The organism is Yoonia sp. R2-816 (assembly GCF_046762905.1).
In the GTDB taxonomy this organism is placed as follows: Bacteria; Pseudomonadota; Alphaproteobacteria; order Rhodobacterales; family Rhodobacteraceae; genus Yoonia.
In genome coordinates, this window is record NZ_JBKQXN010000311.1 from 442,021 (window position 1) to 637,702 (window position 195,682).

Sequence of the window (195,682 nt, forward strand, 5' to 3'; positions counted from 1 at the left end):
TGACTACGCCAAGGTCTCCAAGCAGAACACCGCGGGCGTGTCCGGCAAGATACGGATTTTACTGGGTATTTTGATCGCAGGGATCGCGGGATATTGGGCCGCCGCCTATCACCCGGATGATCTGACCAACCAACTGGCGCTACCGGTTTTCAAGGATACGCTGATCAATCTCGGGGTCATGTTCATCCCCTTCGCGATCATCGTGATCGTGGGTGCGGCCAACGCGGTCAACCTGACTGACGGGTTGGACGGGCTTGCCATCATGCCCGTGATGATCGCGGCGGGCGCCTTCGGGATCATCGCCTATGCGGTCGGGCGGACCGACTTTACCCAATATCTTGACGTGCATTACGTGCCCCAAACCGGTGAAATTCTGATCTTTTCCGCCGGGCTGATCGGCGGCGGGCTGGGGTTCCTGTGGTACAACGCGCCGCCTGCGGCGGTGTTCATGGGCGACACTGGGTCACTGGCACTCGGCGGTGCACTGGGGGCAATTGCGGTCGCCACCAAGCACGAGATCGTGCTGGCCATCGTCGGCGGCCTTTTCGTGGTCGAGGCGCTTTCGGTCATCATCCAGGTCCTCTATTTCAAGCGGACGGGCAAGCGGGTCTTCCTGATGGCCCCGATCCACCATCACTACGAGAAAAAAGGCTGGGCGGAGCCACAAATCGTGATCCGGTTCTGGATCATCTCGCTCATCCTCGCGATGATCGGTCTGGCCACGCTCAAGGTGCGGTAACACATCGTAGGGTGGGTAAAACCCACCATCAACGCAAGCACCCCATCTACTCTTCCGGCCCGGCATCGCCGGGCAGCGCCCGGACCTCCCCCATGGGGAGGGCGCTTCGCACCCACCCCGAGGTCCGGGCACTGCCCTTTCCAAGTCGCGGTAAACGTGTAAGCTTGTACCGTTGTTGTTTGAGATATTGATCACATGGATTGGTTAAACGATTTTCTCACTTATGCCGGGACGGAAGCAGGGGAGCGTGCTGTCAATGTCGTTCTCGCCATCCTTGCTGTCATTGGCGCAGTTCTCTTATGGATGTTCGGTATATTCGGTAAACTGTGGGGAACCATCTTTCCCAAACCGAAGCAGGACGAACCGGAAACGCCCCCAACTTACCAGATGACCGAAAACGCCCGTGGCGGATTCGCCGAAGCAAAAGATGCGGGCATCGCCACCGGACAGGTCATGGGCGATCAAACCATCAACTACGGGGCACCAACCGGAGAAATTCGGCTGACTCTGGATCAGCTGACGGCGCAACTCAAAAAAGAACGCGACGAGACCGAAAAGAAACTGCGCACGGCGCATGACGACGAAAAGGCCGCGCTGACACAAAAAATAACCGAACTCGAACGTCGTCTTGCGAATCCCGATCAAGCACTGTCAGAGGCCCGTCAACGCATCGCCGATCTCGAAGCACTCCTCGAACGCTCCAGCGACAACATTGGTGGCGACCGGATCGCTGAAGCCCGCGCAGCACTGGAAAAAGGCGACTACTCTATAGCCGACGACATCTTTGCCGAAATCGAAGCGCGCAACGAATTGGCAGTACAGGAAGCCGCACGCGCCGCCTACGGGCGGGGCGAGATTGCGGAGGCAGAGGTGCGATGGGCTGATGCGGCAGCGCATTATGCCAAAGCAGTGAAACTGGATGAAAATTACGAAACGCTTCGCAAAGCGAGTGAATTTGCAGAACGGTCCGGTGATTTCAACGGCGCCAGCCAATTCAGCAGCCGTCTACTCCTCGTGGCGCGGAAGGGAGACGATCAGCAGCAGCTGTCCACGGCTCTCAATGAACACGCATTGAATCAGAGAGCGCTGGGCTTTTATCAAGAGGCCGAGGGTCTTTTTCGTGACGCGCTGGAGATTGACCGCGCCACGATTGGGGAGAGGCATCCGGACTATGCCACCCGCCTCAACAACCTCGCGGACGTGGTCAAGAACCAAGGGCGGTATGAAGAGGCCGAGGGTCTTTTTCGTGACGCGCTGGAGATTGACCGCGCCACGATTGGGGAGGGGCATCCGGACTATGCCATCCGCCTCAACAACCTCGCGGGCGTCATTGCGGACCAAGGGCGGCATGAAGAGGCGCGAAAACTTTATGAAGAAGCGCTGGCCATTTATAGGAGCACCCTCCCGCCAAACCACCCTTACATCAAAACGACGTTGGACCACATCGCCTCCCTCCCCAAACCTTAACACCGCATTCACACTTCCACCGTCCGCACCCTTAACCCCGCAAATCCCCCTCAAGGGGTCCGACGCAAGTCCGACGCTTTGCCGACGCAAATCCGACAGCCCCTTTTTCGCAAAACCCCAGCATTAACCACGATTCCCGTGATTCGGTGGATCAGGGGTGTTGCGCGGCCTTCTCCGCCCCGCCGAACGTTGCGCCCGCCCGTTGTGCTTGGCCGCAAAATGCGCATTGATGCGCGGGCAATTGGGCTGCCGGAACAGGGGTGCGATGATGATACCAGTGCAGGGATATGCGGGCCAAACCGTGGCCGTTCTGGGCCTTGGCCGGACAGGTCGCGCGGCGGCAGTGGCTTTGCGTGCCGGTGGGGCCGTACCGGTGGTTTGGGACGATAGTGTGCCGGCCCGCGAAGCTGCCGAGCAGGACGGGTTCGACCTGCGCGACCTGACAAAAGCGCAAGCTTTTGAAGATGTTGCGGCCCTGATCGTCAGCCCCGGCATCCCCCATCTTTACCCCGCCCCGCACCCCGTCATCGCGACCGCCATCGATGCAGGCGTACCCGTGGACAACGATATCGGGCTCTTTTTCCGGTCTTTTGCGACCCAGGACTGGGACAGTTTCGACACCACCCCCCGGGTGATCGCGGTGACCGGATCAAACGGCAAATCGACGACCGCAGCGCTGATCCATCACATTCTGGTCGAGAATGGCCGCCCCGCCCAGCTGGCGGGCAATATCGGGCGAGGGGTGTTGGATATTGATCCGGCCCATGATGGCGAGGTTGTTGTGCTGGAATTGTCCTCCTACCAGACCGACCTCGCCCGGGCACTGACCCCGGATGTCGCTGTTTTTACAAACCTTTCTCCTGATCACCTCGACCGGCACGCGGGCCTTGGCGGGTATTTCGCAGCCAAACGCAGGCTCTTTGCTGAAGGCGGGCCGGACCGGGCGGTGATCGGCGTGGACGAGGTCGAGGGCCGCTATCTGGTCAATCAACTGACCGAAAACGCGGAAGATGATCGGGTCATCCGAGTCTCTTCGGGGCAGAAACTGACACGCGGCTGGAGCGTTTTTGCACGCAAAGGGTTCCTGTCAGAATTCCGAAAGGACCGACAGATCGGATCGATAGATTTGCGCGATATCAAGGGGTTGCCGGGCGCGCATAACCACCAGAACGCCTGCGCCGCCTATGCCACCTGCCGAACGCTAGGCCTCGGCCCCAAAGGGATTGAGGCCGCGATGCGCAGCTACCCCGGCCTGCCCCACCGCAGTCAGGTGGTGGCCGAGAAAGACGGGGTGGTCTTTGTCAATGACAGTAAAGCCACCAATGTGGACAGCGCCGCCAAGGCCTTGCAGGCGTTTCCGAAAATTCGATGGATTTGCGGCGGCTTACAGAAAGACGGGGGGCTCGACGGGCTGGTGCCGCATCTGGGCCATGTGGTGAAGGCCTATGTGATCGGGCGCGAGGCGGAAGGGTTCGCGCGGCAACTGACCGGGACAGAGGCGGAGGTCTGTACGACAATGGATGTGGCTGTGGCCAAGGCTGTGGCCGAAGCGAAGCGGGGCGAGGTTGTGCTGTTGGCGCCGGCGGCGGCCTCGTTCGATCAGTATGACAATTTCGAGAAACGCGGCGAGGATTTCGTTGATCGCGTGACAGATGCGACAACGTAAGATGGGTTTAAACCCATCTTACGACTTGGCAATCTCGCGCCCGGCGGCCCAGCCTGACGACCAGGCCCATTGGAAATTGTAACCGCCGAGCCAGCCGGTCACATCCACGCATTCTCCGATAAAATAGAGCCCACGAACCGATTTTGCGCCCATGGTTTTGGAGGAGAGCGCGTCGGTGTCCACGCCCCCCAGCGTGACTTCTGCGGTGCGGTACCCCTCTGATCCGCCGGGTGTCAGCGTCCAGTTTTCCAGCGCGTCGCAAAGGGTTTGCAGCCGCAGATCGCTTTGATCGGCGATGTTGCCTTGGAGGTCCAGTTCATCGCCCAGATGGTCGACCAGTCGTGTCGGCAGGTGCTGGCCCAATACGGTTGTCAGCGCTTTGCGTCCGTCCGCTTGGCGTTGCCTTTGCAACGTGCCCAGAAGGTTCATCTTTGGTGACAGGTTCACACTAATCGTCTCGCCCTCGTGCCAGTATGACGACGCTTGCAGCACCGCAGGGCCGGAGAGGCCGCGATGGGTGAACAGGATCGCCTCATCAAAGCTGGTGCCGTTGGCGGTGACCCGTGCCGAGGTCGCGACACCTGCCAGCGGTTTGAACCTGTCGTCTGAAAAGGTGAGCGGGACAAGGCCGGGGCGCGGCGTGATCACAGGCAGGCCGAACTGCTGGGCAATCTGATAGCCGAGGCCCGTGGCCCCCATTTTCGGGATGGATTTGCCGCCAGAGGCGACGACAAGATTGCGCGCGGTGACTGTTGTTGCGCGCCCATCGCGGCTGAACATGACGCGAAAATTGCTACCATCATGGCTGATCTCGCCCACGTCGGTCTGCAACCAAAGTTGCGCGCCGGCCTTGTCCATTTCCGCCTGCAGCATGGTGATGATGTCGCGGGCTGTGGTGTCGCAGAACAACTGGCCAAGCGTCTTTTCGTGCCAGGGGATGCCGTGTTGTTCGACCAGATCGATGAAATCCCACTGTGTATACCGCCCCAGGGCTGATTTGCAGAAATGCCTGTTCTGGCTGATGAAGTTGGCAGGGCTGGTATGCAGGTTGGTGAAATTGCAGCGCCCGCCGCCGGAGATGCGGATTTTTTCACCCGGGGCCTTTGCATGATCGACGATCAGCGCGCCGGGGCCTGCATGGGCCGCGCACATCATGCCAGCCGCCCCGGCCCCGATGATAAGAGTTTCAACCTTCATCCGGTCCATGTGGCATGGGACAGAAGGGATATCAAATTTCTGGAAATTTGATGCCCCCGGCGGGGATATTTGTGCTCGGAAGAAGCAGAAGGTTTTGGTGGAATCGCGAGAAGTTGCGCGTTAAGGTGCCATCAGACCCGGGACAAACCGGGCAGTAGAGGCAGTTTGGCGGTGATCCATGACGGAAATGGTCTATGGGACGGTCCCGGTATCATCCGGTGACCCGGTTCTTCCCCGGTGGTGGCGGACAATTGATAAATGGACAATGTCCTGCATTCTGATCCTGTTCGGGATTGGTCTGTTGCTGGGTCTTGCGTCATCCCCACCCCTGGCGGCCAAGAACGGGCTGGAGCCGTTTCATTATGTGACCCGTCAGGCGATCTTTGGTGCCATGGCGATGGTGGTGATGTTCATCATTTCGATGATGTCACCCAAACTTGTCCGCCGTCTGGCCGTGTTGGGCTTTATCGCGGCCTTCGCGGCCCTTGCCATGCTGCCAGTTTTGGGCACGGATTTCGGCAAAGGGGCGGTGCGCTGGTATTCACTGGGTTTTGCGTCGTTGCAACCGTCTGAATTCCTCAAGCCCGGATTCATCGTCATGGCTGCCTGGTTACTCGCCGCGAGCCAGCAAATCGGTGGCCCGCCGGGCAAATCATACTCATTTGTGCTGACCATGGTGATTGTCCTGATGTTGGCGATGCAGCCGGATTTCGGGCAGGCGGCCCTGATCCTGTTTGCCTGGGGCGTGATGTATTTCGTGGCCGGGGCCCCGATGCTGATCCTGTGCATGCTCGCCGGTTTGGTGGTATTTGCTGGAACTGTCGCCTATTCCAATTCCGAACATTTCGCCCGGCGGATTGACGGGTTTCTGTCCCCCGATGTCGATCCGACCACCCAGCTGGGTTATGCCACCAATGCCATCCGCGAAGGTGGCTTCTTTGGCGTTGGTGTGGGCGAGGGGCAGGTGAAATGGTCGCTGCCCGATGCCCATACCGATTTCATCATTGCTGTCGCGGCAGAGGAATATGGGTTGATTTGCGTGCTGGTGATCATCGCTCTTTATACGGTGATTGTTGTCCGATCCCTGCTGCGCCTGATGAAGGAACGTGACCCGTTTATCCGTCTGGCGGGCACGGGACTGGCCTGTGCCTTTGGCGTGCAGGCGATGATCAATATGGGGGTCGCGGTCCGCCTGTTACCGGCCAAGGGCATGACATTGCCATTTGTGTCCTATGGCGGATCCTCCCTGATTGCCGGTGGCATTGCCGTGGGGATGTTGCTTGCCTTTACCCGGACCCGCCCACAGGGCGAGATGGAGGATATCCTTTTGCGCAGGGCCAATCGATGAAATCTCCGCTGCTGGTGATTGCCGCCGGGGGCACTGGCGGGCATATGTTTCCCGCACAGGCCCTGGCCGAGGCGATGCTGGACAAGGGTTGGCGGGTGAAACTGTCCACCGATGCGCGCGGTGCGCGTTATACAGGCGGGTTCCCGGACGCAGTAGAGATCAATGTCGTCGGCAGCGCGACTTTTGCGCGCGGCGGCATTTTGCAAAAGCTGCTGGTCCCGTTCCGCATTCTGGGCGGCATCGCCGCGGCCAAATGGCGGATGCTGCGCGACCGGCCGAGCGTTGTCGTGGGCTTTGGCGGCTATCCGGCGATCCCGGCGATGGCGGTAGCCTGGGCCTTGCGTGTCCCCCGCATGATCCATGAACAGAATGGCGTCCTTGGCCGGGTTAATCAGCTTTTTGCCCGCCGTGTCGATGCGGTGGCCTGCGGGACCTGGCCCACGGAATTACCCGCAGGTGTTGAGGGTGTGCATACCGGTAACCCAGTCCGCGCGGCCATTCTGGAACGCGAGGGTGCCCCCTACATTCCGCCCGGCGATTATCCGATGTCCATTCTGGTTCTCGGCGGCAGCCAGGGTGCGCGGATCCTGTCGGATATCGTGCCGCCCGCCATTGCAGGCCTGCCCGAACATCTGCGCCGCAACATCCGGGTCAGCCAGCAGGCTCGGGAAGAGGATCTGGCCCGGGTGACGGATTATTATGAAAGCGAGTTGCTGACGGCGGATGTGCAGACATTCTTTCACGATGTGCCGGGGCGGATGGCAGATGCGCAATTGGTCATCGCAAGATCCGGTGCATCGACCGTGGCGGATGTGAGCATCATCGGCCGCCCCGCGATCTGGGTGCCGCTGGCCAGCGCGATCCGGGATGAACAGACAGCGAATGCCCGCCAACTGGTTGAGGCGGGGGCGGCGATCATGATGCCTGAGACGATGTTTGAGGTGAACACATTGCGCGACCAGATTGCGCTGGTCTTTGAAAACAGCGATGGGGCGATGAAAATGGCGCAGGCTGCCCGCGCCTGTGGCGTGCCGGATGCGACGGAACGCCTTGTGCAATTGGTGGAAAATCTGGCAGAGGGACGCGAAACATGATGGACGGGAACCCGGTAATGAACGCAGCAACAAAACTGCCCCTTGATGTGGGTCCGATCCATTTCGTGGGCATCGGCGGCATTGGCATGTCCGGTATCGCCGAGGTGCTCTTGAACCATGGCTATCAGGTGCAAGGGTCCGATCTGAAATCGTCCAAGATCACCGACCGGCTGAAAGCGCTGGGCGCTGTGATCTATGAAGGACAGCGTGCCGAGAACCTTGAAGGGGCCGAGGTTGTCGTGATCTCATCCGCCATCAAACCGGGCAACCCAGAACTGGACGAGGCGCGTGCCAAAGGTCTGCCGGTTGTGCGCCGGGCCGAAATGCTGGCTGAACTGATGCGTCTGAAATCCAACGTTGCCGTGGCCGGCACCCATGGCAAGACCACGACAACCACGATGGTGGCCGCGCTTCTGGACGAAGGCGGGATCGACCCAACCGTGATCAATGGCGGCATCATTCACGCCTATGGCTCCAACGCGCGCATGGGGCAGGGCGAATGGATGGTGGTCGAGGCCGATGAAAGCGATGGCACGTTCAACCGCTTGCCAGCGACGATCGCTATCGTGACCAATATCGACCCCGAGCATATGGAGCATTGGGGCACGGAAGAGGCGCTGCATCAGGGCTTCTACGATTTCGTGTCGAACATCCCATTTTACGGGCTGGCCGTGTGCTGCACCGATGACGCGGATGTCCAGTCGCTGGTCGGCAAGATCACTGACCGGCGGGTCGTCACTTTTGGGTTCAACGCGCAGGCCGATGTGCGCGCGATCAACCTGACCTATAAGTCAGGCGTGGCCCATTTCGACATCGCCCTGCAGAATGAAGACGCTGTGATCGAAGGTTGCGAATTGCCGATGCCGGGGGACCATAACGTGTCCAACGCCTTGTCCGCTGTGGCGGTCGCCCGCCATCTGGGCATGAAGAAGGAAGAGATCAAAGCGGCCCTAAAGGGCTTTGGCGGCGTCAACCGGCGCTTTACCAAGGTCGGCGAAGTGGATGGCGTCACGATCATAGATGATTACGGCCACCATCCGGTTGAGATTGCCGCCGTGCTGAAAGCGGCCCGGCAGGCGAGCGAAGGTCGGGTGATCGCCGTGCATCAGCCGCATCGCTATACCCGTCTGTCGCATCATTTCGATGAATTCTGCGCCTGTTTCAACGACGCCGACGTGGTGGGGATATCCGAAGTCTTTGCGGCTGGCGAAGAGCCCATCGAGGGCGCGAGCCACGCTGATTTGGTCGCAGGTCTGATCCGACACGGCCACCGGCATGCGCGGATCGTGGAATCCGAGGATGATCTGGTGCGGATCATCCGCGAGCAGGCCAGGCCAGGCGATATGGTTGTCTGCCTCGGGGCGGGGACAATCAGCGCCTGGGCGAATGCGCTGCCGGAGCGGTTGAAGGGGTAACGGCTTGGATGTAGCGGAGGTTCATGACAGAGACTCTTTGCTTAGCTATCTAGAGTCATTGCCCACAGTTGAACGACGGGCTACGGGCCTTCGTAGCGCATTTAGTGCTGGAATTCAGGTGGCTCCGCTTGTTTTGGCGCCGCAAGATCTGGAAATATCATCTGTAAGACACGATTGGCGCTCGGTTGCAGTATTTGGTGCACTTGCAACTGTGGGCTCGTGGCTAGAAAAATCTGGTGCGGCTGTACCAAATAGAATTACCGTTCATAATCATTTTGTGCAGGGTATTGGACCTGACGACGCGCAGATTGATGCTGCTTATGCGGTCTCAAATTTGGTCAACGCCTACTTCTCATCGCCCCCAGACTTCGCGTCGGATGCTTCGGCCGCAGTTGCTGATGCAGCGTCTGCAGCGCAAGCGTGGGATTTCGATCTTTGGCCAGAAGTAAGGTTCCAGCTCAAACATGGAGGGTCAATTTGGAAAGATAAAATCCCTCATAGCTTTCAGCAGGTTTGGCAGAAAGGGCAGTCAGGTCTGATGAGCGGATACAGCTGGGAAGATCACGCGACAAGCCACCCCGATTCTCTCAATTGGTCGGAAGAAGATCAAATGATCTGGGTTCATTGGTACAATCGTATTTTGCTGGGTCAGAACTGGCATCCAGAGTTAATGGAACCCTTGCTAAGAAAAATCAGACTTCAGGATTGGATTAGAGGTGCTTCCCACATCAATCCCATGTTTTTCGACATCGTAAAAATATATCTTAACGAAGTAAGTCTGGACCTGCACCCCAAGTTAGCTCAGGCTTATCCTGTCGACTTCACCTTCGATACGCTCCAGCGCGTCATGCGTATGATTGGCATCGACGACAATATGAGGCACCTACGTGATCCGTCGATTGTGCAAGCATTTCTTGATGACGCCGAGCAATTGCGTGACGATTTCAAAGACTTCGTTGATTATGCCAGTGAACTTGCGCCTGGTGGCAATTATGCAGGCGTGCTGCGGCGTGCTTCTGAAAAAGTCATCAGGGAGTTTGAACGGGTTGAAAATCAGACTCATCTGCGTGCCGAACGGTTGGTTCAGTTGGGTGGCGAATTGGAGCTTTTCGCAAGTAGTGAAAAGGGGCGCGATGATCTGGGTGATCCACTGGCTACGGTGTTAGACACACGTATCGATGCGCTGAAACAGTTGTGTCGCAAGCATTTTGGGCCAAGCTATCAGACCCTCGCACCGCTCGCGGAACTTAGCGTTGACCAAGTCGATCAGGAAGGCGTCTTGCATGTTCTTGATGAGGCGATCCGCTTTATCGAAACGCTGCCGAAGGGTGATTTTCAGCCGCTAGATCATGAAGGTTTGCTGGTTCTGAACGATATGCGGGATGAATTGCGGACCTATCGCGCCGCGATTGCTGAGGCGTCCAGTGATGATTTTCGCGAATTGCTAGAGGATCGTTTTGCGCAAAGCGCCGGATCACTGGGGTTGAGCCTTTTGCGGTTTGGGCAGAAGTCGAAAGGGGCGCTCGATCGCGCTGGACAAGGTGTCGATGTGGCAATCCAAACCCATGGAAGGCTGGAAGGCTTGGGGGACATAATTAGAGCTTTGAAAGTAGCCTTCCTCAGCGGCGGCGGCTGACGCCGGGATTGATTTCCCTCGTCGTTGCCTAACTTTGTTTCAGTGGTATTCTTTCCTTGTTTAATGGAAATCGGACATGACGTTACCTGCCATCCTCGCCTTCTTCTGGGTCTTTGCCGCCACCATCGTGGCGCTGTTGCCGATGAAGCATCAGTATAAGCCGGGTTTGACCTTGCTGATTGCTGCCCCGTTTCTGATTGTCTGGATCGGCTATGCGCATGGCTGGATTTTCGGTGTCCTGGGGCTGCTGGCCTTTGCGTCCATGTTCCGCAATCCGCTGATCTATCTTTACAAACGGGCCCGTGGTGAGCGGCCGGAGATCCCGAAATGATGGCGCCGATCCTGGCGATTTGCCTGTGGATCGTCGTGGCCTTTGTGATGGCCTTGATCCCCTCCAATGACAATCACTGGCGGCGGGCCTATGTTCTGATGGCGATCGGGGCACCAATGCTGGTCTGGCTGATCTGGAGCGGTGCCATGATATATGCTGTCATTTTTCTGATCGTTGCAGCATCGGTGTTGCGCTGGCCGCTGATCTATCTTTATCGCTGGCTGCGTCGCCAGTTTCAGCGCTGATGATGCAGACATTTGCCATTCTGGGTGTCATGTGCGCCTGCGCGCTGATCGCCTTTATGGGGCTGGCGCGATTGGTGCGCGGGGGGCAGTCCGGGTTAGCGCTAAGCATCATCTCGGGGCTGGGTGCGGTGCTGACGATCCTGATCTATGCCGCCGGGCGACCCTTTGGGATTGACCCGGTGATCGCCATGGGTGGCGCGTTGCTGTTTGTTTTGCCAACGCTGGTCGGGGCAGGGGCAGGGGCGCTGCTTGGGTGGATGCTGCGTCGCAAGGATGATCGGCGGATTTAGGAGTGCTTCACAAAGTACTTGAACACTGTTCATGATTTTGCTATGAAATGAACAATGCTCATAAATGGAGACGAATCATGACTGGTGAAGAATTCCTGATTTTTGCTGTTCCTGTTGGTGCTTTTCTGGCGGCGGGCGCAGCGACCTATTTCGCCGCCAAGGCACGCAGCGCACCGATCCTGACACTGCTGGGCCTGCTTTGGGCAGGGTTTACAGGTACGATGTTTTTTGGAATGGAACAGGCCAGCGGCTGGGACGGCTTTGGTTACGTTATTGCGCTGGCCTTTTTGGCGGCACCCGCCGGTGCAGGACTTGGATTGGGTGGCCTTGTTGGATGGCTGCGTGGCAGAAGGATGATACATGCTTGACCTCCCCCCGGTGCGCGGCACCCTGACCGCGCATCGCCCGTTGGCGGAACTCACATGGATGCGGGTCGGTGGACCCGCTGAAATGCTGTTTCAGCCCGCCGATGTTGATGATCTTTCGCAGTTCCTCGCGGCGCTTGATCCGGCGGTGCCGGTGTTTCCGATGGGGGTGGGCAGTAACTTGATTGTCCGCGACGGGGGAATTGGCGGTGTCGTCATTCGTCTTGGGCGCGGGTTTAATGGAATCAGCATTGAGGGTGGTATTGTCACCGCTGGCGCGGCTGCGCTTGACGCCCATGTTGCGCGCAAGGCCGCCGAGGCAGGGCTGGACCTGACATTTCTGCGCACGATTCCCGGCACGATTGGCGGTGCTGTGCGGATGAATGCGGGGTGTTACGGGACTTACGTGGCCGATGTTTTAACATCGGCAACCCTGGTGCTGCGGGATGGCACGGTAACCCAGGTGGCGACCGACGCCCTGAAACTCGCCTATCGTCAAAGCGTCATCCCTGACGGTGCCGTGATCGTGCAGGCCCGGTTCACCCCGCCAGCAGGCGATCCCGAGGCTTTGGCGCAGCAAATGCAGGACCAGTTGGCCAAGCGCGACGAAACCCAGCCGACCAAGGATCGCACTGCCGGATCGACCTTTCGCAATCCGGCGGGCTTTTCCTCGACCGGGCAAGCGGATGATGTTCATGATCTGAAGGCGTGGAAGGTGATTGATCAGGCGGGGATGCGCGGGGCGACGCTGGGCGGGGCCGTCATGAACACCAAACACCCTAACTTTCTGACCAATACTGGTGACGCGACCGCCGCCGATCTGGAGGATTTGGGCGAAGAGGTGCGGAAAAAGGTTTACGCATCCCAAGGGATTGAGCTACAATGGGAAATCATGCGGGTCGGTAACCGGTTAGGTGAAGATACCGCAAAACAACTGGCCAAAAACGGCCTGATCCGAGGCAAGGATCGATATAATTGACGGGTCGCCAAAGACCCGCGAAAGAGGCGGTAGGGTATGTCGAGCAGGGCAAACCCGAAAGTTGTTGTCCTGATGGGCGGTCCGTCGGCGGAACGTGAGGTTTCGTTGAGTACGGGCCGCGAATGCGCAGCAGCTTTACGGGAGGCAGAATGCGAAGTGATCGAGGTCGACGCGGGCCGCGACGTTTCTGCACGCCTGATCGAAATTGCCCCTGATGTCGTTTTTAATGCACTTCATGGTCCGGGTGGCGAAGATGGCGTCATTCAGGGTGTTCTGGAGTGGCTGAAGATTCCTTACACGCATTCCGGCGTGCTGGGCTCTGCCCTGGCGCTGGATAAGGAACGCACCAAGGACCTTTACCGCAAGGAAGGTCTGCCAGTCGTGGAGAGCATTCTGGCGGCTGCTGTCGATGTGCGTGCCGCCCATGTCATGCCACCGCCTTATGTGGTGAAGCCCTACAATGAAGGCTCAAGCGTGGGCATCTACATTGTGCATGAGGATGCAAATGGCCCGCCACAACTGGCCGATGACATGCCCGACCAGGTCATGGTCGAGGCTTATGCGCCGGGGCGAGAGCTGACAACGACCGTCATGGGTGACCGCGCTCTTACCGTGACCGACATCATCACTGACGGGTGGTATGATTATCATGCGAAATATGCGCCGGGCGGATCCCGCCACGTGCTACCTGCTGATGTTCCCGTCAAGATTTTCGATGCCTGCATGGATTACGCCCTGCGCGCCCATCGCGTGCTGGGTTGCCGCGGGATCAGCCGCACCGATTTTCGCTGGGATGAAGCCCGCGGTCTGGATGGTCTGATCCTGCTCGAAACCAATACCCAGCCGGGTATGACGCCCACATCACTCACCCCCGAACAGGCGGCACATGTGGGCGTCACCTTTCCCCAGCTATGCCGCTGGCTGGTGGAGGATGCGTCATGCGATCGCTGATACGCCGCAAGCCTGCTACGACGCCGCGCGATCCCGCGCCGTCCAAGCTGACCTATCGCTATCAGCGTCTGATGCTGACGCCGGGCTTCCGGGCCAGCGTGCGCATTGGTGTGCCGATCCTGCTGATTGCGGCCATCGCCACATCGTTCTTTTCCAAGCCCGAAAACCGCGAGATGCTGAACACCCGGATTGCCGACGCAAAGCAAAGCTTTCAGACCCGCCCGCAATTCATGGTGCAGGCGATTGCCATTACCGGTGCCGATGATGCGCTGACCGCGCAGGTCGATGCGGCCTTGCCGGTGACCTTTCCGGTCTCTTCTTTCGATCTGGATCTTGAGGCGATGCGCCGCACGGTCGAGGCGCTTGACGCGGTCAAATCAGCCAGCGTCAAGGTTGGGCAAGGCGGTGCGTTGGAAGTGGCGGTGGACCCGCGCGTGCCGGTGGCCCTGTGGCGTGACGGCACAACATTGCGCCTGATTGATGCCGATGGTGTGGAATCAGGCACTGTGCCGACCCGTGCTGACCGGTTGGATTTGCCGCTGATCGCCGGCGATGGCGCCGAACAGAATATCGCCGAGGCGCTGGCGCTTTATGCCGGGGCCGGTCCTTTGCGTGACCGCGTCCGTGGCGTCGTGCGCATGGGTGAACGGCGCTGGGATATCGTGCTGGATCGCGACCAGCGCATCCTGTTGCCCGATGACGGGGCCGTTCCCGCGTTCGAGCGGATCATCGCATTGAACGAAGCGCAGGACATGCTGGCGCGTGATGTGGTCGTGGTGGACATGCGCAATGCGCAGCGCCCGACACTAAGGATGAATGCAGAAGCTGCGGCGGCCCTGCGCCGCGTCAGCGAAATAACACCAAACGATGGGGCAGGCGACTAATGGGCGATCTTTACGACAGTCAGCGGGCGATGCGGCAGATGCGCAAGGCGGCGATGCAGCGGGGTGTTGTGGCCATTCTGGACGTGGGCACATCCAAGATCGCCTGTCTGGTGTTGCGCTTTGACGGGCCGGAGCGGTTTCGCAGTGTCGATGGTGTGGGCTCCATGGCGGGCCAGTCACAGTTTCGGGTGATCGGTGCGGCGACAACCCGGTCGCGTGGCGTGCGCTTTGGCGAAGTCGACGCGATGCAGGAAACCGAACGCGCCATTCGCACGGCTGTGCAGGCGGCCCAGAAAATGGCCAATGTCCGTGTCGATCATGTGATCGCTTGTTTATCAGGCGCGCGACCCCGGTCTTACGGTCTGGAAGGCGCGCTCGATGTGGCGGGCGGCATGGTGACCGAGCAGGATATCAGTCAGGTCATGGCCAGCTGCGACGTGCCGGATTATGGCGCGGATCGCGAGGTGCTGCATGCGCAGCCAGTCAATTTTGCACTGGATCACCGGTCAGGTCTTGCTGATCCGCGCGGGCAGATTGGCCATCAGCTGACCACGGATATGCATATGCTCACGGTCGATGCGACCGCCGTTCAGAACCTGTTTTACTGTATCAAGCGCTGCGATCTTGAACTCGCCGGGCTGGCGTCGTCGGCCTATGTGTCGGGCATGTCATCGCTGGTCGAGGACGAACAGGAACTGGGCGCGGCCTGTATCGACCTTGGCGGCGGATCAACCGGCATTTCGGTCTTTATGAAGAAACACATGATCTATGCCGATGCCGTGCGTATGGGTGGTGAACATGTGACCAGCGATATCTCCATGGGGCTGCAGATTCCGGCGGCGACAGCCGAACGGATCAAGACATTCTATGGCGGCGTTGTTGCCACCGGCATGGATGATCGCGAGATGATCGAAATCGGCGGCGACACCGGCGATTGGGAACATGACCGGCGGACGGTCAGCCGGGCCGAACTGATCGGCATTATGCGCCCCCGGGTCGAGGAAATTCTGGAAGAGGTGCGCAGCTGTCTGGATGCGGCAGGTTTTGAGCATTTGCCAAGCCAGCAGATCGTGCTGACCGGCGGCGGTAGCCAGATCCCCGGCCTTGATGGTTTGGCCAGCAAAATTCTGGGCCAGCAGGTGCGCTTGGGCCGCCCATTGCGGGTGCAAGGCTTGCCGCAAGCCGCTATCGGGCCTGCATTTTCCAGTGCGGTTGGCCTCTCGCTCTTTGCGGCGAATCCACAGGATGAATGGTGGGATTTCGAAATTCCGGCCGACAGATATCCGGCCAGATCGCTGAAACGGGCGGTAAAATGGTTCAAGGACAACTGGTGATACGCAACATCTTGCCGATTGGCCGAGATCAAGCGGAAAAGTCAGAGTTTTTGTCCAGATTTGGTGGCGATTTTGTGTTTTTGTCGTGACCTTTCGGCATCACAGCGTTAAAGTCGACGCAATAATCAGCAGGCGCTCGTGGGCACGGGCAAAAAAACAGGCGGATCGAGTTATGACATTGAATCTTTCCCTTCCGGGGCATGAAGAACTGAAGCCACGCATCACCGTGTTCGGCGTCGGTGGTGCAGGCGGCAATGCGGTCAACAATATGATCGAGCAGGAGCTTGACGGGACCGAGTTTGTCGTGGCCAACACCGATGCGCAGGCGCTGCAGCAATCGCGCGCCTCGGCCAAGATCCAGATGGGCCTGAAAGTCACCGAAGGTTTGGGGGCGGGGGCCCGCGCGACCGTGGGTGCAGCAGCCGCCGAAGAAAGCATTGAACAGATTGTCGATCATCTGGCTGGCGCACATATGTGTTTTATCACCGCCGGTATGGGTGGTGGCACCGGGACAGGGGCCGCGCCGATCATTGCCCAAGCTGCCCGTGAATTGGGCGTGCTGACTGTCGGTGTTGTGACCAAGCCGTTTCAGTTTGAAGGCGGCAAGCGGATGCAGCAGGCCGATGCAGGCATCGAAGCCCTGCAAAAGGTTGTTGATACGCTGATCATCATCCCGAACCAGAACCTGTTCCGTCTGGCCAATGAAAACACAACCTTTACCGAAGCCTTCGCGATGGCGGATGATGTGCTTTATCAGGGTGTGAAGGGTGTGACTGACCTGATGGTGCGTCCCGGCCTGATCAACCTCGACTTTGCCGATGTGCGCGCCGTAATGGACGAAATGGGCAAGGCGATGATGGGGACCGGTGAAGCCGATGGCGAGAACCGGGCCATCCAGGCGGCTGAAAAGGCCATTGCCAACCCGCTTCTGGACGAGATTTCGCTGGAAGGCGCGAAGGGCGTTCTGATCAACATTACGGGGGGTTACGACCTGACCTTGTTCGAACTGGACGAGGCTGCGAACAAGATCCGCGAAAAAGTTGATTCAGAGGCGAATATCATCGTCGGTTCGACTCTTGATACCAATATGGAAGGCAAGATGCGGGTGTCCGTTGTGGCCACCGGGATCGATGCCGCCGTCAGCCATGCCGACCAACCATTGCCGCGCCGGTCCATGGCCGCCCCGCTGGCCCAACCCGCAGAAGCCCCCGCACCTCAGCCGGTTGAAGAAGCACCAGCCGTGGCCGCCGTTGCGGAAACCGAACAGCAGCCATCCTTTGCCGAACTCGATGTGCCGCGTGCCGAACCTACACCGCGCCCTGCCGCGTCCCAGCAGCGTCAGCCTGAACCACAGGTCGCACAGCAGGCACAGGCAGACGATGATCTGCCGCCGCCTGCCTATAAACCACGCCCGTCCCCGCAACTGACAGAGGCGGAAACCTTTGTCGCCCCACGCGCAGCGGCACCCGGCACCCCGACGCCCGAAGCACTGGCGCGCCTGCAGGCCGCCGTCGCCCGTGCGCCCGGTCAGCAGACCAACCAGTCGGCACAGCAGCAGCGTCCGCAGCAGGCGGCCACGCCCACAGCGCAAGAGGGTGAAAAGCCACGGTTTGGGATCAATTCCCTGATCAACCGTATGGCCGGCGCGCAGGCCGAAGGCGCCGCCCAGCAACCGGCGCGCACGCAGCCGCAGGTCACCGCGATCCGGCAAGAGCCAGAGCAAACCGAGGATCAGGATCGAATCGAGATTCCGGCCTTTCTGCGTCGTCAGGCCAACTAGGGCGTGCTTTTTTGCAACAAATGACGTCAGGTTGAAATCACAAGAAAGGCCGCCATTTGGTGGCCTTTTTCTTTTATAAACATAGGCTTGCTGCGCCTGCCACATTGTTGCCACAAAATCGCCCGCCGATGTTTCAGACCGTTGTAAAGAGTGAGTTGAGACATCGCCCCCCGCACTCTACTTCATGGCCAGCAAGAAATACGCCATAAGGGCCTCACCCCCGTGCAAACGACACTGAACACTGACGTGACCTTTGACGGCACCGGACTTCATTCCGGTGCACCGGTGCGCATTGTTGTGCGTCCGGCGGCTGCGTCGACAGGTATCGTGTTTCGCCGTACGGATCTGACGGGGCGTCCTGAGCTGCGGGCGACATGGGACAATGTGATCGTGTCGCCGCTGAATACGCGCCTGACCAATGCCGATGGCGTCACGGTTTCCACTATCGAACATCTGATGGCCGCCCTTGCCGGGTGCGGCGTGCATAACGCCCTGATCGAGATTGACGGCCCGGAAGTGCCTATTCTGGATGGTAGCGCCTCTGCCTTTGTGCGTGGTTTTGTGAAGGTCGGGCTGACCCGGCTGTCGGCCCCGTTGCGCGCGATTGAAGTCCTCAAGGAAATCACAGTGACCGATGGTCGGGCCCGGGCGACGCTTTCACCGGCAACGACCCTGCAGATTGATTTCGAAATTGAATTCACGGATGAGGCGATTGGCCGACAGCAAAAGACGCTGAATTTGGCCAATGGGACATTCGTGCGCGAACTTTGTGACAGCCGCACTTTCTGCCGGTCTTCGGATGTAGATGCGATGCGCGCCAATGGGCTGGCCCTGGGCGGCACCATGGATAATGCTGTTGTCGTCGATGGTGACAAGGTGCTCAGCCCCGGTGGCCTGCGCCACGCGGACGAGGCTGTGCGCCACAAGATGCTGGATGCGCTGGGTGATCTGTACACGGCCGGTGCACCAATCCTGGGCCGTTACACCGGTGCCCGGTCCGGTCACGCCATGACCAACAAGCTGTTGCGTGCCCTGTTCGCGGATCCAGACGCATGGCGCTGGGTGAATTGTGACGCCAAAATCGCCGCTCGTCTGCCCGGCGTGGGCGTCAGCATGGCCGATCTTCACGCGGTTGCATAACAACACCTTCAGATAGTTGATCGAACTGCGGTGCAAAAGGCATTTTGCCCCCGATTTTTCTATGCTAGACCGAAACCCAACCATGGGCCAATGCGCCCCAATTCCGAGCGACCACAGCGTGGGGACAACAATAATGTCAGGCAGGTCCAGCAAGACACGCGCGCGTATTGGCGCGGTTTTCGCCTTGGCGCTATTGGTGGCTTGCGGCACCTCTAACGAAGTCCCGCTGGAAAACCTGACCGCCCAGCAGATCTTTGAACGCGGCGAACGGCAGCTTGAAAACGGCCAGCCCGACGACGCTGCGTTTTCATTTGGTGAGATTGAGCGGCTTTACCCCTATTCCGAATACGCCCAACGCGCGTTGATCATGCAGGCCTTTGCCTATCACCGCGACGGCGATTATCCCAACAGCCGCGCCGCTGCACAGCGTTATCTGGATTTCTACCCGGCGGAAGAGGATGCGCCTTACGCTGCTTATCTGCTGGCCCTGTCCTATTATGACCAGATCGACGAAGTTGGCCGCGATCAGGGGCTGACATTCCAGGCTTTGCAGGCCTTGCGGCAGGTGATTGAGGTTTATCCAGACAGCGAATATGCCCGCACATCGGTGCTGAAATTCGATCTCGCCTTTGATCATCTGGCGGCCAAGGAAATGGAAATAGGCCGCTACTACCTCAAGCGCGGCCATTACGCTGCTGCGGCCAACCGGTTCCGCACGGTGGTCGAGGATTTCCAGACCACTACCCACACCGCCGAAGCGCTGCACAGGCTTGTGGAAAGCTACATGGCGCTTGGACTGCTGGATGAGGCGCAGACAGCGGGTGCCATTCTTGGTCTGAATTACCGGTCGAGCCAATGGTACGAATCCAGCTTTGCGCTGTTGAACGGCCGAGGTTTGCCGCCTGAAGTGGCGGGTGACAATTGGCTGGCATCAATCTACCGGCAGGTGGTGCGCGGTGAATGGCTGTAGGCATGGTGGCCTAGGGCCGATCCCGGGGGGCGCGACATGCTACGCGGCCTAGACATACGCGACATGCTGATCATCGACCGGCTGGAAATCGCGTTTCAGCCCGGCCTCAACGTGCTGACAGGCGAAACCGGTGCCGGTAAATCCATCCTGCTTGATGCGTTGGGCTTCGTGCTTGGCTGGCGTGGCCGGGCCGAATTGGTCCGCCAAGGCGCCGATCAGGGTGAAGTCACAGCGTGGTTCGACCTGCCCCCCGACCATCCGGCCCACGCGGTATTGGAAGAGGCGGGGATCACTGCCGAAGACGAGCTGATCCTGCGCCGCATCAATACCAAGGATGGGCGCAAGACGGCTTGGGTCAATGATCGCCGTGTCAGTGGTGAGGTGTTGCGCGCCCTGTCCGATACGCTGGTCGAATTGCACGGACAGCACGATGATCGCGGGCTGCTGAACCCGCGCGGTCATCGGCAAATGCTGGATGCGTTCGCCGGTCTGGAAAACGACCTCGCCAAAACACGCGATAGCTGGCGCACACTGGGCCAGGCGCGCAAGGCTCTGGCCGCAACCGAAGTAAAAATAGCCGAAGCCAAAGCAGAAGAGGATTATCTGCGCCACGCGGTGGCGGAGCTTGATGCCCTCTCTCCTGAAGCGGGGGAAGAGGCCGCACTTGATACGCAACGTCGCCTGATGCAAGCCGCTGAAAAAATCCGTGCTGATATCGGCAAGGCTGGTGAGGCGCTAGGTTTGCAAGGAGCAGAGGGGCTGGTCACCGACGCTTCGCGCTGGTTGCAAGCCGTCGCCGACAAGGCGGAGGGGCGTCTGGATGCACCACTCGCCGCGATTGAACAGGCCATGCTGGCGTTGGACGAAGCCCAGCAAGGTGTGGCGGATTGCCTTGATGCGTTATCCTTCAACACGTCAGAGCTGGAAGATGTCGAAGAACGTTTGTTCGCGATCCGAGGTCTTGCGCGCAAACATGGGGTTCTGGCCGATGATCTGCGTGCGTTTGCGGATGACCTGCGCGCCCGGCTTGCCGTATTGGATGACAGCGCCGGTGATCTGAAATCCCTGACTATGGCTGTTGAGGCGGCGCAGGCCGACTATGATACCAATGCCCTGCGCCTGACCCAGAAGCGCGCAAAGGCCGCCAAGGCATTGGACAAGGCAATGGCGGCAGAGCTTGCGCCGCTGAAAATGGAACGGGCCGTTTTTGCGACAAGCATGACCGCAGCCGAACCGGGGCCGGAGGGTGCTGATGCAGTCGCATTTACCGTTGCGACCAACCCAGGCGCGCCTGCGGGACCGTTGAACAAGATCGCATCGGGTGGTGAGTTGAGCCGGTTCCTGCTGGCGCTGAAGGTCTGCCTGACCGACGCCGCGCAAGGTCTGACCATGATTTTTGACGAGATTGACCGTGGCGTGGGTGGGGCGACCGCAGATGCAGTCGGCCGCCGGTTGGCCGATCTTGCGAAGGGCGGGCAGGTGCTGGTCGTCACCCATTCCCCGCAGGTGGCGGCCCTGGGTGGGCATCACTGGCGGGTGGAGAAACGACAGGACAAGGATGCAACCACATCAACGGTTGTGGCGCTTGATCAGACCGCGCGGGTTGATGAAATTGCGCGGATGTTGTCAGGGGATCGCGTGACTGACGCCGCGCGCGAGGCCGCGCGTGTGTTGATTGATCTGTAGGAAAATAATTGGGGGCGACAACAACGCAGCTTCCCTTTCGGTCGTCTTACGTTGATGTCGCCCCCGGAACATACGGGTTACCCAACCCACTCGTAACAGTGTACGCTTTGGCCACTCACCTCCGCCACGCACGTCTTGAAATGTGTCGTGAAAGGACCCGCAAACGTTTCCTTCCTTTAAACTTGGGCAGATTCTCGCCGATATGTGGAACCGAACCCAGACACTCGTTACCTACACAAGATCTAATCGATCTCATGAAGAAGAATTAGCAGAGTTTCACGGAAGGCATCAACCTATCCCAAAGTATGTCAATAATACTGACATAAACACTTTAAGTTGATTTTCGTATACGAAAAAGTTAACCGAGAGAGCATTATTTTATCCCCTCGGTCTTGCTGAGACCCCTCCCAAAGCCATTTTTTATACAATATTTGCAATCTGTTCTGGTCAAGCTTTCATCCGTATGCTGCCGTATTCCAATTGGTTAACATTTTTGCGCTCCCGATGGCGTGTTAACGTTTGGGTTGAGTCTGTGACCTTCCGTAAACTCGAACTTCAAACCAGCACCGCATCACGGAATTCTAATTTGTGTTATTTTTGCACCGGCGAAAATACGCCGACAAATCGATGAGGCGAAACAGCGAATCGAGGACTGCTTTTCCAAGTGTGGACCTGTTCTGGGCAAAGTCTTCTTGACAGGAAAAACACCCGAGTCGGAAAAGCCGGTTATGGTCCCGAAACCATCTTGGACCGCCCCCGACGATCCCCTACAACAGAAGGATGTTTGATGTGTGGTGCCAGTCAAGGCTTGCCCGCAGCGTCGTTCTGTTGGCGGCCAAAGTGCCAATCGGACCATATAACCGCCAAGAGGCACGATGGGTAAATCGATAAAGGGACTGATCGAGCAGGGGGCGACGGACCTGAAAGGCGTCTGCCGCGACGGTCTGCACGTGATGAAGACACGTGGCCCTAGCCAGGTTCAGTTCTGGTTTATCGCCTTGGCGATCGGCATCGCCGCTGGCGTGGCGGCATTGCTGTTTCGTCTGGGGATCGAGGCGGCGCAATCATTTCTTTATGGCACTGATGATCCGACCTATCTGGCGAGTTTCGCCGCAGGTCTGGCTTGGTATCAGATCCTCCTGATCCCGATCATTGGTGGCCTCTGCGTTGGCATCATTCTGGACCGGTTTACAGATGACGGTCGCGTCCGTTCTGTCGCTGATGTCATCGAAGGTGCGGCGCTGAACGAAGGCCGGGTTGAGGTGCGGCGCGGTCTGGCCTCTGCTGCTGCGTCGTTGATCACATTGTCATCTGGCGGGTCCAGCGGACGGGAAGGGCCGGTGGTGCATCTGGCGGCGGTGATTTCGACCGCTGTCTGCCGACTAATCCGGGCCAATGGGATTACCGGGCGCGACCTGTTGGGATGCGCTGTGGCGGCGGCTGTATCCGCTAGCTTCAACGCGCCAATCGCGGGGGCTCTGTTCGCGCTTGAGGTCGTGTTGCGTCATTTCGCGCTCCATGCCTTTGCCCCTATTGTGATTGCATCGGTTGCCGGCACGGTGATCAACCGGCTGGCCTTTGGCGATGTGACCGAATTCATGCTGACGGGCAAAAACGCCCTTGAATTCTACGTCGAACTGCCCGCGTTCCTGCTACTGGGTGTGGTCTGCGGCCTCGTTGCGGTGCTGTTGATGAAAGCGATTTTCTGGGCAGAGGATTTTGCCGGTTTCCTGCAAGCCAGAACCGGATTGCCCCGGTTTTTGCGACCGGCTGTGGCAGGCGCGCTTTTAGGTTTGCTGGCCATCTGGTGGCCGCACATCATCGGCGTCGGGTATGAGACGACTTCAGCAGCGCTGACAGGCGAATTGTTGGCCCATGAGGCGATTGTCTTCGTCGTGCTCAAAGTCATCGCGGTGGCGATCACCATGGGGGGACGCATGGGTGGCGGGGTGTTTTCGCCGTCGCTCATGGTGGGTGCGTTGACCGGGCTGGCCTTTGGCATCATCGCCACGTCGCTTTTTCCCAATGTGTCCGGGGAGGGCACATTGTACGCTCTGGCTGGCATGGGGGCGGTCGCCGCCGCTGTTTTGGGGGCACCCATATCAACCACGCTGATCGTGTTCGAACTGACCGGCGACTGGCAGACGGGTCTGGCGGTCATGGTGTCGGTTTCGCTGTCCACGGCCCTGTCATCGCGGCTGGTGGATCGCTCTTTCTTTCTAACCCAGCTCGAGCGGCGCAATATCCATCTGGCCGCAGGTCCGCAGGCCTATCTGCTGGCGACCTTCAAGGTTGCCACAGTCATGCGCAAGACCGGCACGCCGGATGCGGCACCGGAGGAGGCGTGTTGGGATCTGGTCAGTGAGGGCGTCTATACCGACGGGAATGCAACGCTGGAGCAGGCCATGCCGATCTTTGAACAATCCGGCAAAACGTTCATCCCCGTCGTCACATTAGGGGGTGAGGAAAGTCCGCCAGAGCTGTGGGGGGCCTTGTTTCAGGTTGATGCACTGAAGGCGATGAACCGGGCGCTGGCCGAAACGGCGGCAGAAGAACACGCCTGAGGCACCAAAATTTTCCAGAAAATTTTGGGTTACAAAGATTTTCGCGAAAATCTTTCCTCCCAGCCGCGCTCACACTTCTTCAATAGCCACCTTGGACGGGTAGAACGCCAGATGGTCTTTGATCGCCGCCACGCCATCATGCGGGTCCTCATAGGACCAGACCGCGTCCTTGATCAATCCGCTTTTGGCCGCGATGGAGTAATAGCTGGCCACACCTTTATGTGGGCAGGTTGATGTGGTGTCGCTGGGCTCAAGAAAGGCCATGGCGATGTCGGCCCGCGGGAAATAGATGACCGATGGGTAATCCCCTTCCGTCAATTCCAGCGCATTGCTGCTTTCACCCAGCACCGCGCCGCCAGCGCGAACCGTCCAGTTGCCTTTGGCTGGTCTGATCTTGATATGGTCCGCCATGGCTGGTCCTCCCTCTGAAATCACACATCCCGCCGGGGTATCTGACGCCTTGATGTCAAAGCGGTGCGCAGGCTTTGGTCAACCAATCACGCGCACGATCATCCAGACGCTCCCCAAGAAGGTGCAGCGTATCGGCATGATAGCGATCAATCCAGTCCCGTTCTGCGTCCGACAGTATATTGACATCAATCAGGCGCCGGTCGAACGGCACATAGGTCAGCGTCTCGAAATGCAGCATCTCGCGGTCATCGCCCCCTTCAATGGCGGGTGCTTCGGTCACGACAATCAGGTTTTCGATCCGGATGCCAAACGCCCCTTCGCGGTAATATCCCGGTTCATTGGACAGGATCATGCCGGGTTCCAGAGCCACCTCTGACCGGCGCGAGATACCTTGCGGCCCCTCATGCACGCTCAGGTAACTGCCGACTCCGTGCCCTGTCCCGTGATCATAATCCATGCCCGCCAGCCAAAGTGGCGCCCGGGCCAGGGCATCCAGATGCTGCCCGCCAACCCCTTTTGGAAAGCGGATGCGGCTGATCGCGATCATGCCCTGCAGCACGCGCGTGTAGCAGGTGCGATGTTCCTCTGTCGGGTCGCCCACAATCATCGTACGGGTGATATCGGTGGTTCCGTCCACATATTGGCCGCCACTGTCGACCAGCAGTAACTCACCCGGTTTCAAAGGGCGATTGGTGTCTTCGCTGACGCGGTAATGCACAATGGCACCGTTCGGCCCGGCACCGCTGATGGTTTCAAAACTGATATCGCGCAGGGCATTTGTGTCGCGCCGGAACTCTTCAAGCGCTTTGACCACGTCGATTTCCGTCAGCTTGCCGCTTGGAGCCTCAGCATCCAGCGACGCCAGAAACCGGACCATAGCGACCCCATCGCGTTCATGGGCGGCTTTGGCGCCAGCGATTTCTGTGGCGTTCTTGCGGGCCTTGGGCAGGATGCAGGGATCGCGATCCTTGATGATGTCGATCCCGGCTTCGCGCAGCGTCGATGCCACCACATCGGGGCACGATTTGGGATCGATCCGAACCGGGCCGTCAAGCGCGGCGACGGCGTCAAGAAAGCCATCCACATCACGAACGGTCACATCGGGGCCAAGGTGGTCCGATATATCGTTTGCCTTACCTGATCCGGCAAAAAGGTTGACGGTGCCGTCATCAGAAAGGACCGCAAAGGCCTGAGGCACGGGGTTCCGTTCAATATCCGTCCCACGGATGTTCAACAGCCAGGCAATACTGTCGGGCAGGGTGATAATCGCGGCCTTCGCCCCCAGATCTGCCGCCAGACGGCGGCGTTTGTCGGCATGGCTTTCGCCCGCATGTTCCATCGGGTGAGCAGTAAACGGGGCGTTGGGAGGATCCGGCTGATCGGTCCAGATTCCGTCGACAAGATTGGCAACAGGGCGCAGGGTAAAGCTCTCGAGTTTGTCGCGCAGATCGGCAATTTCGCTGGCGGGGTGTAGCCAAGGATCATAGGCAACGATTCCGCCATTCGGCATCTGTTCGATCAGCCAGTCGGCCAGTTTGACCTCGGGCCAATGGACCGGCGTATAATCATCGGCCACTTGCGCCCGGACCTGCACGCGATAGCGGCCATCAATGAAGATGCCAGCGATACCCTGCAACACCGCACAAAACCCCGCAGAGCCGGAAAATCCGGTCAGCCATTCCAGCCGCGCATCGCGGGGGGCGACGTATTCACCCTGATGCGCGTCGGCGCGTGGAACAAGAAAACAGTCCAACTCGTGCTGCGCCATCAATAGGCGGAGCGCTGCCAGTCTGGGTGGCCCCTGATCAGGTGAGGATTGTGCCTCAAAGGTTTGAAACATAATGCTGTTCCTCAACTTCTTTCTTCCAGAATAACTCCCGCCGGAGGCGAACAAATTTCTGGAAATTTGTTCTGGCCTATCCCGCCTTGCGCATCCCCAGCACGCGGGCGCGTTTGCGCGGGTCGCTGTCGAACAGCGACGCCAGTTGTTCGGTCATCGCCCCGGCCAGTTGTTCCACATCCGTGATCGTCACTGCGCGTTCATAATACCGTGTCACATCATGACCGATGCCGATCGCCACAAGCTCCACGGCCTTGCGTTTTTCCACCATGCCGATCACATCGCGCAGGTGTTTTTCCAGGTAATTCGCAGGGTTAACGGACAAAGTTGAATCGTCCACCGGCGCCCCGTCAGAGATCACCATCAGCACCTTGCGCTGTTCCGGCCGGGCCACCATGCGCCTATGCGCCCATTCGAGCGCCTCACCGTCGATGTTTTCCTTCAACAGCCCCTCTTTCATCATCAGCCCCAAATTGGGCCGGGTCCGCCGCCAAGGGGCATCTGCGGATTTGTAGATGATGTGGCGCAGATCATTCAGGCGGCCGGGGGTGGCGGCGCGGCCCTCTTGCAGCCATTTCTCGCGGCTCTGTCCGCCTTTCCACGCCTTGGTGGTAAAGCCCAGAATTTCCACCTTCACATCACACCGTTCCAGCGTGCGCGCCATGACATCGGCACAGATGGCCGCGATGGAAATCGGGCGACCGCGCATGGAGCCGGAATTGTCCAGAAGCAGCGTGACGACGGTATCGCGGAAATCGGTGTCTTTCTCGACCTTGAAGGACAGCGGGGTTGTGGGTGATGCCACGATCCGGGCAAGACGGCCCGCATCCAGAATGCCTTCTTCCCGGTCAAACTCCCATGACCGGTTCTGCTGCGCCTGCAGGCGGCGCTGCAGCTTGTTGGCAAGGCGTGACACGGCCCCTTTCAGTGGCTCCAACTGCTGATCAAGATAGGCGCGCAGCCGTTCCAGCTCGACCGGCTCCGCCAGATCCTCGGCCCCGATCTCTTCGTCAAATTCGGTTGTGAAAACGCGGTAATCCGGATCAGCCTCTGACACCGGCTGCGGGGCGGGCGGCTCCAGCGGCGCCTCGCCCTCTGGCATCTCGGTCTCTTCGCCCATTTCGGCATCAGCCTGGTCATCCATGCTGACCTCGGCCTGTGATGCATCCTGCTGATCTTCCTGCGTTTGTTCAGGCGAGGCTTCGGCGTCTTCACCTTCGCTTTCATCCTCACCGGTGCTGTCAGGCTCGTCCTGATCGTCCTCGGAACTTTCCTCGGCCTCGTCTTCCTGATCATCGTCAAGGCTGTCAGGGTCATCGCCCAACTGATCACCATAGCCCATATCGCTAATCAGCTGGCGGGCGAATTTGGCAAAAGCCTGTTGATCGGACAGCGTGTCCTCAAGGCTTTCCAGCGTGCCACCGCAATGATCCTCGATAAAGCCGCGCCACAGCTCCATCACGTTATCCGCCCCTTTGGGCAGATCACGCCCTGTAGCCAAATGGCGGATCAGATAGCCCGCAGCGACTGACAGCGGCGCATCAGCGGCCTGCGTGATCTGGTCATACCCCTTGCGGGCGGCTTCATTGCCGATTTTCGCGTCGATATTGCCAGCCGTGCCGGGCATATGCTGCGCACCCAGCGCCTCGACCCGGGCGGTTTCCATTGCCTCATAGAGGTCTTGTGCCATCTGGCCTTGCGGCATGTAGCGAGCACCGACCTTGGGGTCGTGAAACTTGTGGCGCAGGGCGAACGCATCGGCAGTGCCGCGGGCCAGCAGCACCTCATCGCGTGTCATCCGGCGCGACACTTGTGGCAGGCGGATCGTCTCGGCCGTTTGCCCAGCCGGATCAACCGAATAGGTCACCGCCAGTTCCGGATCATCGGCCATGACCTTGGTCGCCTCGGCCAATGCCTTTTTGAACGGATCTGCTGGGTTGTCGGATGGTTTGCTCATCGGCCGCGTCCTCTGCTGGGGTGCAAACTAGAACCGGGCGGGGGCAATGACCAGAGGGTGGGGGCGCAAACCGTGCCTACTCTTCGATGAATTCATCCTCTTCAAAGGTGATATTCGCCTCTGGTGCGATGTCGAACGGGTCTTCGACCAGTTGGTGCAGTGTATTGAGGCTGGCAACACCGGGCACAATCGCGCCGCTCTCATCAACAAAGGCGAGGCGGGGGCGATAGGTCTTGCCACCGATCCTGATCTCGCCTTCATCAAACAGATAGGCCAGTTCGGTCAGGATGCCTTCGACATTGGCCTTGGCCGCGTCTGCGGGCATATTTTCGGCAAAAAGGGGCAGCAAAGCATGCGCCATCAGTGTTGCGGCGGATTCTGACAAATCCTCGTGGCTGACCACATAATCTGCGGGCAGCTCTGTCCCAACTTTCATTTTCATAATCGGCTCCGATCTATTCGTGGGGCAAAGCATACTGCCGGGAAATCCCGCACCGCAACAGATAAGGTGATGATCTGGCAGTTAACTTAGGATCAACGCTGTACATTCACGGGTCAGTCGATCTGCCATTTGCGCAGCCCAGGCGGCATCAGATTGATCGTCGTTGAATGTGGCCCGGGTCAGCAAGGCTGATTGTGCGAGTTTCGCCGACAACCGCCAGTGCAGCACTTCGCGGCCCATGCCATCGGGCATCGTGGCTTCGACCAGTTGCAGGACGCTGGCGCGCTGCAGTTCGGTGCGTTCCGATGCCACGCCGTCAAACATCCACTGATATTCCATCACCGCCGAAAGCCGGCCTGCGCAACTGGCAAACAGGCGCAGCTGGCTGTCATCCGTCTGGGCGCGCAGCGGTGCGGGTGCGACTGCTAGCGCGAGAAAGAGAAGCGAAAGAACTGTTTTCATACCGCTCATATTTGCAGCATGAGGGTAAAAATATCGCCAATCAATCAGGCACTTCGGAAACACATCGTTCTGTGGCGTATGGGCCGCTACCGGTCCAAGGTCGCGTGTCCGGCGGCAAGCCGCGCCAATAGGTCCACATGCACATCCAGCGCATCAATGACGCGATACCCCGGGTTTTGACCGTCAAAGGCAAGGTTCAAATCCGTCCCTGCCAGCACAATCGCATCCGCTCCATGATCCCTGACCAGCCGGGCACCTGCATCAAGAAACAACGCCAGCTGGGCGTCGGTGCAATGTCCGGCGACGGCCATATCCTGATAGGTTTGGCCGATCTCGTCGCATTCATCGTCAAGTGCGACGGCCTTGGTCTGCGCCAATTGCCCGTAAAGCCGGGTTTGCATCACCACGCGCGTACCCAGCAGCCCGACCCGACCAAGTTTTTGCGCGACAAAATAGGCATCCAGCGGGGCCACCGCCGAGACCAGCGGCAAAGACGACATCGCTGCGGTTTCGTCAAAGCAGAAATGCCCGCCGAGTGAGGTGATGGCCGCACAGTCACAGCCTGCCGCCTTCAGCCTGTCGATGAGCGGGGCGTACACCGCTGCCTGGGCGGCCCGATCATCGGCGAGGTTATTGCGGATCAGCGTCTGCACATCAGCGTGGACGATTGTCAGGTCAAGTGATCCGCCCAGTCGATCAACCGCCTGCGTCAGGCGCTGGTAATAGACGACTGTGGCGGCAACACCGATCCCGCCGATCAATCCGATATGCAAAGGTTTGGCCATGGACAGGACCATGGCCCAGCCGCAGGCATGCTTCAACCCGCGCTGATCAGCCTAACAGGAGTGACGTGCATTCCTGCTCCAGCATCGCAGCCCGGCGTTTGGCCCATTCCGCTTCTGCCTGATCCCGGCTGTATTGCGACCTGCTTAGCAGGTCATATTGCGCGCGCTTTGCGGCATCGCGCCAGTGCAACACGTCGCGCGATTGCTCGTCCGACACAATGGCAGCGACCAACTGCACCGTGGCGTCACGGCGAAAGGCGGCTTCGTCGGAATAAGCACCTTGCGTGCTCCATTCATATTCCAGTTCCGCGGTAAGACGGCCCACGCAGGTCGCAAATGTCTGCAACTGCGCCTCTGCCGAAAGCGTCTGGGCGTGACCTGCGGGGGCCGCCAAAATCAGGGTGAGGGCCAAACCACGGCCAAGGGTCTTCACGTATCGCATTACAACCAACCATTACGTTCACATTACTACTGACGTGAAGTAAACGGGCTGGTCCGGGCGAAACTGTGTCGGGACGGTGGTGAAGTGACGGAACAAAAATGACGGCGGGTTCGTGCCGGAATTGAGGTCGTGGTAGAGCGAAAGGACGCCGTTCGTGCAGCGACCTCAAGCAAATACAAACCCTTGCGACGGGTATTACCCCAGGCTCAGGCTTGCCGCACTTTCCGGCAGTTCCTCATCAAAACAACGCTGATAGAACTCGGCAACCGTCTGGCGCTCAAGCTCGTCGCATTTGTTCAGGAAAGATAGGCGGAATGCATAGCCGACATCCTGGAAAATGCGCGCGTTCTCGGCCCAGGCCAGCACGGTCCGGGGCGACATGACGGTCGACAGATCGCCATTCATGAACGCGGTACGAGTCAGGTCTGCGACGGTGACCATCTGGCTGACGATCTTGCGGCCCTTGTCGGTGTTGTAATGTGGCGATTTCGACAAAACGATGGCCGCTTCGGCATCATGCGACAGATAGTTCAGGGTAGCGACAAGGCTCCACCGGTCCATCTGCGCCTGGTTGATCTGCTGTGTGCCGTGGTACAGACCGGTCGTATCACCCAGACCAACGGTGTTGGCCGTGGCGAACAGACGGAAATACTTGTTCGGCGTGATGATCTCGTTCTGATCCATCAATGTCAGCTTGCCGTCATGTTCCAGCACCCGCTGGATCACGAACATCACATCGGCCCGGCCCGCATCATATTCATCGAACACGATGGCAACGGGATTGCGCAGAGCCCAAGGCAGGATGCCTTCATGGAATTCCGTAACCTGTACACCGTCGCGCAGTTTGATCGCATCCTTGCCGATCAGGTCGATCCGGCTGATATGGCTGTCCAGATTGACGCGCACACAGGGCCAGTTCAGACGGGCGGCAACCTGTTCGATATGGGTCGATTTGCCGGTGCCATGATAACCTTGGATCATGACCCGGCGGTTGTAGCCAAAACCGGCAAGGATCGCGAGGGTCGTGTCAGGATCGAATTTGTAAGTCGTATCAATCTCTGGCACGCGGTCTGACCGATCAGCGAACGCCTTGATCTTCATGTCGCTGTCGATGCCAAACACCTCGCGAACAGAAATATCTTCGGTCGGTTTCGCCTGCATATCGGTTGTGCCGTCGGCCATAATCGTTGCCTTTTCCACTGGGTCAGATCGTTTGATGTCGGGGATGCAACATAACGCGGGGCGCTGCAAGGGGAAGGGGGCGCTGGCGTGGTCAATCAGGGCGGTCTGGATCTGTCGGCGGCTGATCACATGATCGTGGGGTGGTCGGCTTTTATTACCACTTGGTCAGCACTGGCTGCTAGGATCCGTCGACTTTCAAAGGAACGACCATGATGAACCGCCGCAGTTTCACCCTTTCCACACTCGCCATGGCGACGGCCCCCGCCGCACTCTGGGCCGAACAATTCGAAGTGACCCGTACCGATGCGGAGTGGCGGGCCATGCTGACCGATCTGCAATACCGGGTGATGCGTCAGGAAGGGACAGAGCGGGCAGGGACATCACCGCTCGACAAGAACTATGCCGACGGGACCTATCACTGCCGGGGGTGCGACCTGCCGCTTTATTCCTCTGAAACGAAATATGATAGCGGAACCGGGTGGCCCAGCTTCTACGCCAGCCTGCCCGGCGCTATCGGCACCAAGCCCGACCGAAAACTGTTTACGGTGCGCACCGAATGCCATTGCCGCCGCTGCGGCAGCCATCTGGGTCATATTTTTGACGACGGGCCGCGACCGACGGGAAAACGGCATTGCCTGAACGGGGCCAGCCTAGTGTTTCGGGCCTAAAGTTAACGCAAACAGCCTAGAAATCGACGGCGTTCCGCCGGGTCCGTTAGGGCGCGGTTCGGGGCCGCATGCAGATTCTTTGGTTAATTTTGCAGGGTGTTAATCGAACCAAATTCGACTCAATCAGACGATTGCGACTGAATCCGATACAGTGATGCACCACACAACCTTAGGTGGTTAGGGAAAATATTCAATATTTCCGGCATGTTGGGGTGCGTAGGCGGATTATTGCCGTTTTTTCATTGTGGCGATAGGCGGAATGTGGCAAAAAATGGGCAAGCCGAGATTTGCACTTGATGTGTGTTCTCGCACAGACGGGCCGCTGCGATTTTGTGATGTAGGGGCCAACGAAACGGTATCTTGGAGGTCTGCGCAATGTTCGCGCGTTTATTTAAAACTTTGCATTTAAGTCGCGGGCAGAAAGCTGTCGCAATCGCCTATGGTGGGGTCATGGCAGTATCATCGGGCATTACGCTGATGTTGATGTCTGCAATGGAGGGCGCATATGCCATTCCGCCTGAACCGACATTGTATGACAACTGGGTGATCATCGCAGGCGGTATTGCTTCGGGTGTTGCACTGTATATGTCGCGGGCATGGATGGGGCGCCGTGGCGCGCTGGGCTTCGCCCGCGCTATCGTTGCTGCGATCATTGTGACGTTCGTGACCGCCATTATCGCCGGCACCTTGGTGTCACCATTCTATGGCACGCTTGTGGGGCCGTTCGTCCTTGTATCGGAATTCATGGCCAAACCGCTTCTGGCTGTCGCCTGGTTCGTTGTTCTGTTTGGCGCGCATTTTCTGATCGCCATCCTGCGGGCCGAAGAGGAATGGACCCGGACCAGCAAGGCCGTCTCTCACCTGAGCAGCCTGTCGCAGGCCAATCTCTACCGCCATACTTATCGGCACTAAGGGGGCTAAATTGATTGGTGAAGGGGTCCGTTTCGGGCCCCTTTTTTTTGCGCAATGCGAAACTTCTGCACAACTTCCCGACAGAATCTCTGCATGGCAGTTTGATTGATGGCATGCAGAAAAAAGGGGAAGATACATGATTTACCTACGTCCAACGCGCCGGTCAGTGACGATGGCAGCCATGATTTCACTGGTTGGCGGGGCGACCGCCATGGCCATGCTGATCTATTTCAGGATGATCGGCAGTCCGATGTTTCAGGAAGAGGAGGTCGCATTTGTTTCCGTCGCACTGGCCGGGGCATTTTTGGCCGGGCTGATCGTGGGCGTCGCCTTTGGACGAAAAGGCAGGAAAGGGTGGATGCTGGCCGCGATCGGGGCGATCTGTTCAACCGCGATCGGTGCCTTTCTAGGCGGGCTGATGATGTTCCAGACACTGGAAGAAGCGATGATCTGCGTTGTGATGGTCGCCACCATCATTGGCAGCACGCCCCCGATTGCATTGGCGTGGCTGGCAATGATGGCGTTGGTCCATGTGATTGCGCGCCGATCAGTCCTTGTCGCGGAAGTTTCGGCTGACCTTGATCTGGTCCCAGGCCCAGACAACCTCTGACAACTGTTCTTCCTGGCTGCGGTCACCACCATTCATGTCCGGGTGCAGCACCTTGATCAGCGCCTTGTAGGCTTTGCGAATCTCCGGCTTCGACCAGTTGTCCTTCGCTTCAAGGATCTCGATCGCGCGGCGTTCGGTCGGGGGCAGCTTGCGGCCCGTCGCAGCACCGCGGCCCGGATTACGGGTCGCGTTTTCGCCCAGCACCTGATGCGGATCGTCCACGCCCAGACGGGCCCAGGCCCGTTCCTCGACAGTCCGTTTGAACGGCTTGGTCGGGCGTTCCCAGACGCGATCCTGATCCATCTGTGCAGCCAGCTCCGCCTCTGACGTGCTGTCAAAGAAATTCCACTTCAGATTGTATTCGCGCACATGTTGCTGACAGAACCAGTAATAGTCATCCAGCACATCGGGGGATTTGGGCGCACGATACTTCCCCGCTTCCTGACAACCCTCGTGATCGCAGACGCGAGTCGAGGTCTCGGACGCGCCGGACATGCCGCGCCGACCGCGCGGGTTCTTCTTCTTGGAACTCGAAACCGACATATCAAAACCAAAGGGGTCATCCTTTTTCATCGCGCGTCATCCCTTTCCGACTCGAGCGACTGACTGTAAGACCGCACGGCAAGAGATTGAAGAGGGCAGGAGCAAAATAATGGGAATTGAGACCGAAATTCGCGAAAGCCTGGAGACACTCGCACCAACCAAGCTGGACGTGATCAACGAAAGTGCCTTGCACAGCGGGCATGCGGGCGATGATGGATCCGGCGAAAGCCATTGGCGGATTGTGATCAAGGCATCAAAGCTGGACGATATGTCGCGCATTGCACGCCATCGCGCCATCCATGCGGCACTGGGCAAAGACATCATCGGGCGGATCCACGCCCTTGCGATTGATATTCAGTAATTATTCTGCCGCCACATCAGGCGATGGGCGCTGCGGGGGCGTGGGCGCAGGACGAGGCGCTGCCGCAGGGGCCTTCGCGACAGGTGGTGCGGGCGCTGCGACCTGCGGTGCAGGCGCGGGGCGGGCAGCCGCTGATCTGGCACGCCGAAACACCAGCATGTTCTGATAGACTGTTGTCTTGCTCATCAGCCCTTCGCGCTGTTCGCAAGGCAGGGTGTCGGTGCGCTGATATTCCCAGCCGTCGGCGGCCAGCTCGTTGATTGCGCTCTCCAGTGCATTTGCAAACCGGTCCTCGGCGGTTTTGATGCCTTTGGCTTTCAATCCGCGCGTCGGCGCTGGCACGACCTTGTATTCGTATGACATTCCGTCACCCCTATCTCCACTGCACGGGTATAGCAAAGCTGACCGCCGAGTCCAAGGATTCGGGTTAAGACTTCGTTAACAGATGCGTGCGGTGGGGGCCGACGTTTTGCCGACGCAAATCCGACGCGATGCCGACAGCGGTTTTCAGAGCCCGAGCTTGGCCGTGACAAGCTGATTGACAGCCGCCGGATTGGCCTTGCCGCCGGTCGCTTTCATCACCTGACCCACAAACCAGCCAGCCAGTTTCGGGTTCTGTTTTGCCTTTTCGACTTGCGCCGGATTGGCCGCAATAATCTCGTCCACCGCGGCCTCGATCGCACCGGTATCGGTGACCTGTTTCATGCCCTCGGTCTCGACGATCTCTGCCGGGTCACGGCCCGTTGTGTAAGCGATTTCAAACACTTCCTTGGCGATCTTGCCAGAGATGTCACCGGATTTGATCAGCCCGATCAACGCGCCCAGTTGGGTGGCGGATACAGGGCTTTCCTCGATCCCGTGATCCTCTTTTTTCAGCCGCCCGAACAGTTCGTTGATGACCCAGTTCGCCGCCAGCTTGCCATCACGGCCTTCAGCGACTTTTTCGAAATAGGCGGCATTTGCAACCTCTGCCGTCAGCACCGATGCGTCATATTCCGAAAGCCCGAAGTCATTGATAAAGCGAGACTTTTTCTGATCCGGCAGCTCCGGCAAAGACGCTTTGATATCATCGACCCACCCCTGTTCGATCTCAAGCGGAAGCAGGTCAGGATCGGGGAAATAGCGGTAATCATGCGCCTCTTCTTTTGACCGCATCGACCGGGTTTCGTTCTTGTCGGGATCGTAAAGCCGGGTTTCCTGCACGACCTCTTTGCCGTCTTCCAGCAGGGCGATCTGTCGCCGCGCCTCGTAATCAATCGCCATCTGGATGAACCGGGTGGAGTTCATGTTCTTGATTTCACAGCGTGTCCCAAGATGGGAAAAATCCTGTGTTTCCTGATACTTCTCGTAATCGCCGGGCCGGCAGATCGACACGTTCACATCGGCCCGCAAGTTGCCGTTCTGCATGTTGCCATCACAAGTCCCCAGATAGCGCAGGATCTGGCGCAGCTTCAGCATATAAGCCGCCGCCTCCTCTGGCCCGCGAATATCTGGGCGGCTGACGATCTCCATAAGCGCGACACCGGTGCGGTTGAGGTCCACGAACGACATGTTCGGATCCATATCGTGGATGGATTTACCGGCATCCTGTTCCAGATGGATCCGTTCGATCCGCACCGTGCGCGCGGTGCCGTTGCCCATTTCGACCAGCACTTCACCTTCGCCGACGATGGGATGATAGAGCTGGGAAATCTGGTAACCCTGCGGCAGATCAGGATAAAAATAGTTCTTGCGATCAAAGGCCGACACCAGATTTATCTGAGCATTCAGGCCCAGCCCGGTCTTGACCGCCTGCGCCACGCAGCCTTCGTTAATCACGGGCAGCATACCGGGCATCCCTGCATCGACAAAGGCCACGTTGCTGTTCGGCTCTGCCCCGAATTCGGTCGAGGCACCGGAAAACAGCTTTGCCTTGGTGGCGACCTGCGCATGGACCTCAAGCCCGATGACCAATTCCCAGTCATGCTTGGCACCGGCGATCACTTTGGGGGCGGGGGCATCATAGGTGAGATCGAGCATGGGAAACTCCAAGGCTTGCGTTGGCCCGCTTCTAAAACAGCGATTGGTTGGGAACAAGTGGCGGCATTGCGCGTTAGGTCAGCACAATACAATCAACCAGAGGAAAGAAAGCCATGACCGATATGACCGATGCAAAAATTGTTATTGTCGCCACTGACGGTTTTGAACAATCGGAACTGTTCGTGCCGTTGGAGCAGCTGCGCGAAAAGGGCGCAACTGTGCATGTGGCGACGCTGGATGGCGACGCAATCAAGGGGTGGGATAAGGACAATTGGGGCAAATCGGTGGATGCCGATACAAAGATCGCTGACGTAAAGGTCGAAGACTACGACTGCATCGTCCTGCCCGGCGGTCAGATCAACCCGGACCTGCTGCGGGTTGAGGCTGACGCAATCAAGCTGATCCAGGGATTTGTCAGCAAGGGTAAAATCGTCGCCGCAATCTGCCATGCCCCATGGTTGCTGATCGAGGCTGATGTGGTTCGTGGCCGCGAAATGACGTCCTACCATTCGATCAAGACCGATCTAAAGAACGCCGGAGCCCAGTGGGTGGATCAGCAGATTGCCATTTCCAACGGTATCATCACCAGCCGGTCGCCTGAGGATCTGGATGCATTTGTCTCCAAGATCGTCGAGGAAGTGAAAGAGGGCAAGCACCCGCGTCCCAACGCCGCCTAAACGATGGCTCGGCGGTGGATTGCCGCCTGCCTCTCTGTCTGACTTGCGCTGCACCAAGGGTGTGGCGCAAGTTTTGTTTTATGAAGGTCGTTACATCATTTCTGATCGCTCTTTGTCTGGCCGTTAGCGCGTATCGTGCCGCGGCTGAAGACGCGCGCCCTCTATCGCGCTCAGATGTCGAAGCGGCGCGCGTATTGGATGAATTGCGCGCTGTGAAACCGGTGGCGCGCCCGCCACATATGCTGCGTTACCCGGTCGCGGTTGAGACGCGCGCACCTGCTGTCCGTCCGGAAGTACGGGATGGATTTTTACCTGAAGCGCGCTGGGATTTCAAAACAGGATCGGCCGTCTGGACACGTTCCGCGATGACAGCGGTGACGCGTTTTGAAGTGCTGCCGACGATCGTGCCACGCGATATTGATACCTGGTGCCCGGCTTATGAGACGGCAAATACCCAGACCCGGACCGCGTTCTGGGTCGGCATGATGTCGGCCCTATCCAAGCATGAAAGTACCTATAATCCCCGCGCTGTCGGCGGCGGCAATCAATGGTACGGATTACTGCAAATTTACCCGCCCACGGCGCGCAGCTACGGCTGTCGTGCCACCACCGGCGAGGCGCTCAAGAACCCTGCAGATAACCTGAGCTGTGCTGCCAGGATTATGGCTGTGACGGTCGAACGTGATCGCGCGATTGCGGTGAACGATGGGCGCTGGCGCGGTGTCGCCGCCGACTGGGGTCCGATGACGAACAGGGGGAAGATCGCCGATATGGCGGCCTGGACCTCTGCCCAGAGCTATTGCCAGCCACTCAACAACATACGTCCCATCGTACGTCCTAATGCGCTCGTGAGCGTGTCAACAATGGACGCGACGCGGCAACCAGACTGACTGCCGGCGCATCCTTACCGCCCAGTGCCAATGTGGCCTTGCGCAGCATTGCGATACCGTCTTCGGAGTTTTTCGGCATGGAGGCGGCAGATATTGGTTCGCCCACGGTGACGGTAAACGGCTGTTTCGCCTTGTTGAGCGTTTCGTGAAACAGGGTGATGTCCCGCAATGTCGGATGCATCAGATCAAACAGATAAAACAGGACCGAGTTGCGTGCCTGAATGTTGATCGGAATGACGGGCAAATCAAATTTGCGCGCCAGCATCGCGGCAGAGGCCATCCACGGCCTTTCAAACAGGCGCAGCCCTCGCCGCTTGGCCAGACGACCCGAAGGGAAAATGACACCGAGCCGTCCGGATGCGGTCGCATCGCGCACATAAGCCATCGTTGCCCGGGTTTTGGCGTGGCTGCGCAGCTCTGTGCGCCATTCGACCGGGGCAATCATGGTGTCCATCTGGGGAAAGACCCGCAAGATATCGCGATTGGCAAAGAAATAGGCGTCAGAGCGGACCCGGGCGATCAGATGGTGCAGGATGATCCCGTCAGCAATCCCGGTTGGGTGGTTCGCCACGATCAAGGAAGGCCCATGCATCGGGATATTCCCAAGCCCGGTGACATCGGCATTTTTGGCCAACATATCACCCATCACGTTCATGATCCGGCTGGCCGGTTCATCCTTGAAAGCTCTGGCGATGCGCATGGTTGCGTCATATCCCAGCAGCTTGTGCAGGCTGCGCCTTGCGGCTTTGGTGCCGGGGCGATCACTGTAAAGCCAGGGCGCGCGCTCAGCGATCAGCGGGTCAATGCGATGTTCCATAGCGACCACTCACCATATCTTTGTCATGGTTGTATGACAGATCATAGATAGGGATCGGATGGCGTAAAACCAATACGCGAACGTTGTTCAATTTCGGCAGATTTCAGCCCAGTATGCGGTTCACCATCTCGGTTGTATCGGCGGATAGGCCGGGTTTTGCCGCAATACGCCCCAGCGCGTGGCGCATTTTGGCTTGCCGGTTATCGTCATAGCGTTTCCAGGTGGAAAATGCCGTGGACATGCGCGCCGTGGTCTGGGGATTGAGTTCATCAAGCTTGATCAGCCAGTCCGCCAGCAGGTCATAGGCCTTGCCCGAGGGGTGATGAAACCCGGCAGCATTTCCCCCCAGCGCGCCGAATACGGCCCGGAACCGGTTGGGGTTCTTGATATCAAAGGCCGGATGGGCTGCCAGCGTTTCGGCAGTTGCTGCAGCCTGATCCGGGCTGGCGCAGGCGACTTGCAGGCCGAACCATTTGTCCATGACCAGCCGGTCGTTTTGCCATTGTTCGCCGAAGGCTGACAGCTCGGCTTTACCTTTGCCGATTTTCAGCAAGGCCCCGAGGGCCGCCAGTTGCTGGGTCATGTTGTCGGCCTTGGCATATTGCTGTGTCGCTTGCCGGCCGCCATCGAGTTTCGACATCAGCGACAGCACGGTATTGCCAAGTGCCCGTTTGCCTGCCGGTTCGGCATCGGGGGTATAGGGACCAGGCACAGCCATGTCGGCATAGCTGCGCGGCAACTGATCCTGCAGATGTTGGGCGATCTGCAGTTTCAGCGTTTCATGAGCATCATAGATCGCTGTTGGGTCCGGTACATGGTCCAGATCAACAAGTGCCTGGGCGGTATCATCTTCGCTGGGCAGTGCCAGCACCTGCGCCCGGAACGCCGGATCAAGGCCGTCATCGCGTAGTACGGCGGCGAGACCGTCAAGATAGGCACCGCCAGGCGTCGCCCCGTCCCGCACCATGCCGACCAGCACATCCTGCGCCAGTTTGCGCCCTGCATCCCATTTGTTGAACGGATCGGTGTCGTGGGCCAGAAGGAACGCGCGCTGGGCGTTGGTCTGATCGTGCTCGAGGATAACGGGGGCGGAAAACCCCCGCAGGATCGACGGATTCGGTTTGCTTGCAAGACCTTCGAAGGAAAAGCTTTGTTCAGCTTGGGTCATTTCCAACATTTTTGTAGGCACGACCTCATCCCCGTTGTCGTTCAGTAGACCGACCGCGATAGGGATGACCATCGGGTCCTTGTGCGGTTGTCCCGGTGTGGGTGGGGTCTGCTGCGTAAAATGCAGTGTGTAGGTGCCGTTGTCATAGTTTTCGCGGACACTGACACGGGGCGTCCCGGCCTGACTGTACCAGCGGGCGAATTGCGTCAGGTCGCGCCCTGTCGCATCTTCGAAAACCTTCAGCCAATCCTCAATCGTGGCGGCGTCGCCATCATGGCGGTCGAAATAGAGGTCGAGCGCCTTTTTGTATCCGTCATCGCCCACCAGCCGCTTGAGCATGCCGATCACGTCGGCGCCTTTTTCGTAGACTGTGACGGTGTAGAAATTGTTGATCTCCACAAAGCTTTCCGGGCGCACCGGATGGGCGAGCGGGCCGTTATCCTCGCGGAATTGGTGGGCGCGCAGGACCACTGCGTCGTCAATGCGTTTGACCGCATGACTGCGCATGTCGCCGGTGAATTGCTGGTCGCGGAAAACGGTCAGGCCTTCCTTGAGGCACAGCTGGAACCAGTCGCGGCAGGTGATCCGGTTGCCGGTCCAGTTGTGGAAATATTCATGGGCGATGATCGCCTCGATCCGTTCGAAATTGGCGTCAGTTGAGGTTTCCGGGCTGGCGAGGACGGCAGAGGAGTTGAAGATGTTTAGCCCCTTGTTTTCCATCGCCCCCATGTTGAAATCATCGACGGCCACGATGTTGAAGATGTTGAGGTCGTATTCGCGCCCGTAAACATCTTCGTCCCATTTCATGGATTTCTTCAGGGCTTCCATCCCGAAGGCACATTTGCCTTCGTCGCCGGGGCGGACCCAGATGTTCAGTTCCACATCCTTGCCTGACATTGTGGTGAACCGGTCGGGGTGGTTAACAAGATCACCCGCGACGAGGGCGAAAAGATAGGCGGGCTTGGGCCAGGGATCTTGCCATTCCGCCCAGCCGTCACCCCTGCCGGTGGGGTTGCCGTTGGACAAAAGCACCGGCAAGTCGCTTTCGATGCGCACAGCAAATGTGGCCATCACATCGGGTCGGTCAGGGTAATACGTGATCTTGCGGAACCCTTCGGCCTCGCACTGGGTGCAATACATGCCATTGGACATATAAAGGCCCTCCAGCGCGGTATTGGCTTGCGGGTTGATTTCGACCTCGGCCTCGAAGGTGAATGGGGCGTCCGGTACGGGACAACTCAGGCCGGTTGCGGTGAGTTCGGGCGTGATGTCCTCGCCGTCGATTTTGGCATTGATCAGCTTCAGGTCTTCTCCGTGCAGAAAGAATTCATTGGAGGTCGCCTCTGGATTCGGTCGGAACCGGATGCGTGACATCACGCGCGTCTTGGTGGCGGCCAGCTTGAACGTCAGATGGACGTCATCAACCAGAAAGGCCGGTGGCGTGTAGTCGCGCAGATAGATCGTCTGGGGTGCGGCATCTTTCATTGGGCGATCCTTTGAGGGTTTGGGAGCAGGTTACGGCGGGTCGCCGCAATGTTCCACCTTGATCGGGATGTGCCGAGCAAAATCTGTCACGGATTTTGGTCCAAAGTTTTTTGAAAAACTTTGGCCGCGCCATAGGTTCTGGATCATGCCCAAGATGCGCCGGAAAACCGACATGCCCCAAAAAAGTTGTGCCACTTGTGGTCGTCCTTTCGTCTGGCGCAAGAAATGGGAGAAGGTATGGGATCAGGTCCGTTATTGTTCGGACCGCTGCCGTTCAAATCGATCCAAATCATGATTGTCCGAATTGGTCATGAAACATGACCAGCCATGTTGCCTATCGGAAACTTTTCTTTTACCCAACCACGCATCACTGTGTGCCGCTGCATGCCGTCAAAAGGGGAACACCATCATGACAGATCGCGTTGATAGACAAGGGTTGGCCATTGCCACAGAATTGGCCAGCTTTGTTGATGAAAAGGCCCTTCCCGGCACGGGGATTTCAGCGGACGTATTCTGGAAAGGCTTTGCCAATCTGGTGGCCGAAATGACCCCGCGCAACCGTGCTTTGCTGGAAAAACGCGATGATCTGCAGGCCAAAATTGATGCATGGCATATTGCCCGCAAGGGTCAGCCGCGTGATCGCACGGCTTATGAGATTTTTCTGGAAGAGATCGGTTATCTTGTCCCTGAAGGCGAAGATTTCGAGATTGAAACCGGAAATGTCGATCCGGAAATCGCAACCGTGCCCGGCCCGCAGCTTGTAGTGCCGATCACCAATGCGCGCTTTGCCCTGAATGCCGCGAACGCCCGATGGGGCAGCCTTTACGATGCCTTCTATGGTACGGACGCGATGGGCGTACAGCCCCCGAAAGGCGCTTATGATCGCGGGCATGGTGCCCGTGTCGTGGCGCGCGCGCGCGTCTTTCTGGACGAGGCATTCCCGATTGAAGGTACAAGCCACGCCGATGTGCGCCGTTACTATGTGCATGACGGCGCGTTGCTGATTGACGACCAGCCCCTGCGCGATCCGGCGAAATTTGTGGGCTATCGCGGTAATCCAAAGGCGCCTGATGCGATCCTTTTGAGAAACAACGGGCTACATGTGGAACTGGTCTTTGACCGTGCCCATCCGATTGGCAGCCGCGATCAGGCGTTGCTGGCCGATGTGCGGTTGGAAAGCGCCATAACCGCGATCATGGATTGCGAGGATAGCGTCGCCTGCGTCGATGCCGAGGACAAGGTGCTGGCCTATGGCAACTGGCTGGGCCTCATGCAGGGTGATTTGTCAGCAGAGTTCCAGAAAGGCGGCAAGACCATGACCCGCCGACTAGCCGAAGACATGACCTATACGGCCCCCGATGGCAGCCCTCTGACTCTGAAAGGCCGCGCGTTGCTTTGGGTGCGCAATGTGGGTCACCTGATGACCAATCCGGCCATTCTGGATGCGGACGGGGAAGAAGTTTTCGAAGGGCTGATGGACGCGATGTTCACGGTTCTGATCGCGATGCATGATCTGAAGCGCGAGGGTGGCAATTCGGACTTTGGATCAGTCTATGTCGTCAAACCCAAGATGCATGGCCCCGAAGAAGTGGCGTTTACCTGCGATATCTTTGCGGCGGTCGAGGATGCGCTGGGGCTGCCCCGCGACACGGTCAAGATCGGCATCATGGATGAAGAGCGGCGTACGACCGTGAACCTCAAGGAATGTATCCGTGCCGCGAAATCGCGAGTCGCGTTCATCAATACCGGGTTTCTGGACCGGACCGGCGATGAAATCCATACCTCGATGGAGGCCGGACCATTCAGCCGTAAGGATTTTATCAAGCGCAAGCAATGGATTGGCGCCTATGAAGATCAGAACGTGGATATCGGGCTGGAATGTGGGTTTTCCGGCAAGGCGCAGATCGGCAAGGGCATGTGGGCGATGCCCGATCTGATGGCCGCGATGCTGGAACAAAAGATCGACCATCCGAAGGCCGGGGCCAATTGCGCCTGGGTGCCAAGCCCGACGGCGGCGACCCTGCATGCGCTGCACTATCACAAGATCGACGTGATGGCGGTGCAGGACAGGCTGCGCAAGGGTGGGCGGCGGGCCTATGTATCGTCTATTCTCGATATTCCCCTGGCGCAGTATCAACGCTGGACCGATGCGCAGAAAGTCAAGGAGATCGAGAATAACGCGCAGGGCATTCTGGGCTATGTTGTGCGTTGGATTGATCAGGGTGTGGGCTGTTCCAAGGTGCCGGATATCAACAATGTCGGGCTGATGGAGGATCGGGCCACCTGCCGGATTTCCAGCCAGGCGCTGGCCAATTGGTTGCACCATGGCGTGGTCACCGAGGCGCAGGTGATGGAAGCCATGCAAAAGATGGCCGCTGTTGTGGATGGCCAGAATGCGGATGACCCGGCCTATCGCCCGATGGCGCCGAACTTCGATGGTATCGCGTTTCAGGCGGCCTGTGATCTGGTGTTCAAGGGTCGTATTCAGCCGTCGGGCTACACCGAACCTGTGCTGCATCAGCGCCGGTTGGAATTGAAAGCGCAGCGCAATCATTGAGGGGTGATGGGTTGAAACCCATCTTACGGAGAGACGGAAAATGGCAGAGATTTCAGCGAATAAAGCGCGGACGATCATCCGTAAGGCACTGGCCAAGGGTGACGAGATGGGGTTCAAACCCCTGTCAGTGGTGGTGCTGGATTCCGGTGGTCATGTGAAAGCGTTCGAGCGCGCCGATGGGGCTGCGCCGGGCCGGTTCGGCATTGCCCATGGCAAGGCCTATGGCGCGGTGATGCTGGGCATGGCTGGCACTGCGCAGATGGCCCGGGCCGAGCAGCAGGCTTATTTCATGGCCGCTGTGAATGGCGTCTATGGCGGGCAGGTTGTACCGGTGCCGGGCGGCGTTCTGGTGCGCGACAAGAAAGGCGCTGTGATGGGTGCCGTCGGCGTGACGGGCGATACATCGGACAATGATGTTGTCGCCGCCATGGCCGGGATCGAGGCGGCGGGGCTAGCCGGCGAGGCGTAGATTAAGCCGTTTGAGACCGTGAATGCCGATGCGCCGTGTGTACTCTGGCGCGGCGTCCGGATTTGCCAAGGCAAGGTCCGGGAAGCGGATGAACAGCCGTTCAATGGCGACTTGTGCTTCGGCCCGGGCAAGTTGCATGCCAAGACAGACATGCGGTCCATGCCCAAAGCCCAGATGAGCGTTGGGGCGGCGGTTTGGGATGAGTTCCTCTGGCGTGTCAAAGCGGGCGGTATCATGGTTGGCGGCGATCAGAAGGGCGGCGACCTGTTCGCCTTTCTTTAGGGAAATCCCTTCAAAAACAGTATCTTGTTGGACGAAATGCGGTTTGGTCATCATGACAGGTGAATAGAACCGCATGAATTCCTCGACCAGCAGGGGCAGTTCATCCGGATGATCACGCAGAGCGGCCCGTGCCGCCGGGTGGATCAGTAACCCATAAATCCCCATCGTGATCAGATGCACCGTGGTTTCGTGCCCGGCGATGAAAAGCGTGACGACCATGGCGAGTAGTTCGTCATCGGTCAGCCGGTCGCCCGCATCCTCTGCCGCGACCAGATCGGTGATCAGGCCGGAACGGGGGTGCTGTCGGGCTCGATCAAAATCAGCCCGGAAATAGCGCATGATCCGCCACAAACCCGGAAAGCCGCGCAGCATCCCCCATGCGCTTGTCGGACCGGAGAGCGGGGCGATCCAATGCGCCACTTTCGTGCGTTCCGCATCGGGCACACCAAGCAGGTCGCAGATCGCCATTAGCGGTAAAGGGCGTGTATATTGTGAAATGATTTCAGTGGGTTGATCCGTATCTATCGCATTGAGGAGATCATCAGCCAAGGCCGCGAGCCGTGGACGCATATCGTCAATTGAGGTGCGGTTGAACGCCTGATCGACCAGACCGCGCAGCCGTTTATGTGCGGCCCCGTCATAGCCCAGCATGTTCTGAAAGAGAGGTTTCATGAACGACGGAAAGTACCAGTATTTCTGGGCCAGTGTCTTGCCCGTACCGGCCAAAGGGTTCCGTGCAAACCGGTCGGGATCTTTCAGAAGCGACCGGGCCGCGGCGTCGCTGGTGGTCATCCATGTTTGCCCGATAATGGGCAGTTTGACGCGGACCAATGCACCTTCGGAGCGCATACGGGATAGAAACGGCCCGGGATTTGCAAGAAATTCAGGGCTGCTTAAATCATAGGCCATAACGTTGAGTTGGGCAGCATGTGCAGCCTTGTCAACAGTGTTGTGTGCATCCGCTGTCTTTCGTTGCGCCTGATTTGGCTGTAATACGGGTTAAATCTGAATGGAGTTTTCATGTCCCGGCCCGTGATCGGCATTATCGGCAACAGCTATCTAATCAATGATGAGTATCCGGCCCATGCTGCCGGACAGATGAATACGCATGCGGTATCGCAGGTTGCGGGTGCGGTGCCGATGATCGTACCTTCTGATCCCGGCGTGGTGGCGGTGGACGAGCTGATGGCTGTCTGTGACGGTTTTTTGTTCACGGGCGGTCGCCCCAATGTGCATCCCGAGGAGTATGGCGAGGAAGAGACAGATGCCCACGGTGCGTTTGATCGCGACCGTGACCGGATTGCGTTGCCGCTGATCCGCGCCTGCGTGGCGCGAGGTCAGCCGATTTTCGGGATTTGCCGCGGATTTCAGGAGGTTAACGTCGCGATGGGCGGGACACTGTACCCGGAAATTCGCGATCTGCCGGGTCGCGATAATCACCGGATGCCGCCAGAGGGCACATTGGCCGAAAAATTCGAGCTGCGCCATGCAGTGACGTTTTCAGAAGGCGGTGTGTTTCATCGTCTGATGGGAACCCGCGAGGTTATGACCAACACGCTGCATGGGCAGGGGATCAAGACGCCGGGGGCGCGCATTGTCATTGATGGTAATGCACCGGATGGGACGCCGGAGGCGATCTATATCGCGGATGCGCCCGGGTTTACCCTTTCAGTGCAATGGCATCCTGAGTGGAACGCGGCCGATGACCCCGTGTCACGCCCGCTTTTTGAGGCGTTTGGCGATGCCTGCCGCGCCTGGGCGTCTGGGGCGTTGCGCAAAGCGGGTTAGCAACGTGCGGTGCTGTTGCGGCAGGGGCACCGTACGGTCGTGGCCTCTATTTCCACGAATCATTTGTAAACACTGGGGATCGGGCCGATTTGGCCGGTCGGCATCGCGTCGGCAAAACGTCGGACTTGCGTCGGACCACCGAGCCACATTTGCGGTGATTAATGGCGCGTGCGTTGCTTGACCCTGCAATTTCGGCCCCAATGATCTGGATCAATAGACTGCCTTCGGGTTCAGGCATTTTGTCCGCGGATCATGAGGAGACTGCTGATGAAGATACTGATCGTCTATGCCTCGACCGAGGGGCAGACACGCAAGATTGCCCAGTTCTGCGCTGACCACCTGATTGAACAAAGCCATTCGGTGGAGGTTCTGGGGGCCGGAGATGCAAAGGATGTGGATTTGGGCCGGTTTGATGCGGCCTTGGTGGCCGGGTCGGTGCATGCGGGACGCTATCAAAAACCGCTGGTCAAGTTTGCCAAGCGGCAGGCGGAAAAGCTGAACGGGATGAATGCGGCGTTCATGTCGGTCTCGCTTGCCGCTGCCGGTGACGATGCCGAAGATTGGGACGGGCTGAAGGAATGCGTCGCCCGGTTTGCATCAAAGACCGGCTGGTCGCCTCCCAAGGTGTTCCATGTCGCGGGGGCGTTCCGGTTTACCGAGTATGATTTCTTCAAATCCTGGGCCATGCGCTGGATTGCATCGCAGAAGGGTGAGGATGTTGATCCGCATGTGGACAAAGAAATGACCGATTGGGCAGCGTTGAAGACCACCGTGGACAACTGGCTGGGCACCTGAATTCAGCCGGGCACATCTGTTGGCTTGAAAGTCGCTGAGGATTGCTGCACTGTTCCGTAAACGATTACGGAGCAGGTGATGAAACGATCCCGCATCAATGAGATCATGGCGGAGGCGGATGAGATGATCCGCTCCTACGGTTTTGTGCTGCCGCCTTTCGCCTATTGGACGCCGGAGGCATTCAAGGCGCGGGCCGATGACGCGCGTGCTGTGATTGATGCCCGCTGCGGTTGGGACATCACCGACTATGGTGCCGGTCGTTACGACGAGATGGGGTTGTTTCTGTTCACCCTGCGCAATGGCCGATTGGCGGATCTGCAGCGGGGCGGGGGTATGTGTTATGCTGAGAAGCTGTTGATTTCAAAGCAGGATCAGCTGTCGCCCATGCATACCCATGTGATCAAGGCAGAGGATATCATCAACCGGGGTGGGGCGAAGATGGTGATTGAGCTTTACGGTTCTGACCCGGATGGGAATTTTGATGAGACGGCGGGTGGTGTTGTTATGTGTGACGGTATCCAGCGGGAGTTTGCCCCGGGCGAGAAACTGCGATTTGTGCCGGGCGAGAGTGTCACCCTGATGCCTGGCGACTGGCATGCATTTTGGGGCGAGGGGGGTGACGTGCTGATTGGCGAGGTGTCGACCGTGAATGACGATGAGACCGACAACGTTTTTCGCGAGCCGATTGGACGGTTTGCAGAGGTCGAGGAAGATGTGGCGCCGACGCATTTGCTGGTGAGCGATTACAGGACTTGGCTATGAGTTCTCGGTTTGGAGATCGCGCCTAGGGCTTCTAGGTGGAGGAATTCTTTCTTTGTGTTCCGTGCGCGGTCCACATTTTCTGACCTCATCCACATGTGCGAGGATGCCGGACATGACGTGTCAAAAGCTTTATCTTGGTCCCCTGACCGACAACAGGCGTTGGGACATGATCACCGTCCGCCCCGACGATGTGATCGTTGTGACGCCGCCCAAATGCGGCACGACATGGATGCAGACAATCGTCGCGCTCTTGCTGTCCGGCGATCCGCATGTCGAGACGGAGTTGTCGTTGAAGATGCCTTGGGTCGATATCCGTTTTCGCGAGATTTCAGAGGTCGCTGACCGGCTTGAGGCCATGACCCATCGCCGCAGCATGAAAAGCCATACGCCGATGGACGGTCTGCCATTGGATGATCATGCGCAGTATATTTGCGTTTTCCGGCATCCGCTTGATGCGCATTTTTCGTTCCGGAACCATGTGCAAAACATCTCCGTGCCGTTGTTTGATGACCGGTATCCAAAGGATGATGCGGGCGGCACGACATTTCGCCGCTTTCTGGAGGGCGCGGCAGATGGGGATGACTGTGATGCGGCACCGCTCGCGCATATCTTGCAGCATTACACGGCGGCCAGGGCCTTGTCTGACCGGCCTAATGTCTCGCTTTTCCACTATGCGGATATGACGCGGGATTTGGCGGGGGTGTTTGCCAAGATGTCCGCGTTGCTGGGCATTTCGCATCCTGCGGCGGTTATGAAGCGACTGATCGAGGCTGCAACTTTTGATAATATGAAGCAGAATGCGGCTAGCTATGCCCCCGGCGGAGGCACGGGGTTTTACAGGTCGGACGCCGCGTTTTTCCACAGTGGCAGCAGCGGACAATGGCGCGGCAGGCTGAGCGATGACGAGGTTGCGGCTTATGACGCGATGATGGATGCATATCTGGCGCCGGAGGACCGCGCATGGCTGGAGCATGGGGCCGTGGGGCTTTGACGCCCCACGACTGCCCTTTGTTTGTTGGACGCTACAAGATCAGATCGAACGTCTTTATCAGCGGTAGTTCCCGCGCGCGGGTGCCGGTCAGATCGAACAGCGCGTTGCCAAGGGCTGGCATTGACGGAGGCGTGCCCGGTTCGCCGACGCCGCCCATATGGGGGTTCGTCTCAAGGACGCGGACCTCGAATTCGGGCGTGTTGTGCATGCGCAGCGCGTCGTAGTCGTAGAAATTGTACTGTTCTGCCGCGCCATCGCTGAACGTCACCTCGCCCTGCATCGCGGCTGAGAAGCCGTAGACCGCGCCGGACACCATCTGCGCCTCGATGATGCTGGGGTCGAGGGCGGTGCCCACGTCGCAGGCGATCCAGCATTTGTTGATGCGGATGCCGTTGCCGGTGTCTTCAACCTCGACCACCTCTGCTGTGGGGGTGCCGAAGGAATAAGTGAACCCGATACCGCGCCCGATATTGGCGGGCTTTTCGCTGCCCCAGTTCGACATTTCGCCCACGGCCTCGATCACGCCCGCCGAGGGCGCATGTTCGGCGCGCGCCATGTCGAACCGGAATTGCAGCGGGTCGGTGCCTGCGGCGTGGGCCATTTCGTCGATGAATGTGTCGAAGAAGAAGCCATTATGGGAGTTGCCGACGGACCGCCAGAAGCCCAAGGGCACTGTCAGGTCGGCCAGATGCCCGGTGATGCGGAAATTGGGGATGGCGTAGGGTTGGTCGGCGGCGCCTTCCACATGGCCCCTGTCGGGTCCGGGTGGAACCTGACCGACAAGCCGCATGGAGGAGGTGTGGGTGACCGATTGCGCGGCGATCTTGCCATCGACCAGTTGTGCCTTTCCGTCGCGCACCACGCCCCGGAATTGCGCCATGGCGGCGGGGCGGTAGAAATCGTGGCGCATGTCCTCTTCCCGGCTCCACGTCATGCGGATGGGGGTGCCTGGCAGGGCTGCCGCGATTTTTGCGGCGGGTACGGAAAAGTCGTATTCGCCGCGCCGTCCGAAGCCGCCGCCGAGCATTGTCGTGTGCAGCGTGACCTGTTCGGGGTCGAGCCCCACGGCCTCTGCGCATTTGTCACGGACGATGACCGGGGCCTGGTTGCCGGACCAGACTTCGAGTGCGTCGCCAGTGTAGAGGGCGGTGGCGTTCATCGGCTCCATTGTCGCGTGGGCGAGGTAGGGGACGACATATTCGGCTGTGATTTCAGTGCCTTCGACGGGGGCTGTGACATCGCCATCGTAGCGGGTTGTGGAGTTGGGTTCAAGGTCGAAAGCGGCGTGGGTCGCGGCCATCAGCCCTTCGGTATCGACGGGGTAGCTGGCCGGTTCCCATTCGATCTCGACCGCGTCGGCGGCCTGCATGGCGAGCCATGTGTTGGTGGCGACTACGCCGATGCCGTCGCCAAGATCAACGATGGCCTCGACGCCGGGCATGTCGCGGGCGGCGCTGTCATCGTAGCTGATCATGCCGGAACGGCGCGGGTTCATGCGGATAGTGGCGTATTTCAGGCCGTCGCGTTTGGTGTCGGCGGCGTAGTGGGCCGTGCCGGTGGATTTGGCGACCATATCGGTGCGGGGCATGGATTTACCGAGGTATTTCCATGTGGATTTGGCGCGCAGGTCAACATCCGGCGGGGTGATGTCGCGGACGGCCATGGCGAGATCGGTATACGCGATTTCTGTGCCGTCGGGCGCGATGACCTTGCTGTTTTCGGTACGCAATGTGGCGGCATCGACACCAAGCTGGTTGGCAGCGGCGAGTTTCAGCGCCTCGCGGGCGGAGGCCCCGGCGTGGCGCATCCGGTCATAGGCGTCCTTGATCGAGGTCGAACCGCCGGTGACCTGCAGGTTCAGAAGCTTGCCGACCATGCCGACGTTTTTGCGCAGGTTATGCTGGAAATCGCTGTCAGCATAATGGTGGAAGGGCAGGGCCAGGCCTAGGAGCGCCTGATTGTAGTAAGCCTGCGCGGGTGGGCCGTGCAGGACGGTGATGTCGTCCCATGCGACGTCGAGTTCTTCGGCCACGAGGGCGGCGAGGGTGGTGTGAACCCCTTGCCCCATTTCGGCGCGGGGCGCGATGATGGTGACCCCGTCCTGATTGATCAGGATGTAGGGGTTCAGCGTCGCCTCACCGTCGCCGGCGATCAGCGGATTGGGGGCATCCTTGCGGACCATGTAGACCCCGAAGGCGGCCCCGCCGGCAATGGCGGCGACACCGACAAGGAATGTGCGACGGGCGATTTTTCCGATGCTGGCCATGGTTTACGCCTCCTGAATGCGCTGAGCGGCGTCTTTGATCGCGGCCCGGATGCGGGGGTATGTGCCGCAGCGGCAAAGGTTGCCCTGCATGGCGTCGTCAATGTCCTGATCGGTTGGTTTGGGCGTTTGCGCCAGAAGGGCCGCGGCATTCATGATCTGACCGGACTGGCAATAGCCGCATTGGGCGACCTGATGGTCGACCCAGGCCTGCTGGATCGTGGCCATGTTATCGGGTGTGCCGAGCCCTTCGATGGTTGTCACCTCACCCCAGACATCGGCGAGGGCGACCTGGCAGGAGCGTACGGCCTCCCCGTCAATATGCACCGTGCAGGCGCCACAGGCGGCCACGCCGCAGCCGAATTTCGTTCCGGTCAGGCCAACCTCGTCGCGCAGCACCCACAGAAGGGGCACGTCATCGGGCAGATCGATGGTCTGGTCGTTTCCGTTGATGGTGAGTGTCGTCGGCATGTGGGACCTCATGCTTTAAGTGAACGGTTTGGTTTAGTTTATCTGCTTTCCATGCCTGCGGCAACGGTCGGATGCCTCCGGCGGGAGTATTTTGGGAAGAAAGAAGATGCGGATCAGGCGATGCTGAGACCGCGTATTTCGCCGATGAGTTTGGGGATTTTCTCCTTGAACTTGAAAAAACCGTGGGTCGCGTATGGCCAGGCAGACCTGTCATAGGGGCGAATGATCTGCCGTAATGGCTGCCCGGCCAGCGCATCGGCGGATGGTCCTGTGGGCATGTAGCTGGTCACGATCTGATCGAGGTTGTTGGCATGGGCCCAGTCGGACAGGGTATCTGGCGTTTGCTTCGTGACCGGCCCCAGCTTGTCGGCGAAGCGGGTCGTGCAATCCGTGATCGCGTTTCCGACGAAATCGGTGGCCATCGGGGCGACGCTCAGCGGGCTGCGATGGGCCGTTGTTTGCACTGTCGCGGTGGCGACGGGCCTGACCTGATCGCAGATCCAGCCCACGCTCAGGTCTTCTTCGGTGATCACAAGTCCGGTGCGCAGCTTGGGGTCGATAGTGTCGCTGACTGGTAGGGGGCCGCGTTCGGGATGCGGCGGCCCATCAAGCGGGGCGGCATGTGTGGCCAGTCCGGTTGGTTTGAACCGCTCTTCTGTATATTTGGCGATATTGTCCGGACGGGCGAGGTAGGTTTTGCCGATGGTTTGCAGGCCGCCGACCCAGCGCCATGACAGCGTGTTCGAGGCTGGGTCACCGTCGATGAGATGCCGCAGGAAGAAATCAGCACCGAGGGTCCAGGGTAGCCGCAAGGTGAAAATCCAGATCGAGGCAAACCACATGCGCGCGTGATTGTGCAGGTAGCCGGTATCGGTGAGTTGGTTCGCCCAATGGTCAAAACAATCGATCCCGGTGTCGCCTTTGCAGGCGGCTTCCCAATTCTGGCGAAGCCCGCTTTCGGTGCGGATCCGGTTCAGTGCTGCGTTCAGGTCGGTCTTGTAGGCCGTCCAGACGCTGGGCCGCATTTCCAGCCAGCCTTTCCAATAGGTGCGCCAATAGACCTCTTGTATGAACTTCTCAGCCGTAGCGGGTGAGTGGCGGCGGAGTGTGGCGCGCAGTACGTCCTCTTCGGTGATGATCCGGTGGCGGATATAGGGTGAGAGGGTCGAGACACCTGCCGTATCGTCGTAATTGCGTTTGGCGGCGTAGTCCCGACCGGCATGAGGTGCGAAATCCTGCAGGCGTTGCAGGGCTGCGGTGTAGGTGGGCTCAAACATATCAAGCCAACTAAAGCGCGCTCTGCTGCTTTCAAGCGAGCCGACCGGGTTTCTGTGCGCAAGAAAAACACGCGACCCTCACCCCTGATCAACTGCGCGTTAGCGGGGCTATCGGCGATGCATGGTGCGGGATACGAGATATCACCAACTTGCAAAAAGGGGTTTCTCATGCGTCGTTTTCGTTCATTTGTCGCTGCGGTGGTCATGCTGCCCGGCATTGCCTTTGCCGGTGATCAGTATCTTGACCCGACGGGTTTTGCCGTTTCGGGCTATGATGTTGTTGCCTATTTTGATCTGGAGCAGAGCCCGGTGGGGCAATCGCAGCCTGCCGCCGTGCCCGGATTGTCGAGCATTACGGCGGAGCATAATGGCGCCATGTTCGCCTTTGCGACTGAAGAAAACCGGGATCGGTTTCTGGCTGATCCAGCGGCTTACGTCCCGCAATACGATGGCCATTGTGCCTATGGCGTTTCCAAAGGTGGCAAGGTTCCCGGCAATCCCAACCTGTGGCGGATTGTGGACGACAAACTTTATCTGAACATCACCAAGAACGTGGTTGGGTTCTGGGAAGAGGATATTCCGGCCAATATCAATCTGGCAGAGAGTAACTGGGTTGATATCGAGCCGACACCAGCCTCTGACCGGGCCATCCCGCAATTCACATCAGACGCGCCGAATTAGAGCGACGCAGCGTAATTTGATTTTGGCGGCCCGCCTTACGCCAAGGCGGGCTGTTTTGCTGCGGTGCAGTAGCTGCCCAAGACCAGATCCCAGCCAGTGAGGTAGCTGGTACTCACGGCATCGGCCAGGTCGCCGAGGATGTCGAAACCCCCATGGGTCAGGTCGCATTGCGTGCCTGTTTCGGTTTGCTGGAAGCTGACGGTCACTACGGTCGCCTCGTCCTCTGTCTTGCCCGGGAACCAGGTGAAGGCGAGGTATTTGCCGGGGTCATAGGCGAGGATCGTGCCCCAGATATGGGTTTCGCCGTCTTCCGTCAGTTCGGTGATTTTGCCGTCCTTATGAGTATCGAAATGAACCTTCTTTGGTGTCTTTTTCTGGCTGGCAGAAACCGAATGCGTCTGCCCCGGCCACCATTTGTCGATCCCGTCAGTGAAGAGCGCGAATGCCTCTGCCGGGGTGAGTGGCACGGTGACGGATTTGTTGATTGGATCATTCATCGGTTTTTCCTTTGGCTTGGTCTTCGGCGGCGCGGGCGAAGGCGGCGAGCGCATCATCCCACAGGCTGTCGAGGTATCGGCGCAGACTGTCCACACCTTCGGGGGCAATGCTGTAGAGCCGTTTGTTTCCTTTTGGCGTGACATGCAGCAGACCCGCATCCGACAACACGCGCAAATGCTGGCTGACCGCCGGTCGGCTGACAGGCAAACCATCGGCGATGGCCCCAACCGGCAACCCGCCACCACGCAGCTTGTCGATAATGGTGCGTCGTGTGGGATCTGCGAGGGCGACTATTGCATCTTCGTAATTCATGACTTACCGTAAGTCATCGCTTACGATTTGTCAATCATGCCATGCGACCCTTGAAGCCCCTGACACCCAACACTAAGACTCTGTCAGGATTTTAGAAGTAGGACAGAACCGTCCAACAGTGAGGCAGTAAATATGCAAGACCCCGTCGAGACCTATATGAACCTTGTCCCAATGGTCGTTGAACAGACCGCGCGGGGGGAGCGTGCCTATGACATTTTTTCCCGCTTGCTGAAGGAACGTATCGTGTTCCTGAATGGTCCTGTTCATGACGGGATGAGCCAGCTGGTTGTTGCCCAGCTTTTGCATCTTGAGGCCGAAAACCCCAAGAAAGAGATCAGTATGTATATCAACAGCCCCGGTGGTGTCGTGACCTCGGGCCTGTCGATCTATGACACGATGCAATACATCAAACCGAAAGTGTCGACCCTGGTGATCGGGCAGGCGGCCTCTATGGGGTCGCTTCTGTTGACCGCGGGTCATCCCGGCATGCGCTTTTCATTGCCCAATTCCCGCGTGATGGTTCACCAGCCATCCGGGGGGTATCAGGGGCAGGCGACCGATATCATGATCCATGCCCAAGAGACCCAGAAGCTGAAGGACCGGCTGAACGAGATTTATGTCAAACATACCGGCCAAACCTTGAAAAAAGTCGAAACAGCGCTGGAGCGTGACAACTTCATGTCGCCTGATGAGGCCAAGGATTGGGGTCTGATCGACGAGATTGTCGAAAACCGCGAAAAGTCGGACGATTAAGGCCGTAGCTGCGATGGCGTAACGGTTTGGCGATGTGTTGCCACATGGCCATATCGTTGTGCTGACTTTGCGGAAAGCCGCCGCACCGTAAAGACCTTGTTAACTTGACCGTGCGCATGGTCATTTTGACATTGTGGACCTTGGCGGGCTGTCCTAGTGTTGGGACCGGGGGCAGCCCGAATTCTATTTGAGCGGCCGAGCGGCCAAGAGGTTTGAGATGGCGAATACATCCGGTGGCGATAGCAAGAACACGCTCTATTGCAGTTTTTGTGGCAAGAGCCAGCATGAGGTACGCAAGTTGATTGCCGGGCCGACCGTGTTCATCTGTGATGAATGCGTTGAGCTGTGCATGGATATCATTCGCGAGGAAACCAAATCCGCCGGTCTGAAGGCTGGCGACGGTGTGCCGACCCCGACCGAAATCTGTCAGGTTCTGGATGATTACGTGATTGGCCAGATGCATGCCAAGCGTGTGCTGTCCGTGGCGGTCCACAACCACTACAAACGCCTGAACCATGCCGATAAGTCGGATATTGAACTGGCGAAATCCAACATCATGCTGATCGGTCCCACCGGTTGCGGCAAGACCCTGTTGGCGCAGACACTGGCCCGTATTCTGGATGTGCCGTTTACCATGGCCGACGCCACGACGCTGACCGAAGCCGGTTATGTGGGCGAAGATGTTGAAAATATCATCCTGAAGCTGCTGCAGGCGTCTGAATACAACGTCGAGCGCGCCCAGCGTGGCATTGTCTATATTGATGAGGTCGACAAGATCACCCGCAAGTCCGACAATCCGTCGATCACCCGTGACGTATCGGGTGAGGGTGTACAGCAGGCCTTGCTGAAGATCATGGAAGGCACGGTTGCGTCTGTGCCCCCGCAAGGTGGCCGCAAGCATCCGCAGCAGGAGTTTCTGCAGGTCGATACGACGAATATCCTGTTTATCTGTGGTGGCGCATTTGCTGGTCTGGACAAGATCATCGGCCAGCGCGGCAAAGGGTCCGGCATGGGCTTTGGTGCTGATGTCAAAGACAATGATGATCGCGGGATTGGCGAAGTGTTCCAGGATCTGGAGCCTGAAGACCTGCTGAAATACGGGTTAATCCCTGAATTCGTGGGTCGATTGCCGGTGATTGCAACGCTGACTGATCTTGATGAAGATGCGCTGATCACGATCCTGACCCAGCCGAAAAATGCGTTGGTCAAGCAGTATCAGCGCCTGTTCGAGCTGGAAGATACCAAGCTGACCTTCACCGATGATTCGCTGGCCGCTATTGCCAAACGGGCGATCGAGCGCAAGACGGGTGCCCGTGGCCTCCGCTCGATCATGGAAGATATCCTGCTGGATACCATGTTTGACCTGCCCGGTATGGATACCGTCACCGAAGTGGTGGTCAATGAAGAGGCCGTGACATCTGATGTGGCCCCTCTGATGATCCACGATAAAGGCAACAAGAAAGCCCCTGCAACGGCGAGCTGATTGCCGTGACCGTCCGCCATATCTCAACTGGTTCGCCTTTTGAGGCACAGATCGGCTATAGCCGTGCTGTTGTGGCGGATGGCTGGGTGTTTGTGGCGGGCACGACCGGGTACGATTATGCGACGATGACGATGCCCGAGAGCATCGTGGATCAGTGCCGCAATGCGCTGGGCACGATCGCCAAGGCCTTGGAAGACGCGGGTAGCGGGCTCGACCATGTTGTCCGTGTGAATTACATTGTGCCGGATGTGGACGACTGGCCTGACTGCTGGCCGATCACGTCTGAGACCTTTGCCACCGCGCGTCCGGCGGCGACGATGATTTCGGCAGGGTTGCAGAACCCCGAGATGAAGATCGAGATTGAGGTCACGGCCCGCGTGCCCTGAGCCTACTGGACCTTCCTGTACCTTTCGTGCATGACAGACCCAACGAGAATGGAGACGGCATATGGGCCTTGGTCATAACATCAAACGCATCTTCACATGGTGGGATGGTCAGTCATATGGCACCCAGTTGTGGACCAGCCGCAAAGGCCAGAAGGTGGGCGAGGATGCTGAGGGCAATGTCTATTATCGCAACGCCGACGACAGCCGCCGTTGGGTGATCTACAACGGGGATAACGAGGCGTCGCGTGTCAGCCCGGAATGGCATGGCTGGCTGCATCACACATGGGACCAGCCCCCGACTGAGGCTGCATTGAAGCGCAAGGACTGGGAAAAGCCGCATCAGGAAAACCTGACCGGCACGATGGCGGCCTATGCCCCCGCCGGGTCCATTCGCAGGTCGGCCCCGGCGGAGCGGTCCGATTATGAGGCGTGGTCACCGGAATAGGATTGATCCTATGCGTGGTTTTCTTTTTGCTGCTTTGACTTTTTTGGCGCTGGCTGGACCTGCGTCCGCCCAAGAGGTTGCGGATGCGCCGGGTGGTGATCTGAGGGTGCTGGACAAGTTGACCGGCGTGGTCACGGACATGTCGCTGCGCCGCGGTGAAACCGGGCGCTTGGGCTATTTGCGGGTGACGTTGAATGCGTGCCGCTATCCGGCGGATAACCCGTCAGGTGATGCCTATGCCGCGTTGGACGTCTATTATCAAGCCGAGCCAGAGCCCACATTTTCAGGCTGGATGTTGGCGTCGGCGCCTGCCCTGCATGCCATGGATCACCCCCGTTATGACGTTTGGGTGTTGCGCTGTATGACATCCTGAGCGGGTGGCACCGGCCCGGGTGCGGCGAAAGAGGCATCTGTCCGGATCGCCGCGGCCAGCTGCTTGCGGTAGTCAGCCCGGCTGATTTCGATGGCCCCTAAGCTGGCCAGATGTGGGGTGATGAACTGCGTGTCGAATAGAGTAAACCCGCCCAACCGCAGCCGGTCCACCAGATAGGCAAGCGCGACTTTTGACGCGTCTGTGGTGCGGCTGAACATGCTTTCCCCGAAGAATGCGCTGCCAATGGTCACACCGTAGACCCCGCCGACCAGATTGGTGTCCTCCCACACCTCAACTGAATGGGCGGCACCACGCAGGAACAGCGCGCGGTAAAGGCCAAAGATCGTGTCATTGATCCAGGTTTCGTCCCGGTCGGCGCAGCCCTGCACCGTGTCATCGAAGGCTGCATCCACAGTGACCATGTATCGTCCGCGCCGCATGGTTCGCGCCAGACTGCGCGAGATCCGAAAACCATCCAAAGGGATCACTCCACGCCGCTTGGGGTCAACCCAGAACACATCCGGGTCATGCCGCCCTTCGGACATGGGAAACACACCGACCGTGTAGGCCTGCAGCAGCAGGTCTGGCGTCAGGATCGGCTCATCATCCCGCATCGGGCTAGCCGAGGTTTTGCTCGAGCCAATGTTCCAGCCAGTGGATGTTGTAGTCACCGGTCTGCACAGCCTCTTCAGCGAGCAGAGAGTGGAACAGCGGGATGGTGGTATCAACCCCGTCGACGATGAGTTCGCCCAAGGCGCGTGCCAATCGCGCCAGCGCTTCTGGCCGGTCGCGCCCATGCACGATCAGCTTGCCGATCAGGCTGTCGTAGTAGGGTGGGATCCGGTAGCCGTCATAAAGTGCCGAATCCATCCGTACCCCAAGCCCGCCGGGAGCGTGATACTGGGTGATGGTGCCGGGGCAGGGGGAAAAGCTGGGCAGTTTCTCCGCGTTGATCCGTACTTCGATCGCATGGCCGTTGATCTGCAGGTCATCCTGCGTGATTGACATTGGCAGACCGGAAGCGACCCGCAATTGTTCGCGCACAAGGTCCACGCCAAAGATAGCTTCGGTCACCGGGTGTTCGACCTGAAGGCGGGTGTTCATTTCGATGAAGTAGAATTCATCGTTTTCGAACAGGAATTCGATGGTCCCGGCACCGATATAGTTGATCTTGGCGACCGCATCTGCGCAGACCTTGCCAATTCTGGCGCGCAGTTCGGGTGTGATGCAGGGACCGGGGGCCTCCTCGAATACTTTCTGGTGCCGCCGTTGCAGCGAACAATCGCGTTCGCCAAGATGGACCGCGTTCCCCTTGCCGTCGCCGAAGACCTGGATTTCGATATGGCGCGGCGTGGTCAGGTATTTTTCAATATAGACCTCATCATTGCCGAACGCAGCCTTGCCTTCGGCGCGAGCAGACATAAAGGCCTTTTCCATGTCAGCGGCGGTTTTGGCCACTTTCATGCCGCGTCCACCGCCACCGGCTGTCGCCTTGATGATCACCGGATAACCGACTTCTTCGCCAATGCGCTTTGCATCATCCAAAGTGGGCACGCCGCCGTCGGAACCGGGTACACATGGCACGCCCAGTTCCTTCATCGTATCCTTGGCGGTGATCTTGTCCCCCATGATCCGGATATGTTCGGCGGTGGGGCCGATGAAGGTGATGTCGTGATCTTCGACAACCTGCACGAAGGCTGCGTTTTCTGACAGGAACCCGTAGCCAGGGTGGATCGCCTGTGCGCCGGTGATTTCACAGGCGGAGATGATGGCGGGGAATGACAGGTAGCTTTGCGCCGAGGAGGGCGGGCCGATGCAGATCGCCTCGTCCGCCATGCGCACATGCATCGCGTCGCTGTCGGCCGTCGAATGCACGGCCACGGATTTGACGCCCATTTCCCGGCAGGCCCGAACGACTCGCAAGGCGATTTCGCCCCGGTTCGCGATAAGGATTTTATCGAACATGGGTGCGCCCTATTCGATGATCACAAGAGGTGCGCCGAATTCGACAGGGCCACCATCTTCGACAAGAATGCGCTTGATGGTCCCGGCCTTCGGGGCGGGGATGTGGTTCATGGTTTTCATCGCTTCGATGATCAGCAGTGTATCGCCTTCGCTGATGCTTGCGCCGACGCTTACAAATGGGGCGGCGCCCGGTTCAGGGGCCATGTACACCGTGCCGACCATGGGCGAAGTCACTGCACCCGGATGGCTTGCAGGGTCTGCGGCGTCAGATGCCGCAGGCGTCGGATCAGAGGCGGAGGATGCGGTTGCCGCGGGGGCGGGCGCGGCAGGTGCTGCGGGGACGCTGGCCTGCACAACGGTTTGCGTTTGCCGACTGACCCGGACGTTCAGGCTGTCGTTGTCGCCATATTCCCGTTTTACCTGTAATTCTGTCAGGTCGTTTTCGCGCAGCAGCTCTGCCAGTGCCTGAATAAAGCTGACATCGCTGTCGTGAGAGGTTTTATTACTCATTCTGTCCTCGGCCCGTTGCCAATATTAGCGGCGTTCGCGCGACGTTGCGTCACACGCCTTTGAAAAGCTTATAGGGCAAGCCTGCGGGGGTGGGAAGCGGCAGAGGTTTGAAAATGAATGAGGCGTTACTTCTCAGGTTCTTCGGTCACCGGAGTGTCATTTGTGGTGGGTTGATCCGCTGTTGGCTGGGCCATCGGCACCACATCATCTTCAATCGCCGCTACTTGCTGTTCAGGCTGCATAATCTGCGCGTCCGCAGGCGTTGCTGCGTCCACGGTGCCGTCATCCTTCACCTCGACCTCGGGTTCTTCCTTGTCGAATGGCAGCATGGGCACGCTATAGGGCCGCAATGTGCGCTCTGGCGGCGCGATTTCGCCAGGGTTTTCCGGAAACTCCGTACCTGACAGACGGGCGTTGACAACCTGGGCGACGAACATCTTGTCAGAGGGCAGGGTCGCACCGCGATCCAGTTCTTTGACAACCGGAACCTTGCGGTCCTGAACCCGCATCTGTTCGGGAACATAAGCGACAGTTGCAACGTTCTTGGGCGGAAGAGCGAGTGTTGTATCCATGGTATGAAGCTCCGAAAAGCGAGAATCTGACGCTGATAGAATCGCCTTGCCGTCTTACCAAAGCTTTAATTCTCGACCGGTAGATATCGCGATTTTAAGGTAAACGCGTCCAATCTTGCGGATCGCCAGTCATTGCTGCGGGGGTGCATACACCCGAACCGCCCAATGAGATTGGCAGGATCGCGTGCGGGAGCGTGGCGTTTTGCTGAGCGTGGGTACGCCCGCAGGTCGCTACTTGCTTGACGCCCGGACGGTTGGCAAAGCGGCCGGCAAGCCATTGCTGACAATGGACATTCTTGTAAATCTGCCTAGAATTACCTGGTAAACAGTGTAAAATCGTTATCCCAATCCGCAAAAGGCGATTGATACCCTTGGAGGAATTCCCATGTCGGCCCGCCGTCTGACCGGTTCGCGCATACGCGAAAGGCGACTGGATCAGGGGGTGCGCCAGGTGTCATTGGCAGAGGCTGTCGGGATTTCACCGTCTTATCTGAACCTGATCGAACACAATCGCCGGAGAATAGCCGGCAAGCTGCTGGGCGATATCGCCCGTGTGCTGGATGTTGATCCGGCATTGCTGACCGAAGGTGCCGAAAGCAACCTGCTGGATCAAATGCGTGCTGCTGCGGCCAGTTTCGGCGAAACGGCCGAGGTTGCCCGGGCTGAAGAGTTTGCGGCCCGATATCCCGGCTGGAGCGGATTGATCGCCGCACAGGCCCGTCGCATTGCAACGCTGGAAGAGCGAGTTCAGATCCTGAGTGATCGTATGGCTTATGATCCACAACTGGCGGCCTCATTGCACGACGTCATTTCAGCGGTGACGGCGATCCGTTCGACCGCTTCGATCCTTGTGGGGCAAGAGGCCTTGGACGCGGATTGGCAAGGCCGCTTTCATCGCAATATTCATGATGACAGTGTGCGTCTGGCATCCAGCAGTGAGGCATTGATCGCCTATCTGGAGGCGCCGCAGGCAGATGCCGCTGGCCCTGCGACGCCAATTGAGCAGGTGGAGGCCTATCTGGCGCAGCAGGATCATCGCTTTGCTGATCTTGAGGCGAACGGCGCCGATCTTGAGGATATTGTCGCTGCAGCTGAGTTACCACCGTCCGCATCCAAGCTTCTGCGTACGGTCGGGGCGGTTTATCAGGCGGATGCTGCTGCCTTGCCACGCCCGGCCTTCGAGGAGGCCTGCGCCAGAACCGGGTATGATCCGGTTCGGATCGCTGGTCAGTTCGATGTTCCTTTTGCCGCTGTGCTGCGCCGTTTGTCGACCTTGTCCGCCGAGGATGGACATCCGCCCATGGGTCTTGCCGTGTGCGATGCAACAGGCACATTGACGTTTCTGAAATCGGTACCCGGTTTCACCATACCGAGGTTCGGCGGCGGTTGCCCGCTTTGGCCGATATTCGGCGCGTTTGCCCGGCCCGCCCAACCGGTACGCGCCGAGGTGGCGATGCCCGGACCCGTCGTGAACCGCATGTTGTGTTATGCGGTGGCCGAACCGGTCGGCGTGCCACAGTTTGACGCGCCCCCGGCGCTGCAAAGTACGATGCTGGTGATCCCTGATCAGCCGACCTCTGACGCGGCGGTTTTGCCGGTCGGTGTATCCTGCCGCATCTGTCCGCGCCCAGATTGTGCCAGCCGTCGCGAGCCGGCGATCGCCGGTGTCGGTGCGCATAGCAATCTTTGACACATCACCCAATTGCCGCGATAGTCGATCAGACGGTTGGAGGGCCGCGTTGTGTTGAGGGAGGGAAGATGAGATGGGCAAACGTGTCCTTCTGATCGAGGATGAGCCAAATATCATAGAGGCGATCAGTTTCATTCTGTCCCGCGATGGATGGACCGTTCACACACATGAGGATGGCACCACGGCCATGGACAAGGTGAATGCGTTGCCGCCACATCTGATCATTCTGGATGTCATGCTGCCGGGGCGAAGCGGGTTTGATATTCTTCGCGACCTGCGTGCGAATGAACCAACCAAGGCGATCCCGGTGATGATGCTGACCGCCAGAGGTCAAGCCAAAGACCGCGAATTGGCAACGCGTCTGGGGGCCAATCACTTCATGACCAAACCGTTCTCGAACACAGAGGTGCGCGATCATGTCCGCAGCCTGATGGAGGCATGAGCGGGCCGCCAAAGCTGGACATTTTTCTGGAACGGACGAGCTATCGCCAGCGCCGTCTGCGTGATGCGGCCCGTTTGCTGCCGATCCTTGGTATGATCCTGTGGGCCATACCGCTGTTGTGGCCCCATTCAGAAGGGGCTGAAAACGCGAACGCGGCGGCGACCATATATCTTTTTGGCGTTTGGGTCCTGCTGATCCTTCTGGCGGCGATCATTTCACATCTGCTGCGTCCGGATGATGAGACCACATTCGACAGCAAGGATGACGCTGCCTGATGTTTGCGTTCAATGTTCTTGTTGCAGTCTCACTGGCTTATGTTGTCATGCTCTTTTTGGTGGCCTTTCTGGCGGAGCGCCGGGCGGCGACAGGCCGTGCCAACTGGGTTCAGTCACCGATCATCTACACGCTGTCGCTGAGTATCTATTGCACCGCCTGGACGTTTTATGGCGCTGTGGGCTATGCCGCCCGGTCGGGGCTTGAGTTTGTCACGATCTATCTTGGCCCAACCCTGGTGATGATCGGCTGGTGGTGGGTCCTGCGCCGTCTGGTGCGCATTGGGCGCACCCAGCGGATCACGTCGATTGCCGATCTTGTTTCATCACGCTTTGGCAAATCCACGTTACTTGGCGTGATTGTCACGCTGATCTGCGTTGTGGCAGCCACCCCATATATTGCGTTACAATTGCAGTCGGTCACCCTGTCATTTTCGGTTTTTGCCCAGAACGCAGGCGAGACATGGGGCCGGTCAGAGTTGAACGCCACCGCAGGCTGGGTCGCTATCGGCCTAGCCGTTTTTACCGTTCTTTTTGGCACACGTAACCTTGATGCCAACGAACGTCACCACGGGATCGTCATGGCCATTGCTGTTGAGGCCGTCGTCAAACTGGTGGCCCTTGTGGGCGTGGGGGCGTTTGTGGTCTGGGGTATCGCAGGCGGTGCCGGTGCGATGCTGGATCGTATTGACGCATCACCGGTCGATTTGTGGGACCAGTCGGGCGGGCGCTGGGCCACATTGATTTTCTTGTCGGCGGCGGCGTTTCTGTGCCTGCCCCGCATGTTTCAGGTGCTGGTTGTCGAAAACGCGGATGAGCGTCATCTGCGCGTCGCAACTTGGGCATTCCCGCTATATCTGTTTCTGATGAGCCTGTTTGTCGTGCCGATTGCAATTGTCGGGCTGGATCTTTTGCCCGCAGGCAGCAATCCGGATTTGTTCGTATTGACCCTGCCATTGAGTGAAGGGCGCGACGGGCTTGCCATGCTGTCATTTCTGGGTGGTTTTTCATCAGCCACATCAATGGTCATTGTTGCCACCATTGCGTTGGCGACAATGGTGTCCAACCATATCGTTGTACCGCTGTGGTTTCGGTTGCAGAACCAGGATGGTGCTGTGATGTCAGGGGATGTGCGTCAGATCATCCTGCTGGCGCGGCGACTTTCAATTGCGGGTATACTGGCCCTTGGGTTTCTCTATTATCGCTTTTCCGGCGGGGGAACGGCCCTTGCCGCGATTGGTTTGGTGTCATTTGCGGGGGCAGTGCAGATCCTGCCTGCGATGATTGGCGGCATCTTCTGGCGCGGTGCGACCCGCATTGGCGCCGCATTCGGCCTTGTCATCGGCTTGTTGGTCTGGGTCTGGACGCTGTTCTTGCCAAGCTTTGGTGTTGATGCGGTCGTATCGCAAGCAGTTATGGATGCGGGGCCCTTTGGCATCAACTGGCTGCGCCCGCAGGCCCTGTTTGGCATAACCGGCATGGACCCCCTGGTGCACAGCGTGATGTGGTCGATGCTTTTGAACACCTCTATTTTCATCATTGGGTCGTTGGTCAGTTTTCCAACGCCCCTGGAACGTCTGCAGGGCGCGCAGTTTGTCAATGTGCTTGAACGGTCTGCTGGCGCGCGGGCATGGACAACGGCGGCTGCGGGGGCGGAGGATTTGCTTGTAATGGCCCAACGGATACTTGGCAGTGATGAGGCGCAAGCCATCTTTCAGCGCGAAGTGCAGCATCAGGGCAAGGTTGGTTATCTTCCCGAGGTGACACCGGAGTTCATTGAGCGGCTGGAGCGCCAGTTGTCGGGGTCGGTTGGTGCGGCCACGGCCCACGCCATGATTGGCCAGATCATTGGCGGTAGCGGTGTTCTGGTTGAGGATCTGATTGCGGTTGCGGATGAGGCAGCGCAGATATTGGAGTATTCCAACCGTTTGGAGGCGAAATCGGCCGAACAGGAACGCACGGCCCGCGCGTTGCGTGATGCCAATGAAAAGCTGACTGCGCTGTCGATCCAGAAAGATGCATTTCTAAGCCAGATCAGCCATGAATTGCGCACGCCGATGACCTCGATCCGGTCATTCTCCGAGATATTGGGTAACCCGGATATCGTGGCCGATGACAAATCGCGCTATGCAGTGATCATCCAGGAAGAGGCTGTTCGTTTGACCCGTTTGCTGGATGATCTGCTTGATTTGTCCGTGCTCGAGAATGGTCAGGTGACCCTGCAGCGACAGACCGGCCAGTTGCGGGATCTGTTGGATCGGGCCGTGCGCGCCTCTGGCGTCGGGGGCGAGAACCTTGAGGTTGTTCGCGATCCCGTATCCGAGAATGTGACCCTGACCACCGATCTGGACCGGTTGGGGCAGGTGTTTATCAATCTTATTGCCAACGCCCGCAAATACTGTGCTGCTGAAAGGCCGAAACTGAAGATATCAGTGAAGGAGAAGGCCGATGTCTACCATATTGATTTTGTCGACAACGGTTTTGGTATTTCGCCGGAAAATCAGCAGATGATCTTTGAGAAGTTTTCCCGGGTGACCGATCAATCAAAGGCGGGTGGTGCCGGTCTGGGATTGGCGATCTGCCGCGAGATCATGCATCGGCTGGGTGGCGAGATCGGCTATCTGCCGGGGCAGTATGGCACGGCGTTTCGTGTGGTTCTTCCAAAAACCTGACGTGATGGGTCACCGTTAGCAGAACCGTAACCTCTGATTGGTTAATCTGCAGGCTGATAAACCTGTGGCGGGGCCATGAGCGACAGTATGCATTCGATGATCTTGCGGCGCATGACGGGCCGTCAGGCGGGCGATGCGGCGGAAATGCCGCTGACATCGTCGCGCGCGGTGCGTCTGGCGCTCACGAAGGCTGCGAACGACACCATCGGCTTGGTTCTGACGGTGATCGGCATGGGCGAGGAAACACAGCCGTTGGATGATCTGCTTGGCGGGCTGGACGGCAACCTGATGCTGATCGGGCTGCAGCGTGCCGGACAACTGGTTGGTTTAACTGCGTTGGATGTGCAATTGCGCGCCGCGATGCTGGAGATGCAGACAATCGGTCGCCTGATTGCCGCAAAGGCGGAAGAACGGTCAGCAACGCGTACCGACAAGTCGATGTGCGACCCTGTGTTGTCAGCGTTCCTTTCCGCCTTTCCGACGGTCACGGTCGGGACAGAGTTTGACGGCTGGGCCGACGGTGTGGGATTGGGCGACCGCATTGACAGCAGCCGGGCGGCGGGTCTGATGCTGGCCGATCAGGATTTTCGTATCCTGCGCCTGAGTATTGATCTGGGGGTGGCGGAACGTCAGGGGCAAATGCTGATTGCGTTGCCGTTGTCCAAGCCTCAGCCAATGGCAGAGACAGCGCCATCTGAAAACGCGGACTGGGCGACCCTGTTTCAGGCGGCTGTGGCTGATGCGCCAGGTGAACTGGACGCCCTTTTGCATCGCTTAAAAATGCCGTTGTCGGAGGCGCAAAATCTGCAGGTCGGGCAGGTTCTGCCCCTGTTGGGATGTACGGTGAATTCGGTCAGATTATTGTCACAGGACGGTCAGAAGATCGCACAGGCGAAACTGGGACAGTTGGGCGGGATGCGTGCTGTCAGGGTAGAGCCCGCTCCCTTGCCACAGTTAAATGACTTGTCAGGTGCCGCCCGGGCTGCCATGCCGCCGCTTGCCACGGGCGGTGAGACCGCATCCGACCAACTGATCGGTGACATCGGCGACTTCACACAACCCGCGGGGCTGGATGAACAGCCAGACGAACTGATGGCGAGTGAGGATGATGACGCAGGTGATTTGCCGATGGCGTCAATGGATCTGGACGCGATTTCCCTATCCGATTAAGGGGTGCTGATTGTAAGAAACGGGGCGCGGGTTCCAAAAGGGCCCATCTCAAAAGTTCACGTGTCGCATCCTAACTGCGCGTTGCATTGCGCAGGTCGGGAGACGCTTACGTCTTGGCTTGGCTGGCGACTGCGTCGAGTTGTGGCTGCAAACCATCGAGGTTGTAGCCGGCAGCGGCGGTCGCGGCCAGAATCTGATCGGCTGACATTTGATGCGCGACACCAAGCGACCAGACAATCGAACTTCTTGTGCCAGAGGCACAATAGGCCAGCACCGGCCCATCGGATTTGGCCATCGCCGCCTTCTGTGCGCTCACCATATCCATATTCAGGGTCTGGTGCGTCACCGGGATGCATACAAACGCCAATCCCGCTGATTTGGCCGCCGCCTCGATCGCGGCGGCCTGATGGCTTGGCGGAACCTCGGCATCGGGTCGGTTGCAGATGATGGTTCGATATCCTGCATCGGCAATCGCAGGCACATCATCCACCTCGATCTGGGGTGACACGGCGTAGGTCGGGCTGAGCGGTCTGATTTCCATGGCGGCGTTCTAGACCGCCACGGGCTGCTGGTCCAGCCGGGTTCGTATGGCAGGGGCCATCGCCATGCCTGCCAGCATCGCAAGCAGGAACAAGATCCCGCCAATCCCGCCATAGCTCAGCGATGCGATAGCCGGGCCAGGGCAGAGCCCAGCAAGCCCCCAGCCCATGCCGAAAAGGGCCGAGCCGAGTACCAGATTGCGTCCCAACCGCGGCTCCGGCGGCGCAGGAAAGCTTTCCGCGAGGACGGGCTTGCGTCCGTTGGTGAAACGCCATGCAATTGCCATCGGAATGATCGCGCCGCCCATCACAAAGGCCAGTGTGGGATCCCAATTGCCGAAGACATCTAGCCAACCTTGTACTTTGGTTGTGTCTGTCATGCCTGATATCAGCAGGCCGGTGCCGAAGGTTGCGCCGACGATGAATGAAATCAAGATGCGCATCAGATGATCCCCCAGACATGTTTGAACAGCACCATGGTCAGACCGCCAGCGCCGATATAGAAGGCGGTCGCAACAATTCCCCGTAGCGACAAACGCGAGATGCCGCAGACGCCATGCCCGGATGTGCAGCCGTTGGCCAGTCTGGTTCCAACGCCCACAAGCAGCCCAGCGGCGATGATAACGACCCAATTGCCAGTGAGGTGTGTTTCCCCTTCGCCGGTAAACAGGATGATTGCAGCAGGCGCCGCAATGAGGCCCGCAATCAACGCCGCCCGTTCGACCCAATCGGCGCGGCCGGACCCATCAACAAGGCCGCCGATAATGCCGGATGCACCCATGATCCTGCCGTTCACCAGCAGAAAGATGGACGCAGCTATTCCGATGAGCACGCCACCGGCGAGGCCCAGTATCCATTCTGTTTGCATGTTTTTCCTTGATTTTCTGAGGCTTAGAGCCTGTTGATCGGCACCTTGAAGTAACTTTGGCCGTTGTCTTCGGGTGGCGGCAATTGCCCCGCGCGCATGTTGGTTTGCAGCGAGGGCAGGATCAGCCGTGGCATGCCTAGCCCCGCATCACGTTCGTTGCGCATTGCGACGAATTCTTCCATCGGGCGGCCCGCACCGATATGGACGTTGAGCGCCTTTTGCTCACCAACGGTCGTTTCCCAAGCGAATTTATCGCGCCCCGGCGCCTTGTAGTCGTGACCGACAAAGACCTTTGTCTCATCCGGCAGCGCGAGGATCTTCTGGATTGAGGCATAGAGATCTTCGGCCGAGCCGCCGGGGAAATCGCACCGGGCGGTCCCAAAGTCAGGCATGAAGAGCGTGTCGCCCACAAATGCGGCGTCGCCGATCACATAGGTCAGGCAGGCCGGTGTATGGCCCGGTGTGTGCAGAACGTCGGCACGCATTTGTCCGATATGAAAGCTGTCGCCTTCCTTGAACAAAGCATCAAACTGTGACCCGTCACGCTGAAATTCGGTCCCTTCGTTGAAGACTTTGCCAAAAGTGTCCTGCACGATGGTGATATTGGCACCAATCCCGATCTTGCCGCCCAGATGTTCCTGCAGGTATGGCGCAGCTGACAGATGGTCCGCGTGGACATGGCTTTCCAGGATCCACGCGACCTGGAGGTTTTCTGCCTTGACCCAGGCAATAACCTCGTCAGCGGAGCTGGTATCGGTGCGCCCCGACGCCTGATCATAGTCCAACACGCTGTCTATAATGGCACAGGCGCGCCCCTTGGGTTCGCGTACCACATAGGACACGGTGTTGGTTGCATTATCAAAGAACGCTCTTACATGGGGTGTCATTGCGAATCTCCTTTGATACAAAGATAGCGTATGAATTATACATTTCAATATTGGAATGTTTAAAGCGTCAGAAAGATAGTGATGACTGAACAACTGGAGACATTGGCCGATCCAATGGACGCCGCCGCCGCAGAGGCGGCAGATATGCTCAAGGCCCTTTCAAATGCTGGCCGGCTGCGTATTCTCTGCGCGTTGGTGCCCGGTGATTTGTCGGTAGGCGAGCTGGAGAAGGCCCTTGGTGCCAGCCAGTCATATGTTTCAGGTCAATTGTTGCGCTTGCGCAGCGAAGGTTTGGTGAGTTGCGAACGCCAGGGCCGCAGTATGCGCTACAGCCTTGCCGATCCCCGTGTTCGCCCGATCCTTGAACGGATTTACGAGATATTCTGCCCCGAAATGTAAGGCGCAAGTTCGTTCCTGGCGACTTGCCTGCGATGTACTGCGTCGGGACCGTCAGCCAACCGCAACGTCCGCAGGTGGGTCCATTGCCGCGCCAGTGTTGTATCTTGTGAGACCCCAGCAGCCCCGTGCATCTGAATGGCCATGTCGGTGACGTTAAGCGCGACGCGTGGCGCGATTACCTTGATCTGGCTGATCCATGGCGCCGCTGCCCTTTTATCCCCCTGATCCATCATCCACGCCGCTTTGAGACAGAGGAGGCGGGCCTGTTCGATGTCCATCCGTGCCTCTGCGATCAGATCGAAGTTTTCCCCAAGCTGGGCCAGTGGTTTACCAAAGGCCTGCCGCGCGATTGACCGGCGGCACATCGCGGCGAGCGCGCTTTCGGCCTGACCGATGGCGCGCATGCAGTGGTGAATCCGGCCGGGCCCAAGGCGCCCCTGTGCGATTTCGAAACCCGCCCCTTCGCCGACCAGCAGGTTTTCGGCAGGCACGCGCACATTGTCATAGCGGAAATGCATGTGGCCGTGGGGGGCGTCATCGTGGCCGTAAACCTCCATCGCGCGGAGTTTCTGGATGCCGGGTGTGTCAGCGGGTACGACGATCATGGAATGCTGCCGGTGTTTGGGGCCGTCATGGGCGGTGCGCACCATGACGATATGGACGGCGCAGCGCGGATCGCCCGCGCCGGTGGCCCACCACTTTTCGCCGTTGAGCACGTAATCGTCGCCGTCACGTTCGCATCGCATGGCGATATTGGTGGCGTCGGAACTGGCGACATCGGGTTCGGTCATCAGGTAGGCCGACCGGATTGTGCCGTCCATGAGCGGTTTCAGCCATTGTTCTTTCATGGCGTCGGTGCCGTAGCGGGCGAACACCTCCATGTTGCCGGTGTCGGGGGCGTTGCAATTGAACACCTCGGCCCCGAGATGGCATTTGCCCATTTCCTCGGCCAGGTAGGCGTATTCGACAGTGTTGAGCTGGGGGCCATCGCGGAACGTGTCCCAGAAGTTCCAGAGGCCCCGATCACGGGCTTTTTGTTTCAATCCTTCGAGGATCTCGGTCTGCCGGGGTGTGTAGGTCCAGCGGTCGCCGACTTCGACCTCGGCCAGGAATTCCGCGTCCAAGGGGGCGATTTCATCGCTGACCATTGTCTTGACGGCGGCCAGTACCGGTTTCAGCCGTTCGGTTTGCCCCAGATCCATTCTCTGCTCCCTCTTGATGTGAGGTCATCGTGCATTGGTGCGCCCGAGTGTCAATCGAAGGGTTGTGTTATTCGCGTGCGTCGTTCCAAATGCCGTTATGGAAGAAGCAGCAATTGGTCTTGGCATGTCGCATGATGCGCTGGGTGCGTATCTGGAAGATGCCGTTGCGGGGTTTGCAGCACTGGGGGCCGTGACCAAGTTTGGCACGGGTCAATCGAACCCGACCTACAAGCTGGAGGCGGAAAGCGGGACCTATGTGTTGCGCAGCAAGCCGCCGGGCAAGCTGTTGCCGTCGGCGCATGCTGTTGACCGCGAGTATCGTGTGATGAAAGCGCTGGTGGGGACCGATGTGCCGGTTCCCGAGATGCTGCATGTGGCGGATGAGGCGGTATCCCCCAGCGGTCGCGCCTTTTTTGTGATGCGTTTTCTACCGGGGCGTATTTTCTGGGATCCGGCATTGCCTGAGGTGGGTCAGGCTGATCGGACCGCGATTTACGACGCGATGAATGCGGCATTAGCTGCCTTGCATGATGTGGATGTGGGTGCGGTGGGTCTGTCGGATTATGGCAAGCCCGGCAATTATTTTGCCCGGCAGCTTGATCGGTGGAGCAAGCAGTATCTGGCGTCGGTTGATACGCCTGATCCGATGATGGTGGCGATCATGGATTGGCTGGCCGCAGAGATGCCGGCTGATGACGGGCAGGTGGCGCTGGTGCATGGCGACTGGCGGCTGGATAACATCATGTTTGCCCCAGAGGACCCTGTTATTGCAGGGGTTTTGGATTGGGAATTGTCGACATTGGGGCATCCGATGGCCGATCTGGCCTATCAGTGCATGCAATGGCGGTTGCCCAATCAGGGGGATATGCGTGGGTTGGCAGGCATTGATCGCGCGGCGCTGGGCATTCCGTCGGAGGCGGATTATGTCGCTGATTATGCTCGCAGGCGTGGGTTAGGTGACGTGAAAGACTGGCCATTTTATCTGGTCTTTGCCTTTTTCCGGCTGGCATCGATTTTGGCCGGGGTTGCGGCGCGGGCCGCTGCGGGCAATGCATCGAACCCGGAAATGGCGCGCAAGTATGGTGCAGCCGTTCCAGCGCTTGCCGCGATGGCGACAGGTGTGATCCGCGAAGGCCGCTAGCTGAGCCAAACGCCGATGACAACAGCCATCAGCCCAATGGTCGAGGCGAAAAGCGCGCCGAGGTTAATGGGAAGAATTCGCCCGATCTGCGCGCGCAATTCCTCATCACTCAGCCCGGCATTCTTGGCGCGCCGTACGGCGATCATCGTGTAGATGATGCCGAAAAAACCGAGCACAGTTAACGCCGTGCCGCCCCATACGACATATTCCATATTCACCCTCCGGCCTTTTGCGCAGCGTTATCGTGCCATGGATGGCTTCGCAAGGGTTGCAGGTATGCGGTGCTGCGGCTAGGGAAGGGGCGTCTGCGAGGAGAGCATTGATGAACGATTCAGTCACTGACACCACATCCACTGTCGCCGCGCAGGAGCTGCGTCAGTTTATTGAGCGTTTTGAACGGCTTGATGCCGAAAAGAAAGATATTGCGGACGCACAGAAGGAAGTTATGGCAGAAGCCAAGGGGCGCGGTTACGACACCAAGGTTCTGCGCAAGGTCATTGCGATCCGCAAGCGAGACGCCAATGATCTGGCAGAGGAAGAGGCTGTGCTGGACATGTATAAGTCTGCGCTGGGCATGTAGCCCTTAGTCAAAGGGCAGCAGCAGTTTCACCCCCTCCATGCTGGCGATCTTTGCCACGTCGGCGTCATACATTTCGGTCATTTGTTCCAGGAGCGCCGGATCCAATTCGGGCTGGTTGATTTCATCCTCAACCTGATCGTCCAGCGCGTGGGTCTCCCAGATTTCTGCAATCATTTCATGCATGTCCGCAGCGGATTGCGGCGGCTGAGACTGTAGTTTGGTGTGCAAAAGTTGCATGCCATCGCGTGAGATGATGGTTGCCAGCATATCGAGGCCGCCTACGATCGGTGTGTCAGGGTTCACACCTGATATCTCGCGCATAATCTGTTCCCACAAGAGCGGCGCGTCTTCGTTGCACCAGACGGTCAGCGCCACATCCGGCGCGTCCTCTCTGATCCGGCGGATCATGTCGGACCACTGAATCTCCGTGGCGCGCATGATGCCCAGATATTCGTCGATTGTCTTGGCGTTGGACCGCAGAAATGTCTCTTGCAGAAAGGTCGCGGGATTTCGGATGCCCATAAACAGGGTGATGTCGTCCTTGGGGAACAATTGCCGCAACGCCCGCGCCTTGGGCCCCGCCTGGCTGTAAAGCAATCCATGATCGAAGATGCGTGGCGGGATGCAGATGAAGTTGCCATTGCTTAGAACAACCCGGCCGATATTGTCGTTTTCAACAATTGTATCAAGCAGGATGTTGCGCGTGTCGTCGGCAGGTTTTGCCCCTTTGAGCGCCGCAATGGTTTCACGGATCAGCTTGCGATATCTACCCGGGCCGGGCACGGCGATCTGCTCTTTCAGAAAAACATCGGCGTTTTTGAGAAGTGATTTGATAAGCCGGTCTTCGTCTGTGCAGTTTGCGCCGATGTGAAATGCAATCTGCATTGCGTGATGCTGCCCCTGTTCGATCCGCGTCACATCATCATAGTTGGATTTCTGGACAGTTAAACTGCTTTCGGATAACCGGGATTTAAGATGTCCGAGCAAACTAGTCAGATATTTGCAGCCAATGCAAAAAGAGTGCGTTTTGACCCGTGGTCAGTGGGCGCGTTGATGATTGCAGTGCTTGTTCTGATACCGATCGTTGCGGTGATTTGGTTTGCGCTGACGCCGACCGAGAATATCTGGCCGCATCTGATGCGCACCACCTTGCCGCGTTATCTGGGAAATACCGTGTTTTTGATGCTGTGGGTGGGTTTACTGACGGCCATGGTGGGTACTGGTGCTGCGTGGCTGGTGGTGATGTACCGTTTTCCCGGTCGCAACCTGCTGCAATGGGCGTTGCTGATGCCGCTGGCGGTTCCGGCTTATGTCGGCGCATACGCTCTGGTCGATTTTCTGGAGTTCGCCGGTCCTGTGCAGACGGCGCTGCGTGATCTGACCGGTTGGCAGACCTCTCGTGACTACTGGTTTCCGGCTATCCGGACCCGCGAGGCGGCGGTTATTGTGCTGACCGCGGCCCTTTATCCTTATGTCTATATTCTTGCCCGTGCCGCGTTTCGCGAGCAATCCGGGGCTGCCTATGAGGTTGCTCGTGCGTTGGGCGCTGGACCGTTTGCCCGTTTCCGGCGTGTCGGATTGCCCCTTGCGCGCCCGGCGATTGCCGCTGGTGTTGCTGTTGTCATGATGGAGACAGTCAATGACTTCGGTACCGTCGACTATTTCGCGGTACAAACGCTGACCACGGGTATCTTTTCCGTCTGGTTGCAGGGGGGCAATCTGGGGGGCGCGGCGCAGTTGGCGACCTGTGTTTTGGCGTTGATTGTGTTTCTGGTGACGCTGGAAAAACTGAGCCGTCGCAAAAGCCGCTTTTTCGGATCGGCGCGGGGGCAGCGCCCGGTGGAACCAACGACATTGCCGCGCGGATGGGGTCTGGTCGCGATGGTGCTTTGCGCGGTGCCGGTGATTGTGGGGTTTCTGCTGCCAATTGGTGTGCTTATGACGCATGCCTTTGATGCAGCACAGTGGATCGCGCCCGGATTGCGCCGCGCGGTGTGGAACACGGTTTTTGTTGGTGGGGTCGCCGCAGTGCTTACCGTGCTCGGTGGTGTCTTTATGGTGTATGGCGTGCGTTTGTCGCGACGCAGATTGCCCCGCTTGCTGATGCCAGTCACGGCCATCGGCTATGCCGCGCCGGGTGCGGTGCTGGGGCTTGGTATTCTGGTGCCGCTTGCCGCGACGGATAACTTTGTCGCCGACAGTATCGTCAGCATGGGCTTCTCTGATCCGGGGTTGATCATGACCGGCAGTGCCGCCGCGTTGATCCTCGCCTACATCGTTCGTTTCTTTGCCATTGCGCAAGGCACTGCCGATGCTGCCCTGGGCCGTGTTGCGCCAAGCCTGCCAATGGCGGCGCGGTCATTGGGCCGATCTGCTGGAGGTACATTGCGCGCGGTTCATTTACCGCTGGTCCGCGCCTCTGTCGGGTCCGCACTGCTGCTGGTATTTGTTGATTGTGTGAAAGAACTGCCTGCGACACTTCTGTTGCGACCGTTCAACTATGATACCTTGGCCACCCGCGTTCATGCCAAAGCATCACTGGAAAACATTGCAGAGGCGGCGCCTGCCGCGATTGCGATTGTACTGGTCGGGTTGTGTGCCGTGGCGCTTTTGGCACGGACGAGCAGGTAGGATTGATAGCGACCCCAATCGTTTGCGCCTTCCAAACGGATGGGCCATCCTGCGCGAAAACCGGGAAGCATTTCATGAAACATCGTCTATTGATCACTGGTGCGGCCCTGGTCCTTGGGACGCAGGTGATTGCAGATACAGTCCCTGCGCCGGTGACTGACGATGATTTCGTTCCCATCCGCGCGGAGGAGGCCCGCCTGGGCCGATTGCTGTTCTACGACCCGATCCTGTCGGGCAATCGCGAGGTGTCATGTGCGACCTGCCATCATCCTGCCTTTGGCACCAGCGATGGCATATCACTGGGTATTGGTGACGGGGGTCTTGGCCTGGGGCCGGACCGGGTGGTGAACCCCGATAACCCGCCTGAGCAGCGCATCCCGCGCAACGCCCCCGCCTTGTTCAATCTGGGGGCCAAGGAATTCACTGTGTTGTTTCATGACGGTCGGATCGAGGTTGATTCGGATCTGCCCGGTGGTCTGCGGACCCCGCTGGACGCCGATATGGTTGCTGGTTTTGCCTCGCTTTTGTCGGCACAGACCATGTTCCCTGTCCTGAGCGCCGATGAAATGGCAGGCCATTATAGCGAGAATGATGTGGCACAGGCCGTGCGCCGTGGTGTTATCACTGGAGAGGGCGGTGCCTGGGACATCATTTCCAGAAGGGTCGCAGGGATTCCGGGCTACGCGGATGAGTTTGTCGCCGTCTACGATCACATAGGGGCGCCTGATGATATTGCGTTTACCGATATCTCGAACGCGATTGCGGCTTTCATGGCTTTTGAATGGCGATCAGACAATGCACCGTTTGATGCTGTGTTGAGGGAGGAGGGTGCGCTGCCGGAACCAGCTGCTATGGGCATGGACCTGTTTTATGGAAAGGCAGGTTGTGCGACCTGTCACAGCGGCCCGTTTTTAACCGATCATCAGTTTCACGCCATGGGAACACCACAGATTGGGCCGGGTAAAGCGGCCCGGTTCGAGGCTCATTCCCGCGATGAGGGCCGCTTTCGGGTGACGGGTGATCCGGCGGATCTTTATGCGTTTCGCACGCCATCCCTGCGGAATGTTGCGTTGACAGGACCCTATGGTCACGCAGGTGCCTATTCGGGACTGCGCGCCTTTGTTGAGGCGCATCTTGATCCGGTGGCCGGATTGCAGAGCTACGACTTGAGGGTCGCGGTTTTGCCCCGGATGCCTGTCGATGATGCGCGGGGGCTGGCTGATAGTGATGCCATTGCAGCGGCTGTTTCAGTGGAGCCATTGCGGTTGGCGGATGAAGAGGTCACTGCCTTGATCGCGTTTCTGGATGCGCTCACCGATCCGGCCGCACTGGAAGGGCGTCTGGGTGTGCCTGATACCGTACCAAGCGGGTTGCCAGTGGATCGCCCCCGCTAACGGCTGAAGGTCAGGGCTGTGTTGGCCGTGCCCTGATAAGTGTCTTTGGACCCATCGGGCCACCTGATCTGGATTGCGACGCTGGGCGCATCACCGATGCCGAAATGCAAAGGCAGAGCCTTGCCACTGGCATGCCCGCCACCGACGGTGACCTGTTGGGTCTGTGTGATCATGCCAGCGCGAACGGTCACTGTTGCCCCGACTGCGTTGCGGTTGCCGCCGGATTGGTCCAATGCGATGGCCAGCCAATTGCCGGTGTCGGGCGTAATGTTGCGATACAACTCCATCGGCGCGCGTCGATTGACAACGACCAGATCAAGCCGTCCGTCATTGTCAAAGTCGGCCAGGGCTGCGCCGCGTGATCTGTCGGTTGTGGCGATGCCAGCTGTCTCCGCCGCCTCTTCAAAGGTGCCATCGTCCTGTTGCATCAAGAGGTTATTGGGGTCTTTCATCGCAAGCCCTGGCATCTGATCGACATTGCCTTTGGCGATGAAAAGATCGGGCCTGCTGTCATTGTCGATGTCACCGAACTCCGCATGCCAGCCTGTCGATGGCCGTCCATCCCCGCCGGTATGGGGACGTTGCGCATAGGTTCCGATACTGAAGGGTGCGGCCTGATAGGTTCCATCGGATTGTGCGATTTGAATCAACTGGTCCCCCATTGAGGTCAGCATCACCTCGTCCCTGCCATCACCGTTCAAGTCCCGACTGGCAATGCCCATGCCCCAGAGCGACACGTTCTGCCACCCATCGTCTGCGCCGAGAAAACGTTCTTCGGATATGTCCCACATCTGCTCATACCCGCCGCGCACGTAATAGTGACGATCATTGGAGATGCGCAAAGTGGGTCGTCCGCGCGCGTCATTGGCCGCGAGCATAGACAGAGGGCAGAAGCCGGGATTGAGGGCGGAGACGGAATAGTGGCCCAAGCCGGGGCGCAATAGGTAGTTGTCGTCGCAGGCCTCGAATGGGCCGTCGGGGTTAGAGCGATCGACATAGTTGCCGATGGCCATGATCAGGGCGTCACCGTCCCACCACGCGGTGAAGGCTGTGGTCCAGTCATCGCGCAGGGGTAGTTCGCGGCCACGTGCGAAGCGGCAGTCGCCTGTGCCCATCTGTAGTTCGTTCTGGCCGACCCGCATGATGAAAAGGTCAAGCGCACCATCCGCGTTAACATCCAGCGGATAGGCACCGGTGACACCGATGATTTCGGGGAAATCTGCGCGCGCGAATGTGAAGTCACCCTGATTGATGAACAGGCTTGCCGGATTTTCGCCACCTGCGGCAAAGATGTCGGGCAGACCGTCACCGTTGCAATCAAAAACCGCGACGCCACCGCCCACAAAATGTTCCCAGCCGCCGCCATAGATGTGTTCTGGCAAACCGCCGGAGCGGTCCTCAAACAGTGGATCGGCGCTGGCGGTAGTGGCCAGCAGCAGTGCGGGCAGGGCACGGATCATGTCCGGTTTTCGCCTAACGCGGTGTCAGTGACCGCCGCCAAAGCAAGTGCCGAGGCACCACGCGCCCAAACCAGATCACCCCAGGCGTGCGTTTCGATCCGACACGGCGTGCGCCCGTCGCTGAGGGTGAGTTCATGCATCTCGGCAAGGACCTCGTCGGCGTAGAGGTAATCGTACTGCATCCGTTCACCCGACAGAATGATCAGTTCGGGATCAAAAAGCTGGATGACGTTTGAGAGGCCCACAGACAGGTAGCGTCCCGCGCGACGAAATATGGTGCGGGCGGCACTATTGCCGGATTTTGCTTGCGCGAAGAGGGCATCCAGCATGGCATTGGGGCTTTGCAGGTTGCGCGGATTGCGGTGCAGCGCAGTGGCGGCCTCGCGGGCGAGGGCGTAATCGGCGAGGTAGGCTTCGAGGCAGCCACGCTGACCACAGCGACACAGCGCGCCATCAAGTTGGACCTTGGTGTGGCCGAGTTCCAGACCCATGCCGCGTGCGCCCCGGAACAGGCGATTATCAAGGACCACGCCCATCCCAACGCCGTGTTCGATAGTGACCACCGCAAAATCGGACATGGATCGACCGGCCCCAAACCATAATTCGGCAAGTGTCAGCACGTTGGCGTCATTATCGACGTGAAGCGGCACGCCAAAACGGGTCTGGAACGTGGTTGCCATATCGATGTCGCGACTGGCCATCAGTGGTGACCATGGCACGGTGCCGGTCTTGTGATCGACAATGCCTGACATGCCGACACCTACGGCCGAGACGTCGGCCATCGTCTTGTTGGCAGCCTGAAGCACCAGGTCCATCAAAGTGCCCATCTCGATCAGCAGCTCATCAAGTGTTTTGCGGGTGGGCGGCGTCGGCAGCGACGCATCGGCCAACATCCGACCAGCAAAGTCGGTGAGAACGGCAGAATGGGTTTCGTCAGACAGCTTAATGCCAATGACGTGGCGCCCTTCTGGGACGACTTCCAATGCGACAGGGGGGCGGCCGCGCCCCGATTCGCGCGGCAGGCCTTCAACCTCGCGCAGATGGCCGGCTGCGATCAGATCAGCTGTCAATGTGGTGGCAGAACCTGCACTAATCCCCAGCGCGCGGGTCACGTCAGTTCGTGCGGCACGGCCAGCGGCGCGGACATGTTCAAAGATCTGCTGACGCAATGGTTTGGCGTTTTCGCTCGCCGTCGGCAAAATTGGCCCGCAGCCCGAACTGGCCGATGATTCGTCACCTGTGGCGCTGTCTATGTCATACATACTTCATGGCTTGAATTATTAAAGCTGTGCGAACCCCGATATCTTGGGGTAAATTGGAGTGTGCCGAATATTTCGGCACACTCAAAGCATTTTTTTTCAGAAATAGGGCAATTTTTATTTTGACAACTGAAATTAATTTGTCATCCTTGCGACGTAGGGTCACGAGGCCCACGCCCCCGGTGCATGGGGGCCGGTTTTCTGGGAGGAACACATGCATAAATCTATTATTGCCGCTGCCATTGCTGTGGTTGGTTTCAATTCAGCCGCTCTTGCAGATGCGCACGGTGTCACGGTCGGCGTCAGCTGGTCGAACTTTCAGGAAGAGCGCTGGAAGACCGACGAAGCCGCGATCAAGGCCGCATTGGAAGCCGCTGGCGCAACTTATGTGTCTGCAGATGCGCAGTCGTCATCCGCAAAGCAGCTGTCGGATGTGGAAAGCCTGATTGCGCAGGGTGCTGACGCCCTGATCATTCTGGCCCAGGACGCATCGGCCATCGGGCCGGCAGTGGAAGCTGCGGCCAACGAGGGCATCCCCGTTGTCGCCTATGACCGTCTGATCGAGGACAGCCGTGCGTTTTACCTGACATTCGACAACGTCGAGGTAGGCCGTATGCAGGCCCGTGCGGTTCTGGCTGCCCAGCCAGAAGGCGACTATGTCATGATCAAGGGTTCGCCCACCGACCCGAACGCGGATTTCCTGCGTGGTGGTCAGCAGGAAGTGCTGCAGGCGGCGATTGACAGCGGCGCGATCACCATTGTTGACGAAGCCTATACTGATGGCTGGCTGCCAGCGAACGCACAGCGCAACATGGAGCAGATCCTGACCGCCAACGACAACAATGTCGACGCGGTTGTGGCATCCAATGACGGCACCGCCGGTGGTGTTGTTGCCGCGCTGACTGCGCAGGGTATGGAAGGTATTCCAGTGTCCGGGCAGGACGGTGACCACGCTGCGCTGAACCGCGTTGCGTCTGGCACACAGACCGTGTCTGTCTGGAAGGACGCCCGCGATCTGGGTTACGCCGCCGGTCAGGTGGCCGTGGCCATGGCAAGCGGCGCACCGATGTCGACCGTGATCGGGTCCGAAGAGTGGACATCGCCCGGTGGCACAGCCATGACATCGCTGTTCCTCGCACCTGTGCCGATCACCGCTGACAATCTGTCAGTTGTGACCGACGCTGGCTGGATCACTGTCGAGGCGCTGTGCCAGGGTGTCAGCAACGGCCCCGCACCTTGTAACTAAGACGGCTTTGCCCCAGCCGGTCGCTGGCCGGGGCATCCCCAAACCAATTCTTGTAGAGACCGCCGGCTGCCCTGCATGATGGGGAGGTGCTGCGCGATCTGCCCCACTTCTCCGCGATGGAGTATCACACTATGTCCGATCAAACCGTATCTCCGGCCAATCCCCCGCGCCGGTCGCTATTGTCAACGCTTGAGGTCGATACGCGGCTTTTGGGTATGATTGGCGCCTTCGTTCTGGTCTGTCTGGTCTTTAATGTCCTGACTGACGGGCGTTTCCTGACCCCGCGCAACATATTCAACCTGACGATCCAGACCGTATCTGTGGCGATCATGGCCACTGGCATGGTGTTCGTCATCGTCACCCGCCACATCGATCTGTCGGTTGGATCGCTTCTGGCCACCTGTTCGGCGATCATGGCGATGCTGCAGACCAACTGGCTGTTGTCGACATTTGGGCTTGAGCTGGGCAATCCGGCCTTGCCGTGGCTGGCGATTGCCGGTGGTCTGATTGCGGGGACATTGATTGGTGCCTTCAATGGCTGGCTGATCGGCTATCTGACCATCCCGGCGTTTATTGTGACGCTGGGCGGTTTGCTGGTCTGGCGCAATGTCGGTTGGTATCTGACCAATGGTCAAACGATCGGCCCGCTGGATGAGACGTTTCAGGCTTTCGGTGGTATCTCCGGGACGCTGGGGGAAACCTGGTCATGGATATTCGGGGTAATCGCCTCGGTCGTTGCGGTGATTGGTTTGTACAATGCTCGCCGGACCAAGATCGGTCATGATTTTCCGGTCAAACCTGCTTGGGCTGAGACTGCGGTCGCCGGTATTGTCGTCGCCGGGATCATGGGTTTCATCTGGATGCTGAATAGCTATCAGATCCCCGAGCGTGTGCTGGCCCGTGACTTCGCGGCGCAAGGTTTGGAAGTACCGGAAGGATATTCCGCCGCATATGGTCTACCGATTTCGGTGTTGCTGCTGATTGGCGTTGCTGTGGCGATGACAATCATCGCCTCCAAGACCCGGTTTGGCCGCTATATCTTTGCCACCGGCGGAAACCCGGATGCGGCGGAACTGTCGGGGATCAATACGCGGCTGCTGACGGTCAAGATTTTTGCGCTGATGGGGTTCCTGTGTGCGTTGTCTGCTGTTGTTGCATCGGCCCGGTTGTCGTTCCATTCCAATGACATCGGTATTCTGGACGAGTTGCGTGTCATTGCAGCGGCAGTCATCGGGGGCACGGCCCTATCCGGTGGGATCGGCACGATCTATGGCGCGATCCTGGGTGCGCTGATCATGCAGTCGCTGCAGTCGGGCATGGCGATGGTGGGCGTGGATGCCCCGTTTCAGAACATTGTCGTGGGTTTCGTTCTTGTCGTCGCGGTTCTGATCGACATCATCTATCGTAAGAAACTGGGAGCACACTAATGGCGGCACCTCTTGTTGAAATGCGCGATATCTCGATTGCCTTTGGCGGTGTCAAAGCCGTCGACCATGTGAGTGTGGATCTTTATCCGGGTGAGGTTGTGGGCCTTTTGGGCCATAACGGGGCTGGGAAATCGACCCTGATTAAGTGTCTGTCCGGGGCGTATCGCAAGGATGCGGGTGAAATCCTGATCAATGGCGAACATGCTGAGATCAACAACCCCCGCGAAGCCCGCCGCTATCATATCGAGACGATCTATCAGACGCTGGCTCTGGCCGATAATCTGGATGCTGCCGCCAATCTGTTTCTGGGGCGCGAGCTGACGACAGCGCTGGGAACGGTCGACGATGCCAGCATGGAGGCGGAAACGCGCAAGATCATGGGCCGGCTGAACCCGAACTTCCAGAAATTCCATGCGCCCGTATCGGCCCTGTCGGGTGGTCAACGCCAATCAGTTGCGATTGCCCGGGCGGTGTATTTCAATGCCAAGATCCTGATCATGGATGAGCCGACAGCGGCGCTCGGTCCGCAAGAAACACAGATGGTGGCAGAGCTGATCCAGGAGTTGAAGCGTCAGGGGCTGGGCATCTTCCTGATCGATCACGACGTGCATCAGGTCAAGGCGCTGTGCGACCGGGCGGCCGTGATGAAGAACGGTCAGCTGGTCGGTGTGGTGAAGGTCGATGATGTGTCGACTGATGATCTGCTGGCGATGATCATCGCGGGTAAGAAGCCCGAACATCTGGCGGCCTGATGTATATCGGCCTTGATCTGGGGACCTCGGGTCTCAAGGCCGTATTGATTGATGACGCCCAGACAATTCTGGCAGAGGCGACAGCGCCGCTGGAGGCGGTGCGCCCCGCGCCGGGATGGTCAGAGCAGGCACCTGCCACCTGGCTGGACGCTGCCGATGCCGCGATGCGTGAACTGGCGGCGCAGAGGCCCCTAGACGGGGTGCGCGGTATCGGTTTGTCAGGCCAGATGCATGGTGCGACCTTGCTGGATGCCGATGATGAAGTGTTGCGCCCCTGTATTCTGTGGAATGATACGCGGTCGGCGGCGGAGGCCGCTGAATTGGATGCCGATCCGCGCTTTCGAGCGCTGACCGGCAATATCGTCTTTCCTGGATTTACCGCACCCAAGCTGGTCTGGGTCGCCCGGCATGAGCCGGAGATTTTCGCACGTGTTGCCCGTGTCCTGCTGCCCAAGGATTATCTGCGCCTATGGCTGACGGGCGAGGCTGTGGCGGAGATGTCGGATGCGGCCGGCACAAGCTGGCTGGATGTGGGCAGGCGTGATTGGTCGGATGATCTGTTGGCGGCGACTGGCATGACCCGCGTGCAGATGCCCCGACTGGTGGAAGGGTCGGAGGTATCGGGGCAAGTTCGGGATGAACTGGCCAGCCGCTGGGGTTTGCCCAAGGGTGTCGTTGTCGCCGGTGGTGGCGGCGACAATGCCGCCAGTGCCGTGGGTGTTGGCGTGGTGAAGGCGGGCGATGCGTTTGTGTCACTGGGCACGTCGGGCGTGCTTTTTGCTGCCAGCGATGCCTATCAGCCGGATGCAGGGACGGCGGTGCACACCTTCTGCCACGCCCTGCCGGATATGTGGCACCAGATGGGGGTTATCCTTGCCGCAGCGGATGCGCTGAACTGGTTTGCCGGTGTGGCTGGTGCACCAGCGGCGCAGCTGACCGGTGATCTTAGGGCGCTGCAGCCACCGGGGCGCGTATTGTTCCTGCCCTATCTGGGGGGAGAACGGACGCCGCATAATGATGCAGCTATCCGGGGATCATTCCTGCATCTGGATCATGCGACGGATCGCGCGGCGTTGACACGGGCGGTGCTGGAAGGTGTGACGCATGCGTTTCGCGACTGCTATGATGCATTGTCGGCCACGGGCACGCGGATCGAGCGGTTGATTGCGGTCGGTGGCGGGTCGAAATCCGATTATTGGGTCAAAGCGATTGCAACCTCGCTCAACCTACCCATCGAATTGCCTGCCGACGGCGATCTTGGTGGCGCTTACGGCGCGGCCCGCCTGGGCATGATGGCCGCCACCGGGGCGGGGGTGGAGATTGCCACGGTGTCCAAGATCGCACGGGTGATTGAACCTGATACCGCGCTGACAGAATATTTTGCCGCAGCGCATGCGCGCTATCGCGCGAGTTATCACGTATTGAAAGGACTGACATGACCGATTTCTTCAAAGGTATTCCGGCGGTCACCTATGAAGGGCCGGACAGCGACAATGATTTTGCCTTTCGTCATTACGACCCCGGTCAGGTGGTGATGGGCAAGCCGATGAAAGACCATCTGCGCTTTGCCTGTGCTTACTGGCATTCGTTTGCATGGCCCGGTGGCGATCCGTTTGGTGGTCAGACCTTTGAACGGCCTTGGTTCAGCGACACGATGGAGGCGGCGAAGCTGAAGGCCGATGTGGCGTTTGAGATGTTCCAAATCCTCGGCGTGCCCTATTTCTGTTTTCACGACGTGGATGTGCGGCCCGAGGGGGCGACGTTTGCCGAGAGCACGAAGAACCTCGAACAGATCGTTGATTACTTTGCAGAAAAGATGGATGCGACGGGGGTCAAGCTACTGTGGGGCACGGCCAACCTGTTTTCGCACCGGCGGTTCATGGCGGGGGCGGCGACCAATCCTGACCCGGATGTGTTTGCCTTTGCGGCGGCCACGATCAAGACTTGCATGGATGCGACGATCAAGCTGGGCGGTGAGAATTACGTCCTCTGGGGTGGGCGCGAGGGCTATGAGACTTTGCTCAACACCGACATGGGCCGCGAACGCCAGCAAGCGGGGCGGATGTTGCAGATGGTGGTCGATTACAAGCACAAATTGGGCTTCAAAGGCGCGATCCTGATCGAGCCCAAGCCGCAAGAGCCGACGAAGCATCAGTATGATTACGACGTGGCGACGGTGTACGGGTTCCTCAAGGACTTTGGCCTTGAGGGCGAGGTGAAGGTGAATATCGAACAGGGCCATGCCATTCTGGCGGGCCATTCGTTTGAGCATGAACTGGCGCTGGCCCGCGAGTTGCGGATTTTCGGGTCGATCGATATGAACCGGAATGATTACCAGTCCGGCTGGGATACCGACCAGTTCCCGAACAATGTGCCCGAAATGGCGCTGGCCTATTACGAGGTGCTGCGGGCCGGTGGCTTTACCACCGGAGGTACAAATTTCGATGCGAAGCTACGACGGCAAAGCCTTGATCCCGAAGACCTGGTCCTTGCGCATGTTGGCGGGATGGATGCCTGTGCCGCGGGGTTGAAAGCCGCCGCTGCGATGCTGGAAGATGGCAAGCTGGAGGCGGCGCGCGATGAACGCTATGCAGGTTGGGACACGCCGGATGCGCAGGGACTGCTGACGCAAGCGACGCTGGATCAGTGTTATGATTGTGTTGTCCGCGACAACATCAATCCAGAGCCGCGCTCCGGTCGTCAGGAGCGGCTGGAAAATCTGGTGAACCGCTACCTGTAAGGCCCCGGAAAACCTGACCTTGTGCCTTTCGCGCGCGCTGCCTAACCTTCCCTTCAAAGGGACAGGGATTGCGCAGTGATCGGCACGGTCATCAAAACACTCGGCCGCAAGCATATGGACGTGACCTTGCGGTCGGGGTCCGACTATGTCGTACGGATTGTCGAGCGGCCCGGTGCATGGATGGACCCGGCTGAGATTGCGGCGCTGTCAGGCGATTTGCGCAGGATCGCCGGACTTACATTGTACGCAGGTAGCCTGACTTACGGTGTGTTTTCCGGTGATAGGTCGCGTCTGGAGGACGTGATCATCACACTCGTTTGCAGACGTGACGGTACGCCGATTGCGTTTAACGCACTGGCGGTGATGACCTTGGAAACGGCCCCGCAACCGACCGAAGTTCTTCATCTGGGTCTTGTTATGGTCGACCCCGACGAAAGGTCCAAGAACCTGTCATGGGTGCTTTATGGACTGACCTGTTTTCTGATCTTTTTCCGACGCCAGTTTCGGCCTGTCTGGGTTTCGAATGTCACGCAGGTCCCTTCGGTTGTCGGTATGGTGTCAGAGATGTTTTCGAATGTTTGGCCCAAGCCGCAAGGCGGGAGGCGGACGCTGAACCATCTATTGCTGGCGCGCCACATACTGGACGATCATCGCGAGGTGTTTGGCGTCGGCGATGATGCAGGCTTCGACGAGGACAGGTTTGTCATCACCAATGCCTATACCGGCGGGTCCGATGATCTGAAGAAGACTTGGGAAGAGGCCCCAAAGCATCGCGACGATCACTACAACACATTTTGCGCGGAGCAGTTGGATTATGAGCGCGGCGATGATGTGATCCAGCTGGGCCAGATGGACCTGTCAGCGATGCGGACATATCTGGCGCGCGAGGTGCCAAAATCCGCCATTTTTGGTCTGCTGGTTGCCGGCATTCTGGTTGCGTTGCGCAGATTTATCCTACCGGTCATTTACTGGGCCGACAGCCGGACCCAGTTTTCTGTTTTGAGACCTTGGAAGGTTCAGGGCAAATGATCGCTGCGGCGACGGTGCTGACCGAATTGTTTCTGTCCAGCGGTGCCTTGCTGGGCCTTCTGAGCTTGCAGAATGTTTTGATCCGCCGGGATGGATGGGATCCGATCAACCGCCGGTTCTTGTTCGGCATCAGGGTGACGATGATGCTGTTTGCAGGCCGTATTCTGCAAATTGTGCCCGGTGCGCCGGTTTTTCGTATTCTTGAATTGCTGGCTGCAGGGCTGATACCGCTTGCCGTGCTGCTGTTGACCGAAGGTTTATTGCGCCGTCACTCGCCCCCTTTGGTGAAAGCCTTTGTGGCAGGTGGGACGTTGGTTTTTGGTTTGAGCGCGTTTTGGTACGCAGAGAGCCTTGATCCACCTCGGCTAATTGCACTTCTGACTTTTCAGATGATCGCGTTCTGTCTGGCGGGATGGTTGATCTTGACCCGCGACAGGGCATCACTGGGCTTGAGTGAGAACACGATGGTAACGCGATTGGGCTGGTCGCTGATCCTGTTCATTCCCATGGCCTTTGGCGATTTCATGTTGCTGTATATCGGGCTACCGGTCCAGTTCTCGGCGCTCAGCGTTCTGATCCTGTGCTGGCTGGCGATTGGGCTTGGTCGCACCCATCTTGGGCATCGGGCGACGCTGATGAACCTTGTTGTCATGGTTCTGGCCTCGGTTGGAGTCGGTGCGATGATTGGTTTTCTTGGCGAGTTGGGTCGGGACGGCACACTTTTGACCATTGCGTCGATCATGACGGCAATGTTTCTCGTTGCGATCTTTAACGATGCCCGAACTCTGCGGGTTGAGGAGCAAAGTTGGGGGCTGCTACGTCATATGGCGACAGCGTCAACCGATGATCCGATCGCGTTCCTGCGCGATCTGCAATCGCATCCGCTTGTGCAAGGGGCGGTCATCATCAAAGAGGAGAACGTGCGCGGCTTGCAGGACGATACACTGCGGGCGATCTTTGAGGCTGCCCCCGTCTTGCGCCGCATGGACCCGCCAAGTCTGGGTGCGTTGGCGGATGACCATATCGCCCACCTTTTTGAAACATATAGCGCAACGCATATCATGCTGGCCTGCGTGCAACCGCGTGTTCTGATTGCACTTTCCATGCCAGCCCTGAGCACATCACCCAATGCCGAAGTGGAGTTGCAGGTAGTACAGCGTATGGCTGCTCTAATATCTGAGCGAAGGGGGCGCCCCAAGTGGGAGGAGGATAAGGTTGATGAACAGACCCAGAGCGCGCGCGCTGCGCATCTTTGATGCCGGGGTAAAAGCGGCCGATCCTTACGCAGCTGTCGCCAACGTGATCGGAGATTTGGAGGCACCAGCGACTATCATTGCGGTGGGCAAGGCGGCGCGCCTTATGGCTCAGGCGGCATTGGAGCGTTTCCCAAAGACCAACACGATCGTGGTCACCAACTATGCAAACGCAAAGGCGTTGAAAGGCGCCGATGTCTTTGCGGCTGGTCATCCCATACCCGATGAAAACGGAACACTTGCCGCGCGTGCCGTTATTGCCGCGCTACGATCTGCTGGTGGACCCGTGCTGGCCTTAATCTCGGGCGGAGGGTCCGCGCTTTTACCTGCCCCGGCAGGGCAACTTACCCTTGCTGACAAAGCCTCGGTTAATGAGTTGCTGCTGGGTTCCGGGCTGGCGATTCATCGGATGAATTTGATCAGGCAACAGCTGTCCGACCTTAAGGGTGGTGGGTTCTTGAGCCTAGCTGCACCGCATCCGGTGACGGCGCTGATCCTGTCCGATGTTGTAGGTGACGACCTGTCCGCCATCGCAAGCGGGCCGACGGTTGCCCCTCTTGGGACGGCCGCCGATGCCATGGCGCTGCTGCATCAGGCCGGACTGTGGGATCGCGTGCCCCAATCTGTGCGAGACCATCTGATGGGCGCGCCGGCACCAGCAGTGTTGCCATCTTCGCGAAACATCCTTGTCGGATCGAATAGTCAAAGCGTGGCGGCGATGGCGGCTGCGACCAGAGGTGCCTTTGTCATCCCAGCACCGGTTGAAGGCGACGTCGCAGATGCAGCGGCGTTCATTTGTCATCAGGCCGGTCTTGGCACGACCCTTTGGGGCGGTGAAACCACGGTGATCTTGAAAGGGACGGGGCAGGGTGGTCGCAATCAGGAACTGGCATTGCGCATTGCGATTGAGGCCTCGCTTCGTGGGTGGACAAAATGGACGTGCCTGCAAGGGGGCAGCGATGGGCGCGATGGTCCGACCGATGCGGCAGGTGGCATCGTCGATCAGGGTACGTTGCAACGAATTGCCAAGGCTGGCGGCGATGTTGAGGCGTTCCTTAACAACAATGACAGCTACCAGGCTCTGAAAATGGCCGACGATCTGCTGATCACCGGCGCAACAGGCACCAATGTTGCTGACCTTGGTGTGCTGATCAGGTCAGGCTGAACCTATGTCCATTTAGGCGGGCGTCGCAAAGAAACCAATGCAATCGAATTTCTTGTCCGGCGCCGCCTTCGCCGTATCAAGGATCAATTTGAGCGACCGGGCAAAGCTGCGATTTGGTCCTTCAGGCGTTTCACCACGCGCTTTGATCCGCTGATGGATGCTGTTTTCCCACGCCCGCCACGCCGCTTTGTAATGCCGGGTGTATCCGTGATAGCGCCAGTCAGTAATTTTCAGGCCAACCGCATCGCAGAGTATTTGAAGAGAGTCTTTGGTAAAGAAGTGAAGATGCCGTGGCACATCAAGCATCTCGGAAATCTGCACGTTTCGCTGGAAATACAGCGCGCCACAGTTCGGCACCTCACAATAGAGCGTACCGTCCCGCCGCAGGCATTTGCGTGCATTCTCCAATGCCTTGCGCGGCGAAATACAGTGTTCGAGAACATGGGTGGTTGTGACGACATCGAAGGTCTCGCCTTTGATTTCGGGCGGTAGATGCTCGGCAGTCCCATTGCTCGTGATCATACCGTCTTCGGCTGCAGCCTTACGCGCTGCGGGGTCAGGCTCTACACCCGCAACCTCAAAGCCGCGCGCTTTGGCATCGGCCATCAGGGCGCCCTTGCCGCAGCCGATATCAAGGAGTCGCCCTTTATTGGGACATTTTTCGGCTATCGTGTCCGGTAGCGGTGCCGGGGGATCATCAAACGTCCAGGCCAGCTTGGTCAGAATGCGGTCTGCCAATGTTGGTTTGACCTCCGGCATATGCGAGCTGTTGCCTTGCGTGTAATAGCTTTCCAGGTCGTAGTGTTGCGCGATCTCGGCGTCAGTGGGCATGCGGGTTGTAAACCCGCGATGACAATCCGGACACCAAACCAGGTTCCCAAAAGGCGTATCCTTACCGGATTTTACATCAAATGTGATATTGGTCCATGGCTTTGCTGCTGCATGATTGCAACCTTGACGTGCGTCAAGCATCAATAATCCCTTTCCGCTCCAATGCGTTACGCCTTGAAAAGGACGGATCAATCTTGCCCAAAGGCGGTCGCTTAATGACAGGACACCGGCGAAATCGTTGCCGAACCTGCAAGCACCATACCTCAAATTGAGTGTTTGCACCAGTTTCCGGTCGAGTGGCCGTTTGGCACCTAGCTTTCCTTGAAAGCTCCGTACTTGCCGGCATGGAAAACGAGGGGAGCGCCACCACTGTGGTGGGCCTTGGTCACGAGACCGACGACGATCACATGATCGCCGGCATCATGCGTTGTTTCGAGGTTGCATTCGAAGGTGGCAAGCGCCCCCTCGATAATTGGCATGCCACAGTGGGACAGATGTGTCGGTACATCCTTGATTGCCGTTTTGGACTTTATGATGGCTGCGCAAATGTCACGCTGGTCTGCACTGAGCACATGAATTGCAAAGCGGCGAGAGCCGGCAAAGTGCTCGAACCTTTTTGATGACTTTGCCGGGGACCATAGAACAAGAGGTGGGTCGAGCGAGACGGAGGCGAAGCTGTTGGCGACGATGGCAACGGGACCTTCCAGGCTGTCGGTTGTCACCACTGTCACACCGGTCACAAATGTGCCGAGCGCGCCGCGAAAGCTGTCCGCATCCGTGCTGGGGTCGAAGGTTGCTATGGTCCCTGCGTCCATCATGGCACCTCTTGCCCGAGGGCGGCTGTGTAGAGTTCGAACCAGGTTTGCCGGTCCATCCCAACCTTCAATGCGTCCGATAACACTTTGATCCGGTTCAGATTGTTGGTGCCCATAACGGGCATGATGTTGGCTGGATGTGCCAGCAGCCAGGCCACGGCAACAGCGCCGATATCGGTATCACTGGCTTGCGCTACTTTGGTCATTGCCGTGCGCAGTTCCGCATTGCCTTCGCCGGAGACCAGCGTGCCGCCGCCCAGTGGCGACCACGCCATGATGGGGATACTGCGTTGCTGCAGATAGGCGACATCACCGTTGGTGAAGCCCTGATGGGCGCTGAGCGACAGTTCGATCTGGTTAGTGATGAGCTTGGTCTTCATCGCCGACTGCAGGAGCAGCCAGTCGTGCAATTTGAAATTCGAGACACCGACGGAACGGACCTTGCCGGAGGCGACGATGTCGTCCAGTGCAGCGCCCGTTTCATGGTGGTCCATCATTGGGTCGGGGCGATGGATGAGCAGGGTGTCGATCCTGTCGATGTTCATCAACCGCAGGGAATGATCGACGGAAGCAGTAATATGGTCACGGCTGGTGTCGTAGTATTTGACGCGCGCATCGCTGTACCGGCCCATAGGTGCCACGATATCGCATTTGGTGACGATCTCGATCTTGTCCTTGAGCGCAGGCGCGGCTTTCAGAGCATTGCCCAGCACTTCTTCGGCCTCGTAACCGCCATAGATGTCGGCCTGATCCATGGTGGTGATGCCCTGTTCGAGGCATGCCTCAATCTTGGCCTGTACATGAGCGGGCGAGGTGTCGCTGTCATCGCCTAAGCGCCACATGCCATAGATGATGCGGCTGAAGGAAAGGTCGTCGGTGATCTGGATGCGGTCCATTAGCGGCGGGGTCCTGTGCCAAGCGGCGTGGCTGGTGTTTCGGATGGCACGCGCCCGTATTCGTGGGGGAGCGAGCAAGTTTTTAAGTGGGGCATGACGCGTTTGCCAAAATGCTTGGCCTCGTCGATATGCGGGTAGCCCGAGAAGATGAAAGCACGGATGCCCATCTTTTGATAGGCCTCGATTTTGCTGAGTATCTGATCCGTTGAGCCGACAAGGGCCGCCCCGCAGCCGGAGCGGGCGCGGCCGACGCCGGTCCAGAGGCCGGGTTCGGTGTATCCGTATTTGTCGGCTAGTTCCCGTGCGCGAGCCTGATGCGACACGCCAAGCGATATGCTGTCATGGGCGCGGTCGCGGATCAGTTTGCCGTATTCGTCGTCCAGTTTGGACGCGATGTAGTCGGCGTATTCTTTGGCTTCTTGTTCGGTGTCGCGCACGATCATGTGGACGCGCAGACCGTAATCCAGCGTGCGGTTATGCGCAGCCGCCCGTTCATTCACGTCCTTCATGCGCTGTTCCAGCATGTCAGTGGTTTCGGGCCACATCAGGTAGACGTCGCATTGCGCACCGCAGAGTTCGAGCGCAGCGGGTGAATAGCCGCCGAAATAGAGGAGTGGTCCGCCATTTTGCTGGTAGGGTTTAGCAGGGTCAGTGGTGAGTTTGGATATCTGGTAGATCTCGCCTTCATAGCTGACCTCGTCCTGCGTCCAGCATTTGCGCAGGATTTCGACGACCTCATGAGAGCGCTTGTAGCGATAGGCGCTTTCGGCAACCTCGCCCGGGAAATCGCTGCTGATTACGTTAAGGGTTAGCCGCCCCTTGAGCATGTGGTCGAGGGTCGCGATGGTGCGGGCGAGCATGATGGGCTGGACTTCGCCGCAACGGATTGCGGCGAGGAAGTTCATTTTAGTCGTCAGCGGGGCCATGCCAGCGACGAAGGATAACGTGTCCTGTCCGACCTGATAGGACGAGGGGGCGAGGATGTTGCGGAAGCCCTGTTCCTCTGCCGTAAGAGCGATGTCGCGGCAGTGCTCCCAGCTTGAGCGCAGGTCGCCGTCGGGGACACCGAGGAATTGATAATCGTCTGAACACAGGGCGGAAAACCAGCTGACTTCGGCGGCGTCAAGATCTGCACTAGTGATCGGGACAATGGTCATCGATTCTCCTCCCCGAGATGTGTTGTTGCCTCTTGCGTAGCACGCGAATTTATGTGCAACAATAGTGTATCAATCTTCTTTTGCCACCCAGGGAGGGGTCGATATGGCAAAGACCTCAGCCCTGCCGAAATTCATCCAGTTGAGCGAAATGCTGATCCGCGAGATTGCCGCCGGGCATCTGGCAGATGGATCACGCCTGCCGCCAGAGCGGGAAATGGCGGAAGATCTGGGTGTCGCCGTAGGGACCTTGCGCAAGGCATTGGCGGATGTGGAAGCCAAGGGGCTTTTGGACCGTGTGCAGGGGTCGGGGAATTATGTGCGGCATCGTCCGGTCGTAGATTCGGTTTATGCCTTCTTTCGGTTGGAACTGCTGAAAGGCGGCGGCTTGCCGACGGCAGAGGTGCTTTCCGTGGATCGCTTGGCCAAGCCTGAAGGCTTTGCACAGTTGGGAGGGCATCCGGAGGGGCATCGCATTCGGCGGCTACGATCACTGGATGGTGTCTTGGTGGCGCTTGAGGAGATTTGGTTGGATCGGGCACAGCGAGATGTCATCGTGAAAGATGACTTGTCAGAGTCGCTTTATCACTTTTATCGCCATGAATTGGGGCTGGTGATTGCCAGCGTTGAGGATCGGATTGGCGTTGAAGTGGTGCCGGACTGGGTACCGGATGTTTTTCATCTGAAAGCCGGGCAAACCACCGGTTACATCGAACGGATCAGCCGGACCGCGACCGGGGAACCGACCGAGTTTTCGCGCACCTGGTATGATGCCCGGCGCGCCACTTACATCTCTCGCATGGGCAAAGGTTAGACAAACGTGAGCACGATCAATTACGGGATCATCGGCTGCGGCATGATGGGCCGCGAACATATCCAGAATATCAATCTTTTGCCGCAGGGCCGGGTGTCGGTGGTCTACGACCCGGTTTCGGAACTGGCTGAGGCTGCGGGTACCTTGGCAGAGAATGCGCATGTGGCGGGTTCGCTGGAGGAGTTGCTGGCTTTCGAGGCACTGGATGCGGTGGTGATTGTCAGCCCGAACTATCTGCATGTCCAGCAGTTGCAGCAGATCGTGGCGACACGACCGATACCGATCCTGTGTGAAAAGCCGCTTTACACAAACCCAGTGGATGCACCTGTTCTGGACGCCTTGTTCAAGGACTATCCGCAGCCGGTCTGGGTGGCGATGGAATATCGTTACATGCCCCCGGTTGCGGCCCTGATCGCGCAAGCCGCGCAAGCCACGGGCGGGATCAAGATGTTGACGATCCGCGAGCATCGCTTTCCGTTTCTGCCGAAGATCGGTGACTGGAACCGCTTCAACGCCAAGACGGGGGGCACGCTGGTTGAGAAATGTTGCCACTTCTTCGATCTGATGCGCTTGATCCTGGATGATGAGCCGGTGCGGGTCATGGCAAGTGCGGGGCAGTCGCTGAACCATATTGATGAGCGTTATGATGGGGTGGCGCCGGATATCTGGGATAATGGCTACGTGATTCTCGATTTCGCCAAGGGCGCGCGGGCGATGCTGGAACTGTGCATGTTTGCCGAAGGGTCGAAATGGCAGGAAGAGATCAGCGCGGTGGGCCCCAAGGGCAAGATCGAGGCGCTTGTGCCGGGGCCGGGACGGTTCTGGCCGAAACTGCTGGGTGATCCGCCTGTGCCGCAGATGATCATCAGCCCGCGCGCGCCAAAGGGGCCATATGTGTCAGAAATTCCCGTTGATCCCGCACTGCTGGATGCCGGGGATCACAACGGCTCCACCTTCTATCAGCACCTGCGCTTCAATGCAGTTCTGCGTGGCGAAGGCGAGGTTGAAGTGACACTGGCAGATGGCGCCATGGCGATCCAAATCGGTCTGGCTGCGCAGGAGAGCGCGCGGACAGGGCAAGCCGTTACACTGTAACAGCGGCTTATTCGCTCAGCGTAAGGGAAGCGAAAGAGGGGGCAACTACCCCCTCTCAAGTCAGCATCTCCGCAAGTACGTCGCCAAACAGTGACATCAATGCGCAAGCATCACGGCAGCGTCCTGTTGTTCGATCATTGTCCGCGTTGTGCCACCAAAGACCGCTTGGCGAAGGCGCGATTGGCCATAGGCACCCATGACGATCAGATCGGCATCCACCTCTTTGGCGTGCGCCATGATCGCTTCGCCGACCTCAGCGCCGTTCGTCTGATATTGCTCTACTGTAATTGTGCAGCCGTGATGACTGAGCCATTTGGCAAGATCGGCGCCCGGCTCTTCACCATCTGCTGTTTCCTTCTTGATCGCGTCGAAAGTGCCGATTGTTACATGTTCGGCCTTCTTGAGCATCGGCAGCGCCTCATGCACCGCGCGGGCTGCAGGGGCGCTTGTGTTCCAAGCCACAAAAACCTTTTTGGGAGCAAGCGGCGCGGCTGTCTGGTGCGAATTGATGACGACACCGACCGGTGAGTTGAACAGGAGGCCAAAAAGCAGTTTGCGATATGCTTCTTCATCTTCCCGCAGATCGTGTTGGAGAACGGCAACATCGCAAAGCATGGCACGCGGCGCCACATCATCATCCAGCGACGCGGGAAATGAACAGATCACGCCTGCTTCTCCCGATATGCCTTCCTTCTCAAAAAAGGCGTTACTGCGTTGGCGTTTTTCTTCCATTACCGCGGCGAGCGCCTGACGCTCCTGCACCCATTTATGCGGTACTTCGACGGCGCCATAGGGCATGCCCCCGTAAGCATAGACGGGAATTGGCTGGACCGGTCCGATATGCAGAACCGACAGATACGCGTTTTGTGCGCGCGCGGTTTCGGAAAGGTGCGCAAGGTCCTGATCGGTGCCGTTGGGCCCCTGAAGGACAAGGATGGTCTGGTTTTGCATGAGGCTCTCCGTTTTTTGCGGTGCTGCTGTATTTCTAGAGCCTCCAGCCCGGCCCCGAATTGAGATTGATCAATCGCCTTACGGACGTCCACGCTACTTTATTCGAAACGGAAATCAGAGCATTCAGGATGTCGGCAGACAACTATTACAAGGTATTGGGAGTTGCCCGAGATGCGTCAGATGATGCTATCAAGCGGGCCTATCGCAAGCTGGCCCGCAAATATCATCCTGATGTAAATACTGGCGCTGACGCGGCGCAGATGTTCCAGACGGTGAGCGAGGCCTATGATGTGCTGCGCGATCCTGAAAAGCGCGCCGCCTATGATCGGTACGGGGCGGATTGGCAGAACCCCAGACCTCAGGCGAACTGGGATGGCGGCTTTGGATTTGCACCGGATGATATGGGCCGGGCAGGTGCGGCTGATTTTGATGACATCTTCAAAGCTTTTGGCAGCGGCGGGTTTGCACAGCGTGCGGTGCAGCATGTCCGGTTGGAAGTTGATCTGGAGGATGTCTTTGTCGGTGCCCGCAAGCGGGTGGAACTTCGCCTGCCGCAATTGGATCAGCAGGGTCGTGTCGTTTGGCGCACCGAAACGTTGGATATCGATATTCCCAAAGGCCTATCAGAGGGTCAACATCTGCGCCTGCAAGCCGATGGAACTGAGCTGATTGCGGAGGTGGCGGTAAAACCCCATCCAATTTTTCGCTTGGATGGTCGCGATATCTCGGTGGATCTGCCAGTCACGCCTTGGGAGGCGGCGTTGGGCGCGCGTGTCGCAATGCCGACGCCCAGCGGTAAAGTGGAGATCAGGGTGCCGCCGAATGCGCGGAGCGGTCAGAAACTACGCTTAAAGGGCAGGGGGCTGCCTGGTGCTGTGGCCGGTGATCTTTTTGCGACGCTGTTGATCGTCAATCCGCCCGTGAAATCTGCGGAAGCCAAGGAACTATATGAGAACATGGCGCGGGAGTTCCGTTTTGATCCGCGCCGAGCGAGGGAGTGATCATCATATGAGACGCGCTAGTCCAAGTTCAGTTGAGGTTATCGAGGCGCTGACGCTCACCGAATTGAGCCAATTCTGCCATGTAAAGGTCGATTGGGTTGTCGCCCTGGTCGACTATGGTGTGCTTGACCCATTGGGGCGCGATGCCTCTGACTGGCGTTTTTCACCGCCCAATGTACTTCGAGCGCGCAAGGCGCGTCGTTTGACTCATGATCTGGGTCTCAATCTTGCAGGGGTTGCTCTGGTTCTCGACCTGATCGAAGAGCGCGATGCACTGTCACGTAAATTGGCGCAGATCGGTCGCTGATCGGGAAAAGCTGTCACACTTTTCTAAGTTTTGCCAATAGAGAGCGGGTGCTGTTGGATTTTGCAAACCCTCGCCTGTCTCATTGGCCGACGCGCGGTCGGCCAACAAACGTTCAGGTGCCGGAGATTTTGACCTTACGCACCGCCGCTTTCGCCTCGGCCGGTTTACGGATTTGCAGTTTCAGCACCCCGGCATCGAATGCTGCAGTTACGGCATCATCGTCTGGCACAAAACCCAAAGGAACCCGTCGTTCGAAATGGCCATAGCTGCGTTCGATCAGATGATAACTCTTGTCGCTTTCTTCGCGATCGTTGGACTTTTCACCTTTGACTGTCAGAACATCGCCATTGATGGTCACATCGATGTTGTCCTTGTCCACGCCAGGCACCTCAACGGTAATTTCCACCATGTCGTCGCTTTCGCTCATATCAATTGCGGGCATCATCTGGCCGGATAGTCCGAGACGAGATGCTGTTCCGCGGATCGTCGGACTGAAACGCATACGATCAATCATTCGCTCCATCTCTTCCTGCAGCGTCTCAAAAAAAGGCTGCGGATCAGTGGGGCGCGGTGTGATTTGGTTATCCATTGCACTTCCTTTCATCTCAATCGAGGGTTCTTTCATAAGATGAAGCGCTGCGCCCTGCATTGATTTTCGTCAATGGGTCGTATTCCCGACAGCGCTAAAACGATGACACACCGCAATAGCTGAGGATGTGTCATGTGGAGCCTCAAGATCATCACCGTTGTCGCCGCTTTCGCGTTGGCTACTGCCAGTGACGCCCAGACTATGTCGGCCTCGAACGGCGGTGATAGTTTTGCTGCCGGAACAACAATTACCGAAACCTACGGTGCCGCAGGCGATGTGTTCGCAGCTGGTGAGATTGTGTCGATCGCAGGCGTCGCCGACGGCGACGTGCATGTCGCGGGCATGGATGTGGACGTTGATACTGATACGGAGGCGGATCTTTATGTGATGGGTGGGTCGGTTACGATCGGTTCCAATGTCGCGGAAGATGTGACCGCTATGGGATATAGCGTTCGTCTAACATCCGCTGCGGTGGTTAACCGAAATGCCCGTTTTCTGGGGCGATCCGTCGTCATCGATGGGACGGTCGCGGGTGCCTTGTCGATTGCAAGTGCGGAGGTGACGCTAAATGCGCCAATTGGCGGTGATGTACGGCTTGCCGCCGAAAAGATCAGTTTTGGCCCGAATGCTCGGATTGATGGCGTGCTGACATACTCTGCCGAACGGCCGATCAGCATTCCCGAACGGGTGATCTCGGCAGATCGTGTCCAATTCGAGGTACTGACCAACCGCCCCATGTGGCAAGAAATGCGCGAGACTTGGGATGATGTGGAGATGCCCATCCTCCCCACCTTTGTAACGCTTCTATCGGCGTTCATTGTGACGCTGGCATTCTTCATATTGATCGGCGGCATTTTCCTGACCTTCACACCCAAACACGTCGCCAGCATGCGTCGTGAAATCGCCGAGCGCCCGGGCCACATCTTTCTGCTTGGTATCTTGGGTTTGTCCATGCTGTTTGGTCTGGTGCCGATTACCGCGCTTACAATTTTTGGAATCCCATTTGTGCCCTTCGCCCTACTGCTGATTATCGTCGCATGGACCTTGGGTTACGTTCTGGCGGCTTATGCTATCGCGATGCGGGCGACGCTGGCCTTGGGTGGTCCCTCGGACCCGTCAATTCTGGTCCGGTTGTCGGTGCTCGCCGTCGCAGTATGTCTTGTCACATTGCTGAACTTCATTCCGTTTGTAGGTTGGGTCGTCAATTATACGTTGGTTCTTTTGGGCATTGGGGCAATGGCGAGTGCTTTGTTCAACCGACTGATCGGTAATCCCGGCTACGCCTATGACGTAGATATGAAACCAATTGAAAATTAGGAGGCGCTGATGACGACTGGTCAAATCCATGTCTTTGAGAGAACGACCCACGAAGCCCATGAATGGGTGAATGACCTGTCAGGTCGTTTGGGTTGGTCAAGCGAACGCGATGTATTGCGCCTGCTCCGCGCTGTTATTTGTAGGATCCGTGACCATTTGCAGATCAATGAGATGGCACAATTGTCCGCCCAGCTTCCGATCATGCTCCGTGGGATGTATTATGAAGGCTGGCAACCGAAGTTGACGCCAGTAAGAGAGCGACACCAAGATGAGTTCGTTGCCGCGATCGAGGAACAGGTCGGTGACGTTCTGGATTATCGTGGTCCAGAAGACATTAGGGTGGTGTTCGAACTGCTGAACGCCCGCATATCACGCGGTGAGGTTGACGATGTTCGCGCCAACCTCCCCACTGAGTTGAGAGACATGTGGCCTGCGCCCTAGTTGCATGAAGCTTCGCCTTCGGCCAAGGCAAAAAGATCCCTGGGTTTCAATACGATGACCGTGTAAATGCGATCCAGGGCGATCACGTTGCGTTTGCGCAATTGTGTAAAGGTTCGACAGACCGTTTCGGTCGTCAGACCGAGGAAATCGGCAATGTCAGACCTGCTCATCGGCAAGTCGAACTGTGTGAATTCGCCAAGCGGTGTACCGACCCGATCGGCCAAGACGCAAAGAAATGACGCTACTCTTTCACAGGCTGATTTTCGTCCCAGCATCAGAAAGTGGTCCTGCATCGCGCTGATTTCGCGCAAGGCCGCCTGCAGCAAACTGGCATGGAGCGCAGCATCCCCAGTGCTACTTTCCAAAGCGGCCCGATTATGTACCACGACTGTGGTTGGCCGAAGCGCCTCGCAATCGGTGTGGTATTGGCCGTCACTTGGAAAACCGACGACATCTCCCGGATACCCAAAGGCGATGACTTGTCTGCGTCCATCCTCCATCAGCCGGGTCAGGCGTAGTACGCCTGAGACAACCCGGTAGATATTGCCTGCCTCTTCGCCTTCGAAAAACAAGTGCTTGCCTTCGGCCACGCGGTGCAACCGGGTAACCGTTGAGGTTTTGACAGGTTGTGGGATAAGTTGCGGCGAAACATGTTCATTCAGTCGCGTTACGTACATGAGAACCCCCGTTCAGTTTCAGGGATGGTATGATCGGTCACTGTCGCAAGTGTTCTGATGGGCAAGTAACGGATTGTATCAATTTGTATCCCAAGAATCGCAAAGCTTACAAAACGGCGATGCGTCCGCTATCTTACGCTTACGGCAAGCTCTGCCATCGGTGACCAAATGACCCAACCGCGCATCCTGATCGTTGATGATGAACCCAAGATTCGCACCCTTCTCAGGCGTTGCCTTGAGGGTGAGGGCTATCAGGTACGTGAAGCTCACGACCGTGCATCGACCCTGAAGATTTTGAACTCTGCCAGGCCAGCGCTGATCACGCTGGATCTGCAACTGGGCGAAGATGACGGGATTGAGGTGGCCCGAAAAATCAGGGCGATTTCATCGGTTGCGATCATCATGGTGACTGGTAAGGATGACGTAATTGATCGTGTTGTCGGGTTGGAGGTGGGCGCCGACGACTATATCACCAAACCGTTTCATGTGCGCGAGGTCATTGCGCGGGTCAAATCTGTCTTGCGTCGGTCCCAGATCGCAGCCGCGCCGGCTGAAACCAGCGATGAAGGCCGGCGGACTGCTGCCTCTGATACCCAGCAAACTGATACGCTGTCGTTTGATGGTCTGCAGGTGAATCTGGACCAGTTCGAGATCATCGGACGCGATGGCAGACCCATCGGTCTGACGAGCGGCGATTTCAGGCTGCTGCGGATATTTCTTCAGCACCCACAGCGGGCATTGTCCCGCGAACGATTGATGGATCTGTTGGGTGGCTGTGCTTGGGCACCGCTGGATCGAACCATCGATAATCAGGTATCCAGATTGCGCAGAAAGATTGAACGCGATCCTGCGCATCCCAAACTGATTACAACGATCCGGGGCGTCGGCTATTCATTCACCGGACAGGTTGGTCGTGTGACAGATCACTCACTGCCCAGCATGGTCTGAAGTTTTTCAGCCAGCACAACCTGCCGATACGGTTTTTGCAGGATTTCAAAGCTTTGCCGCAGCTTTTGCGCATCCTCCGCATAGCCGGAGGTCAGCAGAATTCTGATATCTGGGAACTCATTGCGCACCTTTTGGGCAAGCCTGCATCCGTCCAATGTGCCGGGCATCACCACATCGCTGAATAACAGATCTGGGGTCAAACCGGATGTCAGCATCCTGTAAGCGGTATCGCCATCGCTGGCCTGCGCGGTGCGATAGCCAAGTGCGGCAATGCGCTCAACAGACAGGTCCAGTATCTGTGGGTTGTCATCGACAACCAATACAAGCTGTCCGTTGCCGCGCAGCCCGGTCTCCTTCGCCGAATTGTGGTTATGGATCGCAGCTTCGCCATCCTCGACCGGAAAATAGAGCGCAAATGTGCTTCCATGATCCAGTTCGCTATACACCGTGACATGTCCACCCGTCTGTCGCATGAAGCCGTGAACCATCGCCAGCCCAAGCCCGGTGCCGCGGCCCAATGGCTTGGTAGTAAAAAACGGCTCAAAGGCGCGCCGTGTGGCATTGGGTGACATCCCCGTGCCGGTGTCTGTCACCGAAAGGCGTATATATGTGCCCTCAACCACGTCGATTTCCTGTGCCACATAGGTGTCGTCGATCCGTGCCAATTCGGTATTGATTGTGATCTTTCCACCATCGGGCATCGCGTCTTTGGCATTTAGAGCAAGATTGACGATGGCTGTCTGCAGTTGGGTCGGATCGACCATGACGGGTGGTAGATCACGGTCAAAATCGGCCTCAATGCGATATTCATCGCCTAGGGTACGCCTCAGGATACCGAGCGCCATCTCGCAGCCGTGGTTCAGATCGAACGGTTCTGCCTTCAGATCGCCACGTCTGGCAAACATGGTCAGTCGCTCGGTCAGATCAGCGCCCAGCTCGGCCGCTTCCAGCGCATCTGTCAGCATAGCTGCGGCAGTTGCATCCGCGATTTTTGGCTGCAACAGTTCTAGGTTGCCGATGATGATGGTCAGCAGATTGTTGAAGTCATGAGAAATACCGCCAGTCATCTGGCCCAAGGCATCCAGCCTCTGCGACCGCGACAATGCCCTTTCTGTTGCAACCCGCTGGGTCAGATCGTGCAGGATCGCGACGAAGATTGGTTGCCCCCTTGCATTCGTGCGCCCGACCGACAAATGCAGCGGAAAGACCGTACCGTCTCTTCGTTGCCCTTCCACCTCCCGACCAATATCGATGATACGTTTCATCCCGGTTTTCAGGTGGTGGGCCATGAAACCATCATGCGCGTCGGCAACGATGTCAGGCATCAGAATTGAGACACTCCGGTCAACCAGACTGTCGGGTTCGTGCCCGAACAAGTCGTAGGCCGCTTTGTTCGCGCGCAGTATGCGACCGGCTTTGTCAGACACGATTATCGCGTCTACCGTCGCCTCAAAGATCGCGCCAAGTACTGCGGCGTCTTCTAGGGCGCTTCCACTCATGTACTCACCATGGGTCATTCCCTAACCATAGTATGGCATCCCGTAGCCGCGATAGTATTGATCTTTGTCACTCCGGTCTTTGGCGCCAAAGCGTCTTGACCAACTCGGGCACGATGATCAGCGGCAAGGCAAGCAGAGCGATCATTATCCAGTGTGCGGCGTCCAACGGAACCGTATGAAGGAGAACCTGCAATGGTGCCCAGTAGACCGCCACAACCTGCGCGCCGATGGTGACGAACAGCGCCGCGATCAAGGTCCGGTTGGACAGCCAGCCTATCTGCCAGCAGGGTGATCGCAGCGACCGAAAGGCAAAGACGCTGGCCTTCTCAAAAATGACCATCGCGGTGAAAGCGGCCGTGCGCGCCAGATCGACATCCACGGGTACCAATTGCCAGAACACCCACAATGCGGCCCCACCGGTATAGCATCCAAAGGTTATGATAAGTGCGATGCCGCCCCAGCCGAGGATGGGGCTGTTCATGGGGCGTGGCGGTTCTTTCATCTGGCCCGGTTCCGATTTTTCCAGCCCGAGTGCCACCGCAGTGACACCATCGGTGACGAGGTTCATCCACAGGATTTGTGTCGCCAAAAAGATCAAAGGACCGCCAATGACAATGTTTGCAAAGATGGCGACAACTTCGCCAGCATTGGATGACAGAAGGTAGCGTACGAATTTCCGAATATTATCAAATTGGCGACGCCCTTCGCGGACAGCGGCCACAATAGTAGCAAAATTATCATCCAATAGGACAAGATCCGCCGCGTCCCGGGCGACATCGGTGCCGCGTATACCCATGGCGACGCCAATATCGGCTTGTTTCAGCGCCGGGGCATCATTCACGCCATCGCCGGTCATGGCGATGACCTGCCCATCGGCCTGCAAGGCTGCCACGATCCGCATCTTGTCAGCCGGGCGGGTCCGCGCAAAAAGGATGGGTTGGGAAAGCGTTGTGCGCAACTCCTCATCCGATAATGCCGCAAGTGCGTCGCCGGTTATGGCCTGCTCCACGTTCAGGTTCAGCTGCGACGCGATCGCTTTCGCCGTGACCGGGCTGTCGCCCGTGATCATGATGATCCTGATGCCAGCCGATTTTGCGGCAGCGACGGCAGCCACCACTTCAGGTCGAGGGGGATCAATGATGCCAACGAGCCCTAGAAATGTAAGGTTTTTTTCGACGAGGCTGCTACTTTGGTTTTTGCGGTTGGCCAGTGCGATAACGCGAAACCCTTTGGCTGCCATCGCTTCATATGCGCGGATGACTTCGCCGCTCCGCGTTTCGTCCAAAGCCACAACACCGTTTTCGCTGATAATCTCGGAACAGATCGCCAGCACCTGCTCTGGCGCGCCTTTGGTGTAGATAACACCATCTGCCATGACGCTCATGCGCTTGCGGTCACTACTGAACGGGATTTCGTCTGTTATCTCAGCGCCTGGATCACACCAGCCCTTGTAGCCAAGCGTGAGAAGCGCGCCTTCTGTGGGGTCGCCTGTCATCACCCACTCATGGCCATCGCGCCTGAGCTGGGCATGAGAGCACACCATTCCAGTGCGCAAGAGCGTCATGAGAACGGTATCGTCAGCCGCGCGCGCTTTCACGCCATTTCGGGTGATATGGCCTGAGGGATCGTAGCCCGTTCCCGTGACCGTGTACTGCGCCACTGGTGTCCAGATTTCTGTCGCGGTCATCTTGTTTTCGGTCAGAGTGCCGGTTTTGTCCGTGCAAATCACTGATGCAGCGCCAAGGGTTTCAATGGCCTGCAGGCGACGGGTCAATGCCTGTTGACGCACCATTGCTGCAGCACCAAGGGCCAGCGTGATAGTGACGACAGCTGGCAAGCCTTCGGGCACCATTGCAACCGAAAGCGACAAGGCGGTCATCAACATCTCTACCGTGTCGCGCCCAACGACCAGACCAATTGAAAGGATCGCCGCTGCGACCCCGATTGCCGCTATACCAAGTTGTGTTGCCAGTGTTCCCAATTGCTTCTGCAGATGGGTTTGCTTTTGCCCCAATGATCCGGTCAGTTCGGCGATTTCGCCGAAAGCCGTATGGGTGCCGGTTGCAAAAACCCGCGCCCGTGCGCGGCCCGCCACCACTGATGTCCCAGTCATCAGATCATCGCTCTTGGCTTTATCAACTGGCGCAGACTCACCGGTCAGAATGCTTTCATCCATGCGCAACGCGACCGCATCGATGGTTTTGGCATCTGCGGGCACACGATCGCCCGGATTCAGTACGATCAGATCGTCCGGCACCAGATCGCGGGCGGGTATACGCATTTCGCGTCCGTCGCGGATCACAAGAGCCTGCGGTGATAGCATACTTCGCAAAGTCTCAAGCGCGGTTTCCGCACGCCATTCCTGCACAAACCCCAGGGCGGCGTTCAGAATCACGACAAGGCCGATCGCGATGGTGTCCACAACCTCGCCCAGGAAGAACGCGATGCCACCGGCGGCCATTAAGATCAGAACCAGAAAGCTGCTAAACTGCCGTAACAGAATGCGTAGCGGTGATATCTGGTCCGGTTTGGGCAGTTCGTTCCAACCGTGTTGTTGGCGCGCTGCCGCTGCCTGTTCTGACGTAAGACCCTGTTGTTGGCTGCGCGTTATCTGCATGTCGCCATTTGGGCGTTTGGGCAGGATAGTGCGTTGATCAAGATCAATACCGTGCCGGTAGAAGACCACTAAAATTGGTGAGTCGCATGACGCAAGAGGAGAGAGCTATGCCGAAGAAAGCGGAAAGTGCCAAAACCGAACAGCCAAAAGAAATGTCTGCCCCATCTGATCAGAATACTGGACTTGACCCATTGTCATGGATGGGCACCGCATGGATTGAGGCGATGTCTGATCTGGGCAGTGAACTGGCGAGTTTTGTTGCCGAACGTATCCGGGAGGATGTGAAGACGCAGCATGAAATTCTACATTGCAAATCAGTGGCAGAAATGCAGGCCATCCAAGCTGCGTTTATGGAGCGTGCGTATGTGCAATACACGGTTGAAACCGGCAAGCTGATCGAGAAAAGCACATCGCTGTTTCCAAATTTGTCGCAGCAGACCAAACACACACCGGTCTGATCGGTCTAAGCCCGTCGCGGTGTGATGCCCCATGTTTGGCGAGGGTTGCCTGCCGTCCCCTGGGAGAGCTGTTATTGCTTTGGCCGGATGTTACTGACTGTTCAAAGGTGACATCATTCTTGCTCCGTGACTTTATGAAGTGTTGCAGCAAAATCGGCAAAAATCCTTTGTTCTTCCGTCGTCATTTCGCGGTCATTTGCGATGGCGGCTGTGACGGCTAGCGGGTGGCCCAGTTCCTGTTCTACCAAGGCATAAGCCTTTTCCGGTGGTGAATGGTCACCGTATGTCAGCAAAAGCCCAAGAGTTGCTGGCAAGTGCTGAACCTGCTGAAAATAGCTTCGCAATGGTGCCGCCGGGTACGATGTCCATATCGGGCCGCGAATCACCAGCGCATCATAGCGTTTCAGCTCGGGCAGGGGGTGCGCCAGACTTGGCTTTGCCAGTCGCAGACTATCCAGCCCGGCCCGCAGATAGCTCAGAAAAGGAGTGCGATACCGGGTCGTTTTCAACTGATGCAGATCAGTATCCAGAATATCTGCCAGCAATTCTGCAGCACGTCGCGAATGGCCGCTCTTCGAATAGTAAACAATGGCGGTTTTGGTGTCGGGTTTGCTCATCTTTACCTGCCACGACTGAATACCTGAATTTTGGCGATGTGGTCGTGGCCGTGATTGAGATATGTCAATGCGCTACGGGACGCTGGTGTTAGGGGTACAGTACATGCTCAATTCTTGAAAGGAGACGACCATGACCGCGAATGTGGGAACGGTGGATCGTGGCCTGCGGGTGATCCTCGGTATCGCGCTGATTGTCGCACCGTTGCTGAACTTCTTGGGACTTGGGGCGAGCGCTGTCGTCGCATACATCCTGATGGCAATCGGGGCCATCCTGATCCTCACCGGCCTTTTTTCGTTCTGCCCACTCTACCGGGTGCTGAACATCAGGACGAAAAAGGCGTAATCCAGGGTGGAGATCACGCGCATCACTGACGCCTATGCTGTGACCGGGCAATTGAACGCGGCGAAGGTAACCCAGGCTCACAGTCTTGGCTTTAGAAGCATCATCTGCAATCGGCCAGACGGTGAAGACATCAGCCAACCGCTGTTCGAGGCGATTGCTGCGGCGGCGGATGCCACAGGGCTAAGCGCGCGTTATGTCCCTATTGCGCCAGTCGGTCCGTCGCAGGATGATGTGCAGGCCTTTATGAAGGCATATGATGAATTGCCGAAACCGGTTCTGGCCTATTGCCATAAAGGTGGCCGAAGCAAGGCGGTGTTTGAACAAGCCTTTGCTGAGTAGTTTTTTGTGCTTCTCCACCCGATCACCTCTGCTCGTAATGTATCACCTGCCTTGCGTGCTCCGGGCGAAAGACGACATTAAATTCGTGTGGCGTGCGCTTGTCACTGTTGGGATGATAGAGGATACTTCGAGAGTTCCAGCCGAAGTGTCCGGCACCTGCATCATGGTGGAGCATTGATGACGAAGGCTCCCAAGATCACCCTTACAGATGGAATCCTCCGGTTGCAGGGTGATCTGTTGATCAGCACCATCGAAGCAGTCAACTGGTCCACGCCCCAAAGCCATGACGCGAAGGCGATTGATCTTGGCGCCGTGGGTCGACTGGATACGGCGGGCGCCTGGGCGGTGGTTTCGCTGGAAAGAAAACTCGGACTGACCGGGCAAACGATAGGTGCGTCTGAACCCCAGGATGGGCTTCTTCGTACTGTTCGCGACCATATGCCAGGCCTGGCACATCCGGGCGCTGGTCAAACCGGCATCATAGATGAGCTTGAGGCGGTAGGCCGCCGCGCAACATCGGCTTTTGGCGCCACAATTAGCATTATTGGTTTCATGGGACAGGTGGTCGCCACACTGGCGAGCCTGATTTTACATCCGGCGCGCATAAGATGGACATCGCTGGTCCATCACATGCAGCAGGTCGGATTGAACGCGGTTCCTATCGTCTTTCTGATGTCGTTTCTTATTGGTGTGGTGCTGGCTTTCCAGGGCGCGACGCAGTTGCGACAGTTCGGGGCAGAGGTCTTTGTCGTAGACCTCATTGCGATCTCGATATTGCGCGAACTCGGGATTTTGTTGACTGCTATCATTGTCGCAGGCAGGTCCGGCTCGGCCTTCACGGCCGCTATCGGCTCTATGAAAATGCGGGAAGAAATCGACGCGCTGCGCACGCTTGGCCTCGATCCTGTGGAAATTCTTGTTGTACCAAGGGTTTTGGCGCTGATCCTCATGTTGCCGGTTCTTGGTATCATCGCGAATATGGCGGGGCTTATCGGGGGCGCGCTGATGTCCTGGATCGAACTTGGCGTTTCACCCGGCGTATTCCAGTCGCGCTTGGCCAGCAACACCGGCGTCTGGCATTTTGGCGTTGGTATGATCAAGGCCCCTTTCTTTGCCCTGATCATCGGCATCGTCGGATGTTTTCAAGGGATGCAGGTCAAGGGCAATGTGGAGTCTTTGGGAAGCCTGACATCAGCCTCGGTCGTGCTGTCGATCTTTCTGGTCATCGCGGCGGACGCCTTGTTTTCGATCTTCTTTTCGATCGTGGGGGTCTGATGACGGCCGCGCCGATTATCAGTGTCAGAGGGTTGGTGACCCGGTTCGGGAAGAACACAGTGCACGATGAGCTGGACCTTGATGTCTGGCGGGGTGAAATCATCGGGGTCGTGGGCGGATCAGGCACCGGGAAATCGGTATTGCTGCGCGCCATTGTTGGCCTGTTGAAACCTGCAGCGGGCCAGATCACTGTATTTGGCGAGGATGTCAGGAACACGTCAGTCGCGGACTACCGTCGTTTGCGTCGCCGTTGGGGCGTGATGTTCCAAGGAGGCGCCTTGTTTTCGTCCCTCAATGTCCAGCAAAATGTCGAGGCGCCGATGCGTGAGCAACTTGACCTGTCGCCCGAAACCCGCGCTGCACTGGCTGCGATCAAGGTCAAGATGGTGGGGTTGCCCGAGAACGCGTTAACCCAGATGCCTTCGGAGTTGTCAGGCGGCATGCGCAAACGGGCGGGTTTTGCCCGTGCGATCGCTCTTGATCCTGAAATTGTATTCCTCGATGAACCGACGGCGGGATTGGACCCGATCGGGGCTGCCGCATTTGACGCGCTGATCGCGCAGCTCCAATCCGCGCTCGGGCTGACTGTCTTTCTGGTGACCCATGACCTCGACAGTTTGCATGCCATCTGTGACCGTGTCGCGGTGCTTGCCGAGCGTAGGGTCCTTGCAACCGGCACGATGAAGGATATGCAGGAGATAGACCACCCTTGGGTGCAGGCCTATTTCAAAGGTCCACGCGCACGCGCCGCCCTTGTGCAAAAGGATACCGCTTGATGGAAACGCGGGCACATTTTGTCCTGATTGGGCTTTTCACGCTGCTGGGGATCCTTGGCGGCCTGGGCTTTTTCATCTGGCTGGCCAGTGTCCAGATTGATCGTCAACTCACACAATATGGGGTCCTTTTCGAAAATGTTGCCGGGCTCGATCAATCTGCCGACGTTCTGTTCAACGGCGTTGGCGTTGGACGGGTCGTGGGCATTCGTATCTGGGAAAACGACCCCAGTCTCGTGTATGTCGGCATCGAAATCGACGCCGATACGCCCGTGGCCGTCGACACGATGGCACAGCTTGAATCGTCTGGTGTAACCGGCGTCGCCTACATCGCCTTATCAGGCGGCGCACCCGGTGCTGCGCTTTTGACTGCATCGGCCGAGGGGCCGCCAATCATTGCGTCACGGCGGTCTTCGTTCCAATCACTGGTCAGTAGCGCACCCGATATTCTTGAGGATGCAGCTTTGTTGATGGAACAGTTACAGGCCATCACAGGACCGGAAAATCAGGAATATGTACAAAATATTCTTCAAAACGTCGATGCAGCCACAGCCAACCTGGACGCGGCCCTCCAAGACTTCTCGGAAGTCTCGCGCACGATAGAAGAAGCAACGTCGCAGATCAGAGTCTTTACCGATAAGCTCGACGAAATTGGGGACACGGCGCAATCCACGCTTGAACAGGCCGACGACACATTGGCCACAATCACGGAAACCTTTGATCTTGCAAGTGAGCAACTTGATGCCTTGGCGCCAGCAATCGCCAATGCAGAGGCGGCGTTTTCAGCAATGGACGTGTTGATCAAGGATGGCCTGTCGCCATTATCGGACACGCTTGATCAGACCCTTACCAGCGCCGATCAGGCGTTTCTGCGTGCCGATGGTCTGATGGAGACCGATCTTGGTCCCGCTTTGTCTGATGCGCGAGAGGCGATGACCGCGTTTAACGATTCACTCGCTACGATTACACCCGAGATACCTGCCATTGTCGCAGATCTGCGTGCCGTCGTGAGTGAAGCAAGGGCAGGGATCGCTGCGGCAAGCCCGGGGCTGCGCGATTTTGGCCGGCTTGGTGGTGAGGCGCGCGCGCTGGTCCAAAATATCAGCGATCTGGTGCGCCGCATAAACCGTGATCCGGCCCGCTTTCTGCTGGATGACCGCGTTCCCGACTATCGGAGATAGATAATGAACAAACTGCTCCTGACGCGCCGATCCTTTGTATTAGGTGCTGTTTCATTGCCCGGTTGCACGGCGCTCAATACGCTCAATCAGGCCGCCCAACCACGGGATACTTTTGATTTGAACCCTGTCGAACTTGAAGGCGGACGGCGTGGCACCCGAAGCTTACTGGTTCTTGTACCCACTGCCCCGGCGACAATCGCAACCGATCGGATACTGATCAAACCAACACCAATCTCAGTGGCCTACCTGCCCGATGCCCGCTGGGCCGATGAGGTTCCGCTGCTGGTCCAGTCATTGCTGATAAGGTCACTGTCCTTCAGCGGACAGTTCGGCTTCGTCGGGCCACAAGCGGCAGGCCCCGTCCCTGATTTCGTTGTTCTGACCCGGATCGACCAGTTTGGCGTGGACGCGCTTCCAGATGGCAGCTTCAAAGCAGTAGTCCAAATGAACATCACCGTTTTACGCGATAGGGATCAGCGTGTGATTGGAACACGCCGTTTCCAAGGCTCTGCATTGCCCAGTAACGATCTGGCAGTCCCGGTCGTCCAGGCATTTCAGCAGATCCTGGACGCACTGCTACCCGACGCCGTGCGGTGGATCGGGGCGCGGGCCTGAATGCGTGCCAGAACGAAGAATGACCAAGTACTAATCACGAAAGTCGACTGTCCACATCTCTGCGCCACGGTTCCCAACCTACCAGTAAGAGCGAATGGATATTGCTTTACTGCGACGCAGTGAGTTGAGAGCATTTTGACATGCTCTCAACCTTCAGATCATCAGCTTTGGTTGTTGGTGAACCACGCAATATCGGTTGATGTGAGTCCTGATGTCGGTTGCGCTTAAAGCCGTAAGTATTGCCGAAGTGCAGAACGTGTGCCGTGTTCCCATATGTGTGTGAGCCAGTTTGCGAATTCTGAGGCGAAGCGCTGATTTTGGCCGAGATCGCCGTAGATGTTTCGCTGCTGAAACCAGATTTCCGGATTGTGTTGCGCCGCGCGGGCCGCACGACATAGATCGTCCCATATCGGATCGTTGGCCGCGACGACAGAGCCGTCTTCGCGGGTTCCCTCGCACATCCTTGCCCAAATCGCTTGGGACAAGGCCAGTCCTTCGATGTGCCCATTGGCTGCCAAAGCATCGCGAATGACGGGGATGACGAAACCCGTGTGCCGGGACGACCCGTCGAATGCCACGCGACGCACCGTGTCGAGGATTTCGGGGTTGGAAAAACGGCGCTCGACCAGCTTTGCATAATCCGCTGGTGTCATCCCGGGGACCGAGGCCACATGCGGGGCAATTTCCGACCCGACCACCTTGTGGAAATAGGCCCGGATTAACGGATGTTCCATGCATTCGGAGATTGTCGCGATCGACAACACCTCTGCCGGGTTTGCGATCAACTGATGCCCGCCATTCAGAATGCGGATTTTCATCGACTCGTACGCGTGGACATCAGATGTGAAGGTTGCGCCAACCTTGTCCCAATCAGGGCGTCCTGCGCAGAATGCATCTTCCATCACCCACTGGCGGAAATTCTCATGGGTCACGGGGCTCGCATCTTCCATGCCGAACGTCCTCGCCAGTTCCAGTTCTTTCGGGCCGGTCGCCGGGACGATACAATCGACCATCGCATTGGGAAAGGTGCAGTGCGTGTCGATCCAATGGGCGAGATCGGGGTCCGACAGCCGCGCCAGCGACACAACAGTCTGGCGCAGGATTTCCCCGTTGCCTTGCAGATTGTCGCAGCTTTGCAGGGTGAACGGGCCGATGCCTTTGGCGCGCCTGTGCTTCAGCGCAGCCACGATGGCGCCGAAGGCTGTGCGCGGTGCATCGGGGTTCGCGGTATCATGCTGGATATCCACATGGCCCGCATCAAACCCCTTGGTGACGGGATCCATATAATACCCACCTTCGGTGACGGTCAGCGACACGATCCGAATGGCAGGATCAGCCATTTGTGCGATCAGGGCGGCGTTGTCTGCTTCGACAGGGACAAAGCCGATCATGACGCCGGTGACTTCGGCAGAGCGGCCATTCGGGTCCAGCTCTATCAAGGTGGTCAGGTAATCCTGCGCGGCCAGCCGGTCGCGCTGTACCGCATCACCGGGCCGCACCCCTGCGCCGATGATGCCCCAATCCAGCGCTTCGCCCTGCTGCATCAAGCGATGCAGGTACCATGCCTGATGGGCGCGATGGAAATTACCAAGGCCGATATGCACGATCCCCGGTGTGATCGCAGACCGGTCATAGGTCGGCCGATCTACATGCTGCGGCAGTTGCGAAAGGGTTGCATTCGACAGCTTCACGTCAGCTCATCCAATTGCCGCCATCGACGTTGAGCGTCTGGGCAGTGATATAGCGCGCCTCGTCCGAGGCAAGAAAGACGCAGGGATCTGCCACATCGCGCGGGTCGCCCATGCGGCCAAGTGGAACGGCTTCGCCGACCTCGCGCTTTTTCTGGCCTTGCGGCTTATTTTCGTATTCCGCGAATTGTGCATCAACAATATCCCACATGGGCGTGTCGATCACGCCGGGCGCGATGGCGTTGACCCGGATATTGGCGCCTGCCAGTTCCAGCGCGAGACTTTGCGTGACCGAGATGACCGCAGCCTTGGTCGAACAGTAGACGGTAATATTCGGCTCTCCGCGTCGCCCGGCCTGGCTGGCAAAGTTGATGATTGCGCCGCCGCCGCGTTTCTTCATGCTTGGCACGACCGCCTGTATCGCAAAGATGGTGCCAGCCACATTCACATCATACTGGCGGCGAAAGTCGTCAGGCGTAATCCTGTCGATGGACGCCATGTTGAAGATGCCCGCGTTGTTCACAAGGATGTCGATCCCGCCCCATGTCTCGGCCACGCTCGCAACGCCACCAGAGATGGACGACAGATCGGTGACATCCATTGCGACAGACATGCCACCGATGGCTGTTGCGGTCGCATTCGCGTCATCTTGCAGCAGATCGGCCACAGCGACCTTTGCGCCCGCGTTCGCGTAAGCCTCGCAAACCGCACGGCCGATACCGCGCGCACCGCCGGTCACAAGCGCCACCTTTCCGTCCAGGCGTTTCATGCGATGCGCAATCCCTCTGCATCAAATTTGTGAATTTGGGTCGCATCGGGTGTCAGATAGACGGTGTCGCCGTGTTTTACGGCAACATCACCGCCGGCCCGCACAGTCATCGGGTCACAGCCGGGAACGCCGTGGATATGGATAAATGTATCGGATCCAAGACGCTCTGCCACACCAACGGTGCCTTCCCAATGGCCTGCGGTTGTGGACACTTCAATATGTTCGGGGCGAATGCCAATCGTATGTGCATTGTGACTGGCCGCCTCTGGCCCTTCGATAAAGTTCATTCTGGGTGAGCCGATGAACCCTGCTACAAAGATGTTACGCGGGTTGCGATACAGCTCCAAGGGGCTGCCAACCTGTTCGATCACACCGGCCTGAAGGACGACGATCTTGTCGGCCATCGTCATCGCCTCCACCTGGTCGTGGGTGACGTAGATCATGGTCGTGTCGAGTTTCTTGTGGAGTTCGCTGATCTCCATGCGCATGCCGACACGCAGGGCCGCGTCCAGGTTAGAAAGCGGTTCGTCGAACAGGAACGCCGACGGCTCGCGCACAATCGCGCGGCCGATTGCGACCCGCTGCCGCTGTCCGCCAGACAACTGCCCCGGCCGCCGGTCCAGATAGTCGGTGAGGTTCAGGACCGAGGCCGCACCTTCGACACGCTTGTCGATTTCCGCCTGATCCATTTTCGCCATCCGCAGCGGGAAGGCGATGTTCTTGCGCACCGTCATATGCGGATAAAGCGCGTAGGATTGGAACACCATGGCCAGACCGCGCTTGGCCGGGACAAGGGCGGTCGCGTCCGTGCCGTCGATCTCGATATGGCCGGTTGTGATATCCTCAAGCCCGGCAATCAACCGCAGCAGCGTGGATTTACCGCAGCCGGAGGGACCGACAAAGACGGTGAATTCGCCGTCTTCAATGGTCAGGTCCAGCGGCGGGATGACCTGTACGTCGCCAAAGCTTTTGGTGACCTGTTTCAGTTGGATTTGTCCCATCAGTCAGGTTCCTTATTTCACCGCGCCAAAGGTCAGGCCGCGGACAAGTTGTTTCTGGCTGAACCAGCCAAGGATGAGGATCGGTGCAATCGCCATGGTCGAGGCAGCACTGAGTTTTGCAAAGAACAGACCCTCGGGGCTGGAGTAGCTGGCGATGAAGGCCGTCAGCGGTGCCGCATCAACAGCCGTAAGATTCAGCGTCCAGAAGGCTTCGTTCCAGGCGAGAATGAAGTTCAACAGCATGGTCGACGCGATGCCAGGGATCGCCATGGGGGTGAGGATATAAAGCACCTCTTCTCTCAGCGTGGCGCCATCCATCCGCGCGGCCTCAAGGATTTCAACCGGAATTTCGCGGAAATAGGTGTAAAGCATCCAGATGATGATCGGCAGATTGATCAGCATCATCACAATGACCAGACCCGCCCGGCTGTCGAGCAGACCCATCTGGATGAATAGCAGGTAGATCGGGTACAGCACACCGACGGCTGGCAGCATCTTGGTCGACAGCATCCAAAGCAGAATGTCCTTTGTCCGCCGCGATGGCACAAAGGCCATGGACCAGGCGGCAGGCACTGCGACGATCAGACCAAGGATGGTCGAACCACCCGCAATGATGATCGAGTTCCACAGGAAGCGTGCATAGTTGGACCGCTCCATCACCACGCCGTAGTTTTCCAGCGTCCAGTCGAAGTTGAATAAAATCGGCGGGCTTGCGATGGCCTGTGCTTCGGATTTGAAGCTGGTCAGGATTGTCCAGAGGATCGGGAAGAAGATCAGCAAACCAACGGCCCAGGCGGCGCCTGTATTGATCAGCTTACGGCGGGGTGTAACAGCACGTGCCATGATCAGTTATCCAGATTCTTGCCGACGATCCGCATCAGGAAGATCGCAACAATGTTTGCAAGGATGATGGCGTAGACACCACCGGCGGAGCCGAGACCGACATTCTGGCTTTCCAGCACCCGCTGGAAGATCAGGTAAGACAGTGTGCGGGTCCCGAAGGCGCCGCCCGTGGTCACGAAAATCTCAGCGAAGATGGCCAGCAGAAAAATCGTCTGGATCAGGATCACGATGGTGATCGCTCGGCCCAGATGCGGCAGAATGATATAATAGAATTGCTTCAGCTTTGGCGCGCCATCCATTTCGGCAGCTTCCAGCTGTTCGCTGTCCAGCGACTGGATCGCGGTCAGCAGGATCAGTGTGGCAAAGGGCAGCCACTGCCAGCTGACGATCATGATGATCGAGGGCATGGCGGCATCTGATAGCCAACTGACTGGTTCGGCGCCGAAAAAGCGCCAGAGATGGGCGAAAAGCCCGTTCACCGGATCCATAAACATGTTCTTCCAGACCAGCGCAGAGACGGTCGGCATCACAAAGAAGGGGGCGATGACAAGGATGCGTACAACACCTTGGCCCCACATCGGTTGGTCCAGAAGCATGGCGAGCAGCACACCAAGAACAACGGTGATGATCAACACGCCGACCACGATGATCAGTGTGGTCTGCACCGCAGGCCAGAACGCGCTGGAGGTAACGAACCGAACGTAGTTATCAAAGCCCGTCCAACCCTGGTCACCGCCGCGCAGCGGCAGATAGGTCCGGAAGGAAAACCACAATGTCATGATCAGTGGAACCAACATCCACCCGAGGAGCAGAACGACGGCGGGTGCCATCATCAGTCGGGCGGCGGATCGCGACGCTTTGGTAGCCATTGGATGCATCTCCTCTGTCGACGGGCGGCACGTCTTGCGGACCCATCATAGATGACATTGCGCGAAAAGGGTTTGTACTCGTATCCGGAGGACGGGTCTGCCGCCCTCCGGTGAAAGGTGCGTTGGCTTATTGGTAGCCAGCAGCTTCCATGACTTCGTTGGTGATGGCCTGGGCCTTCTCAAGCGCTTCTTCGACGGTCTGTTGACCGGCGTAGGCGGCAGAGAATTCCTGGCTGACTTCGGTCGCCATACCCGCAAATTCCGGGATCGCGACGAACTGGATGCCGACATATGGGACGGGTTCAACAGTCGGGTTGTTTGGGTCCGCTGCGTTGATGGAATCCAGCGTCATCTGCGCGAAAGGCACTTCCTGATACTCAGGTGTTTCGTACAGCGAAGTCCGTGCACCGGGGGGCACATTGGCCCAGCCTTCGTTTGCCGCCACCAATGCGATATAGTCCTTGGATGTGGCCCATTCGATGAACTGTTTGGCTTCGGCTTCCTGCTGTGTGCCGGCAGGGATTGCCAGCGCCCAGGCCCAGAGCCAGTTCGCGCGCTTTTCAACGCCTTCGTTGTTTGGCGCCAGTGCAAAACCAACGCTGTCGGCGACAGTTGAATCGTCACCTGTGACGAAGGAGGCGGCAACCGTCGCGTCAATCCACATGCCGCATTTGCCCTGATTGAACAGCGACAGGTTTTCGTTGAACCCGTTGGTCGCATAACCTTCTGGGCCATAATCGTTCATCAGGTTGACATAGAAATTAAGCGCCTCAGCCCATTCAGGCTGATCGAACTGCGCGTTCCAGCCTTCGTCAAACCAGCGTGCGCCGAAAGAGTTACCGGTGACGGTGATGAACGCACCACCTTCGCCCCAACCGGCCTTGCCGCGCAGGCAGATACCGTTGATGTCATTCGCAGGATCGTCCATGGCGGCAGCCGCTTCGCGGATGAACTGCCATGATGGGTCAGTTGGCATTTCCAGACCGGCGGCTTCCATCAGGTCCGTGCGATACATCACCATAGAGCTTTCGCCGTAGAAAGGTGCTGCATAAAGCGTGCCGTCATGGCTCAGGCCATTGCGCATGGCAGGCAGGATATCGTCCACGTCATATTCAGCGGACAGGTCATCCAATGGCACCAACCAGTCATTCGCGCCCCAGATGGGTGTTTCGTACATGCCGATAGTCATGATGTCGAACTGGCCACCCTTGGTGGTGATGTCCGTCGTGACACGCTGGCGCAGAACGTTCTCTTCCAGCGTGACCCATTCGACGGCGATACCCGTCTGTTCGGTGAACTGATCCGTATAACCCTGCATGCGGATCATGTCGCCGTTGTTGACTGTGGCGATCGTCAGCGTCGCACTATGCGCGTCTGCAAAAGCCGACGAGCCCGCCACCAATGCAAGCACGCTTGCAACGCCCAAAGACGTTTTCCTAATCATTGAATTTCCTCCCATTACGCAAAACAGATTGCTGGAAACGAAGTTAGGCGAAAATGTGACGCGAGGTCAATAAAATTTTTACTCGCGTAAAGAAAATGCTAGTCAGGCCGATCCACGCAGGATCAGGCGGGACGCAAAGAGTACCTCTGACCGCTGTTCAAACCGCCCACCGTTGTTGATCAACTCGAAAAGCAACTCTACCGATCGGTTCGAGACCGAATCGTAGTCGTGGGCGACTGTCGTCAGTGATGGGCAGGTATAGCGGGCAAAGGGATGATCATCATGTCCTGCCACGCGCAGGTCACAGGACGAATCCTGTCCAACTTTCAGGCCCGATTCGTAACAGGCCGACAGCACGCCAATCGCAAGACGGTCATTGCTGCAAAGGATCGTGTTTGTCGGCAGATTGCCATCCCTTAACAACTTCATTGTGCCCTGATAGCCGATTTCTTCAAATGCCCAGCCTTCGCCCGGCAATTGGACGATATGCGGTTCAAGCCCCAACCCCTCCATCTTTGTCACATAGGCCGTGCGCCGCTTGCGGGCATTCGGGTTGGCCGGCGTCGCCATTTCCACGAATATCGGCGGTTCACCGGACCGGGTCAGGTAATCGACACTTTGGCTGACAAAGCTGAAATTGTCCGATCCGACAAAAGCTTCGCCAATGCCATCAAGGTTGCTGTCAAACAGAATTGTCGGCACATCACGGCAGAACTTTTCGATTTCCTGCCTGTCCGACGCGCGCCCCAGCGCAGCCAAAAGCACCCCGGCCGGTTTCAGTGACCGCAGCCCATCCAGGATCTGGTTTTCCAGCGCCTGTTCGCCATGTGAACTGAAAAGCGTCGGCGAATACCCAGCGTCAATACAACGCCGCTCAATCCGTCGTACGATCTCTGCAAAGAAGGGATCGGCAAGGTAGGGGACGACAATGCCGATATTCTTGGTCAGTTGCCGGTTCTGATTGATGGCATATATGTTCGGGCGATAGTCATACTTGGCCAGCGCCTCTTCGATCCTCGCGCGGGTTGAGGCGCGCACGCTTTCAGGATCATGAAAGTATTTTGAAACGGTCGGGCGAGATATCCCGCTGACCGCCGCGAATTCTTCCATGTTACGAATGCCGCCTGTATTCATGTTGCTGCTTGCCGCCGTAAATCGTGGTTTCATCAGCTTTAAGTTATCACTAATTTTGCGCGCGACAATTATGATAATTTACGGAACGCTTATTTCTGCTCCAAAGGTCTTGTTGGTCAAACAAACTGCATTAGCTGTTAACTCCAATAATGCGGTAGTTGATGTGACACAACTTGGCGGTAACTGGATGTCGTCCGGATCGTTACCTTCTCAATCAGGCCAATCGAAATGGTGCCACTGGTTTCGATGGCACGCATTATTAGTTGACACAGGACGCACAGTGGAAAAGCTGCAAAGCTTTCCAGATGAGGTAACCACATCAGCTCCGGTTCGGCCATTGTCATCACGATGACCGCGAGATGGTTACGGTGCTATTTGTGAGCTTTTAACAGGTTGTCCATCCGATTCCTTGCGGGTTGATTGGAGTTTCCAAGCAACGACAGTGTTCTGAGATCGAGTGAACATGAACAGGAATGCCAGACTGACGCCTTTGGACCGAAAGCGGGCCACTAGGGTTGATGGTCTTCAGGAGCATCTGGCGTTCGATATCCAAATCGCGCCATTCAACACGGCAGATCTCATCGAGGCGCATGGCTGTGGCTACCGCGAACTGCACAATCCGTGTCATCGGTAGGGTCAGGCGATCATTGTCATCGAAGCAGCGGAACAGGTGGTTCAGCTCTTTCCTTGTCGACCTTCTGTCGCGTTCCGTGCCTTTGTCAATCAGACCCAGCCGCTTCAAGGCAATGCGGGCGAGGTCGACCGGTTCCGAGGAGATATCGAGCCCGTGCACGGCGTGCCACGTGCGTCATGGTCATTTTGATCACACCGATATCGATGCCAAGCGTGACGGGACCGGCCCCTTTCTTGGCGCGCTTGCGGCCATACTCGATCGGCATCACTCGATCAGCATCGCGCGATCGATATGACCAATGCGCTCATTGCCGAGGTCGTTCTTCAAAGTGGCCAGGGTCGCGGCCTTACTTCTGAGTGGTGGTTTCCCAACCGCGCACATGTCGTGTATATGCAGGTCAATGCGATCGCCAAACGTCGCAAGGCGGGCGGCGGACGACTTGTTCGGTGACAGGCCCTGATCGACACGTGTCTCCGCCTGACGGGCCCATTTGTGGGCGTCGTCACGACGGTGAAAGGTCGCAGCACGGCCAGCGGCCCTTGCGTCTGATCTGGACCCGGTATCCACCGGAGGGAAGCTTGCCTATAGTGGCCATATCCTGTGCGCTGATTGTGCAATGAGTCGTCGAAAAGGGGCAAATCAGGGGTGCTCGAGCGCAGCAACTTTGCCCCGCAATAGTTTGAAAAAAATGAAAATAAATCAACATGCTAGACTTTCTATCGCCCCGATGATGGACTGGCCATATTCACATTCATTTTCAATAGCTTAAATGCTGCCATGTGCGCCATGTGTGCAACATGAAATCGCCTTCTGGCGCGCGCTATCGTGCGTTTGGCGATTGTGTGAATTTGGTTAAACTGCAGCGCGTTGGATCTGGAAAGGCCTAAGGATCTTACCAACCAAGCAACGGGACGTAGTCATTTGCCCCTTGCAGCGCCCATCAAAGAGTTAGTGAGTTGAAGGTCGGCTTAGGGCAGGGGCGGTAGCAACCCTTTCTCATCGGTCTCGGATCGCGTCTTGGTAGGCGAAAGTTCCAGTAAGCAGCGAAAACGGACCTTGTTTGCGTTCGAAGCTAATGTCTTAGATGCGGACAAAACAGACCTTGGTTGTTCGGAAGTCAATAACCGGTTCTCGCGATCTGGTTCGGGGCTCGCCGGATTATCCAAGTTCCATGGTTGCGATCGCTTGGAACTTCGCTGGATTCGTTACAGGCTGAGCGCCGCTGATCATTCTGGCTGTTTCAAAAGTTGCCTTGAAGTCGAGCGACTTGATCATCTTGGAAAGTGGGGCGTTATGGTCAGAAACATCGACAAAACATGGCTCATCGGATGTAGCGAACGGATTGGCGGCTAACAGCGCACGGGCGTCAGCCTCGGACACCGCATAAAGCGGACCAATCTTGCTGCCTAGCGGGCAGCGCCGGAAGGTTGCAAATCCAGCGATGTCTGCCCCCTCCACCAGAGCCATGGTTTGACGCGTCGGCGCATGGGCGAACCACGCAGTTGCAAATTCAGTGCGCCGGATGCCGGATGCGCGCGTATCGCGGGCTATCATTGTCTCGATGTCACCGCGTAACGCCGGACGGATGCGTGGATCAGCCAGTGGAGCGATCTGTCCTTCGTACCTGACTGTGCTTCCGTATTTGACAAAGCCTGAACGCGCATAATTGTCTTGTTGGTCGGGGACGCCATCCAATCCGATGCTGCGTGTTTCAGCATGGGCAATGCCAGCACGCCAGACGTCCATGCCGTGGCCTTGTCCGCGAAATTCTGGTTTGCAAAGATAGAGCCCCAGAAAAGCGAAATCGGGATCGTGGTTGACGACAGAAATCGCGGCAATGGGTTGGCCATCGACCTCCTTGAGCAGAAATCCCGTTGGGTCTGCGGCATGAAAGGCAGCAGCGTCATCCAGGCCGGGATTCCAACCTTCATCGGCCGCCCATCCCAGCACAATTTGCAATTCACCCACAGTCATGGGGCGCACGATCATTGTGACAATGCCTCTTTCAGGGATGGCGCCCGGACGTTTCGTTCGCGCAAATCCAATGCAGAGTGCAAGTCAACCAAATGACTGCGCATCAGCGCTTCGGCCTGCTCCTCATCGTGGTCCGCCAATGCGCGCACCAATGCGTGATGGGCGTGTTTCTCGCAAAGCGCACTTTCGCGTCGCCAATAGAGAGCGATGATAAGCGATGACCGCGCGACAAGAGTTTCAATGAAGCCTGCAATGGTTCCCTGGTTCGCGATGCGCGCAATTTCAGTGTGAAAAAGACCAGATAGATATAATGCCCGCCCTGGATCTGCGGCATCCAGTGCGGCGTGCTCTTCATTGATATGTCGTTCTAGCAAGGCAATATCAGACGGTGTCGCTAGTTTCGCCGCGCTGCGTGCGGTCCGCGGTTCAAGCAACTCGCGGGCCTCAAACACTTCGTGGGCCTCGGTCAATGATGGCGAGGCGACTTTGGCACCTTTGTTCCGGCGAATATCAACAAGCTTCAGATGCGAAAGGCTTTGTAGCGACGCCCGAACGACCGTCCGCGAAACGCCATAGATTTCTGCCAGCTCATCCTCACCCAGTTTGGTGCCTGGCGCTATCCGATGTTCGTGAATAGCCAAAGATAGCGCTTGGGCGATGGTATCACTGGTGGCGGCATTTTGCATAGCGGGTAAGAGCGTTGTGCGGGTCATGGAAATTCCTCGTGCCTCTCACATGACAGACCGATTGGCACTGCTCAAGGTTGTCATTGTGTACCCAACCTCTTCTTGTATTGTATACAATTATGTGTTCAATTTTTGGTCACAAGTGGTCTGCAGCGCAAAAGTTTTGAGCAGCGCCAGTTAAAAGTCAGGAGAATTGGCAAACCGAAATTGCCTAACAGCCTGCCAACCCAGTTGATTGGCATAACTTCCCGGGGGACGTATGAACGCCACGAACAAAGAACTGGAACTGGTGTCCGTCACAAAGCGCTACGGCGAAACTGTGGCGGTCAATGCAATTAGTCACAAGTTCCAGACCGGCGGCTATGCGTGCCTGTTGGGGCCGTCAGGCTGTGGCAAGTCATCGACCCTGCGCATGATTGCGGGCCATGAAATTGTATCAGACGGGTCGATCCTGTTGGGCGGTACAGACATTTCGCATCTTCCACCGGCAAAGCGCGGTACGGCGATGATGTTCCAGAATTACGCGCTTTTCCCGCATCTCAGTGTTGCTGAAAACGTAGCCTTTAGCCTGAAAATGCGTGGTGATGACAAGCAAGCTCGCTTGAAAAAAGCGGGTGAGATGTTGGAGTTGGTCGACCTTAGCTCGCTCAGCGATCGGTTGCCTGATCAACTGTCTGGAGGGCAGCAGCAGCGTGTCGCCTTGGCGCGTGCCTTGATCACACGTCCGCAGGTGTTGCTGCTGGACGAGCCACTGTCAGCGCTTGATCCGTTCTTGCGCATCCGCATGAGGGGAGAGCTGCGTAAACTGCAGCGCGAGTTAGGGATCAGCTTTGTGCATGTCACCCATGGGCAGGATGAAGCATTGGCATTGGCGGATGAGATCGTGGTCATGAACAATGCGGTGATCGAACAGGCCGGTACAGCACGCGAGGTGTTCAATGCCCCCACAACAGCCTTTGTCGCGCAGTTCATTGGTGGCCATAACGTCATCGCGCTGCCTGACGGGCATTTTGCGATCCGCACTGATGCCGTGGGGATTGCGCAACGAGACAGTGGCAATCTGCAGGGTAACATTCTCGCTGTGGAGTATCAGGGCGCGCATGTCTCTGTATCCGCAATGATTGCAGGCGACCAAGAGATCAGCGCACTGGTTCCGGAAGCCGACTTTTTCAACAACCCACTTAACCCAGGCGATCAGGTCGGTCTGATCTGGGACGACGCAAATCTGCACAAGCTTACGGCCTAGCGAACACCCGACAAGGAGAAAACAAATGACCAAAGTATCAAGACGCAGCATTCTGAAAGGCGGCGCAGCTTTTGCCGCTGGCACCACTCTTGGTGCCCCAATGATCTGGGCGCAAAACATCAAGGACGTCACCTTGCGCCAGTTTGGTACAGGCGTGTCGAACCTCAATGACGTGGCCAATAAGGTGAAGGAAGATCTGGGCTTTACCCTGGAAATGACTGCGCTGGACAGTGACAGTGTCACGCAGCGGGCCGCAACGCAGCCCAACAGCTTTGACATCGCCGATATTGAGTATTGGATTTGCAAGAAAGTCTGGCCCACCGGCAACTTGCAGGCCATGGATACGTCCCGGATCACCAACTACGACAAGATCGTGGGGATCTTCCGCAATGGTAAGCTGACACCTGAAAGCACTATCGCCCAAGGCACTGCGCCCCACACGGTGGGCTTTGTCGAGGGCCCCGAGGGCAACAGCTTCGTAGACAACGAGTCCGGTTGGATGACGTTGATCCCGACCATCTACAACGCCGATACGCTGGGAATCCGCCCCGACCTGATCGGGCGTCCGATCAACAATTGGTCGGAACTTCTGAACCCCGAATTCAGGGGCAAGGCCTCAATCCTCGACATTTCGTCCATCGGGATTATGGATATGGCGATGGTCGTCGAAAGCATGGGTGAATACACCTATCCTGACAAAGGCAATATGACCCGCGAAGAGATTGACCTGACCATGGCGATCTTTACCGAAGCCAAGCAAAACGGCCAGTTCCGCGCCTTCTGGAAATCCTTCGATGAAAGCGTGAACCTGATGGCGTCAGGTGAAGTCGTGATCCAATCCATGTGGTCGCCCGCCATTACAGCCGTGAAATCCAAGGGCGTACCCTGTGTCTACCAACCCCTTGAAGAGGGGTATCGGTCATGGGGTGGTGGCATCGGGCTTTCTGCAGCTCTCACCGGGCTCGAGCGCGACGCAGCTTACGAATACATCAACTGGTATCTCGATGGCTGGGTTGGCGGCTATCTGATGCGGCAGGGCTATTACTCTGCGGTGCCAGAAACCTCCAAGAACTTCATGTCCGAGAACGAATGGGGCTACTGGTTCGAGGGCAAAGCGGCCACCGACACGATTACATCCCCGACGGGCGATGCCTTGGCGCAAGCAGGCGAAGTGCGCGACGGGGGATCATTCCAAGACCGCATGGGCGCTGTCGCCTGCTGGAACGCAGTTATGGACGAAAACCAGTACATGGTCCGCAAGTGGAACGAGTTCATCGCGGCCTAAACACGAAAGAGATGGGTGTTTCGGCGCCCATCTCTTCCTGACCCAGAAAGAGCCAATGTGCTGAAGAATAACACTTTTGTTGGATGGTTGATGGCACTGCCAATTATGGCGGTGCTCATGTTCTTTTTGGTTCTGCCTATTCTGATGATCTTAGCGGTCAGCTTCTGGCAGGCGACCGAATTCTCAATCATCCCGGCTTTCGATCTTGAAAATTACGAGTTTCTATTTGGTTCGAACGTCACCTATCGGGTGTTCTTCAACACGTTCAAATACGCCTTCATCACATGGGTCTTCACGTTGGGTATCGGCTTTACCGTCGCTTATTTCCTTGCCTTCCATGTGCGCAGCCTGACATGGCAAATCGTCCTGTTCCTGCTTTGCACAATCCCATTCTGGACCTCGAACATCATCCGCATGATCTCTTGGATCCCGTTTTTGGGGCGCAACGGGATCGCCAATTCAACGCTGCTATCGTGGGGTGTGATTGACGAACCGCTCGACTGGCTGCTGTTCAGCGACTTCGCGGTCATCCTGGCCTTCGTGCATCTTTACACGCTGTTCATGGTTGTCCCGATCTTCAACACGATGATGCGGATCGATAAAAGCCTAATCGAGGCCGCTCGGGACGCAGGCGCCTCGGGTGCGCAAATCCTGTGGAATGTGATCATCCCACTCACCAAACCGGGCATCATGATTGGCACGATCTTTGTTGTAACACTCGTGATGGGAGACTTCATCACCGTGCGCTTTATGTCCGGCTCTCAGTCCGCCAATGTGGGACGGCTCATTTCTAATGATATCGCGCTGTTGGCCTATCCTTCTGCGTCTGCCACCGCAGTCGTTCTGCTTTTGACCGTACTTCTGGTGATCGGCATCATGCTGCGCTTCGTTGACATCAGAAAGGAGCTGTAAAGTGGAACCGCGTCCAAGATCCTTCTACGTCCTCAGCGCCTTTTTCGCGCTTTTCCTCCTGTTCCTGTACGGTCCGACCATCACGATTGCGATCCTGTCATTCCAAGGTCCCGGCGGCGGGCTGACATTTCCGATGCGCGGCACATCCTTGCACTGGTTCCGCGATCTGTTCGAACAACAGGCTGTGGGCGATATCTGGGGTAGCTTTCGCCGCAGCTTCGCACTGGGGCTCATGGTGATGGTCACCACGGTCGTTCTGTCCGTGATGGGCGGATTGGCATTTCGCAAGAAATTCCGTGGCTCAAGTATTCTATTTTACTTGATCATCACATCGTTGGTGATCCCATCCATCCTGATTTCTCTGGGTGTTGGGCTGATCTTTTCACAATCGGGCCTTGAGGTGCATTGGTCGACATCGGGTTTCGGATCGCAGCTGACTTGGACGCTACCCTTTGGCCTGCTGATCATGTTTGCCGTCTTTAACCGCTTTGACAAAAGCTATGAGGAAGCGGCCCGCGATCTTGGTGCGACCTCATGGCAGACACTGCGCCATGTGGTGCTGCCCATCATAGGGCCATCGCTGATCGGGGTCGCCCTTTTTGGCTTCACCCTCAGCTATGATGAGTTCGCGCGGACCCTTCTGACATCAGGCGGTTACAATACGCTGCCGTTGGAGATTTTCGGGATGACGACCAATGTCACCACACCCGTTCTCTACGCCTTGGGGACGCTCACAACAGTGTTTTCATTACTGATGATCGGTCTCTTTCTATGCCTCGTGCTATGGAGCACACGCCGTAAAGCCCGCGCAGGGTCAGATGCTGGTAAGGGCATAATGTGATCGTTCTGATAAATCCCAACAGTACGGTGTCGATGACGAACGCCATGTTGCGCACCGCGCGCGAAACCGTGCCGACGGCAAAATTCGAGGGCTGGACATCCCACGATGGTCCGCCGGCAATTCAGGGCGAAGCGGATGGATTGCTGGCAGAGGACCCGCTATTGCAGTTGGTCGCCAAGGCATCGGATGACGGGGCGGCGGCGATCATAATCGGGTGTTTCGACGACACCGCCCTTGATGCCGCCCGCAAAACCGCAAGCTGCCCGGTGATGGGCATTGGACAAGCCGCCTATCATCTCGCCGCCGTTGCCGGCGGAAAATTCTCCGTCGTGACAACGCTTGAGGTCTCGGTCCCTATACTGGAGGAAAATATCCGCGCTTATGGGCTTGGGGGTCTGCTCAGCAAAGTACGCGCAAGCGACGTTCCGGTGCTGGCGTTAGAACAAGATCCCAATGCAGCAACAAATCAGGTCCTGTCCGAAATACAAAAAGCGGTACGCGATGATGACATTCAAACAGTTGTGCTGGGTTGCGGCGGCATGGTCGATATTGAAAAACGAGCGGCCCACTTATCCGGCATACGCTTGATCGACGGGGTGCGCGCAGCAGCCGCCTTTGCGAGCCAGTTCTAGCGATTACGTCACGAACCTCACTGGTGGAATTATTCATTATCGTCGGTTTCTTCCCATTTAGAGCAGGCATTGGTTTCCTGCGCAGCATCGGTCATTCTGGGCTATCAGCCGCCATCGGGTGCAACGCAGCATCTGGCTTCAGTAGGGAACACCAGCGGCCGAAAGCAGGTTATGATTCATCGATTGGAGAGATTGCGACCGCGGATCGAAGGATCAAAAGGCGATCCAACGATCAGCATCGGTAAGACGTTGAATAACTTCATGGAGGTTGCAAAGCGGCCTGCTGTGAAGGAAGCGAGTTTATCAGGCGGTACGCCTGATGGCCATCAAGGTGGCCGCCGGTCCAAGGAGTTCAAAGGCGATAGTCGTTCCAATTGTGACCGCAATAATCGTCTCTTACCAATTCGGGAATTGCTTGGCTGCCACGAGCGCCATGCCAATCGCCACGCCGGCTTGCGGCATAAGCGCGAGCCCGAACCATGGGCGTTGACGAGAAGGAGCCTTGCCAAGCGCTGCACCGATCCAGCCACCGAGCAATCGAGAGAGCACCCGCAAAACCACATAGGCCAGTCCGAAAAATCCTACCTTGAGCAGTGCATGTGTATCCAGCGACGCGCCTGCGAGAATGAAAAACAAGATCATGAACGGCCATTGGATATGTTCGATCTCATGGAATGCCTTGGTGTGGTGGCGCGCTCTGTTGACGATTATCGCGCCGACCGTCATCCCACTGATTAAGTAGGAAAGCTCGAACATGATCGCGAGGCCAGCGGTCAAGAACGTTAGCGCAAGGGCTTCGATCTGAAGTGGTTCACCTCCTGAAAGACGCCCCGTCAGTACTGCCGCTGGCACTCCAATCAAAATGCCAAGCAGGACAGAGCCGCCAAATTCGCGTATTGAGCCTGAAAGGATCGATGCCTCAACACTGCCATTCATTTGGTGGACCATCACCAAAATGACACTGAAGGCAAATAGTTCCCAAACGTCATCAATTGCCACGATGCCCTGAAGCGCGTCGGTGAAATCGTTCTTAACGCCTGATTGCCGGATGACGTCCTGCGTTGCAGCGGGTGCTGTCGCTGTTGCTATCGCCCCCAAGAGAAGTGCGAGGCCAAGATCCAGCCCCAGCAGAGCAAGCCCGGCGCCAACGATTAAGATCGTAAAGACCACAACAGAGACGGAAATTAGCAGGATGGCAGGCCCATGCGACTGCAGGTTTTTCCGAGTTAACGATCCACCAAGCAGGAACGCGACCATGGTCAGTGCAACGATAGAGAGCAACTCATACCAATCGCTGACATCTAATGGGATTAAGTCAAATCCTGATGCGCCCGCAAGTATGCCGCAAATCAGCAATAACGTGACGCGCGGCAAAGGGGTCCTGTGGCCAATCTGATCGGCGGCAAGTCCAACTGCGAAAAGCCCCGCAAGGGTCAGTAGCGTTTGCGCCGGGTCCAAAGTCATCCAAGCCTTTTCTTGCGCGATTTGATCGTCTGCCCGAAAGGTTGGACATCCATAGTTGCGAGGGCAATGCCAAGCGGAATGATCCAAAGGCCAAGAAAGAGCAAAAAGCCGAGTGTCCCTCCTCCGATGACACCAAGAGCCGCAACCCCGGCAGCACAACACGCAATGTCCAAGTGAGTACACTTCGCGATCAAAGCACAATGCCAGTCAAGCAGCTTTGAACGTCCGTATTCGGTGATGGGCCACGATTTCATGCTGATCGCTTTGCCACGTAAACATGGCACCTGTATTGATATAGGTCATATCAGCGCGTCGATTTCTCGTGTGTACCTTGTACGGGGATAAATGCGAGGGCGCTATGCTTAGAATGGATCGGGTGGACTCTGCTGTGCAGTTGAATCGGGACGAGTTGTTCCGATTTGGCACGGCATTGATATTCATTGTCGGCATCATGCTTTTCACGATTGTGCGAACCGATGGCGGTGTTGATGGCATCCTGTTGGTGATCGCCGCGATGATCGGTGGCTATATGGCGATGAATATTGGCGCCAATGATGTCGCCAACAACGTTGGACCGGCGGTTGGCAGCCACGCTATCACCCTGACAGGCGCCATCATTATTGCGGCCAGCTTCGAAGCGGGTGGTGCTTTGATTGCGGGTGGCGACGTGGTCGGCACGATCAAGAATGGGATCATCGATCCTGATCTGGTCGCGGACCGGGATACGTTTATCTGGCTGATGATCGCTGCACTGTTGGCAGCAGCAGTGTGGCTCAATTTCGCCACGGCAGTAGGGGCGCCGGTATCCACCACACATTCCATTGTCGGCGGGGTTCTTGGGGCCGGTATAGCCGCCGCTGGGTGGGACATCGCGAACTGGAAGCAGGTTGGAATGATAGGGGCCAGTTGGGTGATTTCCCCGCTCCTGGGCGGGCTGATCGCAGCGCTGTTCCTTTACATCATCAAGCGAACGATCACCTACAAATCTGACGTGCTTGCCGCAGCGAACAGCATGGTGCCTTTGCTGGTGTCGCTGATGGCGTGGGCCTTTGGCACCTACCTAATGCTCAAGGGCGTCAAGAAGCTGATCAAGGTCGAATTCATAACCGCAGTTCTCATCGCCCTTGCCATCGCCGTGATTGTTTACGCGATCATGCGCCCCTTTATCGCCCGCGCGACGCAAAAAATGAAAAATGATAAATCCAGCGTGAACGATCTCTTCACCATCCCATTGATCTTCGCGGCGGCTCTTCTCAGTTTTGCCCATGGGGCAAACGATGTCGCCAACGCCGTCGGTCCTCTTGCAGGTATCAACGAAGCGATTGTCGGGGGAACGGTCACCGACAAGGCCTCAATCCCGATCTGGGTCATGGCCGTTGGCGCCGTCGGAATCGCCCTTGGGCTGGCGCTTTATGGGCCAAAGCTGATCCGCACTGTCGGAAGCGAAATCACCGAACTCGACAAGATGCGCGCCTTTTGCATCGCGATGGCGGCGGCTATCACCGTGATCATGGCCTCGCAACTTGGCCTGCCGGTTAGCTCAACCCACATTGCCGTTGGCGGTGTCTTTGGCGTCGGGTTTCTGCGGGAATACATCAAATCCAGCTATGCACGCACCTTGCAGGATATTCGCGACCATCATGTGAATAATGCCCCCTCTGAAGTCGAAGCCTTCCTTGCGCGGTTCGAAGCGGCGGACGTGACGACAAAAGGCGAGATGCTGCGCGAGATGAAGCAACAGGCATCAGGCACCAAACTGCTGGCCAAGCGCGAACGGCGCGGACTTGGGCAAGTGCACCGGATCGAACTGGTCAAACGCACGCTGCTTTTGAAGATCGCTGCCGCTTGGGTGATCACTGTTCCCTTTGCCGGAGGGCTTGCCGCGATGTTCTTCTTCATGATCCGCGGCATGATGTTGCCCTGAGCCAAAACGATGATAAGTGAACTGAACCAGCTTGAGCTAGGAACTGGCCTGATTGGTGGCCTGGCGCTTTTTTTGTTCGGCATGGATATCATGACCCGCGCGCTCAAGCAGGTGGCGGGAGCCTCGATGAAATCGATCCTTGCGCGTATGACGGGAAACCGTTTCACCGGGTTGATCGCGGGCGCCTCTGTGACCGCGATAATCCAGTCGTCTTCGATCACCACGGTTCTGCTTGTCGGCTTCATTTCGGCTGGCCTGATGACCACGGCGCAAAGTGCAGCGGTCATTCTGGGAGCGAACATAGGCACAACGATTACCGCACAAATCCTAGCCTTCAAGGTCACGGCGCTGGCACTACCGGTACTATCGCTTGGGTTCTTCGTGTCGTTCATCGCAAAGAAAAAAGCCACTCGAGAAAAGGGGCGGATCGTCTTGGGTCTTGGAATGGTGTTCTTTGGTATGGCGATCATGAGCGACAGCATGAAACCATTGCGCAGTTATGAGCCGTTTCTCGACTTTATGCTGTCGCTTGACAGTGTACTTCTTGCTGCCTTGGTCGGCGCTGGTTTCACAGCACTGGTACAGTCCTCATCCGCCACAACCGGCATTCTGATTGTGATGGCGGGGCAAGGTCTCATCGCACTAGAGCCTGCGGTGGCATTGGCTTTGGGGGCAAATATCGGCACCTGCGTCACAGCGCTCTTGGCCTCGATCGGAGCCCCGCGAGAAGCCATTCGCGCGGCGCTGATCCACACCCTGTTTAACGTTGCCGGTGTTCTGATCTGGATCGGATTTGTGGATCAGCTTGCCGACCTTGCGCGCGACTTTTCACCAGATAGCACGTCAGTTTCGGGCATCCCGCGCCAATTAGCCAACGTGCATACGTTTTTCAACATTGCGAACGCACTGCTCTTCATTGGATTTACATCGCATCTGACGCGCCTTGTGGAATGGCTTGCACCCGACAAGGTCGAAGTGTCTGAGCCCAAATACTCTGCAAAGCATCTTGATCCAAAGTTTCTCGATGTACCTGCCATTGCCATTGACGCCGTTCGGCTGGAGGTCGTGCATCTGGGTACGCTGCTGCGCGATCAGTTACAAAGCGCGGTGCCCGCGGTTGTAACCGGTAGCCCACTGGATGTTGATCGCTTGCGAGTCATGGACCGCCCCATTGACCTGCTACACCGAGAGATCGTCGGCTACATCCGCCAGATCAGTCTGAGAAGTCTGCCTGCGGACCAATCAAACTTGCTATTGGGGTTGGCCAAGATCGCAAACGACATGGAACATATTGGTGATTTAATCGCCACGGGGCTAGTCACTTCCGCACGCAAACGGGCAGAGGAAGACGTAGTCATCAGTGCAGCAACTGCGGCCGTTATCAAAAACGTGCATGATCAGGTGGTCGAGGCATTGGATGGCGCATTGCTGGCGCTTGACGCGCAAGACACAAAGGTTGCAGCAGATGTAAGGCAGATGAAAGCGCGATTTACGGCTTTGGTGGAAAACGTCGCCAGTCATCAGATTGACCGACTACGTGCCGACGAAAGGAAACGTCTTCATACTTACACCCGGGAGATTGAACTAACCGAAACGCTTGATGACATCTTCAAGATTATCCGGCGCATTGCGCGTACGGAGTTGAGGCTGTTCGATACCACGGCACCCCAGGAGGTCCAGACTTGAAGATGCACGTTGATCACTTGCGCGAATGTCCCTTTAGCGATTGGCAACTCCAGCAATGAAGTAGCCCTCCGCACATGGCAGCTTCATGGTTGCGACCACCCGCGGCAGCGCTGACGAAAGTCAACTTCGATCCAATATGAAAGTCAGCTTTCTTCGTCCCAAAGTGGCAGGTTTGCCCCCGCAGCGAAGGGGGAGTGGGGCGGACAAAAGCTAAGGGTCAACGTCAATTCAAAGAGAGGGCGTTGTCGTGATGCCATTTGTGCCCTGTACATCATGAGGGGCGCTGGTAGGACGCCGTCCCAGTTGGTGACCACACTCAGGGGGCATGCCACTGAGCATCCGTTCCGAAGCCGTTTGATAGCACGTACCAAATTGATACGTATAAATATCAGAATATGTAATCGGGTTTAGCTCCCCATACTGATGCGGCTTTGCAGCGACTTATTGGGAGTTGGAAACATGAGGGCTAGATCAAACGGATTTGTAACCACGGCAGCAAAAACTGCCACCATTGCTATGCTTCTCGGGGTATCGCCTGTAGTACTTGGAACCCTCGATGTGGGCGGAGGTGGCGCAGCCTGGGCGGATGATGATGGCCAAGGTCCGCAGGGCGCTGGCCAAGGGGGTTCGGGCCAAGGCCATGGCGGCGCGGAAATCAGGGTGGCCAAGGTAATCAGCGAGGCCAAGGGGGCCCAGGTGACGATTCCGACGGTCAGGGTCCACAAGCGGGCGGGTCGTCAGGCAGCGGCGGTGACAAACCTGCATGGGCCCAGGAAGGGATTCCTGAAGTCGAGCTCGGCAGACTTAATGTCGCGCGCTCCCCTGATCATGTTCTGGATCGGGCATTTGCCGAAGCCATAGCGAGCCTGACGTCCGATATGGTCGACTTCTACAACATGAATCTCGACACCATGATCGAAGAACTCAGCCTAAACTTCGACAACCTGGAATACATTGATTCGCCACTGCAGAACCTTTCACTTCTCAAGGATGCGATGGACGGCACTTCAGCGTTGGCGGCAGCGGGCGTCACAAATGATGTCGATACGCTGATGGCAGTCTTCCTCGGGGTTGCATCCGATAAGACCGTTCCGGTTTCGACAGAAACTGTGATCGCGCTTTCGACAATCCTCGATCATCCGATGACTTCATCGGACGCGGCAGCGCTCGCTGTCGAAGCCGAGGCGGTGCGCATCGCTGTTCTTGCGGGCCACGGGCAATGGCCGGTCGGCTCTGTGGCGCAATTTGGGGTGTCGCAGAGCCATCTTCATCTGTTTTAAATGGGGTAAGGAAGATGAAAACACAAAAAGCTGGTGTATTCGCAAAGCGTTGGCTGGGCCGGCCGGCATGTTCCATTGCAGCCCTTCTAGCGGTTAGCGCTGCAACGATTACGGCCTCGGTCACTGCTTTGCCGGTATTTGCAGAAGACCACGATTCTGACGGTGATCATGGCGGCGGTCGCAGTGGCGGTGGTCAAGGTGGTAGCGGCAGCGGCGGCCAAGGTGGTGGCCACGATAGTGGCGATGGGCACGACGGCGGCGGCGGTGATGATGGCGGTAGTGGCGGCGGTCATGATGGCGGCAGTGGCAGTCATGATGGCGGCGACGGACATGACGGCGGCAGTGGTGGCGAAGGTCACGGTGGCAGTGGTCAGGGCGCGGGCGGTGGCAATGCCCAACAAGGTCAGGACCGTTCAAGCGGGCGACCGACGTGGGCACAAGAAGGCATTCCCGATGTCGAGTTGGGTCGATTGAATGTCGCGCGTTCACCCAACCATGTCCTGGATCGTGCCTTTGATGAAGCTATCGCCAGTTTCACACCCGAGATGACAGCATTCTACAGCCAAAGTCTTGACGAGATCATTTCTGAAATCTCGCTCAATTCGGATGCGATGCAAATGATCGATTCCCCCTTACAGAACCTGGCCATGGTCAGAGATGCCCTAGATGGCACTTCTGCGTTGGCGGGCATCGGTGTGCGAAACGATGTTGCCACGCTTCTGGCGGTTACCTTCGGTACGGCAGCGGACAAAAACATGCCCGTGACAGCTGATACCGTGATGGCTGTTTCGGTCATCCTTGGGCAACCAATGAACCCGTCAAATGCCGGAGCCATTGCGGCCAATGCCGAGCAGGTAAGGATCGCGATCCTAGCTGCTCATGGGTGAGCGACTCAATCGATAGCATTTCCAGGCGCGGTCATCGCGCGCCTGAGACGCGACTTTTCTACTGTGATTTTTGATCAAAACAAATGACAAGGATATCGAATATGAAAACCGCAGGCTTTAGGCTAGTGACAGCAGGATGCTTTCTTGGTGCGACGGCAATTTTTGCACCTCCTGCACTGGCGCAAGATCCCGGAGTTCGTCCGGGCGATCTAGTGGCGAGTGTTACATATGGTCCCTATGCACGGCTGGGATTTGGGGTCGCGGACATATCGGCTGACAATGGGTATTGGCGGCCGCCAGGTTTTGATCCCGATCCGGAAATCGATTTCGATCTGAGTGGTGACAATGTCGGCTTTGGAGAAGCCGCTGTCGGGTTCGATTGGCAAAACGGCTTTCGTGCTGATTTGTCGTTACTTTTCACGGGTGAAATCGACATCTCGAGCGAGTGCGCCGGCGCGTCCAATGGCACGCCTTGCGAATTCGATGCGGGCATCTCCGGATCGGGTCACGCTGATATAACAGATGCGTCGTTGTCATCGACTGTCTTGATGGGCAACCTTTTTTTTATTCACCTTTTGAGGCATAGGGTTCGAATTCGGTCTTTCAACCATTTGTCGTGGGTGGTCTAGGTCTCGCCAGCAACAAGGTCGGAGAGTGGACACGCGAAAACCCGGTTGCAGGTCAAACCGCTCGTACCTTCGAGGGCAATACCGAGACTGATTTCGCCTGGCCCGTCGGCGCTGGGCTGGCATGGCAGGTAACAAAGCCGGGGCAGTACCCGTTTATCGTCGAGACGACGTGGCGATACTACAATCTTGGAACAGCAGAGCGTGGTCGCCAGCCTGTTGCAGGCAGCGGCAGTTCAGAACCGGTGCAGCCATTGACGTTCGATGTGGAAAGTCATGTTGTTTCGATTGGTGTCCGCATCCCGCTGCAGCGATACTGAAATCGGTTTGTCCGGTGCGAAATGACACGATACTTTCACACCTAAGAAGCTATTGAGGGCCCTTGCCGAGCGCCGTAGGAACCAGCTTTGAATGCCACCCGAAGATTTCGGCACATACGGAGGTGTTTCGTTTTCGTCAATTTGTTTGACCGCCAGGCAATATGCTCGCCGTCATTCCTGCGAAATTCAATACTAACACTGACGCGCAGCATGATTGGAGAAACCACACGAGTAGATCAGCAGCCCGGGTGGTTGGGTTTGGTCATTGTGACCATAGTCTTGATCCCAAAGGAGCCAAACTCGATGAAAGCAGCAGCGCGCGAGGCCAAGTCGAATTCTACTGCTGGAACAACAGGAAATGAGGCCAATAGCCATAATACTGACGTCATCTTCTTTATCGAACACGATCAGAAGGAACTCACGGCAATCAGGCACGCGGAGCACGTTGCAACCGCTTTGGATGGGCACGTGATTTCGTCGCATGTGTCTGTCGTCAGACATATCTTTTCTACACGCGGCTTTATCGGGCTTGCCGCGATGATCTTTGGGCGCTGGCATCCCGTGGGTACGCTGGCTGTGGCGCTTGTGTTCGGCTTCGCTGACTCGCTGCAGCAAAAACTGGCGCTGTTGCAGACACCAATCCCGTCAGAGTTCCTCGCCATGGCACCCTATATCGCGACGATCATCGTCGTCGCCGGGCTTGTGGGGCGGGCACGCGCACCTGCGGCTGATGGGAAACCTTACGTCAAGGAATAGAGCAACCGCGCCGCGCCTTATGTCCCCTGTTGCCAAACCGCACAGCGCTGAAGTGCTGCGACAACCTCTGCATCGGTGGTCTGGTCAAAGCGGCCATAGGCTGCTCCCACAGCATGAAAGTAACGGGGCTGATCCAGACAGATGGTTTGATCGGCAAGTTTGGCGAGCGACGGCAGCATATCCGGCGGCGCGGTGGGCAGCGCCAGGATGATCTTTTTTGCACCCGCCTTGCGCAGGGCACGTAGACTGGCACGCAACGTGGCCCCTGTCGCGACCCCATCATCCACAACAACAAGGGTTTTGTTCGCCAGCGACGGACGCTGCAGCCCCTTGAGGTACAGTGCTCGACGACGTGCGATCTCTGGCAACAGATTCTGCCCCATCGTTTCGACCTGCGCATCGGTCAAACCGGCAGACCGGGCAACCTGGTGATTGATCACAACCTGCGGCATGTCACCATCGACGATGGCCCCAACTGCCAGTTCCTGATGACCGGGCGCACCGATCTTGCGGACAAACACCAGATCGAGAGGCAGTTGATAGGCTTTGCAAATCTCCTCCGCAACGGGAACGCCGCCGCGTGGCAGGGCCACGACCACGGCATCGCCCAGATCAACGTCCTGCAGCGCCGCGGCCAGCTTCCGGCCTGCATCCTGCCTATCAGCAAAGGCGTACGACGGTGCCATGTCTCCTCCTGTGCACGTGAACGATCTGGCCGTGCGGCCCTTCGCAATACTTCCGACCCAAAGAGGATCGCATGAACCGGCATATCGCGTGTTGAGCCATGTCAACCACAACACGGCACGCGGGTTGCCATAGCCTTGGCCAACTACACCGATATCTCGAGCGGCCAGAAAACGGGAACCAGAACCATCAGCAAAACCAACGACATCACGGTCAACGGCGCGCCAGCGCGCGGGAAATCCCTGAAACTGTATTGACCGGGACCATAGACCAGCAACAAGGCTGGCTCGAACGGCGCGATAAACGACAAAGAGGCGGACAAGGTCACCATCACCACAAACGGATGGGGGTCAGCACCCACAAGCGCGGCCATCTCGATCGCGACCGGCAGCAAGGTCAGGGCCGCGGCAGCATTTGACATCGGCTGGGTCAAAAGAATGGTCAGCAGGCCAAGACCCAGCAGCAGCACATGGGGACCATAGCCCCCGAGGACAGCAAGCAACCCGTTCGCAAGCCAGGTGGCCGCACCGGAAGATAGCATTGCCAACCCAAAGCTCGACATGCCGCCGATCAGGATCAAGATGCGCCAGTTGATCATCGCAAAGCTGTCCTGCAGCGTCATCCGACCCGCCAGAACAAGCATCAGCACCGCCAGCAGCAAACCCACCGATAGCGGCAGCACGCCGGTCGTGGCCAGGACAATCGCCATCAACAGCCCCATCAACGTCCACGTGCCTTCGATCTGGGTTGGCGGAAACGGATGCTGGGTGCCCAGTATCGATAACTCCGTGCCATCCTTCAGCGTCGCAATACGATCATGAGGCCCGGATATCAGCAGCACATCACCGACCTTCAGCCGCATACGATCAATGAGTGCCGGGGCCTCCTGTCCTCTGCGGTGCAAAGCGACGATGGTCAGATCAGATTCTAGCGACATACGCATCGCCTTGAGCGTTTGACCAATCCAGCGCGCCCCGGGCATCATCACGGCATCAACGACGACTGTCTTCGCCGCAATGTCCGCACTGGCAGCGACGTCCGAGGCGAGGTCCAGTCGTGGATTTCTGATGGCCGTCAGAACCGCATCGCGGAGACCCACGACAATAATGCGATCGGCAACCTGCAGCTTGCGCCGGGGATGTGGGGCGACCCGGCCACCCGGTCGGCTGACGGCCAGCGGTTCAAGCGACAGCGATGTGAAGTCGAGCTCTCCGATGGTACTGCCCACGCTTTTCGACCCTTCAGGCACAACCAGCGTTGCCATGAAACGGGTCTGGTCTTCGGGTGCTTCCTCAGCCGATGTCCGAGTGTCCGGCAACAGGAGCGGCCCGAACAGTGTCAGGAAGGCGATACCCGCAAAGCTGATCACCAGCGCCGGCCCGACAAACTCAAAGGTCGAAAAAGGCTCAAGCCCGAACCGTTCGATGACGCCACTTGCCGCCAGATTGGTCGAGGTCCCGATCAGCGTCGCCGATCCACCCGTCATCGACGCAAACGCCAAAGGCATCAGAAACCGCCGTGGCTGCGTATCTGTCCGCCTTGCCAAATCGGTTGCCGCCGGGATCAAAACGGCGGTTGTGCTGGTATTGGTGACAAAGCTGGACATGAGCGCCGAAACCGTCATCAGGCTGGCAGATGTGGTTCGCGGGGTCATCTTACGCCGGGCGAAGAGGGCCCGCGTGAAGCGGGCGATCAACCCTGATGCGGTCAACCGATGCGACAACACCATCACGCAGGCAAGCATGACTACTGTTTCACTGGCAAACCCCTGAAATGCCAGGTCCGCGTCCAGCACACCGGTTGCGGCCAGCACGACAACTAAGAGTAGCGCAACCAATTCAATCGGAAGCAACTCGGTCGCCAGCAGGATCATTGCCAGAACGAGAAGCGACAGGACCAGAATGATTTCAATCGTCATGATGTTCACTACTCTGATGACGTAAACTTACCAAGAAAAGAGCGGGAATTCGAAACCAACATTTTCTTAAGTCTTGGATCATGTACGCAATCGCGCTGCGTCAACCGCAATGATTGAAAGGGTTTCGCGCGCAAGCGTGTCCAGATCTTTGGCGGCATCAAGTTTGATCCATTCAATAGGTCCGGTCTCGATAGCCGCCTGTTTGCGCGCGACGGCTGCATCAGCATCCGATGCATCATCGATGCGTCTTTCAACACGTTGAACGCGGGTCTCAGTATCAAGGTCAAGCCAGAAGCCGTAGAATTGGCATCCCAAGTCCGCCGCGATGCGACCGACCTCGTCGCGTTCAGCGACCGTACCATGCACCGAATCCAAAATAACAGAATGACCGGCTGACAGAACATGTCGAGCCTTGTCCCGCATGATCCCGTAGACTTTTGCACTGGTCTCTGGCGCATAAGCGCGCGGCGGCAGGTGGGTCAGCGGATCGACCCTGAATAGCGCCTTGCGTTCCAGGTCGCTTCGAATGTGCACCGCACCTGGCCGTCGGCCTATCTCGGCTGCTACCCGCACCGCGAGACTGGTCTTTCCGCTACCGGACAGGCCACCGACGGCGACGAGCACAGGCTGCTGTGGCTGCAAATAGGCATTGGCCTGATCCATAAATCCCACGGCATCGGCGATCAGTGCGGTACTATCTTCCTGAAAACCAGCCGTTTGTGCGTCAACCATGGCCCGGATCGTTGCGCGAACAGCAAGAAATAGCGGAAGGGCCGCTAGTCCCGTCAGATGATCATCCCTAGCCCAGGAGGAAAGATAAGCGTTTAGCGTGGCATTCGCCTCATCGCGCAATCCGCGGTGCTCCAGATCCATCAGCAGGAACGCCAGATCATACAAGACGTCGCAGGTGCCGAGCCGTTCGTCAAATTCGAGCGCATCAAATGGTGTTGGGACACCGTTCCACATGATGATGTTGCGCAGATGCAAATCACCGTGACAGCGGCGGACCCAACCCGCCCGTCCTCTTTCACGCATCAAGGATGCGGATCGAACAAGCGCATGGCGCAGTTCCTTTAGCAGCGCTTGCGTGCGGCTTTGTTCAAGGATGTCCGCCAAGCCAGACAACACCCGATCAAGCTCGTCAATGATCTCCTCGATAAGAACGGCACCATCTTCGGATATCGCTGGGGCTTCGCGGTGATATGTGGCGATGGACTGGCCAAGGGCATCGGCGATGACAGTATCAACGCGACCGTGATCAGCCATAACGGACAATTCCGCCTCTTCTGAAAATCGGACCATGCGCAATACCCATTCAACGACTTCGCCAGTTCCATTCATGCTTAGTCGGCCTTGGGCATCCTTCGTAATCGGCACAACATCTCGATAAAGCCCAGGCGCCGCACGGGAATTCAGTGCGATTTCGCGTTGCAGCATCTCGCGGCGCAGATCTAACGTTGAAAAGTCGAGGTAGTCGTACTTAACCGCACGCTTCAATTTGAGCGCTTCAGACGGATACAGCGCAACAATTGCAGCGTGGGTCTGGATGATCTTTTGGGCACCCGGTTCCAACTGTTCAAGAAACGCGATTACGTCAGTCTGGTCATCAACCATATCGCCGCCTCTCTCTTGCGCGGGCCGCTTGAATGAGTTCGGACAGCGGGCCGTGCTGAGCCCGGTGTTGTTGGGCTCGCTTATGCATGCGGGTCGCCGTGCGTTGCATCAGGCCCCAGCGCGTTCAAAAGACCGATGTAATCAATCAGGTCTGCCAGGGTAATCACGCCCAATAAAGTACCATCACGCACGACCAGGTATTTTCGGCGTTTCTCTTTCGTAATCCGCGTGAGGAAATCCCCGAGCGCCAGGTCGGGCGCGACAGCATTCGACTGATCAACGGGAACAAGAACGTCGCCCACCAGTGTCGAGGCCCATGTGTCACGATCCGTTTGCTGGATGATTTCGCCATCAACATAGCCCAGCAATTTGTCGCGCCGCAGAACAGGCACAAAACTGGTCCGGTATGGCAACATTGTCTCGTCAACCAGTTCCTCCAAAGTCTGATCAGGTCGGACGCAGCGTGGGGTGGACGTCATTAGATCGCGCACCGTCTTGCCCTTTAAACCTGCCGTGATGCGCGTCTGCTGGTACGCAGCTTTCGCAGATGCGAGCACAAAAAAACCTATAAAGATAAGCCACAGCGCGCCGATCCCCTGACCGGACATAAGGCTCAGAATACCCAGGCCAATCAGGCCATATGCGATCATGGTGCCCAAATGGCTGGCGCGCCGGGTTGCATCCAGCAGGTCACCACTTTTGTTCCACAACAACGCGCGGTAAACCCGGCCGCCATCCATGGGAAATGCGGGGAACATGTTAAAGACAGCCAGCAGAAGATTGACGAAAGCAAGGTAGGAAAAAAGTGCGGGCACGACATTTGAGGTCAGCAGCAGCTGTGCCAGAGCACCGGCCAACCAGAACCCAAACGCCAGCGCAAAGCTCGTCACCGGGCCCACAACGGCGATCCAGAACTCCGCGCCTGCTGTTTTGGGCTCGCTTTCCAATTCTGCGACGCCGCCAAAGACGAAGAGCGTGATACCCTTGATTTTCACGCCAAGTCTTCGGGCGACCAGACTGTGCGCAAGCTCATGCAGGACAAGCGATCCAAAAAACCCGAGTGCCCCGAAAATTGCCAGCAGCAAATAGGTTTCACCGGTCTGGTCGGGAACGGATAGCGGAAAGTAGCCTTGCGAAAGGCTCCAGACGATCAGGGTGACAATCAGCAACCAACTGGGATCAACCCGGACGTCGAACCCGGCAAGCCTGAAGACTGTAAATGCATTCGAAAACAGTGGCACAACCTCCTAGCTGGTCACCATACCTACATTGTATCCGGCATGGCCCGTCGATCTCGCTCAATCATCAAAGCCTGTCCCGCGCCTAGTTTCATTCCGACAACAAGGGGATGTCCAATGACCGCGACAAAGCGCAAGAAAGGCAATCTGGCCGTTGTGCCGGTTTCATTGCCGCCCGCAAAGCAGACCACCAGGCATCCGCATCAGAATCTTGATCGGGCCATAAGGGCAGCAATGGCACGGCTGACAGGGGGGATTTCTCCGCATTCGGTGACCGAAGCATGGAGCGATTGGGCCATGCATCTGGCCAGGTCCCCGGGCCGTCAACTGGAACTGATGGAGCGGGCACAAGACAATTCGGTCAAGATGATGCGCTATACAACCGAGACCCTGACGGGAAAAGACGCAGAACACCCTTTTACCCCCAATGCCCATGATCACCGTTTCCAAGATCCAGCTTGGAACAAGGCGCCATTCAATCTTTGGCAACAGGGCTTTCTGGCGGTGCAGGATTGGTGGGCTCATGCCACGCGACCTGTGCGGGGCTTGCAAAAGCAGGATGCCGACAGAACACAGTTTCAGACCCGGCAAATGCTTGATCTGCTGTCACCATCCAATTTTCCATGGATGAATCCCGAAATCATCGCGGCAACCGCGAAACAGGGCGGCAGGAACCTGGTCGATGGCGCCACACTTTTCACCCACGACATGTTCCAGACGCTAACCCAGTCACACGAACCCGCGCCCGAGGGGTATCAGATTGGCATCGACCTTGCCCAAACGCCTGGGAAGGTGGTTTACCGCAATCATCTATTCGAATTACTGCAGTATTCGCCCCAAACACCGAAAGTGCAGACAGAGCCTGTTTTGTTCGTACCTGCCTGGATCATGAAGTATTACGTTCTTGACCTGTCGCCGTATAACTCGATGGTGAAATACCTTGTGGATCAAGGCTTTACCGTGTTCATGATCTCGTGGTGCAACCCAACCGCCGACCAATCAGACTTATCGCTCGAGGATTACCGCAAGGACGGCGTTCTGAAAGCGTTGGATGCGATCAATACCATCGTACCGGGGCAGAAGGTTCATGCCAACGGTTATTGCCTGGGGGGCACCCTGCTGTCGATCGCAACCGCCACGATGGCCCGGGATGGCGATGACCGTCTGGCTTCGATCACCCTGATGGCCGCGCAGGTCGATTTCAGTGAAGCGGGCGAATTGCTTCTGTTTGTCGATGAAAGCCAGGTCGCGTTCGTCGAGGACATGATGTGGGAACAGGGCTATCTTGACCGCCCGCAGATGGCGCGAACATTCGCATCCATCCGAGCCGAAGACCTGATCTATACCCGTGCGATCAATCGGTATTTTCTGGGTAAAGAGGACCTTCCGACAGATCTGGGGGTCTGGAATGGCGATACAACGCGCATGCCCGCCCGGATGCATTCGGAATACCTGCGCGGACTCTTTCTAGAGAACCGGCTGACTGCGGGCCGTTTCGCGGTTGAGGGGCGAGTGATCGCGCTGAAGGATATTGCCGTCCCGATGTTTGTTGTGGCAACGGAAACGGATCACATCGCTCCTTGGAGGTCCGTCTACAAGACACGGCTTTTCACGGATTGCGACCTGAGGTTTGTATTGACAAAGGGTGGCCACAACGGTGGCATCCTTAGCGAGCCGGGCCATGCAAGACGCCACTTCCGCATAGACGACCGCCCAAGCGGTGCACATTACATCGGCCCTGACGCATGGCTTTCCCAGACATCTCCCAAGCCCGGTTCGTGGTGGCCCAGCTATGCCGAATGGCTTGTCGCCAAAAGCAGCGGGAAAGTGGTGCTTCCGACAATAGGCGCCGCGGAAGATGGCCTTCCACCGTTGGAGGAAGCGCCGGGCACATATATTCATCAGGTTTAGATGCCCCGTCTATATCTCAAGTTCATCATCACTTCTGGCTACGCCGAACAGGCAACCCTACCAAATGACGGGGCCTAGTGGTTGCGCAAACCATATAACTTGCTGGAAATAGACACGAAGTTTTGTGAGGTGTTGGATCGAGAATCCACCCATTTTTTGCATTGCGGAGAAATGGTCTTCGGGCTCAGAGCAACTCAGTTCAGGTGCGGCCTGATCGAGGTTGAGGGTGGTTTGGAACCTACCGTTCGCCTCGCAAGCTATGCTGAGAAAATGGCGGAGATAACGCTTGGGCCTGACATTAAGTGCGCCAAGCTGCAAAAGCCCTATCACATGGCTGATCTGGCCAGCGCTTTGACGCAGGCGCTTTCCGAGAGCCGACAACATGGCAAGCCCGTCTGGTCGTTACCGAATTTTGGTGAAAACTCAGGCGCTCTGCTATTAGAACGGCCTCTGCTGCGCTCGAAATTCCCAAACGGTGACGTTGCCATCGCTGTTGGCGTCAGCAGCTTCAAAGTTTTCCTGCGCGGTTGCCATAAACTCTGCCAATGTCACATGCGTGTCGCCGTCGGCGTCCATCGTCTTAAAGCGCGCGATGCGGTTGACATAAAGCCGTTCAATATTGCTCCGGCCCCGCGGCATGGCTGTTGGCGCGCTGTCCAGATATTCATCCTCAGAAATCTGGCCGTCTTCATCACTGTCAAACAAGGCGAACCCGGCTCCTGCATGATGTGAAGCCTCCGAGGCGCTGACGATACCATCCGCATTTGTATCAACAGGGCGCGCCATCACGTTCATCCCACCAAAGTTGCCAAACGGCATGAACTGGATTTGGTCGTCATTGTCATCATCATCTGCAAAAGTAGGCGTTGCGCTTGCCAATGCGGCCATCACCGCAGTTGCCGCTAACGCGCTATAAAATCTAAGGTAACGGTTCATTATTTGTCCTTTCTAGATTCTAACGATGGCGCGCTCTAAAGGTCGAACGCTTCTGACGCGCTGACTGTCTCGGAACGAGATTACGGATTGATTCAGCACCAGTTCGTCAAGACGACCAGTCTAAAAGACACCTAAGCCACCGATCGGATTTGGAATTGATCGATATCAACGCTAAGGCGCGCTAGGCCACGTAGACCCAATGCGATCGCAATATGCCCCGGCGCAGAATCTTCCCATGCAAGAGATAATCATCTGGCTTAACGATCAACTGCTGCGCATGCAGTGGCTGTCGGATCTGGTGACGCTTTTGGTGCGGGACGGTTTTGGGCTGGATACAGCTGGGCGGATCGGCGGCAGCGTTCATTTCTTCATCTATGATGTGATCAAGATATTCATCCTGCTGTCCGTTTTGATTTTCAGTATCTCTTATGTGCAAAGCTATTTCCCGCCCGAACGCACCCGCCGGATTTTGGGGGAAAGACAGGGATTGTGGGCCAATACGGTCGCCGCCCTGCTGGGGACGATCACGCCCTTTTGTTCGTGTTCGTCTATCCCGCTATTCATCGGGTTCACCAGCGCGGGCCTGCCGCTGGCAGTCACCTTTTCATTCCTGATTTCATCGCCGCTGGTCGATCTGGCGTCGGTTATCCTGCTGGCCAGCATCTTTAACTGGTCTATCGCCTTGGCATACGTGGTCATCGGGCTGGTCTTGGCTGTCTTGGGTGGAACCTTGATCGGACGGCTGAGGCTGGAGGATCAGGTCGAAGACTTCGTTTACCAGAGCCCGGTCAGTGACCATGACAATGACGGTGCGATCAGCCGACGCGAAAGGCTGACCTATGCCAGCGAACAGGTCGCCGAGATTGCAGGGCGGGTGTGGCTATATGTTCTGATCGGTGTCGGGATTGGCGCGGCAATCCACAACTGGATCCCCGAAGGGTTTATCTCGGCGCTGTTGGGACAGGACAAATGGTGGTCCGTTCTGGTCGCGACAATCGCGGGCGTTCCGATGTATGCGGACATTTTTGGGACGCTACCGATTGCTGAGGCCTTGGTTCAAAGAGGTGTTGGTCTGGGGACTGCGTTAACGTTTATGATGGCTGTGACCGCGCTGTCGTTGCCGTCGATGATCATGCTCAAGCGGGTGGTCAAGCTACCGCTGCTGGTGGTCTTCATCGGGATCGTCACCGTCGGGATCATTCTGATCGGTTACATCTTTAACGCAACTGCACATCTCTTTGTCTGACGAAAGGACGCAAGCAATGAACATCAAGATACTGGGGTCCGGCTGCAAGAAATGCGTGGCCTTGGCCGAGAATGCCACCGCTGCAGCGCGGGCCGAAGGGGTCGATGCCGAGATTGAAAAGGTGACCGATATCATCGCCATTGCGGGCTATGGGATCATGTCGACCCCCGGTCTGGTGATCAACGAAAAGGTTGTTTCAAGCGGGCGTGTTTTGACTGTGGCTGACATCGGAATGCTTGTGAAGGAGGCTGCAGCATGACGCAGCACAAACACTGCTACGGCACAATGTTTCACGACAGCCTGCATTTTTCTGTCAACGACCAGATGCAAGGCAAGGTCTTTTCGTTTGAGCTAGACAGCGCCGGGCTGGCGCGATCAGGCCGCAGCATCCAAACGGATATCACCGAATGGGATGACTGCCTTGCATGTCCAGAGTTTGCCCATTGCTACAAGCTGTGCATGGCGAAACTGGCCTTAGAAAACGCGATCTCACGGAGCTGATGGTGATTTGTGCGGCCAGGCTCAGGCGGCCTTTGCCCCAAGACTGGCCTTCAGATCTGCAATCGCCTCATGTGTGCTAAGATAGACGTGGCCCTGACCCAAGGTGTCTTCAAAATCAACGCGCTGTAGCTTGTCCATAACCGGCCCTTTCACTTCGGCCATGTGCAGTGTGACACCGGAGTCGTGCAGCCGCTCAATCAGTGTCTCCAGCGTCTCTAATGCACTGGCATCGATGAAGTTGACTGCAGACATGATCAGCACCAAGTGGTTGATCTGCGGTTGATCCGCGACACGGGCCAGCAACTCATCCTCAAGGTAGGCCGTATTGGCAAAATAGAGGCTTTCGTCGACCCGCACGATCAGGATGTCTTCATCGGTGTGCACCTTGTGGCGCAGCACGTTGCGGAAGTGCTCGGTCTCGCCGACCCGTCCGACCACAGCGATGTGGGGGCGGCTGGTCCGATAAAGATACAGCGCGATGGACAGACCGGCACCGATGACGATACCCATTTCAATACCGATGGTCAGCACCGCCACGAAGGTCACGATCAGCGACAAAGCGTCGGTTTTGTTATAGGCCCAGGTCTCGCGCACGATCTTGAAATCAATTAGGTTGGCTACGGCCACCACGATAACTGCGGCCAGCGTCGCTTTCGGCAGGAAGTAGAGCAGGGGGGTTAGCAACAGAACGGTGATCCCGACCAACACTGCAGTGATGATAGAGGCCAATGGCGTGACAGCGCCTGCTGTAAAGTTCACCAAGGATCGGCTGAAGCCACCGGTGACAGGATAGCCCCCGGTGAATGATGCCCCGATATTGGCCGCACCAAGCGCCACCAGTTCCTGATTGGCGTCGATTTTTTGACGACGTTTACTGGCTAGTGATTTCGCGACCGAGACGCTTTCCAGAAAGCCAACGAGTGAGATCAGCAGCGCCGCTGGCAGCATTTGCTTCATCAATGAAAGGTCGAATGCGGGCATCGCGAAGGGCGGCAGACCTGCGGGGATATCGGCGACGATACTGACGCTTGCGCTTTGATTCAGGCCAAAGAACCAGACCGCCAAGGTTGTGACCAGTACGGCTACCAACGGGCCTGATTTGGATACGGCATCAGTCACCGACTCGTTGACGCCTGCACCTTTCATCCACCCAGTCATGCGGCCTTTCCAGACCAGCAAGATCGTCAGCGATACGGCTGCAATGCCGAAGGTGGCAAGATTAATTTGGCCGATATGGGTGATCGCATGCCCGATTGTTTCAGTAATCAGGTGACTGCGTGGGATATCAAAACCCAAGAGGTGCTTGAGCTGCGAAAACCCGATGACCAGTGCCGCAGCACTGGAAAATCCGGAAATGACCGGATGGCTGAGAAAGTTCACGAGGAAACCCAACCGCGCCAACCCCATCCCCAGCAGGATCGCCCCGCTGAGGAACGCCAAAAGCACAGCCCCGGCGACGTAGCCTACAGACCCGGCTTCGGCCAGGGTGCCCAAGGTTGTGGCGACCATCAGCGATACGATGGCCACTGGTCCCACGGCCAGCGCGCGGCTGCTGCCCAGCAACCCGTAAAAAATCAGCGGGACGATGCTGGCATACAGGCCCACCTCTGGTGGCAGACCGGCCAGCAGGGCATAGGCCATGCCCTGCGGCACCAACATGATCGTCACAATCAGACCGGCCATGCCATCACTGGCCAGCATTTGACGGTTATACCCCGGCATCCACTCCAGAATAGGCAGATACCTTTTCAGCATCCCGGTCTGCATCGGTCTTCTCCTTATGCTCTGGCTGCAGTGGGCAAGCCTTGTTGGCTTGCAATGATGCGGTTCCAAGGCATGTGCTTGAGTATGGTCGCCATCGCGCAGTTGCCTGTGATCCCCGCCTGGGTCAGGCCCGCGCCGACAAAGGCACTAATGGCTGCGAACCAAGGGTTGATCAGCACGGCAAGCACGATGCCCAGCAGGACAAGGCTGCCTGCGGTGATCTGGACCTGTCGCATAATGCTAATGGGCGCCTTTGCGTTTTCATTCACCGGTAGACCAGCGGCGCGCCACGCCTGAATGCCGCCTTCCAGTTGGTAGGCTTCACGAAAGCCGGTTTTCAAGATCTGGGCGGCGGACGCCTCGGTCCGGCCACCGCTGTGACAGTGAAAGACGGCAATCTTGTCGTGCTCTTGCGGGAAATCTTCAGGGTTAAAACCTGACAGGGGAACAAGATGTGCTTCGGGGACGTGTTCCTTGATGTATTCATCCGGTTCACGCACGTCGATCAGAACGGCCTTGCCTTCGTGCATCCATTCTTGAGCGGTTCTTGGGTTAATTTTTTTCAGAGTCATTGGTCAGTCTCCTCGGTCTCTGCGCCATCAGCACAGTAAGTGTCATACAAAAACGCCAGCATTCTCCCGATGTCGTCACGCACAATGCGGTAGTACATCGTTTGCCCTTCACGCCTGGCCTTCACGATCCGTTCGCGCCGCAAGACGGCTAACTGCTGGGATACGGCCGTATCACGGGAACCAATGGCTTCCGCGAGTTGCCCCACCGACTTTTCACTTTCGCTCAGCAGGCAAAGGATCATCAGGCGACTGCGATTGGACAGTAGCGTCATGATTTCGCAGATATCGTCTGCGGTCGTTTGCATTTCTTTTATATTCATGCTTGCGCAGATAAGAAGGCACTCCTATCTCGTCAAGGGCAAGGCGGTACTTTCCCAAACCTACCCGGCAAACGGGACCTGAAACTGAGAATGATCAATCAGGGGCGGGGAAAGACCGTTCACAATGAAACAAGAAAGGAGTCGCGATATGACCCCAGAAGTAAAAGCATTCTTTGATGAACCCACCAATACGGTGTCCTATGTGGTCAAAGACCCAAACAGCCAAAGCTGTGCGATCCTTGATTCCGTGCTCGACTTTGACCCAAAGTCAGGCCGTACCAGCACGGCGTCAGCCGACGACATTATCGCCTACGTTAAAGAGAACGATCTGACGGTGGAGTGGATTTTGGAAACCCACGCCCATGCCGACCATCTCAGCGCCGCCCCCTATCTGAAGGAAAAATTGGGCGGGACCACCGGGGTTGGGGCGCATATCAAGGACGTGCAGGACGTTTTTGCCAAGGTCTTTAACGTAGAGAAAGGCTTTCAGACCGATGGCAGCCAGTTTGAACATCTGTTTGAGGATGGTGAGGAATTCACCGTTGGCGGCATGACGATCAAGTCGATGCATACGCCTGGCCACACCCCCGCCTGCATGACCTATGTTGCCGGTGACGCGGCCTTTGTGGGCGATACGCTTTTCATGCCTGATTATGGCACGGCACGCGCCGATTTCCCCGGTGGAGATGCGCGTGTGATGTACCGTTCAATCCAGAAAATCCTCGCCCTGCCGGATGAGACGACACTTTACATGTGCCACGACTACAAGGCGCCCGGTCGGGATGAATACAAGTGGGAAACCACTGTCGGCGAAGAGCGGACCAAGAATGTCCATATCGGCGCGGGCCAGACTGAGGATGAGTTTGTCGCAATGCGCGAAGCGCGTGATGCGACACTGTCGATGCCGACGCTTATTCTGCCATCCGTGCAGGTGAACATCCGCGCCGGAGAGATGCCACCGGCAGAAGACAACGGCGTGTCCTACCTCAAAGTGCCGATCAACCAGCTTTGATTGTGCAAGGCGCGGGGCGGCGACAGACCGCCCCGCCACACATTCGACAGGAGCAAAGCCATGGATATGGCAATGGAAAAGCCGCAAAACGCACCGGACTCGTCACATCAGACCGAGGCTTTGGTGCTCAATTGCATGGACTATCGTCTGATCACCCCGGTTGCGGACTACCTCGCGGCGCGTGGCTTGCGGGGCAAATACGACCAGATCGTGCTGGCTGGTGGTGCCATTGGCGTCATGGCGGATGAAACTAGCGCCTGGGCCGAAACCTTCTGGCAACACGTCAAACTGGCCCGTAATCTGCACGGCATTCGCAAGATCATCGTGATCGACCACCGTGATTGCGGTGCTTGCAAGGCCTTTGTCGGTCAGGACTGTGCAGATGAACGCGAGGGGGAAACTGCGATCCACATGGTCTGGATGGAAGCGCTGGCCGACGAAATCAAGACGCGTGAGCCAGACCTTCAGATAGAGCTGTTGTTGATGGATCTGGACGGGAGTGTTGAACGACTTGACGCATGAGACCTGTGAAGTTGTTTCAAACTAGTAGGCTATCGGAGAAGAACGCTACCAAGCCCGATAAGGTACCGCTCTTGGTTTTTGCAACAAAGAAATCGCGGCTCGCAGCTGAAGCGAAACGTTGACTTGCATCAAAGCGAGCGGCAGCTGGATCAGGCCATCTGAATCTATGAACATTCTTGCCGACTACGATCATCCGACCATCAAAGAATTGGCTGCTCGTTTAACTCATTCCGAGACCACAGTGCGCGGCAAACTTGAACGAATTTCTACTTTTTCGCGAAGATATCCAGTTCGGCTGTCCAAAGGACGGTGACTATGTGAAAGCGTCGGGCACCGTCCGGCTGAGACACTGGCAATGCAACACGAAGGCCACGCTGTTGCCCGCCCTCTGCAAGGCGGCCGGCATTCCGGCGCGCATCCACTTCTCGCTGATCTCCAAGGATATCCAAAAGGGTTTCTTTCGCGGCCTCTCCCGTTGGCTGAAGCAATGGCGGTTTTGGAGAGGCAATTCAATACATCAGTCGCAAATTCCAGGAGTTTGCTAATTTTATAAAAGCGCGAACAGTCCCCTCAGATATTGCCGGCCGAAGCGCTCCTGCATTGCTGCTACCACGCCAAGCGCGCGCTATCTGTTCGGCGGGTTGCCAAATCAGTGAATCACCTGCTCGATAGGCTTCTTTGACAAGGGCTTTCGCGGCGCGACAGTCTGCTTCCATCGCATAAACAATGGACCGCTACTCGCACCCATCATCTGGCTTAGCACAGGCGATACGAGCTCATTGTTTCCGTTCTGATAATAGACCTTCGCGGGTCTGCAAAGTGCCCTTGAGCCGACATTCATGTACGGCAACCAAATGGCAGCAAAGTCCGCATCCTACCAGTTTGAGAACGGTGTAGCGAAGGAACGCTATCCTACCTGCTCCAGATGCTCGTGGCAGCCAACTAACACTTTGATTCAAAACATGAATCCCTTCAACTGATTCGTGTAACAAAGCCTTCCATCGGTTGGGCCGCGCCATTCGGACTGCGGTAAGCAATACATTGGAATGCGTCTTGGTTCTTCGTTATTTCCGCCCGGCAGCTGGTGATGAAACCCAATCAATTGAGCAAAATCAAAACACGCGCTACCTCGCCGAGATAGGTGATGGGCTATGACAGTTTCATCTTCGACCTCGATAGGTAGTTCTGGAAAAAAATGGCTCAGTCGCGGCGCGTTGGTGCTCGGCCTGCTCGTTGGGGCTGCCGCGATCTTCGGGTGGGACGGCATAATTAGTGGGCGCAGTTCCGACAACGGCATTGTCACCGCGAACGGGCGCATCGAGGTGGAGCGCGTTGATGTTGCCACGGAATACGGCGGTCAGATCGCCGAAATTCGGGTGCGCGAGGGTGATACCGTTATTGCAGGCGATATTGTTGCGGTGCTCAAAACGTCTGGACCGATGGCAGAATTGGCCGCTGCCGAGGCTGAGGTACGCAGTGCACTTCAAGGGATCGCCCGGGCCAAAGCCGAGGTCGCGCTTCGCGAGGCCGAACATGATCTGTCAGAGCTGGAGCTTGCGCGTGCCGCGGATCTGCAGCAGCGGCGGGTAGCGTCGACAGCTGACCTCGAACGGCGGACAGCACAACACGCTATCGCAGAAGCCAATCTGCTGGGTGCACATGCTGCTGTGGCGACTGCGGAAGCAATGACGCAACAGGCGGAGGCTTACGTGCAGCGCCTGAAGATACGTGTAGCAGAGATGACGTTGCATGCGCCTGTCGATGGACGCGTGGAATACCGTCTGGTCCAACCGGGAACGGTGGTCGGGCCGGGCGCACGGGTAGCAACACTGCTTGATATTTCCGACGTCTATATGACTGTCTTCCTTCCTACGAGCGAAGCGGGTGTGATCGCTGTTGGTGACGAGGCAAGGATCACTCTGGATGCGGCTCCCGGTTTCGTTTTGCCCGCAAACGTATCATTTGTTTCCTCAGAAGCGCAGTTCACGCCCAAGGCAGTCCAGACGGCTAGTGAGCGTGAAAAGCTCATGTATCGTGTGAAACTACAGATATCGTCCGAACTGCTGGACCGATACCGTGCCTATGTCAGGGCGGGCTACACCGGTGATGCGCATCTGAGACTCGATCCCAGCGTACCGTGGCCCGAAAATCTGCAAATCAGGCTGCCAGATGGGCCGTGAGGCGACATTGCTTTGCAAGGAGGTGGGCCACCGCTACCGGCAAGTTCAGGCACTGGCCGATGTGTCGCTTTCGTTTCAGCCCGGCACGACAACAGCAATCATCGGCCCTGATGGGGTCGGAAAATCGACGCTTTTGGGATTGCTGTCCGGCATGCGCAAATTGCAGGATGGTAAAATCTCGGCGTTTGGCGGCGACATGCGGTCGCAGACGCATCGCGACAGGATTTCGCATCGGCTGGCCTTCATGCCGCAAGGGTTGGGCCGGAACCTTTATCCGTCCCTGTCGGTGGTCGAAAACCTCGATTTCATCGGCAGGCTTTTCGGCGTAAGGCGGGTGCCGCTGCGACAGCGCATTGAACGCCTGTTGAACGCTGTCGGTCTGGCGGCATTCCGCGACCGACCAGCTGGCCAGTTGTCGGGAGGCATGAAGCAAAAGCTGTCACTTTGTTGTGCTTTGCTGCATGATCCAGAGCTGCTGATCCTCGACGAGCCGACGACCGGGATCGATCCATTGTCGCGCCGTCAGTTCTGGGCGCTGATCGACGCGATCCGGGACGAGCAGCCGCAGATGACCCTGATCGTTGCCACCGCCTACATGCAGGAAGCAGCAGGATTTGATCGAGTCATTGTTTTGGATGGCGGTCGCGTGCTTGAGGACGGCAGCGTGGACGAGGTGCTGGCACGGACCGGCGCACCTGATCTGGAGGCGGCATTCGCGCGGCTGCATCAGCCTGACGCAAGCCGACAGTCCTTGGCCATTCCGCCACTGCAAGTGGCAGACGGGCCGCCTGTGATCCGCGCCGAAGGGCTCACGCGCCGGTTCGGGGACTTCACCGCCGTTGACGATGTCAGTTTCCGGATCGAGAAAGGTGAAATCTTTGGTTTTCTCGGCTCCAATGGTTGCGGCAAGACCACGACGATGAAGATGCTGACCGGGCTGTTGCCAGCCACAGCCGGCCACGCCTGGTTGCTGGGCGAGCCTGTTGAAGGTCATGACTTGGGCGTACGGTTTGATGTCGGCTACATGTCGCAATCCTTTTCGCTTTATCGCGAGCTGTCCGTCCGCGCTAATCTGGACCTGCATGCGCGGCTCTATTGTATTCCAAGCGAGGTGCGCGCAGATAGCGTCCTTCAGGCACTCGATGAATTCGGTCTGGATACGGTGGCAGACGCGATGCCGGAGCAATTGCCGCTGGGCCAGCGGCAGCGGCTGCAATTGGCCGCCGCCTGCCTACACAAGCCACAAGTGCTGATCCTCGATGAGCCGACCTCTGGTGTGGACCCGGCGGCGCGCGACCGGTTCTGGGCCACACTCGGGCGGATGTCTCGGGACGACGGCGTCACCATCTTCGTATCGACGCATTTCATGGGCGAGGCGCTGCATTGCGACCGGATTTCGCTGATGCATGCGGGCAAGGTTCTTGCTGTCGGAGAGCCAGAAGAACTGATCCGCGCAAAGAATGCCGAAAACCTTGACGATGCATTTGTGGCCTACATCCAAACAGCGGAGGGAGGCGTCTCTGACGCGGCCAGATCGCAGCAGTCCCAGACGCTAACCGCGCAATCGGAAATGGCTCCGGACACAGTCGGTATCTTGCCGCGGCCATCACGCATCTGGGCCTTTGCGGTACGGGAAAGCTATGAATTGCTGCGCGACCGTATTCGGTTGTCCTTTGCGCTTATCGGGCCAATCATCCTTGCGCTCACCTTCGGTTACGGGATCTCTTTCGATGTCGAAAATGTGCGCTTTGCCGTACTCGACCGCGACCAAAGCGCAGATACCCGGCAGTTGATTGACGCCTTTGCGGCCTCGCCCTATTTCGCGCTGCGGCCCCCGGCGCATAGTGATCGCGAGGCGGAACGGCGCATGCAGTCGGGTGAGCTGAATATGCTGATCAGCTTTCCACCCGGTTTCGGACATGATGCACTTGCCGGGCGACAGCCGGAGGTAGGACTGTTTGTCGATGGCAGTCTGCCGTTTCGGGCCGAAACGGCACAGGGCTACGTTCAGGGTGTCTTGTTGCAGTATTATCAGGCGCAACAGCGGGAGGTCCCGATGGCGACACCAGCAGACTTGCCCATCCGGATTGAGCCGCGATTTCGCTACAATCAGGATTTCAAGTCGGTTTTTGCGCTTATGCCCGGTACGCTGATGATCATCATGGCGATGATCCCGGCCATGATCGCGGCCATTGGAATTGTCCGTGAGCGTGAGATGGGTTCCATCAGCAATCTCTACACATCGCCCGCCTGGGTAGAAGAGTTCTTGCTGGGCAAGCAGATCCCATATGTGATCCTGAGCTTTGTGAGCTTTCTGACACTGGTTCTGTTGGCCGTTTTTCATTTCGGCCTGACGATCAAAGGCTCCACCTTCGGACTGCTATTGGCGGGCCTGCTTTATGTCTTTGCGACAACCGCGTTCGGAATTCTGGTATCCAGCTTCACTCGCACACAAGTTGCTGCACTGATCGCGACAGCGATACTGACGCAGGTTCCGGTGCTCAGCTTCTCAGGCTTTCTGTCGCCCGCCGCTGCTCTTGAGGGCGGTGAGGCGGTGGTGGGGCACGTCTTTCCCGCGATTTATTTTCAGAACATCAGTGTGGGCAGTTTTGCCAAGGCGCGCGGCATGTCCGACATGGTCACGGATTATCTTGGCCTCATTATCTTGGGCGTCATCTATCTTGTGCTGGCCCGCCTGTCCTTGCGCAAACAGGAGGCCTAGCCATGTTGTGGATGCGGAATGTCTGGGTTCTGACACGCAAGGAGGTTTCCAGCTTTCTAAGTGACCGGATCCTGTTTGGCTTTCTGATCATCGCCTTCACATTTCTGATCTATAATGACGCAGTCGGCGTCGATACCGAGGTGACAAATGCCGGTGTTGCCATCGTGGACGCCGACGACAGCGCCCTATCACGTCGGTTGCGCGATGCCCTGCTACCGCCGCAGTTCAAACCCGCCGACAGGATCGACCGGTCCCGGGTTGATGCCGTCATGGATGCAGGCAGCCATGCTTTTGTCATCGACATTCCGCCAAGCTTCGAAGCGGACATCCTGCGTGGCCTGCAACCAGCGCTGCAACTCAACATCGACGCCACCGCGATGACGCAAGCCGGTGTCGGCAGTGCCTATATCGAAGAGATCCTGATCTCGGAAACCATGCGCTATCTGCAGATGGACGATATCATGACCCGTATCCCTGCGGTGCCGGTGACGCGGGCGATGTTCAATCCAAACCTCGACGCGATCTGGTTTCAGGCGATAGAGGCACTGATCGAGCAGATCACGCTTTTTGCCCTGCTTCTGGTCGGCGCAGCAGTCATTCGCGAACGCGAGCATGGCACGATTGAGCATCTGCTGGTGATGCCGCTGCGTGCCAGCGAAATCGCAGCCGCAAAGGTTCTTGCCAATGGGTTGATCGTGCTGCTGGCCACGGCAGTCGCCGTGGCGTTCACAGTGCGGCTGGTGCTGCAAGTGCCTGTTCTTGGATCTGTTCCGCTCTTTCTGTTTGGCGCCGCACTATATATTTTTTCGATCACATCGCTTGGCATCATGCTGTCAACAGTCGCAAGGACCATGCCACAATTCGGTCTGCTGGTTGTACCGGTATTTCTGTTTCTGAGAATGCTGTCCGGATCGACCTCTCCGCTCGACAGTCTGCCGGAACCCCTGTTTTTGATTCCACATGCGTCGCCCACGGTTCATTTCGTCATATTCGCCCAAGCTGTGCTATTCCGCGATGCAGGTTTGGTTGCGGTCCTACCGCAACTTGCAGTCGTTTCGTTGCTTGGAGCCGGGTTTCTGGCGATTGCGCTTTTGCGGTTTCGAAGAATGCTCACGCTTCAGGCATAACTGCGATGAAGACCTTGTTGCGCTGAAACCATTGCGAAGGGGCACGGCAAACAATTAACCCTTCATTTCGTCAAGCAAACGCGGACCATGTAGAGCAACTGGCTCAGGCGACGGTTCTGCGCAAGCCGCGGCTGCTCAGTGAAAACTTCTCCAGTTACACATCTGGTGAACTGACCGATTGGATGGAAGATCAGAAAATGGATCATGTCCGCGGTGCCCCGTATCACCCGCAGACCCAAGGCAAGATCAAGCGCTGGCATCAGACGCCCAAGAACCGCATCCTGCTGGAGAACCACTAACTAACAGGCGATCTCAGTCAGCAGATCGATGCCTTCGTCGATCACTACAATCACCGACGCTACCACGAGAGCCTGCAGAACCGCACGCCTGCCGATATCTATTTCGGGCGCGGGGAGACCATTCTGAAACAACGAGGAAGGATCAAACGACAGACCATCAAAAACCGGCGCTTGCTTCACCGCAAATCCGCCGCATAATCAGACAAACCAGATGCGCCAGACCCTCTCTTATATCAGGCCGCCAACTGACCCGATATCTCTGACGACTGACAGTTGGAGCAAAAAACCCAGACGACCTCAGTTCCTAAGCAGCACTCTTTGTTTGCATCATCGTTTGCGCGTTAGTACTCGCCCACCCCAAACCGCCTACAGTGCTGAGTCTATTCAGTAGCTGTAAAGCCAACAATGAGTTGGCGTAATCCAAAAGCAGCTCCTGCAAAGATCGCAGCAAATGTGACGGGCGCACTGAAGGCCAGCAGCGAGAATGCAGATAGACCTTGCCCGATACTACATCCGATGGCGATAACCGCACCAACTCCCATGATGCCAGCACCGATGATCTGGCGTCGTAACTCTCGTGGGTCTTCGCAGGCCTCCCAGCGGAAATGGCCCTTGATCATGCTGCCAAGTAATGCGCCGATCCAGACGCCAGCAACGGACCCAATGCCGAATGAGAGTGTTTGTCCGGATGCCGTCATGCCGTAGAGAATTGTTTCACCGATTGGTGCCGAGAATGTATGCCCAACGATCTGGAGATCGTCGAAGCCATTTGCGTTTACATACTGCATGCCCGCCCAAGCGCTTGTAACCGCCACACCGACCACAACTGCCCAGAACACGGCTGATCGATCACGCCGCAACGAGGTGGTATTCAGGGCAAGTCCGATCAGCAAACACCCGATGACAATACCTGTAACGGCGACCGGAAGGCTGCTGATTTCACCGATCGTATGCGCGATTCCGCTTGGGATGGATGCTGGCTGTGTTGGTGGGAATATGACGACGCGGATCCATGCCAATGGTCCGGAAAGTGTGATATAGGCGCTGATCCCCATGACGAGTACGATGACGAAGGACCGCAAATCGCCCCCGCCAAGTCGTGCGAGCGCACCAAAACCACAATTGCCTGCCATGGCCATCCCATAGCCGAACAGACCACCCCCCACGATACTGGCAACTGGCGACCATTGTTGTGAGAGATAAAATGATTTGCCGGGGTCAAACAGACCAATCGCCATAAGGCCGAAGCTGCCAACAATGCTGGAGCCAATGGCCAGAACCCACATCCGAAGCCGTTTGTCGTTGCTGCCATACAGGTAATCTTCGATGGCCCCAAGCGTACAAAACCGACCAAGCCGTGCTGCAAGCCCCAGTAAAACGCCGCCAAACAGCCCGATGGCTGCCGCTACATTCGCATCGCCCCATGCGTCGAGCATTGGGTGGTTCCTCCCCGTATGTGGTCCAACGACTTGAACGGGAGGTGGCTAGACCTAGTCCGTTTTGCAGAACAACTCGTAGACCAGACCGATGATCCTGCGAGATTTGTCATCCGTCAAGCTGTAGTAGATCGTCTTTCCCTCGCGACGGGGACGCACCAATCCTTCAAGGCGCAATCTCCCAAGCTGTTGGGACACCGCTGCCTGACGTGCCGATAGAAGCGTTTCCAACTCTGTGACCGATTTTTCGCCAGTGGCCAGATGGCATAGGATCATCAACCGGCCTTCGTGACTGATTGCCTTGAGATAGTTGGTCGCAATGGTTGCGTTTTCCATCATCTCGTCCAAGCGGTCATCATCGATGCTGTCGTCAAAAACCGGGATTGTCATCTGCCTGTACTGCCTTGCCTGTATACGATTTAACCTATTCGCGCTTGGTTGTGGTATGTGGCATCAATTCTCCAAATGACCACCCCTGTTTGTCGGTATTGGTGCTTCAAAACTCACATTTCCTATTGGTTGTCACCTTTTAGTGCAAAGCTGATCCCTTCTTGATCAAGCATTTGCCCCAAGAGCCCCCAGAAGAAATCCTCGCCAGGATATCCTTCCATCCGGCCTTTCTCAGCCCCATTGACTAAAAGAATGAATGTGGGTGTGAAATTCACGCCACGTGTCAGCGCGATATCTGCCGGTAGGGGGTCTCGCAGGTTCACCCGCCGCAAGGGTGCAGCAGCACCTTCACCGGTTTTCGAGTAGATCGGCCCAATCTCGGCGTGCCAGCGTGCGCACCATATGCAACCGGGTTCTTCTGCCATCAACAACCGCGTTTCCGCCGACAGTGATGTCACCGAAAGGATCATGGCCGTGAGAGCGGCGAGGAACCTGTAAAGAAAAACAGTGGTCAATGGTCTAAACATTCAATAATCTTAATGTGAATGTATCTTATGATCAAGGGCGGGGATTCATGCTGGAAGTCAGCTATCTTGGCGCGGCTCTTGCGGGCTTGTTGTCATTCTTCACGCCTTGCGTGCTTCCAATGGTGCCGTTCTATCTGTGCTACATGGCCGGTCTGTCGATGACCGAGCTGCGCGCGGACACTGAGATCAGCACCGGCGTACAAAGACGCCTGATCATATCGGCGGTGTTCTTTGCATTTGGTGTGACGACAATCTTTGTTCTGTTGGGAATGGGGGCTACGGCGATTGGTCAGGCCTTCGGTATGTGGCGCGATACGCTGCGATACGTGGCCGCTGGGATCCTGCTGCTGTTTGGCTTGCATTTTCTGGGCGTGATCCGGGTGCCGTTGTTATACCGCGAAGTAAAGATTGAAAGCACGATCGCCCCGACGACCATTATTGGTGCCTATCTGATGGGGCTGGCATTTGGCTTTGGCTGGACGCCCTGCGTCGGCCCTGCATTGGCTGCGATCCTGATGGTCGCCAGCGGGATGGGTGACATCTGGCGCGGCGGTTTACTTTTGCTGGTCTATGGGCTGGCTATGACAACGCCCTTTGTCCTTGCAGCCCTATTCGCCCGTCCGTTTATGGGCTGGCTGCGACGCAATCGCCGTTACCTTGCCTATGTCGAGCGGGTGATGGGCGGCATGCTCATCATCTTTGCCGTACTGATTGCGACCAATTCGGTGAATTATATTGCGCAGTGGATGATCGAGGTCATGCCTGCCTTTACAAACCTGGGATAGGAGGACCGATTATGTACTTTCGTTCAATACTGGGTGCAGTTGCGATCATCTTTGCGTTGCCCGTGCTTGCCGCCACATTGGGTGATGATGGCCTGCATAAGACAGACTGGATGCGCGAAACGTTCAAGGATCTCCGGGAAGACCTAGAGGAAGCGAACGCCGAGGGTAAACGGTTGATGGTGATCATCGAACAGCGGGGCTGTATTTATTGCACCAAGATGCATGAAGAGGTGTTCCCCGTACCCGAGGTTGCGGCCGCCCTGAATGACAATTTCTTTGTCGTGCAGATCAACATGTTTGGTGATGTGGAAGTGACGGATTTTGACGGTACGACCTTGTCCGAGAAAGATATGGTGCGGCGTTGGAATGCACTTTTCACGCCAACAATGATGTTCTTTCCGCAAGACGTTGGCCCAGATCAGACCGCTACAGACGCTGCCGTTGCCGTCATGCCGGGTGCCTTCGGGCGATGGACAACTTTGAACTTGCTCAACTGGATAAATGAAGAGCGCTATCTGGGCGATGAAGCCTTTCAAAAGTACCATGCGCGGATCATTCAGGAGCAGGGAATAACGGAATGAGAACAACGTATTAGTTGCAAACATTCAAATAGTTGATTTTGATGTTGCGACTCTCATGGTTCGTGGTCTACGGTACACAAGAGGGATTTGTGATCCGGGGAGGGACCATGAAGCGTTTAGTTGGCGCAGGCGTCGCGATAGCAATAGCGACAGTAGGATTTGCCGAAGGCGTAACGCCTGATGATGTGGCTTACAGTGAGTATGGCGAGGTCGAAATGTCCTTGTCCGGTCAAGACGGCGATCCTGTTGCCGGACAGGAAATCATGGTGGCCCGCGGCAAAGGCAATTGTATTGCCTGCCATCAGGTGACTGCATTGGATGAATATCCGTTCCACGGAGAGGTTGGCCCATCGCTTGATGGTATTGGTGAGTATCGTAGCGCTGCCGAACTACGCGGCATCGTTGCAAATGCAAAGATGACTTTTGAGGGAACGATCATGCCTGCCTTCTACCGGACCAGTGGGTTCATACGTCCAGGCGATGCTTTCACAGGTGAAGCTGCCAAGGGCGAGCTTGCACCTTTGCTGACCGCCCAGGAAATCGAAGATGTCGTCGCATATCTTCAAACACTCAAAGACTGATCTGTCATCAACAGATATACAGGAGATACCATGAAACTTACACGCAGACACACGCTTATGATGGCGGTCGGGTCAGCGGTTGCAGCCCTCATGCCGGTGCGGGCCTTTGCGGCCGTCGAAGATGAGATCGCAGCTTTCACCGGTGGTGCCGATATTGGCAGTGATGGCATCACGCTGATCGCCCCAGAAATCGCCGAGAACGGGAACACCGTGCCGATCGAGGTCGACGCCCCAGGCGCAGAGGCAATCATTGTCTTTGCGGCCGGTAACCCGACCCCTTCAGTGGCGACATTCACCTTTGGTGCGCTGGCCGCATCGCAATCCGCTGCGACACGTATTCGGCTGGCTGGCACACAGGATGTCATCGCCATTGCCCGTATGCCTGATGGTAGCTTTGTACAGGCCAGTCAGGAAGTGAAAGTCACAATCGGCGGCTGCGGCGGCTAAGCGAGGAAAAGACAATGGCAGAGAATGTAAAACCCCGCGTTCGTGTCCCCCGTGATGCAACCGCTGGAGAAGAAATCACGATCAAGACACTGATCAGTCACCCGATGGAATCGGGCCAGCGCAAGGATGGGGACGGCAACGTCATTCCGCGTTCGATCATTAATCGTTTCACCTGCACGTTCAATGGCGAGACCGTGATTGACGTCACGCTGGAGCCTGCGATTTCAACAAACCCCTACTTTGAATTTCAGGCCGTTGTGCCGGAAACAGGGACGTTTGAATTCACCTGGTACGACGACGATGGCGACGTCTACACAGACAGCAAAGAGATCACAGTCGGATAACGACAGCGGACGCGCCGGGGAGGGCAATGTCAATGAAAACAGTGTTGAGAGGTGGTATTGCCGTTGTCGCGCTTTGCGCCGCTTTTGCGGTACAGGCCGATGAAGAGGCTAACCTGGTCGTCAATGAGGAGATCGAGATTACCGTGCGGACGGACGCGCCGGAGCATCTTGAGAACCTAAGCACGATCTATTCCGGTTGGGTTTTCCGTTCGAGCGAGACTCAAGCCTTGCAGATGGACGATTTTGAAAACCCCGGCATGATCTTTGTCGATGAAGCCATTGAAGCCTGGAACACAGTTGAAGGCAGCGCAGGTGAATCCTGTGCCTCTTGCCATGGTGCCCCCGAAGAGATGGCTGGCGTACGCGCCGTCTATCCCAAGTGGAACGAAGACGCCGGTGAGGTGCGCACCATCGCAACACAGGTCAATGGCTGTCGCACCGAACGGATGGGCGCGGAAGAGTGGAAGTATGACGGCGGTGACATGCTGAACATGGAAGCCCTGCTTGCCTCTGTTTCGCGCGGAATGACCATTGATGTCGCCATTGATGGACCGGCGCAGTCCACTTGGGAGAAGGGGCGGGATATTTATTACACCCGCTTTGGCCAGTTGGATCTATCCTGCGCGAATTGTCATGAAGACAATTATGGCAACAACATTCGCGCGGACCATCTCAGCCAGGGCCAGATTAACGGTTTCCCGACATATCGATTAAAGAACGCCAAGCTGAACGGTGTCCAATCGCGCTTTCGTGGGTGTATCCGCGATACCCGCGCAGAGACTTACAGTGTCGGCGCTGAGGAAATGATCGCGCTGGAACTTTACGTCGCCTCGCGCGGCAATGGTTTGTCGGTCGAAGGGCCCGCTGTTCGAAACTAACCTCCCTGAAAGCCCGCTTCCTGGATGTCAGGGGCGGGCTTTTTTCTATCATGTTCCATTCAATAATTGGAATATGAAGGCTTTGGTAGAAGGATTGGCGAAATGATATCTCGACGTGATTTTCTGCAAGCCAGCATGGCGGCTTCGGCGATCGTTGGTGCGTCTGGCTTTGGGAATTGGGGCAAGCTGGCAGCACAGCAATCGCTTTCGCAAAGTGACCTGTTGCAGTTTGATACGTTTGGGAACGTATCGCTCATCCACATCACGGATATCCATGCCCAACTGAAACCGATCTGGTTCCGTGAACCCGAAATCAACCTGGGGGTTGGGCCCAATAAGGGGCAAGTGCCCCACATCACCGGCGCAGAGTTTCGCAAACTTTACGGGATCGAAGATGGTAGCGCGTCACATTACGCGCTCAGCTATGATGACTTCGCGGCCCTTGGTCAGGCTTACGGAAAGATGGGCGGCATGGATCGTGTCGCCACAGTCGTGAACAGTATCCGGGCGGAACGCCCTGATGCGCTGCTGCTGGATGGCGGCGATACCTGGCACGGCTCTTACACTTGCTACAAGACCCAAGGGCAGGACGTCGTGAACGTCATCAACTTGCTGAAGCCAGATGCGATGACGTTTCATTGGGAATTCACGCTTGGCTCTGATCGCGTGCGCGACATTGTCGGCGACCTGCCCTTTGCGGCGCTGGGCCAGAACATCTTTGACGCCGAGTGGGATGAACCAGCAGAGGATTTTGCCCCCTACAAGTTCTATGAAAGCGGTGGTGTGAAGATTGCCGTGATCGGGCAGGCCTTTCCATACATGCCAATCGCCAACCCGGGCTGGATGTTTCCGGAGTATTCATTCGGTATCCGTGACCAGCGGATGCAGGAAATGGTGGATGAGGCTCGCGGACAAGGCGCAGAACTGGTTGTTTGCTTGTCGCACAACGGTTTTGACGTGGACAAGAAGATGGCAGAGCGGGTGACAGGTATTGATGTCATTCTGGCCGGCCATACCCATGATGCCCTTCCCGAACCAGTTTTGATTGGTGAGACGATCATCGTCGCGTCAGGCTCGAACGGGAAGTTCGTCAGCCGGGTTGATCTGGATGTGCGCGATGGCCGGATGATGGGTTTCCGCCATAAGCTGATCCCGGTCTTTTCGGATGTGATTTCACCTGATCCGGAGGTAGCGGCGGCCATTGATGCCGAACGTGCCCCGTTCCTCGATGATCTGACAGAGGTGATCGGGAAAACGGCGGATGACACGCTGCTTTATCGGCGCGGCAATTTCAACGGCTCTTGGGATGATCTGATTTGTGAGGCGCTGATCGAAGAACGCGATGCCGATATTTCCCTGTCACCCGGCGTGCGTTGGGGGCCGTCAATCATGCCCGGTCAGGACATCACCCGCGAGGACATCTGGAACGTCACATCAATGACCTACCCAAATGCTTACCGCACTGAAATGACCGGCGAATTCATCCATACTATTATGGAAGATGTCGCCGATAACCTGTTCAACACCGACCCCTATTACCAGCAAGGCGGTGACATGGTCCGCGTTGGTGGCATGGGCTACCGCATCGATGTCAGCAAACCCATCGGTGAGCGGATTTCAGATATGACCCTGCTCAGAACGGGTGAGGCGATTGATCCTGCGAAAACCTACGTGGCCGCGGGGTGGGCATCGGTCAATGAGGGCACCGAGGGCCCGCCAATCTGGGATGTCGTTGAAAACCATATTCGCAACAAAGGCACGGTGAGCGTGGCGCCAAATACCAGCGTCACCGTGGCCGGTGCATGAGGAGACCAGTCGCAATGGATGAATTCTTCAAGCCCTCAAGACGCGCGTTCCTGCGTAGCGGCGCTGCGATTGCAGCAGGCACAGTTGCAGGCGGTGCGGCAGCGCAGGGCGCGCCTGACCCCAAGATCACGGAGTTACAGGATTGGGCATCTTACACAGGGGCTGGCGTTGATGAAACGCCTTACGGTTTGCCGATCAAGTTCGAAAGCGACGTTGTGCGCCGCAATGTGGAATGGCTGACAGCGTCGCCCATTTCATCAATCAATTTCACTCCGATCCACGCCCTTGATGGAACAATCACTCCGCAGGGTTGCGCGTTTGAACGCCACCATTCGGGTGCGATCGAGCTGTCCAAGGAAGACTATCGCCTGATGATCAACGGGTTGGTCGATCGTCCATTGATTTTCAGCTACGCCGATCTGGAACGGTTCCCGCGCGAAAACCACGTGTATTTCTGCGAATGTGCTGCCAATACCGGCATGGAATGGGCGGGTGCGCAGCTGAACGGCGCGCAGTTCACCCACGGTATGATCCACAACATGGAATATACGGGCGTTCCGCTGCGCACATTGCTGCGCGAAGCGGGCCTAGAGGATGCGGGCGATCTTTCTGACAAATGGGTCTATGTCGAAGGCGCCGATGCGTCGTCCAATGGACGTTCGATACCAATGGAAAAGGCGCTTGATGATGTGCTTGTCGCATTCAAAGCCAATGGCGAGGCGCTGCGGATGGAACATGGCTACCCGGTGCGGCTGGTCGTACCCGGCTGGGAAGGCAACATGTGGGTCAAGTGGCTGCGCCGTGTCGAAGTCACCGACATGGCCGTGGAAAGTCGCGAAGAAACATCCAAATACACCGACGTCTATGAGAACGGCATCGCCCGCAAGTGGACATGGGTCATGGACGCCAAATCAGTCATTACTTCGCCCAGCCCGCAGATGCCGATCACGCATGGCGCAGGGCCGCTGGTGATCTCCGGCCTTGCCTGGTCCGGTCATGGGCAGATTACCCGCGTCGATGTGTCAAAAGACGGCGGGATCACGTGGGAAACCGCAAGACTTGGCAAGCAGGGCGATACCAAGGCGCTGACCCGGTTCTATCTGGATACGGAATGGGACGGCAGCCCGATGCTGCTGCAATCCCGGGCCATCGATGAAACCGGCTATGTCCAGCCGACCAAGGATCAGCTTCGCGAAATGCGTGGTGAAAACGCGGTCTACCACAACAATTGCATCCAAACCTGGTTTGTGAACGAAGAAGGGATCGCCGAGAATGTCGAAGTCTCTTAACCTATTTGTCCCCGCAATCGGGGTCACTGCCCTTGGTCTTGGCTTGGCATATGGCTTGGCGTCGCGGCATTACGGCGCGCAGACAATTGAAACGCTGGAGGCCCGTGTCCAGCAAATTGAAGCGAATGCGGCCCGCGCCAGTGCAGAGGCGCAGACTGCTGCTGAGGAAGCTGCGCGTCTTATGTCAGAGCGTGATCAGCTCCAACAAATCGCGGCTGATGCCGCCAATGCCAGCACCAGTCTGACAGCGCCTGCGCCGGTCATTGAAGGTACCTATGAACTTGGCCGTGCCGCGCTGGAGGAGGAGCTTGCCGCATGGGATGTCGATGTTTTGCCGGACGGTCGCGGCCTGCCCGAAGGGCGCGGTGATGTATATACCGGGGAAGAGGTTTTCGTTGAAAAATGCGCCTCTTGCCATGGTGATTTCGCCGAAGGCGTTGGTAATTGGCCCGTTCTTGCAGGCGGCTTTGACACCTTGGCTGACAAAGACCCGGTCAAGACAGTTGGTTCTTACTGGCCGCATCTGTCGACGGCATGGGATTACATCAATCGGTCCATGCCATTTGGTGAGGCGGGGACCCTGACGCCGGACGAAACCTATGCCATCGTCGCGTACATCCTGTATTCCAACGATCTGGTTGATGACGATTTCGAGCTGAGCCACGAAAACTTCACCGAAGTCGAGATGTATAACAGCGACGGGTTTGTCGTTGATGACCGGCCAGAGCTTGAATACGCCCAATGGCGGACTGAACCGTGTATGGCGAACTGCAAGGACACCGTTGAAATCACGATGCGCGCGACATTCTTGGATGTCACACCCGAGGGCGGGGGTGAGTCAGTGATGAATGAGGCCACGACGGGCGACGGGCCTGTGTTCTCGGCGTCTGATGACACTGTTGCAACAATGGCTACCGACGAAACCGATGGTCTTGATCCAACCCTAATCGCTGCGGGCGAGGGTGCGTTTCGACAGTGCAAATCCTGCCATCAGGTTGGGGAGAATGCCAGCAATCGAACGGGTCCGGCCCTCAACGGGATGGTGGGACGGACAATCGGTTCGGTTGAAGGGTTCCGCTATTCCAATGTGTTCCAAGAGGCCAATACAGCTAACGAGGTTTGGACACCTGAAAGCCTCGCGGCGTTCCTTGCCGACCCACGTGGCACAATGGCAGGCACGAAGATGACGTTCCGGGGCGTGCGTGAAGAGGCGGATATCGCAGCCCTGATAGCCTATCTTCAGAGCTTTGAAGAGTGATGTTGCAGCGGCTTTTCTTCATCGCTCTCTTTAGCGCTGCGGGCACAAGCCATGCCGAAGTTGGTGGTGATGCGGAAAACGGGCAGACCTTGTTCAGACAATGCAGCGGGTGCCACGAGGTTGGCCAGGGTGCCCGCGATCGCATTGGCCCGCACCTGAACAATGTCTTTGACCGTCCGGCTGGTGCGGCAGACGGCTATCGCTATTCCGCCGGTCTGCAACGCGCCGCGGATGGTGGCTTGGTCTGGACCTACGAGACGCTTGACGATTTCATCGAGAACCCGCGCAGGCTTGTGTCCAACACACGAATGAGCTTCCACGGCTTTGAAGCGCAACAGGAACGTGACGATTTACTGGCCTATCTACGCCTGTTTTCCGCCAGCCCCGGGAATATCCCTGAGGCAGCACCAACTGCCGCAGCCGTAGATCATGCCGTCGCACCTGAAGTTTTGGCGATTATCGGGAACCCCGCCTATGGCGAATATCTGTCAGGGGAATGCACATCCTGCCATCAGGCCAGCGGCGCCACAGATGGGATTCCATCCATCACCAACTGGCCAGCGGAAGATTTCGTCGTCGTGATGCACGCCTACAAGGAAGGTGTGCGGGCTCATCCTGTCATGCAGATGATGGCAGGCCGTTTATCGAATGAAGAGATCGCTGCGCTCGCGGCGTATTTTGAAAGCATCGAGTAGTTGATGCGCATAGGGGAGGAGTAATCATGACATTCAACAGAAGGATATTTCTTGGATCTGCAGCCGTAACAGCGGGTCTATTGGCAGCACCTATGGTGCGCGCACAAGGCAAGCCGCGTGTGGTGGTTGTGGGGGGCGGTGCGGGGGGGGCGACCGCTGCGCGCTACATCGCCAAGGATAGCCAAGGCGCCATTGATGTGACCTTGGTCGAGCCGACGCGCACTTACTACACATGCTTTTTCTCGAACCTTTATCTGGGCGGTTTCCGCGATATGCAGTCGCTTGGTCATAGCTATGGCACGCTGGCTGCGGAATACGGGATCAACGTCGTGCATGACTGGGCGGTCGGTGTTGATCGTGATGCAAAGACTGTCACGCTCGCCGGTGGAAGCAGCTTGCCTTATGATCGCCTTATCCTGTCGCCGGGCATCGACTTTGTTGATGGCGCCGTTGAAGGCTGGGATCTGTCGTCGCAAAACGCGATGCCACATGCCTACAAGGGTGGATCACAGACTGAACTGCTGAAGGCGCAGATCATGGCAATGCCGCAAGGCGGCACCTATGCGATGGTTGCGCCGCCAAATCCGTACCGCTGCCCGCCCGGCCCGTATGAACGTATCTCGATGGTGGCGCATACACTCAAAGAGGTGAACCCGACGGCCAAGATCCTGATTGCCGACCCGAAAGAGAAGTTCTCAAAGCAGGGTCTGTTCGAGGAAGGCTGGAACGATCACTACGCTGGCATGATCGAACGTGTTGGGCCCGATTTCGGGGGTGCAGACGTGGTCGTTGACCCGGTCGCGATGACGCTGTCCATTGATGGCGATGTGAACAGTGTCGATGTGTGTAATGTGATCCCCGCCATGAAGGCAGGCCGCATTGCAGAGATTGCAGGCATCACAGAGGGCAACTGGGCGCCCGTGAATGCGGTCGATATGTCCTCGAAGATGGATGAGAATATTCATGTTCTGGGCGATGCAGCGGCGCAGGGCGATATGCCAAAGTCAGGCTTTTCGGCCAATAGCCAGGCCAAGGTGTGCGCCAATGCGGTGCGCGGTGCGCTGACCGGCTCAACCGTATTCCCCGCACGCTTTGCCAATACGTGCTGGTCTCTAATCGACACAGAGGACGGCGTGAAGGTCGGGGCCACTTATGAGGCCACCGAAGAGAAGATCGCGAAGGTCGATGGGTTTGTCAGCCAGACCGGCGAAAGCGATGAACTGCGCGCGGCAACCTATCAGGAATCTGTTGGCTGGTATGACGGCATCGTCGCGGACATGTTTGGCTAAAATCATGCGGGCCTTGATTTTGATCAGGGCCCGCTTTGCTGCGCCGCCTAAGATTCCGCGAATGGAGGAAACGATATGAAAAATCTACTTACCTGTGCGATTCTCGGTTTGGCCGCGACCCCTGTTATCGGGCAAGAGGCTGTGACCTATCCCTTTGACGGCAGCTTTGAGGATGCAACCTTTGCGGTGGAAAACGCGATTATCGGCAAGGGTCTGGTCATCGACTATGTCAGCCACACCGGCGATATGCTTGCCCGGACGGCTGCGGATGTCGGCAGTACGGTACCGTTATTTGAGGCCGCCGATATATTTCTGTTCTGCTCTGCGCAAATATCGCGCGAGGTGATGGAGGCCGACCTGATGAACATCGCGCATTGCCCTTATGGGATCTTCGTGACTGAACGCGACGATGCGGTGATGGTGGGCTATCGGACCTATCCGGATGGTGAAATGCAAAAGGTCCAGGCACTGCTGGACGAAATCGCACAAGACGCCGTGGGCGGATAAGGATATTCATGAATTACGACGGTTTCTTTGCCGCGTCGTTGGCGCGGTTACAGGATGAAGGTAACTATCGCGTCTTTGCTGATCTTGAACGGCACTGCGGACGCTTTCCTACAGCTACCAATCACGGGGATGCCCCCCGCAATGTGACAATCTGGTGCTCGAACGACTATCTTGGCATGGGTCAGCATCCTGATGTACTGGCGGCCATGCATGATACGCTGGACAAGGTTGGTGCGGGTGCGGGTGGCACGCGAAACATCTCTGGCACAACGCATCACCATGTCTTGCTAGAGGCGGAATTGGCCAACCTGCATGGCAAGGAAGCCGCCCTTTTGTTCACCAGCGGCTATGTCTCCAACTGGGCTGCGCTTGGCACGCTGGCAGCAAAGATTCCTGATTGTCTGGTGCTGTCAGACGCGCTGAACCACGCCAGCATGATCGAGGGCATCCGTCATTCGAAAGCAGAGCGGCAGATCTGGCGTCACAACGATCTTGCACATCTAGAAGAGTTACTGGCGGCGCAACCCTTGGACCGCCCGAAACTCATCGCTTTTGAAAGCGTCTATTCGATGGATGGTGATATCGCACCAATTGCTGCGATTTGTGATCTTGCCGACAAATACAACGCCATGACCTATCTGGACGAAGTGCACGCCGTTGGACTTTACGGCCCCCGCGGCGGCGGCATTGCAGAACGTGACGGCCTGATGCATCGGCTGACCGTTATCGAGGGTACGCTTGGCAAGGCCTTCGGGGTTATGGGCGGCTATATCGCGGCGTCGGCCGATCTGTGCGACTTTGTCCGGTCATTCGCCAGTGGGTTCATCTTTACGACTGCTTTGCCACCTGCCGTGGTCGCAGGTGCCGCCGCGTCAATCCGTCATTTGAAAACCAGCTACACCGAACGTGCCATGCAGAAGGCCAAAGTGGCTGAAGTGCGTGCGCGGCTGGATGCCATCGGTATTCCGCATCTGGATAACCCAAGCCACATCATTCCCGTGATGGTCGGCGACCCGGTCAAATGCAGATACCTGTCTGATATCCTGATGCGTGACTACGGCATCTATATCCAGCCGATCAACTACCCCACCGTGCCGAAAGGGACGGAGCGTTTGCGGCTGACGCCATCACCCGTGCATTCCGCGGCGGATATCGACCATCTTGTCAGCGCGCTTGAGACGCTTTGGGCGCAGTGCCAGCTGGCCCGTTTGCCTGTTGCGGCGCAATAGTGTTGACCTGCATCAAGGTTCGAAACGGCATGTTTTATTGGCGCCTGCATAGTTGAAAGGGGCCTGAACATGCTGGAAAACCTTATTGAGCTTTGTCGATCCCGATGGCTTTGGGGTGGCGCTATGCTGACACACCGCTTGCTTCAGCATCCGTCAATGGTCGTTGCCCAAGCTATTCGAACTCCATCTGCTCATAGACACGTCCGGCATTCTTGGTAGCCAATTCTTCAAACGTGTCCAGATGGGCATAGGGTGATTGGTCTACGTGATAGGCGTCCGCAAGCCCGCCACCATTATCAAGGTGTTCACCTATCTTGCCGCGCAGATATTCCAGATAACCTTTCGTATAACGCCGGACCTGATCCATATTCGTCGGATGCCCGTGTCCGGGAATGACATAGGTCGCATTGAGCGCTTCAAATGCGGTGTCCCATGTGTCCAGCCAATCAAGGGTATAAGTGTCCTCGAATATCGGCAGCATGCGTTCGTGAAAGGCCATGTCACCCGCAATCACAAGGTCCTGACGGGGTAGCCAGACGACCACATCGCCTGCGCTATGGGCGGGGCCAAGATAACGCACCTCAATGCGATAATCGCCTAATTCGAGGATGTATTCATCCGCAAACGTCTCGGTCGGGCCTTGCAGAAACGTGCCTTCGGCCTTGTCCTTGTTCAGTTGCTGCATGGCTTCAAGAATGCGAAACCCGCGTTCTTCGAATTCTACGGCGGCGTCCTTGTGGGCGATGATTGGCACATTTTGCTCTGCCCAGTATGAATTGCCCAGCATGGCATGCCCCTGACCGTTTTCATTGATCACCAGAACAACCGGTTCTTCTGTGCGGGCTTTGATTTCCTGATGCAGCGCTTCAGCCAATACGTAGGCACCGCCGCCATTGATCACGACAACACCTTCCCCGGTGACAATGAAGCTGAGGTTATTGTTATGACCGGTGTTTTCATAGGTCGGCGGGGCGGTTGCGCCAATGGCGCTGAACACACCGGGGATGAATTCAACCGGCGCACTATAAAGCGGTGAGCCCGGATACTGATCTGCGATGTCTTCGTTTGCATGTGCCGCGGTTGCGCAAATGGCGATCAGAGGTGCAGCAAACCGGATCATGTGTCTTCACCGACAAAGACAAACCCGTCACCACGCCGCGCTGCATGGCCCCAACCGCCTCCGGGTAAATGGAAACCAATCAGCCGCATTTGCGCCGTGCTGAGTTGATTCAGCAAAGCAAGGCGGGTTTGGGCACCCAATTCAGGATCCTGATCGGAGCCTGACAGCCAAGCGGGTTTTTCGAAGGCAACATGATGGTTCACGATGCTGTCGCCCACAATCATGACGGCTTCGCCGCCCATCTGCACTTCAAACGCCATATGTCCCGGAGTATGCCCCGGTGTCAGGCGCGATAGCACACCGGGCAGTATTTCCTGATTGTCTGTAAACAGGTTGATTTGATCGGCCAGCAGTTCCAGCCGGTTCATGGCCCCCACGGCAAAGGTCACGCGCCCTTCATCAATGGTTGAGACGGTGTCAGGGTCGGTCCAGTAATCCCACTCCGCTTGCCCCATATGATAGGCCGCGTCGGAAAACATCAGATCGCCAAAATCATCCCGCACGCCCCAAAGGTGATCAGGGTGCGCGTGGGTAAAGACCACATCTGTGATGTCGCTGACATCAAGCTCCAGCGCGTTGAATGCATCCATCAGCTTGCCCGCACTGGGCATGAATTCCCGGCCAGCGCCGACGTCGAAGAGGATTGTGCGATCACCGTCGCGTAACAGGGTGATGTTGCAGTCCGGGGTCATCGTGTCGCCGGTGATTCCGTAACGCGCCAAAATTTCATTCGCACCGTCTGGTGGTGTTTCTCCGAAGGCAAAGCTTTTTGGCAGCACAAGGTTACCGTCACTCATAGTGTTAAGGCTGCGATCACCCGCGTGCAGTGTGGTTTGCGCCCAAATGCGCTGGGGGATAGCGCCGGAAAGGGCCGCCGCTATCCCGTGTTGTATCACTCTTCTGCGTGTCAGTTGCATGTCTTACCTTCATATTCGAATTATTGAATAATACGACTAGTGTTTGGCTATTGAAACAGTTTTCTTGCTGTAACATGTCGGCGTTCAACGGAATATTTCCACCCATCGTTACGGGTACCTGTTTCGCGGTTCGCACTAGGCGGCTCTTTGCATTTGGTGAGGCGACTGCCGACTTGCTTTGAGAGGTGCGGGTCGGCATCACGGAGAAGGGTGAGGCGATCCCCGTCGCACCCATTGTCTGGGAGGGTAAAGTGTCCGTCGTCAGACATGCCAGGGTTTGGATCTGGAACCGATCTCTGCAGACCATTTGGAAGGGCATGTCGGAAACGGGGCGGTCCTGTCCGGGTCGCCATGGTCGATTGCTGGATGACGGCCATCGTAACGGGCGCGGGAATTCGACCGCAGAAAATAGATATTCCGAACGCAGAGGAATATCTGCGTTTTCTCGCCGGTGACGAGCCCAACGTAACATGGAGCGGTGAATACGAACAGTTCGTGGCTTCAAATCCGCAAGACTCGGAGGAGGCGAACCGGGTTGCCGATGCTTGGTTGGATTGTGTCGGTGCGGGTCTCTACTCGATCGGCCGAACGTTGATGGCTCCAATACACGCCACAACGACCGGAATAGATGTTACTCCCGAAACCTCGGTTGTGCTTTCTCCACGCGGCGAGCTGGCAGCCTTGCCCCTAGCGGCCGGCGATATTGGAGACGGAGCAGTCTTTTTTGAGCGATTGCTTACGTCCCTCGTGCCATGCACTGCGCTGCTGGAACGGTCCTCTTAAGGCACGCGGACCCGTTGGCGCCGGGCTGAGACGGTCGAATGCAGGTAAGTCGGGGCGTGGACATCGGAGAGCCAAGCGATGTCCGGCACGAACCCGTCAAACAAATCGACAAGCCGGTCCGCCTGGCCCACAAAGCCTGCGATTAGGTCCTGTGGACTGGTGCCGCGTTCCGGCCCATTTTCCAGCAACCAGCCCTCGGCGCGGCTTGCTTCGTCCGCAGGCGGCATCCAGACCAGTGTCAGAAAATACGCGCTTTCGAAATGCATTTCGAGCGGTATTCCGCAAGGCGAGTTATTAGCTAAGACCCTAAACTAGGAGGGGTAGCGCAGATGTCGGCGCGCCACGTCGGCGATCTGCACATCCCGCTTTGCGGCCCAGATGGCGAGGAGGTGGCCTATGAGCATGAAGAGCAGGCCAACGATCCAGAGTCGCAGGCTAAGACTTATGGTGGCGGCTAAGGTGCTGTTGGCTATGGCGATCGTGCGCGGCACACAGGCAAGCAGGATCGGATCGATCAGGGCACGGTGAACTAGTGCGAAATAGCCGGGGATGTCAGTATGTTTTCGGAGAGGGTTCAGATGGTTTCAAGGGAGGCTATAGCGCCGAGAACTACATTTCCATCACCGGTACATCGCGCGGGACCGCTACAAGAGATCTACAAGAACTTGTCGAAATAGGTGCTCTCAGGCGTACTAGAGAACTCCGCTACACGCGTTACTGGCTGAAGCTTGAGGGGCCGGTTGACTGGTGCATCGTCGGCGCGGACGGCGGAAAGCAGGCTTTCGCTACAAGTGCGCAGTAACAGTTGGCAAACCGCAAAGCAGCCTTTTGTAGACCTATTGAGTACGTCTGATCAGGTATGAGTTGCTGGGCTCTTGTTTTCGACCGACCTTCCAATCGGCGGACACTTTTCCTCGGGATGTCAGTTCGACCAGTGTGTCTTTTAGCTCGGTTCTTCGTAGGTAGAGATCTTGTTGGATGAGAGCAGACAGTCGATCGAACTTTACGCCCTCTGGGCTCTCTGACAGCAACCTCAGAATTACATCTCCTGCGCACACCAGATGGTTTTCACGAGTTCTCAGGTAAGGTCCTCGTACATCAAAATGCTCTCCAATACTTACAAAGAGGTCGTCTTGAGGTGGCTTTTTCTTGCTAAAACGTGCGCGATCGTAGTCTGAAAGCGACCTAAATTCGGCTGTACGCATGGTCTCCATGCCCATGGGATGATTGGTCGCAAATGCCAAGTTGAAGTGGATTTGCTCCTTGTCTGGGTTGTGAATGGGCGAGAAGCCCGCGTACCTGTAGCCCAAATCGGCGCGCAACATCTTCAGGTACTCAGCTTCGACGTCTTCGATGCCAGCGCCGGTATCGAGCAAATACTGAGCTCGCTGTGCTCCTACGAGCCCTACAATGGCCACTTTTTTGTCCGCGTGATTGCGCCATGGCGTCACTGCTCAAGCATATGCCGTGGAAACGGGTCATCACCAGCCAGCAAGGTCTGCCCACCGCAGCATAAAGGAAACGCGCCATGGCACACCGTCAGTCACACCCCTATCTGCCGATCCTTGATTGGCTTCCGGGCTATAACAGGCAAACGCTGGCCAATGATGGTATCGCCGGTCTAATTGTAGCTATCATGCTGGTCCCGCAGGGGATGGCCTATGCCCTCCTGGCCGGCCTGCCGCCCGAGGTCGGGCTTTATGCCAGCATCGTGCCATTGGTGTTCTACGGCCTGCTTGGCAGCAGCCGGGCGCTGGCCGTGCGGCCTGTCGCCATCGTGTCGTTGATGGTGGCCACGACACTGGGTGAACTGGCAGAAATCGGGACCGCAGGCTATGCCAGCGGTGCCATCCTGCTGGCGTTTCTGCGCGGTGCAATCCTCTTGGGGATGGCCTTGCGCGGTTGGGCTTTCTGGTCAATTTCCTCAGCCACCCGGTCAATTCCGGCCTTTCAAGTGCTGCGGCGCTTGTGATCGGCCTTTCCCAGCTGAAACACCTGCTGGCTTCGATATTCCGCGCAGTCACCTGATTACCGAAACGATCAGCCATGCGGCGACGCATATCAACCAACTGAACCCGGCGACCTTTGCCATCGCGATTGCGTCGCCGGCGATCTTGCTGCTGTTCAAGGGGCGCCTGTCGCAATGGCTCAGGGCAGCGGGGACCGCACCCGCCGTCGCCGACGGGGTCGCAAAATCCGGCCCGCTTGTCGCCGTGCTGGTCACGACACTGGCGGTCTGGTTCATGAGGGTGAACGCATCGGCGGGCGTGAAAATCGTGGCCTACGTCCCGGCGGGACTGCCGCCGCTAACGCTGCCCGGCTTTGATATCGCGCTGATCCAGCAATTGCTGCCTGCCGCGCTGCTGATTTCCCTCGTGGGCTTTCTGGAAAGCGTGTCGGTCGCCAAATCCCTAGCCAGTAAACGGCGACAAAAGATTGACCCCAACCAAGAACTGATCGCCCTTGGCGCGGCCAATATCGGTGCGTCATTCACGGGCGGTTATCCCGTCACGGTCGGGTTCAGCCGGTCACTGGTGAACTTCGCTGCCGTTGCAGCCACGCCGCTTGCCTCCATCATCACCGCCGTACTGATTGCGCTGACGGTGCTCTTGTTCACGCCGCTCCTTTACTTTCTGTCCCAAGCAACGCTGGCCGCGATCATCGTGGTGGCGGTGGCCAATCTGATCGATCTGAAAACCCTGCGCCACGCCTGGGTCTACAACAAGGCCGATGCCGCCTCGCTGATCGCGACATTCCTCGCCGTGCTGACCCTTGGGGTCGAGATTGGCATCGTGGCGGGGGCTGTCCATTGCGCTTTATCTGTGGCGGACCAGCCGCCCGCATATGGCCGAAGTGGGCCGTGTGGCCGAGACCGAACATTTCCGCAACGTCCTGCGGCACGAGGTGCAGACACACCCCGATGTGCTGGCCGTGCGTGTCGACGAAAGCCTCTATTTCGCCAACACCGCCTTTCTGGAAGACGAGCTCTTGGCCCGTGTCGCCGACCAGCCCAGGATCAATCACCTTGTTCTGATCATGAGTGCGGTCAGCTTCATTGATGCCAGCGCGCTCGAGACGCTCGAAACCCCCGGCCGGACGCCTGCACGACGCAGGTGTAACCATGCACCTGGCCGAGGTGAAAGGGCCAGTGATGGACCGGCTGGAGCGGGTTTCATTCCCTCATATGCTGGGTGACGGCGGGATCTATCTCAGCACCCACGCGGCGACGCGGGACCTGGCATCGCAGCCAGGCGCGCAAGCAGCCTGACGACAGCCAGCAAGATCTTTCCGCTCGCCGCAACCCCAACTGACAATTATCAAATCAACCTTCACTGACCCTCTTATCGTAGGCGTGAAGGGGTTGATGAATGTGTTGGAGCATTGAAGCATCCGCGGCGATGACCTGTGTCGGCGGCGTCGGCACCGCAGTCTCCTACAGCCGAAAGAACCCGCCCGCCATCTGGCTGACAATTGGCTATTTCACCGTGATGGAGGCCCTGCAGGTCGCAGGTTACGTGGTTCTGGACCAATGCGGAACGCGGGCGAATGTGGCTGTTACATTTGCCTCTTACCTACACATTGCCTTTCAGCCGTTCTTCATCAATGCCTTCGCGATGGAACTGGTGCCCGCGCCCGTCAAGGCGCGCGTGTGGCGTTGGGTGATGCTGCTTTGTGCTGCTGCTACCGCGATCCTGTTGATCCAGCTTGTTCCACTGGGTGCACTTGGGCGTTGCACTGCGGGTGCGCCGCTTTGTGGTCCAGAATTCTGTACCGTTTCGGGCGAATGGCACATCGCTTGGAACATTCCCTACAACGGCCTTTTCGTCCCGTTTGAGGCCGCGACCGGGATCGCATCTGGGTTTCCGGCCTATATGATTGTGGCCTTTGTGCTGCCCTTGGCCTATGGCGCATGGCGGTTCGTCGTGTTCCACGTCTCGTCGGGGCCGATCCTGGCCTCTGCACTGACAAACAATCCCAACGAAATGCCAGCCATCTGGTGCCTGTTTTCCATATTCATCCTGCTTGTCGGTGTGAGTGTACGGGCACGGCAAAGCGTTACCTCAGACAGGTGGTGGGGGCGGAGGGTTATGGAATGACCTGTCCACCGCCCAGTCCAGTTAATAGTGCTGCATACCGGCGGCTTCAAGCCCGGCGCACAACCCGCAAGCCGCTCGGTGTTCCGTGGTGTTCGGTCACAACCGTGCATTGTCCCTCATCTTGTCCGTCCTAGTCAGAAAAGACCACAACCCAATCCTTTGTGCGACCCCGCCAGCGGGCGCGGAATGTATTGGAATAGAGCGCGGTAAACTGCCACGGCCCGCGTTCGGTATGCAGAACGGGAATCCGAGCGCTGCCTTGCGGGTTGGAACGCCTTGGCGGGATCGTTGGCAAGGTGCCCGCATCGGCCTCCACCCGGTATTCCTAATCTACATCGAGTATTTCGGCGATTGTGGGCGGTGTAGGCGTGACAGGCCCATGGCGTGGACGGCGGCGCGCCAAAATCTCCGCCAGTGCCATCCGGATCCCGTTGACGCGACGCGGCCCCAAGTCTTTCAGACCAACAAAGCTGCCATCATGTGCGGCCGCTTCGAGGTCTTCAAGCGTTTCGATCGCCAGTTCTTCATGGATGAGATGCGCCAGATTTGTGCCAATCATCGGGACAGACTGAAAGAGTCTTTCGGAGTCAATCGCGCCGCGCAGCCGGTCGATCATCGTCGATGATCCGGTGTCAAGCAGCTCTTGAATGGCCCGCGCAATCGATGTGCCGATATTAGGCAAGCCTTCCAGGTCCTTACGACCGTCCTTGATCACGATATCGCGCAGATGTGGCCCCATCCGCAGAATGTAAGAGGCCGCATCGCGACAAGCACTGACCCGAAAGCCGTTGGCATTCTGTTGCTGCAACAGATCCGCAACCTCAATCAGCTTTTGCGCGATGAAGCGCTTCTCGCTTGTATCGTCAGCTTGCGCCGCTGCAGTTGCCATAGTGGTCCTTGATGTGGTGGGCAACGGTCTCGCGCCCTGCGCTAGGGGTATCCCGCTCTCCCGGTTCTGGTTTGACATTGCTCAATCCTGAAAGGTGGAAATCTGAAAGACTTTCGATTGTGCAACGCAGATCGCGTCAGGGGGTAAACGCAGCGTGGCAGATAGGCCTGATCCAAATCCAAACGGACAGCTTTCCTTAGGGCTTCGGGTGATCCTTGTCACCGTTCTGACCGTGTTCATCTTGGCCCCCCTGTTTCAAGGCACGATGACCTCGACCCGGACTGTGTCTTACTCCGAAGTCAAGCGACAGATAGCAGATGGTCGGGTGCAAAGCGTCGTCTTAACCGAAACACATCTGATAGCAGAGCCCTACAACGATGATGTCCCGTCACGGGCTGTCGTGCCGGTTCAAGGCGATCCTGAGTTGTTACCGCTTCTGAACGCACACGACGTTGAGGTTTTTGCAGAGGCCCCCAGTGGCGGCTCGATCATTGGGGCGCTGCTGCCGTGGATCTTCCTTGCGGGGTTTTTCTATTTCTTGACGCGGCGCACATCCATGGGCGGTGCGGGTTTTCCGGGGCAAGGCTTGGGCGATCTGATGGCGGGGCGGTTCTCTTCGCCTGTCAGTCACGGGCGCAAGGTGACATTTGCCGATGTGGCCGGGCAGGAAAGTGCCAAACAAGAGGTGGCCGAACTGGTCGATTTCTTGCGCGAGCCGGACCGGTTTTCACGCGTTGGTGCCCAGGTGCCCCATGGGGTTTTGCTAATGGGGCCGCCAGGAACGGGCAAAACACTGCTGGCGCGTGCGCTCGCGGGTGAGGCTGACGTTCCGTTCTTTTCCACGACCGGGTCGGAATTCATCGAGGTTTTTGTGGGTGTCGGCGCCGGTCGGGTCCGCAAGATGTTCGAAGCGGCACGCAAACAGGCCCCTTCCATCATCTTCATTGATGAACTGGACAGCATTGGTCGGACGCGCGGCACCGGGCTGGGTGGCGGGCACGATGAACGTGAACAGACGCTCAACCAGATCCTGGCCGAGATGGACGGGTTTTCAGGCAAGCATGCCGTGGTTGTTCTGGCCGCAACAAACCGGCCTGATGTGCTGGATCCCGCGCTTTTGCGTCCGGGTCGTTTTGACAGACATGTGACCTTGTCATTACCTGACAAACAGGCACGGCGCGCCATTCTGGACATCCACGCGCGGGGACTGCCGCTTGATGCATCCGTCGATCTTGATCAGATCGCAGCGGGCACGCCGGGGTTTTCCGGCGCTGACCTGAAAAACCTGTTGAATGAGGCTGCGATCTCTGCTGCGCGCAAGGGGAATGTCGATATCGGCTTGCCCGACACCGAAGAGGCACGCGACAAAATTATGATGGGCACAGTACGCACACTTGCGATCCATCCTGACGAGAAACGCCGACTGGCGGTGCATGAGGCCGGGCATACGGCGGTTGCGTTCCATACGCCGGTTGCTGATCCGATCTACAAGGTCACGATCATTCCGCGCGGCCGCGCGCTTGGCGGCACCCATGCGCTGCCGGAAAATGAACGCCATGTACTCCCCGAAGACTATCTGCGCGCTCAGTTGAGCGTTCTGCTTGCCGGGCGGGCTGCAGAAAAGCACTTTCTCGGCACGGTCAGCTCTGGCGCCGAAGATGACATTCGCCGCGCCACAGACCTTGCCCGATCCATGATTGCCCGTTGGGGAATGGATAACGACATCGGGCCGGTTGACCTGAGCAATGCCGAGGAAAGCCCGTTTCTTGGCCGGAAGATTGCGCAGCCGGTGACATTTGCCGACGAAACAGCCGGAAAAGTGGATGAGGCCGTGATGGCAGTTCTACAGCAGGCCGAGGCGCGCGCGGAGGCACTGATCAAACAACATGGCGACCGTATTGCGACGTTGATTGCACGGCTGGAAACCGAAGAAACGCTGGGTGCGGCCGCCATTCGGGAATGCCTCGATCCCGGCATTATAACACCCGTGCCTGATCGTGCAGGCAAGGCGGGCCGCAGCCTTTGCGTATCAGCTCAGGCCCCCCAAGACAGCAAGAAAGGAGTGAACAGTGACAGAGGCTATGAACCTTACCTTTCAGGGGATTGACCCCTCGGATGCGATCGAAGCCAAAATAGGTGAAAGGGTCGCGCGACTTGAAGCCATGTGCCCGGACTTGCACAGATGCAACGTCTGGGTGCGGGCGCCGCACAAGAAACACAAAGCAACGCAATACATCATCGACATCTCTGCCGAACTGCCCGGTCAGACGCTGGCCATCACCAGACATCCGGGCGATGACAAGGCACACACCGATGTCCATATCGCGATACGGGATGCCTTCAGCGCGATGGAGCGCCAGCTGAAGAAATGGAGCGATACCCACAAGGGCAGGCCAGAGACACATGCACAGCAGCTTCAGGGCAGGATCGCGATGCTGAATGGGCACACCGGTTACGGTCATATCGAAACGACGGATGGCCGCCTGATCTATTTTCATCGCAACGCGGTGGGTGGTGACGGTTTTGATGCCCTCAATGAGGGCGACCCGGTCGAGTTGTCCCTCGACAACAAGGGCTCCGAAAAAGGGCCGCACGCCTCCTTTGTCCGCCCGGTTGGCGCTATGCGCTTCACCGATACACCGCGCTAGCGTTCTTGCGTTGGCTGGTCGAAACCGGTGAACGCCGCTCAGGCCAAGCCCAATCACAGCCCTGCTATTGCTGGTCTGACAGCGCGCGCCCCAATGGCTGCATATCAAGGCGATAGTCCTCTGCCACCTGAAAAATGGTGCGGTCGGGGACTTCATACCAGTCATCGACAAAGGTCACCGGTTCGGACGCGATCTCGATCGCCTGATAGCCGGTTTGCGGGTCGTGATGCACATGCGGCTGGTCGCAGATCGGGCAGAGAAAGACATGGTCGCGTTGCAGATAGACAAGCGAACGGTTGTAGCGCGACCCGATCATGTGGTCGCCATCGGTCAGGATGATGTTCAGGCCGGGCAGCGCCGTCGGTTCAACGTCGGCGCACCAGCGGATCACCTGCTCTAGCCCCTCTTGGACGACAGCGCAAAGGCCGCGCTCGGGGTGGCGCAGAAAAAGGCTGAGAAGGTAGCGAAACAGATGTTCGCTGTCTGTTGTTCCCCGAATTTCAGCGCGGTGTAGCGGATCCATCTCTTCCAGCATCTTGATGCGGACTTCGTCAAAGCTGGTGACGGTGCCGTTGTGGGCAAATATCCAGCGGCCATGATGAAAAGGATGAGTATTCTCGATGCTCGTGCCGCCCACGGTTGCGCGGCGGACATGGGCCACGACTGTTCTGGCATAGACCCGTGCGGCCTTGCGGCTGAAATGCTCGCCATGAAAGGCCGCCCAGACCTGTTTTTCGATCATGGGTACGCCGTCGTTGTAATCTGCAACGCCCCAGCCGTGGCCATGCGCATAGCCCTGCATGTCACTTTTGCTTTGTGCCATCAGCGCGTTCTGTGACTTGACCAACCCACATTCGACCTTGGTCGGTTCGTTGGCATGCATGGCGTAAAGACGGCACATCGGCGGATCCCTTTGCTTTACCGCCGCATGCTAGCAGCTTGAGGCAAAGCAAAATGACTTTGGTCAATTCCGTTGCGCAACCCAGATCGTAAATTTGGTGCATGACCAATATGTCGTCTGTGTCCCAGCCGTACGAAAACGACATCGTTCAACAGTTGCTTGCTGATGAACCTGCATTGCTGTCGTCATTGGATTTTGGGCCATGTGTGCAGCAGGGCAAAGGGGCCGGTGCCTCACTGCTGATCGGTGATCAGTCCGAGATCAGCCTTCTTGGCAATGCCGCACAGCTGCAGCTTGATTTTCGTATGGCCCTTCTGGCGCAACCTGGTGATCTGATGCTGGTGCGGCGACCTGACAAGGCTTTTGAGGACTATCTGGCGGATTACCTTGGCCTGTCCGGGATGGTGTTTCTGGGTGGCGACGCCAAGGACATCGGCCCCCTGGCAAATCAGGCCCGCAGGTCTGACACTGCGGTTGCGGCCTGCGTCAGCGCAGCGGCAAAGGCTGGTGGCCTGACGATCCAATCCTACTTGACAACCGGTCATGTCTGGCGGTTGGCGCGAGTGATCGGGCAACGCGCGCAGTGCCGGGTTCATGTCAGCGGCCCGTCCCCCCGGATCATGCGCCGGGCCAATGACAAGCTGTGGTTTGCACAACTGGCTCGGCAGATCATCGGTCGTGATGCGACGCCGCCGACCATGGCCGCCTATGGTCCAGCGGCGGCGACAGGTCTTGTCAAACGACTGAGCAGGACAAGCGCGCATGTGGTGGTAAAAGTGCCCGACAGCGCGGGTTCGATGGGCAATATCCGCCTGCAAAGCGCGGCAATCAGAACCACGCCGTCCGCGGTGTTGCGTCAGTTTCTGCGACAGCGCCTGCATGCGGTGGGTTGGCGCGATACCTATCCCATCCTCGTCGGTGTCTGGGACGCGCAGGTGACATGCAGCCCGTCCGTCCAACTCTGGATACCGCTGGCCGCCGAAGGGCCGCCGGTTGTCGACGGGGTTTTTGAACAACATGTTCGCGGCACCATCGGAAGTTTTGTCGGCGGCGCACCTTCGCGTTTGCCGCAGTGTATCCAGACCCAACTGGGTCATGAGGCGATGCAGATCGCGCGGGTGTTGCAAAAGGTCGGCTACTATGGGCGGTGCAGCATGGATGCGGTCATCTGTCAAAATGCACAGCCGGGTCGCGCGATCCACTGGATCGAATGCAATGGACGCTGGGGCGGTGTTTCGATCCCCATGACGGTCGCCCAGCGTCTGACAGGCGGCCATCCGACGCTAAGCATCATGCAGGACGTGCTGCCAGAGGTGCGCCTGGACACCAGCGGGTTGATCAACTGCACTCAGGACCTGCTGTTGCAGGTGGGCCATCGGCGCAGCGGTCTCGTCATCCTGTCCCCGCCCGATGCGCCGCGCGGCGCGTCACTGAACCTTCTGGCCATTGCGCAACAACAGGACGATGCAGATCGGCTCATCGAGGAGGTCTTGGCGCGTGTCCGGGCACCTTGACCCGGACGGGGCGCAGGCGTTGAGATTGATCAATCCCGGCAGGGTGTCGGCCCGTTACGCTCGTCTCCTTGGCAGACATCATGCAGAGATTTGCGGGGCGTGAAGAAGCCGGGCGGCTATTGGCTGATCGGCTTGCTGCCATGGGGTTGATGCAACCGCTTGTCTTTGCCCTGCCGCGCGGTGGCGTTCCTGTCGCGGTTGAGCTAGCCGCGAGGCTGAACGCACCGCTGGATCTGGTGCTGATGCGCAAGATCGAAGCGCCCGGCAACCCCGAGGTCGCTCTTGGTGCGATCGTCGAAGGCGTGAACCCGCAGGTCGTGATCAACGATGATTTCATGCGCCGGTCTATGTGGCACAGTTTGCCCACATCTGAGATGTTAGAATTCGATTACCTATCTCCTGCAAAGTCATTGTCGGCTGAAGCAGTCCCGTCCGGGTACCAGTGCCAGGAGCCGAACGTAGTACCAAAGTAGATCCCGGAGGAATTTCCCGGTTTGGTATCACCGGCGTACTTCGAAGCTCCTATGTGTTCCGGGCGTCGAGCGGGCATCCCATCGTTATGTTCATCGGTTTACGTCACAACGAACGACAAACTTCTCGGGTAGTACCTTGCTCAAAGCGTTGGCTTGAGGACGGCGCCAATACCTGGCGGAGCTAATTTGGACTCATGCGATGGCGCAGTGATCCAGAAGCCAATTTGTGGTGGCGACCGGCCGGCGTTACATGGCAGGCGTTTGATGGGGCCGCATTGAGAAAAATCAACGCGCATGCCTTCTTCTTAGGCCAATGAGAAAGGGGGGAAGGAGACAATCGACCGCCTTTCAGCCGTGATGCGATGTATACCCGGTTGGGCTCCAGGCCCGAGCCTTTTCAGATTGCAGCGTGAATTCTAGCAGAAAGGGAGTTCGGCAATGACCCATAAACGTGTCCGTACCGCGATTTTTCCCGTGGCCGGGCTTGGCACACGGTTCTTGCCTGCAACAAAAGGAACACCAAAGGAATTGCTTCCTGTGATCGACACACCGCTGATCCAATACGCGATAGATGAGGCGCGCGAGGTTGGCGTGGAGCGGATGATCTTTGTCAGCCATCCGTCAAAGGCCGCCATTGAACACTACGTGATGGACGATGCACGACTGCGCGCCACGCTTGTAGACCATGGCAAATCGGACCTAGCGCATGAGTTGGAAGAGGCCGCACTGGACACCCGCGACTGCGAGGTCATCTTTGTCACGCAGCCAGAGCCGCGCGGCTTGGGTGACGCCGTGGCGTGCGCGCGGCCGCATCTGTTGGACGGCCCCGTTGCCGTTATTCTGCCTGACGATCTGATACTTGGAACGCCGGGTTGCCTGCGCGAAATGGTCGATGCGTATGACCGTGGCAAGGCGGGGCATCTGGTGGCCGTGATGGAAGTGCCAAAGGCGCTGACCGGCCGGTACGGTATTCTTTCCGTAACAGCGGAGGACGGCCGCTTTGTGCAGGCCAGCGGTATCGTTGAAAAGCCTGAACCAGATAAGGCGCTATCACAGATGGCTGTTGTTGGCCGTTATATTCTAGATCCTGTGGTTTTTGATGCCCTTGCGCAGCAAGCCCCGGGTGCCGGTGGCGAGGTCCAGCTGACAGATGCGATCACGATCAGCTCGGTAAAGGCCGGCGTAGCGGGTTTTCGGTTCTCCGGACGCCGGTTCGACTGCGGCTCAAAACAGGGGATGTTAGCGGCAACGTTGTTTCTGGCCCGTGATGATCCTGCCTATGCGGAGGTTTTCGAAGAGTATCTGGCACCAGAGGATATCGCGCCTGTGGGGTAGATCAGCAGCCGGTTCGGCCTATACCTGCGCTACTTCGGATACTGCTGCCAGCTTAACCACGACCTGACGTGTCTTCCCCTTGCCGGGATATTGCACTGTGTCGTCCGACACCGGTTGGCCATCAACTGTCACATGCGCGTTGGGCTCGTCTACCTTATCATCACGCTCGATTGTTATGTCGATGCGCCCGCGATAGCCATCAAGTGTGATCTGCGCGCATCTCCATGCAGTCGGTAGGCATGGCGCGATGCGAATTCCTCCAGCCTTTGGCTTAATCCCCAAGATTCCTTCAAGCCCAAGCTGCCAAGTCCAACCAGCCGCCCCAGTGTACCAAGACCAGCCACCCTGGCCGACCCGGTCACTTGCACCGGAAACATCACCAGCCAGGACAAAGGGTTCTCTTTTGTAGTGGTCGGCACCTTGCGTGTCGGCAGCGCGTCGGATCGGGTTGATGATGTCAAAGACCTCGTACGCCCGATCACCATCGCCCAATGCAACATAAGCCACACCTAGCCAAGTCGCGGCATGGGTATACTGCGCTCCGTTTTCACGTATCTCAGGCGGGTAGGCCTGAATATAGCCCGGATCGCGATCTGTCTGATCAAAGGGCGGGGTCAGCAGACGGATCAGGCGGGCATCCGTATCCACCAGCCGTTCACGGGCCGACTGCAACGCCTTGCGCGCACGATCAGTAGGGTTGGGGTCGGACAGCACCGACCATGCCTGCGCGATCAGGTCGATCTGGCATTCATCATTTGCCTTGACTCCCCATGGCAATCCCTCGTCATCAAAGGCGCGGACATACCAATCGCCGTCCCATGCATGTTCTGATACCGCGCGGCGCAGATCAGCGGCATAGCTTTCCCAGCGCGTCGCATCCTCTGAATGGCCGGTGCTGCGGGCTAGCGGTACAAATAGTGACACTGTTGCGATTTGAAACCAAGCGAGCCATACGCTTTCGCCGCGCCCCTTTTCGCCAATGCGGTCCATGCCATCGTTCCAATCGCCCGCACCCATAAGCGGAAGGCCATGTGCCCCTGTTGCCATCATCCGGTCAAGGGCCCGCGCGCAGTGGTCATAAAGCGGTAAGATCTCGCCCCCGTCAAACAAGGCATAGCGATCATGTTCGTCGGGGCGAAGTTCGGGGGCGGTCAAGAATGGCAGCCTCACATCAAGTATTCCGCTTTCGTCTGTCGCAGCGATATAGCGGGCCGTCACGAAAGCAAGCCACAGATAATCGTCCGAGCAATGGGTGCGAACGCCCCGCCCTGCAGGCGGATGCCACCAGTGGAGAACATCGCCTGCTTCGAACTGATAGCATGCGGCAAGAAGGATGTGTTCACGCGCCCTTTCAGGATCAGTGTGAAGCAGGGCCAGAACGTCCTGCAGTTGATCCCGGAATCCGTAAGCACCGCCAGCCTGATAGAACCCTGCGCGCGCCATGATCCGACATGACCGGTTCTGATAGGGCAGCCACCGATTGACCATCAAATCAAAGGCCGGATCGGGGGTTTGGACCTGCACCGCGCCAAGCCGATTTTGCCACGTTTCGCGCAACGCGTGAAGGGCGCGGTCTGCCTCTGCGGGGTCTTTCCATTTCCGGATATCCGTTGCCAGACTACTTTCATTCGCGGCCTCACCCAGTGCAAAGATCACCTCGACAGTTTCGTCTGCCGCAATGTCGAGATGAACCTGGTACGCCGCACAAGTACCGCCGCCGGAAGTGAAGCGTCCGCCAAGGTCCCAGCGCCGCAGCCCGTCCGGATCATGCACGCTTCCATCCCGCCCGAGGAAGTCGTGCCTGTCACCTGTCACACTGTGCGGCTCTGCCGAGGCGGTCAGAAACGCAACTCCGTCCCCAAACTCGGGGTTCCATTTGTTGCGCGCGATGATTGCCTTCAGAAAATCATCGTAGTGCGATGTGACATGCGGGCGTGCAACGCTGCCCAACGCGCCCAGTAACCATTCGGCATAATAGGTGGCCGATATACGCCTGTGCAGCCCGGACCGGTTTGTCACTCTTAGCCGCACAAGCTTGACCGACGCATCTACGGGCACAAACGTCAGGATTTCCTGCTCGAGCCCATAGCTGTTCTGTCGCCATGATGTTTCGCCTGCGCCGTGACGGACCTGACAGGTCGCATCATCGCCAATGGGCGCGGGCGTAGTGGTCCAGATATCGCCACTGGCCTCATCACGCAGATACACGGCCTCTCCGGGCGTATTGGCGACCGGATCGTTGGACCAGGGGGTCAGACGGTGTTCGCCAGCGTTGATGGACCAGCTTGTGCCAAACCCGGCTTCGCTGACCAGACACCCGAAATCATCATTGGCCAGCACATTGCACCATGGGGCGGGCGTATGTATGCCGGGTGCTAAATGGATCAGATAGTCGCCAGTCTGCCGATCAAAGCCGCCATAGCCATTGTCAAACAGTAGATCCGATGGCCGATCCAGTTCCGGAGCGGGATCGTAAGCAGGAGCCGAGCCCGGATCAAATCGAGGCGGCGGCAGACGGGTTTCGAGCGCCTGATCAAGCATCTCGCGCAAGGTCAGGTGATCGTCGCTAAGGACCACATGCGCCGCCGCCTCGATCCCGCGCCGCAATCGTGCGTCCATCTGATCAGCGGCCAGTAAATGGATCCCGCCACGCTTGCCGATAACACTGTCGGATCGGGTGTCACGCAGGATCGAAAGCACCTGTTCGCGCAAGGGTTCTTCGTAACCCGACACTGCATCGCGCAGCACGACCAGATCCACATCAAGCCCTGATCGATGCCACAATCGTTGCGCGCGCACCAGCACGTCCAGCAGGGAAGGATCGCCAACCTTTGCGACCTTGAGCAACAGAATGGGCAAATCGCCCGAAATTCCAAACCGCCACAGGTCAGGCTGGCCGATGCGCGCGCTTGGATCATCTGACGGCGCCCCGCGAAGTGTGTGGTTAAAATGGATCAGAAGCGATGAAAGCACCTGCAGTTCCGGCAAATGAACGGGATCGATTTCAAGCTGCTGTATGACCCGACCGCTTTCAAAATGGGCATCGCGGAACGCGCGGTCGATCCTAAGAGCGGGATAGCGATTTGCGGCACCAACAACGTCCTCGCGCGAATTGCCAGCGACGGTTAGGAAAGTCAGTTCCTTGGTCTCCATCGGTTTCAGGTGCACCCTGACCTGCAGCGCCATGACAGGATCAAGTGTCCATCCTGCGGTTTCCGTCAGCCCATCAAACAGGGCCTTGGGTGACCGGTCACTTCGGTTACGCCCCATAAAGCACCCGCGATCGGTGTCCCACGCGCGTATCTGGATCGTGGGGTCTTGTGCCGCGACTTTGTGCAACAGAACCGGTGGGCGGATTTCTGGCCTGCGCGGACGGCGTTGAAATAGCAGGGCCTGATGCTGCTCCAAATAGCTGCTTTGCACAAAGAGCTTGCTGAAGGCCGGGTGGCGCTCATCATCCAGCGGCGGGGCCAGCACGACTTCGGCATAGCTGGTCAGGTCAATGGTTCGCTCCTCATCACTTTCATTGACCAGCGTCACACGACGAATTTCAACATCGTCGAACGGGGCAACAGTGATGTCCATCCGCGCGACAATACCGGCATTTCGGCGCAGCAGTTCGACCATGTGCTGGTGAAAAACACAACTGCTTTGACCGGGATCGCGCCCGGCTGGTGCAGCGCCAAGCGACCATATTTCACCGCTTTGGGTATCGCGCAGGTAAAACCATAAACCATGGGCGGTGCGTGTTGGGTCCGGTTGCCACCGCGTCAGCGCGCTCTGCCGCTCTTTCAGCCCACCGCCGCCGGTTTCAGTGATTAGTGAAGACATGCGACCATTGCCCAGCAGATGGATCTGCGGCACCGCGAGATCGGATGATGGGGCCCACGGTGCCAAAGCAGAGGCGGGCGCTGGGGCATGATGCTCCCACGCTTCGTCGGCACGGCCGCGCTCCAGCGGCAGATCCCACGGAACCCGCTCCTGCAGAAGCAGATCCATGGCATGCACGGATTTCTCGCGCAGAAAGCGGCGTACCATTACATCGTCAGCAGTGGCGTTAACAATGGCGGCCATGATCATGCCTTGATGGTGCGCCATGTAATTCTGAACTGGGATGAAATCGCGATTAGGCGCCAGGCGGTCCGGCGTGAAATCAAGCGCGTCGAAGAATCCATAGCGGGTCATCGCGCCAAGGCCAGCGAGCTTTTTCAGGTTTTCGACCGCGGCTTCAGGCCAGCCACAAAGGGCCAGTGCCGATCCGTAAGGAGCGATCACGATATCCTCGGTCAATCCGCGGCGGATGCCCAGCCCGGGTACTCCGAAAGCGCGGTATTGGTACGTGCCTTGCGCATCGGTGACACCAAATGCGGATTCCGATATGCCCCATGGTACACCGCGTTCACGGGCATAGGCACGCTGGAACTCGACCGCCGTCAGCTCGCTCTCACCCAGCAATGTGTCGCGGTAGCTGGGCAGAAATAGCGGCGGCATGAGATATTCGAACATCGACCCGTTCCAAGACAGGATTGACGGCTTGCCTTGCAAGCGCGTGATGGGACGACTTAAAGAAAACCAGTGTTCAACCGGTGCATCGTGTTTGGCGATTGCAAAATAGCTGGCCAACCGGGCCTCTGTCGCGAGAAGATCGTAGTGGCTGTTGTCCATCTGACCGAGGCTATGGTTATAGCCGATCGTAAATAGGCGCACCGTGGGGTCATAGAGAAACGCAAAATCCATGCCATAGGCGATCATCTCGGCCTGATCGGCAAGCGCGATCAGCCCGTCACGCAGCGCGGCTTGCCTTGCGAAACCATCTTGCAAGGCCTGCTGCATCTCGGTCAGAAATGCCTTCAATGGTTCGTCATTAGCATCGCAGCTTTCGAGTCGCGCCGTGATCTTTTCAAAAACAGCCGTTTTCGACTTGGGATTTGCGGGTTGGAGCTCTTTGAGAATATCCTCGGCCAGAGGTATTCTTTCAGGCGGCGCGGCGGCAATAACCGATAGCCACGGCATGAAGCCGTCGATATCGCGTCCAATCGCGTGCAGGTCGTGTTGATAGCGGTCCAGCCAAGTAGTAATTTCGGCAATCTGGCTGTCGAGTGCGTCCGGCGTATTCTGGATTGCATCGCGCACCAGCGTTTCGAGATCAAGCCAGCAGCTGCCATTGAGTTCGGCAATAATCGATTTCCACGCAAGAGGTGCACCCTTTGCCTGATCGATCAAAGTACGGATCGCCCATTCAATGCGGTTCAACTCGCCTTCATCAAAGTCCTGCAGCTCGTGAATCGCGATCACCAGCAGGTCAAATGTTGTGCTCAGACAGCCAAAACATGCGCCCCCGATTGCTGGCTGATCGGCCAGTTCCAGACAACCATGTTTAAGTGCGATCAGCGACACCGCGAGATTGCCGCTGTCAACGGTCGAAACATATTGCGGCTCCAACGGCTCAAGCGTCCGGGTTTCGTACCAGTTCAGAATGTGCCCGCGATACATCGTCATTCGACCAAGCGTGTCGACGGAGTTGCGGCTTCGGGTCAGAAAGTCGTTAGTGGTAATGAAGCCCATATCCCTTGCAGCAAGGGCAGAGACCAGGAACATTCCTATATTGGTCGGTGAGGTGCGGTGCGCGATCTCTTCGTGGTGGTTGTGTTGATAGTTGTCGGGTGGCAGCCAATTATCGTCCGGGCCGACAAAGGTCTCAAAGAAATGCCACGTCCGCCGGGCGACTTGGATCAGAAAGCGGCGTTGCCCATCATCCAGCGATTGGCTGCTGAACAGGCGCGATCGCGCGCTCCACACCGCGATTTCAGGTGCAAGGAACCAAAGCAATAGAACAGGCAGTGCCGACAAGAACCCGTGGGCCTCATAGAATACGAGCTCAGCTGACAACAGAAGCGCCAACGCTGATGATGGCCACATCAACCGCCATGACGCGCTACGGATGCTGCCGCCCCGGAATTCTGCGGCCGCGTTCGCCGCCGAGGTCCACTTCAAAAGGTTTCTGCCGCTGATGCGCTGACGCCAAAGCGTGCGCGTAATTGCGTCAGTGGCGATGACCGTGTCGCTTACCAAAAAGACAACTGAGAAAAACCAGCGTCCGCCCTTCGTCTTGATCTGATGAATTGCAGTGCCCAGCGCCCCACGACGAATGCCCCCGGTTGCGATGGCAAACACCTCGCCCGCCAGATAGCTGCCGGGTGCCGCGACGGCCAATAACGTCCAGACCCAGGCGCTGCCCGGCAATGCCATCCATGCACCAACAAAGAAAAGCAGCAGCGTCGGCGGCACGAGGCTGCGGCGCAGGTTGTCCAGAATTTTCCAACGATCCAGTGCCGAAAGGGGGTTTGGGACCTTTCCTCCATCGGCAGCGGGTACACGGCGCCACAACCACGGGACCAATTGCCAGTCGCCGCGGATCCACCGATGCTGACGCAAAGCGAATTCCGGGTAGTTGGCAGGAAGGTCTTCGTAGAGAACCAAGTTGCTGGCCAGCGCAGACCGCCCATGTAGCCCCTCGAACAGATCATGGCTGAGAATGCGGTTTTCAGGAACTCGGCCAGCCATGCTACGATGCAGGGCAGCAATGTCATAGATACCTTTGCCGACAAAAATACCGGTGCCAAACAGGTCCTGATAAACATCCGAGACCGCGCGACTGTAGATATCGACCGCCGTATCGCCGCCATAAAGATGGGAAAAATGCGTGTCTTTGCCAAGTTTCGGTAGGATTTCGATGCGGGGCTGCAGGATCGCATATCCGGAAACGACCCGCCCGCTTTCAGGATCAAACTCAGCCCTGTTCAACGGATGTGCCAAGATCCCGATCAGTCGTGTCGCCACACCAGGTGGGAGTTGGGTGTCCGCATCCAGCGTGATCGCATATCGCAGATTGGACAGTTCCTTGATATCGCCCTCCACCACCGAGAAGGCGTCTGTTTTTTCACCCAAGATCAGTTGGTTAAACTCTTCCAGCTTGCCGCGTTTGCGTTCCCAGGCCATCCAGCAGCCCTCAGCGGCATTGAACTGGCGACCACGATGCAGCAGGACAAATGGCGCATTCCCGCTTTTTCCGTACCGCGCATTCAGCAAGGCAATGCCATTCTTGAAACCTGTTTGGACCGGCTCGTCTTCTGGCACCGTCTGCGTCGGAGCATCTACCGGATCGGATAAAAGCACAAACCGCAAGGCGGGATCGGGATTGGCCAGATGCAAGATCTCAAGCTTTTCAATGATCCCTTCAACATCGACCTCAGATCCGACAATCACTGGCACGATGATTGCCGTCGCGCAGTTGCCCGGAATGGATTTCGAAAAATCGAGTTCTGGTAGTGTCTCTGGGCGAGTGATCTTGGTAATGATCCAATGCACGACCCAGACGCTCAGAATGGTCGCGGGTAGGACCGAAATAGTGGTTCCTAGCAACCATTGAAGAAAGTTGGCGTTCTGCATCCACAGGTAGGCCAGCGGTACGATCAAGGCAATCAAGACACCGGCGACCAAACCGGCTGCATAAAGGGTACCAGCATATCGCGCCAACCGCCGACGCAAGGCAAGCGCGCGTGGCGCCCGGTAGCCCAATTCAGTTTCAATGGCGGCAAGACCGTCGCCGATCAGCCAGTATCCGACATGCGATCTGGAAATATTGACGCTTGTCGGATGACAGGCCGCGACAGCCTTGTGCGCAACGGCGACTTCTGAAAAATCACATCGGCGTGCCAGCCGCTCGACCGCTGATCGATACCTGTCGCGGGTTTCGAATGTCATATCGGCATACACGCCCGCGGGATCACTGGCCAGGATGGCCTCTATCCGGCTTGCCAGATCAACGAAGTCGGTCCACTTGATGCCATGGATCGCGATAAGGTTGGTGATGGCCTGTGCAATTAGCTCCGTCTGAACTTCGTCACTGATGCGTTGCTGTTCAGGCCGATGCGCCGCTTTCGGCAGAAGCGTATCATTCATGGACCCAAATGCATCGATCAGTCGTTCAATGCAGACAAGCCTGAGCATTGACGGCAATGCCCAAAGCTCGGCATTGGTAAGATCTGCATGCTCTTGGTAGGTGCGGATGAACGCGATCAGGCTGGGCAGAGTGATCTGCGGGCGCACGTCATCAAAGATCGCCTCCGCCAAAGCGTAAATACGGGGAACCCGACCCTGTGCTGCGTCAAGAGCGGCAAGTTGGCGGTAAAAGTCTGGTGGCAGATCCTCGCGGACACGGCGCAAGGCGCGTGCGATGTGATAGTCGTTATCCAGCAGCCAATCCGCCGCGCGGGCATGTTCAGATGCCGGATGGGCGCAGTATTTGCGCACATCCTCGAGCCAGTCGTCTAGCACCGGCAAAGCTCGATAGATGTCAATAATGGCTGGCCGGCCCTGAGCGATGTTATGGCCCACGGCCAATGCGGCTGGGTCCCCTTGGATGATTGCATCCTTTCCGGGGTCGGCGGTCATTTATCGGTCCCGGCGGGTTGTCTGATACCCTTGGAAACGACGCGACCAAACGCGTGGTCTCTGGATTGGTTCATCTTGCTACGCACCATCAGAACCGGGATGTCAGCACGATCCAGAATGAAACTGGCGACATCACCTGCAGGCACATCGCGATGACCGCTTTGCCCATGTGTCGCCATCACCACAAAGTCGACTGCTTCTTTTTCAATAGTGTCGATCAGAGCGCGCCGCGCATCGCCGCCGGGCACAATCAGTGTCGAAATGTTCAGTTTGTGATGTGCGAGGCTGTTCTTGACCTTCGTCAGATGGGTTTGCCCTAGCTGCGTGTTCCGCTTTGTTACCTGAGAGCTGAGCCTGGCAGCCTCCTGATCCATCACGCCAAACTCGGTTACTCCGGGCTGGGGTGCCACATGGCACAGCAATAGTTCGGCGCCTTCTGCGAGCGCCAGCTTGGCCGCGGTCGGGAGCGCGCTTTCTGCACGAGACGAACCATCAAGCGGAACAAGGATTTTCTGGTAGGTGCCGTTTTTCGGCTCTCGTGCCGTTACGGGGATCATCAAAAGCGCGGCACTGCGCGATGCCAAGACGCCCAATACCGTGTCACTTAGCCGTTTACCTTCCTCGCCTCGCACTCGCAGGGCGGCGGCAATATCGCCTTGCCTGACGGCCATATGGGACGCAATCTGTTTGATGTACTGCCCTTCGAGAAGCAGCGCCTCGGTCGTGCGTTCCTTTGAGCTATGCGCACGCGCAACCCCCGACAGCCAATTTCGGGTTTTCTGTTTCCTGATGTCCCAATCGACCGGATCAACCGGTTTGGACCCGTCATGCGGGGGCACCATGACGTGGCACAACGTCACGTGTCCACCCAAGGCGGCAGCGACTCTATCGGCGTGTTTTACCGGCTCCAGATCTTTTTGTGCCTCTTCAAGGAAAACGATTACGTTGCAGTTGGGGCCACTTCCCTCCGGCCTTTGTTTCTTGGTGTTCATACTTTGCTTTGGATCGCGGGATGTTGTTGTCATCGCTTTCGGCTCCTGGGGATCAAAGACCTGGTGGGCTCGATCGGACCGATCCGGCCATTCCAACCCTCCAGTACTGTATCTCGGCCAGGCGCACTTCACCTTTGCATTGAGACAAGACCTTTGAATGAATACCGGTTCAGCCTATCCACATGCACGTCGAACAAATTGACGAAGATCAAGACCACCTATTCACCGCGTCCGGTTCGAACGCCCTCATTCGATCTTTTTGACGTTTGCGTAGTCACGCTTCGTCAAGAGAGATTGGAACCTTGCGCCCTTATTGGGGCGGGATGCATGGTCGCAAGCCACTTTCTTGTAGGGCTTCTCTGAACCAATCGGCGTCGTAACCACGATCCCTGAGCAATCATTCGAAGTTTGGCAAGCTGCTCAGCAACGCCCGCGTTCCAATGTAATCGCTGACCTGTCCAGAGGGGACTGTTGCATTAATCGGGAATCTTGGGGAGGTTGTGGTTTTGGAGGTTGAGCATGCCACGCAAATCGCCACCAGTGACGTCATACAGATAGCGAGATAGTTCCATGTTGCGCCAATTGGTAGCTAAACCAGATAGAAACCCAAGACAACGATGACCGTTTGATGAAGCAGGTATGACGACAAGACAGCTTCGGACAAACACCGTGAAATCGATGAACGTGATATCGATCTGATACTGGCGGCTCTTACTGACCGTCAGATTGCAGAAACGTTTGGATGGAGCGAGGTGGACCTGTCACGTTTTTGTGCCGCCCCAGGTGCTCGTTTAGGCCACTTTCCGTTCGAAAGCGACCGGGCTTTTCCAGCCCAAAGCTGAGTGCCGCCTGCGCGGATTGTAGAAGCCATTGATGTATTGGAAGATGGCGACT

At 57.5% G+C, this 195,682-nt stretch carries 191 protein-coding genes and 5 pseudogenes (1 of these 196 cut by a window edge); 119 read left to right on the top strand and 77 right to left on the bottom strand.

The annotated features are described in order from the left end of the window. From mraY to murD, 3 genes are all read left to right on the top strand, one after another. Positions 1 to 739, top strand: partial view of a phospho-N-acetylmuramoyl-pentapeptide-transferase gene (gene mraY, locus ACFWW2_RS20015; protein ID WP_393931067.1) — the 3' portion only. The gene continues 344 nt to the left of window position 1, outside the view; the window shows 739 of its 1,083 coding nt (coding positions 345–1,083); its start codon lies beyond the left edge, outside the window; its stop codon occupies positions 737 to 739. 195 nt (positions 740 to 934) lie between these two features. After that, on the top strand, positions 935 to 2,206 hold the full coding sequence (locus tag ACFWW2_RS20020; RefSeq protein ID WP_393931069.1) for a tetratricopeptide repeat protein: 1,272 nt from the start codon (positions 935 to 937) through the stop codon (positions 2,204 to 2,206). A gap of 268 nt (positions 2,207 to 2,474) precedes the next feature. After that, on the top strand, positions 2,475 to 3,872 hold the full coding sequence (gene murD, locus ACFWW2_RS20025) for a UDP-N-acetylmuramoyl-L-alanine--D-glutamate ligase (protein WP_393931071.1): 1,398 nt from the start codon (positions 2,475 to 2,477) through the stop codon (positions 3,870 to 3,872). 18 nt (positions 3,873 to 3,890) lie between these two features. Here the strand turns inward: murD and ACFWW2_RS20030 are convergent, their stop codons facing one another. Continuing rightward, positions 3,891 to 5,069 (bottom strand): NAD(P)/FAD-dependent oxidoreductase, encoded by a 1,179-nt coding sequence (locus tag ACFWW2_RS20030; RefSeq protein WP_393931073.1) that lies wholly within the window; start codon positions 5,067 to 5,069, stop codon positions 3,891 to 3,893. Between the two features lie 178 nt (positions 5,070 to 5,247). Between ACFWW2_RS20030 and ftsW the strand changes: the two genes are divergently transcribed. The 17 genes from ftsW (at position 5,248) to ACFWW2_RS20115 (ending at position 24,081) form a co-directional block, all read left to right on the top strand. Beyond that, a complete protein-coding gene (gene ftsW, locus ACFWW2_RS20035; protein ID WP_393931075.1) occupies positions 5,248 to 6,417 on the top strand; it encodes a putative lipid II flippase FtsW in 1,170 nt (389 codons plus the stop codon). Then, entirely contained in the window at positions 6,414 to 7,511 is a 1,098-nt protein-coding gene (locus ACFWW2_RS20040; RefSeq protein ID WP_393931077.1) for a UDP-N-acetylglucosamine--N-acetylmuramyl-(pentapeptide) pyrophosphoryl-undecaprenol N-acetylglucosamine transferase, read from the top strand. The genes ftsW and ACFWW2_RS20040 overlap by 4 nt, the downstream gene beginning before the upstream one ends. Positions 7,512 to 7,528: 17 nt before the next feature. Beyond that, the gene (murC, locus tag ACFWW2_RS20045; protein WP_393931079.1) at positions 7,529 to 8,926 is read left to right on the top strand and encodes a UDP-N-acetylmuramate--L-alanine ligase; all 1,398 of its coding nucleotides are present in this window, start codon (positions 7,529 to 7,531) and stop codon (positions 8,924 to 8,926) included. A 58-nt stretch (positions 8,927 to 8,984) separates the two neighbouring features. After that, positions 8,985 to 10,562 (top strand): hypothetical protein, encoded by a 1,578-nt coding sequence (locus ACFWW2_RS20050; RefSeq protein ID WP_393931081.1) that lies wholly within the window; start codon positions 8,985 to 8,987, stop codon positions 10,560 to 10,562. 76 nt (positions 10,563 to 10,638) lie between these two features. Further along, positions 10,639 to 10,893 (top strand): DUF2484 family protein, encoded by a 255-nt coding sequence (locus tag ACFWW2_RS20055; protein ID WP_393931083.1) that lies wholly within the window; start codon positions 10,639 to 10,641, stop codon positions 10,891 to 10,893. Continuing rightward, positions 10,890 to 11,138, top strand: a complete 249-nt coding sequence (locus ACFWW2_RS20060; RefSeq protein WP_393931085.1) for a DUF2484 family protein — start codon at positions 10,890 to 10,892, stop codon at positions 11,136 to 11,138. Before ACFWW2_RS20055 ends, ACFWW2_RS20060 begins: the two co-directional genes overlap by 4 nt. Next, positions 11,138 to 11,428, top strand: coding sequence for a UDP-N-acetylmuramate--alanine ligase (locus tag ACFWW2_RS20065; protein WP_393931087.1), 291 nt, complete (start codon positions 11,138 to 11,140; stop codon positions 11,426 to 11,428). Before ACFWW2_RS20060 ends, ACFWW2_RS20065 begins: the two co-directional genes overlap by 1 nt. Before the next feature lie 77 nt (positions 11,429 to 11,505). Next, positions 11,506 to 11,796 (top strand): hypothetical protein, encoded by a 291-nt coding sequence (locus ACFWW2_RS20070; RefSeq protein ID WP_393931089.1) that lies wholly within the window; start codon positions 11,506 to 11,508, stop codon positions 11,794 to 11,796. Beyond that, on the top strand, positions 11,789 to 12,772 hold the full coding sequence (murB, locus tag ACFWW2_RS20075) for a UDP-N-acetylmuramate dehydrogenase (protein ID WP_393931091.1): 984 nt from the start codon (positions 11,789 to 11,791) through the stop codon (positions 12,770 to 12,772). Before ACFWW2_RS20070 ends, murB begins: the two co-directional genes overlap by 8 nt. A gap of 36 nt (positions 12,773 to 12,808) precedes the next feature. Next, a complete protein-coding gene (locus ACFWW2_RS20080) occupies positions 12,809 to 13,723 on the top strand; it encodes a D-alanine--D-alanine ligase (protein ID WP_393931093.1) in 915 nt (304 codons plus the stop codon). Next, the gene (locus ACFWW2_RS20085) at positions 13,711 to 14,607 is read left to right on the top strand and encodes a cell division protein FtsQ/DivIB (RefSeq protein ID WP_393931095.1); all 897 of its coding nucleotides are present in this window, start codon (positions 13,711 to 13,713) and stop codon (positions 14,605 to 14,607) included. The genes ACFWW2_RS20080 and ACFWW2_RS20085 overlap by 13 nt, the downstream gene beginning before the upstream one ends. Continuing rightward, positions 14,607 to 15,941 carry a cell division protein FtsA gene (gene ftsA, locus ACFWW2_RS20090; RefSeq protein WP_393931097.1) on the top strand — a complete coding sequence of 445 codons (1,335 nt, stop codon included), beginning with the start codon at positions 14,607 to 14,609 and terminating at the stop codon, positions 15,939 to 15,941. Before ACFWW2_RS20085 ends, ftsA begins: the two co-directional genes overlap by 1 nt. Positions 15,942 to 16,113: 172 nt before the next feature. Next, complete coding sequence (gene ftsZ, locus ACFWW2_RS20095; protein ID WP_393931099.1) at positions 16,114 to 17,721, top strand: cell division protein FtsZ; 1,608 nt, start codon at positions 16,114 to 16,116, stop codon at positions 17,719 to 17,721. A gap of 222 nt (positions 17,722 to 17,943) precedes the next feature. Further along, a complete protein-coding gene (lpxC, locus tag ACFWW2_RS20100) occupies positions 17,944 to 18,861 on the top strand; it encodes a UDP-3-O-acyl-N-acetylglucosamine deacetylase (protein ID WP_393931101.1) in 918 nt (305 codons plus the stop codon). Between the two features lie 133 nt (positions 18,862 to 18,994). Then, the gene (locus ACFWW2_RS20105) at positions 18,995 to 19,831 is read left to right on the top strand and encodes an outer membrane protein assembly factor BamD (protein ID WP_393931103.1); all 837 of its coding nucleotides are present in this window, start codon (positions 18,995 to 18,997) and stop codon (positions 19,829 to 19,831) included. Between the two features lie 36 nt (positions 19,832 to 19,867). Continuing rightward, on the top strand, positions 19,868 to 21,517 hold the full coding sequence (gene recN / locus ACFWW2_RS20110; RefSeq protein ID WP_393931105.1) for a DNA repair protein RecN: 1,650 nt from the start codon (positions 19,868 to 19,870) through the stop codon (positions 21,515 to 21,517). Between the two features lie 953 nt (positions 21,518 to 22,470). After that, positions 22,471 to 24,081 (top strand): chloride channel protein, encoded by a 1,611-nt coding sequence (locus ACFWW2_RS20115; RefSeq protein ID WP_393931474.1) that lies wholly within the window; start codon positions 22,471 to 22,473, stop codon positions 24,079 to 24,081. 69 nt (positions 24,082 to 24,150) lie between these two features. Here the strand turns inward: ACFWW2_RS20115 and ACFWW2_RS20120 are convergent, their stop codons facing one another. The 8 genes from ACFWW2_RS20120 to cobS form a co-directional block, all read right to left on the bottom strand. Further along, positions 24,151 to 24,492: a DUF427 domain-containing protein gene (locus ACFWW2_RS20120; protein ID WP_393931107.1), complete on the bottom strand. Its 342-nt coding sequence runs from the start codon at positions 24,490 to 24,492 to the stop codon at positions 24,151 to 24,153. A 55-nt stretch (positions 24,493 to 24,547) separates the two neighbouring features. Beyond that, a complete protein-coding gene (locus ACFWW2_RS20125) occupies positions 24,548 to 26,332 on the bottom strand; it encodes an aminopeptidase P family protein (protein ID WP_393931109.1) in 1,785 nt (594 codons plus the stop codon). A gap of 76 nt (positions 26,333 to 26,408) precedes the next feature. After that, positions 26,409 to 28,289, bottom strand: coding sequence for a cobaltochelatase subunit CobT (gene cobT / locus ACFWW2_RS20130; protein WP_393931111.1), 1,881 nt, complete (start codon positions 28,287 to 28,289; stop codon positions 26,409 to 26,411). A gap of 76 nt (positions 28,290 to 28,365) precedes the next feature. Next, positions 28,366 to 28,731, bottom strand: coding sequence for a hypothetical protein (locus tag ACFWW2_RS20135; protein WP_393931113.1), 366 nt, complete (start codon positions 28,729 to 28,731; stop codon positions 28,366 to 28,368). 81 nt (positions 28,732 to 28,812) lie between these two features. Then, complete coding sequence (locus ACFWW2_RS20140; RefSeq protein WP_393931115.1) at positions 28,813 to 29,202, bottom strand: hypothetical protein; 390 nt, start codon at positions 29,200 to 29,202, stop codon at positions 28,813 to 28,815. Positions 29,203 to 29,279: 77 nt separating this feature from the next. Continuing rightward, complete coding sequence (locus tag ACFWW2_RS20145; protein WP_393931476.1) at positions 29,280 to 29,966, bottom strand: aspartate/glutamate racemase family protein; 687 nt, start codon at positions 29,964 to 29,966, stop codon at positions 29,280 to 29,282. Between the two features lie 58 nt (positions 29,967 to 30,024). Beyond that, on the bottom strand, positions 30,025 to 30,420 hold the full coding sequence (locus tag ACFWW2_RS20150) for a hypothetical protein (protein ID WP_393931117.1): 396 nt from the start codon (positions 30,418 to 30,420) through the stop codon (positions 30,025 to 30,027). A gap of 195 nt (positions 30,421 to 30,615) precedes the next feature. Next, the gene (gene cobS / locus ACFWW2_RS20155; protein WP_393931119.1) at positions 30,616 to 31,602 is read right to left on the bottom strand and encodes a cobaltochelatase subunit CobS; all 987 of its coding nucleotides are present in this window, start codon (positions 31,600 to 31,602) and stop codon (positions 30,616 to 30,618) included. Positions 31,603 to 31,814: 212 nt separating this feature from the next. On the opposite strand from cobS, the gene msrB reads away from it, so the two are divergent. The 3 genes from msrB to ACFWW2_RS20170 all read left to right on the top strand — a co-directional run bounded on the left by msrB (position 31,815) and on the right by ACFWW2_RS20170 (position 33,792). Beyond that, on the top strand, positions 31,815 to 32,270 hold the full coding sequence (msrB, locus tag ACFWW2_RS20160; RefSeq protein WP_393931121.1) for a peptide-methionine (R)-S-oxide reductase MsrB: 456 nt from the start codon (positions 31,815 to 31,817) through the stop codon (positions 32,268 to 32,270). 450 nt (positions 32,271 to 32,720) lie between these two features. Then, on the top strand, positions 32,721 to 33,182 hold the full coding sequence (locus ACFWW2_RS20165) for a hypothetical protein (protein ID WP_393931123.1): 462 nt from the start codon (positions 32,721 to 32,723) through the stop codon (positions 33,180 to 33,182). Positions 33,183 to 33,318: 136 nt separating this feature from the next. Then, on the top strand, positions 33,319 to 33,792 hold the full coding sequence (locus ACFWW2_RS20170; RefSeq protein WP_393931125.1) for a hypothetical protein: 474 nt from the start codon (positions 33,319 to 33,321) through the stop codon (positions 33,790 to 33,792). On the opposite strand, the gene ACFWW2_RS20175 is transcribed toward ACFWW2_RS20170, so the two are convergent. Further along, a complete protein-coding gene (locus ACFWW2_RS20175) occupies positions 33,730 to 34,365 on the bottom strand; it encodes a DnaJ domain-containing protein (RefSeq protein WP_393931127.1) in 636 nt (211 codons plus the stop codon). The genes ACFWW2_RS20170 and ACFWW2_RS20175 overlap by 63 nt on opposite strands. Before the next feature lie 79 nt (positions 34,366 to 34,444). Here ACFWW2_RS20175 and ACFWW2_RS20180 point away from each other — a divergent pair, with 79 nt between their 5' ends. Continuing rightward, entirely contained in the window at positions 34,445 to 34,696 is a 252-nt protein-coding gene (locus tag ACFWW2_RS20180; RefSeq protein ID WP_393931129.1) for a BolA family protein, read from the top strand. On the opposite strand, the gene ACFWW2_RS20185 is transcribed toward ACFWW2_RS20180, so the two are convergent. Next, positions 34,697 to 35,059 (bottom strand): DUF4177 domain-containing protein, encoded by a 363-nt coding sequence (locus ACFWW2_RS20185; protein WP_393931131.1) that lies wholly within the window; start codon positions 35,057 to 35,059, stop codon positions 34,697 to 34,699. Between the two features lie 144 nt (positions 35,060 to 35,203). Further along, complete coding sequence (gatB, locus tag ACFWW2_RS20190; protein WP_393931133.1) at positions 35,204 to 36,715, bottom strand: Asp-tRNA(Asn)/Glu-tRNA(Gln) amidotransferase subunit GatB; 1,512 nt, start codon at positions 36,713 to 36,715, stop codon at positions 35,204 to 35,206. A 113-nt stretch (positions 36,716 to 36,828) separates the two neighbouring features. Here gatB and ACFWW2_RS20195 point away from each other — a divergent pair, with 113 nt between their 5' ends. Both ACFWW2_RS20195 and ACFWW2_RS20200 read left to right on the top strand, forming a co-directional pair. Continuing rightward, positions 36,829 to 37,392 (top strand): type 1 glutamine amidotransferase domain-containing protein, encoded by a 564-nt coding sequence (locus tag ACFWW2_RS20195; RefSeq protein WP_393931135.1) that lies wholly within the window; start codon positions 36,829 to 36,831, stop codon positions 37,390 to 37,392. Positions 37,393 to 37,631: 239 nt separating this feature from the next. Beyond that, complete coding sequence (locus ACFWW2_RS20200; protein WP_393931137.1) at positions 37,632 to 38,282, top strand: transglycosylase SLT domain-containing protein; 651 nt, start codon at positions 37,632 to 37,634, stop codon at positions 38,280 to 38,282. Here ACFWW2_RS20200 and ACFWW2_RS20205 read toward each other — a convergent pair. After that, complete coding sequence (locus tag ACFWW2_RS20205; RefSeq protein WP_393931139.1) at positions 38,230 to 39,099, bottom strand: 1-acyl-sn-glycerol-3-phosphate acyltransferase; 870 nt, start codon at positions 39,097 to 39,099, stop codon at positions 38,230 to 38,232. The genes ACFWW2_RS20200 and ACFWW2_RS20205 overlap by 53 nt on opposite strands. Before the next feature lie 103 nt (positions 39,100 to 39,202). After that, positions 39,203 to 41,752: an aminopeptidase N gene (gene pepN, locus ACFWW2_RS20210; protein ID WP_393931141.1), complete on the bottom strand. Its 2,550-nt coding sequence runs from the start codon at positions 41,750 to 41,752 to the stop codon at positions 39,203 to 39,205. Between the two features lie 145 nt (positions 41,753 to 41,897). On the opposite strand from pepN, the gene ACFWW2_RS20215 reads away from it, so the two are divergent. The 3 genes from ACFWW2_RS20215 to ACFWW2_RS20225 all read left to right on the top strand — a co-directional run bounded on the left by ACFWW2_RS20215 (position 41,898) and on the right by ACFWW2_RS20225 (position 44,778). Beyond that, positions 41,898 to 42,047 carry a DUF2256 domain-containing protein gene (locus ACFWW2_RS20215; RefSeq protein ID WP_393931143.1) on the top strand — a complete coding sequence of 50 codons (150 nt, stop codon included), beginning with the start codon at positions 41,898 to 41,900 and terminating at the stop codon, positions 42,045 to 42,047. A 114-nt stretch (positions 42,048 to 42,161) separates the two neighbouring features. Next, positions 42,162 to 44,309, top strand: coding sequence for a malate synthase G (locus tag ACFWW2_RS20220; RefSeq protein WP_393931145.1), 2,148 nt, complete (start codon positions 42,162 to 42,164; stop codon positions 44,307 to 44,309). A 40-nt stretch (positions 44,310 to 44,349) separates the two neighbouring features. Further along, positions 44,350 to 44,778 (top strand): GlcG/HbpS family heme-binding protein, encoded by a 429-nt coding sequence (locus tag ACFWW2_RS20225; RefSeq protein WP_393931147.1) that lies wholly within the window; start codon positions 44,350 to 44,352, stop codon positions 44,776 to 44,778. Here the strand turns inward: ACFWW2_RS20225 and ACFWW2_RS20230 are convergent. Further along, entirely contained in the window at positions 44,761 to 45,969 is a 1,209-nt protein-coding gene (locus tag ACFWW2_RS20230; protein ID WP_393931149.1) for a cytochrome P450, read from the bottom strand. The genes ACFWW2_RS20225 and ACFWW2_RS20230 overlap by 18 nt on opposite strands. Before the next feature lie 111 nt (positions 45,970 to 46,080). Between ACFWW2_RS20230 and ACFWW2_RS20235 the strand changes: the two genes are divergently transcribed. The 4 genes from ACFWW2_RS20235 to ACFWW2_RS20250 all read left to right on the top strand — a co-directional run bounded on the left by ACFWW2_RS20235 (position 46,081) and on the right by ACFWW2_RS20250 (position 49,396). Further along, complete coding sequence (locus ACFWW2_RS20235) at positions 46,081 to 46,848, top strand: gamma-glutamyl-gamma-aminobutyrate hydrolase family protein (RefSeq protein ID WP_393931151.1); 768 nt, start codon at positions 46,081 to 46,083, stop codon at positions 46,846 to 46,848. 267 nt (positions 46,849 to 47,115) lie between these two features. Continuing rightward, positions 47,116 to 47,643, top strand: a complete 528-nt coding sequence (locus ACFWW2_RS20240) for a flavodoxin domain-containing protein (RefSeq protein WP_393931153.1) — start codon at positions 47,116 to 47,118, stop codon at positions 47,641 to 47,643. Positions 47,644 to 47,721: 78 nt separating this feature from the next. Next, positions 47,722 to 48,405, top strand: a complete 684-nt coding sequence (locus ACFWW2_RS20245) for a D-lyxose/D-mannose family sugar isomerase (RefSeq protein ID WP_393931155.1) — start codon at positions 47,722 to 47,724, stop codon at positions 48,403 to 48,405. A 112-nt stretch (positions 48,406 to 48,517) separates the two neighbouring features. Continuing rightward, positions 48,518 to 49,396 carry a sulfotransferase domain-containing protein gene (locus ACFWW2_RS20250; RefSeq protein ID WP_393931157.1) on the top strand — a complete coding sequence of 293 codons (879 nt, stop codon included), beginning with the start codon at positions 48,518 to 48,520 and terminating at the stop codon, positions 49,394 to 49,396. Between the two features lie 31 nt (positions 49,397 to 49,427). On the opposite strand, the gene ACFWW2_RS20255 is transcribed toward ACFWW2_RS20250, so the two are convergent. The 3 genes from ACFWW2_RS20255 to ACFWW2_RS20265 all read right to left on the bottom strand — a co-directional run bounded on the left by ACFWW2_RS20255 (position 49,428) and on the right by ACFWW2_RS20265 (position 53,407). Beyond that, positions 49,428 to 51,662, bottom strand: a complete 2,235-nt coding sequence (locus ACFWW2_RS20255) for a xanthine dehydrogenase family protein molybdopterin-binding subunit (protein ID WP_393931159.1) — start codon at positions 51,660 to 51,662, stop codon at positions 49,428 to 49,430. Positions 51,663 to 51,665: 3 nt separating this feature from the next. Further along, positions 51,666 to 52,130, bottom strand: coding sequence for a (2Fe-2S)-binding protein (locus ACFWW2_RS20260; protein WP_393931161.1), 465 nt, complete (start codon positions 52,128 to 52,130; stop codon positions 51,666 to 51,668). Between the two features lie 113 nt (positions 52,131 to 52,243). Next, entirely contained in the window at positions 52,244 to 53,407 is a 1,164-nt protein-coding gene (locus ACFWW2_RS20265) for an FAD-binding domain-containing protein (RefSeq protein WP_393931163.1), read from the bottom strand. Between the two features lie 168 nt (positions 53,408 to 53,575). Here ACFWW2_RS20265 and ACFWW2_RS20270 point away from each other — a divergent pair, with 168 nt between their 5' ends. Continuing rightward, on the top strand, positions 53,576 to 54,088 hold the full coding sequence (locus ACFWW2_RS20270) for a YHS domain-containing (seleno)protein (RefSeq protein ID WP_393931165.1): 513 nt from the start codon (positions 53,576 to 53,578) through the stop codon (positions 54,086 to 54,088). Between the two features lie 35 nt (positions 54,089 to 54,123). On the opposite strand, the gene ACFWW2_RS20275 is transcribed toward ACFWW2_RS20270, so the two are convergent. Continuing rightward, positions 54,124 to 54,585 (bottom strand): SRPBCC family protein, encoded by a 462-nt coding sequence (locus ACFWW2_RS20275; RefSeq protein ID WP_393931167.1) that lies wholly within the window; start codon positions 54,583 to 54,585, stop codon positions 54,124 to 54,126. Beyond that, entirely contained in the window at positions 54,578 to 54,898 is a 321-nt protein-coding gene (locus ACFWW2_RS20280; RefSeq protein ID WP_393931169.1) for an ArsR/SmtB family transcription factor, read from the bottom strand. Before ACFWW2_RS20280 ends, ACFWW2_RS20275 begins: the two co-directional genes overlap by 8 nt. A 132-nt stretch (positions 54,899 to 55,030) precedes the next feature. Between ACFWW2_RS20280 and ACFWW2_RS20285 the strand changes: the two genes are divergently transcribed. The 5 genes from ACFWW2_RS20285 to ACFWW2_RS20305 all read left to right on the top strand — a co-directional run bounded on the left by ACFWW2_RS20285 (position 55,031) and on the right by ACFWW2_RS20305 (position 58,338). Next, on the top strand, positions 55,031 to 55,651 hold the full coding sequence (locus tag ACFWW2_RS20285) for an ATP-dependent Clp protease proteolytic subunit (RefSeq protein WP_393931171.1): 621 nt from the start codon (positions 55,031 to 55,033) through the stop codon (positions 55,649 to 55,651). A gap of 217 nt (positions 55,652 to 55,868) precedes the next feature. Next, entirely contained in the window at positions 55,869 to 57,134 is a 1,266-nt protein-coding gene (clpX, locus tag ACFWW2_RS20290; RefSeq protein WP_393931174.1) for an ATP-dependent Clp protease ATP-binding subunit ClpX, read from the top strand. A gap of 5 nt (positions 57,135 to 57,139) precedes the next feature. Further along, complete coding sequence (locus tag ACFWW2_RS20295; protein WP_393931176.1) at positions 57,140 to 57,520, top strand: RidA family protein; 381 nt, start codon at positions 57,140 to 57,142, stop codon at positions 57,518 to 57,520. 61 nt (positions 57,521 to 57,581) lie between these two features. Further along, the gene (locus ACFWW2_RS20300) at positions 57,582 to 57,965 is read left to right on the top strand and encodes an NADH:ubiquinone oxidoreductase subunit NDUFA12 (RefSeq protein WP_393931178.1); all 384 of its coding nucleotides are present in this window, start codon (positions 57,582 to 57,584) and stop codon (positions 57,963 to 57,965) included. A 10-nt stretch (positions 57,966 to 57,975) separates the two neighbouring features. After that, positions 57,976 to 58,338, top strand: a complete 363-nt coding sequence (locus ACFWW2_RS20305) for a DUF2155 domain-containing protein (protein ID WP_393931180.1) — start codon at positions 57,976 to 57,978, stop codon at positions 58,336 to 58,338. Here the strand turns inward: ACFWW2_RS20305 and aat are convergent. The 4 genes from aat to ACFWW2_RS20325 form a co-directional block, all read right to left on the bottom strand. Then, entirely contained in the window at positions 58,302 to 58,952 is a 651-nt protein-coding gene (gene aat, locus ACFWW2_RS20310; RefSeq protein ID WP_393931182.1) for a leucyl/phenylalanyl-tRNA--protein transferase, read from the bottom strand. The two genes, ACFWW2_RS20305 and aat, sit on opposite strands and share 37 nt — an antisense overlap. Before the next feature lie 4 nt (positions 58,953 to 58,956). Further along, positions 58,957 to 60,303: an acetyl-CoA carboxylase biotin carboxylase subunit gene (gene accC, locus ACFWW2_RS20315; protein ID WP_393931184.1), complete on the bottom strand. Its 1,347-nt coding sequence runs from the start codon at positions 60,301 to 60,303 to the stop codon at positions 58,957 to 58,959. A gap of 9 nt (positions 60,304 to 60,312) precedes the next feature. After that, positions 60,313 to 60,813 carry an acetyl-CoA carboxylase biotin carboxyl carrier protein gene (accB, locus tag ACFWW2_RS20320; protein WP_393931186.1) on the bottom strand — a complete coding sequence of 167 codons (501 nt, stop codon included), beginning with the start codon at positions 60,811 to 60,813 and terminating at the stop codon, positions 60,313 to 60,315. A gap of 125 nt (positions 60,814 to 60,938) precedes the next feature. Next, positions 60,939 to 61,385 (bottom strand): hypothetical protein, encoded by a 447-nt coding sequence (locus ACFWW2_RS20325; protein WP_393931188.1) that lies wholly within the window; start codon positions 61,383 to 61,385, stop codon positions 60,939 to 60,941. A gap of 385 nt (positions 61,386 to 61,770) precedes the next feature. On the opposite strand from ACFWW2_RS20325, the gene ACFWW2_RS20330 reads away from it, so the two are divergent. From ACFWW2_RS20330 to ACFWW2_RS20350, 5 genes are all read left to right on the top strand, one after another. Next, positions 61,771 to 63,075, top strand: a complete 1,305-nt coding sequence (locus ACFWW2_RS20330; RefSeq protein ID WP_393931190.1) for a short-chain fatty acyl-CoA regulator family protein — start codon at positions 61,771 to 61,773, stop codon at positions 63,073 to 63,075. Between the two features lie 73 nt (positions 63,076 to 63,148). Further along, positions 63,149 to 63,517, top strand: a complete 369-nt coding sequence (locus ACFWW2_RS20335; RefSeq protein ID WP_393931192.1) for a response regulator transcription factor — start codon at positions 63,149 to 63,151, stop codon at positions 63,515 to 63,517. After that, complete coding sequence (locus tag ACFWW2_RS20340) at positions 63,514 to 63,792, top strand: hypothetical protein (protein WP_393931194.1); 279 nt, start codon at positions 63,514 to 63,516, stop codon at positions 63,790 to 63,792. The genes ACFWW2_RS20335 and ACFWW2_RS20340 overlap by 4 nt, the downstream gene beginning before the upstream one ends. Beyond that, positions 63,792 to 66,461, top strand: coding sequence for an ATP-binding protein (locus tag ACFWW2_RS20345; RefSeq protein WP_393931196.1), 2,670 nt, complete (start codon positions 63,792 to 63,794; stop codon positions 66,459 to 66,461). The genes ACFWW2_RS20340 and ACFWW2_RS20345 overlap by 1 nt, the downstream gene beginning before the upstream one ends. A 75-nt stretch (positions 66,462 to 66,536) precedes the next feature. After that, complete coding sequence (locus tag ACFWW2_RS20350) at positions 66,537 to 67,631, top strand: FliM/FliN family flagellar motor switch protein (protein WP_393931198.1); 1,095 nt, start codon at positions 66,537 to 66,539, stop codon at positions 67,629 to 67,631. Between the two features lie 106 nt (positions 67,632 to 67,737). On the opposite strand, the gene ACFWW2_RS20355 is transcribed toward ACFWW2_RS20350, so the two are convergent. From ACFWW2_RS20355 to ACFWW2_RS20370, 4 genes are read right to left on the bottom strand one after another with little or no spacing between them, the layout of a single operon-like run. Next, the gene (locus ACFWW2_RS20355) at positions 67,738 to 68,172 is read right to left on the bottom strand and encodes a TIGR01244 family sulfur transferase (RefSeq protein WP_393931200.1); all 435 of its coding nucleotides are present in this window, start codon (positions 68,170 to 68,172) and stop codon (positions 67,738 to 67,740) included. 9 nt (positions 68,173 to 68,181) lie between these two features. Beyond that, positions 68,182 to 68,613: a DUF6691 family protein gene (locus ACFWW2_RS20360; RefSeq protein WP_393931202.1), complete on the bottom strand. Its 432-nt coding sequence runs from the start codon at positions 68,611 to 68,613 to the stop codon at positions 68,182 to 68,184. After that, complete coding sequence (locus ACFWW2_RS20365) at positions 68,613 to 69,122, bottom strand: YeeE/YedE family protein (RefSeq protein ID WP_393931477.1); 510 nt, start codon at positions 69,120 to 69,122, stop codon at positions 68,613 to 68,615. The genes ACFWW2_RS20360 and ACFWW2_RS20365 overlap by 1 nt, the downstream gene beginning before the upstream one ends. Beyond that, positions 69,062 to 69,925 carry an MBL fold metallo-hydrolase gene (locus tag ACFWW2_RS20370; RefSeq protein ID WP_393931204.1) on the bottom strand — a complete coding sequence of 288 codons (864 nt, stop codon included), beginning with the start codon at positions 69,923 to 69,925 and terminating at the stop codon, positions 69,062 to 69,064. The genes ACFWW2_RS20365 and ACFWW2_RS20370 overlap by 61 nt, the downstream gene beginning before the upstream one ends. 81 nt (positions 69,926 to 70,006) lie before the next feature. Here ACFWW2_RS20370 and ACFWW2_RS20375 point away from each other — a divergent pair, with 81 nt between their 5' ends. After that, entirely contained in the window at positions 70,007 to 70,324 is a 318-nt protein-coding gene (locus ACFWW2_RS20375) for an ArsR/SmtB family transcription factor (RefSeq protein ID WP_393931206.1), read from the top strand. On the opposite strand, the gene ACFWW2_RS20380 is transcribed toward ACFWW2_RS20375, so the two are convergent. Further along, positions 70,297 to 71,526 carry an acyl-CoA dehydrogenase family protein gene (locus tag ACFWW2_RS20380; RefSeq protein ID WP_393931208.1) on the bottom strand — a complete coding sequence of 410 codons (1,230 nt, stop codon included), beginning with the start codon at positions 71,524 to 71,526 and terminating at the stop codon, positions 70,297 to 70,299. The genes ACFWW2_RS20375 and ACFWW2_RS20380 overlap by 28 nt on opposite strands. Before the next feature lie 97 nt (positions 71,527 to 71,623). Here ACFWW2_RS20380 and ACFWW2_RS20385 point away from each other — a divergent pair, with 97 nt between their 5' ends. Then, complete coding sequence (locus ACFWW2_RS20385) at positions 71,624 to 72,667, top strand: phosphotransferase (protein ID WP_393931210.1); 1,044 nt, start codon at positions 71,624 to 71,626, stop codon at positions 72,665 to 72,667. On the opposite strand, the gene ACFWW2_RS20390 is transcribed toward ACFWW2_RS20385, so the two are convergent. Further along, positions 72,664 to 72,879, bottom strand: coding sequence for a hypothetical protein (locus ACFWW2_RS20390; RefSeq protein ID WP_393931212.1), 216 nt, complete (start codon positions 72,877 to 72,879; stop codon positions 72,664 to 72,666). The genes ACFWW2_RS20385 and ACFWW2_RS20390 overlap by 4 nt on opposite strands. A 110-nt stretch (positions 72,880 to 72,989) precedes the next feature. Here ACFWW2_RS20390 and ACFWW2_RS20395 point away from each other — a divergent pair, with 110 nt between their 5' ends. Continuing rightward, entirely contained in the window at positions 72,990 to 73,247 is a 258-nt protein-coding gene (locus ACFWW2_RS20395) for a DUF2312 domain-containing protein (protein ID WP_393931214.1), read from the top strand. A 3-nt stretch (positions 73,248 to 73,250) separates the two neighbouring features. Here ACFWW2_RS20395 and ACFWW2_RS20400 read toward each other — a convergent pair whose 3' ends face one another. After that, complete coding sequence (locus ACFWW2_RS20400) at positions 73,251 to 74,234, bottom strand: hypothetical protein (protein ID WP_393931216.1); 984 nt, start codon at positions 74,232 to 74,234, stop codon at positions 73,251 to 73,253. Between ACFWW2_RS20400 and ACFWW2_RS20405 the strand changes: the two genes are divergently transcribed. Together ACFWW2_RS20405 and ACFWW2_RS20410 are read left to right on the top strand one after the other, a co-directional pair. Beyond that, positions 74,223 to 75,878 carry an ABC transporter permease gene (locus ACFWW2_RS20405; protein ID WP_393931218.1) on the top strand — a complete coding sequence of 552 codons (1,656 nt, stop codon included), beginning with the start codon at positions 74,223 to 74,225 and terminating at the stop codon, positions 75,876 to 75,878. The genes ACFWW2_RS20400 and ACFWW2_RS20405 overlap by 12 nt on opposite strands. Positions 75,879 to 75,952: 74 nt before the next feature. After that, positions 75,953 to 77,272 (top strand): cytochrome-c peroxidase, encoded by a 1,320-nt coding sequence (locus ACFWW2_RS20410; RefSeq protein WP_393931220.1) that lies wholly within the window; start codon positions 75,953 to 75,955, stop codon positions 77,270 to 77,272. Here the strand turns inward: ACFWW2_RS20410 and ACFWW2_RS20415 are convergent. Further along, positions 77,269 to 78,732, bottom strand: coding sequence for a CRTAC1 family protein (locus ACFWW2_RS20415; protein WP_393931222.1), 1,464 nt, complete (start codon positions 78,730 to 78,732; stop codon positions 77,269 to 77,271). The genes ACFWW2_RS20410 and ACFWW2_RS20415 overlap by 4 nt on opposite strands. Then, entirely contained in the window at positions 78,729 to 79,994 is a 1,266-nt protein-coding gene (locus ACFWW2_RS20420) for an ROK family protein (protein WP_393931224.1), read from the bottom strand. The genes ACFWW2_RS20415 and ACFWW2_RS20420 overlap by 4 nt, the downstream gene beginning before the upstream one ends. A gap of 211 nt (positions 79,995 to 80,205) precedes the next feature. On the opposite strand from ACFWW2_RS20420, the gene xylF reads away from it, so the two are divergent. The 8 genes from xylF (at position 80,206) to ACFWW2_RS20460 (ending at position 89,603) form a co-directional block, all read left to right on the top strand. Continuing rightward, positions 80,206 to 81,237, top strand: a complete 1,032-nt coding sequence (xylF, locus tag ACFWW2_RS20425) for a D-xylose ABC transporter substrate-binding protein (RefSeq protein ID WP_393931226.1) — start codon at positions 80,206 to 80,208, stop codon at positions 81,235 to 81,237. A gap of 131 nt (positions 81,238 to 81,368) precedes the next feature. Continuing rightward, a complete protein-coding gene (locus ACFWW2_RS20430) occupies positions 81,369 to 82,664 on the top strand; it encodes a sugar ABC transporter permease (protein ID WP_393931228.1) in 1,296 nt (431 codons plus the stop codon). Continuing rightward, complete coding sequence (locus ACFWW2_RS20435) at positions 82,664 to 83,416, top strand: ATP-binding cassette domain-containing protein (protein ID WP_393931230.1); 753 nt, start codon at positions 82,664 to 82,666, stop codon at positions 83,414 to 83,416. The genes ACFWW2_RS20430 and ACFWW2_RS20435 overlap by 1 nt, the downstream gene beginning before the upstream one ends. Further along, positions 83,416 to 84,855, top strand: coding sequence for a xylulokinase (xylB, locus tag ACFWW2_RS20440; protein ID WP_393931232.1), 1,440 nt, complete (start codon positions 83,416 to 83,418; stop codon positions 84,853 to 84,855). Before ACFWW2_RS20435 ends, xylB begins: the two co-directional genes overlap by 1 nt. Beyond that, positions 84,852 to 86,156, top strand: coding sequence for a xylose isomerase (xylA, locus tag ACFWW2_RS20445; protein ID WP_393931234.1), 1,305 nt, complete (start codon positions 84,852 to 84,854; stop codon positions 86,154 to 86,156). Before xylB ends, xylA begins: the two co-directional genes overlap by 4 nt. A 75-nt stretch (positions 86,157 to 86,231) precedes the next feature. Beyond that, positions 86,232 to 87,185 (top strand): hypothetical protein, encoded by a 954-nt coding sequence (locus tag ACFWW2_RS20450; protein ID WP_393931236.1) that lies wholly within the window; start codon positions 86,232 to 86,234, stop codon positions 87,183 to 87,185. Beyond that, positions 87,182 to 88,441: a hypothetical protein gene (locus tag ACFWW2_RS20455; RefSeq protein WP_393931238.1), complete on the top strand. Its 1,260-nt coding sequence runs from the start codon at positions 87,182 to 87,184 to the stop codon at positions 88,439 to 88,441. The genes ACFWW2_RS20450 and ACFWW2_RS20455 overlap by 4 nt, the downstream gene beginning before the upstream one ends. Beyond that, the gene (locus tag ACFWW2_RS20460) at positions 88,404 to 89,603 is read left to right on the top strand and encodes a glycerate kinase (protein ID WP_393931240.1); all 1,200 of its coding nucleotides are present in this window, start codon (positions 88,404 to 88,406) and stop codon (positions 89,601 to 89,603) included. The genes ACFWW2_RS20455 and ACFWW2_RS20460 overlap by 38 nt, the downstream gene beginning before the upstream one ends. 12 nt (positions 89,604 to 89,615) lie before the next feature. Here the strand turns inward: ACFWW2_RS20460 and ACFWW2_RS20465 are convergent, their stop codons facing one another. The 4 genes from ACFWW2_RS20465 to ACFWW2_RS20480 all read right to left on the bottom strand — a co-directional run bounded on the left by ACFWW2_RS20465 (position 89,616) and on the right by ACFWW2_RS20480 (position 93,302). Beyond that, a complete protein-coding gene (locus ACFWW2_RS20465) occupies positions 89,616 to 90,434 on the bottom strand; it encodes a class I SAM-dependent methyltransferase (RefSeq protein ID WP_393931242.1) in 819 nt (272 codons plus the stop codon). 311 nt (positions 90,435 to 90,745) lie between these two features. Beyond that, positions 90,746 to 91,249 carry a flavin reductase family protein gene (locus ACFWW2_RS20470; protein WP_393931244.1) on the bottom strand — a complete coding sequence of 168 codons (504 nt, stop codon included), beginning with the start codon at positions 91,247 to 91,249 and terminating at the stop codon, positions 90,746 to 90,748. Continuing rightward, on the bottom strand, positions 91,249 to 92,145 hold the full coding sequence (locus tag ACFWW2_RS20475) for an aldo/keto reductase family oxidoreductase (RefSeq protein ID WP_393931246.1): 897 nt from the start codon (positions 92,143 to 92,145) through the stop codon (positions 91,249 to 91,251). The genes ACFWW2_RS20470 and ACFWW2_RS20475 overlap by 1 nt, the downstream gene beginning before the upstream one ends. Continuing rightward, positions 92,145 to 93,302, bottom strand: a complete 1,158-nt coding sequence (locus tag ACFWW2_RS20480) for an LLM class flavin-dependent oxidoreductase (RefSeq protein WP_393931248.1) — start codon at positions 93,300 to 93,302, stop codon at positions 92,145 to 92,147. The genes ACFWW2_RS20475 and ACFWW2_RS20480 overlap by 1 nt, the downstream gene beginning before the upstream one ends. A gap of 103 nt (positions 93,303 to 93,405) precedes the next feature. Between ACFWW2_RS20480 and ACFWW2_RS20485 the strand changes: the two genes are divergently transcribed. Beyond that, positions 93,406 to 94,113: a GntR family transcriptional regulator gene (locus ACFWW2_RS20485; protein ID WP_393931250.1), complete on the top strand. Its 708-nt coding sequence runs from the start codon at positions 93,406 to 93,408 to the stop codon at positions 94,111 to 94,113. 6 nt (positions 94,114 to 94,119) lie between these two features. Further along, positions 94,120 to 95,208 (top strand): Gfo/Idh/MocA family protein, encoded by a 1,089-nt coding sequence (locus tag ACFWW2_RS20490; RefSeq protein ID WP_393931252.1) that lies wholly within the window; start codon positions 94,120 to 94,122, stop codon positions 95,206 to 95,208. A gap of 96 nt (positions 95,209 to 95,304) precedes the next feature. Here ACFWW2_RS20490 and ACFWW2_RS20495 read toward each other — a convergent pair whose 3' ends face one another. Next, on the bottom strand, positions 95,305 to 96,159 hold the full coding sequence (locus tag ACFWW2_RS20495) for a universal stress protein (protein WP_393931254.1): 855 nt from the start codon (positions 96,157 to 96,159) through the stop codon (positions 95,305 to 95,307). A gap of 128 nt (positions 96,160 to 96,287) precedes the next feature. Between ACFWW2_RS20495 and ACFWW2_RS20500 the strand changes: the two genes are divergently transcribed. After that, positions 96,288 to 97,160 carry a DnaJ C-terminal domain-containing protein gene (locus ACFWW2_RS20500; protein ID WP_393931256.1) on the top strand — a complete coding sequence of 291 codons (873 nt, stop codon included), beginning with the start codon at positions 96,288 to 96,290 and terminating at the stop codon, positions 97,158 to 97,160. Between the two features lie 7 nt (positions 97,161 to 97,167). Continuing rightward, a complete protein-coding gene (locus ACFWW2_RS20505) occupies positions 97,168 to 97,467 on the top strand; it encodes a chaperone modulator CbpM (RefSeq protein WP_393931258.1) in 300 nt (99 codons plus the stop codon). A 112-nt stretch (positions 97,468 to 97,579) separates the two neighbouring features. Here ACFWW2_RS20505 and ACFWW2_RS20510 read toward each other — a convergent pair whose 3' ends face one another. Beyond that, positions 97,580 to 98,116: an Hsp20/alpha crystallin family protein gene (locus ACFWW2_RS20510; protein WP_393931260.1), complete on the bottom strand. Its 537-nt coding sequence runs from the start codon at positions 98,114 to 98,116 to the stop codon at positions 97,580 to 97,582. A gap of 72 nt (positions 98,117 to 98,188) precedes the next feature. Here ACFWW2_RS20510 and ACFWW2_RS20515 point away from each other — a divergent pair, with 72 nt between their 5' ends. Both ACFWW2_RS20515 and ACFWW2_RS20520 read left to right on the top strand, forming a co-directional pair. Then, entirely contained in the window at positions 98,189 to 99,373 is a 1,185-nt protein-coding gene (locus ACFWW2_RS20515) for a hypothetical protein (RefSeq protein ID WP_393931262.1), read from the top strand. A 9-nt stretch (positions 99,374 to 99,382) separates the two neighbouring features. Further along, positions 99,383 to 99,814, top strand: a complete 432-nt coding sequence (locus ACFWW2_RS20520; RefSeq protein WP_393931264.1) for a DUF2267 domain-containing protein — start codon at positions 99,383 to 99,385, stop codon at positions 99,812 to 99,814. Here the strand turns inward: ACFWW2_RS20520 and ACFWW2_RS20525 are convergent. Continuing rightward, positions 99,811 to 100,491: a helix-turn-helix domain-containing protein gene (locus ACFWW2_RS20525; protein WP_393931266.1), complete on the bottom strand. Its 681-nt coding sequence runs from the start codon at positions 100,489 to 100,491 to the stop codon at positions 99,811 to 99,813. The genes ACFWW2_RS20520 and ACFWW2_RS20525 overlap by 4 nt on opposite strands. A 168-nt stretch (positions 100,492 to 100,659) precedes the next feature. Here ACFWW2_RS20525 and ACFWW2_RS20530 point away from each other — a divergent pair, with 168 nt between their 5' ends. After that, positions 100,660 to 101,439: a response regulator gene (locus tag ACFWW2_RS20530; RefSeq protein WP_393931268.1), complete on the top strand. Its 780-nt coding sequence runs from the start codon at positions 100,660 to 100,662 to the stop codon at positions 101,437 to 101,439. Here ACFWW2_RS20530 and ACFWW2_RS20535 read toward each other — a convergent pair. Both ACFWW2_RS20535 and ACFWW2_RS20540 read right to left on the bottom strand, forming a co-directional pair. Then, positions 101,415 to 102,938: a PAS domain S-box protein gene (locus tag ACFWW2_RS20535; protein ID WP_393931270.1), complete on the bottom strand. Its 1,524-nt coding sequence runs from the start codon at positions 102,936 to 102,938 to the stop codon at positions 101,415 to 101,417. The two genes, ACFWW2_RS20530 and ACFWW2_RS20535, sit on opposite strands and share 25 nt — an antisense overlap. Positions 102,939 to 103,005: 67 nt before the next feature. Beyond that, positions 103,006 to 105,555: a cation-translocating P-type ATPase gene (locus tag ACFWW2_RS20540; protein WP_393931272.1), complete on the bottom strand. Its 2,550-nt coding sequence runs from the start codon at positions 105,553 to 105,555 to the stop codon at positions 103,006 to 103,008. Between the two features lie 86 nt (positions 105,556 to 105,641). Between ACFWW2_RS20540 and ACFWW2_RS20545 the strand changes: the two genes are divergently transcribed. Continuing rightward, the gene (locus ACFWW2_RS20545; protein WP_393931274.1) at positions 105,642 to 106,013 is read left to right on the top strand and encodes a phasin family protein; all 372 of its coding nucleotides are present in this window, start codon (positions 105,642 to 105,644) and stop codon (positions 106,011 to 106,013) included. Positions 106,014 to 106,126: 113 nt separating this feature from the next. On the opposite strand, the gene ACFWW2_RS20550 is transcribed toward ACFWW2_RS20545, so the two are convergent. Next, positions 106,127 to 106,630: a hypothetical protein gene (locus ACFWW2_RS20550; protein WP_393931275.1), complete on the bottom strand. Its 504-nt coding sequence runs from the start codon at positions 106,628 to 106,630 to the stop codon at positions 106,127 to 106,129. A 130-nt stretch (positions 106,631 to 106,760) separates the two neighbouring features. Here ACFWW2_RS20550 and ACFWW2_RS20555 point away from each other — a divergent pair, with 130 nt between their 5' ends. From ACFWW2_RS20555 to ACFWW2_RS20580, 6 genes are all read left to right on the top strand, one after another. Beyond that, positions 106,761 to 106,973 (top strand): DUF2892 domain-containing protein, encoded by a 213-nt coding sequence (locus ACFWW2_RS20555; RefSeq protein WP_393931277.1) that lies wholly within the window; start codon positions 106,761 to 106,763, stop codon positions 106,971 to 106,973. A 6-nt stretch (positions 106,974 to 106,979) separates the two neighbouring features. Continuing rightward, positions 106,980 to 107,312 (top strand): TIGR01244 family sulfur transferase, encoded by a 333-nt coding sequence (locus ACFWW2_RS20560; protein WP_393931279.1) that lies wholly within the window; start codon positions 106,980 to 106,982, stop codon positions 107,310 to 107,312. A 177-nt stretch (positions 107,313 to 107,489) separates the two neighbouring features. Next, the gene (locus tag ACFWW2_RS20565) at positions 107,490 to 108,587 is read left to right on the top strand and encodes an ABC transporter permease (protein WP_393931281.1); all 1,098 of its coding nucleotides are present in this window, start codon (positions 107,490 to 107,492) and stop codon (positions 108,585 to 108,587) included. Then, positions 108,587 to 109,363: an ABC transporter ATP-binding protein gene (locus ACFWW2_RS20570; protein WP_393931283.1), complete on the top strand. Its 777-nt coding sequence runs from the start codon at positions 108,587 to 108,589 to the stop codon at positions 109,361 to 109,363. Before ACFWW2_RS20565 ends, ACFWW2_RS20570 begins: the two co-directional genes overlap by 1 nt. Continuing rightward, the gene (locus ACFWW2_RS20575; protein ID WP_393931285.1) at positions 109,363 to 110,541 is read left to right on the top strand and encodes an MlaD family protein; all 1,179 of its coding nucleotides are present in this window, start codon (positions 109,363 to 109,365) and stop codon (positions 110,539 to 110,541) included. The genes ACFWW2_RS20570 and ACFWW2_RS20575 overlap by 1 nt, the downstream gene beginning before the upstream one ends. Positions 110,542 to 110,544: 3 nt before the next feature. Continuing rightward, a complete protein-coding gene (locus tag ACFWW2_RS20580) occupies positions 110,545 to 111,156 on the top strand; it encodes an ABC-type transport auxiliary lipoprotein family protein (RefSeq protein WP_393931287.1) in 612 nt (203 codons plus the stop codon). Positions 111,157 to 111,380: 224 nt separating this feature from the next. Here the strand turns inward: ACFWW2_RS20580 and ACFWW2_RS20585 are convergent, their stop codons facing one another. The 11 genes from ACFWW2_RS20585 to ACFWW2_RS20635 form a co-directional block, all read right to left on the bottom strand. Next, positions 111,381 to 112,847 carry a mannitol dehydrogenase family protein gene (locus ACFWW2_RS20585; protein WP_393931289.1) on the bottom strand — a complete coding sequence of 489 codons (1,467 nt, stop codon included), beginning with the start codon at positions 112,845 to 112,847 and terminating at the stop codon, positions 111,381 to 111,383. A gap of 1 nt (position 112,848) precedes the next feature. Next, the gene (locus ACFWW2_RS20590) at positions 112,849 to 113,613 is read right to left on the bottom strand and encodes an L-iditol 2-dehydrogenase (protein WP_393931291.1); all 765 of its coding nucleotides are present in this window, start codon (positions 113,611 to 113,613) and stop codon (positions 112,849 to 112,851) included. Next, on the bottom strand, positions 113,610 to 114,614 hold the full coding sequence (locus ACFWW2_RS20595) for an ABC transporter ATP-binding protein (protein WP_393931293.1): 1,005 nt from the start codon (positions 114,612 to 114,614) through the stop codon (positions 113,610 to 113,612). The genes ACFWW2_RS20590 and ACFWW2_RS20595 overlap by 4 nt, the downstream gene beginning before the upstream one ends. A gap of 12 nt (positions 114,615 to 114,626) precedes the next feature. Continuing rightward, positions 114,627 to 115,457 (bottom strand): carbohydrate ABC transporter permease, encoded by an 831-nt coding sequence (locus ACFWW2_RS20600; RefSeq protein ID WP_393931295.1) that lies wholly within the window; start codon positions 115,455 to 115,457, stop codon positions 114,627 to 114,629. Between the two features lie 2 nt (positions 115,458 to 115,459). Beyond that, positions 115,460 to 116,326 (bottom strand): carbohydrate ABC transporter permease, encoded by an 867-nt coding sequence (locus ACFWW2_RS20605; protein WP_393931298.1) that lies wholly within the window; start codon positions 116,324 to 116,326, stop codon positions 115,460 to 115,462. Positions 116,327 to 116,453: 127 nt separating this feature from the next. Beyond that, positions 116,454 to 117,770 carry an ABC transporter substrate-binding protein gene (locus tag ACFWW2_RS20610; protein WP_393931300.1) on the bottom strand — a complete coding sequence of 439 codons (1,317 nt, stop codon included), beginning with the start codon at positions 117,768 to 117,770 and terminating at the stop codon, positions 116,454 to 116,456. 102 nt (positions 117,771 to 117,872) lie between these two features. Further along, positions 117,873 to 118,904 (bottom strand): LacI family DNA-binding transcriptional regulator, encoded by a 1,032-nt coding sequence (locus ACFWW2_RS20615; protein ID WP_393931479.1) that lies wholly within the window; start codon positions 118,902 to 118,904, stop codon positions 117,873 to 117,875. Positions 118,905 to 119,289: 385 nt separating this feature from the next. Then, positions 119,290 to 119,697, bottom strand: coding sequence for a hypothetical protein (locus ACFWW2_RS20620; protein WP_393931302.1), 408 nt, complete (start codon positions 119,695 to 119,697; stop codon positions 119,290 to 119,292). A gap of 105 nt (positions 119,698 to 119,802) precedes the next feature. Further along, a complete protein-coding gene (locus ACFWW2_RS20625) occupies positions 119,803 to 120,105 on the bottom strand; it encodes a hypothetical protein (protein ID WP_393931304.1) in 303 nt (100 codons plus the stop codon). A 591-nt stretch (positions 120,106 to 120,696) separates the two neighbouring features. Then, positions 120,697 to 121,512, bottom strand: coding sequence for a GNAT family N-acetyltransferase (locus ACFWW2_RS20630; RefSeq protein WP_393931306.1), 816 nt, complete (start codon positions 121,510 to 121,512; stop codon positions 120,697 to 120,699). Positions 121,513 to 121,523: 11 nt separating this feature from the next. Continuing rightward, complete coding sequence (locus ACFWW2_RS20635) at positions 121,524 to 122,225, bottom strand: GntR family transcriptional regulator (protein WP_393931308.1); 702 nt, start codon at positions 122,223 to 122,225, stop codon at positions 121,524 to 121,526. 232 nt (positions 122,226 to 122,457) lie between these two features. Between ACFWW2_RS20635 and ACFWW2_RS20640 the strand changes: the two genes are divergently transcribed. From ACFWW2_RS20640 to ACFWW2_RS20660, 5 genes are all read left to right on the top strand, one after another. After that, positions 122,458 to 123,444: an ABC transporter ATP-binding protein gene (locus ACFWW2_RS20640; protein WP_393931310.1), complete on the top strand. Its 987-nt coding sequence runs from the start codon at positions 122,458 to 122,460 to the stop codon at positions 123,442 to 123,444. Between the two features lie 25 nt (positions 123,445 to 123,469). Next, positions 123,470 to 124,729, top strand: a complete 1,260-nt coding sequence (locus ACFWW2_RS20645) for a PotD/PotF family extracellular solute-binding protein (RefSeq protein ID WP_393931312.1) — start codon at positions 123,470 to 123,472, stop codon at positions 124,727 to 124,729. Between the two features lie 90 nt (positions 124,730 to 124,819). After that, complete coding sequence (locus tag ACFWW2_RS20650; RefSeq protein ID WP_393931314.1) at positions 124,820 to 125,641, top strand: ABC transporter permease; 822 nt, start codon at positions 124,820 to 124,822, stop codon at positions 125,639 to 125,641. Between the two features lies 1 nt (position 125,642). After that, positions 125,643 to 126,482, top strand: coding sequence for an ABC transporter permease (locus ACFWW2_RS20655; protein ID WP_393931316.1), 840 nt, complete (start codon positions 125,643 to 125,645; stop codon positions 126,480 to 126,482). Beyond that, positions 126,479 to 127,114 (top strand): aspartate/glutamate racemase family protein, encoded by a 636-nt coding sequence (locus ACFWW2_RS20660; protein ID WP_393931318.1) that lies wholly within the window; start codon positions 126,479 to 126,481, stop codon positions 127,112 to 127,114. The genes ACFWW2_RS20655 and ACFWW2_RS20660 overlap by 4 nt, the downstream gene beginning before the upstream one ends. Before the next feature lie 396 nt (positions 127,115 to 127,510). Here ACFWW2_RS20660 and ACFWW2_RS20665 read toward each other — a convergent pair whose 3' ends face one another. Further along, on the bottom strand, positions 127,511 to 128,578 hold the full coding sequence (locus ACFWW2_RS20665) for a cation:proton antiporter (RefSeq protein WP_393931320.1): 1,068 nt from the start codon (positions 128,576 to 128,578) through the stop codon (positions 127,511 to 127,513). Between the two features lie 451 nt (positions 128,579 to 129,029). On the opposite strand from ACFWW2_RS20665, the gene ACFWW2_RS20670 reads away from it, so the two are divergent. From ACFWW2_RS20670 to ACFWW2_RS20705, 8 genes are all read left to right on the top strand, one after another. Continuing rightward, the gene (locus ACFWW2_RS20670) at positions 129,030 to 130,502 is read left to right on the top strand and encodes an inorganic phosphate transporter (protein ID WP_393931322.1); all 1,473 of its coding nucleotides are present in this window, start codon (positions 129,030 to 129,032) and stop codon (positions 130,500 to 130,502) included. 9 nt (positions 130,503 to 130,511) lie between these two features. Beyond that, positions 130,512 to 132,188 (top strand): Na/Pi cotransporter family protein, encoded by a 1,677-nt coding sequence (locus ACFWW2_RS20675; RefSeq protein ID WP_393931324.1) that lies wholly within the window; start codon positions 130,512 to 130,514, stop codon positions 132,186 to 132,188. Between the two features lie 878 nt (positions 132,189 to 133,066). After that, complete coding sequence (locus ACFWW2_RS20680; RefSeq protein ID WP_393931326.1) at positions 133,067 to 133,468, top strand: hypothetical protein; 402 nt, start codon at positions 133,067 to 133,069, stop codon at positions 133,466 to 133,468. Between the two features lie 138 nt (positions 133,469 to 133,606). Then, positions 133,607 to 133,942, top strand: coding sequence for a hypothetical protein (locus ACFWW2_RS20685; protein ID WP_393931328.1), 336 nt, complete (start codon positions 133,607 to 133,609; stop codon positions 133,940 to 133,942). A gap of 71 nt (positions 133,943 to 134,013) precedes the next feature. Continuing rightward, positions 134,014 to 134,355 carry a hypothetical protein gene (locus ACFWW2_RS20690; RefSeq protein WP_393931330.1) on the top strand — a complete coding sequence of 114 codons (342 nt, stop codon included), beginning with the start codon at positions 134,014 to 134,016 and terminating at the stop codon, positions 134,353 to 134,355. A 101-nt stretch (positions 134,356 to 134,456) separates the two neighbouring features. Further along, positions 134,457 to 134,984, top strand: coding sequence for a hypothetical protein (locus tag ACFWW2_RS20695; protein WP_393931332.1), 528 nt, complete (start codon positions 134,457 to 134,459; stop codon positions 134,982 to 134,984). Continuing rightward, on the top strand, positions 134,972 to 135,301 hold the full coding sequence (locus ACFWW2_RS20700) for an outer membrane protein (RefSeq protein WP_393931334.1): 330 nt from the start codon (positions 134,972 to 134,974) through the stop codon (positions 135,299 to 135,301). Before ACFWW2_RS20695 ends, ACFWW2_RS20700 begins: the two co-directional genes overlap by 13 nt. A gap of 303 nt (positions 135,302 to 135,604) precedes the next feature. Beyond that, a complete protein-coding gene (locus tag ACFWW2_RS20705) occupies positions 135,605 to 136,057 on the top strand; it encodes a hypothetical protein (protein ID WP_393931336.1) in 453 nt (150 codons plus the stop codon). 17 nt (positions 136,058 to 136,074) lie between these two features. Here ACFWW2_RS20705 and ACFWW2_RS20710 read toward each other — a convergent pair whose 3' ends face one another. The 4 genes from ACFWW2_RS20710 to ACFWW2_RS20725 form a co-directional block, all read right to left on the bottom strand. Next, entirely contained in the window at positions 136,075 to 136,743 is a 669-nt protein-coding gene (locus ACFWW2_RS20710) for a phosphoribosyltransferase (protein ID WP_393931338.1), read from the bottom strand. A gap of 143 nt (positions 136,744 to 136,886) precedes the next feature. Beyond that, positions 136,887 to 138,659 (bottom strand): SLC13 family permease, encoded by a 1,773-nt coding sequence (locus tag ACFWW2_RS20715; RefSeq protein WP_393931340.1) that lies wholly within the window; start codon positions 138,657 to 138,659, stop codon positions 136,887 to 136,889. 78 nt (positions 138,660 to 138,737) lie between these two features. Further along, positions 138,738 to 140,273: an AAA family ATPase gene (locus ACFWW2_RS20720; protein ID WP_393931342.1), complete on the bottom strand. Its 1,536-nt coding sequence runs from the start codon at positions 140,271 to 140,273 to the stop codon at positions 138,738 to 138,740. 80 nt (positions 140,274 to 140,353) lie between these two features. Then, complete coding sequence (locus tag ACFWW2_RS20725) at positions 140,354 to 141,514, bottom strand: site-2 protease family protein (RefSeq protein ID WP_393931344.1); 1,161 nt, start codon at positions 141,512 to 141,514, stop codon at positions 140,354 to 140,356. A gap of 114 nt (positions 141,515 to 141,628) precedes the next feature. Here ACFWW2_RS20725 and ACFWW2_RS20730 point away from each other — a divergent pair, with 114 nt between their 5' ends. Continuing rightward, entirely contained in the window at positions 141,629 to 143,422 is a 1,794-nt protein-coding gene (locus ACFWW2_RS20730; protein WP_393931346.1) for a PHA/PHB synthase family protein, read from the top strand. Between the two features lie 438 nt (positions 143,423 to 143,860). Here ACFWW2_RS20730 and ACFWW2_RS20735 read toward each other — a convergent pair whose 3' ends face one another. Further along, positions 143,861 to 144,358 (bottom strand): EF-hand domain-containing protein, encoded by a 498-nt coding sequence (locus tag ACFWW2_RS20735; RefSeq protein ID WP_393931348.1) that lies wholly within the window; start codon positions 144,356 to 144,358, stop codon positions 143,861 to 143,863. Between the two features lie 235 nt (positions 144,359 to 144,593). Between ACFWW2_RS20735 and ACFWW2_RS20740 the strand changes: the two genes are divergently transcribed. The 3 genes from ACFWW2_RS20740 to ACFWW2_RS20750 are packed head-to-tail and all read left to right on the top strand — an operon-like array spanning position 144,594 to position 146,105. Continuing rightward, complete coding sequence (locus ACFWW2_RS20740) at positions 144,594 to 145,604, top strand: permease (RefSeq protein ID WP_393931350.1); 1,011 nt, start codon at positions 144,594 to 144,596, stop codon at positions 145,602 to 145,604. Positions 145,605 to 145,620: 16 nt separating this feature from the next. Continuing rightward, a complete protein-coding gene (locus ACFWW2_RS20745) occupies positions 145,621 to 145,863 on the top strand; it encodes a thioredoxin family protein (RefSeq protein WP_393931352.1) in 243 nt (80 codons plus the stop codon). Further along, the gene (locus ACFWW2_RS20750) at positions 145,860 to 146,105 is read left to right on the top strand and encodes a hypothetical protein (protein ID WP_393931354.1); all 246 of its coding nucleotides are present in this window, start codon (positions 145,860 to 145,862) and stop codon (positions 146,103 to 146,105) included. Before ACFWW2_RS20745 ends, ACFWW2_RS20750 begins: the two co-directional genes overlap by 4 nt. 21 nt (positions 146,106 to 146,126) lie before the next feature. Here ACFWW2_RS20750 and ACFWW2_RS20755 read toward each other — a convergent pair whose 3' ends face one another. Genes ACFWW2_RS20755 through ACFWW2_RS20765 form a run of 3 tightly spaced genes read right to left on the bottom strand, consistent with a single transcriptional unit; the run spans position 146,127 to position 148,761 of the window. Further along, complete coding sequence (locus tag ACFWW2_RS20755) at positions 146,127 to 147,872, bottom strand: SulP family inorganic anion transporter (protein ID WP_393931356.1); 1,746 nt, start codon at positions 147,870 to 147,872, stop codon at positions 146,127 to 146,129. Between the two features lie 11 nt (positions 147,873 to 147,883). Next, positions 147,884 to 148,441 carry a rhodanese-like domain-containing protein gene (locus ACFWW2_RS20760; RefSeq protein WP_393931358.1) on the bottom strand — a complete coding sequence of 186 codons (558 nt, stop codon included), beginning with the start codon at positions 148,439 to 148,441 and terminating at the stop codon, positions 147,884 to 147,886. Continuing rightward, positions 148,438 to 148,761: an ArsR/SmtB family transcription factor gene (locus ACFWW2_RS20765; RefSeq protein WP_393931360.1), complete on the bottom strand. Its 324-nt coding sequence runs from the start codon at positions 148,759 to 148,761 to the stop codon at positions 148,438 to 148,440. Before ACFWW2_RS20765 ends, ACFWW2_RS20760 begins: the two co-directional genes overlap by 4 nt. Positions 148,762 to 148,909: 148 nt before the next feature. On the opposite strand from ACFWW2_RS20765, the gene ACFWW2_RS20770 reads away from it, so the two are divergent. The 7 genes and pseudogenes from ACFWW2_RS20770 to ACFWW2_RS20800 all read left to right on the top strand — a co-directional run. Further along, entirely contained in the window at positions 148,910 to 149,773 is an 864-nt protein-coding gene (locus ACFWW2_RS20770; RefSeq protein WP_393931362.1) for an MBL fold metallo-hydrolase, read from the top strand. Positions 149,774 to 149,833: 60 nt separating this feature from the next. Beyond that, on the top strand, positions 149,834 to 150,295 hold the full coding sequence (locus ACFWW2_RS20775) for a carbonic anhydrase (protein ID WP_393931364.1): 462 nt from the start codon (positions 149,834 to 149,836) through the stop codon (positions 150,293 to 150,295). 254 nt (positions 150,296 to 150,549) lie between these two features. Further along, positions 150,550 to 150,840, top strand: coding sequence for a transglutaminase domain-containing protein (locus ACFWW2_RS20780; protein ID WP_393931366.1), 291 nt, complete (start codon positions 150,550 to 150,552; stop codon positions 150,838 to 150,840). A gap of 672 nt (positions 150,841 to 151,512) precedes the next feature. After that, positions 151,513 to 152,475 (top strand): HlyD family secretion protein, encoded by a 963-nt coding sequence (locus ACFWW2_RS20785; RefSeq protein ID WP_393931368.1) that lies wholly within the window; start codon positions 151,513 to 151,515, stop codon positions 152,473 to 152,475. Continuing rightward, complete coding sequence (gene rbbA, locus ACFWW2_RS20790; protein ID WP_393931370.1) at positions 152,465 to 155,197, top strand: ribosome-associated ATPase/putative transporter RbbA; 2,733 nt, start codon at positions 152,465 to 152,467, stop codon at positions 155,195 to 155,197. The genes ACFWW2_RS20785 and rbbA overlap by 11 nt, the downstream gene beginning before the upstream one ends. A 2-nt stretch (positions 155,198 to 155,199) precedes the next feature. Further along, a complete protein-coding gene (locus ACFWW2_RS20795) occupies positions 155,200 to 156,324 on the top strand; it encodes an ABC transporter permease (protein WP_393931372.1) in 1,125 nt (374 codons plus the stop codon). A 104-nt stretch (positions 156,325 to 156,428) separates the two neighbouring features. Then, a pseudogene (locus ACFWW2_RS20800) lies at positions 156,429 to 156,821 on the top strand (integrase core domain-containing protein); the annotation flags it as partial. 182 nt (positions 156,822 to 157,003) lie between these two features. On the opposite strand, the gene ACFWW2_RS20805 reads toward ACFWW2_RS20800, so the two are convergent. The 3 genes from ACFWW2_RS20805 to ACFWW2_RS20815 form a co-directional block, all read right to left on the bottom strand. Next, on the bottom strand, positions 157,004 to 158,059 hold the full coding sequence (locus ACFWW2_RS20805) for a YeeE/YedE family protein (protein ID WP_393931374.1): 1,056 nt from the start codon (positions 158,057 to 158,059) through the stop codon (positions 157,004 to 157,006). A gap of 54 nt (positions 158,060 to 158,113) precedes the next feature. Next, a complete protein-coding gene (locus ACFWW2_RS20810; RefSeq protein ID WP_393931376.1) occupies positions 158,114 to 158,449 on the bottom strand; it encodes an ArsR/SmtB family transcription factor in 336 nt (111 codons plus the stop codon). A 122-nt stretch (positions 158,450 to 158,571) separates the two neighbouring features. Beyond that, entirely contained in the window at positions 158,572 to 158,976 is a 405-nt protein-coding gene (locus ACFWW2_RS20815) for a hypothetical protein (protein ID WP_393931378.1), read from the bottom strand. 47 nt (positions 158,977 to 159,023) lie between these two features. Here ACFWW2_RS20815 and ACFWW2_RS20820 point away from each other — a divergent pair, with 47 nt between their 5' ends. The 13 genes from ACFWW2_RS20820 to hemA all read left to right on the top strand — a co-directional run bounded on the left by ACFWW2_RS20820 (position 159,024) and on the right by hemA (position 170,665). Further along, positions 159,024 to 159,761 carry a cytochrome c biogenesis CcdA family protein gene (locus ACFWW2_RS20820; RefSeq protein ID WP_393931380.1) on the top strand — a complete coding sequence of 246 codons (738 nt, stop codon included), beginning with the start codon at positions 159,024 to 159,026 and terminating at the stop codon, positions 159,759 to 159,761. A gap of 11 nt (positions 159,762 to 159,772) precedes the next feature. After that, the gene (locus ACFWW2_RS20825; RefSeq protein ID WP_393931382.1) at positions 159,773 to 160,342 is read left to right on the top strand and encodes a thioredoxin family protein; all 570 of its coding nucleotides are present in this window, start codon (positions 159,773 to 159,775) and stop codon (positions 160,340 to 160,342) included. A gap of 107 nt (positions 160,343 to 160,449) precedes the next feature. Then, positions 160,450 to 160,923, top strand: coding sequence for a sulfur oxidation c-type cytochrome SoxX (soxX, locus tag ACFWW2_RS20830; RefSeq protein ID WP_393931384.1), 474 nt, complete (start codon positions 160,450 to 160,452; stop codon positions 160,921 to 160,923). Between the two features lie 30 nt (positions 160,924 to 160,953). After that, positions 160,954 to 161,370 (top strand): thiosulfate oxidation carrier protein SoxY, encoded by a 417-nt coding sequence (gene soxY, locus ACFWW2_RS20835; protein WP_393931386.1) that lies wholly within the window; start codon positions 160,954 to 160,956, stop codon positions 161,368 to 161,370. A 14-nt stretch (positions 161,371 to 161,384) separates the two neighbouring features. Then, positions 161,385 to 161,714, top strand: a complete 330-nt coding sequence (soxZ, locus tag ACFWW2_RS20840) for a thiosulfate oxidation carrier complex protein SoxZ (protein WP_393931388.1) — start codon at positions 161,385 to 161,387, stop codon at positions 161,712 to 161,714. A 32-nt stretch (positions 161,715 to 161,746) separates the two neighbouring features. Beyond that, positions 161,747 to 162,592: a sulfur oxidation c-type cytochrome SoxA gene (soxA, locus tag ACFWW2_RS20845; RefSeq protein ID WP_393931390.1), complete on the top strand. Its 846-nt coding sequence runs from the start codon at positions 161,747 to 161,749 to the stop codon at positions 162,590 to 162,592. A 102-nt stretch (positions 162,593 to 162,694) separates the two neighbouring features. Next, on the top strand, positions 162,695 to 164,398 hold the full coding sequence (soxB, locus tag ACFWW2_RS20850; protein ID WP_393931392.1) for a thiosulfohydrolase SoxB: 1,704 nt from the start codon (positions 162,695 to 162,697) through the stop codon (positions 164,396 to 164,398). 14 nt (positions 164,399 to 164,412) lie between these two features. Beyond that, a complete protein-coding gene (gene soxC / locus ACFWW2_RS20855) occupies positions 164,413 to 165,687 on the top strand; it encodes a sulfite dehydrogenase (protein WP_393931394.1) in 1,275 nt (424 codons plus the stop codon). Then, entirely contained in the window at positions 165,671 to 166,945 is a 1,275-nt protein-coding gene (locus ACFWW2_RS20860; protein ID WP_393931396.1) for a c-type cytochrome, read from the top strand. The genes soxC and ACFWW2_RS20860 overlap by 17 nt, the downstream gene beginning before the upstream one ends. Next, entirely contained in the window at positions 166,945 to 167,640 is a 696-nt protein-coding gene (locus ACFWW2_RS20865) for a c-type cytochrome (protein ID WP_393931398.1), read from the top strand. The genes ACFWW2_RS20860 and ACFWW2_RS20865 overlap by 1 nt, the downstream gene beginning before the upstream one ends. A 26-nt stretch (positions 167,641 to 167,666) precedes the next feature. Then, entirely contained in the window at positions 167,667 to 168,929 is a 1,263-nt protein-coding gene (locus ACFWW2_RS20870) for an FCSD flavin-binding domain-containing protein (protein ID WP_393931400.1), read from the top strand. 75 nt (positions 168,930 to 169,004) lie between these two features. Then, a complete protein-coding gene (locus ACFWW2_RS20875; RefSeq protein ID WP_393931402.1) occupies positions 169,005 to 169,436 on the top strand; it encodes a DUF302 domain-containing protein in 432 nt (143 codons plus the stop codon). 8 nt (positions 169,437 to 169,444) lie between these two features. Beyond that, complete coding sequence (gene hemA, locus ACFWW2_RS20880) at positions 169,445 to 170,665, top strand: 5-aminolevulinate synthase (protein WP_393931404.1); 1,221 nt, start codon at positions 169,445 to 169,447, stop codon at positions 170,663 to 170,665. 172 nt (positions 170,666 to 170,837) lie between these two features. Here the strand turns inward: hemA and ACFWW2_RS20885 are convergent, their stop codons facing one another. Together ACFWW2_RS20885 and ACFWW2_RS20890 are read right to left on the bottom strand one after the other, a co-directional pair. Beyond that, positions 170,838 to 171,785 carry an MBL fold metallo-hydrolase gene (locus ACFWW2_RS20885; protein ID WP_393931406.1) on the bottom strand — a complete coding sequence of 316 codons (948 nt, stop codon included), beginning with the start codon at positions 171,783 to 171,785 and terminating at the stop codon, positions 170,838 to 170,840. Next, positions 171,782 to 172,582, bottom strand: a complete 801-nt coding sequence (locus ACFWW2_RS20890; protein WP_393931408.1) for an MBL fold metallo-hydrolase — start codon at positions 172,580 to 172,582, stop codon at positions 171,782 to 171,784. The genes ACFWW2_RS20885 and ACFWW2_RS20890 overlap by 4 nt, the downstream gene beginning before the upstream one ends. 486 nt (positions 172,583 to 173,068) lie before the next feature. Here ACFWW2_RS20890 and ACFWW2_RS20895 point away from each other — a divergent pair, with 486 nt between their 5' ends. After that, a complete protein-coding gene (locus ACFWW2_RS20895; RefSeq protein ID WP_393931410.1) occupies positions 173,069 to 173,485 on the top strand; it encodes a hypothetical protein in 417 nt (138 codons plus the stop codon). On the opposite strand, the gene ACFWW2_RS20900 is transcribed toward ACFWW2_RS20895, so the two are convergent. After that, on the bottom strand, positions 173,482 to 173,751 hold the full coding sequence (locus ACFWW2_RS20900) for a hypothetical protein (protein ID WP_393931412.1): 270 nt from the start codon (positions 173,749 to 173,751) through the stop codon (positions 173,482 to 173,484). The two genes, ACFWW2_RS20895 and ACFWW2_RS20900, sit on opposite strands and share 4 nt — an antisense overlap. Positions 173,752 to 173,796: 45 nt before the next feature. Beyond that, positions 173,797 to 174,063, bottom strand: a complete 267-nt coding sequence (locus ACFWW2_RS20905; RefSeq protein WP_393931481.1) for a conjugal transfer protein — start codon at positions 174,061 to 174,063, stop codon at positions 173,797 to 173,799. Here ACFWW2_RS20905 and ACFWW2_RS20910 point away from each other — a divergent pair. Next, positions 174,054 to 174,287 (top strand): annotated as a pseudogene (locus tag ACFWW2_RS20910) (hypothetical protein); the annotation flags it as partial. The gene ACFWW2_RS20905 and the pseudogene ACFWW2_RS20910 overlap by 10 nt on opposite strands. Before the next feature lie 34 nt (positions 174,288 to 174,321). Here ACFWW2_RS20910 and ACFWW2_RS20915 read toward each other — a convergent pair. After that, a complete protein-coding gene (locus ACFWW2_RS20915; protein WP_393931414.1) occupies positions 174,322 to 174,861 on the bottom strand; it encodes a hypothetical protein in 540 nt (179 codons plus the stop codon). A 278-nt stretch (positions 174,862 to 175,139) separates the two neighbouring features. Here ACFWW2_RS20915 and ACFWW2_RS20920 point away from each other — a divergent pair. The 4 genes and pseudogenes from ACFWW2_RS20920 (at position 175,140) to ACFWW2_RS20935 (ending at position 177,582) form a co-directional block, all read left to right on the top strand. Continuing rightward, positions 175,140 to 175,513 (top strand): annotated as a pseudogene (locus tag ACFWW2_RS20920) (SulP family inorganic anion transporter). 41 nt (positions 175,514 to 175,554) lie between these two features. Next, a pseudogene (locus ACFWW2_RS20925) lies at positions 175,555 to 176,178 on the top strand (SulP family inorganic anion transporter); the annotation flags it as partial. A gap of 151 nt (positions 176,179 to 176,329) precedes the next feature. Further along, positions 176,330 to 176,680: a sodium-independent anion transporter gene (locus tag ACFWW2_RS20930; protein WP_393931483.1), complete on the top strand. Its 351-nt coding sequence runs from the start codon at positions 176,330 to 176,332 to the stop codon at positions 176,678 to 176,680. A 173-nt stretch (positions 176,681 to 176,853) separates the two neighbouring features. Continuing rightward, on the top strand, positions 176,854 to 177,582 hold the full coding sequence (locus tag ACFWW2_RS20935; protein ID WP_393931415.1) for a DUF5765 domain-containing protein: 729 nt from the start codon (positions 176,854 to 176,856) through the stop codon (positions 177,580 to 177,582). A gap of 130 nt (positions 177,583 to 177,712) precedes the next feature. Here the strand turns inward: ACFWW2_RS20935 and ACFWW2_RS20940 are convergent, their stop codons facing one another. Further along, entirely contained in the window at positions 177,713 to 177,898 is a 186-nt protein-coding gene (locus ACFWW2_RS20940; protein ID WP_393931417.1) for a hypothetical protein, read from the bottom strand. 9 nt (positions 177,899 to 177,907) lie between these two features. After that, the gene (locus ACFWW2_RS20945) at positions 177,908 to 178,471 is read right to left on the bottom strand and encodes a hypothetical protein (protein WP_393931419.1); all 564 of its coding nucleotides are present in this window, start codon (positions 178,469 to 178,471) and stop codon (positions 177,908 to 177,910) included. 208 nt (positions 178,472 to 178,679) lie between these two features. On the opposite strand from ACFWW2_RS20945, the gene ftsH reads away from it, so the two are divergent. Then, positions 178,680 to 180,578: an ATP-dependent zinc metalloprotease FtsH gene (gene ftsH, locus ACFWW2_RS20950; protein WP_393931421.1), complete on the top strand. Its 1,899-nt coding sequence runs from the start codon at positions 178,680 to 178,682 to the stop codon at positions 180,576 to 180,578. Further along, the gene (locus ACFWW2_RS20955) at positions 180,541 to 181,119 is read left to right on the top strand and encodes an HPF/RaiA family ribosome-associated protein (protein ID WP_393931423.1); all 579 of its coding nucleotides are present in this window, start codon (positions 180,541 to 180,543) and stop codon (positions 181,117 to 181,119) included. The genes ftsH and ACFWW2_RS20955 overlap by 38 nt, the downstream gene beginning before the upstream one ends. A gap of 64 nt (positions 181,120 to 181,183) precedes the next feature. Here the strand turns inward: ACFWW2_RS20955 and ACFWW2_RS20960 are convergent, their stop codons facing one another. Then, complete coding sequence (locus tag ACFWW2_RS20960) at positions 181,184 to 182,020, bottom strand: class II glutamine amidotransferase (protein ID WP_393931425.1); 837 nt, start codon at positions 182,018 to 182,020, stop codon at positions 181,184 to 181,186. Between the two features lie 101 nt (positions 182,021 to 182,121). Here ACFWW2_RS20960 and ACFWW2_RS20965 point away from each other — a divergent pair, with 101 nt between their 5' ends. From ACFWW2_RS20965 to ACFWW2_RS20975, 3 genes are all read left to right on the top strand, one after another. Then, on the top strand, positions 182,122 to 183,534 hold the full coding sequence (locus ACFWW2_RS20965; RefSeq protein ID WP_393931427.1) for a hypothetical protein: 1,413 nt from the start codon (positions 182,122 to 182,124) through the stop codon (positions 183,532 to 183,534). 80 nt (positions 183,535 to 183,614) lie between these two features. Beyond that, on the top strand, positions 183,615 to 184,007 hold the full coding sequence (locus tag ACFWW2_RS20970; RefSeq protein WP_393931429.1) for a hypothetical protein: 393 nt from the start codon (positions 183,615 to 183,617) through the stop codon (positions 184,005 to 184,007). A gap of 438 nt (positions 184,008 to 184,445) precedes the next feature. Next, a complete protein-coding gene (locus ACFWW2_RS20975; RefSeq protein WP_393931431.1) occupies positions 184,446 to 185,342 on the top strand; it encodes a UTP--glucose-1-phosphate uridylyltransferase in 897 nt (298 codons plus the stop codon). An 18-nt stretch (positions 185,343 to 185,360) separates the two neighbouring features. Here ACFWW2_RS20975 and ACFWW2_RS20980 read toward each other — a convergent pair whose 3' ends face one another. From ACFWW2_RS20980 to ACFWW2_RS20990, 3 genes and pseudogenes are all read right to left on the bottom strand, one after another. Continuing rightward, the gene (locus ACFWW2_RS20980) at positions 185,361 to 193,796 is read right to left on the bottom strand and encodes a GH36-type glycosyl hydrolase domain-containing protein (RefSeq protein WP_393931433.1); all 8,436 of its coding nucleotides are present in this window, start codon (positions 193,794 to 193,796) and stop codon (positions 185,361 to 185,363) included. Beyond that, on the bottom strand, positions 193,793 to 194,821 hold the full coding sequence (locus ACFWW2_RS20985) for a universal stress protein (RefSeq protein WP_393931435.1): 1,029 nt from the start codon (positions 194,819 to 194,821) through the stop codon (positions 193,793 to 193,795). Before ACFWW2_RS20985 ends, ACFWW2_RS20980 begins: the two co-directional genes overlap by 4 nt. A 286-nt stretch (positions 194,822 to 195,107) precedes the next feature. Further along, positions 195,108 to 195,257: pseudogene (locus tag ACFWW2_RS20990) on the bottom strand (IS5/IS1182 family transposase); the annotation flags it as partial. Between the last annotated feature and the right edge of the window lie 425 nt (positions 195,258 to 195,682).

Bases quoted from the DNA above. Each gene is read 5' to 3' on its own strand.
- ACFWW2_RS20020 (WP_393931069.1), top strand. From the start codon at position 935: ATGGATTGGTTAAACGATTTTCTCACTTATGCCGGGACGGAAGCAGGG.
- murD (WP_393931071.1), top strand. From the start codon at position 2,475: ATGATACCAGTGCAGGGATATGCGGGCCAAACCGTGGCCGTTCTGGGC.
- ACFWW2_RS20030 (WP_393931073.1), bottom strand. From the start codon at position 5,069: ATGAAGGTTGAAACTCTTATCATCGGGGCCGGGGCGGCTGGCATGATG.
- ftsW (WP_393931075.1), top strand. From the start codon at position 5,248: ATGACGGAAATGGTCTATGGGACGGTCCCGGTATCATCCGGTGACCCG.
- ACFWW2_RS20040 (WP_393931077.1), top strand. From the start codon at position 6,414: ATGAAATCTCCGCTGCTGGTGATTGCCGCCGGGGGCACTGGCGGGCAT.
- murC (WP_393931079.1), top strand. From the start codon at position 7,529: ATGAACGCAGCAACAAAACTGCCCCTTGATGTGGGTCCGATCCATTTC.
- ACFWW2_RS20055 (WP_393931083.1), top strand. From the start codon at position 10,639: ATGACGTTACCTGCCATCCTCGCCTTCTTCTGGGTCTTTGCCGCCACC.
- ACFWW2_RS20060 (WP_393931085.1), top strand. From the start codon at position 10,890: ATGATGGCGCCGATCCTGGCGATTTGCCTGTGGATCGTCGTGGCCTTT.
- ACFWW2_RS20065 (WP_393931087.1), top strand. From the start codon at position 11,138: ATGATGCAGACATTTGCCATTCTGGGTGTCATGTGCGCCTGCGCGCTG.
- ACFWW2_RS20070 (WP_393931089.1), top strand. From the start codon at position 11,506: ATGACTGGTGAAGAATTCCTGATTTTTGCTGTTCCTGTTGGTGCTTTT.
- murB (WP_393931091.1), top strand. From the start codon at position 11,789: ATGCTTGACCTCCCCCCGGTGCGCGGCACCCTGACCGCGCATCGCCCG.
- ACFWW2_RS20080 (WP_393931093.1), top strand. From the start codon at position 12,809: ATGTCGAGCAGGGCAAACCCGAAAGTTGTTGTCCTGATGGGCGGTCCG.
- ACFWW2_RS20085 (WP_393931095.1), top strand. From the start codon at position 13,711: ATGCGATCGCTGATACGCCGCAAGCCTGCTACGACGCCGCGCGATCCC.
- ftsA (WP_393931097.1), top strand. From the start codon at position 14,607: ATGGGCGATCTTTACGACAGTCAGCGGGCGATGCGGCAGATGCGCAAG.
- ftsZ (WP_393931099.1), top strand. From the start codon at position 16,114: ATGACATTGAATCTTTCCCTTCCGGGGCATGAAGAACTGAAGCCACGC.
- ACFWW2_RS20105 (WP_393931103.1), top strand. From the start codon at position 18,995: ATGTCAGGCAGGTCCAGCAAGACACGCGCGCGTATTGGCGCGGTTTTC.
- recN (WP_393931105.1), top strand. From the start codon at position 19,868: ATGCTACGCGGCCTAGACATACGCGACATGCTGATCATCGACCGGCTG.
- ACFWW2_RS20115 (WP_393931474.1), top strand. From the start codon at position 22,471: ATGAAGACACGTGGCCCTAGCCAGGTTCAGTTCTGGTTTATCGCCTTG.
- ACFWW2_RS20120 (WP_393931107.1), bottom strand. From the start codon at position 24,492: ATGGCGGACCATATCAAGATCAGACCAGCCAAAGGCAACTGGACGGTT.
- ACFWW2_RS20125 (WP_393931109.1), bottom strand. From the start codon at position 26,332: ATGTTTCAAACCTTTGAGGCACAATCCTCACCTGATCAGGGGCCACCC.
- cobT (WP_393931111.1), bottom strand. From the start codon at position 28,289: ATGAGCAAACCATCCGACAACCCAGCAGATCCGTTCAAAAAGGCATTG.
- ACFWW2_RS20135 (WP_393931113.1), bottom strand. From the start codon at position 28,731: ATGAAAATGAAAGTTGGGACAGAGCTGCCCGCAGATTATGTGGTCAGC.
- ACFWW2_RS20140 (WP_393931115.1), bottom strand. From the start codon at position 29,202: ATGAGCGGTATGAAAACAGTTCTTTCGCTTCTCTTTCTCGCGCTAGCA.
- ACFWW2_RS20150 (WP_393931117.1), bottom strand. From the start codon at position 30,420: ATGCGATACGTGAAGACCCTTGGCCGTGGTTTGGCCCTCACCCTGATT.
- cobS (WP_393931119.1), bottom strand. From the start codon at position 31,602: ATGGCCGACGGCACAACCGATATGCAGGCGAAACCGACCGAAGATATT.
- msrB (WP_393931121.1), top strand. From the start codon at position 31,815: ATGAACCGCCGCAGTTTCACCCTTTCCACACTCGCCATGGCGACGGCC.
- ACFWW2_RS20165 (WP_393931123.1), top strand. From the start codon at position 32,721: ATGGCAGTATCATCGGGCATTACGCTGATGTTGATGTCTGCAATGGAG.
- ACFWW2_RS20170 (WP_393931125.1), top strand. From the start codon at position 33,319: ATGATTTACCTACGTCCAACGCGCCGGTCAGTGACGATGGCAGCCATG.
- ACFWW2_RS20175 (WP_393931127.1), bottom strand. From the start codon at position 34,365: ATGAAAAAGGATGACCCCTTTGGTTTTGATATGTCGGTTTCGAGTTCC.
- ACFWW2_RS20180 (WP_393931129.1), top strand. From the start codon at position 34,445: ATGGGAATTGAGACCGAAATTCGCGAAAGCCTGGAGACACTCGCACCA.
- ACFWW2_RS20185 (WP_393931131.1), bottom strand. From the start codon at position 35,059: ATGTCATACGAATACAAGGTCGTGCCAGCGCCGACGCGCGGATTGAAA.
- gatB (WP_393931133.1), bottom strand. From the start codon at position 36,715: ATGCTCGATCTCACCTATGATGCCCCCGCCCCCAAAGTGATCGCCGGT.
- ACFWW2_RS20195 (WP_393931135.1), top strand. From the start codon at position 36,829: ATGACCGATATGACCGATGCAAAAATTGTTATTGTCGCCACTGACGGT.
- ACFWW2_RS20200 (WP_393931137.1), top strand. From the start codon at position 37,632: ATGCTGCGTTACCCGGTCGCGGTTGAGACGCGCGCACCTGCTGTCCGT.
- ACFWW2_RS20205 (WP_393931139.1), bottom strand. From the start codon at position 39,099: ATGGAACATCGCATTGACCCGCTGATCGCTGAGCGCGCGCCCTGGCTT.
- pepN (WP_393931141.1), bottom strand. From the start codon at position 41,752: ATGAAAGATGCCGCACCCCAGACGATCTATCTGCGCGACTACACGCCA.
- ACFWW2_RS20215 (WP_393931143.1), top strand. From the start codon at position 41,898: ATGCCCAAGATGCGCCGGAAAACCGACATGCCCCAAAAAAGTTGTGCC.
- ACFWW2_RS20220 (WP_393931145.1), top strand. From the start codon at position 42,162: ATGACAGATCGCGTTGATAGACAAGGGTTGGCCATTGCCACAGAATTG.
- ACFWW2_RS20225 (WP_393931147.1), top strand. From the start codon at position 44,350: ATGGCAGAGATTTCAGCGAATAAAGCGCGGACGATCATCCGTAAGGCA.
- ACFWW2_RS20230 (WP_393931149.1), bottom strand. From the start codon at position 45,969: ATGGCCTATGATTTAAGCAGCCCTGAATTTCTTGCAAATCCCGGGCCG.
- ACFWW2_RS20235 (WP_393931151.1), top strand. From the start codon at position 46,081: ATGTCCCGGCCCGTGATCGGCATTATCGGCAACAGCTATCTAATCAAT.
- ACFWW2_RS20240 (WP_393931153.1), top strand. From the start codon at position 47,116: ATGAAGATACTGATCGTCTATGCCTCGACCGAGGGGCAGACACGCAAG.
- ACFWW2_RS20245 (WP_393931155.1), top strand. From the start codon at position 47,722: ATGAAACGATCCCGCATCAATGAGATCATGGCGGAGGCGGATGAGATG.
- ACFWW2_RS20250 (WP_393931157.1), top strand. From the start codon at position 48,518: ATGACGTGTCAAAAGCTTTATCTTGGTCCCCTGACCGACAACAGGCGT.
- ACFWW2_RS20255 (WP_393931159.1), bottom strand. From the start codon at position 51,662: ATGGCCAGCATCGGAAAAATCGCCCGTCGCACATTCCTTGTCGGTGTC.
- ACFWW2_RS20260 (WP_393931161.1), bottom strand. From the start codon at position 52,130: ATGCCGACGACACTCACCATCAACGGAAACGACCAGACCATCGATCTG.
- ACFWW2_RS20265 (WP_393931163.1), bottom strand. From the start codon at position 53,407: ATGTTTGAGCCCACCTACACCGCAGCCCTGCAACGCCTGCAGGATTTC.
- ACFWW2_RS20270 (WP_393931165.1), top strand. From the start codon at position 53,576: ATGCGTCGTTTTCGTTCATTTGTCGCTGCGGTGGTCATGCTGCCCGGC.
- ACFWW2_RS20275 (WP_393931167.1), bottom strand. From the start codon at position 54,585: ATGAATGATCCAATCAACAAATCCGTCACCGTGCCACTCACCCCGGCA.
- ACFWW2_RS20280 (WP_393931169.1), bottom strand. From the start codon at position 54,898: ATGAATTACGAAGATGCAATAGTCGCCCTCGCAGATCCCACACGACGC.
- ACFWW2_RS20285 (WP_393931171.1), top strand. From the start codon at position 55,031: ATGCAAGACCCCGTCGAGACCTATATGAACCTTGTCCCAATGGTCGTT.
- clpX (WP_393931174.1), top strand. From the start codon at position 55,869: ATGGCGAATACATCCGGTGGCGATAGCAAGAACACGCTCTATTGCAGT.
- ACFWW2_RS20300 (WP_393931178.1), top strand. From the start codon at position 57,582: ATGGGCCTTGGTCATAACATCAAACGCATCTTCACATGGTGGGATGGT.
- ACFWW2_RS20305 (WP_393931180.1), top strand. From the start codon at position 57,976: ATGCGTGGTTTTCTTTTTGCTGCTTTGACTTTTTTGGCGCTGGCTGGA.
- aat (WP_393931182.1), bottom strand. From the start codon at position 58,952: ATGCGGGATGATGAGCCGATCCTGACGCCAGACCTGCTGCTGCAGGCC.
- accC (WP_393931184.1), bottom strand. From the start codon at position 60,303: ATGTTCGATAAAATCCTTATCGCGAACCGGGGCGAAATCGCCTTGCGA.
- accB (WP_393931186.1), bottom strand. From the start codon at position 60,813: ATGAGTAATAAAACCTCTCACGACAGCGATGTCAGCTTTATTCAGGCA.
- ACFWW2_RS20325 (WP_393931188.1), bottom strand. From the start codon at position 61,385: ATGGATACAACACTCGCTCTTCCGCCCAAGAACGTTGCAACTGTCGCT.
- ACFWW2_RS20330 (WP_393931190.1), top strand. From the start codon at position 61,771: ATGTCGGCCCGCCGTCTGACCGGTTCGCGCATACGCGAAAGGCGACTG.
- ACFWW2_RS20335 (WP_393931192.1), top strand. From the start codon at position 63,149: ATGGGCAAACGTGTCCTTCTGATCGAGGATGAGCCAAATATCATAGAG.
- ACFWW2_RS20340 (WP_393931194.1), top strand. From the start codon at position 63,514: ATGAGCGGGCCGCCAAAGCTGGACATTTTTCTGGAACGGACGAGCTAT.
- ACFWW2_RS20345 (WP_393931196.1), top strand. From the start codon at position 63,792: ATGTTTGCGTTCAATGTTCTTGTTGCAGTCTCACTGGCTTATGTTGTC.
- ACFWW2_RS20350 (WP_393931198.1), top strand. From the start codon at position 66,537: ATGAGCGACAGTATGCATTCGATGATCTTGCGGCGCATGACGGGCCGT.
- ACFWW2_RS20355 (WP_393931200.1), bottom strand. From the start codon at position 68,172: ATGGAAATCAGACCGCTCAGCCCGACCTACGCCGTGTCACCCCAGATC.
- ACFWW2_RS20360 (WP_393931202.1), bottom strand. From the start codon at position 68,613: ATGCGCATCTTGATTTCATTCATCGTCGGCGCAACCTTCGGCACCGGC.
- ACFWW2_RS20370 (WP_393931204.1), bottom strand. From the start codon at position 69,925: ATGACACCCCATGTAAGAGCGTTCTTTGATAATGCAACCAACACCGTG.
- ACFWW2_RS20375 (WP_393931206.1), top strand. From the start codon at position 70,007: ATGACTGAACAACTGGAGACATTGGCCGATCCAATGGACGCCGCCGCC.
- ACFWW2_RS20380 (WP_393931208.1), bottom strand. From the start codon at position 71,526: ATGGATCTGGGGCAAACCGAACGGCTGAAACCGGTACTGGCCGCCGTC.
- ACFWW2_RS20385 (WP_393931210.1), top strand. From the start codon at position 71,624: ATGGAAGAAGCAGCAATTGGTCTTGGCATGTCGCATGATGCGCTGGGT.
- ACFWW2_RS20390 (WP_393931212.1), bottom strand. From the start codon at position 72,879: ATGGAATATGTCGTATGGGGCGGCACGGCGTTAACTGTGCTCGGTTTT.
- ACFWW2_RS20395 (WP_393931214.1), top strand. From the start codon at position 72,990: ATGAACGATTCAGTCACTGACACCACATCCACTGTCGCCGCGCAGGAG.
- ACFWW2_RS20405 (WP_393931218.1), top strand. From the start codon at position 74,223: ATGTCCGAGCAAACTAGTCAGATATTTGCAGCCAATGCAAAAAGAGTG.
- ACFWW2_RS20410 (WP_393931220.1), top strand. From the start codon at position 75,953: ATGAAACATCGTCTATTGATCACTGGTGCGGCCCTGGTCCTTGGGACG.
- ACFWW2_RS20415 (WP_393931222.1), bottom strand. From the start codon at position 78,732: ATGATCCGTGCCCTGCCCGCACTGCTGCTGGCCACTACCGCCAGCGCC.
- ACFWW2_RS20420 (WP_393931224.1), bottom strand. From the start codon at position 79,994: ATGTATGACATAGACAGCGCCACAGGTGACGAATCATCGGCCAGTTCG.
- xylF (WP_393931226.1), top strand. From the start codon at position 80,206: ATGCATAAATCTATTATTGCCGCTGCCATTGCTGTGGTTGGTTTCAAT.
- ACFWW2_RS20430 (WP_393931228.1), top strand. From the start codon at position 81,369: ATGTCCGATCAAACCGTATCTCCGGCCAATCCCCCGCGCCGGTCGCTA.
- ACFWW2_RS20435 (WP_393931230.1), top strand. From the start codon at position 82,664: ATGGCGGCACCTCTTGTTGAAATGCGCGATATCTCGATTGCCTTTGGC.
- xylB (WP_393931232.1), top strand. From the start codon at position 83,416: ATGTATATCGGCCTTGATCTGGGGACCTCGGGTCTCAAGGCCGTATTG.
- xylA (WP_393931234.1), top strand. From the start codon at position 84,852: ATGACCGATTTCTTCAAAGGTATTCCGGCGGTCACCTATGAAGGGCCG.
- ACFWW2_RS20455 (WP_393931238.1), top strand. From the start codon at position 87,182: ATGATCGCTGCGGCGACGGTGCTGACCGAATTGTTTCTGTCCAGCGGT.
- ACFWW2_RS20460 (WP_393931240.1), top strand. From the start codon at position 88,404: ATGAACAGACCCAGAGCGCGCGCGCTGCGCATCTTTGATGCCGGGGTA.
- ACFWW2_RS20465 (WP_393931242.1), bottom strand. From the start codon at position 90,434: ATGCCCACTGACGCCGAGATCGCGCAACACTACGACCTGGAAAGCTAT.
- ACFWW2_RS20470 (WP_393931244.1), bottom strand. From the start codon at position 91,249: ATGGACGCAGGGACCATAGCAACCTTCGACCCCAGCACGGATGCGGAC.
- ACFWW2_RS20475 (WP_393931246.1), bottom strand. From the start codon at position 92,145: ATGGACCGCATCCAGATCACCGACGACCTTTCCTTCAGCCGCATCATC.
- ACFWW2_RS20480 (WP_393931248.1), bottom strand. From the start codon at position 93,302: ATGACCATTGTCCCGATCACTAGTGCAGATCTTGACGCCGCCGAAGTC.
- ACFWW2_RS20485 (WP_393931250.1), top strand. From the start codon at position 93,406: ATGGCAAAGACCTCAGCCCTGCCGAAATTCATCCAGTTGAGCGAAATG.
- ACFWW2_RS20495 (WP_393931254.1), bottom strand. From the start codon at position 96,159: ATGCAAAACCAGACCATCCTTGTCCTTCAGGGGCCCAACGGCACCGAT.
- ACFWW2_RS20500 (WP_393931256.1), top strand. From the start codon at position 96,288: ATGTCGGCAGACAACTATTACAAGGTATTGGGAGTTGCCCGAGATGCG.
- ACFWW2_RS20505 (WP_393931258.1), top strand. From the start codon at position 97,168: ATGAGACGCGCTAGTCCAAGTTCAGTTGAGGTTATCGAGGCGCTGACG.
- ACFWW2_RS20510 (WP_393931260.1), bottom strand. From the start codon at position 98,116: ATGCAGGGCGCAGCGCTTCATCTTATGAAAGAACCCTCGATTGAGATG.
- ACFWW2_RS20515 (WP_393931262.1), top strand. From the start codon at position 98,189: ATGTGGAGCCTCAAGATCATCACCGTTGTCGCCGCTTTCGCGTTGGCT.
- ACFWW2_RS20520 (WP_393931264.1), top strand. From the start codon at position 99,383: ATGACGACTGGTCAAATCCATGTCTTTGAGAGAACGACCCACGAAGCC.
- ACFWW2_RS20525 (WP_393931266.1), bottom strand. From the start codon at position 100,491: ATGTACGTAACGCGACTGAATGAACATGTTTCGCCGCAACTTATCCCA.
- ACFWW2_RS20530 (WP_393931268.1), top strand. From the start codon at position 100,660: ATGACCCAACCGCGCATCCTGATCGTTGATGATGAACCCAAGATTCGC.
- ACFWW2_RS20535 (WP_393931270.1), bottom strand. From the start codon at position 102,938: ATGAGTGGAAGCGCCCTAGAAGACGCCGCAGTACTTGGCGCGATCTTT.
- ACFWW2_RS20540 (WP_393931272.1), bottom strand. From the start codon at position 105,555: ATGCAGATAACGCGCAGCCAACAACAGGGTCTTACGTCAGAACAGGCA.
- ACFWW2_RS20545 (WP_393931274.1), top strand. From the start codon at position 105,642: ATGACGCAAGAGGAGAGAGCTATGCCGAAGAAAGCGGAAAGTGCCAAA.
- ACFWW2_RS20550 (WP_393931275.1), bottom strand. From the start codon at position 106,630: ATGAGCAAACCCGACACCAAAACCGCCATTGTTTACTATTCGAAGAGC.
- ACFWW2_RS20555 (WP_393931277.1), top strand. From the start codon at position 106,761: ATGACCGCGAATGTGGGAACGGTGGATCGTGGCCTGCGGGTGATCCTC.
- ACFWW2_RS20565 (WP_393931281.1), top strand. From the start codon at position 107,490: ATGACGAAGGCTCCCAAGATCACCCTTACAGATGGAATCCTCCGGTTG.
- ACFWW2_RS20570 (WP_393931283.1), top strand. From the start codon at position 108,587: ATGACGGCCGCGCCGATTATCAGTGTCAGAGGGTTGGTGACCCGGTTC.
- ACFWW2_RS20575 (WP_393931285.1), top strand. From the start codon at position 109,363: ATGGAAACGCGGGCACATTTTGTCCTGATTGGGCTTTTCACGCTGCTG.
- ACFWW2_RS20580 (WP_393931287.1), top strand. From the start codon at position 110,545: ATGAACAAACTGCTCCTGACGCGCCGATCCTTTGTATTAGGTGCTGTT.
- ACFWW2_RS20590 (WP_393931291.1), bottom strand. From the start codon at position 113,613: ATGAAACGCCTGGACGGAAAGGTGGCGCTTGTGACCGGCGGTGCGCGC.
- ACFWW2_RS20595 (WP_393931293.1), bottom strand. From the start codon at position 114,614: ATGGGACAAATCCAACTGAAACAGGTCACCAAAAGCTTTGGCGACGTA.
- ACFWW2_RS20600 (WP_393931295.1), bottom strand. From the start codon at position 115,457: ATGGCACGTGCTGTTACACCCCGCCGTAAGCTGATCAATACAGGCGCC.
- ACFWW2_RS20605 (WP_393931298.1), bottom strand. From the start codon at position 116,326: ATGGCTACCAAAGCGTCGCGATCCGCCGCCCGACTGATGATGGCACCC.
- ACFWW2_RS20610 (WP_393931300.1), bottom strand. From the start codon at position 117,770: ATGATTAGGAAAACGTCTTTGGGCGTTGCAAGCGTGCTTGCATTGGTG.
- ACFWW2_RS20615 (WP_393931479.1), bottom strand. From the start codon at position 118,904: ATGAATACAGGCGGCATTCGTAACATGGAAGAATTCGCGGCGGTCAGC.
- ACFWW2_RS20630 (WP_393931306.1), bottom strand. From the start codon at position 121,512: ATGACTGTGGGTGAATTGCAAATTGTGCTGGGATGGGCGGCCGATGAA.
- ACFWW2_RS20635 (WP_393931308.1), bottom strand. From the start codon at position 122,225: ATGACCCGCACAACGCTCTTACCCGCTATGCAAAATGCCGCCACCAGT.
- ACFWW2_RS20640 (WP_393931310.1), top strand. From the start codon at position 122,458: ATGAACGCCACGAACAAAGAACTGGAACTGGTGTCCGTCACAAAGCGC.
- ACFWW2_RS20645 (WP_393931312.1), top strand. From the start codon at position 123,470: ATGACCAAAGTATCAAGACGCAGCATTCTGAAAGGCGGCGCAGCTTTT.
- ACFWW2_RS20650 (WP_393931314.1), top strand. From the start codon at position 124,820: ATGGCACTGCCAATTATGGCGGTGCTCATGTTCTTTTTGGTTCTGCCT.
- ACFWW2_RS20665 (WP_393931320.1), bottom strand. From the start codon at position 128,578: ATGACTTTGGACCCGGCGCAAACGCTACTGACCCTTGCGGGGCTTTTC.
- ACFWW2_RS20670 (WP_393931322.1), top strand. From the start codon at position 129,030: ATGCTTTTCACGATTGTGCGAACCGATGGCGGTGTTGATGGCATCCTG.
- ACFWW2_RS20675 (WP_393931324.1), top strand. From the start codon at position 130,512: ATGATAAGTGAACTGAACCAGCTTGAGCTAGGAACTGGCCTGATTGGT.
- ACFWW2_RS20680 (WP_393931326.1), top strand. From the start codon at position 133,067: ATGGTCGACTTCTACAACATGAATCTCGACACCATGATCGAAGAACTC.
- ACFWW2_RS20690 (WP_393931330.1), top strand. From the start codon at position 134,014: ATGACAGCATTCTACAGCCAAAGTCTTGACGAGATCATTTCTGAAATC.
- ACFWW2_RS20695 (WP_393931332.1), top strand. From the start codon at position 134,457: ATGAAAACCGCAGGCTTTAGGCTAGTGACAGCAGGATGCTTTCTTGGT.
- ACFWW2_RS20705 (WP_393931336.1), top strand. From the start codon at position 135,605: ATGAAAGCAGCAGCGCGCGAGGCCAAGTCGAATTCTACTGCTGGAACA.
- ACFWW2_RS20710 (WP_393931338.1), bottom strand. From the start codon at position 136,743: ATGGCACCGTCGTACGCCTTTGCTGATAGGCAGGATGCAGGCCGGAAG.
- ACFWW2_RS20715 (WP_393931340.1), bottom strand. From the start codon at position 138,659: ATGACGATTGAAATCATTCTGGTCCTGTCGCTTCTCGTTCTGGCAATG.
- ACFWW2_RS20720 (WP_393931342.1), bottom strand. From the start codon at position 140,273: ATGGTTGATGACCAGACTGACGTAATCGCGTTTCTTGAACAGTTGGAA.
- ACFWW2_RS20730 (WP_393931346.1), top strand. From the start codon at position 141,629: ATGACCGCGACAAAGCGCAAGAAAGGCAATCTGGCCGTTGTGCCGGTT.
- ACFWW2_RS20735 (WP_393931348.1), bottom strand. From the start codon at position 144,358: ATGAACCGTTACCTTAGATTTTATAGCGCGTTAGCGGCAACTGCGGTG.
- ACFWW2_RS20740 (WP_393931350.1), top strand. From the start codon at position 144,594: ATGCAAGAGATAATCATCTGGCTTAACGATCAACTGCTGCGCATGCAG.
- ACFWW2_RS20745 (WP_393931352.1), top strand. From the start codon at position 145,621: ATGAACATCAAGATACTGGGGTCCGGCTGCAAGAAATGCGTGGCCTTG.
- ACFWW2_RS20750 (WP_393931354.1), top strand. From the start codon at position 145,860: ATGACGCAGCACAAACACTGCTACGGCACAATGTTTCACGACAGCCTG.
- ACFWW2_RS20755 (WP_393931356.1), bottom strand. From the start codon at position 147,872: ATGCAGACCGGGATGCTGAAAAGGTATCTGCCTATTCTGGAGTGGATG.
- ACFWW2_RS20760 (WP_393931358.1), bottom strand. From the start codon at position 148,441: ATGACTCTGAAAAAAATTAACCCAAGAACCGCTCAAGAATGGATGCAC.
- ACFWW2_RS20765 (WP_393931360.1), bottom strand. From the start codon at position 148,761: ATGAATATAAAAGAAATGCAAACGACCGCAGACGATATCTGCGAAATC.
- ACFWW2_RS20770 (WP_393931362.1), top strand. From the start codon at position 148,910: ATGACCCCAGAAGTAAAAGCATTCTTTGATGAACCCACCAATACGGTG.
- ACFWW2_RS20775 (WP_393931364.1), top strand. From the start codon at position 149,834: ATGGATATGGCAATGGAAAAGCCGCAAAACGCACCGGACTCGTCACAT.
- rbbA (WP_393931370.1), top strand. From the start codon at position 152,465: ATGGGCCGTGAGGCGACATTGCTTTGCAAGGAGGTGGGCCACCGCTAC.
- ACFWW2_RS20795 (WP_393931372.1), top strand. From the start codon at position 155,200: ATGTTGTGGATGCGGAATGTCTGGGTTCTGACACGCAAGGAGGTTTCC.
- ACFWW2_RS20805 (WP_393931374.1), bottom strand. From the start codon at position 158,059: ATGCTCGACGCATGGGGCGATGCGAATGTAGCGGCAGCCATCGGGCTG.
- ACFWW2_RS20810 (WP_393931376.1), bottom strand. From the start codon at position 158,449: ATGACAATCCCGGTTTTTGACGACAGCATCGATGATGACCGCTTGGAC.
- ACFWW2_RS20815 (WP_393931378.1), bottom strand. From the start codon at position 158,976: ATGTTTAGACCATTGACCACTGTTTTTCTTTACAGGTTCCTCGCCGCT.
- ACFWW2_RS20820 (WP_393931380.1), top strand. From the start codon at position 159,024: ATGCTGGAAGTCAGCTATCTTGGCGCGGCTCTTGCGGGCTTGTTGTCA.
- ACFWW2_RS20825 (WP_393931382.1), top strand. From the start codon at position 159,773: ATGTACTTTCGTTCAATACTGGGTGCAGTTGCGATCATCTTTGCGTTG.
- soxX (WP_393931384.1), top strand. From the start codon at position 160,450: ATGAAGCGTTTAGTTGGCGCAGGCGTCGCGATAGCAATAGCGACAGTA.
- soxY (WP_393931386.1), top strand. From the start codon at position 160,954: ATGAAACTTACACGCAGACACACGCTTATGATGGCGGTCGGGTCAGCG.
- soxZ (WP_393931388.1), top strand. From the start codon at position 161,385: ATGGCAGAGAATGTAAAACCCCGCGTTCGTGTCCCCCGTGATGCAACC.
- soxA (WP_393931390.1), top strand. From the start codon at position 161,747: ATGAAAACAGTGTTGAGAGGTGGTATTGCCGTTGTCGCGCTTTGCGCC.
- soxB (WP_393931392.1), top strand. From the start codon at position 162,695: ATGATATCTCGACGTGATTTTCTGCAAGCCAGCATGGCGGCTTCGGCG.
- soxC (WP_393931394.1), top strand. From the start codon at position 164,413: ATGGATGAATTCTTCAAGCCCTCAAGACGCGCGTTCCTGCGTAGCGGC.
- ACFWW2_RS20860 (WP_393931396.1), top strand. From the start codon at position 165,671: ATGTCGAAGTCTCTTAACCTATTTGTCCCCGCAATCGGGGTCACTGCC.
- ACFWW2_RS20865 (WP_393931398.1), top strand. From the start codon at position 166,945: ATGTTGCAGCGGCTTTTCTTCATCGCTCTCTTTAGCGCTGCGGGCACA.
- ACFWW2_RS20870 (WP_393931400.1), top strand. From the start codon at position 167,667: ATGACATTCAACAGAAGGATATTTCTTGGATCTGCAGCCGTAACAGCG.
- ACFWW2_RS20875 (WP_393931402.1), top strand. From the start codon at position 169,005: ATGAAAAATCTACTTACCTGTGCGATTCTCGGTTTGGCCGCGACCCCT.
- hemA (WP_393931404.1), top strand. From the start codon at position 169,445: ATGAATTACGACGGTTTCTTTGCCGCGTCGTTGGCGCGGTTACAGGAT.
- ACFWW2_RS20885 (WP_393931406.1), bottom strand. From the start codon at position 171,785: ATGATCCGGTTTGCTGCACCTCTGATCGCCATTTGCGCAACCGCGGCA.
- ACFWW2_RS20890 (WP_393931408.1), bottom strand. From the start codon at position 172,582: ATGAGTGACGGTAACCTTGTGCTGCCAAAAAGCTTTGCCTTCGGAGAA.
- ACFWW2_RS20895 (WP_393931410.1), top strand. From the start codon at position 173,069: ATGACGGCCATCGTAACGGGCGCGGGAATTCGACCGCAGAAAATAGAT.
- ACFWW2_RS20900 (WP_393931412.1), bottom strand. From the start codon at position 173,751: ATGCATTTCGAAAGCGCGTATTTTCTGACACTGGTCTGGATGCCGCCT.
- ACFWW2_RS20930 (WP_393931483.1), top strand. From the start codon at position 176,330: ATGGCCGAAGTGGGCCGTGTGGCCGAGACCGAACATTTCCGCAACGTC.
- ACFWW2_RS20935 (WP_393931415.1), top strand. From the start codon at position 176,854: ATGTGTTGGAGCATTGAAGCATCCGCGGCGATGACCTGTGTCGGCGGC.
- ACFWW2_RS20945 (WP_393931419.1), bottom strand. From the start codon at position 178,471: ATGGCAACTGCAGCGGCGCAAGCTGACGATACAAGCGAGAAGCGCTTC.
- ACFWW2_RS20960 (WP_393931425.1), bottom strand. From the start codon at position 182,020: ATGTGCCGTCTTTACGCCATGCATGCCAACGAACCGACCAAGGTCGAA.
- ACFWW2_RS20965 (WP_393931427.1), top strand. From the start codon at position 182,122: ATGACCAATATGTCGTCTGTGTCCCAGCCGTACGAAAACGACATCGTT.
- ACFWW2_RS20970 (WP_393931429.1), top strand. From the start codon at position 183,615: ATGCAGAGATTTGCGGGGCGTGAAGAAGCCGGGCGGCTATTGGCTGAT.
- ACFWW2_RS20975 (WP_393931431.1), top strand. From the start codon at position 184,446: ATGACCCATAAACGTGTCCGTACCGCGATTTTTCCCGTGGCCGGGCTT.
- ACFWW2_RS20980 (WP_393931433.1), bottom strand. From the start codon at position 193,796: ATGACCGCCGACCCCGGAAAGGATGCAATCATCCAAGGGGACCCAGCC.
- ACFWW2_RS20985 (WP_393931435.1), bottom strand. From the start codon at position 194,821: ATGACAACAACATCCCGCGATCCAAAGCAAAGTATGAACACCAAGAAA.